This is a genomic window from Ruminococcus difficilis, assembly GCF_016680995.1.
On sequence record NZ_JAEQMG010000048.1, the window covers coordinates 115344 to 346029 of the forward strand.

Annotated in this window: 211 protein-coding genes and 1 other RNA gene (2 of these 212 only partly in view); 26 read left to right on the forward strand and 186 right to left on the reverse strand. The window is 53.4% G+C overall.

What is annotated here, in order from left to right:
• The 9 genes from addA to JKK62_RS05295 all read right to left on the reverse strand — a co-directional run.
• Positions 1-1439, reverse strand: partial view of a helicase-exonuclease AddAB subunit AddA gene (gene addA, locus JKK62_RS05255; RefSeq protein ID WP_186832940.1) — the 5' portion only. 2101 nt of this gene lie to the left of the window's left edge; only the first 1439 of its 3540 coding nucleotides appear in the window; its start codon is at positions 1437-1439; its stop codon lies beyond the left edge, outside the window.
• Positions 1429-4773, reverse strand: a complete 3345-nt coding sequence (locus tag JKK62_RS05260) for a PD-(D/E)XK nuclease family protein (protein WP_186832939.1) — start codon at positions 4771-4773, stop codon at positions 1429-1431. The genes addA and JKK62_RS05260 overlap by 11 nt, the downstream gene beginning before the upstream one ends.
• A 424-nt stretch (positions 4774-5197) precedes the next feature.
• Positions 5198-5788, reverse strand: a complete 591-nt coding sequence (spoIIR, locus tag JKK62_RS05265) for a stage II sporulation protein R (RefSeq protein WP_186832938.1) — start codon at positions 5786-5788, stop codon at positions 5198-5200.
• A 221-nt stretch (positions 5789-6009) separates the two neighbouring features.
• The gene (gene ispE, locus JKK62_RS05270) at positions 6010-6900 is read right to left on the reverse strand and encodes a 4-(cytidine 5'-diphospho)-2-C-methyl-D-erythritol kinase (protein ID WP_186832937.1); all 891 of its coding nucleotides are present in this window, start codon (positions 6898-6900) and stop codon (positions 6010-6012) included.
• Positions 6884-8068 (reverse strand): aminotransferase class I/II-fold pyridoxal phosphate-dependent enzyme, encoded by a 1185-nt coding sequence (locus JKK62_RS05275; RefSeq protein WP_186832936.1) that lies wholly within the window; start codon positions 8066-8068, stop codon positions 6884-6886. The genes ispE and JKK62_RS05275 overlap by 17 nt, the downstream gene beginning before the upstream one ends.
• Positions 8068-8544, reverse strand: coding sequence for an Lrp/AsnC family transcriptional regulator (locus tag JKK62_RS05280; protein ID WP_186832935.1), 477 nt, complete (start codon positions 8542-8544; stop codon positions 8068-8070). Before JKK62_RS05280 ends, JKK62_RS05275 begins: the two co-directional genes overlap by 1 nt.
• 37 nt (positions 8545-8581) lie before the next feature.
• Positions 8582-9064 (reverse strand): LURP-one-related family protein, encoded by a 483-nt coding sequence (locus JKK62_RS05285; protein WP_186832934.1) that lies wholly within the window; start codon positions 9062-9064, stop codon positions 8582-8584.
• A gap of 61 nt (positions 9065-9125) precedes the next feature.
• Positions 9126-10592 carry an O-antigen ligase family protein gene (locus tag JKK62_RS05290; protein WP_186832933.1) on the reverse strand — a complete coding sequence of 489 codons (1467 nt, stop codon included), beginning with the start codon at positions 10590-10592 and terminating at the stop codon, positions 9126-9128.
• Between the two features lie 89 nt (positions 10593-10681).
• On the reverse strand, positions 10682-11383 hold the full coding sequence (locus JKK62_RS05295; protein ID WP_186832932.1) for a sugar transferase: 702 nt from the start codon (positions 11381-11383) through the stop codon (positions 10682-10684).
• Positions 11384-11716: 333 nt separating this feature from the next.
• Between JKK62_RS05295 and JKK62_RS05300 the strand changes: the two genes are divergently transcribed.
• From JKK62_RS05300 to JKK62_RS05310, 3 genes are all read left to right on the forward strand, one after another.
• Positions 11717-12031 carry a DUF1292 domain-containing protein gene (locus JKK62_RS05300; protein ID WP_186832931.1) on the forward strand — a complete coding sequence of 105 codons (315 nt, stop codon included), beginning with the start codon at positions 11717-11719 and terminating at the stop codon, positions 12029-12031.
• 110 nt (positions 12032-12141) lie between these two features.
• Positions 12142-12331, forward strand: a non-coding RNA gene (ssrS, locus tag JKK62_RS05305) — 6S RNA.
• 215 nt (positions 12332-12546) lie between these two features.
• Positions 12547-13509, forward strand: coding sequence for an NAD(P)H-dependent glycerol-3-phosphate dehydrogenase (locus tag JKK62_RS05310; RefSeq protein WP_186832930.1), 963 nt, complete (start codon positions 12547-12549; stop codon positions 13507-13509).
• A 263-nt stretch (positions 13510-13772) separates the two neighbouring features.
• Here the strand turns inward: JKK62_RS05310 and JKK62_RS05315 are convergent, their stop codons facing one another.
• The 23 genes from JKK62_RS05315 to JKK62_RS05425 all read right to left on the reverse strand — a co-directional run bounded on the left by JKK62_RS05315 (position 13773) and on the right by JKK62_RS05425 (position 41446).
• Positions 13773-14021, reverse strand: coding sequence for a spore coat protein (locus tag JKK62_RS05315; protein ID WP_186833038.1), 249 nt, complete (start codon positions 14019-14021; stop codon positions 13773-13775).
• A gap of 12 nt (positions 14022-14033) precedes the next feature.
• Positions 14034-14207, reverse strand: a complete 174-nt coding sequence (locus tag JKK62_RS05320; protein ID WP_186832929.1) for a hypothetical protein — start codon at positions 14205-14207, stop codon at positions 14034-14036.
• 169 nt (positions 14208-14376) lie between these two features.
• A complete protein-coding gene (locus tag JKK62_RS05325) occupies positions 14377-16815 on the reverse strand; it encodes an ATP-dependent Clp protease ATP-binding subunit (RefSeq protein WP_186832928.1) in 2439 nt (812 codons plus the stop codon).
• A gap of 178 nt (positions 16816-16993) precedes the next feature.
• Complete coding sequence (locus tag JKK62_RS05330; protein WP_186832927.1) at positions 16994-17971, reverse strand: protein arginine kinase; 978 nt, start codon at positions 17969-17971, stop codon at positions 16994-16996.
• A gap of 2 nt (positions 17972-17973) precedes the next feature.
• Positions 17974-18492 (reverse strand): UvrB/UvrC motif-containing protein, encoded by a 519-nt coding sequence (locus JKK62_RS05335; RefSeq protein ID WP_186832926.1) that lies wholly within the window; start codon positions 18490-18492, stop codon positions 17974-17976.
• Between the two features lie 150 nt (positions 18493-18642).
• Complete coding sequence (locus JKK62_RS05340; protein WP_243411763.1) at positions 18643-19092, reverse strand: CtsR family transcriptional regulator; 450 nt, start codon at positions 19090-19092, stop codon at positions 18643-18645.
• A gap of 453 nt (positions 19093-19545) precedes the next feature.
• A complete protein-coding gene (locus tag JKK62_RS05345; protein ID WP_186832924.1) occupies positions 19546-19983 on the reverse strand; it encodes a GNAT family N-acetyltransferase in 438 nt (145 codons plus the stop codon).
• A complete protein-coding gene (locus tag JKK62_RS05350) occupies positions 19980-20888 on the reverse strand; it encodes an NAD-dependent epimerase/dehydratase family protein (RefSeq protein WP_186832923.1) in 909 nt (302 codons plus the stop codon). The genes JKK62_RS05345 and JKK62_RS05350 overlap by 4 nt, the downstream gene beginning before the upstream one ends.
• Before the next feature lie 248 nt (positions 20889-21136).
• Positions 21137-22165, reverse strand: a complete 1029-nt coding sequence (gene gap, locus JKK62_RS05355) for a type I glyceraldehyde-3-phosphate dehydrogenase (RefSeq protein WP_186832922.1) — start codon at positions 22163-22165, stop codon at positions 21137-21139.
• A gap of 161 nt (positions 22166-22326) precedes the next feature.
• Entirely contained in the window at positions 22327-23358 is a 1032-nt protein-coding gene (locus tag JKK62_RS05360) for a branched-chain amino acid ABC transporter permease (RefSeq protein WP_186832921.1), read from the reverse strand.
• Between the two features lie 13 nt (positions 23359-23371).
• Positions 23372-24214, reverse strand: a complete 843-nt coding sequence (locus JKK62_RS05365) for a branched-chain amino acid ABC transporter permease (protein WP_186832920.1) — start codon at positions 24212-24214, stop codon at positions 23372-23374.
• A 66-nt stretch (positions 24215-24280) separates the two neighbouring features.
• Positions 24281-24997: an ABC transporter ATP-binding protein gene (locus tag JKK62_RS05370; protein WP_186832919.1), complete on the reverse strand. Its 717-nt coding sequence runs from the start codon at positions 24995-24997 to the stop codon at positions 24281-24283.
• On the reverse strand, positions 24990-25718 hold the full coding sequence (locus JKK62_RS05375; RefSeq protein WP_186832918.1) for an ABC transporter ATP-binding protein: 729 nt from the start codon (positions 25716-25718) through the stop codon (positions 24990-24992). The genes JKK62_RS05370 and JKK62_RS05375 overlap by 8 nt, the downstream gene beginning before the upstream one ends.
• Before the next feature lie 66 nt (positions 25719-25784).
• A complete protein-coding gene (locus JKK62_RS05380) occupies positions 25785-27071 on the reverse strand; it encodes an ABC transporter substrate-binding protein (RefSeq protein WP_186832917.1) in 1287 nt (428 codons plus the stop codon).
• A gap of 398 nt (positions 27072-27469) precedes the next feature.
• On the reverse strand, positions 27470-27994 hold the full coding sequence (locus JKK62_RS05385; protein WP_186832916.1) for a nitroreductase: 525 nt from the start codon (positions 27992-27994) through the stop codon (positions 27470-27472).
• Positions 27995-28116: 122 nt separating this feature from the next.
• Positions 28117-30759, reverse strand: a complete 2643-nt coding sequence (locus JKK62_RS05390) for an FHA domain-containing protein (RefSeq protein ID WP_186832915.1) — start codon at positions 30757-30759, stop codon at positions 28117-28119.
• A gap of 85 nt (positions 30760-30844) precedes the next feature.
• Entirely contained in the window at positions 30845-31534 is a 690-nt protein-coding gene (locus JKK62_RS05395; protein WP_186832914.1) for an ABC transporter ATP-binding protein, read from the reverse strand.
• A gap of 11 nt (positions 31535-31545) precedes the next feature.
• Entirely contained in the window at positions 31546-33168 is a 1623-nt protein-coding gene (locus JKK62_RS05400; RefSeq protein WP_186832913.1) for an ABC transporter permease, read from the reverse strand.
• A 24-nt stretch (positions 33169-33192) separates the two neighbouring features.
• Entirely contained in the window at positions 33193-34119 is a 927-nt protein-coding gene (locus JKK62_RS05405) for a hypothetical protein (protein ID WP_186832912.1), read from the reverse strand.
• Between the two features lie 28 nt (positions 34120-34147).
• Positions 34148-36217 (reverse strand): class I SAM-dependent methyltransferase, encoded by a 2070-nt coding sequence (locus JKK62_RS05410; protein WP_186832911.1) that lies wholly within the window; start codon positions 36215-36217, stop codon positions 34148-34150.
• Between the two features lie 13 nt (positions 36218-36230).
• The gene (locus JKK62_RS05415; RefSeq protein ID WP_186832910.1) at positions 36231-37904 is read right to left on the reverse strand and encodes a radical SAM protein; all 1674 of its coding nucleotides are present in this window, start codon (positions 37902-37904) and stop codon (positions 36231-36233) included.
• Between the two features lie 10 nt (positions 37905-37914).
• Positions 37915-39642 (reverse strand): ABC transporter ATP-binding protein, encoded by a 1728-nt coding sequence (locus JKK62_RS05420; protein ID WP_186832909.1) that lies wholly within the window; start codon positions 39640-39642, stop codon positions 37915-37917.
• A gap of 64 nt (positions 39643-39706) precedes the next feature.
• Positions 39707-41446, reverse strand: a complete 1740-nt coding sequence (locus JKK62_RS05425) for an ABC transporter ATP-binding protein (RefSeq protein WP_186832908.1) — start codon at positions 41444-41446, stop codon at positions 39707-39709.
• Between the two features lie 423 nt (positions 41447-41869).
• On the opposite strand from JKK62_RS05425, the gene JKK62_RS05430 reads away from it, so the two are divergent.
• Positions 41870-44512, forward strand: a complete 2643-nt coding sequence (locus JKK62_RS05430; RefSeq protein ID WP_243411765.1) for a translation factor GTPase family protein — start codon at positions 41870-41872, stop codon at positions 44510-44512.
• Between the two features lie 86 nt (positions 44513-44598).
• Here JKK62_RS05430 and JKK62_RS05435 read toward each other — a convergent pair whose 3' ends face one another.
• The 4 genes from JKK62_RS05435 to JKK62_RS05450 all read right to left on the reverse strand — a co-directional run bounded on the left by JKK62_RS05435 (position 44599) and on the right by JKK62_RS05450 (position 47834).
• Positions 44599-45063 carry a DUF4358 domain-containing protein gene (locus JKK62_RS05435; protein ID WP_186832907.1) on the reverse strand — a complete coding sequence of 155 codons (465 nt, stop codon included), beginning with the start codon at positions 45061-45063 and terminating at the stop codon, positions 44599-44601.
• 138 nt (positions 45064-45201) lie between these two features.
• Positions 45202-45960 (reverse strand): GDSL-type esterase/lipase family protein, encoded by a 759-nt coding sequence (locus tag JKK62_RS05440; RefSeq protein ID WP_186832906.1) that lies wholly within the window; start codon positions 45958-45960, stop codon positions 45202-45204.
• A gap of 156 nt (positions 45961-46116) precedes the next feature.
• On the reverse strand, positions 46117-47046 hold the full coding sequence (mnmL, locus tag JKK62_RS05445) for a tRNA modification radical SAM protein MnmL/YtqA (protein WP_186832905.1): 930 nt from the start codon (positions 47044-47046) through the stop codon (positions 46117-46119).
• Positions 47043-47834 carry an alpha/beta fold hydrolase gene (locus JKK62_RS05450; RefSeq protein ID WP_186832904.1) on the reverse strand — a complete coding sequence of 264 codons (792 nt, stop codon included), beginning with the start codon at positions 47832-47834 and terminating at the stop codon, positions 47043-47045. The genes mnmL and JKK62_RS05450 overlap by 4 nt, the downstream gene beginning before the upstream one ends.
• Positions 47835-48000: 166 nt before the next feature.
• Here JKK62_RS05450 and JKK62_RS05455 point away from each other — a divergent pair, with 166 nt between their 5' ends.
• Positions 48001-48465, forward strand: a complete 465-nt coding sequence (locus JKK62_RS05455) for a DUF4358 domain-containing protein (protein WP_186832903.1) — start codon at positions 48001-48003, stop codon at positions 48463-48465.
• 286 nt (positions 48466-48751) lie between these two features.
• On the opposite strand, the gene JKK62_RS05460 is transcribed toward JKK62_RS05455, so the two are convergent.
• From JKK62_RS05460 to hprK, 20 genes are all read right to left on the reverse strand, one after another.
• Positions 48752-49027, reverse strand: a complete 276-nt coding sequence (locus JKK62_RS05460; protein ID WP_186832902.1) for an HU family DNA-binding protein — start codon at positions 49025-49027, stop codon at positions 48752-48754.
• Between the two features lie 49 nt (positions 49028-49076).
• Positions 49077-49862, reverse strand: coding sequence for a nucleoside triphosphate pyrophosphohydrolase (gene mazG / locus JKK62_RS05465; protein WP_186832901.1), 786 nt, complete (start codon positions 49860-49862; stop codon positions 49077-49079).
• 43 nt (positions 49863-49905) lie between these two features.
• A complete protein-coding gene (locus JKK62_RS05470) occupies positions 49906-51708 on the reverse strand; it encodes a putative polysaccharide biosynthesis protein (protein ID WP_186832900.1) in 1803 nt (600 codons plus the stop codon).
• A 250-nt stretch (positions 51709-51958) separates the two neighbouring features.
• Positions 51959-53392 (reverse strand): coproporphyrinogen dehydrogenase HemZ, encoded by a 1434-nt coding sequence (hemZ, locus tag JKK62_RS05475; protein ID WP_186832899.1) that lies wholly within the window; start codon positions 53390-53392, stop codon positions 51959-51961.
• Positions 53393-53557: 165 nt separating this feature from the next.
• A complete protein-coding gene (locus JKK62_RS05480; RefSeq protein ID WP_201427118.1) occupies positions 53558-54148 on the reverse strand; it encodes an MBL fold metallo-hydrolase in 591 nt (196 codons plus the stop codon).
• Positions 54149-54174: 26 nt separating this feature from the next.
• On the reverse strand, positions 54175-54621 hold the full coding sequence (gene dtd / locus JKK62_RS05485; RefSeq protein ID WP_366503110.1) for a D-aminoacyl-tRNA deacylase: 447 nt from the start codon (positions 54619-54621) through the stop codon (positions 54175-54177).
• Between the two features lie 196 nt (positions 54622-54817).
• On the reverse strand, positions 54818-57007 hold the full coding sequence (locus JKK62_RS05490) for a RelA/SpoT family protein (RefSeq protein WP_186832896.1): 2190 nt from the start codon (positions 57005-57007) through the stop codon (positions 54818-54820).
• Positions 57000-59048 (reverse strand): single-stranded-DNA-specific exonuclease RecJ, encoded by a 2049-nt coding sequence (gene recJ, locus JKK62_RS05495; RefSeq protein ID WP_186832895.1) that lies wholly within the window; start codon positions 59046-59048, stop codon positions 57000-57002. Before recJ ends, JKK62_RS05490 begins: the two co-directional genes overlap by 8 nt.
• 132 nt (positions 59049-59180) lie before the next feature.
• On the reverse strand, positions 59181-60818 hold the full coding sequence (locus JKK62_RS05500; protein ID WP_186832894.1) for a serine/threonine-protein kinase: 1638 nt from the start codon (positions 60816-60818) through the stop codon (positions 59181-59183).
• Positions 60819-61019: 201 nt separating this feature from the next.
• Entirely contained in the window at positions 61020-62687 is a 1668-nt protein-coding gene (recN, locus tag JKK62_RS05505) for a DNA repair protein RecN (protein WP_186832893.1), read from the reverse strand.
• 58 nt (positions 62688-62745) lie between these two features.
• Positions 62746-63195 carry an arginine repressor gene (argR, locus tag JKK62_RS05510; RefSeq protein ID WP_186833036.1) on the reverse strand — a complete coding sequence of 150 codons (450 nt, stop codon included), beginning with the start codon at positions 63193-63195 and terminating at the stop codon, positions 62746-62748.
• 5 nt (positions 63196-63200) lie between these two features.
• Entirely contained in the window at positions 63201-64040 is an 840-nt protein-coding gene (locus tag JKK62_RS05515; protein WP_186832892.1) for an NAD(+)/NADH kinase, read from the reverse strand.
• Positions 64041-64111: 71 nt separating this feature from the next.
• Positions 64112-64915, reverse strand: a complete 804-nt coding sequence (locus JKK62_RS05520; protein ID WP_186832891.1) for a TlyA family RNA methyltransferase — start codon at positions 64913-64915, stop codon at positions 64112-64114.
• Positions 64912-66780, reverse strand: a complete 1869-nt coding sequence (dxs, locus tag JKK62_RS05525) for a 1-deoxy-D-xylulose-5-phosphate synthase (protein WP_186832890.1) — start codon at positions 66778-66780, stop codon at positions 64912-64914. Before dxs ends, JKK62_RS05520 begins: the two co-directional genes overlap by 4 nt.
• Before the next feature lie 175 nt (positions 66781-66955).
• Positions 66956-67828, reverse strand: a complete 873-nt coding sequence (locus JKK62_RS05530; RefSeq protein WP_186832889.1) for a polyprenyl synthetase family protein — start codon at positions 67826-67828, stop codon at positions 66956-66958.
• Complete coding sequence (gene xseB / locus JKK62_RS05535; protein ID WP_186832888.1) at positions 67825-68070, reverse strand: exodeoxyribonuclease VII small subunit; 246 nt, start codon at positions 68068-68070, stop codon at positions 67825-67827. The genes JKK62_RS05530 and xseB overlap by 4 nt, the downstream gene beginning before the upstream one ends.
• Before the next feature lie 73 nt (positions 68071-68143).
• Positions 68144-69061 carry a DNA-binding protein WhiA gene (whiA, locus tag JKK62_RS05540; protein WP_186832887.1) on the reverse strand — a complete coding sequence of 306 codons (918 nt, stop codon included), beginning with the start codon at positions 69059-69061 and terminating at the stop codon, positions 68144-68146.
• Positions 69062-69192: 131 nt separating this feature from the next.
• On the reverse strand, positions 69193-70059 hold the full coding sequence (rapZ, locus tag JKK62_RS05545) for an RNase adapter RapZ (RefSeq protein ID WP_186832886.1): 867 nt from the start codon (positions 70057-70059) through the stop codon (positions 69193-69195).
• A 114-nt stretch (positions 70060-70173) separates the two neighbouring features.
• The gene (gene murB / locus JKK62_RS05550; RefSeq protein WP_186832885.1) at positions 70174-71076 is read right to left on the reverse strand and encodes a UDP-N-acetylmuramate dehydrogenase; all 903 of its coding nucleotides are present in this window, start codon (positions 71074-71076) and stop codon (positions 70174-70176) included.
• A 166-nt stretch (positions 71077-71242) separates the two neighbouring features.
• Entirely contained in the window at positions 71243-72208 is a 966-nt protein-coding gene (gene hprK / locus JKK62_RS05555; RefSeq protein WP_186832884.1) for an HPr(Ser) kinase/phosphatase, read from the reverse strand.
• Between the two features lie 201 nt (positions 72209-72409).
• Here hprK and JKK62_RS05560 point away from each other — a divergent pair, with 201 nt between their 5' ends.
• Complete coding sequence (locus JKK62_RS05560) at positions 72410-72928, forward strand: DUF421 domain-containing protein (RefSeq protein WP_186832883.1); 519 nt, start codon at positions 72410-72412, stop codon at positions 72926-72928.
• Entirely contained in the window at positions 72925-73305 is a 381-nt protein-coding gene (locus tag JKK62_RS05565; RefSeq protein WP_186832882.1) for a DUF4363 family protein, read from the forward strand. Before JKK62_RS05560 ends, JKK62_RS05565 begins: the two co-directional genes overlap by 4 nt.
• 348 nt (positions 73306-73653) lie before the next feature.
• On the opposite strand, the gene secF is transcribed toward JKK62_RS05565, so the two are convergent.
• The 13 genes from secF to JKK62_RS05635 all read right to left on the reverse strand — a co-directional run bounded on the left by secF (position 73654) and on the right by JKK62_RS05635 (position 88561).
• Entirely contained in the window at positions 73654-74631 is a 978-nt protein-coding gene (secF, locus tag JKK62_RS05570) for a protein translocase subunit SecF (RefSeq protein WP_186832881.1), read from the reverse strand.
• Positions 74628-75965 (reverse strand): preprotein translocase subunit SecD, encoded by a 1338-nt coding sequence (locus JKK62_RS05575; protein ID WP_186832880.1) that lies wholly within the window; start codon positions 75963-75965, stop codon positions 74628-74630. The genes secF and JKK62_RS05575 overlap by 4 nt, the downstream gene beginning before the upstream one ends.
• Positions 75966-76308: 343 nt before the next feature.
• Positions 76309-77583 carry an aspartate aminotransferase type Ic gene (locus JKK62_RS05580; protein WP_186832879.1) on the reverse strand — a complete coding sequence of 425 codons (1275 nt, stop codon included), beginning with the start codon at positions 77581-77583 and terminating at the stop codon, positions 76309-76311.
• A gap of 748 nt (positions 77584-78331) precedes the next feature.
• Positions 78332-79090 carry a CpsD/CapB family tyrosine-protein kinase gene (locus JKK62_RS05585; protein ID WP_186832878.1) on the reverse strand — a complete coding sequence of 253 codons (759 nt, stop codon included), beginning with the start codon at positions 79088-79090 and terminating at the stop codon, positions 78332-78334.
• Positions 79087-79788, reverse strand: coding sequence for a YveK family protein (locus tag JKK62_RS05590; protein ID WP_186832877.1), 702 nt, complete (start codon positions 79786-79788; stop codon positions 79087-79089). The genes JKK62_RS05585 and JKK62_RS05590 overlap by 4 nt, the downstream gene beginning before the upstream one ends.
• A gap of 296 nt (positions 79789-80084) precedes the next feature.
• On the reverse strand, positions 80085-81314 hold the full coding sequence (locus tag JKK62_RS05595; RefSeq protein WP_186832876.1) for a sodium ion-translocating decarboxylase subunit beta: 1230 nt from the start codon (positions 81312-81314) through the stop codon (positions 80085-80087).
• A 107-nt stretch (positions 81315-81421) separates the two neighbouring features.
• Positions 81422-81799 carry an OadG family protein gene (locus JKK62_RS05600; protein ID WP_186832875.1) on the reverse strand — a complete coding sequence of 126 codons (378 nt, stop codon included), beginning with the start codon at positions 81797-81799 and terminating at the stop codon, positions 81422-81424.
• 494 nt (positions 81800-82293) lie between these two features.
• Positions 82294-83772, reverse strand: coding sequence for a stage IV sporulation protein A (gene spoIVA, locus JKK62_RS05605; RefSeq protein ID WP_186832874.1), 1479 nt, complete (start codon positions 83770-83772; stop codon positions 82294-82296).
• A 66-nt stretch (positions 83773-83838) separates the two neighbouring features.
• Positions 83839-85362 (reverse strand): DUF3794 and LysM peptidoglycan-binding domain-containing protein, encoded by a 1524-nt coding sequence (locus tag JKK62_RS05610; RefSeq protein WP_186832873.1) that lies wholly within the window; start codon positions 85360-85362, stop codon positions 83839-83841.
• 116 nt (positions 85363-85478) lie between these two features.
• Entirely contained in the window at positions 85479-85961 is a 483-nt protein-coding gene (locus tag JKK62_RS05615) for a zinc-ribbon domain-containing protein (RefSeq protein ID WP_186832872.1), read from the reverse strand.
• Positions 85962-86006: 45 nt separating this feature from the next.
• Entirely contained in the window at positions 86007-86222 is a 216-nt protein-coding gene (locus tag JKK62_RS05620) for a hypothetical protein (RefSeq protein WP_186832871.1), read from the reverse strand.
• A 3-nt stretch (positions 86223-86225) separates the two neighbouring features.
• Positions 86226-87233: a 16S rRNA (adenine(1518)-N(6)/adenine(1519)-N(6))-dimethyltransferase RsmA gene (gene rsmA / locus JKK62_RS05625; protein WP_243411767.1), complete on the reverse strand. Its 1008-nt coding sequence runs from the start codon at positions 87231-87233 to the stop codon at positions 86226-86228.
• Entirely contained in the window at positions 87212-88561 is a 1350-nt protein-coding gene (locus JKK62_RS05635; RefSeq protein WP_186832869.1) for an RsmB/NOP family class I SAM-dependent RNA methyltransferase, read from the reverse strand. Before JKK62_RS05635 ends, rsmA begins: the two co-directional genes overlap by 22 nt.
• A 54-nt stretch (positions 88562-88615) precedes the next feature.
• On the opposite strand from JKK62_RS05635, the gene JKK62_RS05640 reads away from it, so the two are divergent.
• A complete protein-coding gene (locus tag JKK62_RS05640; protein ID WP_186832868.1) occupies positions 88616-88771 on the forward strand; it encodes a hypothetical protein in 156 nt (51 codons plus the stop codon).
• Between the two features lie 105 nt (positions 88772-88876).
• On the opposite strand, the gene JKK62_RS05645 is transcribed toward JKK62_RS05640, so the two are convergent.
• Both JKK62_RS05645 and JKK62_RS05650 read right to left on the reverse strand, forming a co-directional pair.
• Positions 88877-89536, reverse strand: coding sequence for a lactate utilization protein (locus tag JKK62_RS05645; RefSeq protein ID WP_186832867.1), 660 nt, complete (start codon positions 89534-89536; stop codon positions 88877-88879).
• 89 nt (positions 89537-89625) lie between these two features.
• Positions 89626-90168 carry an N-acetylmuramoyl-L-alanine amidase family protein gene (locus tag JKK62_RS05650; protein WP_186832866.1) on the reverse strand — a complete coding sequence of 181 codons (543 nt, stop codon included), beginning with the start codon at positions 90166-90168 and terminating at the stop codon, positions 89626-89628.
• Positions 90169-90348: 180 nt separating this feature from the next.
• Between JKK62_RS05650 and JKK62_RS05655 the strand changes: the two genes are divergently transcribed.
• The 7 genes from JKK62_RS05655 (at position 90349) to JKK62_RS05685 (ending at position 96918) form a co-directional block, all read left to right on the forward strand.
• Entirely contained in the window at positions 90349-90891 is a 543-nt protein-coding gene (locus tag JKK62_RS05655; protein ID WP_186832865.1) for an NADH peroxidase, read from the forward strand.
• Positions 90892-90897: 6 nt separating this feature from the next.
• The gene (locus JKK62_RS05660) at positions 90898-91188 is read left to right on the forward strand and encodes a DUF4177 domain-containing protein (RefSeq protein ID WP_186832864.1); all 291 of its coding nucleotides are present in this window, start codon (positions 90898-90900) and stop codon (positions 91186-91188) included.
• 219 nt (positions 91189-91407) lie between these two features.
• On the forward strand, positions 91408-92121 hold the full coding sequence (locus tag JKK62_RS05665) for a DUF4234 domain-containing protein (RefSeq protein ID WP_186832863.1): 714 nt from the start codon (positions 91408-91410) through the stop codon (positions 92119-92121).
• 152 nt (positions 92122-92273) lie between these two features.
• Entirely contained in the window at positions 92274-92531 is a 258-nt protein-coding gene (locus JKK62_RS05670) for a CD225/dispanin family protein (protein ID WP_186832862.1), read from the forward strand.
• Positions 92532-92979: 448 nt separating this feature from the next.
• Entirely contained in the window at positions 92980-95604 is a 2625-nt protein-coding gene (gene adhE / locus JKK62_RS05675; RefSeq protein ID WP_186832861.1) for a bifunctional acetaldehyde-CoA/alcohol dehydrogenase, read from the forward strand.
• 71 nt (positions 95605-95675) lie between these two features.
• Complete coding sequence (locus tag JKK62_RS05680; RefSeq protein ID WP_186832860.1) at positions 95676-96431, forward strand: phosphotransferase; 756 nt, start codon at positions 95676-95678, stop codon at positions 96429-96431.
• A 79-nt stretch (positions 96432-96510) separates the two neighbouring features.
• Positions 96511-96918, forward strand: coding sequence for a thioesterase family protein (locus JKK62_RS05685; RefSeq protein WP_186832859.1), 408 nt, complete (start codon positions 96511-96513; stop codon positions 96916-96918).
• Between the two features lie 285 nt (positions 96919-97203).
• Here the strand turns inward: JKK62_RS05685 and JKK62_RS05690 are convergent, their stop codons facing one another.
• The 13 genes from JKK62_RS05690 to gpr all read right to left on the reverse strand — a co-directional run bounded on the left by JKK62_RS05690 (position 97204) and on the right by gpr (position 115450).
• Positions 97204-98772 carry a PrsW family glutamic-type intramembrane protease gene (locus JKK62_RS05690; protein WP_186832858.1) on the reverse strand — a complete coding sequence of 523 codons (1569 nt, stop codon included), beginning with the start codon at positions 98770-98772 and terminating at the stop codon, positions 97204-97206.
• 117 nt (positions 98773-98889) lie between these two features.
• Positions 98890-100302, reverse strand: coding sequence for an Asp-tRNA(Asn)/Glu-tRNA(Gln) amidotransferase subunit GatB (gatB, locus tag JKK62_RS05695; RefSeq protein ID WP_186832857.1), 1413 nt, complete (start codon positions 100300-100302; stop codon positions 98890-98892).
• Positions 100299-101756, reverse strand: a complete 1458-nt coding sequence (gene gatA / locus JKK62_RS05700; RefSeq protein ID WP_186832856.1) for an Asp-tRNA(Asn)/Glu-tRNA(Gln) amidotransferase subunit GatA — start codon at positions 101754-101756, stop codon at positions 100299-100301. The genes gatB and gatA overlap by 4 nt, the downstream gene beginning before the upstream one ends.
• A 1-nt stretch (position 101757) precedes the next feature.
• Entirely contained in the window at positions 101758-102036 is a 279-nt protein-coding gene (gatC, locus tag JKK62_RS05705) for an Asp-tRNA(Asn)/Glu-tRNA(Gln) amidotransferase subunit GatC (protein WP_186832855.1), read from the reverse strand.
• A gap of 195 nt (positions 102037-102231) precedes the next feature.
• Entirely contained in the window at positions 102232-103977 is a 1746-nt protein-coding gene (gene aspS, locus JKK62_RS05710; protein ID WP_186832854.1) for an aspartate--tRNA ligase, read from the reverse strand.
• 451 nt (positions 103978-104428) lie between these two features.
• Positions 104429-106822 carry an alpha-amylase family glycosyl hydrolase gene (locus tag JKK62_RS05715; RefSeq protein ID WP_186832853.1) on the reverse strand — a complete coding sequence of 798 codons (2394 nt, stop codon included), beginning with the start codon at positions 106820-106822 and terminating at the stop codon, positions 104429-104431.
• Between the two features lie 16 nt (positions 106823-106838).
• Positions 106839-108611 carry a starch-binding protein gene (locus tag JKK62_RS05720; protein ID WP_186832852.1) on the reverse strand — a complete coding sequence of 591 codons (1773 nt, stop codon included), beginning with the start codon at positions 108609-108611 and terminating at the stop codon, positions 106839-106841.
• A 270-nt stretch (positions 108612-108881) separates the two neighbouring features.
• Complete coding sequence (locus JKK62_RS05725) at positions 108882-110144, reverse strand: replication-associated recombination protein A (RefSeq protein ID WP_186832851.1); 1263 nt, start codon at positions 110142-110144, stop codon at positions 108882-108884.
• A 151-nt stretch (positions 110145-110295) separates the two neighbouring features.
• The gene (gene glyA / locus JKK62_RS05730) at positions 110296-111549 is read right to left on the reverse strand and encodes a serine hydroxymethyltransferase (RefSeq protein ID WP_279380602.1); all 1254 of its coding nucleotides are present in this window, start codon (positions 111547-111549) and stop codon (positions 110296-110298) included.
• 118 nt (positions 111550-111667) lie between these two features.
• Positions 111668-112639, reverse strand: a complete 972-nt coding sequence (gene dusB, locus JKK62_RS05735) for a tRNA dihydrouridine synthase DusB (protein ID WP_366503065.1) — start codon at positions 112637-112639, stop codon at positions 111668-111670.
• 2 nt (positions 112640-112641) lie between these two features.
• A complete protein-coding gene (locus JKK62_RS05740) occupies positions 112642-113148 on the reverse strand; it encodes a hypothetical protein (RefSeq protein ID WP_186832850.1) in 507 nt (168 codons plus the stop codon).
• A 218-nt stretch (positions 113149-113366) separates the two neighbouring features.
• Positions 113367-114431: a stage II sporulation protein P gene (gene spoIIP / locus JKK62_RS05745; RefSeq protein ID WP_186832849.1), complete on the reverse strand. Its 1065-nt coding sequence runs from the start codon at positions 114429-114431 to the stop codon at positions 113367-113369.
• A gap of 134 nt (positions 114432-114565) precedes the next feature.
• Positions 114566-115450: a GPR endopeptidase gene (gene gpr / locus JKK62_RS05750; RefSeq protein WP_186832848.1), complete on the reverse strand. Its 885-nt coding sequence runs from the start codon at positions 115448-115450 to the stop codon at positions 114566-114568.
• Positions 115451-115587: 137 nt separating this feature from the next.
• Between gpr and JKK62_RS05755 the strand changes: the two genes are divergently transcribed.
• The gene (locus JKK62_RS05755; protein ID WP_186832847.1) at positions 115588-117216 is read left to right on the forward strand and encodes a C1 family peptidase; all 1629 of its coding nucleotides are present in this window, start codon (positions 115588-115590) and stop codon (positions 117214-117216) included.
• 66 nt (positions 117217-117282) lie between these two features.
• Here the strand turns inward: JKK62_RS05755 and JKK62_RS05760 are convergent, their stop codons facing one another.
• The 27 genes from JKK62_RS05760 to ppdK all read right to left on the reverse strand — a co-directional run bounded on the left by JKK62_RS05760 (position 117283) and on the right by ppdK (position 146153).
• Positions 117283-117948, reverse strand: coding sequence for a CHAP domain-containing protein (locus JKK62_RS05760; protein ID WP_186832846.1), 666 nt, complete (start codon positions 117946-117948; stop codon positions 117283-117285).
• 198 nt (positions 117949-118146) lie between these two features.
• Entirely contained in the window at positions 118147-118854 is a 708-nt protein-coding gene (gene trhA / locus JKK62_RS05765; protein ID WP_243411768.1) for a PAQR family membrane homeostasis protein TrhA, read from the reverse strand.
• Positions 118854-119741, reverse strand: coding sequence for a DegV family protein (locus JKK62_RS05770; RefSeq protein ID WP_186832845.1), 888 nt, complete (start codon positions 119739-119741; stop codon positions 118854-118856). The genes trhA and JKK62_RS05770 overlap by 1 nt, the downstream gene beginning before the upstream one ends.
• Positions 119742-120121: 380 nt before the next feature.
• The gene (locus tag JKK62_RS05775; protein WP_186832844.1) at positions 120122-120724 is read right to left on the reverse strand and encodes a helix-turn-helix domain-containing protein; all 603 of its coding nucleotides are present in this window, start codon (positions 120722-120724) and stop codon (positions 120122-120124) included.
• A gap of 185 nt (positions 120725-120909) precedes the next feature.
• Positions 120910-121638: an amino acid ABC transporter ATP-binding protein gene (locus JKK62_RS05780; RefSeq protein WP_366503112.1), complete on the reverse strand. Its 729-nt coding sequence runs from the start codon at positions 121636-121638 to the stop codon at positions 120910-120912.
• Between the two features lie 10 nt (positions 121639-121648).
• On the reverse strand, positions 121649-122494 hold the full coding sequence (locus tag JKK62_RS05785) for an amino acid ABC transporter permease (protein WP_186832842.1): 846 nt from the start codon (positions 122492-122494) through the stop codon (positions 121649-121651).
• Between the two features lie 65 nt (positions 122495-122559).
• On the reverse strand, positions 122560-123360 hold the full coding sequence (locus JKK62_RS05790; RefSeq protein ID WP_186832841.1) for a transporter substrate-binding domain-containing protein: 801 nt from the start codon (positions 123358-123360) through the stop codon (positions 122560-122562).
• Between the two features lie 322 nt (positions 123361-123682).
• Complete coding sequence (locus JKK62_RS05795) at positions 123683-124426, reverse strand: amino acid ABC transporter ATP-binding protein (RefSeq protein WP_207752140.1); 744 nt, start codon at positions 124424-124426, stop codon at positions 123683-123685.
• Between the two features lie 12 nt (positions 124427-124438).
• Positions 124439-125128, reverse strand: a complete 690-nt coding sequence (locus JKK62_RS05800) for an amino acid ABC transporter permease (protein ID WP_186832840.1) — start codon at positions 125126-125128, stop codon at positions 124439-124441.
• Positions 125129-125281: 153 nt separating this feature from the next.
• Positions 125282-126142, reverse strand: coding sequence for a transporter substrate-binding domain-containing protein (locus tag JKK62_RS05805; protein WP_186832839.1), 861 nt, complete (start codon positions 126140-126142; stop codon positions 125282-125284).
• Between the two features lie 321 nt (positions 126143-126463).
• A complete protein-coding gene (locus JKK62_RS05810; protein WP_186832838.1) occupies positions 126464-126970 on the reverse strand; it encodes a hypothetical protein in 507 nt (168 codons plus the stop codon).
• Positions 126971-127167: 197 nt separating this feature from the next.
• Positions 127168-128163 carry a CHAP domain-containing protein gene (locus JKK62_RS05815; RefSeq protein ID WP_186832837.1) on the reverse strand — a complete coding sequence of 332 codons (996 nt, stop codon included), beginning with the start codon at positions 128161-128163 and terminating at the stop codon, positions 127168-127170.
• A 12-nt stretch (positions 128164-128175) separates the two neighbouring features.
• A complete protein-coding gene (locus JKK62_RS05820) occupies positions 128176-129246 on the reverse strand; it encodes a hypothetical protein (RefSeq protein ID WP_186832836.1) in 1071 nt (356 codons plus the stop codon).
• A gap of 138 nt (positions 129247-129384) precedes the next feature.
• A complete protein-coding gene (locus JKK62_RS05825; protein ID WP_201427219.1) occupies positions 129385-130413 on the reverse strand; it encodes a 3-deoxy-7-phosphoheptulonate synthase in 1029 nt (342 codons plus the stop codon).
• 197 nt (positions 130414-130610) lie between these two features.
• Positions 130611-131465: a prephenate dehydrogenase gene (locus JKK62_RS05830; RefSeq protein ID WP_186832834.1), complete on the reverse strand. Its 855-nt coding sequence runs from the start codon at positions 131463-131465 to the stop codon at positions 130611-130613.
• Positions 131449-132714: a 3-phosphoshikimate 1-carboxyvinyltransferase gene (locus JKK62_RS05835; RefSeq protein ID WP_186832833.1), complete on the reverse strand. Its 1266-nt coding sequence runs from the start codon at positions 132712-132714 to the stop codon at positions 131449-131451. The genes JKK62_RS05830 and JKK62_RS05835 overlap by 17 nt, the downstream gene beginning before the upstream one ends.
• Positions 132704-133138 (reverse strand): type II 3-dehydroquinate dehydratase, encoded by a 435-nt coding sequence (aroQ, locus tag JKK62_RS05840; protein WP_186832832.1) that lies wholly within the window; start codon positions 133136-133138, stop codon positions 132704-132706. The genes JKK62_RS05835 and aroQ overlap by 11 nt, the downstream gene beginning before the upstream one ends.
• A 199-nt stretch (positions 133139-133337) precedes the next feature.
• Positions 133338-134570 carry a shikimate kinase gene (locus tag JKK62_RS05845; protein ID WP_186832831.1) on the reverse strand — a complete coding sequence of 411 codons (1233 nt, stop codon included), beginning with the start codon at positions 134568-134570 and terminating at the stop codon, positions 133338-133340.
• 119 nt (positions 134571-134689) lie between these two features.
• A complete protein-coding gene (aroC, locus tag JKK62_RS05850) occupies positions 134690-135778 on the reverse strand; it encodes a chorismate synthase (RefSeq protein WP_186832830.1) in 1089 nt (362 codons plus the stop codon).
• A 110-nt stretch (positions 135779-135888) separates the two neighbouring features.
• Complete coding sequence (aroB, locus tag JKK62_RS05855) at positions 135889-136902, reverse strand: 3-dehydroquinate synthase (protein ID WP_186832829.1); 1014 nt, start codon at positions 136900-136902, stop codon at positions 135889-135891.
• 186 nt (positions 136903-137088) lie between these two features.
• Positions 137089-138192 carry a bifunctional chorismate mutase/prephenate dehydratase gene (locus JKK62_RS05860; RefSeq protein ID WP_186832828.1) on the reverse strand — a complete coding sequence of 368 codons (1104 nt, stop codon included), beginning with the start codon at positions 138190-138192 and terminating at the stop codon, positions 137089-137091.
• 691 nt (positions 138193-138883) lie between these two features.
• Positions 138884-139933: a dockerin type I repeat-containing protein gene (locus tag JKK62_RS05865; protein WP_186832827.1), complete on the reverse strand. Its 1050-nt coding sequence runs from the start codon at positions 139931-139933 to the stop codon at positions 138884-138886.
• A gap of 60 nt (positions 139934-139993) precedes the next feature.
• Positions 139994-140992 (reverse strand): dockerin type I repeat-containing protein, encoded by a 999-nt coding sequence (locus JKK62_RS05870; protein WP_186832826.1) that lies wholly within the window; start codon positions 140990-140992, stop codon positions 139994-139996.
• 212 nt (positions 140993-141204) lie between these two features.
• Positions 141205-142041, reverse strand: coding sequence for a RodZ family helix-turn-helix domain-containing protein (locus JKK62_RS05875; RefSeq protein WP_186832825.1), 837 nt, complete (start codon positions 142039-142041; stop codon positions 141205-141207).
• Positions 142022-142522 (reverse strand): RNA polymerase sigma factor, encoded by a 501-nt coding sequence (locus JKK62_RS05880; RefSeq protein WP_186832824.1) that lies wholly within the window; start codon positions 142520-142522, stop codon positions 142022-142024. Before JKK62_RS05880 ends, JKK62_RS05875 begins: the two co-directional genes overlap by 20 nt.
• 318 nt (positions 142523-142840) lie before the next feature.
• Positions 142841-143362: an HdeD family acid-resistance protein gene (locus tag JKK62_RS05885; RefSeq protein ID WP_186832823.1), complete on the reverse strand. Its 522-nt coding sequence runs from the start codon at positions 143360-143362 to the stop codon at positions 142841-142843.
• A 163-nt stretch (positions 143363-143525) separates the two neighbouring features.
• Positions 143526-146153 (reverse strand): pyruvate, phosphate dikinase, encoded by a 2628-nt coding sequence (gene ppdK, locus JKK62_RS05890; protein WP_186832822.1) that lies wholly within the window; start codon positions 146151-146153, stop codon positions 143526-143528.
• Positions 146154-146554: 401 nt separating this feature from the next.
• Here ppdK and JKK62_RS05895 point away from each other — a divergent pair, with 401 nt between their 5' ends.
• The 4 genes from JKK62_RS05895 to mfd all read left to right on the forward strand — a co-directional run bounded on the left by JKK62_RS05895 (position 146555) and on the right by mfd (position 152766).
• Positions 146555-147301, forward strand: coding sequence for a sugar phosphate nucleotidyltransferase (locus tag JKK62_RS05895; protein WP_186832821.1), 747 nt, complete (start codon positions 146555-146557; stop codon positions 147299-147301).
• A gap of 203 nt (positions 147302-147504) precedes the next feature.
• On the forward strand, positions 147505-148464 hold the full coding sequence (locus JKK62_RS05900) for a ribose-phosphate diphosphokinase (RefSeq protein ID WP_186832820.1): 960 nt from the start codon (positions 147505-147507) through the stop codon (positions 148462-148464).
• Between the two features lie 106 nt (positions 148465-148570).
• Positions 148571-149170, forward strand: coding sequence for an aminoacyl-tRNA hydrolase (pth, locus tag JKK62_RS05905; RefSeq protein WP_186832819.1), 600 nt, complete (start codon positions 148571-148573; stop codon positions 149168-149170).
• A gap of 146 nt (positions 149171-149316) precedes the next feature.
• The gene (gene mfd / locus JKK62_RS05910; protein ID WP_186832818.1) at positions 149317-152766 is read left to right on the forward strand and encodes a transcription-repair coupling factor; all 3450 of its coding nucleotides are present in this window, start codon (positions 149317-149319) and stop codon (positions 152764-152766) included.
• A gap of 464 nt (positions 152767-153230) precedes the next feature.
• On the opposite strand, the gene JKK62_RS17960 is transcribed toward mfd, so the two are convergent.
• On the reverse strand, positions 153231-155018 hold the full coding sequence (locus JKK62_RS17960; protein WP_186832817.1) for a dockerin type I domain-containing protein: 1788 nt from the start codon (positions 155016-155018) through the stop codon (positions 153231-153233).
• A gap of 694 nt (positions 155019-155712) precedes the next feature.
• Between JKK62_RS17960 and JKK62_RS05920 the strand changes: the two genes are divergently transcribed.
• Positions 155713-156876, forward strand: a complete 1164-nt coding sequence (locus JKK62_RS05920) for a hypothetical protein (protein WP_186832816.1) — start codon at positions 155713-155715, stop codon at positions 156874-156876.
• A 4-nt stretch (positions 156877-156880) separates the two neighbouring features.
• Positions 156881-157771: a hypothetical protein gene (locus JKK62_RS05925; protein WP_186832815.1), complete on the forward strand. Its 891-nt coding sequence runs from the start codon at positions 156881-156883 to the stop codon at positions 157769-157771.
• A 104-nt stretch (positions 157772-157875) separates the two neighbouring features.
• On the opposite strand, the gene JKK62_RS05930 is transcribed toward JKK62_RS05925, so the two are convergent.
• The 19 genes from JKK62_RS05930 to JKK62_RS06015 form a co-directional block, all read right to left on the reverse strand.
• Positions 157876-158337 (reverse strand): hypothetical protein, encoded by a 462-nt coding sequence (locus JKK62_RS05930; RefSeq protein ID WP_186832814.1) that lies wholly within the window; start codon positions 158335-158337, stop codon positions 157876-157878.
• A gap of 21 nt (positions 158338-158358) precedes the next feature.
• The gene (locus tag JKK62_RS05935; RefSeq protein ID WP_186832813.1) at positions 158359-158931 is read right to left on the reverse strand and encodes a putative phage tail protein; all 573 of its coding nucleotides are present in this window, start codon (positions 158929-158931) and stop codon (positions 158359-158361) included.
• The gene (locus tag JKK62_RS05940) at positions 158928-160013 is read right to left on the reverse strand and encodes a baseplate J/gp47 family protein (RefSeq protein ID WP_186832812.1); all 1086 of its coding nucleotides are present in this window, start codon (positions 160011-160013) and stop codon (positions 158928-158930) included. Before JKK62_RS05940 ends, JKK62_RS05935 begins: the two co-directional genes overlap by 4 nt.
• On the reverse strand, positions 159970-160314 hold the full coding sequence (locus tag JKK62_RS05945) for a hypothetical protein (RefSeq protein ID WP_186832811.1): 345 nt from the start codon (positions 160312-160314) through the stop codon (positions 159970-159972). The genes JKK62_RS05940 and JKK62_RS05945 overlap by 44 nt, the downstream gene beginning before the upstream one ends.
• The gene (locus JKK62_RS05950; RefSeq protein WP_186832810.1) at positions 160314-160655 is read right to left on the reverse strand and encodes a phage baseplate assembly protein; all 342 of its coding nucleotides are present in this window, start codon (positions 160653-160655) and stop codon (positions 160314-160316) included. Before JKK62_RS05950 ends, JKK62_RS05945 begins: the two co-directional genes overlap by 1 nt.
• The gene (locus JKK62_RS05955; protein WP_186832809.1) at positions 160652-161581 is read right to left on the reverse strand and encodes a hypothetical protein; all 930 of its coding nucleotides are present in this window, start codon (positions 161579-161581) and stop codon (positions 160652-160654) included. Before JKK62_RS05955 ends, JKK62_RS05950 begins: the two co-directional genes overlap by 4 nt.
• On the reverse strand, positions 161575-162096 hold the full coding sequence (locus JKK62_RS05960; protein WP_186832808.1) for a LysM peptidoglycan-binding domain-containing protein: 522 nt from the start codon (positions 162094-162096) through the stop codon (positions 161575-161577). The genes JKK62_RS05955 and JKK62_RS05960 overlap by 7 nt, the downstream gene beginning before the upstream one ends.
• The gene (locus tag JKK62_RS17750; RefSeq protein ID WP_279380603.1) at positions 162093-162221 is read right to left on the reverse strand and encodes a hypothetical protein; all 129 of its coding nucleotides are present in this window, start codon (positions 162219-162221) and stop codon (positions 162093-162095) included. The genes JKK62_RS05960 and JKK62_RS17750 overlap by 4 nt, the downstream gene beginning before the upstream one ends.
• A complete protein-coding gene (locus tag JKK62_RS05965; protein WP_186832807.1) occupies positions 162211-162591 on the reverse strand; it encodes a hypothetical protein in 381 nt (126 codons plus the stop codon). Before JKK62_RS05965 ends, JKK62_RS17750 begins: the two co-directional genes overlap by 11 nt.
• Positions 162588-163022, reverse strand: coding sequence for a hypothetical protein (locus JKK62_RS05970; protein ID WP_186832806.1), 435 nt, complete (start codon positions 163020-163022; stop codon positions 162588-162590). Before JKK62_RS05970 ends, JKK62_RS05965 begins: the two co-directional genes overlap by 4 nt.
• Complete coding sequence (locus JKK62_RS05975; protein WP_186832805.1) at positions 162991-163362, reverse strand: hypothetical protein; 372 nt, start codon at positions 163360-163362, stop codon at positions 162991-162993. The genes JKK62_RS05970 and JKK62_RS05975 overlap by 32 nt, the downstream gene beginning before the upstream one ends.
• Positions 163359-163715 carry a hypothetical protein gene (locus JKK62_RS05980; protein ID WP_186832804.1) on the reverse strand — a complete coding sequence of 119 codons (357 nt, stop codon included), beginning with the start codon at positions 163713-163715 and terminating at the stop codon, positions 163359-163361. Before JKK62_RS05980 ends, JKK62_RS05975 begins: the two co-directional genes overlap by 4 nt.
• Positions 163716-163729: 14 nt before the next feature.
• Complete coding sequence (locus JKK62_RS05985; protein WP_186832803.1) at positions 163730-164737, reverse strand: phage major capsid protein; 1008 nt, start codon at positions 164735-164737, stop codon at positions 163730-163732.
• A 13-nt stretch (positions 164738-164750) separates the two neighbouring features.
• Positions 164751-165080 (reverse strand): hypothetical protein, encoded by a 330-nt coding sequence (locus JKK62_RS05990; RefSeq protein ID WP_186832802.1) that lies wholly within the window; start codon positions 165078-165080, stop codon positions 164751-164753.
• A gap of 11 nt (positions 165081-165091) precedes the next feature.
• A complete protein-coding gene (locus JKK62_RS05995) occupies positions 165092-166042 on the reverse strand; it encodes an RING finger protein (protein ID WP_186832801.1) in 951 nt (316 codons plus the stop codon).
• Entirely contained in the window at positions 166039-167172 is a 1134-nt protein-coding gene (locus JKK62_RS06000; RefSeq protein WP_186832800.1) for a phage portal family protein, read from the reverse strand. The genes JKK62_RS05995 and JKK62_RS06000 overlap by 4 nt, the downstream gene beginning before the upstream one ends.
• A gap of 20 nt (positions 167173-167192) precedes the next feature.
• The gene (locus JKK62_RS06005; RefSeq protein WP_186832799.1) at positions 167193-168443 is read right to left on the reverse strand and encodes a PBSX family phage terminase large subunit; all 1251 of its coding nucleotides are present in this window, start codon (positions 168441-168443) and stop codon (positions 167193-167195) included.
• Complete coding sequence (locus tag JKK62_RS06010) at positions 168433-168918, reverse strand: terminase small subunit (protein ID WP_186832798.1); 486 nt, start codon at positions 168916-168918, stop codon at positions 168433-168435. The genes JKK62_RS06005 and JKK62_RS06010 overlap by 11 nt, the downstream gene beginning before the upstream one ends.
• 249 nt (positions 168919-169167) lie before the next feature.
• Entirely contained in the window at positions 169168-174993 is a 5826-nt protein-coding gene (locus JKK62_RS06015) for a dockerin type I domain-containing protein (RefSeq protein WP_207752141.1), read from the reverse strand.
• Between the two features lie 1405 nt (positions 174994-176398).
• On the opposite strand from JKK62_RS06015, the gene JKK62_RS06020 reads away from it, so the two are divergent.
• The gene (locus JKK62_RS06020) at positions 176399-177799 is read left to right on the forward strand and encodes a spore germination protein (RefSeq protein ID WP_186833031.1); all 1401 of its coding nucleotides are present in this window, start codon (positions 176399-176401) and stop codon (positions 177797-177799) included.
• Between the two features lie 3 nt (positions 177800-177802).
• On the opposite strand, the gene JKK62_RS06025 is transcribed toward JKK62_RS06020, so the two are convergent.
• Both JKK62_RS06025 and JKK62_RS06030 read right to left on the reverse strand, forming a co-directional pair.
• Positions 177803-178312: a spore maturation protein gene (locus tag JKK62_RS06025; RefSeq protein ID WP_186832796.1), complete on the reverse strand. Its 510-nt coding sequence runs from the start codon at positions 178310-178312 to the stop codon at positions 177803-177805.
• Positions 178249-178878 (reverse strand): nucleoside recognition domain-containing protein, encoded by a 630-nt coding sequence (locus JKK62_RS06030; protein WP_186832795.1) that lies wholly within the window; start codon positions 178876-178878, stop codon positions 178249-178251. The genes JKK62_RS06025 and JKK62_RS06030 overlap by 64 nt, the downstream gene beginning before the upstream one ends.
• Before the next feature lie 151 nt (positions 178879-179029).
• Between JKK62_RS06030 and JKK62_RS06035 the strand changes: the two genes are divergently transcribed.
• A complete protein-coding gene (locus tag JKK62_RS06035) occupies positions 179030-179278 on the forward strand; it encodes an AbrB/MazE/SpoVT family DNA-binding domain-containing protein (RefSeq protein ID WP_186832794.1) in 249 nt (82 codons plus the stop codon).
• Positions 179279-179331: 53 nt separating this feature from the next.
• On the forward strand, positions 179332-179817 hold the full coding sequence (locus tag JKK62_RS06040) for a deoxycytidylate deaminase (protein ID WP_186832793.1): 486 nt from the start codon (positions 179332-179334) through the stop codon (positions 179815-179817).
• A gap of 60 nt (positions 179818-179877) precedes the next feature.
• On the opposite strand, the gene JKK62_RS06045 is transcribed toward JKK62_RS06040, so the two are convergent.
• The 44 genes from JKK62_RS06045 to rpsJ form a co-directional block, all read right to left on the reverse strand.
• Complete coding sequence (locus JKK62_RS06045) at positions 179878-181068, reverse strand: glycosyltransferase (RefSeq protein ID WP_186832792.1); 1191 nt, start codon at positions 181066-181068, stop codon at positions 179878-179880.
• A 201-nt stretch (positions 181069-181269) separates the two neighbouring features.
• A complete protein-coding gene (locus JKK62_RS06050) occupies positions 181270-182490 on the reverse strand; it encodes a lysylphosphatidylglycerol synthase transmembrane domain-containing protein (protein ID WP_186832791.1) in 1221 nt (406 codons plus the stop codon).
• Between the two features lie 857 nt (positions 182491-183347).
• Entirely contained in the window at positions 183348-184448 is a 1101-nt protein-coding gene (locus JKK62_RS06055; RefSeq protein WP_186832790.1) for an LPXTG cell wall anchor domain-containing protein, read from the reverse strand.
• Positions 184449-184700: 252 nt separating this feature from the next.
• Entirely contained in the window at positions 184701-185045 is a 345-nt protein-coding gene (locus JKK62_RS06060; RefSeq protein ID WP_186832789.1) for a hypothetical protein, read from the reverse strand.
• Between the two features lie 63 nt (positions 185046-185108).
• Complete coding sequence (locus tag JKK62_RS06065; protein WP_186832788.1) at positions 185109-186428, reverse strand: cohesin domain-containing protein; 1320 nt, start codon at positions 186426-186428, stop codon at positions 185109-185111.
• A gap of 292 nt (positions 186429-186720) precedes the next feature.
• Complete coding sequence (locus JKK62_RS06070) at positions 186721-192126, reverse strand: hypothetical protein (protein WP_201427120.1); 5406 nt, start codon at positions 192124-192126, stop codon at positions 186721-186723.
• Positions 192127-192632: 506 nt separating this feature from the next.
• Entirely contained in the window at positions 192633-193475 is an 843-nt protein-coding gene (locus JKK62_RS06075) for a hypothetical protein (RefSeq protein ID WP_201427121.1), read from the reverse strand.
• A 108-nt stretch (positions 193476-193583) separates the two neighbouring features.
• On the reverse strand, positions 193584-194537 hold the full coding sequence (locus tag JKK62_RS06080; RefSeq protein ID WP_201427220.1) for a calcium/sodium antiporter: 954 nt from the start codon (positions 194535-194537) through the stop codon (positions 193584-193586).
• Between the two features lie 245 nt (positions 194538-194782).
• Positions 194783-195421 carry an epoxyqueuosine reductase QueH gene (locus JKK62_RS06085; RefSeq protein ID WP_201427122.1) on the reverse strand — a complete coding sequence of 213 codons (639 nt, stop codon included), beginning with the start codon at positions 195419-195421 and terminating at the stop codon, positions 194783-194785.
• A 229-nt stretch (positions 195422-195650) separates the two neighbouring features.
• Positions 195651-196301: an HAD family hydrolase gene (locus JKK62_RS06090; protein ID WP_201427123.1), complete on the reverse strand. Its 651-nt coding sequence runs from the start codon at positions 196299-196301 to the stop codon at positions 195651-195653.
• Positions 196294-198429, reverse strand: a complete 2136-nt coding sequence (locus JKK62_RS06095; RefSeq protein WP_201427124.1) for a hypothetical protein — start codon at positions 198427-198429, stop codon at positions 196294-196296. Before JKK62_RS06095 ends, JKK62_RS06090 begins: the two co-directional genes overlap by 8 nt.
• Positions 198430-198698: 269 nt before the next feature.
• Complete coding sequence (locus tag JKK62_RS06100; protein WP_201427125.1) at positions 198699-199289, reverse strand: cyclase family protein; 591 nt, start codon at positions 199287-199289, stop codon at positions 198699-198701.
• A gap of 793 nt (positions 199290-200082) precedes the next feature.
• Positions 200083-200424 (reverse strand): 50S ribosomal protein L17, encoded by a 342-nt coding sequence (gene rplQ / locus JKK62_RS06105; protein ID WP_201427126.1) that lies wholly within the window; start codon positions 200422-200424, stop codon positions 200083-200085.
• Positions 200425-200489: 65 nt separating this feature from the next.
• Positions 200490-201443, reverse strand: coding sequence for a DNA-directed RNA polymerase subunit alpha (locus tag JKK62_RS06110; RefSeq protein WP_201427127.1), 954 nt, complete (start codon positions 201441-201443; stop codon positions 200490-200492).
• A 278-nt stretch (positions 201444-201721) separates the two neighbouring features.
• Complete coding sequence (gene rpsD, locus JKK62_RS06115; RefSeq protein ID WP_201427128.1) at positions 201722-202318, reverse strand: 30S ribosomal protein S4; 597 nt, start codon at positions 202316-202318, stop codon at positions 201722-201724.
• Between the two features lie 22 nt (positions 202319-202340).
• Positions 202341-202742 carry a 30S ribosomal protein S11 gene (rpsK, locus tag JKK62_RS06120; protein ID WP_201427129.1) on the reverse strand — a complete coding sequence of 134 codons (402 nt, stop codon included), beginning with the start codon at positions 202740-202742 and terminating at the stop codon, positions 202341-202343.
• 13 nt (positions 202743-202755) lie between these two features.
• Positions 202756-203124, reverse strand: coding sequence for a 30S ribosomal protein S13 (gene rpsM / locus JKK62_RS06125; RefSeq protein ID WP_201427130.1), 369 nt, complete (start codon positions 203122-203124; stop codon positions 202756-202758).
• 145 nt (positions 203125-203269) lie between these two features.
• The gene (rpmJ, locus tag JKK62_RS06130) at positions 203270-203383 is read right to left on the reverse strand and encodes a 50S ribosomal protein L36 (RefSeq protein WP_201427131.1); all 114 of its coding nucleotides are present in this window, start codon (positions 203381-203383) and stop codon (positions 203270-203272) included.
• A gap of 241 nt (positions 203384-203624) precedes the next feature.
• Positions 203625-203843, reverse strand: coding sequence for a translation initiation factor IF-1 (infA, locus tag JKK62_RS06135; RefSeq protein ID WP_201427132.1), 219 nt, complete (start codon positions 203841-203843; stop codon positions 203625-203627).
• Between the two features lie 3 nt (positions 203844-203846).
• A complete protein-coding gene (locus JKK62_RS06140; protein WP_201427226.1) occupies positions 203847-204089 on the reverse strand; it encodes a KOW domain-containing RNA-binding protein in 243 nt (80 codons plus the stop codon).
• Between the two features lie 7 nt (positions 204090-204096).
• Positions 204097-204849, reverse strand: coding sequence for a type I methionyl aminopeptidase (gene map / locus JKK62_RS06145; protein WP_201427133.1), 753 nt, complete (start codon positions 204847-204849; stop codon positions 204097-204099).
• Positions 204850-204851: 2 nt separating this feature from the next.
• Positions 204852-205484 carry an adenylate kinase gene (locus tag JKK62_RS06150; protein WP_201427134.1) on the reverse strand — a complete coding sequence of 211 codons (633 nt, stop codon included), beginning with the start codon at positions 205482-205484 and terminating at the stop codon, positions 204852-204854.
• A gap of 21 nt (positions 205485-205505) precedes the next feature.
• A complete protein-coding gene (gene secY / locus JKK62_RS06155) occupies positions 205506-206867 on the reverse strand; it encodes a preprotein translocase subunit SecY (protein ID WP_201427135.1) in 1362 nt (453 codons plus the stop codon).
• Positions 206868-207308 carry a 50S ribosomal protein L15 gene (gene rplO, locus JKK62_RS06160; protein WP_201427136.1) on the reverse strand — a complete coding sequence of 147 codons (441 nt, stop codon included), beginning with the start codon at positions 207306-207308 and terminating at the stop codon, positions 206868-206870.
• A gap of 13 nt (positions 207309-207321) precedes the next feature.
• Positions 207322-207492 carry a 50S ribosomal protein L30 gene (gene rpmD, locus JKK62_RS06165; RefSeq protein WP_201427137.1) on the reverse strand — a complete coding sequence of 57 codons (171 nt, stop codon included), beginning with the start codon at positions 207490-207492 and terminating at the stop codon, positions 207322-207324.
• Positions 207493-207504: 12 nt separating this feature from the next.
• Positions 207505-207996 (reverse strand): 30S ribosomal protein S5, encoded by a 492-nt coding sequence (gene rpsE, locus JKK62_RS06170; RefSeq protein WP_399552966.1) that lies wholly within the window; start codon positions 207994-207996, stop codon positions 207505-207507.
• A 27-nt stretch (positions 207997-208023) separates the two neighbouring features.
• The gene (rplR, locus tag JKK62_RS06175; RefSeq protein WP_201427139.1) at positions 208024-208380 is read right to left on the reverse strand and encodes a 50S ribosomal protein L18; all 357 of its coding nucleotides are present in this window, start codon (positions 208378-208380) and stop codon (positions 208024-208026) included.
• 21 nt (positions 208381-208401) lie between these two features.
• Positions 208402-208941 (reverse strand): 50S ribosomal protein L6, encoded by a 540-nt coding sequence (gene rplF, locus JKK62_RS06180; protein WP_201427140.1) that lies wholly within the window; start codon positions 208939-208941, stop codon positions 208402-208404.
• A gap of 15 nt (positions 208942-208956) precedes the next feature.
• Positions 208957-209355, reverse strand: a complete 399-nt coding sequence (gene rpsH / locus JKK62_RS06185) for a 30S ribosomal protein S8 (protein ID WP_201427141.1) — start codon at positions 209353-209355, stop codon at positions 208957-208959.
• Between the two features lie 18 nt (positions 209356-209373).
• Positions 209374-209559: a type Z 30S ribosomal protein S14 gene (locus JKK62_RS06190; RefSeq protein ID WP_201427142.1), complete on the reverse strand. Its 186-nt coding sequence runs from the start codon at positions 209557-209559 to the stop codon at positions 209374-209376.
• A 12-nt stretch (positions 209560-209571) separates the two neighbouring features.
• Positions 209572-210111 (reverse strand): 50S ribosomal protein L5, encoded by a 540-nt coding sequence (gene rplE / locus JKK62_RS06195; RefSeq protein ID WP_201427143.1) that lies wholly within the window; start codon positions 210109-210111, stop codon positions 209572-209574.
• 14 nt (positions 210112-210125) lie between these two features.
• The gene (rplX, locus tag JKK62_RS06200; protein WP_201427144.1) at positions 210126-210443 is read right to left on the reverse strand and encodes a 50S ribosomal protein L24; all 318 of its coding nucleotides are present in this window, start codon (positions 210441-210443) and stop codon (positions 210126-210128) included.
• A 14-nt stretch (positions 210444-210457) separates the two neighbouring features.
• Positions 210458-210826, reverse strand: a complete 369-nt coding sequence (gene rplN / locus JKK62_RS06205; RefSeq protein WP_201427145.1) for a 50S ribosomal protein L14 — start codon at positions 210824-210826, stop codon at positions 210458-210460.
• Positions 210827-210848: 22 nt separating this feature from the next.
• Positions 210849-211106, reverse strand: a complete 258-nt coding sequence (gene rpsQ / locus JKK62_RS06210; protein ID WP_201427146.1) for a 30S ribosomal protein S17 — start codon at positions 211104-211106, stop codon at positions 210849-210851.
• Positions 211107-211117: 11 nt separating this feature from the next.
• Positions 211118-211315 carry a 50S ribosomal protein L29 gene (rpmC, locus tag JKK62_RS06215; RefSeq protein ID WP_201427147.1) on the reverse strand — a complete coding sequence of 66 codons (198 nt, stop codon included), beginning with the start codon at positions 211313-211315 and terminating at the stop codon, positions 211118-211120.
• A gap of 2 nt (positions 211316-211317) precedes the next feature.
• Positions 211318-211734 carry a 50S ribosomal protein L16 gene (gene rplP / locus JKK62_RS06220; RefSeq protein ID WP_201427148.1) on the reverse strand — a complete coding sequence of 139 codons (417 nt, stop codon included), beginning with the start codon at positions 211732-211734 and terminating at the stop codon, positions 211318-211320.
• Positions 211734-212474, reverse strand: coding sequence for a 30S ribosomal protein S3 (gene rpsC / locus JKK62_RS06225; RefSeq protein ID WP_201427149.1), 741 nt, complete (start codon positions 212472-212474; stop codon positions 211734-211736). Before rpsC ends, rplP begins: the two co-directional genes overlap by 1 nt.
• 12 nt (positions 212475-212486) lie before the next feature.
• Complete coding sequence (gene rplV, locus JKK62_RS06230) at positions 212487-212822, reverse strand: 50S ribosomal protein L22 (protein ID WP_201427150.1); 336 nt, start codon at positions 212820-212822, stop codon at positions 212487-212489.
• 20 nt (positions 212823-212842) lie between these two features.
• Positions 212843-213115, reverse strand: coding sequence for a 30S ribosomal protein S19 (rpsS, locus tag JKK62_RS06235; RefSeq protein ID WP_201427151.1), 273 nt, complete (start codon positions 213113-213115; stop codon positions 212843-212845).
• 24 nt (positions 213116-213139) lie between these two features.
• Positions 213140-213973, reverse strand: a complete 834-nt coding sequence (gene rplB / locus JKK62_RS06240; protein ID WP_201427152.1) for a 50S ribosomal protein L2 — start codon at positions 213971-213973, stop codon at positions 213140-213142.
• A 213-nt stretch (positions 213974-214186) separates the two neighbouring features.
• Positions 214187-214480 (reverse strand): 50S ribosomal protein L23, encoded by a 294-nt coding sequence (gene rplW / locus JKK62_RS06245; protein WP_201427153.1) that lies wholly within the window; start codon positions 214478-214480, stop codon positions 214187-214189.
• Positions 214477-215100: a 50S ribosomal protein L4 gene (rplD, locus tag JKK62_RS06250; RefSeq protein WP_201427154.1), complete on the reverse strand. Its 624-nt coding sequence runs from the start codon at positions 215098-215100 to the stop codon at positions 214477-214479. The genes rplW and rplD overlap by 4 nt, the downstream gene beginning before the upstream one ends.
• Positions 215101-215116: 16 nt before the next feature.
• Entirely contained in the window at positions 215117-215749 is a 633-nt protein-coding gene (gene rplC, locus JKK62_RS06255) for a 50S ribosomal protein L3 (protein ID WP_201427155.1), read from the reverse strand.
• Between the two features lie 253 nt (positions 215750-216002).
• Complete coding sequence (gene rpsJ, locus JKK62_RS06260; protein WP_201427156.1) at positions 216003-216314, reverse strand: 30S ribosomal protein S10; 312 nt, start codon at positions 216312-216314, stop codon at positions 216003-216005.
• Positions 216315-216842: 528 nt separating this feature from the next.
• On the opposite strand from rpsJ, the gene JKK62_RS06265 reads away from it, so the two are divergent.
• Entirely contained in the window at positions 216843-217592 is a 750-nt protein-coding gene (locus JKK62_RS06265; protein ID WP_201427157.1) for a hypothetical protein, read from the forward strand.
• A gap of 88 nt (positions 217593-217680) precedes the next feature.
• Here JKK62_RS06265 and JKK62_RS06270 read toward each other — a convergent pair whose 3' ends face one another.
• From JKK62_RS06270 to JKK62_RS06310, 9 genes are all read right to left on the reverse strand, one after another.
• Complete coding sequence (locus tag JKK62_RS06270; RefSeq protein ID WP_201427158.1) at positions 217681-221385, reverse strand: phosphoribosylformylglycinamidine synthase; 3705 nt, start codon at positions 221383-221385, stop codon at positions 217681-217683.
• A 230-nt stretch (positions 221386-221615) separates the two neighbouring features.
• Positions 221616-222881: a phosphoribosylamine--glycine ligase gene (purD, locus tag JKK62_RS06275; protein ID WP_201427159.1), complete on the reverse strand. Its 1266-nt coding sequence runs from the start codon at positions 222879-222881 to the stop codon at positions 221616-221618.
• A 168-nt stretch (positions 222882-223049) separates the two neighbouring features.
• Positions 223050-224234 (reverse strand): phosphoribosylaminoimidazolecarboxamide formyltransferase, encoded by a 1185-nt coding sequence (locus JKK62_RS06280; protein ID WP_201427160.1) that lies wholly within the window; start codon positions 224232-224234, stop codon positions 223050-223052.
• Between the two features lie 160 nt (positions 224235-224394).
• Positions 224395-225114: an IMP cyclohydrolase gene (locus tag JKK62_RS06285; RefSeq protein ID WP_201427161.1), complete on the reverse strand. Its 720-nt coding sequence runs from the start codon at positions 225112-225114 to the stop codon at positions 224395-224397.
• A gap of 189 nt (positions 225115-225303) precedes the next feature.
• Positions 225304-225906: a phosphoribosylglycinamide formyltransferase gene (gene purN, locus JKK62_RS06290; protein WP_201427162.1), complete on the reverse strand. Its 603-nt coding sequence runs from the start codon at positions 225904-225906 to the stop codon at positions 225304-225306.
• On the reverse strand, positions 225900-226970 hold the full coding sequence (gene purM, locus JKK62_RS06295; protein ID WP_436286298.1) for a phosphoribosylformylglycinamidine cyclo-ligase: 1071 nt from the start codon (positions 226968-226970) through the stop codon (positions 225900-225902). The genes purN and purM overlap by 7 nt, the downstream gene beginning before the upstream one ends.
• 138 nt (positions 226971-227108) lie before the next feature.
• The gene (locus JKK62_RS06300; protein ID WP_201427163.1) at positions 227109-228533 is read right to left on the reverse strand and encodes an amidophosphoribosyltransferase; all 1425 of its coding nucleotides are present in this window, start codon (positions 228531-228533) and stop codon (positions 227109-227111) included.
• 146 nt (positions 228534-228679) lie between these two features.
• Positions 228680-229174, reverse strand: coding sequence for a 5-(carboxyamino)imidazole ribonucleotide mutase (purE, locus tag JKK62_RS06305; RefSeq protein ID WP_201427164.1), 495 nt, complete (start codon positions 229172-229174; stop codon positions 228680-228682).
• A gap of 166 nt (positions 229175-229340) precedes the next feature.
• Positions 229341-230686, reverse strand: partial view of an IMP dehydrogenase gene (locus JKK62_RS06310; protein ID WP_201427165.1) — the 3' portion only. It continues 160 nt past the right edge of the window; 1346 of the gene's 1506 nt are visible here — the last part of the coding sequence; its start codon lies beyond the right edge, outside the window; the stop codon is at positions 229341-229343.

Genomic DNA, 230686 nt, shown 5'->3' on the forward strand with positions numbered 1-230686 from the left:
AAATTGACGGCGGACAGCACGGCGCTGTCACTTCTAAAATTCTTTTCAAGAATTATTTTTGCGGGATAGTCTTCTGCGTTTTTATCATATAATACGGCATTATTTTTTCTTTTTAAGAATAATTCGGGCATCGCCTGACGGAAGCCGTAGATACTCTGCTTGACGTCGCCGACGACGAACAGATTCGTTTCCTCGCGGGAGATCGTCTTGAAGATGGTATCCTGTACCTCGTTCGCGTCCTGGTACTCATCCACCATGATGTAGTCAAAGCGGGACGAGATCTCGCTCGCGACGTCGGTGGCGGTCATCGTGTCGCGATCGACGATCAGCGACAGCACCCAATGCTCGATATCAGCGTAGTCCGCTACGCTGTTTTCTTTTTTCAGCATCGCATAGTGCTTTTCGAACAGGCTCACCGCCTTGAAAAGCTGTTCCGCATAATCCTTGAGGCGCTCGATCTCATACAGGCACAGATCTTCCTCCTGCGTGTAGAGCTTTTGGAGCGATTTGACAGTGTCCTTGAAGATGTCGCGCGCCGAAGCCGCCTCCAGCTTCAGCGGATTATCGGCATAGCCGCGCGGCGTGGACAGGCGACCCGCCGAAAAGGAATGGAGCGTGTCGCGGATCATATTCCAGCTTTCCTGTTTGATCGCGTTTTGCAGTCGTTCGCAGAACACCCGATAGGAATCGAACAGCGAAAAGTTCTTATCATAGAGCTTTTCATCCAGTGAGATCGCGTCAAGCGCGCGGTCGTTGAGCAGATGCAAATACTCCGCCGCCTCACGCGTATACTCCGCGATGATCCGCCCCCATACCGTGTCGCCGACCTCGGTGAAGTCGGTGTAGTAGGAGAGCTTTTCTTCCATCCAGCGCTCGGGGAACGGATGGGAGCGCAAAAAGTCATACAGGCGGCTGATGTGATCCTCCAGCCTGCTGTCGCCCCGCGCGGACGCGAAGGTCTCCACCAGACGATGGAACTTCGGATCCTTCTCCTCATACAGCAGATCGAGCGTCAGGCGCATCGCGTCGGCACGCATCACGCTCAGCTCACCCGCGTCGGCGATACGGATGTTGCGGTCGATGTCGAGCAGATAGAAATACTCCTTGCACAGCGACATACAGAACGAATCCACGGTAGAAATATGCGCCTTGCCGAGCAGGGATTGCTGTCGGATCAAAAACGGATCAGAGGGATCCTTGCGGATACATTCGCACAAAGCTTCTCTGAGCCTGCCTTTGAGCTCTGCGGCAGCCTTTCGGGTATAGGTCACGACCAGCAGTCTATCGGCGTCTACGCCGTTTTCGGCGTCGGTGATCAATCGGATCACGCGCTCGACCAGTACGGCGGTCTTACCCGATCCGGCTGCCGCCGAAACGATCACCGAACCGCCGCGCGCCGTGATCGCGTCGAGCTGATGCTCCGTCCAGTTACGTGCCATCGTGATCCCCCTCTCCTCTCAGTTCTTCAAACACCTCGGCGGCACTTCTGTCCACCGCCTCACGGCAGGGATCATCATCCTTATGCAGACATACCGCGCGATAGACGCAGTAGGCGCATCCGTCGTATTTTTTGCCCTTGAGCGGCAGTGCGGCAACGTCGCCGTCATAGAGCGACTGCGCCATCGCAGTCGTCAGCTCGTCGATCCTGCGGAAGATCGCGCCCAGCTCTTCGAGCGTCGCAAGACTGCCCGCGCTCGCGGATACGACCCCGTCCTTGAGCTTAGCGGGGATGAACACGCCCTCGCCGTCATGCTCCATATGCGCGACGACGTCGGCGTCATCGAGGATCACGCCCTTCATCGCGTACTTCTTGATCAGTTCACTGCGGATCTTTGCCTCCGGCGTATCGGGATCGGCGGATACCGACGGCGATACGGCGGGCATATAGAGAACGCCCGCGGGGGTGATCTCACCGTAACGCTGTGCGCCGTTTTCACGGATCGCGTATAAGTAGATAAACATCTGCAGGTTCAGACCATACAGAAGATCATTGATGTTGAATTCCTTGGTTCCGGTCTTGTAGTCGATGACACGGATATAGCTTTTGCCGTCCGCGTCACAGCGGTCGACGCGGTCGACACTGCCGCGCACGGATAGCCGCAGACCGTCCTTCAGCTCCACCGAATAGTCGGGGATATCCTCCCCCACGCCCAGCTCAAAATCGACAGGGATAAAGTCGCTTTGTCCGAGCTCACGGATCATATGCAGGAGCAACCGTGTCGCGGTGGATTTGGTGCGGTACAAAAGATACAAAAAACGCTCTGACTTTTCTTCCGTCCCGCCGAAGTGGACGTCGATATAATTGTCGAGGATATCGGATACAATGTCCTCGATCACGCTCTCATCCATCTGTATGTATTCCTCACGGCTGTACCGCGAGAAGAACACCTCAAAGATATGGTGCATGAGGGTGCCGTATTCGAGCGCGTCCACGGTCGCCTTGCGGCGCTCACGGATATGTAGGCCGTACTCGCAGAAATAGCGGAACGGACATTTATGGTACACATCGATCTTGGTCGATGACAGACGCATTTCTTTGCCAAACAGCTCTTTGGTCAGCTTCATGTCCTTGATCTTGCGGACACGCCTGCTCAGCACATCCTCGATGGAGTTGATAACAGCGCGGTATTCTTCATCCTCAAGAAAATACGCTTTGAGCGCCGCGATATCGGCACTGCGGCTGTGATAGCGGCTGACAAGATAATCGAACGCCGCTCTTTTGGAACGCAGTCGTTCTCCGATCGGTACCGTGTCATAGTTGATAAAACGATGCTTCGGCAGGCTCACCTCCACCTCGGAGATAATGTCCGAGGGCGTCAGGAGTTCGCCGCGCACATCGGCGGCGGGAAAGCTGAGATAGAGCCGATCCCCCGCGGCGGTCAGCGCCGAATACGCATAATAGCGCTCGGTCGCGATCAGCTCCTCGATCGAGTCGGACAGCGGCAGATGCAGGGTCTCCTTCAACAAAACACGTTCGTCGTCAGTGAACACCCCCGCCTCCACGGGGGTATGCGGGAACTCTCCGTCGAGCGCGCCGATCAAAAAGACGATCTTCTTGTCCGAGATCAGGGAGCGGTCGGCGGTGGACACATCCACCTCATCCATGCCGCGCGGAATGGTGCTGACCTCTGACGCGGCAAAGTTGGTGTACAACAGCTCCGCGAATCGCTTGGGCGTCATCGCGTAATCGCCGATCACGGCAACGGTCTTATCGAGGATGCCGCACAGCACGTTCCACATGCGGATCAGATCAGCGGCAAGCTCGTGCTCACCCTGCGCCTCATAAGCGTCGAACAGGGTGTTGATGTTGTCGTCTACGCGCAATTTGTAGAGCAGCTTCATCAGCGCCTTGGCGATCGTTCTGCCGTCGGTATCCTTTACGGCAAAGGCAAAATCACGCAGTGTCCCGATGATATCGGCGCGCAGTGCTTCGACGCGCTCCAAGATCTCCTTTTGCCGTTCGCTCATTTCATCCGCAAAGCCGTCGGGCGACGCGGTAAAGGGGGTATCAAACTTTCGTCCGCTGATGTCCCAGACGAAAAGATAGTTTTCAAAGTCCGCGATCTCGCCGACCGAATAGGAGCACAGACCTGTTTTCAGCAGGGAGAGCACATCCTCGCGCTGAAAACCGCGGTTCACGATGTTGAACGCGGCTGTCACCAGGCGCACCATCGGCATGGCGTCGATGTTCTGCGGCTTGTCCATAAAACAGCGGACGCCGTATTTATCAAAGTACGATTCAAGGATGCCGGTGTAGCGGTCGGCACTGCGGCAGATCACCGCGATGTCGCGATAGCGCGCTCCGTCCTCTACTAAGGCGCGGATCGTGCGTGCGACAAAATCACATTCATCATACAAGCCCGAGGCGCGGTATATGGTCACTGCGTCGGCGTTCTGTATATACGGTTCTTTCTCCGGCCGGTAGGCGCTTTCTTCCAGCGCGATCAACGCCTCATCATGAAAGCGGTACGGCGTATGCAAGGTCGTCAGCGGCGCGATCTCGACGCCGTGATCCCGCGCCATGCGCGACAGTCGTGCACGGGTACGGCGCGGTACAAAAAACAGATTCTCACTGTCGGGACGGCAGTCGTCCGTCAGCGCGACAAACATCTCATTACTCATCACCAACAGCTGTTCGATCACATCGTATTCCTGCGCCGTAAAGCCGTAGAACGCGTCGAGCGCGACAGTATAGCCCTCAAACAGTTTACGATCGGTCAACAGCTCACAGACCTTTGTGAGCGAATCCAGCGGATCCATATAACTGCGCTCCATGATCGCGTTGTACGCGTCATACACGAGCGCGGTGTCATTCAGCTTGGCGCGCAGGGTGTCATCCCCCGCGGACTGAGCCGCCTCACGCAGTACGTCGGACGACAGGGCGCATTTTTTATATTCCTTGACGGCGGAGAGCATCAGCTCGCGCATATCGGCGGAGTCGGTTCGCTTGTCAAAAACCGTCAACTCATCCCCCACCTGCTCGAGCGCAAGGCTCATCATCAAATGGCGAACGCCGTCATCCGCAAAGGTCGCGAATCGGTTGCCAGTCTGCTCAAAGACATAGTCGCACAGGCGTGAGAAGCCCAGCACCATGATGTTGCGCGATACGGCAGGACCCAATAGGTCGAGAAACGCCGCTTCGGTCTCAAAGGAGATCTGATCCGGCACGAGGAACAGGAGCTTGTCCTCTCCCTTTCGCGCGAGGTCGGCAAATTTGCGGCGCAGATATTCACTTTTTCCGTAGCCGGAACGGCCGAGTACAAAACGCAGCATAATTCCTCCGCATTACTATTTGTCATTGCGAGGCTCAAATAAGCCGTGGCAATCTCAACTGCTTTTATATCCGTCATTGCGAGGCTCCATTAACCGGGGTCCCCGACACGCCCCGCGTGGTGGGGAGAGGAGGAGTTGCGGAGCAAGGTCAAGGCATACCAACCGGATATGCCTACCGCGCAAAGCGAACGACGACGACGTGGCAATCTCAACTGCTTTTATATCCGTCATTGCGAGGCTCCATTAACCGGGGTCCCCGACACGCCCCGCGTGTTAGGGAGAGGAGGAGTCGCGGAGCAAGGTCAAGGCATACCAACCGGATATGCCTACCGCGCAAAGCGAACGACGACGACGTGGCAATCTCAACTGCTTTTTACAGTGTTATCCTATCACATACAGTGACCTGTTTTCGGTACATCCATTTTCATCGAAACAGCGACCGGAAGCCTTCCCAGTATTCAACGAGCTTGAAGCGAAAATCATATTTGTCGGCAGTGACCACCTCATATTCGCCGTCGTCAAGGTGATCCTCCATTTCGGTCTCACACGCGGCGCCGACACACAATGACGGATACATCACGCACCACCAGTTCTGACCCTCACCGTCGCCGATGGTCAGACGCAGTGCGTCGTACCGACCCGCCGGCATGGTAAAGTCATCATAACAGCGCGTGTTGAAGTACATCTCGCCTACCTGTGCCGTGACGGGATAATCGAAGCCGCGGCGCTTGATCTCGTGTGAGGCGACCTGTTCGATCTCGCTCAGATGCGATCTTGTAAGCCTGATCGCTTCGTCCTTGTCATCGCAGCCGTTGAAATAATCGGAACACTCCCGCAAGACACGATCACGCACGCCGAGCTTCAAGCTCTGGTCAGCGGCGGAATCGGAATTCGCGAGGATATGTACGCGCAGTACATCCTCTGATAATTCTTCACAAGAATTAAAAAACGGTAGACAAAGGAGCATCGCCGCAATGATGACGGAGCCGACAAACAGATGGATATATTTCTTCAAAAGAATTACCTGCCTTTCAAGTTGGGTACAGTATCATCTTTGGCAGGTAATCAAATGTTTATTCACTTTATTCAAAACAGTCATTGCGAAGGGCGCAATCGTTAGGTTGAGATCGCCACGTCGGAACAATGTTCCTCCTCGCAATGACAATCTGAAGTGCGCCCTGTGGCAATCTCAACCGATTAAAAACAGCAAATCCCCCCTCGCGTCGGGAAAGCTTATTATGGTTCGACCTTCTCGACACGACAGCCGTCTTTGAGAGGCTTGGTCAGGAACACTTTATTATATTTCTCTTTCAGAATATTAACGCATTTCTCCGCCTTCTTCTGATTGAGGAAGATCGCGTAGACCGCCGAGCCCGATCCGCTCATGGAAGCGCCCAGTGCCTTGCAGGCGATCATCTCACGCTTGATCTCATTGATCTCCGGCAGCTCCATCACCTGCTCAAACTCATTGTACAGGCAGGTGGAGAGTCCGCGGATATCGCGGCTGTAGAGCCGCTTGATCAGCTCGTCGGTATAGAGGAAGCCTTTGGGCTCACGCGCGTCACAGGCGGCATATGCCGCGGCAGTGGACACGGAGATATCGGGCTTGCAGATCACGATGTGACAGTCGGACATGGCGCGCAGTTTTTTGAGCGTCGTGCCGGTACCGGTCGCGAGCATCGTACCGCCCAACAAACAGAACGGTACATCCGAGCCGAAGCGCGCGCAGATCTGCGCCATCTCATCCATGCTCAGGCGTGTTTCAAAAAGCTGGTTCAGTGCCAGCACAACAGCCGCGCCGTCGGTGGAACCGCCCGCCAACCCCGCCTGTGTCGGGATCTCTTTATCGATCGTGATCGAAAGGGGTGCGGGTGTAACGCCGGTCTTATCGAAAAACGCGCGTGCCGCCTTGCACACAATATTGCTGTCATCGGTCGGCACATCGGGATATTTAGGACAGGATACGGTGATGCCGTCGCCCTCACCGGAGAGTTTCTCGACCGTGACGGTATCATAGAGAGAGACCGTCTGCATCACCATCGCGACATCGTGATAACCGTCGGCGCGCTTGCCGACGATGTCGAGCGTCAGGTTGATCTTTGCGGGTGCTTTAACCGTTATTTTCATCTTCCAGTTCCTTCAAAAACTCTTTGATCAGCTTCATTGCCTGTCGTAAGTGCTTGATCGAATAACAGTAGCTCAGGCGCACATAGCCCTCGCCGCATTCGCCGAATGCCGTACCGGGCACCAGCGCGACATGCTTGCTCTGGAGCAGACGCGTGCAGAATTCATCACTGCTCAGCCCGGTGGATTTGATGCAGGGGAAGCAGTAGAACGCGCCCTCGGGATTGAAGCAGGTCAGTCCCATCTTATTCAGCGAGCCGACTACAAAGCGGCGGCGCATATCGTACTCGCCCTTCATCATCTCGATGTCGTCATCGCCGTTTTTCAACGCTTCGATCGCGGCGTACTGCGCCGTTGTCGGAGCGGACATGATGCAGAACTGGTGGAGCTTGACCATCATCGCGCAGATCTCCTTGGGAGCGAGCGCGTAGCCGAGTCGCCAGCCCGTCATGGCGTAAGCCTTGGAGAAGCCGTTGATGACGACGGTGCGTTCCCACATGCCGTCGATGGAGGCGATGGACACATGGTGCTTGCCCTCATAGGTCAGCTCGGAGTAGATCTCGTCAGAGAGCACCATCAGATCGTGCTTCTTTACCACTTCGGCGATCGCCTCAAGATCCTCGCGCTCCATGATGCCGCCCGTCGGATTGTTCGGATACGGCAGGATCAAGAGCTTGGTTTTATCGGTGATCTTTTCCTCGAGCTGCTCGGGCGTCAGACGGAAGGCGTTCTCCGCCTTGGTCTGAATGAGGACGGGAGTAGCGCCCGCCATGATCGTCAGCGGCTCATAGCATACAAAGGAGGGCTGAGGGATCAGCACCTCGTCGCCGACAGAGACCATACAGCGGATCGCGTTGTCGATCGCTTCACTGCCGCCAACCGTGACCAGACACTCGGTCGAGGGGTCATATGTAAGGTTGTATTTTCTTTTATAGAATTTTACGATCTCTCCGCACAGCTCCTTGAAGCCGCGGTTTGGGGTGTACCATGTCTTGCCCTGTTCGAGCGACTCGATACCCGCCTCGCGCACATGCCACGGCGTTTGGAAATCGGGCTCGCCGACCGAAAGAGAGATCACGTGATCCATCTCATTGACGATATCGAAGAATCGGCGGATACCGGAGGGCTTGACCGATTGGATCGACGGCGTCAGCTTTTCGGAATAATTCATCAGACGATCATTTCCCTTCCGTCTTTTTTCGTATCGATCAGCGGCACGCTGTCCTCTTTATAGCGCTTTAGCATAAAGTGGGTCGCGGTGGACAAGATGCCATGCATCGCCGCCAGACGCTTTGCGACAAAGGAGGAGACGTCCTGGATCGTCCTGCCCTTGACGATGAGGAGCAGGTCATAAGCGCCCGCCATCAGGTAGACACATTCCACCTCGTCATACTGCATGATCTTCTCGGCGATATCATCAAAGCCCTTCTGCATCTGGGGAGCGACCTTGAGCTCGATGATCGCCATAACGCCCGCGTCAGGCACAGCCTCCCAGTTGATGACTGCCTGATAACCGCAGATCACACCGTTATTTTCATATTCTTTGATACGCGCTTCGATGGCTTCCTCGGGCTCGCCGAGCATCATCGAAAGCTGCGCGGTCGTGTAATTTGAATTTTCACTCAGTATACGTAATAACTTGTCCATATGATTCATCCTTTCTGGATTTGTATAATATTTGATTCTATGTCATCTGTAAAGCGGGGATACTGCCGACATTCAGACTGTCGATACAGATCGCCGTCGCCAGACAGAAGATCTCTCTTTCATTTTGATTCAAGACGAGCTGGATGCAATCGCGGGCATAATCCCTGCCCACCGTACACACCACGGCGGTGTCCGCGTCAAGGATGGAGTAGGAGCCCATCAACACATCACCGCGAACCAAAAAACTGATCCCGCGGAAGCGGATCGACGCGCGGCCGCTGCCGACGGCGATATTCAGCCGCATACTCTCCCCGCCCGCGCTGATACTGTACACCGACAGCGCGGTGAAGCCGAGAGAGCGGATCTTGCAGACGGTATTTCCGTCGGTATCGCAGATACGGATACTCTCGCCGGAGGGATTGCGTTTGCCGGTCACCGTATAGCGGAGCCTGCCCTGTTCATCGGCGACCTGATACCGTGCGTTCAGTGTCGAAATATCACGTTGTAAATAGATTTTCACTGTTATCACCACGGATATTATTGGATTATTTCACCGATTCATGCAATGACTGATGCACTTCTTACAAAAGGCTCTTGCGGAAGGTACGTCCGAACAGGACGAAGGTACCGAGCGTGCTGTCGGGCTCGTATTTGACGAGGAAGCACGAGGTATATCCGAGTATCAGCCAGAAGAAAATGATCGTAAAGGTCGGATTGTACAGCAGTCCTACCTCGATGAACGAGTAGATCAGGTAGGAGCACAAGAACGAGTACATACACGGCAGCACGCTCTCATGCAGGCTGTCATCCCGAAAGACGTGCATCGTGATATGCTTGAAGAACCGCAGTCCGAAGATACAGAACAGCACGAATCCGACCACGCCCGAGCATACCAGTATCGTGATATACCCGTTGTGGAAGTCCGTCATGATGGGCGCCAGCGCTCCGTACTTATCCGAGAACTTGATACCGTCCTCAAAGATACGGGTACCGTATTCATAGATGTTGCCCTTGCCGATACCGAGGATCGGATCCTGCAGGAACATCTTCGACGCCTGCTGCCAGAGCACAAAGCGTCCTGAATCGAGGTTGGCGTTCTCATGCTCAAAGGTCACGGCTGCCTCGTCATGCGCGATCTTGTCCGTCACGGAATCGGCGGAGATAGACGATGATGATTCCGCATGATCCATGATCTGCACAAAGCCCGCCTGTGTGATGTTGCGCACAAAGAACATCGCCATCACGATGACCAGTCCCGCGGCAAGGCACGCGGCGGATTTAGAGATGATCTGCCACACGGTGAACTTCGACTCGGAGCCGAACATCTTGTATATCACAAAGAATATCGCGTATCCTATCAGCAGCACCAACGCGCCGTTGGAATCACACAGCAGCAGCGAGATCCCGTTGACCGCGATACATGAGCCGATCCAGATACGGCTGACGCGCTCGCGTCCCGATATCGCGATGAAGTCTTTTTTGAGCAGCATATGACAGCAGAAGATCGCCACTACCGCGACAAATCCGAGCAGATTCGGATTGATAAACATGCCGTCAAAGCGGTTCTCATATACAATGAACTTGAACCACAAGACCTCAAAGCTGATCTCCGCCATCAAAAACGCCAGTCCGAGGATACCCAGCACCGTGGTGGTATAGACGATAAAGCGGCAGATAGAATACAGCTCGCGGCGGAAGTTAAGGTGCTTTTCGGTATGTACGGAATAGAACACAAAGAAGCACATCGCCACATGCAGCAGCATGACCAGATTGTAGGCGTTATACAGGAACGAGCTCGCCAGATGGACGATCATCGTCACGAGCGAGGTCACCACAAACGCGAACAGCCATAAGCCGTAACGCGTTTTCAGGATCGTTCGATGCTTGACCGCGTTATAACACATGAGGAATACGCCCCAGACAAACAGCACGGCAAGCACCGCGTAGGCGGGGATCAGTATGAAAGACAAGTTACTGCAGAACATACAGATCACATAGCTGCGCCGAAACAACGAGGTATCCAAAAGCACCTTTTTGAACTTACTCATAACCATCCTCAACTAAAAGGCAATGCCGCAAATCGACAGATACGGATCGCCGGTAAAAACATTCTTCCCATCAGATCAACCGTCTGATATCAGTCGCCGGTAAAAACATGCTTGACCGTGGATAACATCAGGTAGAGATCCCGTCGAAAACCGAACCGATAGAGATACTTGAGATTATACCTCATCTTTTTCGGGAGGATCTCTTCCACATAGATGCGATCCACCTCATCGGGATCGCTGACGTCGCCGATCATCGCGTCCTCATCCTTGAAGCGGATGGAGGCGAGCGAGGTGATGCCGGCGGGCATCAAAAGCGTCGCCATCATCTCGGGCGTGTACCGCTCCACATACTTGACGACCTCGGGGCGTGTGCCGACAAAGCTCATCTTGCCGGAGAGCACATGGAACACCTGCGGCAGTTCATCCAGACGGAACTTGCGCAGGGTCTTGCCGATACCGGTCACGCGGTTATCGTTTGCCGAGGTGACCAGCGCGCCCTTTTGATCGGCGCCCACCGTCATGGTGCGGAACTTCCAAATCTTAAAACGGCGGTTGTTGGTCGTGACGCGCATCTGCTTATAGAGCACGGGACCCTTGGAGGTCAGCTTGATGATGATCGCGATCACCGCCATCGGCAGGATCAGCAGTACGATCATGATCAGCGACAGGATGATATCCATCACGCGCTTCATCACCAAACTCGGTCGTTTTTTATCCAGAATTTCATAGTATTTTTTTACCTCATCACATTGAAGCTTTCGAGGTAATTTTTCAAACGGTAAAAGAATCATAATGCCTCCGAACTCAACGGTTCCGTCATACAAATACTTTCATTCATTACTATGCGGTAATGATTCCATACTATTCAACGTTGAATAAAAGCCTATAATCTTAATTATTATACTATATTTCGCCGTTTTTTTCAATATATTCTCAAAAAAACTATGCCAAAAACGCCCCGAAAAAACAATTAATTGTCAACGAGATAAATCCATGATTTTTATTGTGAAATCTTACAAAAATCTCTTGACTTCGCGCCGATGTCATAGTAAAATCATATTAAAGAAAGTTAAGGCAAACCGCACATCTGAATCATGCGGGATCGCCTTAGTTTGAGGTAATGAATGGACAATAATTACAAGCCCGATTTGATCACCCTGATCGATGAGGACAATGTGGAACACAACTTTGAGATCCTCGATACCATCGAAAACGAAAAAGGCGTTTTCTACGCGCTCTACCCCATCTACGACAACGCGAAGGACAGTGTAGATGACAGCGGCGAGTACTACATCATGGAGGTCATCGAAGAAGACGGCGAGGAACAGCTCGCCGAGGTTCAGGATGAGGCTCTGCTAGATGAACTCAGCGCGATCTTTGAAAAGCGTTTTGAAGAGCTTTTCGACGACGTCGAGGAAGAAAACGAGGAAAAGAAATAATAAAAGGCTCCTTTTGGTAAAAGGAGCTGTCAGCGCAAGCTGACTGAGGAATTGTACCATTGATCGAGCGTCAGCGAGATACCTATTCCGCAGGCGTTCACACTCACGTCAACATCCTGCCTGACCCGCGTATCGGTCGCAAATAACCCTACAACATTTAAATCGGGAGCTTAGCTCCTTCGGCGGTGTGCAGACCTCCCATCCTTTTGGACGAAGGGAGCCTAAAGCCGCAGGGCGGGCACCCACCTGTCATCGTGTAGGCAGGTTATCTCAAGGCCGTTACGGTCAGGCGGGATACCTTTAAAAAGCTCACACCATCAGCCTTCCCCTTGAGGGGAAGGTGGGCAATTTGCCATACAAGGCAAATTGGTCGGATGAGGTGAAAGCCCTTCCGATTCATCAATCAACGGCATGAGGATAATACGTTTCCACCTCATCCGTCTCGCTTAACCGCTCGACACCTTCCCCTCAAGGGGAAGGCTTTTTCACATCTAACCAATTTGAAGGAGATAAATATGAAGATTTCTGTTTTAGGCTGCGGACGCTGGGGCAGCTGTATCGCGTGGTACCTCGACCGCATTGGTCACGAGGTGGTATCCTGCGGACTCGAAAACGCCCCCGAACTGCAACAGCTCCTCAAAACCCATCATAACGACTATCTCACCTACCCCGAGAGCATCACCGTCACCTATGACCACCAATTCGCCATCGAGCGCGCCGAGGTGATCGTGATCTCTATCTCCGCGCAGTATCTGCGCGACTATATGCAGACCATCACGCAATATGATCTTGACGGCAAGATCATCGTGCTGTGCATGAAGGGTATCGAGGAAAGCACCGGCAAGCGTCTGACGCAGGTCGTGGGCGACTTTGTGGATACCGATAAAACGCCTGTCGCCGTATGGGTCGGTCCCGGTCATCCGCAGGACTATGTCAAGGGCATCCCGAACTGCATGGTCATCGACTCCGAGAACGAGGAAGTCAAAAGCAAGCTGGTACATAGCTTCAACAGCGAGCTGATCCGCTTCTATCTGGGCACCGATCTGATCGGTTCCGAGATCGGCGCGGCGGCAAAGAATGTCGTCGGTATCGCCGCGGGTATGCTCGACGGAGCGGGCTGCACCTCCATCAAGGGCGCTTTGATGGCACGCGGTACGCGCGAGGTCGCAAGGCTGATCAAGGCCGCCGGCGGCAACGAGCTCTCCGCCTACGGACTGTGCCACTTAGGCGACTACGAAGCGACCCTGTTCTCTCCGTGGAGCCATAACAGACGCTTCGGCGAAATGTTCATCAAGGGCGAGAAATTCGAGAAGCTCGCCGAGGGTGTGATGACCAGCAAGGCGATGCTCCGACTCGGCGAACAGCTCGGCGTCGATCTGCCGATCACCACCGCCGTCTATCGGATCCTGTTTGAAAACAGCAGTGCCAAGGAGGAACTCTCCGCCCTCTTCACTCGCTCGATCAAAGAAGAGTTTTAATTCTGTATTAGAATTCTTAATTGGAATTATATTTCTTTATAACAACACAAGAACGGCTGTCTGATCTTTCAGACAGCCGTTGTTTTTTTCATCATCGTCATTTTAAGAGCTCGACACGCATGTCACCCGTAGCAATCCCATTAAGCGAGACTTCACTGCAAGCGATTTCTCCGACAAGGGGATTGCCACAGCCTGCCTCTTCGAGGCACCTCTCTAACCGAGAGGCTTCGGGCTTCGCAATGACAGAATGATTGTTGCGCTTTTTACTGTGCGGTCGCGAACTTCTGTTTGAGTTGGTCGATCTTGGTCTGCTCGACATCACAGACATTGTACCAGCCCTTGTTCGTCATCTTGGTATAGATCTCATCCTGCATGGACAGGGAGTCGTCGAGCGCGGAGTTGAACGCGCCGAGCACGTTCTGTGTCGCGGATTCGACCGCGCCGTGCAGGTACAGGTCACAGCAGCCCTTTTCGAGCATCAGCAGGTTTTGCATCAGGTTCTTATCATCCATCATGGTTCCTCCTTACAGCAGTGAATAGAAGCGGTCGAAGATCCGGGAATGGCGGGTGGTCAGATCCTCTACGCAGGTTTTCAGCTCAGGATCGCTGAGATTTTGGGCGGTTTCCTTACACTTCTGTTGAAAATACTGCTCATGTCCGAGGGCGTCCTCGATATAGAGCAACTCTTTATCGGTCATATCATTACCTCCGTTTGATTTGGTAATGATAGTATGAGCAAGATGAAAAAGAATATTCCTGTTTACAAAAAATCGGCGGCACGACCTGTTACAGTCGTGCCGCCTTGGTTGAGATTGCCACGCCGCCGACGCGCGCGTCCGCTCCTCGCAATGACAATCCGTAAAGACATTATTCTTCTGCGGAATTAAACGTGAATTGTTCGCCGTCGTGATCGCAGGTGATCGGCTTGGTGCTGTCGAAGTCGGGCTCGAGCATCCGCTCACTGAGCTTATCCTCGATGTTGGTGACGATCGCGCGGCGCAGGGGACGCGCGCCGTAGGTATCGTCAAAGCCCTCGTCAGCGATCTTCTCGACCGCCTTATCGGTGAAGGTGATCGTCACGCCGAGCGACTCCAGACGCTTGGTGAGCGTGTTCAGCATCAATCTCGCGATTTGTTCGATCTCGGGCTTGGTGAGCTTATTGAACACGATGATATCGTCCACACGGTTGAGGAACTCGGGACGGAACACCTGCTTGAGCTCGCTCATCACCAGCTCGCGGACGTCGACGTCTTTTCTGCTGTCGTCAGCGTTATTATTGAATCCCAGAACGCCCGCGTTCTCGGTAATCTTGCGCGCGCCGACGTTCGAGGTCATGATGATGATGGTGTTCTTGAAGTCGACCGTGCGACCCTGACTGTCCGTCAAACGACCGTCCTCGAGGATCTGCAGGAGCATATTGAACACATCGGGATGCGCTTTTTCGATCTCGTCAAAGAGAACCACCGAATAGGGCTTGCGGCGCACCGCTTCGGTCAGCTGACCGCCCTCGTCGTAGCCGACATAGCCGGGAGGTGAACCGACCAGACGAGATACCGTGTGCTTCTCCATATACTCGCTCATATCGAGGCGGAGCATGGCGTTCTCGTCGCCGAACATTGCCTGTGCCAGCGCCTTGCAAAGCTCTGTCTTACCGACGCCGGTGGGGCCGAGGAAGATGAAGGAGCCGGTAGGACGCTTGGGATCCTTGATGCCGACTCTGCCGCGGCGGATCGCTCTGGAAACGGCTGAAACCGCTTCATCCTGACCGATCACACGCTCATGCAGGATCTTTTCCATATTGAGCAGGCGATCGGATTCCTCACGCGTCAGCTCAACAACGGGGATGTTCGTCCATGCGGATACGATCGCGGCGATGTCCTCGGCGCTGACCTCATGGTCGCTCTCCTTGGTGCTCTCCTCCCAACCCGATTTTGCTTTTTCGAGCTGTTCGGAAATGTTCTTTTGCTCGTCGCGCAGCTGTGCCGCACGCTCAAAATCCTGCTCGCTGATCGCGGCGGTCTTTTCGCTTTCGAGCTGTTCGAGTTCCGCTTCAAGATCCTTGATCTCGTTCGGATAGGTCAAAGCACTCAGGCGCACCTTGGAAGCCGCCTCGTCGACCAGATCGATCGCCTTGTCGGGCAGATAGCGGTCGGCGATATAGCGGGAGCTGAGCGTGACAGCCGCCTCGATCGCCTCATCGGAGATCTTGACCTTGTGATGGGCTTCATAGCGGTCGCGCAGACCCTTGAGGATCTCGATCGCGTCCTCCTCGCTCGGCTCACCGACCTTGACAGGCTGGAAACGACGCTCCAAAGCGGCGTCCTTCTCGATATACTTGCGGTACTCCTCGAGGGTCGTTGCGCCGATGACCTGGAAGTCGCCGCGTGCCAGTGAGGGCTTGAGGATGTTTGCCGCGTCGGCACTGCCTTCCGCCGCGCCCGCGCCGATGATGGTATGCAGCTCGTCGATAAAGAGGATGATGTTCTTGCTCTTTTTGACCTCGTCGATCGCGTTCTTGATGCGATCCTCGAATTCGCCGCGGTACTTGGTGCCCGCGACCATACCGGTGAGATCGAGCGCTACCACGCGCTTGTCGCGCAGGTGCTCAGGCACCTCGCCGTTGGCAATCTTCAGCGCCAGACCTTCGGCGATCGCGGTCTTGCCGACGCCGGGCTCACCGATCAGGCAGGGGTTGTTCTTGGTACGGCGGGAGAGGATCTGGATGATACGGCGTATCTCTTCATCCCTGCCGATGACGGGGTCGATCTCGCCGTTTTTCGCCGCCTTGGTCAGATCGCGAGAGAAGCTGTCGAGCGCCTTGCTTTCGCCGTCACCGGACGAAGCGCCGTTGTTCTCAAAGCCGTTTTGCTGTTCATTCTCAAGATTCGCGCTCATATGGTCGGCGATGGTCTGAGGGGTAACGCCGAGAGCGCGCAGATAACGGATCGCGTAGCTGTCGCGGTCGGACAACAGGGCGATCAACAGATGCTCGGTGCCAACATAGCCGGAACCGGTGCGTGCCGAATACATCACGGCGGTCTGCATCACGCGCTTGGTGCGCGGCGTAAAATCATTCGGAGTCAGGGCGACGGTGCCGTTGTTGCTGTCCATCATCGCCTCTAACTTTTCGGCGGTAACGCCGCTGTCACGCAGCGCGGTATATGCGACGCCGCTGTTTTCCTTGCACAGACCCAAGAGGATATGCTCGGAACCGATATAGGTTTGACCGAGGTTTTCGGCGCTTTCAATCGCCAGATTCAGCGCCTTGTTTGCTTTTTCCGTAAAGCCTTTGAATGTGTATTTCATATACCTTACCTCCTTTTAGTGACCAGTGACCAGTGGTCAGTGGTCAGTTGTTATTATCCATACAGTAATCTAAAAGTAATCTGCTGCTATCAAAATACAAGTATCAAATAACGAAACAAATAATTGAATAGTTATCATTACATTCTACTGATCACCGGTCACTGACCACTGATCACTGTTACGCGAATCTTTCGCGTAATATACTTGCGCGTTTGATATCGCGGTCTCGCGGGCTCATATCGTCGCCGTAACGCGTCATGATCGACGCGGGCTGGATCTCGACGATCAGCTTATCGATGCTGTCGGTCGAGAGGGTTTCGAGCTTCTTTTCGCTCACACCCAGTCGTACCAGTGACAGCAGACGCATCGCCTCGCTGTGATCCATCAGCATCGCGCTTTTGAGGATGCCGAGAGCGCGGTGGATTTTATCCTGCACCTCGATATCGTTCAGCAGATTTTCGCGGGAGCGCATCTCCTGCGCGATCAGCTGGGTGGTGATATTCTGCAAATTATCGATCGCCGCTTTCTCGGAGATGCCGAGGGTAACCTGATTGGAGAGCTGATAGAACGCGCCCGCAGGCTTGGAGCTCTCGCCGTACAGTCCGCGCATCGTCAGACCGAGCTTGCTGAGGTTCGCGCCGATACTGTTGACGACGCCGGTCATCCGGAGCGCCGGGAGATGGAGCATCACCGACGCGCGCATACCCGTACCGAGGTTGGTGGGGCACTGGGTCAGGTAGCCGAGACGCTCGTGGAACGCGAAGTTTAATTTCTTTGAAAGAATATTATCGATTTGATCCGCCAGCGCGTACGCCTCTTTCAGCTCAAAGCCGTCCTTGATGACCTGCAGGCGGATGTGATCCTCCTCATTGACCATGATGGATACGGTGTTATCGTCGCTGAGATAGACCGCGCGTCCATCCTGCTCGCTGATAAAATCGGGGCTGACGAGGTGGCGTTCGATCATCGCCACGCGGATGGTATCGGGGATATTGTTGAGATCGATGCGGTGGAACTTGATCTCGCAATCCTTGAGCGCCTCCCCTACCCTATCGACGATCTCACGCGCTTTGTCAGCGGAGAGTCGGATCGGGAACGGATATTCTTTGAGATTACGTGCCAGACGAATTCTGGTCGATACAACAGCTTCACTCATCGTTATCCCTCCAATCCTTTGATCTCGTCACGCAGCTGTGCCGCGCGCTCGAAGTTTTCTTTTTCGATCGCCTCTTTGAGCTGAGCGCGTAGGGTGCCGATCTTATCCTCGGAAGACGCGTCGTTGTCCGACTTGTTTTCTTCCTCGTTCACGGTGTACTCGATCACGCCGGGGCGTTTACCCTTATGCTCGGTGTTTCCGTGGACGTTGCGGATGGTGGGCATCAGCTCGCTGAAAAACGTATCGTAGCAGTCGGCGCATCCGACCTTGCCGGTACGCTTGATATCGTTGAGGGTGCTGCCGCAGGTATCGCAGTGAGTCGCGCCGGAGATCGCGGGAAGCGCGTTCGAGAAAAAGCTCGAAAGCAGTCCGCCGAAATCAGCGGAAAAATCGGTGAACATCGAATCGTACCCGAGTTCATGGGCACATTCCGGACAGAGCCGGTATTCGGCATATTTGCCGTTGACCATCGTCTTGACATGGGTGGTAGCTTCATTCTTTTTGCAGTGTTGACATAACATGGTAAATCCTCCTTTGGCGCCGTTGGCGCGGTGAATGGTGAACGGTGAACGGTGAACGGTTGAGGGAGGACGCTGTCCTCACCTGATTCTTGATTTCACTTCATCAAACGCCACCGCTCTCTTTTTTCAGTTTATCATATACCTTGACACTTATGTGTCGAGAAGTGTGAGAAGCATATTTTTGAATACGGTGGCGCGGATCGCGTCGCGGTACTGCTGGGGGACGCTGAGATAGGCTCGCTCGCCCAGTGCCGCCGCCATCAGCCTTGCGGTGCGTCTGTCGATGATACCGCGCGTCAGCATATTGTCGAGCATGATCTCTGCCGTCGCCTTATCCAGCGCGTTGCCGATGGAATTGACGATGTGCATGATCGCGCCGCCGCGGGTGGTGTTGATGCGGGTGATGCGGATGTATCCGCCGCCTCCTCTGCGGGACTCGACGATGTAGCCCTGCTCGGGAGTAAATCGCGAGGTGATCACGTAGTTGATCTGACTGGGCACACACCCGAGGGTGGTCGCCAGCTCATTTCGTTTGATCTCTGCCTCGCCGTCCTGTTGCTCGAGTATATCCTTGATATACTGCGCAACCAAATCGCTCATACGCATTTTTAGTCCTCTTCTCTGCACGTGTGCATTTATTCCGCCTTCTTTCATGCAGATCGTGTTTTAATCCACATCAACGGCGGACACACGGGAACTGTTGAAGTGACAGATGAAGCGGAAGTGCCTTTGATCTATACCTTGAGTTGATCAAGCGGGAAGGATCCACCTCATCCGACCAAATTACCTCAGTCGGTAATTTGCCCACCTTCCCCTCAAGGGGAAGGCTCTTTGTCCTTTTCTGACCTTGACTATATTGTAAACCATTGGTCAAAGAAAGTCAAGGTCAAAATCAAATATTCACAAATTGTTCAAAAATAGACCTATCATTCTTCATTAGAAAAATCGCTCCGCAAAAAGGATGTTCCTTCCACAGAGCGATTTGCGCCTTGTTTTTTCAATTTAGAATATGTTATTGCAATCTACTCGCCTTGCCCTCCCGATATGCATCAGCTACATCCATTGTATAAATGCTGTTTTATCCGTGCAGTTGTAGCCTGCCCGTTTATAGAAATTCAGTGTGCTTTCGGTTTTCGAGCTCGTGAGCAGCATCATCTTATAGCAATTCGCCTTGATTGCCACATCTTTTGCATGATTCAGACAGGCGGTTGCGTAACCCTTTCCTCTGTAATCGGCGTGGGTAACAACATTTTCGATAAATGCATACGGACGGATATTCCGTGTCAGATTCGGGATAATCACGCACACACAGGATGAAACGAGCTTGCCGTCAACTTCGCAAACGATGATATGATGATTCCCATCACGACATATTACAGACCAAGTGTTTTGTAAATGCTCGCTGTTTTCGGGCACACCAAGCTCATGCAGATGGGTATATAATTCGAGCAGATCGCTTAATTCGTTTTCTTTGATTTCTCTGACTTTCATTTCTTCACCAACTCTTTATCAATAAACTCCATATACGGCTTGCGGTTATAGATGCTGTCGGGGTTATCCCTGTACCACTCAAATTCCTCTTGCAAGCCCTGATCGAGAGGAATGGTATCGGACATCAACTCGGTTTGCTTGCTGACGTCAAGCACGTATTCATAATCATAAAAGCAGAAATAATCTCTCTGCGGGATCTCTTTGCCCACGCTGACAAATTCAGGGGTTTTGCCGACTGCCTGATAGCATAGCTCGACCCATTCCTTAATGGTTACTATGTCCATGTTGCCGACATTGAACACGTGATTTTCGGGGTGCTTTTCTATCAGGATTTCGATAAATCGGCAGAGATCGGCAACATGGAAAAACTGCAATTTCATGTCACCGTTCTGCGGCAGATAAAACGGTCTGTCCCGCATCGCGCAGTCAAACGGAAATGCCTCTCGGTAGAGATTGTCATAGATTCCGTAAAAATACGGCGGGCGAAGGATGTACGCACCGGGCACGTGCGCTTGTAAATACCGCTCCGCATTCAGCTTATTCATCCCGTAATCACCCCAAACGGAGTTGGCGCCACAGGATTGTTTCTCGGTAAAGGGTTGGGGATTCGTCTCGGGGTAGACCGCACTGGAGCTGATGAAAATATAATCTCCGAAGGCTATGTCCGCATCAAGGAGCGCTTGGATATGTTTCTGTGTATAAGCCGTGATATCAAGAACAAGGTCAAAGAATGATCCTTTCAGTTCATCGCCCGGCTGAAGCCTGTCACATTGGATATGAGTGACGCCGTCCACCTGTTCTCTGCTGCCGCGATTGAGTACAACAACATCATTCCCTTTGGCAACAAAGTATTCAGCAGCATACCTGCTGACAAAGGTCGTGCCGCCGGTAATCAAAATCTTCATATGACACCTCCGTAAGCTCAGATCAGCTTTATCTTACTACAAAGCGGCAGAGATTTCAACCTCGACTATCGGATGAGATTGCCACGGGCTAAAGCCCTCGCAATGACTATCGATAAACGCACAAAGCGGCTGCACCGTGTGGTACAGCCGCGATTTGGCAAATATATTGCTTTGGCAAATCATCCCGTAAGCCGGATTCTCAAACAGAACGCTTCACCTCAGCGCAGAGTGTAACCTATATGATAGGATTACAGCTCAGCAAAATACTTAATGGTGCGAACCATCTGAGAAGTGTAGGAGTTCTCGTTGTCATACCAAGAAACTACCTGAACCTCATACAGACCGTCGCCGATGGGAGAAACCATGGTCTGGGTAGCATCGAACAGAGAACCGAAGCGCATACCGATAACATCGGAAGAAACGATCGGATCCTCGTTGTAACCGAAGCTGTCAGAAGCGGCAGCCTTCATAGCGGCATTGATGCCCTCTACGGTTACGTCGTCACCCTTGACAACAGCGGTCAGGATGGTGGTGGAGCCTGTCGGAACAGGAACACGCTGAGCAGCGCCGATGAGCTTGCCGTTCAGCTCGGGGATAACCAGGCCGATCGCCTTAGCAGCGCCGGTGGAGTTGGGAACGATGTTCGCAGCGCCCGCGCGAGCTCTTCTCATGTCGCCCTTACGATGAGGACCGTCGAGGATCATCTGGTCGCCGGTGTAAGCGTGAACAGTGCACATGATACCGGTCTGGATGGGAGCGTACTTGTTCAGAGTGTTAGCCATGGGAGCTAAGCAGTTGGTGGTGCAGGAAGCAGCAGAGATGATCTGATCGTCAGCGGTCAGAGTGTCCTCGTTAACGCTGAATACGATGGTCTTGAGGTCTTTGCCTGCGGGAGCAGAGATAACGACCTTCTTCGCGCCTGCGTTGATGTGAGCCATGGACTTGTCCTTGGAGCAGTAGAAACCGGTGCACTCGAGAACTACGTCTACGCCGATCTCGCCCCAGGGCAGCTTGCTGGCGTCAGCCTCGGCATAAATGGTGATCTCCTTACCGTCAACGATAATGGAGTTCTCGCCTGCCTCTACAGTGTGCAGACCTTCACCGATAACGCCGCAATAGCCCTTCTGAGCAGTATCATACTTCAGCAGGTTTGCGAGCATGGCAGGGTTGGTCAGGTCGTTGATCGCAACTACCTCATAACCCTCAGCACCGAACATCTGACGGAAAGCCAGACGGCCGATACGACCGAAGCCGTTAATAGCAACTTTTACTGACATAATAATTCCTCCTAAGAATTAGTTTAAATGTAATTGTTACATCATTGTTATTTTACTACAAACACCACATGAAATCAAGGTGTATTTTTGAAAAATATACTAAAACAAGATAAAAAATACAGCCAAAACCCTTGATTTGGGTCTTGGCTGTCATCATGAACTTATGCAGAAGGTTTTTCAGACGCCTTTGACGGTTTTTTCAACTTGAAAGAAAACCGCTTTGAAGAGAATATCTCAAAGTGCAATTTCTTTTGCAGGGTTCCCATGATACCGTTGGGAAGAAACAGGATCACCAGAATCGTGATCGCGCCGAGGATGATATTGGACCATCCCGGAAAATCCGCCAGCTTCTCATTAAGAAAGACATAAATGATCGCACCGATGATGGGACCGCTCATGGTGCCGGTGCCGCCGATGATTGCAATAAAGACCATGGAGATCGTCCAGCTGATGTCGAACCCCGAGTCGGGATAGATCGTGCCTTTGTTGACAAAGAAGATACCGCCCGACAGTGCGATAAAGAATGCCGCTATCACATAGACGAGCAGCTTGTGGCTGAAAATGTTGACGCCGACAGATGACGCCGCGGTGATATCGTCGCGCATCGCGGTCAGTCCCAGACCGACACGGGTCCGCAACAAACAGTAGACAAGCACCAGCGCGACCACACAGATCGTCAAAGCGAGAACGCAGATCTCCTGAATCTTCGGATAGGGTGAGACACGGATCGTCAGACCCGCGCCTTTACCGACAAAGTCCCATGAGAAAAACCACATTGAGAACGCCTCTGCCGCAACCAGTGTAGCGATCGAGAAGTACATTCCCTCCAACCGGAACAGGATCAGCGACATAAACAAGGATACGACAACACAAATGCCCGCTCCCAATAACAGCGCGCCAAACAGCGGCAACCCGAATTTCGGAGAGGTCGCCATCGCGATACTGTATCCCGCCAAACCGATATACAACTGCTGACCGAGGCTGGTCATACCGGCATATCCGGACAACAGGTTCCACATCTCGCCCATGGTGATGTACAAAAAGATCTGAACCAGATAACGCATCGTTTTATTGGAAATCAGTCCGGTAAAGCACCCGATATATAACGCGACCACTAAAACAACGCAGATGATCAGCATCGGCGGTGAATCCAACACCTTGACATGGGAGGGCGTAAACTTCTTTTTTTTCATTTTGACCCCTCCCCTATTTTCCTAAAATTCCCTTTGGCTTGAACACCAAGACTGCCAAAAGCATGATATAACTGATCAGCTGTCCGTAGCTCGCGCCGCCGATGACCTGTGCCAGGCCGAAAATGAATCCGGCGATCAGCGTACCCGGGATGCTTCCCATTCCGCCGATCACCACGACGACGAACGCGGTCGAGAGATACGCGCCGCCCGAGGTAGGATTGAAGGTCGATTTCATTCCGACGCATAATCCGGCGACCGCGGCACTTGCCATGGATACGCCCATCGCCACCGCATAGACTTTTTTGATGTTGACGCCCGAGAGAGCTGCCGCCTGCGCGTCATCCGCCGTCGCGCGGATCGCTCTGCCGACATAGGAACGGCTGAGGAATATCGTCAGCAACAGGATCGAAATCAAGCTGATCGCCAGCAGAACCAGATTCAAGACAGAAATACTGATCCCGCCGATGGTGATGGATTTTGTGCTGTAAGGCGTCGCGATGCTTTTTTCATTGACCGTAAAGCCCATCCGCAGTGCGTCCATAATGATGATGGACAATCCAAAGGTGACCAACAGCGCCGGTTCGGGACCCTTCTTCATCGCGTTGCCGATCAGCACATATTGCAGGACAAAGCCGATCAAAAACATCAGCGGCACAGAGATCACAAGCGAGAGAATCGGATCGATCCCGAACTGTGTCGTGATCACAGACGCCATATACGCGCCGATGATCACGAATTCTCCGTGAGCAAGGTTGGTCAACTTGACGATGCCCAGTATCAGCGTCATACCGATACCGATGAGCGCGTAGTACCCGCCGAGCAGTAATCCGTTAATTATCGTTTGTAAGATATACATAATCATCTTCCTATGACAGAGGGAGCAAATTTCTCCTCTGTGAGCTTAACTACAGTGATCCTTGGATCACATACCGAAATACGCTTCTTTGAGCGAATCGGCGTCCACATCGGCGGATTTGCCGCTGAGGACGGTTTTTCCCTTGAGCATGACGTAAAACACGTCGGACATTTTCAACGCGCGCTGTGTATCCTGTTCGATCAGGATCACAGCGGTCTTGTCGGTCTCGTTGATCATTTTGATGCAGTTGTAGATATCTTTGATGACCGAGGGAGAAAGCCCCAGTGATATCTCATCAAAGATCAGACACTTCGGACGCGCCATCAGCGCTCTTCCGATCGCGACCATCTGTCGCTGACCGCCGGATAACGATCCGGCAGGATCGCGCATTTTGTCTTTTAATACAGGAAACAGCTCATAGATATGAGAGAGCGTCTCCTTCGCCCCTTTTCGCGCGGACTTCGGAAAACTGCCCATCAACAGGTTATCCTGCACAGACATACGATTGAAGCATCTGCCGCCCTGCGGGATCAGGGATAAGCCGCGCGCGACGATCTTGTCGGTCGGCAGGTTGGAAATATCGCTACCGTTGAAATACACCTTTCCCGATTTTTGCTTTGTCAGCCCCATCACCGAGGATACCAGCGTTGTTTTTCCGGCGCCGTTAAGACCGATCAAAGAGATGATCTGACCCTCTTCTACAGCGAGCGAGGCGTCCTCGACGGCGATGAAATCCCCGTAATTCACACTGAGGTTTTCGATGTTCAGCAAAGTGTCATTCACTGTCATCCACCCCCAAATACAATGTTTGAACGATCTTGGAATTGATGACCTCTTCCGGATCGCCGGTGATCACACACTGTCCCTCAGCCATACACATCAGCTGATCGGTCGAGCCGAGCATCGTTTGGATGATATGCTCGATCCAAATAATGGAGTAACCGGTGTTTTTCAGGTCCTTGACCAACCGCATCATATCCTTGACCTCCGCGTCGGTCAGTCCCGCCGCCACCTCGTCGAGCAGCAGCAGCTTCGGCGATGTACCGATCGCGCGGGCTACCTCCAGTCGTTTGCGGTCAAGCAGGGGCAGTTCTCCGGACAGCATCTCGCGTTTCTCATACAGTCCCGTCAGTTTCAAGACATCGATGGCGGCATGACCCGCCTTTTTCTCCGACTGTCCGGTACCGTGCACCGCCGCGACGAGAACATTCTCATATACGCTCATGTTTTCAAAAGGCTTGGGGATCTGGAAGGTTCTGCCCAATCCCATGCGACAGCGAACATGCGGCGGTGTGCGTGTGATGTCGATGTTATCGAAGTAGATCGCGCCGGAGGTGGGACGGATGGTTCCCAAAAGCGCATTGAACATTGTGGACTTTCCGCTGCCGTTCGGTCCGATAACGCCGAAAACCTGTCCTTCTTCCACAGAGAAGGACAAGTCGTTCAAAATCTGTATTCTGCCGTAGCCAGCGTCGATATGTCTGAATTCCAGTATATTTCCCATACATACCTCAAAAGCGCCGGAAGGATCGATATGCGCTATCGACACGCCCGGCGCCTGTTCATTTTGTTATTTCTTCGTAGTAGCGTTGCCTTCCTTATATTTGCCCGTCACAGGGATATCGGGGTAGAGGCTGTTATCGATGATGATCAGCTGCAGCTCACCGTTCTCATCACGCTGCCACTGACCGCCGGTCAGCACAGAGCTGCTGTAGGGCAAGCCCTCCATCTTCTTGGAATAGTCGACGGAACCAACGATCGTCTGACACTTCAATGTCCCGATCGCATCATAGACCTTCTGCTTGTCGGTCGTACCGGCAGCCTTAAAGGTCTGTACGGCAAGCTCCAGACCCGCGTAGGCAAACGCGGCGGGCTGAGGCATGACGGTGCCGTTAGCTTCCTTATACTTTTCATTGATCTCGGAACAGTTGATTCCGGTCAAATCGGACACAAAGGGATTGGTGGGCGCCCACCATACCTGGGTCATGATACCGTCGGCAAGTTCTCCCAACGCGTTGACGTCACTCTGCAGCAGCGCGCATTTACCCATCGTGACCGCACCGACCTCAACGCCGGCGGAAATGATCGCGCTGTAGGAGTTTTTGAAATCGGGGGGGATATTTGTTCCGGCGATCACGTCGATCTTCTCTTTCTTAAAGGTATCGGCTACATTGGTAAAATCAGTCGTGCCGGAAGGATACTGGCCGGGATCGACGACGGTATACCCATCCTCGGCAAGTCTGCGGGTGAACAGCTCATGCCACGCGGTGCCGTCGCTGTCATTGGCAAACAACAAACCGACCTTTGCGCCGGAATTGGGCGCGTAGCCTGCCGCTGTCCAAAGCGCTCTTTGAGATTCATAAACCTCGTCCAGCGCATAGAAGAAATCATATGTCCAATTGAATTGATCCAAAGAATGTGCCAACGGATCGACCGGCGACTGTGTCGCGATACAAGGAACGCCGTATCTCTCGGCGACCTGCGCCACGGGAATAACGGTGTTCGGGGTCTGGATCGCAACCATCAAGTCGATCTCATCCTCTTCACAGAGCTTTTGCGCCATTTCGGAACAGCGGTTCTGGTCGGACTCGGAGTCATATACGATGACCTCGATCTCCTTCTCCTTACCATCTACGGTGATAGGATGATCCTTGACATAATCGGTGATCTGTTTGACGACCCATTCACATCCCTCGCCGTTTCCGGCAAGCGAACCGGTCGTCGGATTGACGTAACCGATCTTGATCTTGTCACCGGACTTCGCTTTGGAATCTGACGAAGCGCCGTTCTGCGCCGAGCAGGCAGACACCGCCAGAACCATCACGCCGACGAGCAGCAGTGCAATGATTTTTTTCATGTTCTCTCTCCTTTTTATATCCAAAACATGCGGCAAATACAGCTTGTATACGATGATCAGAACCGGGATCATTCCCTATATCCATACCTATACGCATTGAACCCGTCAAACGGTTCCTGCGACATCAACGCTACATCACTTTTTTGCCAAAAAAAGAATATCATATTTTGTAAATTCTGTCAACAGTATATAATATGAAACTGGATTAAACAGATATTTTTTGTATAAATAGCGCAAAAGCCCTCAGAAGTCCCGAGGGCTGAACAGTCGATATTATTCTTAATAAGAATTATAATATGCGATAACCGGGTTCCCCCGTGAGGTCGGCGAACCCATATCATGTTCTCAAAAAGACAAGTGCCGTGTTGGATGTGAGCCGATACAACAGGGCTTTGTCATCACGCCTTGAAAAGACGATGATCTTTGATCTCAGGAGCGGGTCTGAGCTCTCCGTCGGGATAGCCCAACACACAGTTGCCGATGCCCTCATAGTCACCCTCAACGCCGAGTTCCGATAAGATCTTCTTTCCTTCCTCGGAATCAAACATCTGTTTTGCGCGATGGATCCAACAGGCGCCGACGCCCAGTGACTGTGCGGCAAGCAGCAGATTACCCATCGCCAAGCTGCCGTCATACAGGTAGGTCGGCACGCTTTTGTCAGCGAGTACCACCAATACGACCGGAGCACCGTAAAACGGATCGGCAATCTCCTTCGGAAAATATAAGGCGTTCAGAGCCGACAACCTGTCACGAAGTGACTTATCGGTGATCTCCAGGATGATCGGCGACTGCTTTCCCATTCCGTTGGCGGCATATAATCCCGCTTTTGCGATCGCGTCTACGATTTCGACAGGAACGCTGTCGGGCAGGAACTTCTTTACGCTTCTTCTGTTTTGAATGGTGTTCAACACATCGTTTGTCATGTTTTCCTCCTAACTATCGATCTTCGAGCAGAGAACCGACGTTCTCCGTTCTCAAAAGAAACCTACATCAAGAACAAAGTATGACCGACGCGCTTTTGCACAACGGTCATACTGTGTCGCTGTTATTTGAACGATACTAATAAAAATTCGGAATTACCGGTACGGAGGGTATCGTGCGGCTGCAAGAAGATCGACGAGTCAACATAGTCATTATTGATGAACAAACGCGACGATAACTTGCCGGGTACCAGTGTAAAGTTCTCTCTTCTTTCATCGTATACGATCTCAAAATTATAATCATCCGTCAAAGAAGCATCCTTGATTCGCACATCACAATTCTCGGAAACACCGACGCGGTTCCTGCCCGCGATCAGGCTGAAATTCTCGCCGGCATTTTCGCCCTTGGTGCATACAAGCAGACCGACCTTGGGCGTCGTATTGACGACCACAGGCGGCTTTGGCGCTTCTTTCTCAGGCGCATTTGTCTCTTCCCCGGGCTTGAAAAGCAGCTCGCCTTCAGGCACGGTTTTGGGCTCGGGCTTGGTCTCAGACTTGGGCTCGGGCTTGGGCTCGGGCTTCGGCTCGGGCTTGGGCTCAGGCTTCGGCTCGGGCTTCGGCTCGGGCTTGGGCTCGGGTTTAGGCTCGGGCTTCGGCTCGGGTTTAGGCTCAGGCTTGGGCTCGGGTTTAGGCTCAGGCTTGGGCTCGGGCATTTTTTCGGTCTTTGTTTCCACCAAAAGCTCTGTTTTAGGCTCCATATCCGAAGCACTGACAGGGCTTTCTCTCAGTAACTCTGTCTTGGGCTCTTCGACCAATAATTCCGTCTTTTCATCTCCCATCAAAAGCTCTGTTTTAGCGTCATCCCCGATCTGATTCTGAGGCATAGACCACGGGTTGGACTGCACAGGCCGGATGAAATCCGATTTACCCTGATAATGCGGTTGTTGGCGAACCCCCTGCTGCGGAACATTCTGCACAGGAGTACGTGAGCTGTTATCAACAGGCGCTTGGTTTCCCATATTCAGTGAATGGAACACCGTCGGCATAGTCGTAAATCTGTCGCGTGGCAGCTCAGCGCCGCGGGCGGCAGGAACAGCTCCGTTATTGTTTTGCATCACAGGTCTGAACGGCGTCGCAGGCGCATTGTTCTGCGGCATGGGTTGAACGGGTCTTGCAAAAGGCGCGTTGTCCTGCGGTACAGGTTCAACAGGCTTTGCGAAAGGCGCGTTGTTCTGCGGTGTGGGTTCAACCGGCTTTGCGAAAGGCGCGTTGTTCTGCGGTGTGGGTTCAACCGGCTTTGCGAAAGGCGCGTTATTCTGCGCTGCGGGTTGAGCCGGTTTTGCGAAAGGCGCGTTATTCTGCGCTGCGGGTTGAACCGGCTTTGCGAAAGGCGCGTTGTTCTGCGGTGTGGGTTCAACAGGCTTTGCGAAGGGCGCGTTATTCTGCGCTGCGGGTTGAGCCGGTTTTGCGAAAGACGCGTTGTTCTGCGGTGTGGGTTCAACCGGCTTTGCGAAAGGCGCGTTGTTCTGCGGTGTGGGTTCAACAGGCTTTGCGAAAGGCGCGTTGTTCTGCGGTGTAGGTTCAACCGGCTTTGCGAAAGGCACGTTGTTCTGCGGTGTAGGTTCAACCGGCTTTGCGAAAGGCACGTTGTTCTGCGGAGCAGGCTCGACCGGTCTTGCAAAGGGAACGTTATCCTGTATTACGGGCTGAGCGGAATTGGAACCGACATAATTCCTATCAGCGATCGGTCTCGCTGCATCTCTATCCGCAGGAGCACGGTTCCAATCATTACGAGGCTCCGGCTCACGACGCTCGGGCGCACGGTTCCAATCATTACGAGGCTCCGGCTCTCGACGCTCGGGAGCGCGATTCCAATCATTACGAGGCTCCGGCTCTCGACGCTCGGGAGCGCGGTTCCAATCGTTACGAGGCTCAGAATCTCGACGCTCGGGAGCGCGGTTCCAATCGTTACGAGGCTCCGGCTCTCGACGCTCGGGAGCGCGGTTCCAATCGTTACGAGGCTCCGGCTCTCGACGCTCGGGAGCGCGGTTCCAATCGTTACGCGACTCAGAATCTCGACGTTCGGGAGCACGGTTCCAATCATTACGAGGCTCCGACTCTTGACGCTCGGGAGCGCGATTCCAATCGTTACGCGGTTCAGAATCTCGACGTTCGGGAGCACGGTTCCAATCATTACGAGGCTCCGACTCTCGACGCTCGGGCGCACGGTTCCAAGCGTTACGCGGCTCAGAATCTCGACGCTCGGGAGCACGATTCCAATCGTTACGAGGCTCCGACTCTCGACGCTCGGGAGCGCGGTTCCAAGCGTTGCGCGGCTCCGGCTCACGACCGTAATCATTCACGTTAGAACCGCCGGCAAATCCCGATGCGGCGTAAGGCACGGCATTACGGGAATCCTGCTGATTGATCCGAGCTTGTGCACGATCGTTTTTCTGCTCCGAAAAACTGGTAGCAGCCGCTCCGCCCTGACCGCCGGAGGCGCCGCGCGGATAATTCGCACATTCCGCGATCGTTAAGCTGATGATCATCCGCTCAAAATCCGCGGGATTCTGGATCTGTTTGATCTCGGTCTTGGCTCTAGCTGTCACACTTTTGATGATCGTCTCAGCCTTATCGCGGGAATACAGCTCTCCCTCGATCACTTCGACGAGCTGCTTGTGAAACGAGTCGCATAACCTTTCAAATGATTTTTTCTTTCCCTTTTTTGCATCCATTACCAGGGAAAGTTCATATTCACTCATCGGCATAATCAAATCTCCTATTCCGGGAAGCGGGATATCTCGCGTTCCCGAATGACAGGCATTCCGTCACGTTCGTTATCATACGGTATGCCTATACTTTTTTGTATCTTGACAAAGGCTTTAAATCCAGCCGGACGTCCGCCAGATCCGCGATCTGCGGCGAATGTGTTACGATAATAACACAGCGGTTCAGCTCATGCGCCAAGTGCAAAAATACGTTCATGATATCGATACTGGTATCGATATCCAGGTTGCCGGTAGGCTCATCGGCAAGGATAACACCGGGCTGGAAGCTCAGCGCACGCGCGATCGCAATACGCTGCTGCTGTCCGCCGGAGATCTTGAGGATGCGTCGGTTACCGACCTCCTCGGGATCCAGACCGACCTCACGGATCAGCTGGTCAACATAATCCTTTTTATTGCTGAATGTACCAAAGCCGTCGAGATCCCTGAGCTTCTTGCCGGAGATATCCAATGACAGCTGGATATTCTCACGCACAGTGAACTTAGGCAGGAGGTTATACTCCTGAAAGATAACGCCTACATCTCGACTGCGATAAACATAACGGTCGCTTTCGTCGATCGGATAACCGTTGTAAACGATATATCCGGACGTCGGATCCATAATACCGGACAGCATTGAAAGGAGTGTGGTTTTTCCGGCGCCGGATTTACCGGTGATACAATACACCAGTCCGCGCTGGAATTCATAGTCCATGTTTTTGATAACAGGATTATTAGGATATGTGAAGCTAACGTTCTTTAATTCAATAACACCCATACTCACACCTCCTAATCTCGACTCGCCAGTATCTGTTTCGGATCATACCGCAGGATAAACAATATCGATGTAAATCCGGATACTACCGCAAGTCCGATACCGATGAGCAGCATTTTCAGGATGACGAAGAAATCGATAGTGAAATCCACCGACGACACATAGGTAACGGGACCGTTGACCTCGCCGTCTTCGGGACGATCCTGTGAGCCGGGAGCAGCTCCGGGGCCCTGCTGCTGCTGTTTTTGCGAGTTATCGGATGCTTCCTGCTGTTCGACCTGGGCGGTGAGCAGATAGTTGGTAACAGGCGCCGAGATGGCGGTGCCTACCGCGGCGCCGATCAGGATCGCGATCAGCGTGACCGCTAAGACCTCTATCATGAACATCATGCTCAGCTTGAGCTTTTTGAGGCCCATCGCGGCAAGAGCGCCGATCTCATACTTACGGTCACGAATACTGATGACCGAAATCACGATGAGGACGATCGCGCCGATGGCGAGCGTCAGATAAAGGAAGGTCGTCGCAAAGGATTTGAGGTTTTCCAGAGGCTTGAGACCCGCCTTGAACGCGGCGATATCACCGGATGTCACGATATACAGATCGCCGTCCAAGCCGTCTGCCTCAGCCTTATTCTTTACCTCTTCCTTGAATTGGTTATAGTCATCAACGGAGCCAAAGATAAAGGTGCCGTTGAACTTACAGGTCATCGCGTTGGAATCTTCATCTGACGAACTCGAAGAAGAGCTTGTCGAAGAAGCGTTCGTTGTCTCGGACTTGGTTTCGATATCCTTGACGACCGCATAGCTGGTAAGGATCCTGTTGGGAGGATCGACGCCGTCGACCGAGTCGCTGGACGAATTCTTATAGATACCCGAAACCTTCAGTTCATAAGTCTCATCCTCGTTTTTGGGATTGACCAGCTTGATGGTATCGCCTACGGATACCGAGTTGAAGGTCGCGAGGCTGTCCTCGATCAGGCAGACGTACTCCGAGGTGTTTTCCTCAAAGAAATCGCCGCTCTCCAACGTACAGGTGCTTTCGTCTTCATCCGATCCAAAGTCCTCCATCGCCTTCTTGGAGCTGTAGCCGATCAAAGCAAAATCACCGCTCTGTTCCTGTGCTTGCGGCATCTCGGGCGCCTGAGGTGTTTCGACAACATTGCCGGCGGGATCCGTCGGTGATTCGGCGGTTCCCGAAGAAGTCGTCGCGCTCTGCGAGCTGCTCTTTAAATCATACTTGCTGATGCTGCTGCCGTTGATCGAGAGAGAAGCATTATAGTAATAATCCTTTACGATAGGATCATCCGAACCCTCCTTCTTGATCTCGGCATACGACTTCATGTCGTCCAGATCAAGAGCATACTGCTTGTTCAGAGAAGTCATCTCCGGCATCAGTTCCTGGATATTGGTCGAGTTTTTATTCTCTGACGCCTTTTGATAAACATAATCACGGTCAATGTTGATTTGAGCCGTAATGTCCATCTTCTTCAGACTGGTGGCGGCAGCGGTTTTAGCCGCCTGTTGGATCGACATGGCGACACAGGCGGATACAGCGATGATGAATACAATAATGCCGATCAGTATGTTGCGTCCGATAGAACGCCCGATACTTTTAAAAGCATATTTAAAAATAAACATCGTCTAACCTCTTATCGTATCAGATTATTGCTGGGCAGGTCTTGTGGGAGGGGCAGGCTGTTCATCACCGGGCTTTGCGCCTGCGGGCGGTGCGGGCGGACGCTCACCGTTCGGTCCGAGCATCTCTTCCTGACCCTGCTGGGGACCACCCTGCTGCGGCGGTCTTCTCCTTGCGCCGAACAGGAAGAATCCGCCGGCGATCACGAGTACCGCGACAATGATAATGATGATCAGGAGAAGCTTAGATTTCTTTCTGGGCGGAATCGAAAAAGCGATCGCGGAGTAATTATCATTGCTGTTGTGATAGCCGTTGATATTGTCCTTAAGCTCCCTGAGCCAACGGTCGCATTTCACCTCGGCGAGCTTCTGCTTACCCTTGTCGGTGAAATGGGTGTTAGCGGAAAGGGAACCCTCCAAAAGCCCCTCGTCCATCGCGTTGGCGAAGGCAGCGGAGCAGATCAGGAAGGTGTGGGTGCCCTTTGAAAAAGTGGCTACGTCGCCGATCTTAGGCTGCGCATAGCCCGGAACGCCGAGATACTGAGGCTCTTCACCGGGATCACAGCAGAACACATCCGCCAGCTTGCCGTCGACAAAATGGAAGATCACATTATCGCCCGCGGTAGCGTATACGAACTTGTTCTTAAGGAAGAATATTGCGCTGGCTGCCGCATAGGACGGATACTGAGGGCTTTGGGTCACCATCAGTCCGTTGTTGGCTCTCTCAAAGATATTCGCCATTGCCTCATTGCTGAGAGCGGGTCTCTTCATAAAGCTCTCGACAAGGATCCTGGTGACCTTGGATTCGACAGAATTACCGCCTTCTTTGGGCGTATTATAGCCCTCTACCAGACAGCCAAGACCTTTTTGCCCCTTCATCTCAAACACGGAGTTATCGGGGTTGTTGGGATTTTGCGCGTGATTACTGATTTTTGAAACGTTGATTTCCATCATAATTCGCCTACTTTCTTAAGAATATATGTTACTGTAATTCAAACACCAAAATAAAACGCTGGGGAATCAGCTGCTCCTTCTTGACGAGCTTGAAGCCGTAGAAGGAAAGCTGTGAGATGATCAGCTCGGGCATGATGCCGGGGCCGTAGTAAGAGGGTGTAAAACGGTCGGTAACGTCATTATCGACGATGATCAGCTGACCGCCGGGTCTGAGACCCTTTTTGATGCTGGCGATGAACTCGTCCTTGACAAACTCGATGTCAGTGATATATACCGCGTGATACATCGAGCACATAAAGACCTTATCACAGGAATTCTCCTTAAGCTTACAGTCGTTCATACGGGTGACGAGCGTTTTGATATTTTTGACATTGTAGGTATCCTTGAGCGCGTCAAGATACTTCATCGCGTCTTTGTTGATCTCGGTAGCGTATACGGTACCCTTATCCCCTACCATTTTGGAGAATTCATAGGTGAAGTAACCGCCGCCGCAGCCAAGATCGGCGATACTCTCGCCCTCCTTGATATCAAGCAGATCGAGCATGGTGTCTGTCTTTTCCCACAGGAAGCGGTTGGGGTTATTGAAAACAAAATACTCGTTCCATTCATTCAGAGTTCCGATGGGGAAATCCTTGCCCTCGTACTCAAAGCAGGTCTCGATATCCGCGTCTTCCGCTTCTTCATGCTCCAGATAGAACTTGATATACAGATACTTCTTGAGCTTTTCGTAATCATTGCCGCCGAAGAAGTCAAAATACATCTTGTCGCGGTAGTCGGAGAGCATCTCTGCTTTCTTATTGTCGTCCGCGAGATAGTATTCACAGAACCACATAAAGGCGGTGTAGTCGTCGCCGATGCGTTCCTTCGGCCACAGCTCGGCGAACATATCATGCGCCTTTTGAACCTTTTCGGGATCATTCTCCATGAAGCCGTCGTACATCATCTTGCCGCACGCCTTACCGCGGATGGAATAGCCCGCGGTAGAGGTACCGATGATACGGTAACGGATCAGAGAACCTGCCGTATTGACGTGGATGTGACACGGATCGTCGATGCTGTTCTCCTTGCCCTTGAAGTCGCTCGGAACATCGACCTTTTCATAGATCAGCACATAGCGCTGGGGAGTGAACTGGTAGTTATCGATCAGCTTGAAGCCATAGTGATATAGCTGAGAGGTCAACAGCGACTTGCTGATATAGGGACCGTGATACGGCAGCTCGGAGCTGTCGACCAGATCGTTATCTACGATGATCAGCTTGCCGCCCTCGACCAGCGCGTGGCGGATGCTGCCGACGAATTTCTCGCGTTCAAAATCAGTGAACGCGGCATATACGTTGTGATACAAAGAACAAACGAATACGGTATCGACCCTGACGTCCTCTGTCAACCCGATACCCTCGAACTGACTGACGACGACCTCAACGTTTTTGATATCGTTCTCCTTGATGTGATCTCGAAGGAAATCGAGGTGCATGGGGTTGGTTTCGATCGCGTAAACCTTACCCTCATCTCCGACGATATCGGCGAACTTAAACGAGAAGTATCCGGGACCGGAGCCGACGTCCGCGATACGCTCGCCGGGTTGGATATTGAACTTCTCCATATTCTCTCTGGTCTTTTCCCAACGCTCACGGTCGGGGTTGTTAAAGAGAATGAAGTCCTCCAAAAAGCGCAGCTTGCGCTTGGTTTCCACATCGTTCTTATCCACTTCTACGATATGGTATTTGAGCTGGATATATGTTCTCAGATCGGCGAAATCGTCCTTGGAGAGAACGTCATAGAAGCTTTTGATCAGCGGCTTGCTCAAAAGATCCTGCTTTGCTTCCTCGGGAGCGAGGAAGTATTTACAAAGCCACTCGAGCGCGGTATACTCTCCGCCGAAGTTTTCATCCGGGATGATCTTTTCATAGGTCTTGATCGCCTGATGCAGGAGCTTTTCGTTACCGTTGTCCAAGTATTTCAACAGCAGCTTGCCCGCCTTGATACCGCCCTTGGTGATATCAAAAGAGTCCAGACTGCCTACATGAACCAGACTGTCCTTTGCGGTCACTTCGATTTCGGTCGGCGTTTCGTACAACGCCCTGTTCTGTTCATCCATACTATCACCCCTTTTATATCAACCCGAGGGCATCCTCGGTCGTGTTATCATCATACGGGAAAAGCGGTCCGTGGATGTATTCTTCCGGCTTCCACGGCAGAAACTCGTTGCTGTTGAATTCCTCGGCGCACTCGTCGGCGACAAATTTTCCAAGCTCAGTCAGCGTGTAGGAGGGATATCCGAGGATCGGCTTGTCAACGACAAGTCCGTTATCCATGAGCTTCTTCCACTTTTTCTTGAAGCAGTTCTCGATCGGCATACCGTTGATCTTTTCAAAGCGATCCTTCCTGACCTCGGTATTCTTCAACGGCAGTGCGATCGACCATCTGAGCTGCTGTTCTTTGTCGCGGATATAACCGCGGTTGAACGCCATTTTGCCGCTGTCGATCAGCTTATAATACTCGTCAAAGCTGTCGGTATTCAGCAAAAAGCGGTCTCTCAGCGAGCTGAACGCGGTCAATCCCAGACCGATCTGGTCATACTGCGCGCAGCACTGGTTGTAAGCATAATGTGAATAGATGTACGGATCCTTGGTGTAAACGCGTCTGAGGTTGCCCTTTAAGCCGTAGAGCTTGAGGATCTCCTCGGCGACCGCCTTTTGCAGCATATTCTCCTCAAAATCCGGGAAAAGTGACGGTTCACGATCATAGAGCAGACCGATGATGCCCTGGAAATCACCGTAGGCGTCGACCTTCAGGCGATAGAGCTGGATCTCATCGATCAGACCCTGTTGATGGATCAGACATGCACGTTCGACGGTATCGGCAAAGATATCGACATTGATACCCATGAAGCCGAAGATGAATTCCAGATTGAGGATAAAGCCCTTGCGCTGTGTATTGTCAAGCAGCTCCTGGGTGATCTCTTTACCCTCTTCACGCCACTGGTTGATCTTTCTGTAATCGACACAACTGATTTTGTTGCGGCAGTTGTCGACAGCCTCCATGATCATATCGACCGTCGCTCTGCGGAACATCAGCTTAAGGATCTCGGGATGGAGCGACTGGGAGCCGATGGTCAGGCGGTCAACGCCGTATTTTGCCATGATCTGCAGACGCTTCATACCGTCCTCGCCGACCAGCGAATACTCATCGACGTCAAAATTGAACTGGGTCACAGTGGTGCGGTCGATACGATCGGTAAAGAATATCAACATTCTTTCAAACAGATCGGGGTCCATATGCGAGGGTGTACCGCCGCCGAACAGGATCGCACGGGTCTTGATCTTTTCGACGCCCAGCACCTTCATGTAGATATCCATCTCTCTTTCGAGATAGGACAGATATTTTTCTTGGTTCGCTCGGAGCTCTTTGCAGGAGCCGAGTTCGCCGGGGTAATGACAAAAGCTGCAATGCTGTGCGCAGTATGGAATATGGACATAGATATCAAAGGTATTGTCCTCGGGGTTTTTGTAAGTGCTCATGATCTCTTCCTGTGTATGGAAGGGATACTGTGTGATAGGCGGATAATGAACTGAGGGTACGAATTTACCCGTTGTACAGATCAAGCCCTTCTTTTGCAACGCTAAAACCTCGTTGACACGCGCCCTTGCCTTTTCCATGATCTCCTCACGATGCTTGACATACAGCGAATTTTCAACGAACTCGGGTGTGGTCTTTTCGACCTCTCTGACCTTTTTGCGAATAGCCTGATACTGTGCATCAGAGCATTCGGTCTTTGCTAACATAGCGATCCTCCTATTGAACTCCTATATATTGGTTTTTATATAAACTGTAATAAACGCCTTGTTGACGCAACAGCTCTTTATGATCTCCGATTTCTACGATCCTGCCGTCGCTGAACACAGCGATCTTATCGGCGTTTTTGACCGTAGACAATCGGTGTGCGATGATGATACAGGTCTGTTCCTCCATCATCGACAACAGCGCATCCTGGATCTTCTGCTCGGTCGCCGAATCGACGGAGCTGAGCGCCTCATCCAAAATCAATACAGATGGTGAGGTCAGCGAAGACCTCGCCAGACACAGCAGCTGTCTTTCACCCTGACTGAGCTTTGACTCTTCACCCTGCACATGCGTATCATATCCGTTTTCCAAGCGTTCGATAAACGGTTCGGCACAGCTGACACGCGCCGCGTTTTTGATCTCTTCCTCCGTCGCGGTAAAACGCGCGTAGGCGATGTTCTCTCTGACGGTGCCATCGATGACCGCCGTACTCTGGAGTACTGCCGTGATCATTCCTCTCAGGCGGGATTTCGGGATCGTCTTGATATCGACCCCGTCGATCAGGATACGCCCGCTGTCGGGCTCATAAAAGCGCATCAAAAGGCTGATAAGCGTGGTCTTTCCTACGCCGGTTTTGCCGACCAAAGCGACCTTCTGTCCCTTTTCGATCGTCAGGGAGAAATCATCCAGCACCTTGACGCCCCTGATATAAGAGAAGGTCACGTGCTCAAAGGTGATGCTGCAGGAACTGCCGGGTACGATGTCCAGATCTCCTTCATCGATCTCAGGCGGTGTGTCGATGATCTGAAAGATCCTCTCCGCCGAGGCGAGCGCCGTCATGAATTGGGAGAATACAGACGAAAGCTCATTGATGGGCTGAGTAAACTCTCTGGAATACAGCGTGAACGCCTGAATGGTACCGATCGTGATACCAAATCCGCCGCGGATGAACAGCAATGCGCCGACCGCTACGATCAGTAAAAAGTTCAGATTACCGATCAGACACATCAGCGGAGGCATCGCGCCGCCCAGCACCTGTGCCTTGACGCTGACATCTGTCAGCTCATCGCTGAGGGCGTCACATTCCTCAATACACTCGTCGTCAAGGTTATACGCGTCGATCGTTCGTTTATTGGAAATGCTCTGCTCTACATGGCTGTTCATTTTTCCGACAGCCTTCTGCTGTTTTCTGAAAAAGCCGAACATCTTTTTTGACAGGATAACGGTGACGAGGATATTCAACACCACCGTACTCATACAGACTGCCGTGAGAATGGGACTTTTGATCAGCATGATCACGATACAGCCGACGATCACGATCACAGAGGATAACAGCGCCGCGATCGCCTGACTGATCAGGTTGGAAACATTTTCGATATCATTCGTCAGTCGTGCCAGGATATCGCCGTTTTGATGGGTATCAAAGAAGGACACCGGCAGACGGACAAGCTTTGAAGATACATCCTTTCGGATGGTAACGATCGTGGTTCGGGTCAGCTTAGCCGCCAACCTGCCCTGCAAATACTTGAACAAAGATGAAAAGATGAACAATAACAGCAGGACGCCGAGGATCAGCAACAAGCTGTTCCAATTGACAGTCAACTGCCATTCGCTGATATTCAGCGTGTCGATCGCACGACCGATCAGATCGGGAATAAACAGCTCCAAGATCGTCGATAAAGCCAACAGCACCAGCATCCATATGATCAAGCCGCGGCTTTGTGACAAATAACGAAACATTCTTTTGACGGTTTTTCCGGGATGAGCGGGAGCTACTCTCTCCCCCGGTTCACCGGGTCGCATATTATTCAAGCTCGTCACCCCCTTCGGGATTCTGAGTTTGATAAATCGAACGGTATAATTCACACGAATCAAACAGCTCCCGATGGCTTCCGAAAGCCACCACCCGACCGTCATCCATCAGGATGATACGATCGGCGCCCATGATCGTGGAGATACGCTGAGAAATAAAAATACGGGTCTTATCGCGGTAATTGGTTTGGATCCTCTCAAGCACCTTCGCCTCGGTCTCCAGATCCAGACTGGAGGTGCAGTCATCAAAAACCAACACCTGCGGTGCTCGAAGCAACGCTCTGGCGATCGCCACACGCTGCTTTTGTCCGCCGGAAAGAGATGCGCCTCTCTCCGAGATCACGGCGTCATATCCGCCGCGCAGATCATCCGCAAATTCATCGACGCAGGCGGAGCGAACCGCCGTATCGAAGTCCTCCTGCGAAAACACAGCGCCCTTGGTGATATTCTCACGCAGCGAGGCAGAAAACATGTCGCTGTTCTGGAACACAACCGACACCTGATCCCTCAGGCTTTTGGTATCGATATCCTTCACGTCGACGCCGTTATAGGTCACCTGACCGTCCGTCGCGTCATACTCGCGGATCAGCAGACGGGCTATGGTACTCTTTCCGGATCCTGTCGTACCCAAGATCCCGATACATTCACCCCCGCGAACCTCCAGAGAGATATCCTCAAGCACATTGCGCTGTGCGTCCTGATTCTGCGGATAACGAAAGCTGACATGAGAAAGAGACAGTTTGTCGATCCGATCGATCATCTGCTTGCCTGACGGCAATGCCGGCTCCCTGTTGAGCACGGCAGTGAGTCGCTCCGCAGAGACCTTGGAGCGCGCGACATACTGGAAGATACCGCCCAGCGTCATCATCGACATCATGATCTGCTGTGAGTAATTGATCGCCGCCATAACGGAACCGACGCGGATCATCCTCGCCTCCACCTGAAACCCGCCGATGAAAATAACAGCCAAAACAACGGTGTTCAAAATCAACATCACAAGCGGATTGAGGATCGCCATAAACACTTGTATATTCATAACCGTCGAGGTCAAATCACGATTCTGGTTATCAAATCTGCCTGCCTCGTAGTTTTCGCGGACATATGATTTGATCAGACGGTTGTTGGAAACGATATGCATTGCAAAGCTATTCAGCCTGTCCAGCTTTTTTTGGATCGTCGCGAATACAGGCGCGCTTCTTTTGATAAAGAAACGTATGATCAAAAACTGCACCGGCAGAGATACCAGCAGGATGATACCATAGATCGGATCGATCGTCAGTACCATGATGATCCCAAGCAAAAACAACATCAGCGGCTTTACCGCCATCTGGATAAAAACGCTCGAAAACTCCGTCACGACTCTCGTATCATTCGTCATGCGGGTGATCAGCGAACCGGCGGTGTAAGCGTCATCCTGCTGAGCCGATAACGACATGATCTTCCTGAACAGCGTTTTGCGAAGCGAGTTGCCGAATCGCTGCGAATAAATGTTGGATAATACGCATGAGATATAGCCGCAGACGCCGCCGATGACCGCTACCAAAAGCATCATCACGCCCGCCTTGAAAACGACGTCAAGGTCCATCTGCAAAACGCCGTCATCAACGATCTGCTCCATGTATTTCGGCTGGAGCACGTTGGACGCGACCTCAAAGATCACAAAGATCACGGAAAAAACAACAAATACAGTATATGGTTTTAGATAGCGCAGAATTTGTTTGAAATTCTTCATCCTGACCTCTCGCACCGCCTCTTACCGCCGATATCGTTCCGTCACTGATAACTCGTGAAGCAACATACTGTTTTATCGTCGGTTACTGCAAAGGGCACGGAACATAATAACCCAATATATCAATACATACTAAAAATTATTTTATAATAAATCACATGGTAAGTCAATGATTTTCGCCATTAAATTGTATGTTTTGCCAAAAAAGGTTGATCATCTCTTCTTCAGAGGCGTAAATTTTCTTTATTATTCGATTATCGAAAAACAATTGATTGAATACATTAATCCGATCATTCATCTTAATCAGACAGACGCTTATATTTCTAAATCAGAAATATAAAAATGACGGTTTTATCCCGATCTCTCGTTCTTTACTATCATTCGTCGGTATCTGTTTGAATCCGAAAAACACAGCTTGACAGAACCTTGAATCGTATTATAAACTATACTCAGTTCATCATGAAAGAGTGTAATGCCATGAAAAAGGCGGTCATCGGTATTCTGGCACATGTCGACTCGGGCAAGACGACGCTTTCCGAGGCGATGATGTATGTGTCGGGCAATATCAGAAGACTCGGCAGAGTCGACCACAAGGATTCGTTTCTCGACAATTTCAAACTGGAACGCGAGCGCGGGATCACGATCTTTTCCAAGCAGGCGATCCTGCGATATGAGGACGCGGAGTTCACCCTGCTCGACACGCCGGGACATGTGGATTTTTCCGCCGAGACCGAGCGCACTTTGCAGGTGCTCGACTACGCGATCCTGGTCATCAGCGGTACCGACGGCGTGCAGAGCCACACCGTTACCCTGTGGAAGCTGCTCCACAAATACCATGTTCCCTGCTTTCTGTTCGTCAACAAGATGGATATGCAGGGCGCGTCAAAGGAACGCGTGCTCATCGAGCTGAAAAACAAGCTCAGCGACAACTGCGTCGATTTCAGCACGAATTCCGCCGAAGAGCTCTATGAAAACATCGCCCTGTGTGATGAAAACCTGCTGGAAGAATACGATCATAACGGCAGGATCAGCGACGCCGCCGTCATCAGTGAGATCGCGAAGGGACATCTCTACCCCTGCTTGTTCGGTTCCGCGCTCAAGCTCGACGGTGTGGAGGACTTTTTGCGGTTATTGAACCGCTATACCGCGGCGAAGGCTTACGGAAATAAATTTGCCGCGAAGGTATACAAGATCAGCGAGGATAAGCAGGTCGGCAGGGTCACCCATATGAAAATCACGGGCGGAGAGTTGAAGGTCAGGACGATCCCGCAGGCCACGAAGAATAAAAACGGAGAAAAAGTGAACCAGATCCGCATCTATAACGGAGAGAAATTCACGACTGTCGACGCCGCCGAAAGCGGAACCGTTTGCGCGGTGACCGGGATCACCTTTGCGCTGCCCGGAGACGGACTCGGCGCGGAAAGCGATACCGGACTTCCGGTGCTGGAGCCCGTCCTCACCTATTCTGTCATCCTGCCCGACGGGATCGACGCGCAGACCGCCCTTGCCAAGCTCCGCCTGCTGGAAGCGGAGGATCCTCAGCTGAACATTTTGTGGGACGAGCACCATAAAGAGATCCGGCTTCGTCTGATGGGCGATATCCAGCTCGAGATCCTGCAAAGCATCATCGAAGAACGCTTCGGCTTTTCCGTAGGATTCAGTCAGGGCAGTATCATCTATAAAGAAACCATCGCCGAACCCGTGGAGGGTGTCGGTCACTTTGAACCACTGCGCCACTACGCGGAGGTGCATTTGCTTCTGCAGCCCGCCGAACGCGACAGCGGACTGGTATTCCGCAGTGAATGTCCCGAGGATAAGCTCGACAAAAACTGGCAGCGGCTGATCCTCACCCATCTGTATGAAAAGACCCATATCGGCGTGCTGACAGGCTCCCCCATCACCGACATGGAGATCATCATCAAATCCGGCAAGGCACATCCCAAACACACCGAGGGCGGCGATTTTCGTCAGGCGACCTACCGCGCGGTACGGCAGGGACTGCGCTCGGCACAAAGCGTGTTGCTCGAACCGATCTACAGCTTTACGCTGACCGTACCCGCTGAGAATATCGGCAGGGCAATGACGGACATCACACGGATGCACGGCAGCTTTGACACACCCGAGACCGACGCCGATACCGCGACGCTCACCGGTACCGCGCCTGTATCTACCATGCGCGATTACGCCAAGGAAGTCATGCAGTACACCCACGGCAACGGCAGCCTGAGCACCGCGTTGAAAGGGTATGAGCCGTGTCACAACGCCGACGAGGTGATTGCCGCGATCAGCTATGACGCGGACAGCGACGTTGACAACACCGCGGACTCAGTGTTCTGCTCTCACGGCGCGGGACACAATGTCAAATGGGACGAAGTGCCCTCTCATATGCACCTGCCGAGTGTGCTCAGCGAAAAGAAAGACAGCGGCACGGATCCTTCACCGACTAAGGATCTGTCCCGCTTCAAGAACCAAAAAGACATTTTCGCCTCCGACAAGGAGCTGATGCAGATCTTTGAGCAGACCTACGGTCCCGTGCGCCGAAAGCAATACAGCGAGCCCAAGCGCTACAAGACCGTCGATCCGCAAAAGCAAAAGAAGAAAAAGAATCTTCCCGCCGACTACAACGGCGTAGAATATGTACTGGTGGATGGCTACAACATCATCCACGCGTGGGATAACCTGCGCGAGATGGTCAACGAGCATATGGACGTCGCCCGCAACCTGCTCATCAACACCCTGTGTAATTATCAAGGCTACAAAAAATGCGAGCTGATCCTCGTCTTTGACGCCTACAAGATCAAAGGTCACGTGCGCGAAGTAGAGAAGCACAACAACATCACCATCGTCTATACCAAAGAGGCGGAGACCGCCGACATGTACATCGAGCGCGCCTCCTACAAGCTGGCGAAAAACAACCGTGTGCGGGTCGTTACCTCCGACGGCATGGAACAGCTGATCATCCTCGGCAACGGCGCGATACGGGTATCGGCGCGGGAATTTCGCGAGGAGATCGATGCGGCGGAAAAAGAAATCAGGGCGATCATCGACAGCGATACACCCCGAAAATAAATGTCTTTTTTCTATTGAAAACCGGTATAAAACAAAAACCGTGGATTTGAGGACAAACGCCCTTCAAATTCACGGTAGTTTTTTGATTATTTAATGCCGATGCCGGCTCTGTAATCCTTCTTCATCGCTTCGGCATCGGAAGAGATGATCATGGAGACATAGTTGTCGTCAGCATCCACGGAGCACTTCTCTACGATAGCGTACTGCTCGGGATTGTAGTTCTTGGTCTCGTTCAGCTTGGATTCCAGGCGCTTGTTCAGCGCGTCCTCCACACGCTTTGCCGCGTCGGCGTCCTTCGCCTTGACCAGAACGATCTCTTCCTGATTGACGCCGGTCTTGTTGACGCCGCCGGCGGATTCTTCCACATCCTCCGACTTGATACCGTAACGGCTCAGATCATCCGCGCTCTTGTACTCTAACATATCGGTGATGTTGTAATCAGTCTTGAGCTTCTCAAAAATCTCGGAAAGCGGTTTTGCCGCCCGTCCGCAGGCGCAGAGTGTTACAGCCAGTACGGTGATCACTGCGATCACACAAAGAAATCTTTTCATTTTTGACCTCCGTTCTATATTCAGTTGAGATTGCCACAGCTTGCAAAACAAGTTTTCCGCTTCGCAATGACAATGATATCCGGTTGAGATTGCCACAGCTTGTAAATCAAGTTTTATCGCCTCGCAATGGCAATGATATTACGCGTTCTTCTTCAGATAATCCACCCACATCTGGCAGGAGGTGTCGTTGAAGTGAAGACCCATGTTATCGGGATCGCTGCACAGCTCCTTCGGCAGATTGCCCTTATCATCCGCGAGAGCGGAATATACATCTAAATAATGATAGCCCTTTTCGTCGCAATACGCCTTCAGCTTACCGTTGAATTCCTTGACCAGCGTGTTGTTGAAGGTCTCGAGCTGTGCCGATTCGATCATCGGGGTGACAGACTGCAAATAGATATGCGCGTCGGGAGACTTTTCAAGGATCTTCGCCACGACCTGCTTACAGCTGTTCATCGCGCCGTCGGTACCGTACAAGCCGATATCATTCATGCCCAGCATGATGAAGACGTTCTTTTTACCGGTGATCTCTACACAATCCTCGACCAGATGATTGGCGCCCTCATAGTAGGGATGAACCGCCTCGGGATTGTCGAGCGCCCACAGCGCATTGGTGTATCCCAGACTGCCGGCACAGTAGAACGAAGCCTTGCCCAGCGCCTCGGGATGCTCCTGACAGTAATAGTCGAGCTTCAAGGTAACGCTGTCGCCGACAAACACCGCGTTATCGAACCACTCCGCGCTCTTGGGAGAGGTCGTATCATAACCGGAGTCGGTCGCCGCCACGGCGGTCTCAGGCTGGACCTCGGTAGGCGCGCTTTTCTCGCTTTTACAGCCGGTGAGAAGCACAGCCGTACATAAAAGCAGTGTCAAAACAATTGCAAAAAACTTTTTCATCGGGAATCATCATCTCCACAAGTATCCAAAAATCTGAAATTTGACAAACTTCTACATGATGTGGAAAAAGTATAGCACACGAATTTCCCGATATATTTCTAATAAAGAATAATAGTGGTGCTATATCCCAATAATTTTTAAATGATTTTGCACGGATTATTGTTCACCCTGCTGTACCTGATTATCCGCAAAGCTTTTGTTGATATAATTCAATACACGTTTTTTATCAGCGCTCCACTGCGGCGCGATCAGATGTTTTTTATCACCGTCACCCGTCAGCCGATAGATCACGACATGTTTGGGCACGTCGCGGATACAACGACACAAAATGCGCGCGTATTCCTCGAGCGTGAGGGTTTGGAACAGTCCGCGGCGATAGTCGGCGGCAAGGTCGGTGCCCTCGAGCACATGCAGCAGCTGGAGCTTGACGCCGTCGGTCACTCGACCGACATACTTGACGGTCTCGAGCATCATTTCCTCCGTTTCACCGGGCAGACCGAGGATCACATGGGTGACCACCTCAATCCCCGCCTGATGAAGCGCCTTGACCGCCTCATCATAAACAGAAAGCGGATAGCCGCGGCGGATATAGGCGGCGGTACTCTCATGGATCGTCTGCAATCCCAGTTCCACGGTCACGGGCTTTTTGCGGTTGATCTCCCGCAGCAGCTCGATCACCTCGGGCGGCAGGCAGTCGGGTCGTGTGCCGATCGAAAGCCCCACGATATCATCGGACGCGATCGCCGCTTCATACAACGCCCGCAGTTTTTTGACAGGCGCGTAAGTATTGGTGAACGGCTGAAAATACGCGATATACAGATTGTCGCGGGTCTTGGAGCGCACCCTGTGCTTGGCTTCTTCGAGCTGTTCGCCGACAGACAGCCCCGCAGATGAAGCGAATTCACCCGATCCGCCCGCACTGCAAAAGATACAGCCTCTCTCCCCGATCGTGCCGTCACGGTTGGGACAGGTCATCCCGCCGCTGATGGCGAGACGATACACCTTTTTGCCGTATTTTCGTTTATAATATTCGTTTAAAGAATAATAGCGTTTGGGGTTATCGTGTTGCCTCGGAGAATGGTTCATGGCTGATGATAGAAGTCGAGCAAACGCTGTTTATAATCGGGAGCTTCATCAAAGACGCAGTGCCCGTATTCATCGCTGTACATATATAATGACGCGTTGAGTGCCTCGGCGATCCGACGAGACTGCGACGGCGGGAGCACCTTGTCGCCCTCTGAGCCGATCACCAGAACGGGACATTTGATCTTGTGTAATTCACCCGTGATATCAAAATCATCGAGCGCCTGCGTCTGCAAAATAAATCGCCTGATATCATAATCCGTCATCCCGTCGTTCATATGGAGCAGCACATCCTTATACTTGCCGATGGTGTTTTCGGAATACAGCGTGTCGATCAGCTCAGCGGTCAAGGCGGTCAGATCACCGCTTTGCGCAAGTGTGATCCAGCGTTTTGTATCCTCTCTCCCCCGATCATCCATCTTGGCGGCGGTGGAACCGAGCACCATTTTATGCACCAGCTCGGGATGATCGACAGCGATACACATCGCCATCATACCGCCCTGTGACGCGCCGAAGATATCCGCGTCGGCTATCCCGAGCGTTTGCATGACGGCGGCGGTATCGGACGCCATTTGCCTGACAGAATAATCGTCGGGCATATTGCGGCGGCGGTCAAAGGCATAGACGGTGTATTCTTCACCGAAAGCTCTGTAAGCCGCGCTGACCGCCATTGCCGAAAGCATCAGACTGCGGGTCGAGACGCCGGGCAAAATAACAAACGCCCTCTCTCCGCTGCCAAAGGAAAAATATTCCATTTCAATACCGTTGACACAAACGAAATCTGTTTTCATCAGATCACCTGATTCCCATAAACTGAGATTAGTATACCACACGCAGTTAAAAATCTCAACAACATCCCTGTTTTTTACGTATCAATATTACAATGCTGACACGTCCGTTGATTTTTTCATCGGGATGCGGTATAATAGCACAAACAAAACGAAAGAAGGAACCGAAATGAAAAGAGTATTTACCATCATTATCGCGGCCGTTCTGGCGCTGGCGATGCTCACCGCTTGCGGCGCGAAGAACGTCGACCTCAAGAAGGTACTGGATGACATCAACAGCAAATACGATCTGAGCACATTGACCGCGGTAGACAATGTTGAGAACCTCAAGCGCTACTACACCATTCCGCCCGAGGACGTCAAGCAGTTCGCAGCGGAGTTCACCAAAGCGGCATCCGAGGGCTACACCGAAGTAATCCTCATCGAAGCCGTCGACGCGGATGCAGCGGGTCGTATCAAGACGCAGCTCGACAGCCGCCTGCGTTCTCAGCTCAGCGACGCAAAAAGCTATAACGCCGAGCAGGTCAGCATGATCGAGGCTTGTTCTCCCAAGGATAACGGCAATTTCGTCTGGCTGGTGATCAGCGATAAACAGGCGGACATCAACGCCGATATCGAAAAAGCATTGAAATAAGCGCATAAGCAAAACGGTCGTCCGAGAGGGCGACCGTATTTAATTAGAAATGAGAAATGAGGAATTGGCGTGATATTATAGCTTTCATCTTTATCACTTCCATTGTGCTGAATCTATATTCTCTTGGTGTCTTCAAAAAAGAATCTATCGTCAGCAAAAGGGGATGATAATGCTGCGCCGCAGCAGATGTTTTCCTTTGTTCACTCCTCACTCCTAACTCCTCACTCCTCACTAACAAAAGGAAAGAGCTGACAGTTGCCTGTCAGCTCTGCTTATCTGTATCAAATTACTTGTTTACAGCGTCCTTGAAAGCCTTGCCGGCCTTGAAAGCGGGAACCTTGGAAGCAGGGATCTCGATCTTAGCGTTAGTTCTGGGATCAACGCCGGTACGAGCATTTCTCTCTCTTCTCTCGAAAGTACCGAAGCCAACGATCTGGATCTTGTCACCGGCAGCGATGGTGTCAACGATGGTGTCGAAGGTAGCGGCTACAGCAGCCTCAGCGTCCTTCTTGGAAATAGCAGCCTTTTCAGCTACAACTGCGATGAGTTCTGACTTTTTCATTTTAGTATCCTCCAATTAATCTTTTTTTGCGAAATGTTTCGCTTGTTATTTATTTAATTTCTTCCCAGAGGGAATCGATTAACGAATCCGGTGCGTTTTTCATATCGATGCCGCGCTGTTTTGCGAGCGCCTCCACTGCGCGAAAACGCTTGGCGAATTTATCGGTCGAGCGAGTGAGCGCCTGTTCCGCGTCCACACCGGCAAACCGCGCGATGTTGACGACAGAGAAAAGCAGATCTCCCAACTCTTCTTCGATCTTCGCTTGATCGCCGCTGTCGATCGCCGCGAACAGCTCACGCTGCTCCTCCGGCACCTTGGCGGCGGCTTCTTCGGCAGAACGGAAGTCCATACCCGACTTGGCGGAGCGCTTCTGCACCTTTTGGGCACGCATGAGCGCCGGCAGGGATCGCGCTACGTCGTCGACAGAATCGGCATTGCTCTTCTGCGACTTGGTCTGCATCTTGATGGCGTCCCAGTTTTTGAGCACCTCTTGAGGGGTATCGGCTTCGATATTACCGAAAACATGGGGATGACGGATGATCAGCTTCTGGCACACATCGTTACAGACGTCGTTAAAATCGAACCGTCCCGCTTCTTCCTCCATCAGTGAATGGAAGATCACCTGCATCAGCACATCGCCGAGCTCCTCTTTGAGCAGGGGCGAATCGCCCTTGTCGATCGCCTCGACCGCCTCATAGGTCTCTTCGATGAAATTCTGGCGGATGCTCTCATGCGTCTGCACCCTGTCCCAGGGGCATCCGTCGGGAGCACGCAGGATCCGCATGATGTGGATCAGATCATTGATATCATATGTATCCTTGTACTGAAAATCCATAGTCTCTCCAAAAAGCGGCAGAAAACCGCTTGTATTCTATATATTACCTTAATAAATGGAGTTTTTCAAGAATTGTTACAATATTGTTGCCTTTTGGCAGCATATATATCTCTTCTTTATCAAATGTCTTGATCAGCATCAGCGCGACGATGTAAACGATCACCGCTGCTACGATCGCGATCATCAGCGCGATCACATAGCTGACAAAGCGATTCATCAGCATATAAACGCCGTACGCTGTCCCCGCGCAGAGCGCCGCGCAGATAAAGGGCTTTAAGATCGTATTGATAAAGTCGGGTCTGACGCCGGAATGCTTGATAAGCAGGTACATACCGGCAACAAAGACAAAGGTGAACGCGACCAGTGAGCCGATCGCGGCGCCGGTGACATTCAGTTCCGCCATGCTGACGAAGAGATAGTTGGTCGAGATCTTGAGCACCATCGCGATGGTGCAGAGGATCAGCGGCAGATTGACCTTACCCAGACTCTGCAGCATACTCATCACCGGAGTCGACGCGGCGACCACGATGCACGAGAAGCCCATCAGGCGCAGGATAGAAGCGGAGACCTCCGCCTCGAAGCCGCCGCCGTAGAGCAGCGCGATGATCGGATTCGCCAGCGCGAACAGAGAGAGTCCCGCGGGCAGGGTGAAGATCATCGTCAGCTTGATGACAGTCTCCATGCTCTGCTTAAGCTCTTTTTTGTCACCCGAGGTGTAGGCGGCGGTGACGTTCGGCAGTGCCGAGGTACCGAACACCTGCGTGACCGTGGTGACCAGCTGCATCAGCGGCAGAGCGTTGGCAAAGCAACCCCACAAGGAGGTATGCAGCTTGATCTCTTCGCCCTGTACCATGTTGTACAGCTCCGCCGAATACTTCGGATCGAACTGTGAGATCAGTCCGTCGAGGTTCACGCGGCAGGTGTTGTACAGGACATTCTGGATCACGACCGCGTCGATGGTCGTGGAGATATTCATGATAAACGCCGAGAGGATGATCGGGATCGCGGTGTTGCGCAGGATACGGAAGGTCTCTCGCTGTGTACGCGCGTCGACCGAATCGCGATACATCTCGTCTGTAACGATGAATTTGTGCCTGGAATAGTAGATACGCAGGAACAGGAACGCGACCAGCGATCCCAGCGCGATACCCGCGATCGCCGCCGCGACGGAATACGCGAGCAGTCGCTGCATCGCCATTTCGGCTGTGGGATACATCTTGCCGAAAACCGTTCCCTTTGCGCCGAATTCGTCCATGCCGAACTTCATCACGAGGAAGCCCATCGACAGACCGCTGATGACCTTGACCAGCATTTCGATGACCTCGCTGCACGCGGTGGGGAACATATTGCGCTGTCCCTCAAAGTAGCCGCGGTAGATCGCGACCAGACAGCCGATGAAGATCGAGGGCGCGAGGGTCATCATCGCGTAGATGGAATCAGGCGATTTGATCAGCTGTACATAAATGAAGCTGATACCGACCATCAGCGCGAAGCAGATCACGCCCATCGAGATAAAGAATTTTTTGGATGTTTTATAGATGACGTCTACATCTCGATACCGCTTTTGTGTGATGCTTTCCGCGATCAGACGCGATACAGCGATCGGAAATCCCGCCGTCGCCAGTGCGAAAAGCGGGGTGTAAACCTCATAGGCGTTGCTCAGCAGTCCGATACCGACACTGCTCATCGAGAAGCCCGCCGCGTCATCATAGGCGGCAAACATACGGTACAGGAAGATCTTGTACAGCATGCCGAGCACCTTGACCACGACCATGCTGACGGTCATGATCATCGCGCCCTTCAAAAAGGTTTTTGATGTGTTTTTACTGAAACTGTCGTTGTTCATAACATCGCTCCGTTTTTATGCCTTCCCCTCGGGGAAAAGCGCGTCATTCGCTCCTTTTGGTCATGTCATTTCGTTAAGAAGGCTCCTTTTGGTAAAAGGAGCTGTCGCCCGTTGGCGACTGAGGAATTGTATCAATTGCTCGAGCGTCAGCGAGATTCCTTTTCTTAACTTAATGATTATGTCCTTCCGGGAGTCTGACTTATCAAAGAGGTATTTTATCACAGTGGATGGGAGAATTCAACCGTTTTTCCTACGATTTGTTGTATTCACCATAAAATGAGCGCACACGCGCTTTTCGCTGTATCATCTCGTCAAAACGGCTGATATATTCATACGGATATTTGAAGTTAAATATGCGCTCGATGTAGTCGGAATCGACGTCGCGGAGCTTGCTGACCGCTCCGGCGCCGCAGGCGAGGATACTGTGGGTCTCCTCCATGATGTAGACGTTGTAGGGGCTGAAATACCCGGGCTTTGCCCATCCGGTGTTCTCGAGATTACTGAGCATCTTGCTCTGGCGGTAGAGATAATACGGCTCCCATCCGCCTTCGGTCAGGCGGGTCGCCGCGTCAGTGAGCATTTGCGCGGTATACTCCTGCTCCCTGACCGCGTCCGTCGAGTTCAGCCGTGCGGATCGCTTGACAGCGAGGGTATGCACCGTGACGCTCTCGGGATCCAACTCCCGCACGATATCGAGCGTCCTGATAAAGCTCTCGGGGGTATCTGAGGTCAGCCCCGCGATCAGATCCATGTTGATGTTGTCAAAGCCCAGCTCGCGTGCCAGACGGAACGCGTCGATCGTCTGCTGTGCCGTATGCCTGCGCCCGATGCGCTCCAGAACACTGTCGTTGAAGGTCTGGGGGTTGATCGAGATCCGCGTGACAGGGTGCTTCTTTAACGCGAGTAATTTTTCACGTGTCACGGTATCGGGGCGACCCGCCTCTACGGTGAATTCAGCGCAATGTGACAGGTCAATATCCGCCTCGATCTCATTGAGCAGCAGATCGAGCTCTTCGGCGCTGAGTGTCGTAGGCGTACCGCCGCCGATGTAGACGGACTCACACCGCAGGCCAAGCTCCTTCGCCGATTCCGCTGTATAACGAATCTCGGATAACAACAGGGGCAGATACTCGCCGATCAGCTTCTTCGCCTTTTCGACCGTCTGGCTGACAAAGGAACAGTAGCTGCACCGCGTCGGACAGAACGGGATACTCACATACAGTGAGAAGGATCGGCGGTCGGAGTGCGATAAGATGACCTGTTGATTCTTCCGCACCTGCTGTGCCAGCGCGATCTTCTCGTCGCTGACATAGAGCGTATCACTAAAATAGCGGCGCGCCGCCTCTTCCCCGTTCCGGTCACACAAGCGAGAATACAATTTGATCGGACGCACGCCGGTGAGGATGCCCCACGGCAGTTCGCGGTCATATGCCTGACTGAGCAGTTGATAGAGCAGTTGTCCCATCGTCAGCTCGTCATCATCGCCCAAAGGCGCCGACAACGTCTTGTTGAATGTGAATGTACACAGTGTGACGCGTACATCGTCATGCACCGAGGTCAGCACATAAGGCGCGGATAATTCCGTATATTCGTGCAACACCGCGACCTCCTCGGTGAAGAGGAAGGCGCGGCATAGGTTTTCCATTTCGTAATGGTATTTGTGATTGTCAATATATAGATTCATAGTTTGGTTAACGGTTAACAGTTAACGGTTAACGGTGGCGGGAAACACTTCGTGTTTTGATTCCTAAACGGATGAATGAGCAAGCGCATGCTATTATCATATAAATTGGGTGAGGGCACAGCCCTCCATTCATCATTCACCATTCACCGTTATCCGTTCACCGATTTATCTCATAAAGGGATTGTGTTTTCTTTCTCTCTCGAGGGATGTGAAGATATCGTGTCCGGGATAGATGCGATAATCGCCCTCTAAGTTCTTCAAACGTTCGACAGACGCCATCATATCCCGCATTGATGAGGTCGGGAAGTCGGTGCGTCCGACGCTGGAGCAAAACAGCGTATCGCCCGAGAAGATGCAGTCGTCCGTTATATAACAGCCGCTGCCAATCGTGTGACCGGGCGTGAGGATTAAGCGCAGTTCCGTTTCACCCAGCATGACGGTATCGCCGTCCTCGAGCGCTCTGTCGACCGTAAAGGGCTTTACCGTGATGTCGTGATACTTGGAGAGATTGTAACTCGGCTCCTCGATCACGGGAAGCTCGACGCGGGACGCGCATACGGTGGGGTGATACTTTTCGCACAGCTCCGCCACGCCCATGATATGGTCATAGTGACCGTGGGTCAGCAGGATGTACGCCAGATCGCCACCGTTTTCCTCGATCTGTTCAAGCAACTCGTCGGAATGGTCGGCGGGATCGATCACCGCCAGCTTTCCGGTCGCTTCATCTTTAAGCAGATAGACGTTTGTGCCAATCATACCAATCACAAAACAAGTAATATTCATCATTTTTTCAGCTCCCCGCTGTCAATTATAATCGTAACGGGACCGTCGTTGAGCAATTCGACCTTCATATCCGCGCCGAAAACGCCCTTTTGCACGTCGGTCACGCCCGCCTCTTTTATTCTTTTACAGAAATATTCGTACAATTCATTTGCCAGATCAGGCTTAGCCGCGCCGAAGAAATCGGGTCGTCTGCCGTGGGAGCAGTTCGCGCACAAGGTGAACTGCGACACCACCAGCGCGGCGCCGTTCGTGGTCAGCAGGCTGAGATTCATCTTGTCGTCGCTGTCGCTGAAAATGCGCAGGTTCGCGATCTTGTCGGCAAGCACCTGTGCGTCGCGCTCGGTATCGCCGTCGGCAACGCCGAGTAAGATCAGCAAGCCGTTATCGATGGCGGAAACTCTCTCGCCGTCAACGGTCACGCTCGCGCGTGTGACGCGCTGGATCACTGCTTTCAAATGTATCAGCCCTTTCTTTATCAGCCTCCCTTTGGGAAAGGGAGGTGGGTCAAAACTCGTTTTGACTCGGAGGGATTGTATCAATCACCGATCATCATGGCAACCTTTTTATTCAGTCGGTCGCTTCGCTCCTTTTATGCAATCCCTCACCCTCCTGCGGAGGGAGCTCCCTTTACCAAAGGGAGCCTTATATTCTCGTAATAGATACGATGCCGTTGATCTGCGCGAGATGCGCCATGACCGAACGCAGGTGATCCATGTTGTTGATCTCGATGGTGATCGTTATCATCGCCTGATTATCCTTGAGCTCACGCGAGTTGATCATATGGATGAAGATCCGCATATTGGACAGCTCGCGGGTGACGTCGGCAAGGAAGCCGGTGCGGTCGTTGCAAACGATCTCCAATGTGCTCTGGAAGCTTTCATGGATCTCGTCATCCCAGTGGGCGTTGACCCAGCGCTCGGGCTCCTCGCAAAGCGAGATATCATCGGGCACGTTGGTACAACTGCGCTTGTGGATGCTCACACCGAAGCCGCGGGTGATATATCCGATGATGTCGTCGCCCGGCAGCGGATTACAGCAGCGAGAGAACTTGATCAGACAATCGTCCAAGCCCTCGACGGTAACGCCGGAGCCGACATGCTTTTTGCGCTTGGAGCTGCGCTCCTCGCTGATCGGCTGAAGCGGCTCATCGGACTTTTTATATTTCTTGGTATAGATCTCCTTGACACGCGGCATGATCTTCCAGAGCTGGATTCCGCCGTATCCGATCGACGCGTAGAAGTCATCGAGCGAGTTACAGTGATGGCGCTGGATGATGGGCTGCATGCACTCTTCCAGATCTTCATCTGCAAACTGCATGCCCGCCTTCTTACACTCGTGATCGAACATCGCCTTACCTTCGGTGATATTCTCCTCACGGCGCTCCTTCTTGAACCACTGGCGGATCTTGGTGCGCGCGGAATTGGTCTTGACGATCTTGAGCCAGTCACGCTTGGGACCGTTGCCCTTCTGGGTCAGGATCTCGACGATATCGCCGCTCTTAACCTTGTAGTCGATCGGAACGATACGTCCGTTGACCTTGGCGCCTACCATGCGATTACCGACGCCTGAATGGATCGCGTACGCCATGTCGATGACGGTCGCGCCGGCAGGCAGATTGATGATGTCGCCCTTGGGGGTAAAGACATAGACCTCATTGGTGGAGAGGTCATATTTGATGGTCTTGACGATATCCTCGGCGTCCTCGGATTCGTTCTGCACCTCGATCATCTTGCGGATCCACGCGAGGTTCTCGGCAAGGTTATCCTGCTTACCGCCGCGCAGCTTGAGCTTATACTTCCAGTGCGCCGCGATTCCGTATTCCGCGGTATGGTGCATCTCATAGGTGCGGATCTGCACCTCGAAGGGGATGCCGTTACTGCCGAACACCGTTGTATGAAGGCTCTGGTACATATTCGCCTTCGGGGTGGAGATATAGTCCTTGAAGCGGTTGGGCAGCGGGGTAAAGATATCGTGTACCAGTCCGAGGACATTGTAGCAGTCGCCGATCGTATTGACGATCACGCGTACCGCGAACACATCGAAGATCTGGTCAACGTCACGCCCCTGCATATAGGTCTTGCGATAGATGGACACGACCGACTTGACGCGTCCTTCGATGGTGACATGAGAGATAGAGAAGCCGATCTTGTCAAGGATCTGCCGCTTGATCTCTTCGATAAACGCGTTGCGCTCATTTTCCGTCAGCTGCAGACGGGTCTCGATCTCGTGATACGCGACAGGATCGAGGTAGCGCATGGACAGATCCTCCAGCTCGTCCTTGATCGCCTTCATACCTAAGCGGTGGGCGATCGGCGCGTAGACCTCCATGCACTCCAGCGCCTTATCACGGCGCTTTTGATCCTTGACGCACTCGATGGTGCGCATATTATGCAGACGGTCGGCGAGCTTGACGATGATCACGCGGATATCGTTGCTCATCGCGATCAGCATCTTGCGGACATTCTCCGCCTGACGTTCCTCGCGGTCGGTGAACTTGATCTTGCTGATCTTGGTCAGACCGTCAACAAGATTCATGACGTCCTCACCGAACATATCGCCGATCTGTATGAGCGTGACGTCGGTATCCTCTACGGTATCGTGCAGCAGCGCCGCTACGATCGAATCCGTATCCATGCCCATCTCCGCCAGAATACAGGCGACAGAGGTGGGATGCAGAATGAACGGTACGCCCGACACACGGCGCTGATCGCCGTGGGCGAGGTTTGCGAACTCATACGCCTTTTTGATTTTCTTTTTGTTATACCTGACGTTGCTTTTGTCCAGCAGCGACAACAATTCATCAAAATCCTGATAATGGACCACATCATTCATCCAAGCTCACCTCCCTGAGTTTTGTTATGATAACGGATGTGTCAAGATCGACCTTCGCGCCGACCTCACACATCTTGACCTCAAAGTCATACATTCCTTCGTCGATCTCGATCAGCTGCAGCTCGTTCATACATTCTAAGATGACCCGCAGCTTTCCGTATCCGATATCGGATCCGAGCCGACACAGCAGGCTGTCAAAGGAATAGCGATAGCCGCCGTTCGACCGCAGAAAACGGTAAACCACCGCGAACTCCGCGCGATCGGGCAGAAGCGCGCTCGCTTCCTCAGCCGAAATGATCTCGCCGCGGCAGAAGCGCTCGAACAGCTCCTTTGATCGGAGCATCTCATCCTCTTCCCTGTCCGCGAACCGCATATCGCGGATGAAGATCGACAGGTTCTCGTAATTATTATATGTATTGATGTCCAGCGTAACCGCCAGATCTACCACATCGCCGACAATGTAGGGGAATTCCGCAAGAGTCGTGGAAAAGCGCAGTGCGTACACCGTGCTCTCACCACGTGAAAGCGTCAGCCGCAGATGCTTACCGCCGCCGATCTCGCGGATATCGCGCAGGGTCATGTTGTACAGCCCGAACAGCGGGGTCGGATTGCCCGCGCCGAACGGCTCCAACAGGCTCAGTCCCCGTGCGAGCTCCACACTCAGCTGAGCGGGATTGAGCTTGCAATCCAGCTCCAGCACCGGCTGCGGAACGGGGTGGGTCAAGGTATAGCGGTTGATCCGCTCGATGAAGTTTTCGATCTGATGGCGCTTGATCCCAAATCCGACCGCCATCGGATGGCCGCCGCATTGGGTGAGGATGTCGGAGCAGGAGAACACCGCGTCGATCAGCGAGAAGCCGCTGACCGATCTGCCGGACGCGCGGCAGACGTCGCCCTCCATCGAGATCACCACGGCGGGCTTTGCGTACACCTCTTTGATTCGTGAGGCGACGATCCCGATCACACCCTTGTGCCAGCCCTCGCCGTAGACGACGATGATCGGGTTGTTCACGAGGGAAGGATTCTGTCGGATCATCCCGTCGATCTCGCTGAGGATGTCGCGCTCGATCTGCTGACGCTCCGTGTTGTCGGAACTCAGCTCCGCGGCAATATCCGCCGCGTATTCCTCATCATCCGTCAACAGCATCTTGACGGATTTTTTGGACAGTCCCAACCGTCCGCCCGCGTTAATGCGCGGTACTAAAGTAAAGCTCAGATTGCCCGCGGAGATCTCCTTTCCGCTCAGACCCGCGTCCTCGGCAAGAGCGGCGATTCCCAAACGGTCGCCGTTATTGATATGCCGCAGCCCGTTTTTGACCAGTACGCGGTTCTCGCCGCGCAGGGTGACGATATCGCCCACGGTGCCGATCGCGGCAAGGTCGGAATAGTTCTCCAACAGCCCGTCCACATCGGCGTATTCGCCCTCAATCGCCTGTACCAGCTTGAAGGCGACGCCCACACCTGATAATTCTTTAAAAGAACTATTGCAGTCGGGACGGTGCAGATCGACGACCGCTACCGCGTCGGGCAGGGTCTCGGGGATCGCGTGATGATCGGTGATAACGGTATCGATCCCCAAGGTCTTCGCGTACGCCACCTCGTCGACGGCGGCTACCCCGTTATCTACCGTAATGATCAGCTTTACGCCGCGCTCATACAGCCGCGCGATCGCCTCACGGTGCATCCCGTAGCCCTCGGTCTCACGCGAGGGAATATAGTACATCGCGTCCGCGCCGATATCGGACAGATAGGAGTACAGCAGCGCGGTCGAGGTGACGCCGTCGGCGTCAAAGTCGCCGTAGATGCAGATGCGTTCTCCGTCCTCGATCGCCGCTTGGATCCGCTCGACCGCCTTGTCCATATCCTTGATCTCAAACGGAGAAGCGGTGAGCGTTTCATTCGACAGAAAGTCGATGATACTATCCTCATCGGTGATGCCGCGGATATCGAGCAGCATGGCGATCAGCATGGGCAGGTCATAGCGCTGAGAGATGGCGACCGCGTTTTCTTTATTCAGTTTTCGGGTCAACCATTTTTTCATTCATGTACTCCTTTTGTCAAAGCAGATACCATCCCGATATCCGGGATGATATTTTCGATGCTGTCACAGCAGGGATCTTGCGCTGTCAGATATCGATCCAAAGCATTACGGCAGCCGACGTTTCTATTAATATCAATCTTTCAATAAAATGGAATCCGTAAATATTTTATTGCCGGATTCATCAGCTACCGTTACGACCAATGTACCCGCTTTGGCAGATTTAGGGTCATCATACGAAAAGCTATACCATGACCATCCGTCCTTTAGAGCTTCCGAATAAACATAAGTTTCTTCTGTTTTATCAGGCTTAGTGATCTTGATTATCGGCTTGATTGTAGCGTTTTTCTTAGTACTCTTCAGTTTGAAATGATAATAGATAGTCTGATAGATCGAAACACTCGTCAACTTTGTCTTATTATCATCTTTTTTGATATTCCATGCCGTATCCGTCACCGACCATGAGCTGGATGAATTACCGGAAGACAACGTCGGCACTGTGGAAGCGTTATTTTTATTGCTTGTGCCGGAAATGCTGCTGACAAGCGGTTTGACGATCACAACTCCCGCTATGATCAAAACCACCAGCACTGCCGCGACAACGCCGATAATAACGCCGGCTTTACTCTTTTTCTTCGGCTTTGGCGCCTGCTGATTGGGTATCGGCATTTGATGCGTCGTGATCGGCTTTTGTACTTTTGCGGTTTTCCCGGTGACTTGGGTCTCGTCTGCGTATACCGTCGCGTTCGAATCAAATACGGCTTCGTCCGCATAGATGGTCGCGTTCGGATCCGCTGTTTGATTTGTATTTCCGATAGCGCTATCCGATGCACCGTTCCACAGTCGGAGCAGCTCTGTCATATTCCGGCATCGATCCTGCTGATGAACCGCCATACCGTGCATCAACACAGCTTCTTTCTGCGGGGTGATATCCGCACCGAGCGCGGAGGGCTTTTGCAGATTGTCTTCCACTACTCTGTCGAGCGCGTCATCGGGTGTTTTGCCTGTGATACAGCGATAGATCGTCGCACACATCGCATAGACGTCCGTCCACGGCCCCTGTTTGCCGTTGCGACGATATTGTTCCATCGGTGCATAGCCCTTTTTGAGCATAACGGACATAGAGCGATTATCGTCGATGTATTCTTTCGCGGCGCCGAAATCCATCAGCTTAAGCTGACCGTTTTTAAGCACCATGATATTATCAGGGCTGATATCACGGTGGATCACACCGGCCGCATGGATCTTTTCCAGCGTTTTGATTACGGGCTCGAGCATATGAAACGCCTCATCGGCGCTCAGCTTGTCGTGCATTTTTAAATACTTCTGCAGTGTCTCGCCCCTGAGATATTCCATCACGAGATAGACCGTATCGTTTTCTTCGATAAAATCCGTCACCGACACAACGCCCGGTTCTTCACTGAACCTTGCGAGCGTTCTTGCCTCACTGAGAAAACGTTCTTTTCCGTGATTATAAAAATCCGTATCGTCTTTTGAGCTGACATACACCTCATTGGTGCCCGTATTATCGCGATACGAAATGCCTCGGGGATAGTATTCCTTGACAGCAAATAAAGACCCTAACTTATTATCCCTCGTCAGATAGGTGATACCGAATCCGCCTTCTCCGAGAACGCCTTCTACGCTGAATCTTCCACCGATCAAAGCCCCAACCGGCAGGTGGTGCGGCAACGGATCTATCAATACGACAGCGCCGCAATAGGGGCACTCAGCCGCGTTTCCTATTTCTTTATTACACTTTTTACAAACCATAAAAACCCTCTGTTACATGATACTGATCGGTTGGTCGTTTTACTTGATTGATACAATGCCTCGGTCGCCTCGTCTAAAGCGGCTTCTGCTGCTAAGACAGCAGGCACAAATGTCCGCATTACGGACATTTCCCTTAACAGGGGACTCTCCCCTTGTCCTTCGGACATTCCCCCAACGGGGTAACTATCCCAAAGGGAGCCTTTACTCTTTTGCTGCTTCTAATAACTGTTTCGCGTGATTGAGCGCGCTGTCGGTGATCTGTTCACCGCCGACGATCCGCGCGAGTTCTCTGACTCTACCCTCTTCATCTAACGAATCGACCTGCGTAAAGGTGCGCTCGTCATGCACGCTCTTGCTGATAAACAGGTGGTTATCGGCAAAGGCGGCGATCTGCGCCTGATGGGTCACGCACAGCACCTGGCTGTCGGCGGAAAGCTGATGGAGCTTCTTGCCCACCCGATCGGCGGCAGAGCCGGAGATACCGGTGTCGATCTCGTCAAAGATCAAGGTCTGCACGAAATCCGCGCGGGACAGCACGGTCTTGATCGCGAGCATCATGCGCGACAGCTCACCGCCCGAGGCGATCTTGCTGACGGGCTTCGGTTCCTCACCGGGGTTGACAGAAATCAAAAATTCGATCTTGTCGATACCGCGGGTGTTCATCTCGACCTCTTCGTGCCGGATCTCCAAACGAACGTCGGGCATCAGCAGAAACGCCATCTCGCGCTCCACGCTCTCACGGAAGGTCTCGCAGACCTTTTTGCGAATGTCGGATAATTCTTTTGCGGAATGATAAGCGTTGTTATATAATTCTTCCCTGCGCTTTTCGAGCTGTTCGCGGTTGAACGCGTAATCGCTCAGGGCGTTTAATTCTTTTTTAGCATTATCGAGATAAGCGAGCATTTCTTCTTCGCTGTCGCCGTACTTGTGGCGCAGGCGGTACAAAAGGTCGAGCCGTTCTTCGATCTCTTCCAGACGGTGCGGATCGGCGTCGATGTCATCCATTGCGCCCTCCAGCTCGCGGGAGATCTCCTGCAATTCGTACAGCGCGGAGGACAGCCGATCGGCAGCGCCCTCCAAGGTGCTCAGATACCGTGAAGCGTTCATCACGCTTGTCGCGGCGTCATCCGTCATGCGAAGCACGCCGTCCGCCTCGTCGTCGCCGTCCAGCGCGATACGCGCGCGCATCAGCTCCTTCGCGATCTTCTCACGATTCTGCAGGGCGTTACGCTCCTCGCTGAGCGCGTCATACTCGCCGACGGTGATGTCCGCGTCCTCGAGCTCCGTGATCTGGAACGACAGCAGATCCATCCGTCTGAGGCGCTCACTCTCGTCGGTGTCGGCGGAGTTGAGCTCCTCTTCGACCGCTTTCAGTTCACGGTAGAGCCCACGATAAGCGGCAAGCCGCTCTCCGATATCCGCGAGCGCGTCGATATAGACGATGTGCAAAGCGGGGTTCATCAGCTCGAGGTTGTCGTTCTGACCGTGGATGTTGATCAGATACTCGCCCAGCTCCTTCAGCGCGGCGACCGTCGCGGGGCGGGAGTTGATACGGCAGGTATTCTTGCCCGATACGGACAACTCGCGCGAGAGGATCAGCGAACCGTCCTCGGCGGAATAGCCCATCGCGCCGAGCTTTTTATGCACCAGCTCGGAGAGCTCCTCAAAGGTCGCGCTGACATAAGCGGCGTCGGCTCCCGTGCGGATCATCCCGCGTGACGAGCGCTTGCCGAGCACGGCGTTGATCGCGTCGATCACGATGCTCTTACCCGCGCCGGTCTCTCCGGTCAGCACATTCAGACCGTTTGTAAAATCAATATTACTTTTTTCGATAACCGCTATATTCTCGATATATAGGTTAGTCAGCATATGTTCTTCCTTCTATGTGATATCCTGCGGTGATACCGCCGTGGATGAATGGATCGGTTTATGAAAGAAAGGTTTTGAATTCCTCACAGCAGACAACGGCTTGCTCCGCGTCCTTGCAGATGACGAGGATGGTGTCCTCACCCGCTAAAGTACCGAGGACCATATCAAAGGACATCATGTCCAGCGCGGCACACGCCGCCTGAGCCATGCCGCTGAAGGTCTTGACCACAACGATGTTCGCGGCGTTGTCCACCGAGATAACAGAGGAGGAGAAGATGGTTCTGAAATTGTTTTTTGCGCCCTTTTCGGAGCTGGGCGACGCCTGATAACGATACTTGCCGTCGGGCAAGAGGGTCTTCGTCAGGCGAAGCTGCTTGATATCGCGGGAGACGGTAGACTGTGTCACATCATAGCCTTCCTTGCGCAAATAATCGATCAATTCTTCCTGGGTCGTGATCGGATACTTGTTGATCAGCTCCAAAATTTTGTTGTGTCTTGTCGTTTTCATTTCCATTAGAACTCCTTTAGTTTTTCGTTGAGAAGCGTATAAAAATTCTTCTCTTTCAAAATAATCAACTGTAACGCCTTCGGTGATCTTCTCACCGTAATCATATCGTCAGAGGAGATAGGGATGTGGTTCTGACCGTCCACCGTCATGTAGCATTTGAGGGTAGACTCGGGGTGGACGCGCGCGGACAGCACAGCGTCCTCAGTAAAGACCACCTGCCGCGACGTCAGTGCGTGCGGACAGATGGGTGTGAGCAGGATACAGTTCATATCCGGCTCGATGACGGGACCGCCGGCAGAGAAGGAATATGCCGTTGAGCCCGTGGGGGTGGAAAACATCATGCCGTCGGCACGATAAGAGATGATCCTCTCGCCGTTGAGCTCCACCGAGATATCGACCATATTCGCGAGGGTGTCGCGATGGATCACCGCTTCATTCACCGCGGTCATGCTGCGCTTTTCACCGTCCTTGTCCACAGTGATCTCGAGCAACATCCGCTTCTGGACGCGATATTCTCCGGTCACGAGCTTTTTGAGCTCATCCATCTCGTCGGGTTCGATGTTGGCGACAAAGCCGAGCCTGCCGAGATTGATGCCTAAGAGAGGCTTTTCATATAAGGCGGCGAATTTCGCGTTATGGATGATGGTGCCGTCGCCGCCGACCGTCACCGCGATATCACAGGCGCGGATGATCTGTTCAGCCGAGGTCATCACCGTCGTCCCCGCTACGGGACAATCCTCGCAGGACAGCAGCTCGACGTCATACGGCTCAAGCGCCTTGACGGCACGCTGTGCCGCGTCCATGGCGAGCGCCTTGTCTTTGTTGACTATCAGGGATATTTTCATATGTTCCCCCAATGCTTTTGATGTCGCTGATACGGCATGAGCCATCATGCCTGTTTTAACAGCATCGATATTTATTGATCGAGCGCCTCGTGTGACGCGCTTACCACCTCGGCGGCAGTTGTCGCGAGAAGGTTTTCGGGCGTATCACAGCGCTTGATATACAGTAAGTATTCGATATTTCCCTGCGGTCCCTTGATGGGTGAATAATCCAGTCCGCAGACGGAAAAACCGTTTTGCAGGCAGAAGTCGATGATCTCCTGCACCACGCTTTGGTGCACCTTGCGGTCGCGCACCACGCCGTTTTTGCCGACGTTCTCGCGCCCTGCCTCAAACTGCGGCTTGATCAGACAGACCGCCTGAGCGTCATCGGCGCAAACGCCGCGCGCCGCGGGCAGGATCAGCTTGAGCGAGATAAAGGCGACGTCGACGGAAAAGAAATCCACCGCCTCGGGAACCTGCTCCGTGGTAACATAGCGCATGTTGGTGCGCTCGAGATTCACGACGCGTTCATCGTTGCGCAGCTTCCACGCCAGCTGACCGTAGCCGACGTCAACGGCATAGACCTTTTTGGCGCCGTTTTGGAGCATACAATCGGTGAAGCCGCCGGTAGAAGCGCCGATATCCATCGTCACCTTGCCGTCGAGCGAGATCGGAAAGACCTCCATCGCCTTTTCGAGCTTATAACCGCCGCGCGAAACATAGCGCATACGATTGTCTCGCACCTCAACGGCGGCGTTCTCGTCATAGCTCGAGCCCGCCTTATCCGCCTTTTGGTTATTGACGTAGACACAGCCCGACATGATGACCGCCTTTGCCTTTTCACGGCTTTCAAAAAAGCCCTTTTCCACTAACAGGACATCCAGTCGTTTCTTCATCCGCTCACCTCTTCCCTTTGCTGAACGGAACGCGCCATCGACTGAGCGTCAAAGCCGAGGGCTTGGAGCGAATTTTTCACTGACGCGTGCTGTACATAGGCATCATCAACAGCGCACACCCGATAGCTGCCGCTGTAGTTTTGCAGATCGAGCATATCGCGGAAACGATCGGCGACCGAGCCGCTGCGCATGCCCTCTTCAAAGAAATGTATCTTCGGGAAACCGGAAGCCAGCTTGACCGCCCGTTCATCGATCGGCTTGATGCGGCACAGCTTCATGATGCAGAGCTCTCCGCCCTGCTCCTTAACGATCTGTCGAGCCGCGACCGCCTCGTTGAACAATCTGCCGTAGGTGATGAGCAGGGTATCGGCGTCACGATCTCCGCAGATCTCATAATCGATGTTCTCTCTGCTGTAGCCTTCGGGCTTTTTGCCCTCTCCGCCGCGCGGATATCGCACCGCGACAAGTCCTTTATCCTCAAACAGCGCCGTTGTCAGCGCGTTTTCCAAGCCGTCGAAATAGCACGGCGAATAGATCGTGGTATCGGGGATCGCGTTGAGCATCGACACATCAAACAAGCCCTGATGGGTCTCGCCGTCCTCGCCGACCACACCGGCGCGGTCGACGCCGAGCACCAGATGGGCGTTCTGCATGGACACATCGTGGATCAGCTGGTCATAGCCGCGCTGTAAGAAGGTCGAATACACCGCAAACACCGGCAGCATCCCGTTGACCGCCAATCCCGCCGCGAAGGTGACCGCGTGTTCCTCGGCGATGCCGACGTCAAAGAAACGGTCTCTATATTGCTTGGAGAAGTCCATCAAACCGGTACCGGTACGCATCGCGGCGGTCACCGCGCAGACGCGCTGATCGGTCTCGGCAAGCTCGCATAGCTTTTCGCCGAATACGGCGGAGAAGTTTTTGTCGGAGCTGATCGGCTCACCGGTGTCGACGTTGAAGGAGCCGACGCCGTGGTAGGACGCGGAATCATCCTCCGCGTACTTATAGCCTTTGCCCTTTTTGGTCACGACATGGAGCAGGGCGGGATCCTTGGACTGCTTGACCGTGTTCAGCGCGTTCATCAGATCTTCCATGTTATGACCGTCGACAGGGCCGTAGTAGGACAACCCCAGCTTATCAAAAATAGTGTGACGGTACATCACATGCTTGACCTTGGACTTGGAGCGCTTGAGCAGATTGCCGATCGGCCTGCCTAACAGCGGGATCTTCGACAATGTATGCTCGGTACCGCGCTTTAAGCGGCGATACCACGGCTGCATCCGTATCGAGGAAAGATACCGCGCCATCGCGCCGACATTGCGGCTGATGGACATGCGGTTATCGTTGAGTATCACGATAAAATTCTTTTTGTGCTGACCGGCATTGTTGAGGCCTTCATAGGCCATGCCGCCCGTCAGCGAGCCGTCGCCGATCACGGCGATCGTATAGGAAGGATCTCCCGCCAGCAGCTTCGCCTTCGCGATGCCGAGCGCCGCGGAGATCGAGGTGGAGGCATGACCCGCGTTGAACGCGTCATACTCGCTCTCGCATCGCTTCGGAAAGCCCGATAACCCGCCCTCACGGCGGATCGTGTCGATCTCGTGATAGCGACCCGTGAGCATCTTATGGGTATAGCTCTGGTGTCCGACGTCGAACACGATGCTGTCGGCGGGGCAGTCGAAGACCCGATGCATCGCCACCGTCAGCTCCACCACACCGAGGTTGGAGGACAGATGGCCGCCGTTGACCGACACCACGTCGATGAGCTTTTCGCGGATCTCGTCGCACAGCTGGTCGAGCTGCTCCGCGGAAAGCGCCTTGACGTCGGCGGGAGATTCAATTTTTGACAAAATCTCGTATGACATAATGAACCTGATTGCTTATGCAAAATGTATGTACGGTAACCGGAAAACCATATCCGATATACCGAACCCAATTAACCTTAATTACAAATCTCACCGTAAAAACGGGAAAAACCTGCAACGGCGCGTCATCAATGCCGCACCCTGCAAATTGTCGTTCCTTAAAACGGCAGAATCATTATTTCTTTCTGTTCGCCAACGCGACGGCGAAATCAGCCAGATCCTTGGTATCGCCGTCGAATACCGACAACGCGTCGATCGCTTCTTCGGTGAGCCATTCGACCGTCTCGCGACAGCGCTCGATCCCGAGCAGTGACATAAAGGTGTTTTTCTCATTGTCAACGTCACTGCCGATCGGCTTGCCGAGCTCTTCGGCGGTCGAGGTCACATCGAGGATGTCATCCACGATCTGGAACGCCAGACCGATGGCATGAGCGTACCTCTCGGCGGCGGCGATCTTCTCTTCCTCCGCGCCCGCGACGACACAGCCCATCATGCAGGCGGCCTCGATCAGATTGGCGGTCTTTTTCTCCTCCATGAGGCGGACGAGCTCGATCCCGACGGTTTGATGCTCCATCGACAGATCGATCACCTGACCGCCCACCATGCCGAGCAAGCCCGATTTTTCCGCTAAGATACGCGCGGCGCGGGCGGCTCTTGCTCCGCCGACCGCGGCTACCGCCTCGTCGCTGAGCATCGCGGCGTACGCCATACTCTGCAAGGCGTCACCCGCCAACAGGGCGATATCCTCGCCGAACACCTTATGATTCGCGGGTTGTCCGCGTCTGAAATCATCGTCGTCCATGCAGGGCAGATCGTCATGGATCAGTGAATAGGTATGTACCATTTCCACCGCGCACGCGAACGGCATCGCGGCGTCGACCGATCCGCCGCATAATTCGGCGAACGCCAGCGTCAGCGAGGGTCGCACACGCTTGCCCTTCAGATTCAGCGAATAGCGCACCGCGTCGACCAGCTGTTGTTCCGCCACCTTTTCCTGCGGGATGTACCGCTCAATGGCGGCTTCTATTTCTTTGATATGATCTTTCATGCTTCTTCCTCAAAAATCTTGTCACCGCTGTCCTTGAGCTGTGCGATGCGTTCGTTGATATCGGTGATCTGCATCTTTGCCTCGTCGAGCTTTCGGCGGCAAAACAGCACCAGACGGCACGCCTTCTCATATAAAGCGATGTTATCTTCGATCTTGTTCTTCGGATCTTCGAGCTGCGCTACGACCTCACGCAGTGCGGTGTAGGCTTCTTCAAAATCCATTTTATCGTTCAATTCTTTCATGGGCTTTCCTCTTTCAGTAGGGATGACCAATGGTCATCCGCGGACGAGCAATGCTCGTCCCTACAATAAGTATTTAATCCTCCTCAGCGAGGCGGATGATTTTTTCCAGTCGGTGATTCACGCCGCTGCGGGAGATCGGCGGATCGAGCTTTGCGCCCAGATCGCGGAGCGTCAGCTCGGGATAATCATATCTGAGCTGCGCCACCACCTTGAGCTCCTCGGGCAGCAGGTTGTATCTGCCGTCCTTTTTCAGCTTATTGATCGCCTTGATCTGCCGTGCGGACGCCGAGGCGGTCTTTTGCAGATTCGCGATCTCGGAATTGGCGCGGCGGTTGGCGGTATTGCGCACCTGCTTGAGCGCCTTGGTGCCCATCACGTTCATCGACGCGACGACCGCGCCCATATAGGTCAGCAGATCGGTGATCTGCTCGCTGTCCTTGATGTAGCCGATATAGTTGCCGCCGCGTGCCAGCAGCTTTGGGCTGACGTCGCAGTCCTGGATCTCGTCGACCAGCCGACAGATATCCATACAAAGGTTGCGGTGGCTGACCGCGAATTCCAGATGATACGCCTTTTCAGGGTCGGTCACGGAACCGCAGGCAAGGAACGCGCCGCGGATAAAGGCGCGCTGTTCCTCCTCATCATCGATGTTGGCGCGGTTGACGCGCAGGTTCACGTCGCGATCCTCGTGTCCGTAATGCTCAAAGATCTTGCGGCATTTTTCGGGAGAGGTCACCGTGACGGTAAAGGCGCGATTGCGGCCGCTCTGCCCCTTGAGGGGTGCGACCACCTCGCACTTTGCCTTGAACAATCGGCTGATCAAAAAAACGAAATGCGAGAAAACATCCTCGTTTTCTGTTTTGAATATAATGCTGCGGGATGTAAACTCTCTGCCGAGCAGGAGCATCGCGTACAGCTCGCTGTACTGCAGCGGCGCGCGGGTGGAGAGCTTCTGACAGATCTCCCGCTTTGTATCGGATGAAAAAGACATATTATCGGTGAATGGTGAACGGTGAATGGTGAACGGTGTCGGTCACTCGCTTCGCTCAAACAAATCGATCGGGTGCAAGTGCCCCGCCCTTCACTCATCACTCAAAACTCTTAGTTCTTAACCGAAAGCCGTCAGGCTTTCCAGATATCTCTGTGGTGGATCGCGGACTTTTGTCCGTTTTCGAGCAGGTGGGTGTTCAGCATACGGGCGACGGTGACGGAACGGTGTTTGCCGCCGGTACAGCCCACGCCGATCACCAGCTCACTCTTCCCCTCGTTGCGGTACAGACTGATCAGATAATCGATAAACGCGTACAGGTGATCGAGGAACTCTCCCATAACGTCAAAGCCGCAAATATAATTGCGCACCTGTTCGTCAAGACCGGTCAGGGGCTTTAATTCTTTGATATAAAAGGGATTGGGCAGGCACCGAACATCCAGCACCATATCCGCCTCGGGCGGGAGCCCGTATTTGTAGCCGAAGGATACGCAGGTGACGAGCAGGGTATCATGAGCGCCCGCGGAAAACAGGGTCGTCACGCGCTCCATGAGCTCGTTCGGATTCATAAAGGTCGTGTCGATCACATAGTCCGCCATCGCCTTTACACCGTTCATCAGCTCGTTTTCCAGCTCGACCGCTTCTTCGATGGACCCGGAGGCGATCTCGCCGATCAGCGGATGCTTGCGGCGGGTACCCTTGAATCGCACAAGCAGCGTATTGGGCTTCGCGTCCAGAAACAGGATCTTGAACTGCTTGCCTTCCAGTCGGAGCTTGGAGATCACCTCGGGGATATCCGCGAACATCTCGCCGGATCGCGCGTCCGCTACCACGGCGACCTTTTTCATACGGTTATCGGTGGAGTTATCGCACAGATCGTAGAAGGTCTCGAGCAACAGCGGCGGCAGGTTATCCACGCAATAATAGCCGCTGTCTTCCATGGCGTGCAGGGCGTTGGTCTTACCCGCGCCGGACAGTCCGGTCAGAATGACAAATTCCATATACACTGCTCCTTTCTGAAAAGGATTGGCTCACCGCTTGAGTGAAATCAAACGGCAAAGTCGATAGATGATTCATGTCGGGAGGAGCGAGCACCTCCCCTATATATAAAGTATTTATTCTCTGCCGGTTCGGATGATCTCGCGCTCGAGGAAGTATCCCGTCTCGGCTTTGACGGTCTCCTGCACGAGCTTGACGAGCCCCATCACATCGTCACAGGTCGCGCCGCCGATGTTGATGATGAAACCGGCGTGCTTTTCGCTGACCTGAGCGCCGCCGACGGTCTTGCCCTTGAGCCCGCACTGTTCGATCAGCGTGCCGGCAAACGCGCCCTCGGGACGCTTGAACACCGAGCCCGCCGACGGATATTCGAGTGGCTGTTTGGTCTTGCGGCGATTCATCACATCGTCCATCTTCTCTTTGATGGCAACAGGATCGCCCTGCGCTAATTTATATTTCGCAAAAAGAATAATATCTCCGTTTGTCTTAAAAACGCTGGTGCGGTAGCCGAGCGCCAACTCCTCGGCGGGAACCTCACGGATCTCGCCGTCGGGCGTCAGCGCCGTCACGCTCAACGCGACGTCCTTCATCTCGCCGCCGTAAGCGCCCGCGTTCATGTACATAGCACCGCCGACGGAACCGGGGATCCCGTAGGCGAATTCCAGCCCGGTCAGGCTGTTTTCGAGCGCCACACTGCACAGACGGCTGAGCTTCGCGCCCGCACCGGAGATGATGATATCGCCGTCCACGGTGATCTCCTTGAAATCGCCGTCGAGTGTGATCACCGCGCCCTCGATGCCGTTGTCAGACACCAACAGGTTCGAGCCGTTGCCGAGGATCATCACCGGGATATCGGAGGCTTTGCAGGCGCCTAATGCCGTTTGCAGCTCGTCGATATGGTTGACGGTGATCAGAATATCCGCCGCGCCGCCGATCTTGAAGGTAGTGTGAGCCGACATGGGCTCGTTTTCAGTGTACGTTATATGGTTATCGTTTAATGTATTGATTAATTGATTCATAGTAGCTCCGTGATTGATCTATTATCACAGCATGTGTGACTAAGGTGTGATACAGTAGCTCTCAGCCAATCAGCGTTCGCCTACAGCTCCGCTTCTTGGGAGAGCCTTGCATGGGTGCTGTTAACCAATCAATGTTCGCCTGCGGCTCCATTTCTTGGACAGCACCTCACCAGTTCGTGTCGATCTTCTTTTTGCCGATGTCCTCGGGGCTGATGTCCATGCCGAGGTTCTGCAAAAGCTCCTGAGCGCCGTTGTAGCCCATCTTCTTCTGGCGATGGTTCATCGCGGCGACCTCGATGATGACCGCGAGGTTTCGACCGGGCTTGACGGGGATGGTGACAACGGGGATCTCGATGCCGAGGATCTCCATATACTCGTTGTCCATGCCCATGCGGTCATAGACCTTCTTGCTGTTCCACAGCTCGAGGTTGATGACCAGATCGATCTTCTCGCTGACCTTGACCGCGCCGATACCGAAGATGCGGCGGGCGTTGATGATACCGATACCGCGCAACTCGATAAAGTGGCGGATGTTGGCGGGTGAGGATCCGATCAGCGATTTTTTGGAAACGCGCTTGATCTCCACCGCGTCGTCGGCGATCAGACGATGTCCGCGCTTGATCAGCTCGATCGCGGTCTCGGACTTACCGACGCCGCTGTCGCCGATCAGCAAAATACCTTCGCCGTACACCTCGACCAGAACGCCGTGGCGGGTGATGCGCTGCGCCAGCTCCACATTCAGGAAGGATACGATCGCCGCGTCCACTTCGGAGGTGGAGTCGGCGGTGGTGAGGATCGGCACCATATATTTACGCGCCAGCTCCATCATCGACTCGAGCGGTTCGATATCACGCGCGATGATCATTGCGGGCGGCTTTTGGCTGATGATCGGCTCAAGCTGTTCGAGCTGAGTCTGCTTTTTTTCCAATTCAAGGAACGACATTTCCGTCCGTCCGAAGGCGATCAGATATCGGCTGTCATAGTATTTGAGGTGTCCTACCAGCTCCAGACCGGGACGATCCACGTCGGTAACGGTGATGAGAACCTCCTCGGGATCCACGGGCATATAATAGCTGGACAGGCCGATCTCGTCAATCAGTCTTTTTAATGTTACGGAATACGGGCTGCTCATAATAGACCTTCTTTCTCAAAAAACTATGATAAACGGACGTCATCAACGACGCATAAAATTCCACATATACATTGTATATTATACTCCCCTACCCAATAATTATAATCCTTTGAAAGAAATATGCAATAATCTATGCAGAATTTGCATACATTTTTTTGTTGCATTTTCACATAATAATGAGAGAAACAGGAGGCGAAGATTTTGCTCACATTACTGATACGAACGATCCTGATCTACATCATCGTCACAGCCGCCGTGCGCCTGATGGGTAAGCGTCAGGTCAGCGATATGCAGACCTCGGAGCTGGTGATCACCCTGATCATCTCTGAGGTCGCCTCACTCCCGCTCGAGAACGCCGAGCGTCCGCTGCTCAATTCGCTGGTGCCGATCATGATGATCGTGGCGATCGAACTGCTGGTCTCACTGCTGATGATGAAAAGCAAGCGATTCCGCTCCCTGATCTGCGGTCATCCGATCGTCATCATCAAGGACGGACAGATGATCGATTCTCAGCTGAGAAAACTGCGGATCAGCCGTGAGGACGTCTACTCACTCCTGCGCGAAAAGGATATCGCCGATGAAAGCACCGTGCGCTGGGGGATCATTGAGCCGAACGGTACCCTGAGCGTACTGACGGAAGAAGCGCTTGCCGGCAACGGCATCCAAAGCAAGGATCTGCAAGAACAGGAAGAAGAATCGAAACAGGAGGAAGCGGAATGAAACGAGGATGGATCGCGCTGGGGATGATCGCGCTGGCAATGCTGCTCGGCGGGGTCGAATATATCTATGTCACCTCTAACGCCGACGCGTATATCAAGATGCTCGACAGCGCGGACGAGAAGATGATGCACAACGAGGTGCTCGACGCAGAGACCGAGGCGGAAAAGCTCGATAATCGATTTCGCAAGCAAAGCGGGATGTTCAATATCTTCATGTTTCACAGCGAAGTCGGGCATATCTCCTCCGATCTCGCGATGCTCAAACAATACGCAAAGACCGCGGATACAGAGGACTTCTTGGCGACCTCCGCCTGCGCCAGGCGAAAGATACAGGACATCAAGAACGCCAAGCTGATGAAATGGGAAAACATTCTGTAAGTGACTAAAAAATATTAGGCTCCCTTTGGTAAAGGAGATTCCCCTGCTAGGGGAAATGTCCGCAATGCGGACAAAAGGGTCTGCTGCCTCCGCTAGGAGGGCTCAAACCGATAAAAGACTGAGGGATTGCATAATTGTTTGAGTGAAGCGAGCAACCACAATTATTCATTCTTCATTTTTCAGTCTTCAGTTTTCAGTAAATATATAAAGGGCACCGTCCGAATACGGCGCCTTGATTGGTTCAGTTGAGATTGCCACAGCCCTTGAAGTGCTGTCAAAAGCTTCGCAATGACTGATTGAAAAAAAGCGCCACCCGAAGGTGACGCCTTGATGAATACGATAAATCGCTTAGGCTTTTGCTTTTTCCGCCTTGGGAGCCTCGGCTTTTTCGCCCTTGCCGCCGCGCTTGTTCCAGAGTACCCAGAGGGGACCCGCGATGCATAGCGAAGAATAACAACCGGATACGATACCGATCATCATCGGCAGTGCGAAGGATTGTACGGAGCTGAGGTTGAAGATCAGCGCTACGACATAAACGGTACCGATCGCCACGAGGGTGGTGATGGACGTCGCGATCGTACGACCCATAACGGAGGATGCGCTGTGGTTGAACACATCCGCGATATCCGCCTTGGGACCCGCCAGACGGCGTTCCTCACGGACACGGTCGTAGATAACGATGGTATCGTTCAGCGAGTAACCGATGATCATCAGAACAACTGCGATAAAGTTGGAGTCGATCGGCATACGGAAGATGACATACATAAAGTAGATCATCGCCACATCGTGGAACAGCGCTACCAGCGCCATCACACCTGCGGACAGACCGCCGATACGCTTGAATCGGATGGTAACATAGATAACCATCAGTACGGAAGCGATCGCGACCGCGGTCAGACACTTCAACAGGAACTTCAGACCCATAGAAGCCTCGACCGAGGAGTTCTCTTTGTACTGGAAGTTGTTATCGGGGAACTTCTCCTCCAGCGCGGTGGTGATGCCCTGGATGACGTCGGATTCGATGCTCTCGTTGCCGGAGAACTGGATGGATACGGCGTACGCGTCAGCGTCAGCCTGATTATTCATGATATCCTTGGTGATGGTGAAAGAGACCTGATGTTCGGGAGTCGCGGACTGGATCGCGTCCTTGAGCGCCTCCTGGTCGATCTCACCGGTGTAGGAATAATTGACGATCGTACCGCCCTTGAACTGGATGTCGAGGGTGACGCCGAAAATGAGGTTGCAGATAAGACCGATGGCGATGATCGCGAGCGAAATGCCGAAGAAGATCTTACTCTTGCCGATAAAGTTCATATCCTTTTTCATTTACGCGCACCTCCAAACAGCCATTCTTTGCGCAGACATTTCACGCCGGAGATGCTCTTGAGCATGACGCGGGAGAGCCATACGCCCATGATAAAGTTAGAGATAACACCCATCAACAGGGTATAACCGAAAGCGTAGATGGTACCGGTGGTGGACTCGCCGAAGATCCATGAAAGGATGTTGGACGGGCCGAATACCAGCATCAGGATGACAGATACGATAACGATGGTCATGTTACCGTCGATGATCGCGGTCAGGGAGTTCTTGGTACCCTTTTCGATCGCGCCGTCAAGCGTCTTGCCTGCGCGGAATTCTTCCTTGATACGCTCGGCGGTGATGATGTTCGCGTCAACACCCATACCGACTGACAGGATCAAACCGGCAATACCGGGCAGGGTCATGGTAAAGGAGTCAAAAGCAGAGAAATAACGGGTGACCGCGGCTACAGCCAGCGCCATCTGACCGACGAGCGCAATAACTGCGACAAAACCGGGCACACGATACTTGATGATCATAAACAGCGCGATCAGTGCGAACGCGATGATCGCCGCGTAGCCCATCGCGGTCAGGGAGTTCTGACCCAGTGTGGGGCTGATACCGCTGTAGGAAGCAGCTTCCAGAGAGAAGGGCAGCGCACCGCCGTTGATCTGGTTCGCAAGCTTGGTCGCGGACTCTGCGTCAAAGTTACCGGTGATCTGCGCGTGACCGTCAGAGATCACGCTCTGTACGGTGGGGTTGGAAAGCTGGGTTTCATCCATATAGATGCCGATCTGCTGGTTCAGGTACTGCTGGGTGACCTGAGCAAAGGTCTGAGCGCCCTCAGAGTTGAGTTCGAGCTGAACGATATACTGACCAGCAGAATCCTTGGACTGATCAATACCGGCAGTCGCTTTCTCAACAGCCGAACCGTCCATGACGGTCTCGCCGCTCGGATTGCGGAACGTCAGCTTCGCGGTAGCCGCGAGCTCGTTGACAGCGCTGACCGGATCGAACGTCGTATCATCCTCTTTCCACGGGAAACGGACGATGATACGGTCGGAGCCGTAGTCGGCATAGATCTCATAGTCGGTGATACCGTTAGAGACCATACGTGTTTCAATGATCGATTTCGCAGAGTCTAACTGCTCATCCGTGGCGTCGATATCGTCTGCGGGCTTAAAGGTAGCCTCCACACCGCCGCGGATGTCGATTCCCCATCTGATGTCGCTGATACCCTTGATCGCAGTCTTCTGGATATCGCCGTCATAGTATTTGATTCCGGCGAACGCCGTGAACGCAAACGCTATGATGAGGATAGCGACAATGAAGAATACAGGCTTAGAAATTCTTTTCATGCCTTGGACCTCCATATTTTTTGGTTCTTCTTTCGGATTCTTAACCGTACTGCGTGTATATGGCGCTAAAGTACCAATATAAAAATCCACAATAACAGATTAATTATACAGACTTACACCTGAAAAGTCAATAAAACTTTTGCAAGATTTTCAAGTTTTCATTGTTCTTTTGGAGAAAAAAGAGATGTTTTGATTCGAATATAGAATTAAATTGTTGCTATAATTCTTATTTCGAATTATAAAATCTATATTTCCAATAACGAATTTTGATGTTGATCCTGTTTTGTTGCAGAAAAAAGCGCCCGCAGAAAACCGCGGACACTGTCTTGTATTAGATTGAGTTTTACGCATTCAGCTTTTCGAGTGCGGCGATACGCGCACACAGGCAGAAGATATCCATCGCGCTTGCCAGATCCTCCAAGCTCGGGAAGGACGGCGCGATACGGATGTTGCTGTCGTGCGGATCGTTGCCGTAGGGATAGGTCGCGCCGGCGCCGGTTAGATTGACGCCCGCTTCCTTGCACAGCTCGACCACACGCTTTGCGGTACCGTCGAGCACATCGACGCAGACAAAGTAGCCGCCGCGGGGACGGTTATAGCGGATGATGCCGAGCTCGTCGAGGTTCTCACCGAGCTTATTGAGTACGATCTCAAAGCGCGGACGCAGGATCTCGGCATGCTTCTTCATATGCGCCTTCATACCCTCGATATCACCGAAGAAGCGCACATGGCGCAGCATATTCAGCTTATCATAGCCGATGTTCTGGAGTTTATACTTGCCCTTGATGACCGCCATATTGTTTGCGGAAGCCGCCATAGCCGCTACGCCGGAGCCCGGGAAGGTGATCTTGGAGGTCGAACAGAACTCGATCGGCATGTCGATGTTGCCGGTTTTCTCACATTCCTCAAAGATGTTGAGGATCTCGTCATGATCATCGGTCAGATCGTGGATGCAGTAGGCGTTGTCCCACATGACGCGGAAATCCGCCGCGGCAGGCTGCAGCGCCGCGATACGGCGAACGACCTCGTCGGAGTACGAGATGCCCGAGGGATTCGAGTACTTCGGCACACACCACATACCCTTGACGGTGGGATCCTTGACCAGCTCCTCGACCAGCTCCATATCAGGGCCGTTTTCATCCATCGGCACCGGGATCATCTGGAAACCGAAATATTCGGTCACGCCGAAGTGACGGTCATAGCCGGGTACGGGACAGAGGAATTTACGGTCGGGCACCAGCGACCATGCGGGTGTACCGCCGGTGACGGGGTGGGTCATAAACAAAGCAATGGTGTCAAACATCATGTTCAGCGAGGAATTGCCGCCTACCATGACCATGTCGGGCGTCACGCCCATGACGTCCGCCATCAGCTTTTTGCACTCGGGAATACCGTCCATCACGCCGTAGTTACAGCAGTCGGTACCGTCCTCGGCATGGCAGTCCGATTCCGAAGTCAGGATGTCCAGCATCTTTCTGGACAGATCGAGCTGATCGGGGCTGGGCACGCCGCGCGCCATATTCAGCTTGATGTTCTTTTCCTTGATTTTGTTGATTCCTTCCCATAAGGTTGAAAGCTCAGCGTCACGCTGTTCTCTCGAATAATCTTGATACTTCATCTTGCACATTTCCCTCTCTGAGATTGCAAATTTTACAAATAATGCTTTTATATAATATACCAAAAGGATTTATTTTGCAACCCTTTTATCAAATCCCTGCAAGTTTATTTCGTTTTGCGTCTGCTTTCCTCAACCGATACTTATCAGAAAACCGATCCGCTTCACATGGATTTATCAAGTTGCGGAAAAGTCGCGGCAAAGACAGCTCCCCAACGGGGAACACTGTCCTGCGATAAGTTTTGCAGAGGATTTGTAGGGGAGCGGCTTGCTGCTCCCGCGGCAGGGCGTTGGTTGAAAGGTAATGCTCGTTGAGGTGAAGCGCGTTTTGTAGGGTACGGCTTTCATGACGTACCGCACGGCAGAGACGTTTGTGTTTTATTGATGTTATCGATAAAGAAACGTAAAAAGGAAATACTTGTTTCCGTAGGGATGGTCATTGACCATCCGCACGGCTGAAACGTTTCTCCCTTATCTAATGTTTTCGATAGCAAATACGCCCGGCATTCTCGGACGACCGGTGGTCGTCCCTACGGAAACAGAGATTTGCTTCGCGGCAGTCGGCATTTATTGGAATCGTTACGGGAGGAGCAAGCCCCTCCCCTACAAATTAATTCATCCTCACTCTTCACCCTACCAATGGGTGAGGGCGAAGCCCTCCCTTAACCGTTAACCATTAACCGTTAACCATTAACCGTTAACCATTCACCAAAAACAGCTCCCCTGCCGATGACAGGAGAGCTGTGTGAGATCAGTATTTGTAATAATAATTGTAATTGTAGTTGTAACGATATCTGTACTTGTTATAGCCGTAGCCCTTGGAGCGCATTTCACAGCCGACCTTGAGGAAGCCGAGCACCTTGGTATCGGCGAGCTTGACGCTTTGCAGAGCGCGCTCGATATCGCCGTGGCTGGTGATCCTCTCACGGACGACCATGACATAGCCGCCGACATAGTCCTTCAGCAGGAGCGTATCGGTAACGACGCCCAGAGGAGGCGTATCCATGATGACATAATCGTACTCTTCCTTTGCTTTCTTCAGCAGCTCCGCAAAATACGGAGAAGCCAGCAGCTCTGAGGGGTTGGGCGGGATCGCGCCGGAGGTCAGAACATCCATATTGGTGACCGCATTACGGTGAACGGCAGTCTGAAAATCACCGAACTGACCGATGATATCCGACACACCGGTATCATTCTTGAGCTTGAGCAGATTGTGCAGGTTCGGACGACGCAAGTCGGTATCGATCAAAAGCACACGTTTGCCCATCTTCGCGAAGGAGATCGCAAGGTTAACAGTCGCGGTGCTTTTACCTTCACCCTTGCTCCACGAAGTAACGGCAACGCAGTTGCTGTTCTGCGCGGTGAGCGAGAACACCAGATTGGTACGGGCGATCTTATAACCCTCTACGATCGCGAATTTGGAATCGGAGGTCAGGACGTTTTTTGCTTTCTCGGCACTGTTGCCTTTTTTATTGGCTTTATCGTTGTTCTTTGTGTTGATCAGCTTCATTTCTTCTTGCCACCGCCTTCCGTTTCAAAGTCTACGATCTCCGCGAATACGGGGATATCATACATCTTGTACAGGTCGTCGCCGGGCTTGATGGTCGTATCGATGATCTCCAGCAGGAAGGAAATGACCAGCGACAGCACCAAACCGACTAACAGACCGATCAGGACATATTTCGGTTTATTGGGTGAGGATGGCGAGGAAGGAACATTCGCTTCTTCTACCGTATCAACCTTACCGGCGTCGCCGAAGTACTTTTTGAACACCTGCGGCGCGGTATTGGCGACCAGATTCGCGATATTCGCGGCGGTATGGGGATCGGATGAGGTCGAACTGATCCTCAGAAAATAAGAATCCTCCACCACGCTGATATTGATCGTGGCGCCGCTGATGATGCTCTTCATATCGGGGTCGACCGTGAACAGCGTCGAGCAGGTATTCGCCAGCATCTGTGAAGAGGTGATATCACTGGTGTTGACCTTCTCACCACTCAGTGAACTGTTGTTCGCCTTATTGATATCGCTCTCAAACGAATTGCCGTTCTGTACCAGGATCAGCGCGCTGGTAGAATACATCGGCGTCACCAAATACGTAACATAGAGGAACGCCAACAGCGCGCCCAGCAATGTTACAATAATAATCAGCTTGATATGCTGCAGAAAAATCTTCAACACATCAGCGATCGTGATCTGTTTTTTCATTAAAATCCTCCTGTCGGATGGTATTACCGCAACGCGGCAGCTTTGCCCGGTTACCGTCAAAAAGGCATTGAGCAAAAAAGGGATACTTCCCTATTTAATCATTTTATATTATATCGCAAAGATACGCTTTATTATTCTTTTCCGGAACAATAGTAAAGATATTTTTCTATTCTGACATAATAAACAAATACTCGACCGTTTAAGCAAAGCCGATTCAACAGAATCACTCTTCTTTTCTCCATCAAAAAAAACAGCCCTTCTGCGTCGCAAAAAGGCTGTTGATCTTCATATTGATATTACAGAACGCTGAGCAGTACGCCTGCCGCTACCGCGGAACCGATAACACCCGCTACATTCGGTCCCATTGCGTGCATCAACAGGAAGTTGCCGGGATTCTCCTGCTGACCGACCTTGTTAGCGACACGCGCCGCCATCGGAACAGCCGAAACGCCCGCCGAACCGATCAGCGGATTGACCTTGCCGCCGGTGAACTTATACATCAGCTTGCCGAACAACAGACCGCACGCGGTACCCATGCAGAACGCCAGCAGACCGAGCGCGATGATGCCCAGTGTCTTCGGAGTGAGGAACACGGTACCTGTCGCGGTAGCGCCGACCGTCACGCCGAGGAAGATGGTGATGATGTTCATCAGCTCATTCTGTGCCGTCTTGCTGATACGCTCGACCACACCGCTCTCCTTAAAGAGGTTGCCGAGCATCAGCATACCGATCAGCGGAGCCGCGGAGGGCAGCACGATCGCGCAGATGATGACGACGATGATCGGGAAGATGATCTTCTCGAGCTTGGAAACGGGACGGAGCTGATCCATCACGACCGCACGCTCCTTCTTTGTGGTGAGCAGCTTCATGATCGGAGGCTGGATGATCGGTACCAGCGCCATGTAGGAATACGCCGCGACCGCGATCGGGCCGAGTAATTCGGGCGCTAATTTTGAGGTGACATAGATCGCCGTAGGGCCGTCCGCACCGCCGATGATACCTATCGCGCCGGACTGCGCGGGGGTAAAGCCCAAGAAGATCGCGCCGATAAAGGTGATGAAGATACCGATCTGGGCGGCAGCGCCGAGGATAAAGCTCTTCGGGTTGGCGATCAGCGGACCGAAGTCGGTCATACAGCCGATACCCAAAAAGATCAGCGGCGGATAGATACCGAGCTTGACGCCCTGATACAGATAGTACAGCAGACCGCCGTAGGTGGGATCCTCATAAAAGATCTTGCCGCCGATCTCCCGTATCACGTGACCTTTGGCGGCGGGATCGTCCATCGAGGCGATCTCCACCAGATTGATATGCGGTGCGCCCATGATGTCGGGGTACAGGTTGACCAGCAGCATACCGAAGGCGATCGGCAACAGCAGAAGCGGTTCATACTGCTTTTTGATAGCCAGGTACAACAGTACGCAGGCTATCACGATCATCGCATAGTTTTGCCAAGTCAACTGCATAAAGCCCGAAGACTCCCACAGTCCCTTGAGCGCGTCTAAAAATCCTTGAAATATTTGCATGTTGTTCCTCCCCGGGCAGATCATCATTCCTCAGTTTTCTGCCCGATCTATGATAAATGCAAGCAAAGCTCGACAAGCCCCAAGGCATGTCAAAGATGTTTGTCAAATCAGAACGGTCTGACGTTATCCGAAATACCGGCATTGCGCCATGCGTTGGAGCGGGAGGGCGCTTTGCGGATGCCTTTGATCCGAATATTCTTCGGTGAAGCATACATGGAGTAAACGGCGGCGGAGATCACCGCGATCAGCTCGTCATTATCCACTTCATCGACCTCATCCGTCGCATAAGCTTCTTCCTCCGGCTCACGTTCTGCCTTAGGCAAATCGGCGTTGCGCGTTATTTTTTTCAGCTGACGTCTGTTCTGAACCTTGTAAACGGCGGTGCCGTAAGCTTTGATGATGCCGATCAATACCAGCAGCACGGCAAAAACCACGGCAAAACCCGTCAACAGGATCGTCAATGACAATGTGATGTTTTCACCCATAAATCCGGCCTCCCGATGTGTGCAGTGAGATACATCAGCCGTATCGGAATCGGTCGATACGACCACATGCTATCCCATATTATTCTATGTCAGGATGACAGAAATAATCTGAACCATGGTTTTGGCGGGCAGATTTCCGCCTACTCTTTGTTAAAATCCTCGCTAATCCATCAAGGATTAGCTGTGGTTTTGCCGCGATCAGACGAAAATCTGCTCTGTCAAAACTCCACAGGACTTAAAATGAGCAAGATTTCGAGCAAGTTTCGGTGCAGAAAGTGCAGGCAGGCTGGCGCCTGCCAAGATTGATAAGCCGAAATTTGCCGAAATATTGCCATTTTCAGCAGGGTCGGATTATTGCTGTCATCCTAAAGTATACATCATCCGACAGGGAATTTCAACCATTATTTTTTCTCGATTGTATGATCCGGCAATACTGTTCCGCAGCACAAAAGGCTTCCCCGAAGGGAAGCCCTTTATCTGCGTTTATTTTCCTTTTACAGAATAATACAGATCAGTCCGTTACAGCCGTCGTTGATGATCTTCTCCACTGTCTCCCCTATCTTGAGCCGTGCTTTTTCGGGCATACGGCAGAGCTTATTGTTCAGCCCCTCGCCGACCAGATCGCTCACGGACTTGCCGAAGATATTGCTGTCCCAGATCTTGGCGGGACTTTCCTCAAACTCCTTGAGCAGATAGGTCACCAGTTCCTCACTCTGCTGTTCCGAGCCGACGATCGGCGTCACCTCGGCGGTGGTACGCACGCGCATCATGTGCACCGACGGCGCGCTCGCCTTGAGTCGGATACCGTACTTACCGCTTTGGCGCACGATCTCGGGTTCCTCCAGGCTCAGCTCCTCCATCGTCGGCATCACGATACCGTATCCGCTCTCCAGCACATCCTCATACGCCTTGCCGATACGGTCATAGTTGCTTTTCGCGTTTGCCAGTTCGCAGATACACTCCATCAGCTCACGCTCATTACGGATATCGATGCCGCTTTTCTCGGTCAGGATCCGATAGAACAACTCCGGCTGCAGCCGCACCGCGATATCAGCCCTGCCTGTGCCGAGATCCATCGAACACAGCTCCGCGCTGTCGATATTCTCATTATCGCTCAGCCCCTGTACCGCGTCCTGCACCTCGCGGATCTTGGTGATCCCTTTTGCGGTCTCACGGATCGAGCCGAACACATCCGCGCGCAGCCAGTTATCACGGCTCAGTCCCCTCAACCACTCGGGCATATCCACATGGATCTCTCTGATCGGGAACTCGAACAACAGGGTCGCCAAAATCGCCTTGACGGCGGTTTCATCCATCATCGCGCAGTCGACGGGAACGGTGGGAGCGCCGTATTTTTGGCTCAGAGTCGCCGCCAGCGCGGAGGATGACGCACTCTCGGGCGCGGTCGTGTTCAGCAAAATGATAAAGGGCTTGTCGGCGGCGGTCAGCTCAGCCGCTACCCTTTCCTCGGCGCTCACATAATCCTCTCGGGCGATATCGCCGATCGAGCCGTCCGTTGTGACCATCACGCCGATGGTGCTGTGATCGGTGATGACCTTTTTGGTTCCCAGCTCCGCCGCCTGACGGAACGGCATCTCCTGATCACTCCACGGCGTATGCACCATGCGCTCGCCGTCGTCCTCGATGTAGCCCATCGCGCTCTCCACAATGTAACCGACACAGTCGATCATCCGCACGCTCAGTCGGGCGTTGTCCTCCAAGGTGATCGGCACGGCGTTTTCGGGCACGAACTTCGGCTCTGTGGTCATGATCGTCCGACCGGCGGCGCTCTGCGGCAGTTCGTCAAGCGCGCGTTCCCGCAGGTTCTCATCCTTGATTCGCGGCAGCACCAGCGTATCCATAAACCGCTTGATAAAGGTCGATTTACCTGTCCGCACAGGTCCGACCACACCGATATAGATATTCCCGCCGGTGCGGTTCTCTATATCCTTATAAATACTTCTTTCTTCCATGATATCCTCCGTTACTGTTGATACTATTTATATATGTGCCTTTGTAAAGAGATATGACGGAGCATATCAGGCAGTCGGTATCATCAGCATCATCCCCGCACCGATCGTCTCACCCTCGAGGTCATTTTCGGCGATGATATCCGCGGGTCGGGAGCAGAAACGCTTGGCGATATCCCACACCCGATCCCCGTCGTCGGCATAATACAGGATCAGCGCGCTGTCACGCGGTTTTTCGGGAGCGTCATCATCGGCGCTCACACCGGTGACAGCGGCACAGCTGAGCCGCTTACACATCGTCATGCGGTAACACATCTCCGCCCGCAGCTCGATCTGGCGGTTATCCTTGAGCCGATAGCTCAGGCTGTCCGCCGCGGCACGCAGCCGCAGGATCTCAGTATGACCCTCCGTATCGGGACGGAAGCTGAACTCGGTGTCACGCTCGACATAGCGTGTTTCATTCTCCTGATTCTCATAGTAGACGCCGACCGTCATCTTGGCGTTGATCAGCACACCGTCATCGGCGGCGGTATAGGACGCGGTCAGCTTTTCGCAATGGACGTCGAGGATCTTTCCGATCTCTTCATCCAAGCCGATCGTCGCCTTTTCCGTATCGGAAAAGCTGCGGCATATGATACCGCTGTTGCAGGAGAAGGGCTCCGTCTGCACCTGCGCCTCTTTTTCGGTCGAGAACACATCCGACAGCACCTCGATCTCACAGCCGGCATAACACAATGTATTGAAACACAGCCTTGCGTCCAGCGACAACACCGACGAGCCGTCGAGCGCGTCATCCGACAGATGCACCTCACTGCTCATCACGCTCAACTCGCCGTCGATCACGGCGTTTTCATCCACGCCCTCACAGTCGACGACGCGCGAGATCGGCAGGCTGTAGGACATACACTCGAGCGAGGGATCCTCGATCCCCGACAGGTACATCAAGTCGAGCTTGAGCTCCGCGTTGAGCATGATCTTGTTCTGTATCGCCTTCATATCCGTGATCCGCGCGGACAGACGGTGGCTGATCACGGTATGGATATCGCTCTTGCCGCTGACGGAGATATCCTCCTGCACCGCAAAGCTCTCCGAACTCATCCCGCAGAGGGTCGAGACCGTGAGCATATCGCTTTTCGTTTGTAACTCGTCGCCGTCGTCATAGGCATAATACGCCAGCTCATCCCTCACCGCGATACGCACACCGAGCGAGAACGCTCCGTGCAGACTCAGCTTGCGCGGACTGAGGGCGCGGCAGTTCAGATACTCGGGCTTTGCGTCAACATATACCACACAGTCCGGGGATTCTCCCTTCATCGGCAGACTCTCCGAGAACGGCGTGCGGTACTCGTATACGCGGATCGTCCGATCGCTGTCCAGATAGACCACGCGCACACAAGAACCCCCCTCGATGTTCAGCCGATCGCCGCTGACATTGGTCATGTTCACCTCCGGGATCAGGGTGCATGACAGGATCTTCTCGATATCGGGACAGTAATCAGGCAGGCTGAGATCCACATCGACCGCCTGTTCCGTGACCGTATCCGCCGCATATCGTAACCGTGAAATGGTTTTCTTCGTCAGATGATATTCCATTTTTTCGCTCCTTAACCAATATGATGATGGTACAGTGTATGAAGCGTATTTCAGAATTATGATTTAGGCAAAAAGAAAAAGCACCCGAAAAGGTGCTTTCAAAGCATATGCAAATATTATTGTAAAGGCTTGCCGCAATTGGTGCAAAATCTCGCTCCGGCTATGATCGGTTTGCCACAGGCGGTACAAAACCGCATCTGCGCGGCAGGCTGTTGTACAGATTGAGCCTGTTGCGGAGCGTAATCCTGATTCAGCGGCGGCATCTGCGCGGGCTGTCCGTAACCGGGACGCATGATAAAATCAAAGAGGTAGTTGACAACCTTTCGATTCTTGCCGTAATCGATGAGTTGGGTCGGCATACCGCACTCGGAGAAGATATTCACCTTTGTCTGCTGCCCCATCGGCGTCAGCGTAACGGTGATCTTCTCACCCCATGACGCCATGGAAGCGCCGTGATGCACTCTGAACCACACCCCTGTGGGCGTCGGATTCTCCGAACGCAGCGCAAAATTGCTCTCGGAGCCGACAGTACGCATCCGACCGATGATCAACTCGATCGGCAAATCGATGATCCGTTCATCTGTTGCACTTCTCGCCATCTTTGATCTCCTTTTCTTATCTTGGATCGTCAGGTCGATCCGGTTTTACTCGTCGTCTTCCTCATCATCTTTGTTTTTTCGATTATTGCGAAGGACGATCACCACGCCCACCAGTGTAATGATAACGCAGGTGATTGCGATATAGCTGGACACCTGACCGAATACCTTTTCGGACAGGAGCAGGGAGATACCCATCAGCAGGATGCTGATCGCCAGCAAAGCAATCAGAACGATCAATACGGTGAAGTTCTTTTTTTCCATGATTTACTCCATTTCATCAACAGCGTCGGAAATAGCGGAAAAGTGTTCGAGAGTCAATCTTTCGGCGCGGGCGTTTTCATCCACGCCCGCTGATTTCAGTATATCACGAACTGTGTTCTTGTCAAGAGAAAGTGAGGAAGAAAGCGAGTTGAGCACCGTTTTCCTGCGCTGAGCGAATGCTCCCTTGATCACCGCGAAGAAGGTTTTTTCATTTTTCGGGTGAACCGCGGGCTCATGCAGGACGAGCTGTATGACCGCCGAATCCACCTTGGGCGCGGGCATGAACGACCCCGCCGACACATGGAACAACAGCTCGGGGTCGCAGTAATAGCGCACCGCAGCCGTAATGGCGGAGCTGTCGCGTGTACCCGGCTGCGCGCATAACCGCACCGCCGCTTCCTTTTGCACCATCACCGTGATCGTGCTGATCGGCAGCTTGTCCTCAAGCAGCTTCATGATCACGGGAGAGGTGATATAATACGGCAGATTGGCGCATACGACCACCTCCATGCTGTCGAATTCTTCTTCGATCAGGCGATGCAGATCCAGCTCCAGCACATCGGCGTTGACGACCTTGAGGTTATCGAATTCGCCTAAGGTCTCGTCCAATACGGGGAGCAGGCGCTTGTCCAGCTCGACCGCGACGACCTTATCCGCTCTTTGTAACAGTTCTCTTGTCAGCACGCCGATACCGGGACCGATCTCGATCACGCCGACGCAATGCCTCCCTTTGGTAAAGGTGAGGCGCTGTCCAAATCTATCGATTTGGGACACAGCACCCATACACCGGAGAGGTGGGTTCGTCAAAGACGAACTCGGAGGGATTGTTTTATTGCTTGAACCGGACGTTTGCGTCCGGTGAGTAACCTTCACGCTTTCTACTGCGGCGTCAGCCATGCGGGGGCACACCGAGGGGTTGATCAGAAAATTCTGACCCAGCGCCTTGGAAAAGGTGAACCCGTGACGGCTGAGCAGCTCGCGGATCACATTTATATCTGTAAGTCTTTCCATGCGAGTGTACGCAATCCTTTCGGATACTTATTCTTTAAATGACCGTCGACCGCCTTACCCAGTCCCAGCGTTACGCCGTTGACTGTCGCAACACCCCAGCCGTTGATCCAGTTGTCGATCTCCAGCTCCTCGCCGCTGATATACCGCGCGGCGGCGATATCCTCACAGCTCATGATCAGTCTTTGCTTGAAGTCATAGGGCGTCAGTGAGGTCGCGAGGTTATGATGCGGCTCGATTCGATTCTTTTTGAAGTCGCCCAGCTTTACGCCCGCGCGCAGGATGTTCATCCCCTCCAGATCGGGCAGCAGCTCGACGTCGGGCAGGTTCAGGATACGTTCGTCGATCACATGATAATGTCTGAAATACGGGTTGCGCAGGATATCGCAGATGAATTTCTCGATCTCGATACGCTCCTCACGGGGCGGCTCAAAATAGGTGAACATCTTTCCTTTATAGTTCTTCCCCTTGAGCTTGCGGAACTTGGCGACAAAATGCCCCTCACCGCCGTGGAACGGATAGATGCGGATCGCGTGCTCCAGCGTCGGCGTGCCGAAGCGACAGCCTGTGTCGATCAGTTCAAACTCGGGGTGCTCGCTGAGAAAATGCCGTACCACACCCTCGTTTTCATCCGGAGAGAAGGTGCAGGTGGAATAGACCATCACACCACCGGGCTTGACTGCCGCGGCGGCGGAGTGGATGATCGCCTTTTGGCGTTCGGCACAGGAAAGGCTGTGCTCCACCGACCACTCATAGATCGCCTCTTTGTCCTTGCGGAACATTCCCTCGCCGGAGCAGGGAGCATCGACCAGTACTTTATCGAAAAAGCCCTCCAACCGATCACACAGCACATCGGGCTTCATGTTGGATACCACGGCGTTCTTGACGCCCATGCGCTCGATATTCGACAAAAGGATATGCGCGCGCGGACGGACGATCTCATTCGCCCACAAAAGTCCCGTACCATTCAGATCGGCGGCGATCTGGGTGCTTTTACCGCCGGGCGCGGCACACAGATCGAGCACCTTATCACCCGGCTCGACATGCAGCGCCGTCACAGCGGACATTGCCGAAGGCTCCTGCACATAGAAAGCGCCCGCGTGATGCAGAGGATGCTTGCCGAGCTTTTCGACGTCCACATAATATCCCGTCGCCGCAAAGGGCACCTGATCCCCCGCAAAGGACAGCAGCGGCAACAGCTCCTCAGGCTGGATCTTGAGCGTATTGACGCGGATCGCCTTATACGCCGGCTTGTCCACCGTTTCCAGAAAACGGTCGTAATCCTCGCCGAGGACGGTTTTCATCCGTTCAAAATAATCATTCATTTTCATAATAAATCGCCTCTTTTCGGGAATAATAAGGATGTGTATAAAGGAGGTGTCAACATGAGCAAGTCCAAGAAGAACGCGAAGAACAGCGCTCAGAACAACACGCAGAACACCGCAAATAACATGAGCTACGCAACCGATAAAAAGTCCGAAAACACCACCGACTGCAAAGAGAATCGTTCCGAGAACAAGAACGAGAGCAATTGTCAGTGAGTGAGAGGGGCATGGTTTAACCCATGCCTTACATATAAGGTTTATATTAGGGATCTGTCGGAAAGGTAACGGTACGTCATAAATGCCGTACCCTACAAAATTAAATCAGTAGCCTAATTCCTCGCCGACGAAGATGACCTTCAATCTGTCCTTGTGGCGCTGACGCGCGGAGATCACATAGTTACAGCAGATGCGAGCGGGGCTCATACAGCCGTCGCACATATAAGAAGCGTCGTTGCCCATCGCCAGGCACTCGCCCTCTTTAGCGCAATAGGTATCGCAATTCAGACGCTTGGTATTCTGCGGCGCGGCTACGCTCTTGAGGCGCATGACCGCCTCATCCAGATCCTTGACGAGTTTGTTGCAGCCGCAGATAAAGACGACCTGCTTGGGACCGTAGAGGATCGCGGATACACGGTTGGAGTTGCCGTCGACATTGTACAGCAGACCGCCTTCGGTAACAGCGTTAGCGCTGGCAAGATAGGTATCGGCAAAATACGCCTTGCGATAGATCTCCTCGACCTCCTCGGGCGACTGTGCCTTGGAACGGTCGAGATAATTGTAGTCGCCGCTGTTGAGCATATCGATCACGCCGCATTCGCCGAGCGTGACAGAGCCGCCGTGGGTGACGGTCTCACCCTCGTTCATCAGGGTCTTGAGCAGCGGAACGACTTCTTCCTTGGTCTCGACATAGTATGCCGCCATCTGATTGGCGCGCAGTCTGTCCATTGTTTTTTCGATTCTCTTCATCATTTTTTCTTCCATGATTTTTCCTCCGTCAAATGATACAGCAAAGCCGTGTGTTACCTTGTATTATAACACACGGCTGTTTTCACTGCAACAAAAAAATCATCCTAAAGATCCACAAACGGCACGCCTAAAAACTGCGCGATACTCTGCGCCAGATTCCTGCCGATCGCGCCGATATTCTCCTGGATCCACTCCGCGTCGGCGAGGTTATCATGATAGGCGGTCTCGATCAGCACGGCGGGCGCCTTGGTACGCCGAAGCTCCGCGAGCGTCGCGGACGCGACCGTCTTGACCCTGTCGGGCAGAGGATAGATATCGCGGTAATTCCCGGCAATGATCTCGGCGGCGCGTTTTCCTTTTGCGCTTGTCGGATAATAATAGACGTCCGTCCCGCGGACGGTACCGCTGTTCTGCGAACCGGCGGCATTGGAATGGATCGCCAGATGCAGATCATAGTTCCCGGCGTTGCTCTGCGCGATCGCCTGACCGAGCGTTTGGCTCGGCGAATTGCGCGAGAAGGATATCCCCGACGCGCGCAGATACGGTTCGATCGCGTCGGCGACCAGATTCATATAATACTCCTCACTCCCGCCGTTGACATACGGGTTCCATTCCTGTAATGACGGGCTCAAAAATACGGATGGCATCGCATCAACTCCTTCAAAAATCTATCTCCCCCAAAGGAGGAACCACGGGGGATCATTCCCACAAAAATAATATGGATGAAAACTGCGGATTATTCCAATTTAGAAATTTATTCTTGTCATAATATGTTATCATTTTTACAACCATTTTAATCAATTAAATCACTAAAGGAGGAAATGATTATGACAAAATGGGTTTGCCCTGTATGCGGCTATGTTCACGAGGGAGATACTCCCCCCGAGAAGTGCCCGGTCTGTAAAGTACCCGGCGAAAAATTCAACAAGCTTGACGACAACGCCGGCTTTGCCTGCGAGCATGTAGTCGGTATCGCAAAGGACGTTGCCGAGGACATCAAGGCTGATCTGCGCTCCAACTTTGAAGGCGAATGCAGCGAGGTCGGTATGTATCTGGCGATGGCGAGAGTCGCTGACAGAGAGGGTTATCCCGAGGTAAGTGCCGCTTTCACCAAGTACGCGTTTGAAGAGGCGGAGCATGCTGCGAAGTTTGCGGAGCTGCTCGGCGAAGTGCTGACCGACAGCACCAAGAAGAACCTTGAGCTGCGTGTCGAGGCTGAGACAGGCGCTTGCGCCGGTAAGCTTGACCTCGCTAAGCGCGCGAAGGCTGCCGATCTTGACGCGATCCATGACACCGTTCATGAGATGGCGAAGGACGAGGCAAGACACGGAGCGGGCTTCAAGGGTCTGCTGAAGAGATACTTTGGGTAATCATTGATGAGAGCATGTTCACAATGCGGCGCTGTCACCAACGGCAACGAACGGTTTTGTGTCAACTGCGGAGCCAATCTGCCTTTGTTGACCAGAAAAGAATACGCCATCGAGCAAAGGAGATTCAATGAAAAGGTATTCGGTCGCGGCACAAGAAGCATCGACAGCGTTGAAGGACTGCTGAACAAATACGCACAAGAAGGTTGGCGACTTCATACGATGATGACTGCGCCGACTAAAGATGAAAAGACACAGCTCACCACGATGGTCTTTGAGCGAGATGTGTTAGCTCCTTGATAACAAATAACTCTTCACGGATTCCAATAATCTTTTGAAGATGCATTTCATATCAGCAATGAACAGTAAAGTGAAAGTACTTTTCTAATATGGAGCAAAACAAGTATGCCTCTACCACCCGATCGCTCTGCCTTGTGCCCAACAGTATGCCGCAATAAATAATGATTAACAATTGATTCGAATTAGCAAATACTTTATATTCGAAAGGAAACAACAATAATGGATCAAAGCAATTATGATCAGAACCGATACGGTCAACAGCAGCCGCAATATCAGCAGCCGCAACAGCGATACCCGCAACAGCAATACCAGCAGCAGTATCCGCAGCAGCAGTATCCGCAGCAGCAGTATCCGCAGCAGTACCGGCAGCCGCAATATCCACAGCAGCAATATCCACAGCAATACCGGCAGCCGCAGTATCAGCAGCCGCAGCAATACCCGCAGCAGCAATACCCGCAGCAGCAATACCCGCAGCAGCAGTACGCACAGCAATCGTATACGCCGCAGCAGTATCAGCAACAGGGCGGTCGTCCCGCGGTTCCGCTTGCGACCGACTTCAGTCTGGTCAAGTTCTTTTTCCTGGGGATCGTCACCTTCGGCATATACCCCATCATCGTCATGAGCAGGGTTTCGACCTATATCAACACCATTGCTTCCCGATATGACGGAAAAAGCACGATGCATTATTGTTTGGTATTCTTCCTGTTCTCATGGCTGACCTTTGGTATCCTGCCCATCATTTGGTATCACAATACCAGCAGCCGTATCAGCGCGGAGCTAAAACGCAGAGGCATCAGGTACAGCTTCGGCGCAGGCACCTTCTGGCTGTGGGGCGTTTTGGGCGCGTTCATCATCTGCGGACCGTTCATCTATACTCACAAGCTGTTGACCGCTATGAATCTTCTCGCGGGTGATTACAACATCCGCGGCTGATCAAAGAACGGATCGACCAATCATGTCAGATTCATCTGCATTTGACAGAATAAAACCGACTGACAGAACCCGTTATCGGCGCAACTCTCTTTGATAATGGATCTGTTAAAATACACAATACAAAACTATTTAAAAAAAAGGAGAGTAAAACTATGCAAGAAATGCCAAACAGAGGTAAACACATCGCTATGTTTGTTTTCACATGGATCTTCTTCACGATCTGCGGTTTCTTCTCGATCGGTGCTTTTGTCACCATGAACAAAGCGATCAACGCCGGCGACGTAGAGCAAGCTAACCTCAGCGCGAATAAGGTTCGTAAGGTATTCTGGATCAGCCTGATCCTTTGTATCGTATTCGTTGTTCTGTACATCATTCTGATCACAGCAGGCGTCATCGCGGCGAGCCGTTAACGATCAAGCAACAGAAGACAATGATTCATTTGAGTTGCGTACTCTGCCGTCAGGCGTGAATGAATCAGCGACAACATAATCAATCAACAGGAAAGGCCGGTCATGATGATCGGTCTTTTTTTGTCCTCAAATCGCCTCGACTTTGTTAAAAAAATAACAATATGTCTATAACCCTCAAAAATCCTTGCTTTTCTTTGGTGCAAATGCAAATTGAATCCCACCCCCGCATATGCTATACTTATGTTGTGCGAAAGCTTAAGGCAACACCGCATCGTTCAGGCGTGCGGATTGCGCAGTAAGATTTTTCGTCAGAGTTTCTGAATGATCGGTATGCAAACTGACATATGGATGCCGGTTTTCGGACACTCTGATGAGATAATAATAAAAGCAAGGCGTGCGCCGCGAATTGGGCGGTGTTGCCTTAATTTCCTGTATAGGAGGAATAACAATGGATAAGGAAAAGTATCTCGTAGACAGCGTAGAAGCGCTGGAGCGAAAAATCAACGATGTGCGCAAGGCGCAGGAGAGATTCAGCACCTATTCTCAGGAGCAGGTCGACGCGATCTTCAAGGCTGCGGCTACCGCGGCAAACAAGGCGCGTCTGAGTCTTGCGAAGGACGCGGTCGCCGAGACCGGCATGGGCGTCGTCGAGGACAAGGTCATCAAGAACAACTATGCCTCTGAGTACATCTACAACGCCTACAAGGACACGATCACCTGCGGCGTTGTGGAAGAGGACGCGGCGGCAGGCATCGTTCGCGTGGCGGAGCCCATCGGCGTTGTCGCGGCGGTCATCCCCACCACCAACCCGACCTCGACCGCGATCTTTAAGTGCCTGATCTCTTTAAAGACCCGCAACGGCATCATCATCTCCCCTCACCCGCGCGCGAAGAAGAGCACCATCGACGCGGCAAAGATCATCTTAGACGCGGCTGTCAAGGCAGGCGCGCCCGAGGACATCATCGCGTGGATCGACGTTCCCTCGCTGGATATGACCAACACCCTGATGAAAGAGGCTGACATCATCCTCGCTACAGGCGGTCCCGGCATGGTCAAAGCGGCGTATTCCTCCGGCAAGCCCGCACTGGGCGTCGGCGCGGGCAACACCCCCGCCATCATCGACGAGAGCGCGGATATCGTCCTCGCGGTCAACTCCGTCATCCACTCCAAGACCTTTGACAACGGTATGATCTGCGCCTCCGAGCAGAGCGTACATGTACCGTCCTCGATCTACGAACAGGTCAAGAAGGAGTTCTTATATCGCGGCTGTTATTTCCTCAAGCCCGATGAGCTCGACAAGGTACGCAAGACCATCATCATCAACGGCTCTCTGAACGCGAAGATCGTCGGTCAGAGCGCCTACAAGATCGCCAAGCTCAGCGGTGTGGATGTCCCCGAGAGCAGCAAGATCCTCATCGGCGAGGTGCAAAGCGTGGAGCTGAGCGAAGAGTTCGCGCATGAAAAGCTCTCCCCCGTACTGGCAATGTATAAATTCGACACCATCGAAGAGGCATTTGACAATGCCGAACAGCTGATCGCGGACGGCGGCTACGGTCACACCGCCTCCATCTACATCAACGAGCTGACCCGCAAGGATGTGCTTGACGAGTTCATGGAGCGCATGAAGACCTGCCGTATCGTGGTCAACACCCCCTCCTCACAAGGCGGCATCGGCGATATCTACAACTTCCGTCTGGCGCCCTCGCTGACTCTGGGCTGCGGCTCATGGGGCGGCAACTCGATCTATGAGAACGTCGGCGTCAAGCATCTGCTGAACATCAAAACCGTAGCCAAGAGGAGGAACAACATGCTTTGGTTCAGAGCACCCGAAAAGGTTTATATGAAACAGGGCTGTCTGAGCGTCGCGCTCGACGAGCTGGGCAGCGTTATGAATAAGAAGAAAGCGTTCATCGTCACCGACGGCTTCCTGTATGCCAACGGCTACACCGCCGCTGTAGAGAAGAAGCTCGACGAGATGGGCATCATGCACACCACCTTCAGCGACGTCGCGCCCGATCCCACCCTCGGCTGCGCCAAGATGGGCGCCAAGATGATGGAGAGCTTCAAGCCCGACGTCATCATCGCCGTCGGCGGCGGTTCTCCGATGGACGCGGCTAAGATCATGTGGGTACTGTATGAGCATCCCGAGGTCGATTTTGAAGACATGGCGATGCGCTTCATGGACATCCGCAAGCGCGTCTACACCTTCCCGCATATGGGCGACAAGGCGTATTTCATCGCTATCCCCACCTCCGCTGGTACAGGCAGTGAGGTCACGCCGTTTGCGGTCATCACCGACGAGAACAGCGGCATCAAGTATCCGCTCGCGGACTATGAGCTGCTGCCCGATATGGCGATCGTTGACGCGGACATGATGATGGACGCGCCCAAGGGTCTGACCTCCGCATCCGGTATCGACGCGGTATCCCACGCGCTGGAAGCATACGCCTCCATCATGGCGACCGACTACACCGACAGCCTGGCGATCGGAGCGCTCAAGGTTCTCTTTGAATATCTGCCCAAGGCATATGAAAGCGCTGTCACCGGCGTGCCGAACAAAGAGGCGCGTGAAAAGATGGCGAACGCCGCTACCATGGCGGGTATGGCATTTGCCAACGCCTTCCTCGGCGTGATGCACTCCATGGCGCACAAACTCGGCGCCTATCACCACATTCCTCACGGCGTCGCGAATGCGCTGATGATGAATGAGGTGCTGATGTTCAACGCCAAAGAAGCTCCCACCAAGATGGGCACCTTCTCCCAGTACGATCATCCGCACACCCTGCGCAGATATGCTCAGATCGCGGAGGCGCTGGGCGTTACCGGCAACGACGACAGCGAAAAGCTGCAAGGTCTGCTCGACAGGATCACCGCTCTCAAGACCGAGATCGGTATCATGCCGACCATCCGCGATTATGTCAAGGATGAAGAAGCCTTCCTCACCACCCTCGACGAGATGAGCGAGCAGGCGTTTGACGATCAGTGCACCGGCGCGAATCCGCGCTATCCGCTGATCAGCGAGATCAAGCAGATGTATCTCAACGCCTACTACGGCGAGCACAAAGACGTATAAGCGGTTGAGATCGCTATGGGGCGGCGTCAAGCCGCACCCACACAATGACTATCACGATATGGAGGCACACCATGAGCGAAACCAAATATGAGATTTTAGCACAACGATCCAAAAAGGTCATCTATAAAGACGGCGATACCGTCCTCAAGGTATTCGATAGCGATTACAGCAAGGCGGATATCCTCAATGAAGCGCTGAATCAGGCGCGCATCGAAGAGACGGGGCTGAATGTCCCGAAGCTCCTCGAGGTCAGCAAGATCGACGGCAAGTGGGCGATCCGCACCGAGTATATCCCCGGCAAGACGCTCGCTCAGCTGATGGAGGAGAATCCCGACAACCTCGATGAGTACCTTGATCTCTTCGTCAACATCCAGAAAGAGATCTTCAGCAAAGAAGCACCCCTGCTCAACAAGATCAAGGATAAATTCAACCGCAAGATCAGCGCCAGCCGCTTTGACGCGACCACCCGCTATGAGCTGCACACCCGCCTCGACAGCATGAAGAACCACAAGAAGATCTGTCACGGCGATTTCACCCCGTCCAACATCATCATCACGCCGGGCGAGAGCTATTATATCCTCGACTGGTCGCATGTCACACAGGGCAACGCCGCCGCTGACGCCGCGCGTACCTATATGCTGTTCTGCCTCAAGGGCATGGACGAGGTCGCGGAAAAGTATCTTGACCTCTTCTGTCAAAAGACCGATACCGCCAAGCAGTATGTACAGCGCTGGATGCCCATCGTCGCCTGCACACAGAGCGTCAAGGGCAAGGAAGAGGAGCAGGAATTCCTCGAGCGCTGGGTCAACGTCGTCGAGTACGAATAAGGCACTCGTGCCGTTAGTCCAACTAAAGGCTCCCTTTCCTAAGGGAGGCTTTGAGCCGGCACTGCAAAAGGAGTAAAACATGGCTGAATTAACGATTGGCATAAAAGGGGAAAAATCCGTTGCCGTCACCAACGAGAACACCGCACTGATGATGGGCAGCGGCTCCCTGCGCGTATTCGCCACACCGGCGATGATCGCGCTGTGCGAGGGCTGTTGCGCCCAATCGGTGGAAAGCGCGCTGGATCTGGAGATGACCACGGTCGGCACAAAGGTCGATATCGAACATATCGCCTCCTCCCCCGTCGGCGCTCCCATCCTGTGCAGAAGCACGCTGGTCGCCGTTGACGGCAGAAAGATCGAGTTCGAGGTGGAGGTCTACGATAACGAAAAGCTGATCGGCAAGGGCAGACACTCCCGCTGCATTGTCAACGCGAAGAAGTTTTTCGACAAGACCTACGCGAACGTCAAAAAAAGAATCACTGAATGAAGAAAGGACTGTTGCATTTGATTGCAACAGTCCTTTTCAATTATGCTGTATTTCCCAAGCCTTCCCCTCGGGGGGAAGGTGGGCTTTTCAGCTCTATCAGAGCTGAAAAGGTCGGATGAGGGGACAACGTTTCTGCTTTATCACTGACTCGGTGTGACAAAAACGTAAAACCGCGACCATGCAATATCATTTGATTCTCTTTGAATCTGACATTGACAAGAAGCGTAAGCCCCTCATCCGCATCTCGTTGTTCGGCATCTCTCCCCAAGGGGAAGGCTTTTTCGTTTATTGCTGTGTATAATACGGATTCTGACTCTGATCGGGGAACTGGATCGTCGGAGTTCCTCCGAGGCGGCGATAACCGCCGACAGGCTCGAGGTTATCGAGCTGGGTCGTATACGGCTCTTCATCCACCACGGGACGACCGCCGTTGCTGTAATCAGGCTGCGTGGTCTGCAAAGGCTGCGCATACGGCGCAGACTGTGCCTGGGGCTGATTCACCGGCTGCGAATATTGCATCGGCTGTGCCTGAGGTGCGTTCATCGGCTGACCATACTGCATCGGCTGTGCCTGAGGTGCATTCATCGGCTGACCATACTGCATCGGCTGTGCCTGAGATCCGTTCATCGGCTGACTGTACTGTATCGGCTGTGCCTGAGGTCTGTTCATCGGCTGACCGTACTGCATCGGCTGTGCCTGAGGTCTGTTCATCGGCTGACTGTACTGTATCGGCTGACTGTACTGCATCGGCTGAGCCTGAGGTCTGTTCATCGGCTGACCATACTGCATCGGCTGTGCCTGAGGTACGTTCATCGGCTGACCGTACTGTATCGGCTGAGGCTGCGGATAAACCGGCTGAGGCGCGGGCTTTGGCCTTGTGACAGGCATCGGATGCGCGTAATACATATTGTTTGCCGTGATCTTGACGCCGTGAGGCTCACGGTTCATGATCGACGTCTGGATGACCTGAGGCGTAAAGAACACGATGTGCTCGGGCATCCTGCACAGATAGCCTGCCGTGTCGGGATATCTTTCAAGTACCTTCTCCATGCAGAGATAGGTAATGTACGCGTCTTTCTTTGACAGCGCGTAAACATTGCGGAAGCAAACGATATACAAAAAGATAAGCAGCAAAAACAGCAGTACCCAGTACACCCACGAATACGACGTAAAGGTGCAGCAGAAATCATAGAAGCCGTGAATTGCCATCGGAACAACCAGACTGAGCAGCAGGAATTTTCCTTCGCCGAAGCCCTTCGGCGTCGTCATGATCACTCCGTTTTGATACAGGTTCTTTTCCAAGGCGCCCGCATTGCGATTGATGAACCACTTGCCGTAGAAATAGCCCATCACGACTGAGAAGGCACAGTGCGCGGGTACGGCGGTGATCATACGCAGCACACCGGTGACCAATCCGCCCGTAAATACATACATGACATTCTCTGCCGCGGCAAAGCCCAGTGAGACGAACGCCGCGTAAACCACACCGTCAAAAAGGCAGTTGAAGCTCTTGCTTTTTCGGGTGAGCAGGAACATAAAGAGCCACTTGAAGCCCTCTTCTACAAGCGCGATACCGAAAAAGTTGTTGACAAATTCATAGAGGTACACCTTGCCGTCGACAAAAAGATACTCATATTCATTCGTAAAAGAACCGAAGAAGATGCCGTTATTCAGAATCGACAGCAGCACTTCAACGACGATCGTCGGGATCGTTGCTCCGACGCCGAGGAAAAACAGTCCGACAAGCAGACCCTTCGGCTCCTTTTCGATACGATCCATCTTGTAGATATAGAACAGCAGCAGTGCGGCAGGCAGCAGCCCGATCACCATAAATATCTCAGTCGATGAAAACATTTCTTAACACCTCACTCAGATGAATATTAGTATTAAGTATAAAGTTGCGGCGGGAACAGACACACGTGTCTCATCCCGCCGACAATATTATCTCATATAATGCGGATCAAAGTCGTTTTATCCGATCAATTCCTTCAGTTTTTTGATGACGGACGGAGCGTCGGCACGACCGCGGCTCTGCTTCATAACATTGCCGAGAACCGCCATCAGCGCCTTTTCCTTACCGCTCTTATAATCCTCGACCGCGTTCTTCATCGCGTTGATCGCGTTGTTGCAGTATTCGGTCAGGGTCGCGTCATCCAGACCCGCCATATCGGATTCGCTGACGAATTCAGTCACGGGCTTACCGCTGTCGAGCATCTGATCCAGCGCCTTTTTCGCAAGATTGTTCTTGAGCTTACCGCTCTCGAGCAGCTTGCACAGCTCTCCGAGCTGTTCCGCGGAAGTCTTGATGTCCAGCGCCTCTTTGTCCGCCTCGGTCTCCAGTCTGCGGAAGATCTGTCCGATGATGAAGTTCGACGCGGTCTTGGGAGATTTGAGCCCCTCGCTCGCTTTATCGAAATACTCGGAGATACTGCGGTACTTGGTCAGCTGAGCCGCGTCCTTTTCGGGGATATCGTACTCCTCGGTATAGCGCGCGAATTTCTTCTCAGGCAACTCCGGGAGGCGTGCCTCGATCTCTTTCACTCTCTCACGCGGTACGTTGATCGTGACCAGATCAGGCTCGCGGAAATAGCGATAGTCATGCGCGTCCTCTTTCGATCTCATGGAGGAGGTGGTACCGGTCGCGTCGTCATAGCGCAGGGTCTCCTGCACGACCTCGCCGCCGCTCTCGATCAGATCGACCTGACGCTCATATTCGTATTCCATCGCCTTCGCGATATTGGTGATGGAGTTCATGTTCTTGATCTCGGTACGGGTGCCGAGCTTCTCGCTACCCTCGGGACGGACGGAGATATTGACGTCACAGCGCATGGAGCCCTCCTGCATACGGCAGTCGGAGATTCCGATATAGCGCATGGTCTGCTGGAGCTTTTCAACATACTCCTTCGCTTCGTCGATACTGCGGAAATCGGGCTCGGTGACGATCTCGATCAGCGGTACGCCGCCGCGGTTGTAGTCGACATAGGTGTCGCCGTGGTTGTGGATCAGCTTTCCCGCGTCCTCCTCGATGTGGATACGCAGGATTCTGATCTTTCTTCCGTTGGAGAGTTGGATATAACCGTGCTCGCACAGCGGCTTGTCATACTGGCTGATCTGATACGCCTTGGGCAGGTCGGGATAGCAATAGTTCTTTCTGTCCATCTTTGCGATCTCGGCGATCTCGCAGTTGGTGGCGAGACCCGCCATGATCGCGTGTTCCACCACGCGCTCATTGAGCTTGGGCAATGTACCGGGCAGACCGATACACACGGGACAGCAATGGGTGTTGGGGTCGCCGCCGAACTTGGTGGTGCAGGAGCAGAAGATCTTGGTGTTCGTCTGCAATTCTACGTGGGTCTCAAAGCCCGCTACTAATTCATATTTCACAGCTTGACACCCCACTTTGTTTCGATAAATTTGTCCTCTTTCTGCTCATACCGATAGGCGAGGTTGAGGATGGTTTTTTCATCAAACTTCTTGCCGATGAGCTGCATGCCGATGGGCAGACCCTCATCGTCTACGCCGCAGGGGATCGATACGCCCGGCAGTCCCGCCGCGTTGACCGGTACGGTGCAGATATCCGAGAGATACGCCTCGAGCTGGTCGGTCTCTTCACTGAAAAGATAACCGTTCTTGAACGCGGTCACGGGAGCGGTCGGCGCAAGGATAACGTCACAGAGCTCAAACGCCCTGTCGAACGCCTCGACGATCGCGCCGCGCAGATTGACCGCCTTTTTATAGTAAGCGTCATAGTAGCCCGCGGACAGCACATAGGTGCCCATCAGGATACGGCGCTGCACTTCTTTGCCGAAGCCCTCCGATCGGGTGCGGCAGATCATATCATGCGTGCCGTTATAATGCTCCGCCTTGTAGCCGTAACGGATGCCGTCGTAGCGTCCGAGGTTGGAGGAAGCCTCCGCCATAGCGAGGATATAGTAGCACGGCAGGGCGAATTTCAGCTCGGGGAAATCGAAATAAACGATCTCGGCACCCATCTCCTCATACGCCTTTGCCGCGTCGAAGACAGCCTGCTTGACGTCCTCGCGAACGCCGTCGAGGTACTGGTTGGCGATACCGATCTTCTTGCCCTTGATATCATCCTTCAGCGTCGGGAGCGTCGGCTCACTGCCCTGAGAGGTGGAATCTCTTTCATCATATTTCGCGATTGCGTCAAAAACGATCGCCGCGTCCTCAACATCGTGGGTGATCGGGCCGATCTGGTCAAAGGAGGAGGCATACGCGATCAGACCGAAACGCGATACCGCGCCGTAGGTGGGCTTCAAGCCGACGATACCGCAGAAGGACGCGGGCTGACGGATCGATCCGCCGGTGTCGGAGCCGAGTCCGTATACGGCGAGATTGCCGCCGACAGCAGACGCCACGCCGCCCGAAGAACCGCCCGACACATGGTCGAGGCTGTGCGGATTCTTCGCGCCGCCGTAGTAGGAGGTCTCACAGGAGGAGCCCATCGCGAACTCGTCCATATTGGTCTTGCCGAGCATGACCACGCCCTCTTTTTGGAGCAGCTCATACACGGTCGCGTCATAGATCGGCTTATAGCCGGTCAGGATCTTGGACGCGCAGGTGGTGTCGATCCCCTTGGTGGAGATATTGTCCTTCAAGGTCATCGGAATACCCTCGAGCATACCGATCTCTTCTCCGGCGGCGATCTTTTCATCCACCTTTTTCGCCTGTGCCAGCGCCACCTCGGGGGTGACGGTGATATAGGCGTTTAATTCTCTATTGGAATTTTCAATCGCGTCGAGGTACTGTTGTGTCAGCTCAACGCAGGTGATCTCTTTATTTTGGAGCATCTCATGGATGCGTTTGATCTGTCCCATGTCACGCTCTCTTTCTGACGAGGAAGTGATCCTCCGCCTGTTCGGGGGCGTTTTTCAGGATCTCCTCGACGGGTAAGGATTCTTTGACCTCGTCCGCGCGGAAAGCGTTTTGCAGGTTGTTGATATTATCAAACTCGCCGCTCTTCACCTCAACGCTGTTGATCGTGTCGGCAAAGGCAACGATCTTCTGCATTTCCTCGGTCAAGCCGTCGATGTCCTTTTCGTCGACAAACAGCTTACTCAGCAGCGCGATATTTTCGATATCTTCTCGTGTAATCATAATATGTTCCTTTCAGTCACAGTGAACGGTGAATGGTGAACGGTGAATGGTGAACGGCGGGCGCTGCCCGCACCCGTTTCCTATAGATAGAACACAAAAGAATACCGTATCATTTCATATTCATTTATAGGAATCCAAAATCCAAAGGATTTCCCTTCACCGTTAACCGTTATCCGCTAACCGTTAACCCAATAATCATCTCAACTTGATATGAACCTCACGCAGCTGCATCTCGCTGACCTCGCCGGGTGAGCCGAGCAGGACGTCCTGCGCGTTAGAGTTCATCGGGAAGGCGATGACCTCGCGGATGTTCTCTTCCTCGGTCAGCAGCATCAGCATACGATCCACGCCGGGCGCCATACCCGCGTGAGGCGGAGCACCGTACTGGAACGCGGTGTACAGCGATTTGAACTTCTCTTTGAGATCATCCTCGGTGTAGCCCGCGATGGAGAACGCCTTCTTCATGATCTCGATATCGTGGTTACGCACCGCGCCGGAGGAAAGCTCTACGCCGTTGCAGACGATATCGTACTGGTAGGCGAGGATATCGCAGGGATCCTTTTCGAGCAGCGCCTGCATACCGCCCTGCGGCATACTGAACGGGTTGTGGGTAAAGATGATCTGTCCGCTCTCCTCATCCTGCTCGAACATCGGGAAATCGACGATGAAGCAGAAGTCAAAGCGGCTCTTATCGATCAGGTCGAGTCGGGTAGCGACCTCGGTACGGATCTGACCCGCGAGCTTGGGCGCTTCGGCGGCGGTATCGGCGATGAAGTAGATCACGTCGCCCGCCTTGGAGCCGTTGCGCTCGATCAGCTCTTCTCTGTCACCGGGCTTTAAGAACTTGTCGATCGGACCGTCGAACTGCATATCCTCGGTCACCTTGACATAGCCCAGACCCTTCATGCCGATGGAGAGCGCGAACTCCTCCATCTTCTTGAACCAGCTCTTGGAACAGGACGCCGCGCCGGGCACGTTGATGGAGCGGACGCACTTTTTGAGGAACGGCTTGAAGTCGGTCTCCTCAAACATATCGGAGATCTCGACGATCTCGAGCGGGTTGCGCAGATCGGGCTTGTCGGTACCGTATTTCAGCATACTTTCCGCGAACGAAATGCGGCGGAAGGGCGGCTTGCTTATTTCTTTATCAGAATATTTCTTGAAGGTTTCATAAAGGACCTCCTCCGCTACCGCAAAGACGTCCTCCTGAGTCGCGAACGCCATCTCAAAGTCGAGCTGATAGAACTCACCGGGAGAACGATCGGCACGCGCGTCCTCGTCACGGAAGCAGGGCGCGATCTGGAAATAGCGGTCAAAGCCCGAGACCATCAAAAGCTGCTTGAAGATCTGCGGCGCCTGCGGCAAGGCATAGAACTTGCCCTTATGCTTACGCGAGGGGATCAGATAGTCACGCGCGCCCTCGGGAGAGGAAACGCCGAGGATCGGGGTCGCGATCTCCATAAAGCCTATCTCGCTCATCTTCTGGCGCAGGAAGGAGATCACCTGAGAACGCAGGAGAATGTTGTGATGCACCTTCGGGTTGCGCAGATCGAGGAAACGATATCTCAGACGGGTATCCTCATTGGTCGCGGTCGAGGATACGACCTCGAACGGCAGATTATTCTTGCACTTACCGAGAACGGTGAGGGTCTCGGCGACGACCTCGACCATACCGGTCGCGATCTTCTTATTGATGGTATCCTCGTCACGCTTGACGACCTTACCGGAAACGGTCACGGTGCACTCGCGGTTGACGTCCTTGAGCATGTTGTCGTCATGCACGACGACCTGAGTCACGCCGTACTCGTCACGGATATCGAGGAACATAACACCGCCGTGGTCGCGGATATTCTCGACCCAACCCGCAATGCGTACCTCCTGACCGATATGCTCTTCTCTCAAATCTCCGCAGGTCACGGAGCGATAAATGTTAACTTGCATCTTCTCATATTCCTTTCAATCATTGTTAATACGGGGAGCATTCAACGTCGTTCGCGCGGTCATCTCCGCCGCATAACAAGGCAATTTTTCCCTATTCTGTAGTATTATATCACAACCGCCTCCCAAAGTAAAGGCGGCGCACCGCTTTTTTTTGAATTATTATACATGGGATTGTTATGAAAAGTTGCGCGTCTTATTTTTGATTAATTGCACACGGGATTAATATGACAAGTTGCGCGCCGCTTGTTTTAATTGCATACAGTATATAAATGACAAGTCGCGCACTGCTTTTTATATTCAATCACAAGAAGATTCTATATGGATTCATTTTCACTATTCAGTCTTCGGTTTTCAGCAGTAACAAAAGCTCCCCTTACGAGAAGGGGAGCCGATAGGTTTGTTTTGTTGAGATAATCAAGGCTTTGTGAGCCTTACAAAACTCAATGAACCATTACTTGAGGTAAGTCTGGCCGGAGGGTCCGATCGCGCCGTGAACGGTAGAACTGCTGTTCTCCAGAACATATACGCGCATGTTGCCCTGACCGGTAGATTCTACGCTCAGCGTACCGTTGGTAACGGTCTTCTTAGCGCCGGTAACAGCGTCAACATAGGTGCCGTTGGGGATGTTCTTGAAGGTAGCGCCACCGGAGATTGACACGCAGGCGAGAGAGTCAACAGTTTTGGTGCCCTTATGATCGGTGTACGAACCCTGATAGCGTCTGACAAAGGACATGCCGCCGCTGACATAGTTGCTGTTAGTGGTGTACTGACCCATCTGCAGAGCAGGAACAGCGCGACGGATCGCGTTGAGCTTCTGGATATGCTTCGGAAGCGTGCTGTTCAGGGTAGTCCCCATCGTACCGGTCGCGTTGCTGTACTGCGAGAAGTCGGTGGTGTTGACGGTACCCTCGATGTGGTCGCCGAAGTACGCGCGGCCGGAGTTAGCGAGAGTGATGTTGGTACCCTCGTCAATACGCACGCCCTTCTGGAACTCTACTTCATCGCCGTAATACAGGCAGGGAATACCGCGGAAGGTGAACATCAGGTTGAGCTTTTCAGCCCACGACTGAGTACCGCAAGCAGTCTTATTGAAATGGTCGCCGTCACAACCGTAGTCATGGGACTGAACATATACAACGTTCCATGTAGAATCGTTAATGTACTGATCCTCTGCCTGACCGACGCCGAAAGCAGCGCCCGCGGTGTCAAAGTTCCAGTGCATACAGAAGTCTATGGGGCCCATACCCGAGCTCTTGGAATAGTCGGGAGTGTGATAGTTGATACCGTTAAGGAACGCGTTGGTAGAAGTCGGGCATTTGCCGACGTCAATGTTAGCCTGATTGTAAGCGATAGAATTCTGGAGATTGGTCTTTACCGAATCGGGATCGGTATTATCCGAGAGCTTAGCAAGATCCGCAGCAGTATCATCCCAGGTGTAATACGGAACAGATTCGGTGAATGTGTTACGGTTCCAGATCTCGTTTACACGGCAGCAGATCTCGCCGAACATATAGAAGTTGTTGTTGCCTGATGCTTTTGCCGCAGCGTTGATGCGATCGTTATACCACTTGTTAAGCGAAAGTCTGGAGATATGGCGGACCGTATCGACACGGAACGCGTCAACGCCCATATCGAGATACTGGCTGTAAGCATCAACGGTGTAGTCGGCAACAGCCTTATTCTCGGTATTCAGGTCAACGCAGTCGCCGGCGATCTGGTGGAATTTACAGGTATAATCATCCCAGTTGTAGTTGTCGCCAAAGTAACCGTTGTGATAATAGTTGTTGGGATCACAGGTTTTATCATACGATACCATATCGGTAAAGCCCTGAGTCTGCTTCATCAGCTGCAAGCGCTTGTCATACTGAGTACCGGGCTGGAGCTTCCAGTAATCCTCCTCCTTGGTCAGACCGCAGTAATCCAGCAGTCTCTTGGTCGGGATCAAGGTAGCCTGCATATCGCCGAGCTTAGTGCGGTCGCTGTCATCCTTGGTGAACAGGGGCTCAATGTTGGACTCGCCGAAGTTGCCGGTGTGGTTCCAGACAACGTCCTGTACGATCTTCATATCCTTTTCATGAGCGGCGGCGATCAGATCCTCATAGGTGAAATCGTCGCTCTCATAACGCGCGTCGACCTTGGAGAAGTTCAGCGCATGATAGCCGTGGTAGTCATAGCCGGACGCGTTCTCAACGACCGGTGTGATCCATACCGCGGAGAAGCCGAGCGCCTTGATGTAGTCGAGCTTATCGGCAAGACCCTTGAAGTCGCCGCGCCATGCGGGGTCGGAATCGGGGTTGTTCGCCCTGGCGTCATCCCAACAGTGAACGTTGTTGCCGGTATCGCCGTCATAGAAACGGGTGGTGATGACGAAATAGATGGAATCCTGACGCATATCGACAGCAGTGTAATCATCCGCCTCGTACGGATTCTTCTTGCTGAAACGTCCGTTTCTGTACCACCACTCACCGGTCGTACGGGTGAGCTCCTTGCTGATCTGACCGGACAGGTCGGATGTGCCGTCGGTCAGCAGGAAATTGATTTTAGATGTGTCTGCGAAAGTGTAGGTGTACCATGTGCCGCCGACCGGCATCGTATCTCTGGACATCTTAACGCCCGGATAAGCGCATTCCTTGTTGGTCGGGAGTGCGTTCCAGTAGTAGATGTAGGGAACCTTGTCGGAGCTGTCCACATGGATAATGATGCTGTCGGCGCCGGTATCCGCGATATCGGAATCCGCCGCAACATCGGCGATCTCCTCATCTGCCGCCTGTGCAGAGATAACAGCAGCAGAGACGATCAGCGCAAGGCACATCAGCAGTGCCAGAACACGTGAAAAAATCTTCATTATCTGTTACCTCCTTTTAAGATTGTACGGGGAATTTGTTGATGATTCCCGCATTGAAACGCTGGATCAGAGTCGCGTCGAGGATCGTAACGCTGCCATCGTCGTCGACGTCCGCGTTCAGCTCGTTGAGCGGTGTCGGCAGACTAATACCCGCCGCATAGCGCTGGATGAAGGTAGCGTCGAGAATGGTGACATCTCCGTCGCCGTCAGCATCACCATACACGGCAACAGGTGAGGGCGCATCTGTGGGAGGCTGAGTCGGTGCGGGCGGCGCTTCGGTCGGATCCGGAGATGCCTGCGTCGGCTGGACCGGAGGCTGTGTCTCGGGCGGTGTTGTCGGTGTGACAGAGCCTACGCTGTTGAAGAGATACGAGCGCTCGATGGTCTTGTTATCGGAGCCCTGTACGTTGAGCGTCAGGGTGTGCAGTCCGAGAGCCGTCGGCTTGAAGGTGTAGCTCGTGTTGCGTGTGTAGTACGGAACATTCGCGATATCGCCGGACGGATTCTTGATGGTGTACTTATAGAAGAGCAGGTTGGTGCCGGTGTTGCCGCCGCCTGCCGCTACATTGATCTGAACATTCGAATTGTTCTGGATGTCGCCGCCGTTCGGGGTAACGGTCTTGATATAGGGAGCAACAACAGAGCTGCCGTCCTCGATGACATAGTTCTTGGTACGCTGATTGAGGTTGCCCTTCGCATCCTTAAAGTCATAGGTCAGGGTATAGGTACCCGCATTCTGCGGCGTCCAGAGCACCTTATTAGCGGTGCTGAAATCGGACAGGACAGTCGTGCTGCCGTCCTTGGTGGCAGAGAACTTGTAGTAGACCGTTCCCTCACCCTCCGCTTCCGCCGAAAGGGTGATGCCCGTACCGTTGTACTGGGGAGAGGCAAGATCGGTCGCAAAGGACGATATCTGCAGCGGAGAGGTGTCCCGGATACTCCAGGTTTTGGTCTTGTTATTCCACATGTAGTTGTTGCCCGGGAAGGTCAGGTTCGAGGTCTGATCAGCGCCGTTGTTGCTGAAGATGATCATATCCCACTTACTGTTGGTCACCTCATAACGCCATTCGTTACCGCCGATGTTAGTCATCGGCTTGCCCGGCCATGCGGCATTGTTGGTCTGAGTACCATTGATCCACATATAAGCGTACACGGTACCCCAGCCGGCTTCATTTTCACAGTAGACATAGGTCTTTCCGTCACTGCCGCCCGACTGTGTAGGCTGAGGAGCAGTGGTCGGATTGGTACCGCCGCCCTGAGTGGGCGAGGGTGTGGTGGGTCCGGGAGCCGTAGTGGGCGCCTGAGTGGGATTATCACTGCCCGCTTTTACCGCGGTGAGACCCGCTGTTTCGGAAGTGAAGCTGATGCGGATGGTATCGCCGCTCGGATTCCACAGATGGATACAGTTGAAGCCGTGGTAGTTACCCGCGGACAGGTAGTAAGAACCTGCGCTGGCGATCGTTTGCACTGCGGGCGTCTTGACTGCCGAGTTTGCGGAGTCCGAGATCTTCGAAACAACAAAGCAGTAATCGCCGCTTGACCCGCTAAGGTCATAGTAATAGTAGCCTTTCGAGCTATCATAAGTAAATGTACCTGTCGGAGTGGTGCCGCTGAAATTCGGAGAATTGCTGTTCTCACCCCACAGATAATAGGTTTCAGCGCCTGTAGCCACAATGTTGCCGGTTTCTGCCGCCGATACGGAAACAGCCAGAGCCAGCATGGATACAAGCAATGTCAGACACAGCAAAAGGGATATCCCGCGCTTTGTCTGTTTACCTATCATTCCCATGATAGTTCCCTCCTTTTCATGTTAATTTAACTAGTTCCTAATCCTAGTTACTGTCATTATATATAAAAATGTCAAATATAATTTTCTGATTTAGAAATATGTTTTGATTTAGCTTGTATAATTTTTCATGGTTTTTTTGGGCATAATGCACGAAGAAAACACCGGAACAAAAGACCGCGACAGACGCTCGGATCTGTCGCGGAATACTTTCTGTTTTATTTGCACAATTGACAATATTATCTCTTAACTGTTACTGCGCATTTTCACCAATCAACTGTTTTTGATTTTATCCCAATACGCCTTGTACGCCTGTTCGGTTTTGTTGTCGCCTAACTCATAATAGCGATGGTCGCGCACATCGTCGGGCAGATACTGCTGATCGATCCAATGGTTGGGGTAACTGTGAGGGTACAGATAATGCTGCCCCTTTACATCCCGCTCCTCGCCGTCGGCATGGACGTTTTGCAGTTGTCGCGGCACGACCTGACCGAGACCCTTCCGCACATCCTCCTGCGCTGCTGAGATCGCGTTCACGCCGGAGTTGGACTTGGGCGCCAGACACACCATGATCACCGCGTCGGCGAGCGGGATCCGCGCTTCGGGGAAGCCGACCTGCATCGCGATATCCACACAGGATTTGACGATCGGGATGATCTGCGGATACGCCAGTCCGACGTCCTCGCACGCGCACACGACCAGTCTGCGGCAGGCGGAGATCAGATCGCCCGCCTCCACCAGACGCGCCAGATAGAACAGCGCCGCGTCGACGTCCGAGCCGCGCATACTCTTCTGATAGGCGGAGATCACATCGTAATGCGAGTCGCCGTCACGGTCATAGCGAGCGCCGGAGCGCTGTGTGAGCGACTTTGCCAGCTCCTCATCGACCCGGATGACCTCTCCCTCATCCCCTGCCAATACGCAGAGCTCCACGGCGTTGAGTGATTTTCTCACATCGCCGCCGCAGGCGGAGCAGATATGCGCCTTTGCCTCGTCGGAAAAGTCGATCTCTTTGCCCTTTTCGTCACTCAGCACGCGGATAGCTCTGTCGATCGCCTTCAAGATCTCGTCCGGCTCGACGGGACGGAACTCGAACACCGTCGAGCGCGAGAGGATCGCGTTATAGATGTAGAAATAGGGGTTCTCCGTCGTGGAGGCGATCAGGGTGATAGAGCCGTTCTCGATGAATTCGAGCAGGGTTTGCTGCTGCTTTTTGTTGAGATACTGGATCTCGTCGAGATAGAGCAGCACGCCGTTGATACCCTCAAAGGTGTTCAGCGAAGAAACGATCTCCTTGATATCGGCGGTGGACGCCGTGGTGCCGTTGAGCTTTTTGAAGCTGCGGTTGGTGATCCGCGCGATATAGGACGCGAGGGTCGTTTTACCCACGCCCGACGGGCCGTAGAATATTAAGTTGGGGATATTGCCGCTTTCGATGATCTTTCTCAGCGGCCGTCCGGGAGCCAAAAGCTCCTTTTGTCCCACGATATCATCGAGAGATTCGGGACGCAGTCTGTCGGCAAGGGGCGTGTTCATAGATTTTTCCTCCGGAATGTAAAAGCCTCCCTTTCCTAAGGGAGGTGGCACTGACACATGTGTCAGTGACGGAGGGTTGCCACAGAAAAGAAGAAGCAACCCCCAGTCGCTGACGCGACAGCCCCCTTAGGAAAGGGGGCCTTTCTTATTCTTATTCGTACAGCGGATACTTCTCGCACAGAGCCGCTACCATCTCGTCAACCTTAGCCTTGTTGCCTTCAAAGTCCTTGATGACGAGAGAGATGCACTCGGCGATCACATCCATATCCTCTTCCTTGAGACCACGGGTGGTCACGGCAGCGGTACCGATACGGATACCGGAGGTGACGAACGGAGAAAGCGGCTCGCCGGGGATGGTGTTCTTGTTGACGGTGATGTGTACCTCGTCGAGGTTGTGCTCCAGCTCCTTGCCGGTCACGCCGTCCTCACGCAGATCCATCAGCATGACATGGTTGTCGGTGCCGCCGGACACAAGCTTGTGACCGCGCTTGACAAGACCGTCAGCCAGCGCCTTGCAGTTCTTGACGATCTGCTCGGCATATTCCTTGAACTCGGGCTGCATCGCTTCCTTGAAGCAAACTGCCTTTGCCGCGATGATGTGCATCAGAGGGCCGCCCTGCATACCGGGGAACAGCGCCTTGTCGATCGCCTTGGCGTACTCTTCCTTGCACAGGATCATACCGCCGCGGGGTCCGCGCAGGGTCTTATGGGTCGTGGTGGTGACAAAATCGGAGTACGGTACGGGGTTCTCATGCTGATCGCCTGCTACCAGGCCCGCGATGTGCGCCATATCGACCATCAGCAGCGCGCCGACCTCGTCACAGATCTCGCGGAACTTCTTGAAATCGATCGCGCGGGGATAAGCGGAAGCGCCGCAGACGATCATCTTCGGCTTACATTCCTTGGCGATCTCGAGTACCTTATCATAGTCGATGCGGTGGGTCACGGGATCAACGCCGTAGCTGACAAAGTTGAAGTACTTGCCGCTGAGGTTGACGGGTGAACCGTGGGTCAGATGACCGCCCTCACTAAGGCTCATACCCATGACGGTATCGCCCGGCTCGAGCATTGCGAAATACACGGTCTGGTTCGCCTGAGAACCGGAGTGGGGCTGCACGTTGGCATGCTCCGCGCCGAACAGCTTGCAAGCACGGTCACGCGCGATATTCTCGGCGATATCGACCGCGTAGCAGCCGCCGTAGTAGCGCTTGGAGGGATAACCCTCGGCATACTTGTTGGTGAGTACGGAGCCCATCGCCGCCATCACAGCGGGAGAAACGATGTTCTCGCTGGCGATCAGCTCGAGGTTCCGGCGCTGACGGGCAAGCTCTTTGTCCATCGCATCGGCGATCTCTTCATCATACTTTTTGATAAATCCGTTAGAATCCATTAAGTCCTTGTACATTTTGTACCTCCAGATAGTTTTTCATATACGGGTTCTTCCATTTATTGCCATTTATACTAATTTCCGATAAATAGTTTCGCATCTTATTCAGGCGATTTATCAGAAAATTATTATTGAATCAGTGACGATTGCTGTTTTTGATCTCTGCGATCAGGTTGATCAGATCCTCTTTCGTTTCCATCGAGAACGCGAGGTTCCTCAGCTTCGCGGCATTCTTGAAGCCTTTGAGGTAATACGCCGTATGCTTACGCGCCTCTCTCATGCCGACACGCTCACCCTTGTATTCCACCACGGCACTGATGTGTCGCAGCAGAACATCGCATTTTTCTTCGAGGGTCGGCGGCGGGATGATAATTCCTTTATCGAAATATTCGTTGATCTCGCGAAACACCCACGGATTGCCCAGCGCACCGCGACCGATCATCAGATAATCACAGCCGGTGTACTCAAGCACATACTGCGCCGACTTCGCGTCACAAACGTCGCCGTTGCCGATCACGGGGATGGACAGCGCCTGCTTGACCTCGCGGATAATGTCATAATTCACGGGCGGGGCATAGAACTGCTCCTTTGTCCTGCCGTGGACGGTCACTGCCTGCGCGCCGTTTTTTTCGAGGATTTTTGCGACCTCGACCGCGTTGATGTGCGCGCTGTCAAAGCCCGAACGGATCTTGACCGTGACCGGGATCTCGACCGCGCGGCTGACCGCCTGAACGATCCTGCCGCACAGCTCGGGGTCGCGCATCAAAGCGGCGCCCGAACCGCTGCCCGCGATCTTGGGGGCGGGGCATCCCATATTGATATCGATGACCTCGGGACGGTATTGCATCGCGAACCGCGCCGCGTCCGCCATCGTATCCGGCTCGGTGCCGAAGATCTGCACCGCGCAGGGGCGTTCGCTGTCGGAGATCTCCATCAACTCGGCGCTCTTTTTGGAGTGGTAGGCGATACCCTTGGAGCTGACCATCTCGCTGACGCAGTAGCCCGCGCCGAATGTCATACACAGCTCACGAAAGGCTCTATCCGCCACACCCGCCATCGGCGCGAGAGCGGCATAGCCGCTGAGCTTCACATTTCCTATCCGCATCATGCTCAACCGCGGCGGCGGGTACGTCTGCTGACCAGTACGCCGACGATGACCGCGATACCCAGCGCGACACACAGCCACATCACGATACCGGAGAACAACGAGGCGTCGGATACGGCGACCACGGGGATCGCGACCGAGGTAGCCTCCTGCACCTGAGAGGAGCTCACGGCGGGGAGCTCGGCGAGATGCTCGGGCTCCACATAGGGCGAGGTAGCGTCCTCCTCATAGCTGTAGATCGGATCATACCACTGATTTGGCTCTTGCTGCGGCTGATCCTGCTGAGGCGCTTGCTCCTGAGGCGCTTCCTGCTGAGTCTGCTGACCTTGCAGAGTCTGCTGACCCTGTCCGCCCTGCGTCGTTTCTAACTGACTTTGCGACTGATCGACCTGACTGTTGTTTTGATTCCCATCACCCGGCGCGGCAAGCGCACTCATACAGCCGACAGCCGCAAGGATGCTCAGCGCCAGCAGGATGGATATCAAATGATGCAAAAGTCGATGATGCTTCATAATAACCTCAACTCAGTCAAAAACAGCGGATAAAAATGTGTCTATTTCAACGTGCATATTATAACAAAGCCCCGATCTTTTTTCAAGACCGGGGCAGTGAATTCGACATTATGCCTAATCACCGGCGACATCGAATCGACTTTTCTTTTGACAATGAATAAAGAATCATTCCGCGTGCGAAATATACGCGGTTTTGCCACGCTTTCGCATATGTGATTTCACCGTTTCAACAGCTCTGACAACGCCTGCGCCAGATATCCGCCGCTGCGGCAGGCTTCATCGACGGTATTCGCGTCGGTGCCCACCTCGATCAGCAGGGAGCCGTTGTTGAAATTCATGTTATAAGTATACTCGCCGAAGTTCAGCGGTCGTGTCATGCCGGGATAATGATCCTCGCACCTCTTTTGCAGCTGCATGGCGAAGATCAGATTATCATGCCAGAAATCAAAGCCACCCTCGGTATCGTACCCCGCCATGATCATGATCTGCGCCGCCTTATCGCCGTCGACCTCAAAGGTCGGCTTATACTTGGTGCCGTCGTCGGTGGTCATCGCGTCACGGTGCAGGTCGATGGTGACCTTGATCGAAGGATACTTTTCCTTATATGCCGAGATCGTTTCCCATGAGCGGGCATACGAGCCCTCATAGGAGGGATAATCATGGAGGGTGGTGTCATGGACAGCGCCGATCCCGTTTTTCTTCAGCGTATCGACGAGCTTCTCCCCTACCGCGACAACGCCGAGATCGCCGTCGGTAGAGCGCGGATAATAGTCCTCGTAATACTCGCCGTTATCCTCGGTCAGATACCGCTCGCAGGTATGGGTATGGTAGACCAGCACCTGCACCTCGTGGTTATCCTCGAGGGAAAAGGGCAACTCCGCCGACAACAGCGATTCTACATCGAGGTCATAATCCGTTGTGTTGCGGATGGTAAAATTGTCATAGCTCATATTGCCGTTGCTGACCCGGATCTCTTTGACGGGATAGGTCGTGCCGCTGTGGGGCGTATCCTGCGGCTTCTCTCTGACTTGCTCGGTGTCGGTCGGCGTTTCGGCAAGCGGTCTTACCACAGGCGGTTGTGTCGGCGCTTCGTCCGCTGTCGCGGTCGTGCTGTCGGCGCTCATATCGCCGTTGACAAAGCTCAGCTTTCCCGACAAAAGCGCCGCTTCATCCTCGAGCGCGATACAGGATCGCACACGGTATACCACCATACTCAGGCTCACCGCCATCACCAAAGCCAATGCCGACGCCGTCACCGTCATCTTCCAATGTCGTTTCTTCATTCTCTCACCTTTTATACGAATTGCTATAGTATATGCAACTCGTGGACGAGATATGACTATCAGAAGAAATAAGGTTGAGATTGCCGCGTCGCAGACGTGCGCGTCTGCTCCTCGCAATGACTGTTTCTATTATGCTACAAAAGATCCAACAGATCCTCGGTATCGATGTCCGTTTGCAATGCCATATTGACCGACAGTGAGATCAAATGCGCGGCGCGGTCGATCAGCAGATCCACCTCCTTGGGGGTGACCACCATGCTCCTGCCCTGCGGCGAAACACTGCGGGAAAGCTCCACACTCTCCTTTTCGTCATCAATCTCCAACAGGTCGAACGCAAGGGTCACCGCGTCCACGACCGTAGGCACACCGATAGCGATCACAGGGATCCCCATGGTATCGGAATCGATCCGCACACGGCGGTTGCCGACGCCCGCGCCGGGCGAGATCCCGGTATCGGAGATCTGCACCGTGCACCCGAGGCGTTCGAGCCGACGTGACGCGAGCGCGTCCACCGCGATCATGGCGGAGGGTCGGATGTTTTTGATGACGCCCTGCAATAATTCACCGGTCTCGATCCCTGTCTGACCGGTCACGCCGGTGTTGACCACCGCGACCGCTCTGAGCCTGTCCAACCCGGTCGATCGCGCGACCTCGCCGCGGATATGACGCGTCGCGAGCACCTTGGACGCTGCCTTCGGCCCCAGCGCGTCGGGCGTGATCTCTACATTGCCCAGTCCCGCCACCAGCACCAGACCGTTCACCGGCAGCAATCGGCGGATCTCCTCGGACAGCGCCTGCACGCGGCTGTCGGTGTCGCGTATGCTGTCCGTCAGCGGCGGCAGCTCCACCGTCACATAATGTCCCATCGGCTTTTTGAGCAGTTGGGCGGCGCGTTTGGTCAAGATCCGGAGCCGTTCGATCGGCAGTCCTTCGACCTTCTCCGAGGTATATTCGATCCCTTTGATATCCTCGCCGAGCAGCTCGCGTTCCTCTACGGCGAGGTCGGTCCTGCGTTCCATCCTCACAGTCCTTTCCTGAAAACTACCATTATTATATGCCGACAAAATGTTTACATTCAGGAAAAAATGTGTTAATATTATGATGATTTATTATGCTATATTATGATTGATAAAATATACCGAACGGAGGTATGGACATGATGCGTAAACTGATCACCATACTGCTGACCGCCGCGCTGATCGGCTCAACGACCCTTGCCGCTTCCGCGGCGCAGATCGACACAGCCGAAACAAGCGCGCAGGTCGACGCCGCGATCGTCGCCGCGGATTACGCCGAGGTCGGCGGTACACTGGAGCCGGAAGAAACGCTTCCGACCGCGTACAACTCGGCGGAGCACGGCTACACCACTCCCGTACGTCAACAGCAATACAACACCTGCTGGGCATACAGCTCCACCGCCGCCTTAGAATCCTTTTTCCTTAAAAACAACCGGCAGGCGTTCCATCTTTCGACCATGCACATGAACTACTGGGGCACCGCGCGGAATAACGGGAAGGGTTGGCAGCGCACCTATTCGGATGCGGGTTATCCCTACGTCGCGATGGGGTATCTGACTTCCTTCGGCTGTATCGACAACACTCTGTTTGACGAAAGTAAAACCGTTGAGGACTTCCATGCGGCAAGCAACCTCTATCCCTATCAGGCAGCGGACTCCGTCATCTATCTCGACGGAGATGACCCCGACACCATCAAGACCGCGATCTATCAATACGGCGGCGTCATCGGCAATTTCCATTATAACGGCAGCTATCTCAAGCGCGACGCCTATTATTGTGATTTACCCGGACTGACTACTGCTCAGCTCAACGGTCACGCGATTGAGATCGTCGGCTGGGACGACAACTACGAAGTCGGCAACTTTGTCAGCGGACATCAGCCCTCCTCTCCCGGTGCATGGGTGTGCAAGAACAGCTGGGGAGCCTCATGGGGTGACAACGGCTATTTCCGGATCTCCTACGAGGATCTGTATCTCTTTGATTCCCGCTTCGGTCCGAGCTACTCGATCAGCTCAGCTTCTCCGATCGACGCGAACACAAAGATCCAACAGAACGAGAGCTTCGGCGCGACCTATGAATTTGACTACATTCAGCAGGCGCGTCCCAATCAGAGCAAGATGACCTACGCGAATGTATTTGACTTTTCGGACGGCTATCACAACATCGACAAGGTCGTGTTTGAATCCACCTCCGAGGGCTCAAAATACTCCGTCTACTATATGCCCGTCGATGCTAACGGCGCTCCGGTCGTCACCCCCGATCAGTGGACGCTGCTCGCGCAGGGCACCATCGAGCATCAGGGCTATACGAGCGCCAAGGTGTACGGCTTCGACGCGCCGAAAACAAAGGGCGCGATCGGCGTCACGATCGAAAAGAACGGCAAAACCGACATTGAGATCGGTGTAGACGAATGGCTCACCGTAGGCGGTAAATATCTGTTTAAGCCCGAATCCGAATACGGTCAAAGCTACCTGATCGGCTATTCCGCCTCGGCGATGGATATCATGACCTTCTATCAGACGAAGCTCGACGATACCGTCGGCGGCACCTTTGTCATCAAGGCGCTTTGCACCAATGACGAAAAGGTAGGCGACGTTGACCGCGACGGTGAATTCACTGTCATGGACATCACACTCACCCAGCGCTATTTCGCGCATTTACGACAGCTCAATGAAGAACAGCTTCGCTTTGCCGATATCGACAACAACGGCACGGTAGAGATCCTCGACACAACACAAATGCAGCGTCGACTGGCTCATACGGGCTAATCCATCCAAACAACATCAAAAACCGGAACCGCACATACGCAGTTCCGGTTTTTCTTATTCGTTCATTTACCGAGAAGAGGGATAAATATATCCCTGAAAGATCCAGTTCTCTCTCCCTGCCGAAGGATCGTCGGCAGGCACCGTATCCATATAGAATTCCACGCCGCTGTAGGCGGAATTGGACAGCAGCACCGAATCGCCGTCCACCTGTTCGACGACAGCCACATGCCCCGGGCCTCCGTCGGCATACGCCCAGCACGCGATCGCGCCCTGCTGCGGTTCATCGCCGTAATCATAGATATGATTCTCGGCATTGTAGTCATACCAGGTACACGCGTCATAGGGCGACAGCTCGGGACGCTCACCGCTGATCTCATACGCCCTGCCCCATGCGTAGCAGGTGCAGTTCGGCATACCGTAGCCTGCGGCATAAAACGGATTCTCGCCCGAATAATACCGCGCATTATCCGCGTCGGGCGACGTCAGCCTCGGCGTGTACCCATCCTCCCTTTGCGGATGCTCGCGCACCTCAGGGAGCTTCTTTTCCGTCGGCGAGGGCGGACTGTCTGTCGGCGTCGGCAGCTCTGTCGCGGCGGTCGTTTCCTCAATGTCCTGTTCGGGCGCCTCATACATCGCGGCGGATATCGCGGTGATCGTACACGCCAGCAGTAAAAACACCGTCACAAACGATACGGCTCTGATCAGCATCTTCATCACATCCTCTGTTTTCATACTAATCCTATGAAAGAAAAAGAGCGGATATGACAAAAGCTCCCCTGACACGAAACAAAAAAAGGCTCCCTTTGGTAAAGGGAGCTGTCGCCCGATGGCGACTGAGGGATTGTATTAATTGACCGAGTGACAACGAGATACTTCTCCAAGAAAGGTGTAGTTACATTTATTATGAACTTCATAATATGATATATCTCATTACATCACATACAGCAGGATCGCCAAAAACTGCAATACACTGCCGGCCAGTACGAGCACATGGAACACCGAGTGCATATAGCGTACCTTCTTGCCGATGCCGTACAGCACGGCGCCGATGGTATACGCGATACCGCCCGCCAGCAGCAGGAGGAATCCGGGCATCGTCATCGCGTCGATCGTCAGCTTCAGCACGGCGATCACGCACCAACCCATGCCGATGTAGCACACCATGGACACCTTTTCAAACCGCTTGAGGTCGATCGCGTTCAGCGTCACGGCGATGGCGGTCAGCGCCCATTCTACACCGAAGATCGACCATGCCAGCGCTGGATTCAGCGGACGGATGCCCACCAACAGGATCGGCGTGTAGGTGCCCGCGATCAAAAAATAGATATCGCAGTGGTCGATGATCCGCATCACACGTTTGGCGTTGCCGACAGGCAGCCCGTGATAGACGCTGGACACGGTGAACATGATCAGCAGTGTCGTGCCGTAGATCGCGCCCGATACGATTGCCCACGGATCGCGGTGCATCGCCGCCATCACGACCAACAGCGGGATCGCCGCTACGGCAAATACCGCGCCGATGGCATGGGTCACGGTGTTGCAGATCTCTTCACCGCGCGTATAATCGGGGAGCTGTGTTTTCAGCTTCCTCTTTTTTGTCGCGATATCGCCGCCGGTCATCGTATGGACCGCGTTCATCACTCGTCCTCTCTTTCTTCATCTCCGACAAAGAACAGCGCGACGGTACCGGTGCCGGTGTGACAGCCGATGGTGGTACCGATATCGAAGATCGGAACCTGTTTGACGTTCTTGAAGCGAGCCATCACCTGCTCACGCACGGAGATCGCGTCCTCCAGACAATCCGACTGAGAAATATAGCATAAGCCGCCGTACTCTTTGCCGCCCAGCGCGTGCTGTTCCATCTTATCGACCAGCGCGGTCAGCACCTTCTTCTTGGTTCTGATCTTCGCGATAGGCTTGAGCTTGCCCTCGGGGCTGACGCACAGCAGCGGACAGATCTCAAAAATGCCGCCCAGCACGCCGCTGATCTTGGACACTCTGCCGCCCTTGATGTAATAGGTCAGGTCGGTGGAGCAGAACCAGTGCTGTATCGTTTGCTGATGATCCAGCGCCCACTGATACAGCGCGTCGATATCCATACCCTCGTCGCGTTTTTGAGCGAGCAGGGTCATATACATACCCGCGCCCGAAGAAGCGCACAGCGAATCGACGATATAGATCTCGCGATCCGGGAACTCCGAACGCAGCATATCCGCCGCGGCATTCGCACTCTGTACGGTGTTCGAGATACCCGACGACAGGCACGCGTGCAGGATATCCTTGCCCTCGCTCAGCAGCTCACGGAAGTAGTCGACATACTCGCCGACAGACACCTGAGAGGTCGAGGTCTCGGCGCCGTTGCGGATATAACCGTAAAACTCCTTGGCGCTCATGCTTTCATACAGGTCGTCGGTATACGATTTACCGTCAACGATAAAGTGAAAACCGATATAGCGGATGCCGAGCTTGTCGAACATCTCCTTTGTCATATCGGCGGTGGTACAGGTACTGATGATATAGCTCATAACAAACACTCCTTTTGACTCGGACAGACAGCAGAGATCGACCGGATGCGGTCTTTTCCTGTTACCTGAATACGGCAGAGAGCTATTGCCGTGTGAATAATTTGCTATTGCCGCCGCACAGCTCATACTTTTCCTGATAGAAAACAGACCGCAAGAGCTGTCTGCGTTTTTATGAATCGTAATTCCCGTGCGTCGGACGGCATGTTCTTACAACTACCATTTTATCCCATCCGAATCAAATTGCAATCTATTCGGCTGTATTGATCATCTACTGTTGATCTTTTTTCATTCTACGGACAAAAAGAAAGGAGTAGAGCGCCATAAGAAGCACTCTACTCACAGTAGAAACAAGGATAAATGCGGGATAAAGCAATGCCGCGTCATCCGGTTGTTTTATTCTTTTTTGGCTTCTTCTTGATCGAGAAGGCAAAAATAATGATGATCTGCGCCGGAATACCCAGCAAGAACAGCTGCCACCAGTTGTATTGAAGCGCGGTCAGGTATACCGAGCAGATGATGCCCCATACCAAGCCCGAGATAATGTACAGGTTCCATGAGCGGTCACCCCATACGGAATTGAGCACCAACAGCGTGATCAGCGAGACCGGGATCGCGTATATGAAGATCAGCCAGTTGACGTAACCCGCGATCCACAGGATCACGAACAGCAATACCGCCAGCGCCCAGATCCCCGCCAGAACCGTCAGCGTGATAAAACGGCGGCTGTAACGGCGGCCGGTATTCTTTTCGGGCTTGATATCTTCATCATCCGAATGAGGGGTGATGATATAATCGACCGTAACGCCGCCGAGGTCGGCGATCTTTTTGAGCACAAACACATCCGGGATCGACTCGCCGCGCTCCCATTTGGAAATGCTCTTGTCCGAATAGTTGAGCATCTCACCGAGCTGAGCCTGTGTCAGGTTCATTGAGGTGCGCAGACGGGTGATGTTCTCCGCTACGACCTTCTTAAATTCATCCATGAGTATCTATCTCCAAAAAATATAAACAGTTACATAAGCACGTTAAAGTATATCATAAGCGAAATAATAAATCAAGTATGAGATTGATGAGATCAACAGAACGAAAGAAGATACCGACAGCACGATCACCTTTGTTCAAAAGAAAACCCACGGTCTCCCGTGGGCTCAGTTGCTTTATTATTCTTTTACAGAACTTTCGCCAGGAAGCTCTTGAGGCGATCGCTCTGCGGATGATCGAAGATCTCCTCGGGCGTACCCTCTTCGATGATCTTGCCGCTGTCCATAAAGACGACGCGGGATCCGACCTCGCGGGCAAAGCCCATCTCGTGGGTGACGACCACCATCGTCGAGCCTGCCCGAGCCAGCTCCTTCATGACGTCCAGTACCTCGCCGACCATCTCGGGGTCGAGCGCGGAGGTAGGCTCGTCAAAGAGCATCACCTCGGGCTCCATGCACAGCGCGCGCACGATGGCGATACGCTGCTTCTGTCCGCCGGACAGCTGAGAGGGATAAGCGTCCGCTCTGTCGGCAAGTCCAACGCGCTTGAGCAGCTCGCGCGCCTTTTCCTCTGCCTCTTTCCTGGATCGATGCAGCAGCTTACACGGACCGAGTGTCATATTACGCAGGACCGTCATATTCGGGAAGAGGTTGAAGTGCTGGAACACCATACCCATCTTCTGGCGGTGCTTGTTGATATTGACATGCGGCGCGTTGATATCCACCCCGTCAAAAATGATCTCGCCGGAGGTAGGCAGCTCCAACAGGTTCAGCGAACGCAAAAAGGTGGATTTACCGGAACCGGAGGGACCGACGATGACGATTACCTCGCCGCGGCTGATGTCCATGCTCACGCCGTCCAGCGCGTGGATCGTGCCCTCACGATAATGCTTTTTTAAGTTTTTGACCTGGATCAAAACACGCGGATCAACGTTCATTCTTGCGCAGCCTCCTCTCGATTATGCCGACGATCCATGTCAGCAGCATAACGATCGCCAGATAGATCAGCGCCACGGCGATCAACGGCATAAACGCCGAGAAGGTCGCGCCGCGGATCGCGTTACCGGCACGGGTGAGGTCGACAACGCCGACATAACCCGCGACTGAGGTCTCCTTCAAGAGCGCGATAAACTCGTTGAGCAGGGTGGGCAGTACGTTCTTCAACACCTGCGGGATGATGATATACACCATCGTCTGCACATAGTTGAATCCGAGCGACCGTCCCGCCTCGAACTGTCCCTTGTCGATGGACATGATACCGCCGCGCAGGATCTCGGCGACATAGGCGCCGGAGTTGATACCGAACGCCAGCGACGCGATCAAAATATCCTTTGTAGATGACGCGAAGATGATGAAGTAGATGATCAACAGCTGTACCACAACAGGTGTACCGCGGATGATGGTCAGATACACTTTACAGATCGCGTTGAAAAAGCCCAGTACATAGTAACCGATACTCTTACTGTGCTTCATATCCTCTTTGTTATTATCAAAGGTGGTGCGGATCGCGGCAATGATAATACCGATCACAACACCCAACAGCGCCGCGAAAAACGTGATCTTCAGGGTGTTTCCCAAACCCTCAAGCAACGATTTCCATCGATCCTTTTCGACGAAATTCAGAATAAACTGCGCCTTGACGTCTTCCCACCAGGAACCGCCCGCGCTCTCGGAAGCCGTCTGGGCGGCGCTTGCCGAAATGCCGAAAAGAGCGGCAGTGCTTAATACGACCGCGAAACAAATCGACGGTACAACAAATCTTTTCTTTCTCATTCTTATCCTACCATATACACAGAAACAGGGCGGAGGATTCCGCCCTGAGTCGGTTCAAAATCTTATCAGTTCGCCTTGATGTACTTGTCGATGATGTTTTTGACGGTACCGTCAGCGATCAGTTCCTTCAGCGCGCCGTTGACCTTGTCCTTGAGCTCGGTGTTATTCTTGGCAAAGCAGATCGCGTAGTCCTCTTCCGCATACTTGCTGTCGAGGATCTGCAGACCCTGAGTAGCCGCGACATAGCTCTTTGCGGGCTCGTTGTCGATAACGACCGCGTCGACCTTACCGGAAGCCAGTGCGGATACAGCGTCGTTACCGGACTGGAACTTAGTAATCAGGGATTCCTCCTTGCCTGCCTTGGCATAATCCTCGCCGATGAGGAAGTCGCCGGTGGTGGAGAGCTGTACGCCGACCTTATAGGAAGTACCCTCCGCGAGCAGATCGTCGGCAGACTTTATATCGCTGCCGTCCTTGACGATGACCGCCTGGATACCGGTCGCATAGCTGTCGGAGAAATCGACGGACTGCTTTCTTTCGTCAGTCACGGTCATACCCGCCATACCCATATCATACTTGCCGGTCTGTACGCCGGTGATGATGGAGTCAAACTCGATGTCAGCGATCTCAAGTTCCATGCCGAGCTTATCGGCGATCGCCTTCGCGATCTCTACATCGATACCGACAAACTCTTCGCCTTCCTTATACTCATAGGGAGGGAAGGTCGCGTTGGTAGCCATGGTGAGCTTGGCAGCCTTAGCCTCGGTAGCCTTAGCGGCGTCCTTGTTGCTGTTGCCGCAGCCCGCGAGCATTGCGACAGAAGCGATCATAGCAACTGCCATTACAAGTGCAATAATCTTTTTCATTGTGTAACCTCATTTCATCTAAAATAGTTAGTCTTTTATAACCACTTATCTATTACTATACAACAAAGTTTCGGAATAAGCAAGTCAAATCCGCATAACCATGCTAATTTTTTTGTTTTTACGGTCGATATTTCATTGCGTTTCTCCCTTTGGTCGAACAAATCGATATCAACCCTCAGTCACTTCGTGACAGCTCTCCTCAGCGGAGACAGCAGACCCTTTTGTCCGCTTTGCGGACATTTCCCCTAACAGGGGAATCCCCTTAGGAAAGGGAGCCTTTTATTGATCGCAAAAGCATGGTGATTATGTTATCCCGCAGAGATCAGAACGACGTCAGGAACGCCTGCAGTCGCTCGCTCTTCGGATGATCCAGAATGTCGGGAGTACCGCGCTCTGCGATCACGCCGCCGTCCATAAAGATGATCTGGTCGGATACATCGTGCGCGAACGCCATCTCATGGGTGACGATGATCATCGTCATCTTCTTCTCGGCGAGTGAGCGGATGACCTTGAGTACCTCGCCGGTCAGCTCCGGATCGAGCGCGGAGGTCGGCTCGTCAAAGCAGAGGATATTCGGCTTCATGGCAAGCGCGCGGGCGATCGCCACACGCTGCTGCTGACCGCCCGACAGCTCACAGGGATAGCTGTTGACCTTGTCACGCAAGCCGACGCTTTCGATCAGTTCGAGGGCATATTGCTCGATCTCTTCCTTGCCGCCTTTGTTCAGCAACTTCGGCGCGAGGGTGACGTTCTCGAACACGCTGTACTGTGGGAAAAGATTGAAGTTCTGGAACACCAGACCGAAATGCAGACGCTTTTGTCTGAGCTCGGATTCGGACGGACGCTTGTTGATCGAAGCGTCAAAGATCGGTTCACCGTTCACGATGATCTGACCCTCGTCGGCGAACTCGAGTGAGTTCAGACATCTGAGCAGGGTGGTCTTGCCGGAGCCGGAGGAGCCGATGATGGACAGCACCTCGCCCTGTTCCAGATTGAAGTCGATACCGCGGAGCACATGGTTACGACCGAAGCTCTTATAAATATTTTTTACTTCCAGAATAGCCATAACGATGCCTCCTTACGCCTTAAAGTAGCTCAGCTTCTTCTCGACCCAGCCGAACAGCAGGGTGAGGATGCCGGAGAACGCGAGATAGTATACGCCCGTGAAGAACAGCGGCCAGATCGCGCCGGAGATGCCCTCGCTGCCCTTGAGGAACGCCTGACCGGCCCAGATGATCTCCTGCAGCGCGATGATACGCGCCAGAGAGGTATCCTTGACCAGGGTGATGATCTCGTTTGCCATCGGCGGAACGATACGCTTGATCATCTGCAAAAGGGTGATCTTGAAGAAGATCTGACTTTTCGATAGACCGAGCACCTGACCGGCTTCCTGCTGTCCGTGAGGAACGCCTTGGATGCCGCCGCGGAAAATCTCGGAGAAGTAGCAAGCGTAGTTGATGATGAACGCGATAGCCGACGCAAAGAATCTGCCGCCTTCACCGCCGCCCCAGATCTGTTGTCCGAAGACAAGTCCGGGAAAATAGAAGATGATCAGCAGCTGGAGCATCAAAGGCGTGCCGCGAACGATCCAGACGATGAACCTGACCAACATCGACAGCGGCTTGAACTTGCTCATCGAGCCGAAGGAGATGATCAGTCCCAGCGGGATCGCGCCCAGCAGGGTCACGGCAAACAGCTTTAACGTCTGCAAAAAACCAACGTTCAAAGCGTGGAATACGATTGGGAATTGTTGAAAAAATCCGTCCATATTGATAACCTCATCTTTACGATACTTGAAAAAACAACTTAGGCAATCGAGAATGAATCCGAGCTCGGGTTTATTCTCGGTTGCATAAGCCGCCAAAAGACAGAGAGCCGAAGCCCTCTGCCTTTTGAAAAAGGTGTCTTATTGATGCGATGATCAGCCCTCGATCAACGCGGTCTGAACCTTGTACTGCTCAGCGACAGCCTTCAAAGTACCGTCAGCCTTGGCGGAAGCGAAGAACTCATTGCACTTCGCGGTCAGATCGGAGCCCTTACGGAAGCCAACGCCGTATTCCTCGGAATTCAGAGCGACCGTATAGGTGAGCTGCTCATAGCCGGTGCCCTCGCCTACCATAGCGGAAGCCATCAGAGAGTCGATGATCGCCGCGTCACAGGTGCCGGAAGCAACCTCCATCAGCGCGGTAGCCTGATCCTTGACCTCGGTGAACTTGAAGCCGTTTGCCTCAGCCTGCTCCTGACCGGCGGAACCGCTCTCAACAGCAAAGCTCAGGGTCTTGCAGGACTCAGCGTCGCCATACTTGTCGGCAACGTTCTTGTTGACAACAACGACCTGCGCGTTGTTCAGGTAAGCGTTGGAGCAGGACATCGCGGAGGTGACCTCGGGAGTCAGAGTCATGCCGTTCCATACACAGTCGACAGAACCGCCGTTGAGCTCGAGGACCTTGTTATCCCAATCGATCTCTACGAATTCGACGGTTACACCGAGGCTCTCGGCAAATTTGGTAGCCATATCAGCGTCAAAGCCGATCCACTTGCCGTCCTTCTGATAATCCATCGGCTCAAAGTCGGTGATACCGACGATCAGCTTGCCTGCCTTCTGAACCTTTTCAAGGTCAGCAACGGACGCGGCGGAATCTGCGGTTGCGGAATCTGCAGTAGCAGCAGCCTCGGTAGCCGCGGTCTTGTCTTCGGATTTCTTCTCCTCGGTCTTGCCGCAGGCAGCCAGTACAGCGCCAACCATCAGCAGCGCCATTAATAATGCAATAATCTTTTTCATGGTTTTCCTCCAATAGAATAGTTTCTGTCGGGTTTTCGACAGTACAACGATATTTATTTTAACGCATTAGCTCAGTAAAATCAAGACCTATAATGCACAAAGAATCAAAAAGGTATTTTGAAAGGAATAGTACAATTCACCACTGCGTTGTGATAAAGCGATTTCGGAGACCTTTCACCGATCAAAATCGCCCGGGATCATCCCCTTATTCCTTCGCTTTCTCACCGGCAGCCGTCTCTTTGAACGAGCAACAGTGGATCATTGAACTCTCGTAAACGTAAAAAAACGGCAACCTTTCGGTTGCCGCCCAAAGTCATTTGATTAAGCCTTGATCTTCTTCACCGCTACAGCACCTAAGCCGAGAGCAAGAACAGACAGACCGAGAACGATCCACAGCGGATCACCGGTCTTCGGAGAGCTCTTTCCCTCATCCGGATTGGAAGGCTTAGAGGGAGAGTCGGGTGTGGAGCCGGGCTGAGTGAAATACGCTATCGCATGGATATCGGACTTAGGTTTGATAACAAGAACAGGATCGGTCAAAGAACCGGAAATGATCTCGTAATCACCCTCGATGGTCCATTTAACGAACTCACCGTTGCCTTTTTCTACAGCAGTCAGCTTGACTTCGCCGTCCTCACCGACAGCATCAACCTCAACGGTTTTCTTATCACCGTCTGCCGTACCTAGAGAACCATCCGACGGATCGTATTCGACGACAATGTTGTAATGCTCCTTCGGAGTAGGACTGGGATTAGTCTCAGCAACGACAGTAGCTGTCAATGCAAAAATCATCACTAACGCCAAAACGACAGATACTAACTTTTTCATATTTATCATCTCCATGAAAAAATACTAACTCAATGTTAGTCCTATGATAGCATTAATCCCCTCCGTTTGTCAATAGATTTTCACAAATTAATCCACCAAATTTTACAGATTTGTCATTATTCTTTGTCATCTTTTGATAAAAAAAGACGCGGCATATCGTACATAACGCACGAAATGCCGCAGTCTTTTTACAAGATTCAATCAGACAATGTCATCTGGAACCAATCGATCCTTCTGCCGAATTCTCCGGCGTAGCCGTCCTGACCCGACGAGGTCTCGTCGTCGTACTGCCACGGGAAATAGTAGTTCCCGATGGGCGCGACACGGTACTTCGCCTTGAGCCAGCCGCACCTTTTGACCACCGAGGAGGGCGTATCATAATACACCTCAACAGCGTCAATCGGCTTGTTGTCGCCGGCATAGCCGTTTTCGTCATCATTGATATCACAACCGGACACATACGGGAGCCATCTGCCGCCCATAACATGGACGCGATACTTCACCGCACCCTCGGAGGCCCTGATCGCCACGTCGGTGATCGCCTCACCGGTAACGCCCGCGTAATCCGACAGATCCGTGACGCTCGGCAGCCATCTGCCGCCGCAGCGGACACGGTAACTCACCGCGGGAAAATCCCCGGAGCTGTCCGAGCCGTCATAAGCAGGTCTGCCGGCGCAGGATACCGTCGAGAGCGAGCGCACACGCCGCATGACCTCTCCGTTTGACGAGGAGCCGGTGTTGCCCTCGATGGTCGTGATGGTGTTGTCACCGTTGACGCTCTCGATGATGCCGACATGGTCGCTGACATAGGTGCCGGGCACTAAGGTAGAGCGCTCGTTCGTCCAGTGGAAGAACACCACGTCGCCGCGCTTGAAGCCCGACATCTTCAGTCTTCCGTGATCCTGAAACGCCTTTGCGGCATAGCCGCAGTTGGCGGTTTTGGTATAGAGCAATGAGGAAGCGCCCGCCTGATGGAACACCCACTGTACAAAGGTCTCGCACCAGTCGTAGCCGCTTCCCGACACGGTTGTGCCGTAGTACCAGTTATTATATTTGCACTTCTTGATATTGGTCGCCTTGGTGCCGATCTCGGCACGCGCGATGTTGATAATTTTATCCGCGTTGACCGCCATTTCATCACCTTCCTGTACGGCGCCTTCGCCATCCGCGGACAGCGAAAGCGCCTGTTTCATCCTATTATTCGTTTAGATCGCGGCAAGACAGCTTTCGATATCACCGATCATGGTGTCAATCTGTGTCTTGCTATAAACATCTTCGGATTTTGCGAGAGCGACCGCGTCACCGTCGAGCTTGACATACGGCACATCGTCGCAGAAGAACATATTGCCGTCAAAAACGTCCTCGACGTCAGAGGCGTCCACCTCGGTGACAAGATCCATCTTGTCATTCAACTGCGCAAAATCTGCCAGTTGGACCCAGTGATCGGTCGCAGTGCAGAAGAATACCTCGCCGCTGATTCCGATACCGAGTTGACCTGTCACACCGCTGAGATTCGGCGTGACGTTTATCCTGTAGGTGTAGGGACGGAGCGCCGCCATCAGATCCGCCGCTTCGATATCCGCCGCAAGCGGCAGCCGCGCGATTTTGCGCGTATTCGGCACCTTATCGGCAGTTTTGGCGTCAGCATAAGAGATCGTAAAGGTGTTGCAATCCGCCGCTTTGCCGTCCGCATAGCGCTTGATCACGCTGTTGGATACGGCATTGTCACTGCTGTCGCTCATGGCGCTGTCGGGAGCGATACCGCTGACATGGTATTCGGTGCGGACATATTCGCCCTGCTCGGGATCATAGACGCACCAATAGCCGTCGTCATCGACATACGGCGAGATTGCGGTGATCGTCTCCAGCGCCTGATTTATACTATTCTGCAGCTGAGAAGGTGTGACATACTCCATCTCGCCGCCGTCGTCATCGAGCTCTACCGCCGAACCGATGAGGAAAAAGTCCTTGGTAGTATGCTCGATATCGCCGTCGCTGTCGGCGATCTTCACCTGAACCTGCACCACGCCCGAGGAGCACAGATCCTCCTTGCGGATCTGCCATGTCAGCACGGTATCGCCGTGGTCACGCTGAGCCGAAAGCGGCACCGAGCGCACGGTATCGTCATCAAAGCGCACGCACAGGGTGAAGGCGCAGTTCTCCCCCATGAAATCGATCATGGTGAACTGCTTGGTGTTTACCGTATTGTCGCCTGCGAATCCGACAAAACGGTCACTGTCCGGGATCATCAATTTCCCGTTTTGGATGGTAATCATAAACTCACCTCCACCTATGCCGAGATAAGAAAAAAAGTTGCATAAAACTATGCAACCGATAAAAAAATCTTTTCTTTAAAATATCCCCGCACCAAACGTTGATGTTCAGTGCGGGGATCGTTTTTTATACATTATTGATCAAATCATATCCGCAAGGTCGAGGATCATCCGCTCGGTCTTATCCCATCCCAGACACGCGTCGGTGATGGACTTGCCGTAGCAGCCGCCGTCGACCGCCTGATTGCCGTCCTCGATATAGCTCTCGATCATGAAGCCCTTGACCATACGCTGTAACTCCGTGTTATAGCGGCGCGCCGCCATGACCTCTTTGATGATACGCGGCTGTTCAAAGGGATTCTTGCCGGAATTACTGTGATTGGTATCGATGATGCAGGCGGGATTCTTGAACATGCCCGAGGTATACAGACGCAGCAGGTGCATCATATCCTCATAATGATAGTTCGGCAGGCTCTCGCCGTGCTTGTTCATATAACCGCGCAGGATCGCGTGTGCGTAGGGATTGCCGTGGGAATGTACCTCCCAGCCGCGATAGATGAAGGTATGACCGTGCTGCGCGGCGGTGATGGAGTTCATCATGACCGACAGATCGCCGCCGGTCGGGTTCTTCATACCGACAGGGATATTCAGACCCGAGGACACCAGACGATGCTGCTGGTTCTCGACCGATCTGGCGCCGACCGCGACATAGCAGAGGATGTCGTCCAGATAGCGGTGGTTCTCGGGATAGAGCATTTCATCCGCGCAGGAAAAGCCGGTCTCCTTCAAGGCACGGATGTGCATGGAGCGGATCGCGACGATACCCTTGAACATATCGGGCTTCTTCTCGGGATCGGGCTGATGGAGCATACCCTTGTAGCCCGCGCCGGTGGTACGGGGTTTGTTGGTATAGATGCGCGGGATGATGAAGATCTTGTCCTCCACCTTATCCTGCACCTTTCTCAGACGGCTGATATAATCCAGCACGCTGTCCTCTCTGTCGGCGGAGCAGGGCCCGATGATCAGCACGATACGTTCATCCTTGCCCGCAAAAATATCCTGCACCTGCTTTTCACGCTCGGTAACGATCTGTCTGAGCTCGTCATCGAGGGGGTACATCTTCTTGACCTCCATCGGGATGGTCAGCTTGCGCTCAAATTCCATGTTCATATTCATATGATACACCTTCCTTTATTAAGCCTTCCCCTTGAGGGGAAGGTGGGCAATTTGCCGGACACGTGTCAAGGCAAATTGATCGGATGAGGTGGAAACGTTTCCGCTTCCTGCCGAAAACAGATTAATCGGAAAGGCTTCCACCTCATCCGCTTCACTTTGTTCAGCACCTTCCCCTTAAGGGGAAGGCTGATTTATTTATTAAAATACGCTCTTCTCTTGGTACTCAGCCGCATCTTTTCTCTGAGCTCCTCCACCCTGCCGTCGCGGATCATATCGCGCAAGGCGGCAAATTCGCCGAGGAAAATATCCATGTATTTCAACAGCGAATCACGGTTGAGCATGAACAGCTCGCTCCACATCAGATCGTTGATGTTGGCGATACGCGTCAGATCGCGGAAGCTGTCGCCGGTGTATTCCACCAGATGCTCGTTGTCGGAGCAGGTCATCAGCGATACCGCGATACAGTGGGTCAGCTGAGACAGATAGCCGATCATCTCGTCATGCTCCTCCGGTGAGAGCACCGAGATACGCGAAAAACCGATGATCCTTGCCAGACCGCCGACCCATCGGATCCCCTCGGGGGTGTTCTTGTCCGTCGGCACGATGATGAAGTTCGCGTCGCGGAAGATCCTGTCGTTGGCATTCTCCACGCCGTAGACCTCACGACCCGCCATCGGGTGCGAGGCGATGAACTCCACATCATCCCGCAGCATCTTTTGGATATCATAGACGATACAGCTCTTCACGCCGGTCACGTCAGTGAGCATCGCGCCGGGCTTGAGATAATCCTGATACTGCGCGATCCAGTCCTTGAACACCTTTGGATACAAGCCGAAGATCACCGCGTCGGCTGAGCCGACGATCTCCGGATCCACGGTGGTATAGCCGTCGTTGATGATGTGATTCTCCAGCGCGTAGTCGATCGCGGACTGCCGCTTTTCGATGGCGGTGATGTGATAGCCCAGACGCTTGAGCGCCTTGGCGTAGCTGCCGCCGATCAGACCTAAACCGACGATGAGTATTCTTGAATTACTGATCCATTCCATTTGTTTGCACCTCTAAGCCAAGTTTTCGCATTTTATCAAAAAAGTCGGGGAAGCTCTTGTTCACCGCCTGAGCGCCGTCGATCACGCCGCCGGTCACCGTCAACAGCACCGACAGCGCCATCACGATCCGATGATCGCCGTGGGCGCTGAGTACCTCGGTGGGCTGACGGAGCGCACCGCCGTGTACGATCACCTCGTTCTCCCCTACCTCGACGTCGATACCGAGCTTTTGCAGCTCCTGCCGCATCGCGTCCGCGCGGTCACTTTCCTTGATCCGCAGACGGCGGGTCCCGGTAAACCTCGCGCCGCCGCACAATGCCGCGACAGCGAACAATACGGGTCCCAAATCAGGACAATCCGCGATATCGATCGGATCGATCCCGAGTTTAATATTCTCAAAAAGAATTTTATAGGCACTGTCACCCTGCAGGGTATTCTCCCGCAGGCCGTCGATCTTGACCGACGATCCCGCGTAGTTGAGCGCTTCAAAGAACGCCGCGTTGGAATAATCTCCCTCAACGGTCACATCCGCGGGACAGTAGCTTTGATTGCCTTTGATCCGATAATTGATCGGTTGAGATTGCCACGTCGCCCGACATTCCTGTCGTGCTCCTCGCAATGACGTTTCAACCTCGATCCCAAATTGACGCAAAGCCGCAACGGTCATATCGATATACGGCTTGCTCTCCACCGGCGGCAGGATACGGATCTCGCTGTCGCTGTCGAGCAGCGGCAGTGTGAACAGCAGTCCCGAAATGAACTGGGAGCTGATATTGCCCGCCACCTCGTAGACGCCGCTTTTGAGCCTTCCCTCTACGGTGAGATGATCCTCTGCTTTTTTGAAGCGGATCCCCTGATCGCGGGCGATCTTCTCATATACATCCATCGGGCGGGTCATCAGATACGGGCTGCCCCTGAGCACCCTTTCCTCGCCACAGAGCATACACAGCGGTGTGAAAAAACGCAGGGTACTGCCGCATTCATTGCAGTTGAGCACGGCGGTTTTTCCGATCGCTTTGCGCACATCCGTCCCTTTGACAAAGGCTGTATCGCCGTCGAGACGGATCTCGGCGCCCAGCGCCCTCAGGCAGTCGATCGTCGCCTTCACATCCTGTGAAAACGCCAGCCGCCTTACGACGCTCTCACCCTCGCTCAGTCCCGCGCAGATCAACAGCCGATGCGCCATGCTCTTTGACGGCGGCGCCGTGACCGTGCCGTGCAGCGCGGACGGTTTGATCTCAACCCGCATAGCGTTCCCTCAACAGTTCCATCGCTTCCAGATAGCCGTCGATACCGTGACCGGTGATCGTCGCGATACACGCGAGGCGCACATAGCTGATCTGTCGGAAGCCTTCGCGCTTGTCCACCTCGGAGATATGTACCTCCACCGCGGGGATCGAAACCGCCTTGAGCGCGTCGAGGATCGCGACGCTGGTGTGAGTGTACGCGCCGGGATTGATGACGATGCCGTCGACCTCCCCGTACGCTTCCTGTATTTTATCGACCAAATCACCCTCGTGATTGCTCTGGTACAGCTCGACCTCAACCCCGATCTTCTCCGCATGATCCTCGATCAATGCACAAAGAACGGCATAGGTCGTCCTGCCGTAAAGCTCCGGCTCACGGATGCCGAGCATATTCAGATTCGGTCCGTTGATCACTAAGATTTTCATAGGTTCTCCTTGATATCGAACGTAGTTTTGTAGGGTACGGCGCTTGTCGACGTACCGAGCACAACGAGCGTAGAGTAAAGATAAACTTGGTTAGAGGGAAAATCACCTAAGGTACCGGACGAGCAATGCTCGTCCCTACGACAACGTTACACAAACAGCTTTCGTCGGCAATTCGCAAAGGCACATCTCACCGCATCTTTTACTCCCCGTTAATAACAGAATCCGCTACGTCCTCGGGGTCGCAGTCGCCGTCGATGATAAAATCGGCGGTGCTCATATAGGTATCGATACGCTTTTTGTACAGGCGCAGGATCTTTTCCTTTTTATCCGCGAGCGGTCGGTCATCGGTTGGGATCAGGTTTTCGGGCGACCTGTCGATGAAGAAGATCGCGCCGTTATGCCGCAGCGCCTCGACATTTTCGGGGCGCATCACCGCGCCGCCGCCGAGGGAGATCACCTTGCCGCTGTACGCGGACACTTCTTTGATCACGTCGGTCTCCAGATCACGGAAGTATGTTTCGCCTTTTTCCCTGAAAATGGTCGGGATATGTCCCTCCCGTTCCACGATCAGGCGGTCGGTGTCGATCAACTCCCGACCGAGCTGATCTGCGACGAGCTTGCCGACAGTCGACTTACCCGATGCGGGCATACCGCTCAACACGATATTTCTTTTATCGAAATATATTTCATCATAGATCTTGTTGGTCAGCTTGATGACGTCCAAATCCTGTCCGAGGAATTTCTCTGCCGCCAGCACCGCCTGCGCGACCAGCATATACAAGCCGCCCGCGGCGTCGATCCCGCGCTTTTGCGCCGATAAGACCAACTGCGTTTGCAGGGGGTTGTAGATCACATCGATCACACCGCTGAGCAGCGGGAATCTGTCGATGTCGATCGGACAGTCAAAGATGTTCGGGAACATCCCGCAGGGGGTCGCGTTGATGATAACGTCCGCGTCACTGTGCAAGGCATACGCATCCTCATAGGTGATCGCGCCCTCACATTCACGGCGGCTGACGCGCAGGATCTCCTTTGCGCCCATGCGATCACAGACCGCCTTAGCCGTCAGAGAAGTACCGCCCGTGCCGAGGATCAGCACCTTCTTGTACTTCATCAACACGCCCGCGCTCTCGATCAGCGCTTTCATCCCGCCGAAATCGGTGTTGTAGCCGCAGAGGATCCCATCACGGTTGACGACGGTGTTCACCGCGCCGATCGCCTGCGCGTCGGGGTCGATCTCATCGAGCAGCGGGATCACATCCTGCTTATAGGGGATGGTGACATTGATCGCCTTAAAATTCTTTTGAAGAATAAAGTCTTGCAACTCTTCTTTTTTTAATTCTTTCAGAGAATATTGGTAATATCCCAATTTCTCATGTATCTCTTTGGAGAAGCTGTGCGGCAGCTTCTCCCCGATCAGTCCGTAGTCCATATGATCACGTTTTTCGTAGGGATGACCATTGGTCATCCGCCAATCAACGTTTCTCTCCTATCTATATTGGTTGCTATGTACAACGTCCACGGACGAGCAGTGCTCGTCCCTACAACTTATTACGCCAGCCAATCCGTGCCGTATCTCTGCGCCAGCAGATCAGCCAGTACCAAGGCGGTCACGCTGTCCACTACTACTCTCGCGCGGTGGATCACAGCGGGATCGTGGCGACCTTTTAATTCTAATACAGAATTTTCTCCCTTGATGAAATCGACCGTATTCTGCGCCTTGAAGATGGACGGCGTCGGCTTGACGGCACAGCGGAACACGATCGGCATGCCGTTGGTGATGCCGCCGTTCACGCCGCCGTTGTGATTGGTCGCCGTTTTTATTTCTTTATCAGAAATATAATAATGATCGTTATACGCGGAGCCTCTGCCGTTCACCATCGCAAACGCGTCGCCGAACTCCACGCCTTTGACGGCGGGTACGGAGAACAGCGCGTGACTGAGTACGCCCTCGACAGTATCGAACCACGGCTCACCGACGCCGGCAGGCATTCCGATGACGGCTGTTTCCAGCACGCCGCCGACGCTGTCACCATCCATTGCCGCCGCTTCGATTTTCGCTTTCATCTCGTCGCCTTTTTCTTCATCCAAAACGGCAAAATCGAGCGTATTCAGCCTTGCGATATCCGCTTTGACGTCGCCGAAATCTATGTCCGCAACGCCGCCGCAGGAGCGGATATGCGTGCCGATCTCGATCCCCTTTTCACGCAGGGCGGATATCACGATCGCGCCCGCCGCGACCAGCGCCGCGGTGATGCGTCCCGAAAAGTGACCGCCGCCGCGATAGTCCTCATAGCCGTGGTACTTGGCGTAGGCGGTATAGTCGGCGTGGCCGGGTCGCGCCAGTGAACGCGTCGCGGCATAATCCTTGCTGTGCTGCGCGGTGTTGGGGATCAGGATCGTGAGCGGCGTACCGGTCGTTTTGCCCTCAAAAACACCGCTGACGATTTGGTAGGCGTCCGCCTCATGCCGTGCCGTACCGATCTTGCCGACAGGACGGCGTTTATCGAGCTGAGCGCGAATGAATTCCTCGTCGATCGCAATGCCCGGCGCTAAGCCATCCAAGACCGCGCCGATCTGCGCGCCGTGGCTCTCGCCGAACAATGTGATGGATATACTGTTTCCGAATGTATTTTTCATAGTGTAATTCCCATCTTAGGATATGTTTCTTATAATAATATTGATTCGTCGGAAGTGTTTTCACCTCATCCGTCATCCTTACGGATGACACCTTCCCCTCAAGGGGAAGGCTATATCCCTATCATTTGTATCTTCGGGTACAGCTCCTTGAACCGCACCTTTTTCATCTCATATTCACCGGGCTCGGATACGGTGATGACCGTCACCTGATCCCCTTCGCCCTTTTTGTCGTGCGTCATCGCTTCATAGATCTCATCCGCCTTCAAATCGACCGCCGTCGGGAGCCGCAGACTCTCCAGGATCTTGATCAGCCGCGGGCGCAGGTCGTCGCTGACCATCGGCACCATCCCGATCGCGACGCACTCGCCGTGATACAGACCGTGGCGCTCCTCATGCGCCTCGATACCGTGACCGATGGTGTGGCCGAAGTTGAGGATCTTCCTCAGCCCCTGCTCCTTTTCATCCTGCTCCACGACGTTCTTTTTGATCATCAGCGAACGGGTGATGATCTCGTCCATATTTTCATTTATATTTCCTTTATCGAATAATTCGAACAGTTCAGCATCGGAGGTCAAGCCCATTTTCAGCGCTTCGGCTAAGCCCTCGCTGACCAGTCGGCTGTCCAGCGTCTTGAGCAGATCGAGGTCGACCAGCACCTTTTTCGGCTGATAAAACGCGCCGACGATATTCTTGATCCCGTCCAGATTCACCGCCGTTTTGCCGCCGATGGAGGAATCCACCTGACTGAGTACCGTCGTCGGGATATTGTAGAAGTCGACGCCGCGCATATAGCTTGCCGCGACAAAACCCGCCAGATCGCCGACCACACCGCCGCCGACCGCGACGACCGCGTCCCTGCGCGAAAAGCCCTCTTTGAGCATCCGCGACAGGATCGCAGAGAACTGAGCGATACTCTTGCTGTCCTCGCCCTGCGACACGGTCACGATGACGCCGTCCTTTGCCATAGCAGCCACCGTCCGCGCGTACTCCTTCGGCACGCCGCCATCGGTCACGACCAGCACCTTGCGGTCGAGCTCCAGATATTCATCCGCTTTTTGCAGAGCGCCGCGCTCGATCACGATATCGTAGCTGTCCGCGCCCAGATCCATATGTAAAATGTTCATTGGAATCATCCTATCATCAGTTGAGATTACCTCACACAGCCTCCCTTTCCTAAGGGAGGTGCCCGACAGGGCGGTGGGTTGAAAAAGTCTTACTCTTTTGGAATCTTTCCGATTCATAAAAGCTTTATATTGCAACCCTCAGTCGCGTGACACGCGTGTCCGCGACAGCTCCCACAGAAAAGGGGCCTAATCCTCTTGTAGAATCACTTCGTCGGAGAAATGTCCGACCACCTTGAGCATATCGCAGTGAAGACCGAGGTGGCGCAGCATATCTGAGCCGTTCTGACCTGTTTCGTCACCCTCCGCCTCGATGTAGAAGTAATACTCCCACGCCAGATCCTTCATCGGGCGTGAACGCAGGGCACGCATGTTGAAGCCGTAGGAGCTGAGCACATTCAGCGCCTGTGCCAACGCGCCCGCCTCATTCTTGACGGTGAACATCAGCATAAAGCGGCTGTCGCCCGTCGTGTTCACCTTTTTATTCTCCACACGTGAGAACACCGCGAATCGGGTGGAATTCAAGGCGCTTTCGTTGATGTCGTGGTCGAGCTGTTCGAGCCCGTACAGCCGTGCCGTCTCCGCGGAGGCGATCGCCGCGACGCTCTTATCACAGCCGTCCTTGACCGCCTTAGCCGCCTTAGCGGTATTGGCGTACTCTATCGTTTGATAGCCGTGCTCGCGAATATACTCCGCGCACTGCGCCAACGCCTGCGGGTGGCTGACGACCGTTTTGATATCCTTACCGCTCGCGCCCGGCACCCCCAACAGATGGTGCGTGATCCGCAGGGTATAGAGTCCGTTGACATACAGCGACCCCTGGAACATCAGATCCATCACCTGACCGACCTCGCCGGCATAGCTGTTTTCGATCGGCAGCACACAGCAGTCACATTCACCCCGCTCCACCGCTTCATACGCGGCTTTGAAATCACGGTAGGAGATCAGCTTGCCGTAGGGGAAGATCTGCTTGGCGGCGATGTTGGCATAAGCGCCCTCGATACCGCTGTAAGCGACCTTCACGCCGCTGATGATATGCTCCTGATACCGTTTAGACACCGCCATCTCATCCTGCAAAAATCGCACATAATACGAGCGGATGTCGGGATCCTTGATATAAGCGGCATTTTTCTCGATCACCGCCTGCTCACGCTTCGCGTCATAGATCTGCAAGCCGCGTTCCTTCTTATACTCGGCGATCACCCTCGCCGCCTGCATACGGCGTTCAAACAGCGCCGCCATCTCGCTGTCGATCTCATTGATCTGCAGCCGTGCCTCCTGCAGCTTATCCATACTCTCACCTTCCATTTACAACTTAGCCTTCCCCTTGAGGGGAAGGTGGGCAATTTGCCGGACACACGTGTCAAGGCAAATTGGTCGGATGAGGTGGAAACGCTTCATTCATATCACTTACAATAATTACCAACGAAAGGCTTCCACCTCATCCGTCACCTTTGGTGACACCTTCCCCTCAAGGGGAAGGCGAAAAAAGCGGCTCTGCCCGAAAACAGAACCGCTTACTAATCAACTAAAGCACCTGTTACCCTTCGAGCAGCTTACTCATTCTTTGCAAAGCAATAAAAGCCCGCATAAAAGCGCGCGTAGGTAAAGGTAAAGCAGTTATTGAATTTTTCGGTATTCTTGACGATCATCACAATAACTCCTTAAGCCTCCCTTTCCCAAGGGAGGTGGGTCGGCTCTCCGAGCCGACTCGGAGGGTTCAACCTTAACACGGTTGATGATAACACATTAAAGCGCAAAAGTCAATATGCAATCGTACTTTTTTGGACAGATAGAGGAAAGGCGCCGCGACCGCAGCCGCAGCGCCTTGATAAGGGGATGAAAAAATGGGGATTATTCAAAATCGTCATTGCGAGGGGCTCGACACACGGGTCAGCCCTGTGGCAATCTCAACCGATCAAAAACGGTACAAAACACTTCCTGACCATAACGAGGGCAATTCGTCCTGCGGACGCTTTAGCACTCATTCGATGGTATACAATCCGGCATTGCTTCTCTGGATCAGGGTCGCGTCGATGACGCTGACCTCGCTGTCGCCGTCCACATCCGCGAGCGGTTGAAAGAAAGAGGTAGTGGCGATTCCGGCTTCATGCCGCTGTACACAGGTCGCGTCGATGATACTCACATCACCGTCACCGTCTGCGTCACCTTTGATTACAGGCAGTATCCTGCAACTGTTCTCACCGTAATATCCGCCGCCGCGATAATTTGCTTCTAACAGTTCTTGCAGCATCTCCTGCGTCAAAACACCTGCCTGATACGCCTTTGTAAAGGTATACAGCTTGTTATCAACGTAGATGCTCGGTTCATAAGAGGAAGCCGACCAGAAGAGGTAATCGCCGAAACACTCTTCCGTGATGACCTCACAATAAATACCGTAACCCTTTACGCCGAAATCCACCACATATGCGGGCGTAGAGTCGAAGCAATAGGTGTTAAAGACCATAATATCCTCCGCTTCAATCCATGTACGGCTGTTGAACTGCTCGTTCACGGCTTCTTCGATATCCCCGGCGGTCGGTGTTTGATGATCGTCCCACAGCTGTTTGGTGCGATCGATCACAGGCTCGGGATCGACAGGCTGACTGACATCGGTCGGCGGATCACAGGGTTCCACCCAAAGCTGCCAGTCCCAATCTCCTAAGGTTTCGTCAGTCGGAAGAGCAAACGCGATATTATAATAGGAATCCTTCGGTATGATGTAATTCGTCTGCGGACCACTGTCGGGGTACCATGCGTTGATTTTAAGTCCGCTTTCGGTATAACCTACTTTCAGCTCGTCACCCGTGTTCAGTTTGATCCCTTTCAGGATATAGTAATCTCCCTTGTCGTTGTCACAGTCATAGGGTTCGCTGTGCATACGATATGCTTTGTCGAGCGTCCAGTTATTGAACGATCCGACCACATAATAGCCGGAGGGCAGCTTTGTCACCGCTTCGGCAGATACTGTCATCACGGCAAGACAGCTCAGCAAAACGGTTGTCGCTAATAACAGTGATAATACTTTTTTCATGTTCATTCTCCTCTCAATAGGTCATTTTTCCACTTGCGCGTCTTGGAGCAATGCTCAACCCTATTCGATGGTATACAATCCGACTTTGCTTCTCTGGATCAAGGTCGCGTCGATGACGTTGACCTCGCTGTCGCCGTCCACATCCGCGAGGGGCTTAAAGAAAGAGGTGGTGGCGATCCCGGCTTCATGCCGCTGTACACAGGTCGCGTCGATGATACTCACACCACCGTCACCGTCCGCGTCACCTTTGATATAACGGGTCAAAAGCGGTAAAACATAATCGCCCTTAAAAGATGAGCCGGCGAGCTCTTCGAGCATATCGTCCGTCATCAATCCTGCGTCATACGCCTCTTTGAAACCGTACAGCCGGTCATTCACAAAGAGGAACGGCTCCGGATGGGAACATTCGAGCAGCCAGTCGCCGATGCGCTCTTCGATCATGACAGTATAATAGCACAGATTCCGCACATAAAAGTGAACCGCATACACGTCCGAATCACGGAATTGATAATAATCTCTGAGATCGATATCCCTCGCGGTGATGGTATGGCGGGGATCATAGTACTGCTCATTCGCGGCGGGAGCGATCATTTCGGTGATCGCCGTAGGCGTACTGTATGACCCATAGGTATCCATATCCTGTACGATATCCAGTTGCGCCAGCTTGGGTACATTATCCTTCGATACTTCCGCGATGATGAACTCTGCGGCATCGGTCTGACAGATGACCTTATACAACAAATCAGCGTTGTCATCGATAAAACCTTGCACATATGCACCGATGATCGCCGACATTTCTTTGCGGTAATACATCAGGTGCTCCTGCTGGTTCGTCCATGTATATTTTTGACTGATGATTTCCTCAACATGCTGTTTATCAGGACAAGGCTTTAAAAAGATATACACCCCTATCATGACTTCGGAAGGGTCATTGATCTCTTGGATCAACGCGGGGGTCAGCTTCTTCAAATAGTCATCATTGCTTTCAGCAGACGCCGCAACGGCGCCGCAGCTGAACAGCATGATCAATACTAAGCATAATGCTATTACTCTTTTCATGTGAATTCCTCCTTTTGATTAATTATTGTAGGGGAGGGGCTTTGAGGAGTTGTCCAAATCTGTGATTTGGCATACAACTCCCATGCAACAGCGCTCCAAGAGCACAGCGATTGGCTAAGCGCCACTGTGCACCTCCCGCGGCAGTGTGTTGGAAAAAGAACCACGTTGGTTGAGGAAACAAAACGTTGCATCATTGTGGAATCATATCTGCCTTACACCGTCACCGTACCTCGTGCGAGCACCTTTCCGTTTTGATAAAACATATACTCAAAGGTCGTTGACGCTTCTCCGTAATCATAATCAACCGGTTCATACATAGCGAACACCATTCCGTTTTTCATCACAGTATACTGCACCGGCAGATCCTGCTGATCCTCCGCAACAATTGCGTAGCCAAGTTCCTGATACATACAGTAGATCGGCTCACCCTCTTCGATCATTGACGCGGGAAAGGTCGCGGTAAAGCAGAGCCCGCCCGCGGGAATTTCCCCCTGACCCTCCGTCGGGATCGGTACCTCCGGCGGCTCTGTCGGGATCGGCGGATCCGTTGGCTCGGGAGCTTGCGCCGACGGTACTCCCTGTGTCGGCTCCGCCGCGATCTCGGTAGGGATCACGATCTTTGATCCGGAACCATCCTTTTCCGTCGGAGCCGTGACGGATGCTTTTTCTCTTGCCGACTGCGGATGGGTCGGATTATCGATCACAGGATCACCCGCCGCGTCGGTTGGATAGACACGGGGCAATGTCGGGAGTATTGAATCGAGGCTCGGAACATCTCCGTCATCGGGAAATGTCACAGTATCAGCCGCGTCGGTCGGCTGTACATCGTCAGCAACGTTGTCTTGCAATTTGATCGGCGCATGATCGCCGAAGGACAAATAGGTCAGCAACCCGATCACGCTCACCAGCACGATACTTGCCGCGGCGGCGACACGGTACAGCGGAAAGGCGCGCTTTTTTTGCGGAAGCTCCGGGATGGCGGCGGCGTTTTTGATCCACTGCTCGGGCGCTTTGATGTTATTCAGACTGTCAAAGTTCAGCTTTTTCATCCTCGTCACCTCCATAGATTTGTTTGAGCTTCTCCCTGCCGCGCTTTAAGAGCGTTTTCACGGTGTTGGGATTTTTGCCGAGTATTTCGGCGATCTCCGCGACCTTGTACTGCTCGCAGTAGTACAGATACAGCACCTCGCGGTATTTCGGCTCGGTGCGCATCAGCGCCCATGAAACATCGCGCTCATTATCCCGCCATTCGACCGGCTCGCGGCTGAGATTCTCGAGGGAGAGAAAGCGGCGGTTTTTCGCGATATAATTGCGGCATTCATTGATGGCGACGCGGATCAGCCATGCTTTCAGATGGGTTTCGGATCGGAAGTCGGGAGACTTTTGAAAGAGCTTGATAAAGGTATTCTGAAAGCAATCCTCGGCGTCAGCCCATTTTTGCAGCCGCATCACACATACGCCCGCGACCGTGTCGGCATATTTTTTCAGTACGTCATCGTAACTCAGCCCGGCAAAGGTCTTGTCAGCCATCGCTTTATCTCCCTCCTTCATTAATAATACAATTGAAACACCGTTTTGGTTTCAATAAATCAGAAAAAATTTCCCGGAATAAGCAATGGGTATCTTACCATTTATTCGGGTGAGATTGCCACATCGTCGTCACTCGCCGTACTCGATAAGCGTATCCGGTCGGTACGCTTTGATCTCGTGTGGCGGTTCCTCCTCTCCCCACCGTGCAAAGCGCGTCGGGGACCCCAAACAGCCCTCGCAATGACAATGCTAAGTATATTGAAAAAACCTCCGAATGTAAAAGAACACTCAGAGGTTTTTGTAATAATCAAATAACGATTACAACGGTCTCAAACGATTGCCGCCGATGCAGCCTAAAACGATCAGATCGATTCCTTCCACGATGAAGTAGCAGCTCGCCATAACACCGAGAGCACCCGCGAAGATAGCCGGATTGGTGAACGAATAGATACCGGCACAAATCACGAGGATCGAGACGATCAGTCCCAGCACGAACAATCCGCCGCTGACAAACCTTCTCATACGGATCACGTTGACCAAGCCGAAGATACCGCGGATGACGAACCAAGCCGCCATGATATACAGCATGATCGTTTCTGTCATGAACGACATGTTGGGAGAGAACAGGATAAAGCCGCCCGCGATCAGGGACAGGATTCCCAGAACGATGCCCGGAACAAAGCGAAATCTGATGCTGTCGATCAGGAACGTGATACCGGTCACAAACAGCAGGATCATGAAAAAGTACATCAGGCTGAGGGTGGTCGCGATCGGTGATGCAGCACAAACGATACCGCCGATCACCATCAGGATACCGACAATGACCATAAATACTGACATAATATAACTCCTTTCTTTATAATTTGTCACTTCTATTATAATATCAGATGAAAACACTGTCAACAAAAAATCATGTGTTCTTCCATTTTTCCAAAACGCAAAAAGCGCTGTGACCGAAATCACAGCGCCTTGTTATTGGGTTAAACTATTATTCTGTCAACTCTTACTTGTTGCTGATAGCAGCCTGAGCAGCAGCCAGACGAGCGATCGGAACACGGAAGGGTGAGCAGGATACATAGTCAAGACCGATCTTGTGGCAGAACTCAACAGAAGTCGGGTCGCCGCCGTGCTCGCCGCAGATACCGATATGGAGTGCGGGATTGACGGGCTTGCCGAGCTTGATCGCCATATCCATCAGTTTGCCTACGCCGGTCTGATCGAGCTTAGCGAACGGATCGTTCTCAAAGATCTTGGCGTCATAGTAAGCGTCGAGGAACTTGCCCGCGTCGTCACGGCTGAAGCCGAAGGTCATCTGAGTCAGGTCGTTGGTACCGAAGCAGAAGAAGTCAGCCTCGGTCGCGATCTCGTCAGCAGTCAGAGCAGCTCTCGGGATCTCGATCATGGTACCTACCTCATACTTGAGATCAGCGCCTGCAGCGGCGATCTCAGCGTCAGCGGTCTCTACAACGAACTTCTTGACATACTTGAGCTCCTTGATGTCGCCGACGAGCGGGATCATGATCTCGGGAACGAGTGTCCAATCGGGATGAGCCTTCTTGACGTTGATCGCAGCGCGGATAACAGCCTTGGTCTGCATCTTAGCGATCTCGGGATAGGTGACAGCCAGACGGCAGCCGCGGTGACCCATCATCGGGTTGAACTCGTGCAGAGAAGCGATCAGAGCCTTGATATCCTCAACGCTCTTGCCCTGAGCCTTAGCCAGCGCCTCGATGTCAGCTTCCTCGGTGGGAACGAACTCGTGCAGAGGCGGATCCAGGAAGCGGATGGTTACGGGGTTGCCTTCGAGCGCTTCATACAGCTTCTCGAAGTCGCCCTGCTGATAAGGCAGGATCTTATCCAGAGCAGCCTCGCGCTCTTCTACGGTATCGGCACAGATCATCTCGCGGAACGCGGCGATTCTGTCAGCCTCAAAGAACATATGCTCGGTACGGCACAGACCGATACCCTCAGCGCCCAGCTCACGAGCCTTCTTAGCGTCAGCGGGAGTATCAGCGTTGGTGCGAACCTTCAGGGTTCTGTACTTGTCAGCCCAATCCATGACGCGGCCGAACTCACCGGCGATGGTAGCGTCAACAGTGGGGATGATGCCGTCATAGATGTTACCGGTAGAACCGTCGATGGAGATATAATCGCCCTCGTGATAGGTCTTGCCGGCGAGAGTGAACTGCTTGTTCTCCTCATCCATAGCGATGTCGGAGCAGCCGGATACGCAGCAGGTACCCATACCGCGAGCGACAACAGCCGCGTGAGAGGTCATACCGCCGCGAACGGTCAGGATGCCCTGAGCAGCCTTCATACCCTCGATATCCTCGGGAGAGGTCTCGAGACGAACCAGAACGACCTTTTCGCCTGCGCCGCCCTGAGCCTTAGCATCCTCAGCGGTGAAGACGACCTTACCGCAGGCAGCGCCGGGAGAAGCGCCCAGGCCCTTGCCTACCGGAGTAGCAGCCTTGAGCTCTTTTGCGTCGAACTGCGGATGCAGGAGTGTATCGAGGTTTCTGGGGTCGATCATCAGAACGGCCTCTTCCTCGGTTCTCATACCCTCGTCAACGAGGTCGCAAGCGATCTTCAGAGCCGCCTGAGCGGTACGCTTGCCGTTTCTTGTCTGAAGCATATAGAGCTTGCCGTGCTCAACGGTGAACTCCATATCCTGCATATCTCTGTAGTGATCCTCGAGGGTCTTGCAAACCTCAACGAACTGAGCGAATGCCTCGGGGAACTTCTGCTCCATCTCGGAGATGTGCATGGGGGTACGAACGCCTGCAACAACGTCTTCGCCCTGTGCGTTGGTCAGGAACTCACCGAACAGACCCTTGTCGCCGGTAGCGGGATCGCGGGTGAACGCAACGCCGGTACCGCAGTCGTCGCCCATGTTACCGAACGCCATCGACTGGACATTTACGGCAGTACCCCAGCTGTAGGGGATATCGTTGTCGCGGCGATATACGTTCGCGCGGGGGTTATCCCAAGAACGGAATACAGCCTTGACAGCGCCCATGAGCTGCTCCTTGGGATCGGTCGGGAAATCCTCGCCGATCTTCGCCTTGTACTCAGCCTTGAACTTGCCAGCGAGTTCCTTGAGGTCCTCAGCGGTCAGCTCGACGTCCTGAGTAACGCCGCGGTCAGCCTTCATCTCGTCGATGAGCTCTTCAAAATACTTCTTACCGACTTCCATAACAACGTCGGAATACATCTGGATAAATCTTCTGTAGCAGTCCCAAGCCCAGCGGGGATTACCGCTCTGTACAGCGATGGTCTCTACAACTTCCTCGTTCAGACCGAGGTTCAGGATGGTGTCCATCATACCGGGCATGGAAGCACGCGCGCCGGAACGAACGGATACGAGAAGCGGATTCTCCTTGTCACCGAACTTCTTACCGGTGATCTCTTCCATTTTACCGATATACTCATTGATCTGATCCTGGATCTCAGGATTGATCTGGCGGCCGTCCTCATAATACTGAGTACAAGCCTCTGTGGTGATCGTGAAGCCCTGAGGAACAGGCAGACCGATGTTGGTCATCTCAGCGAGGTTAGCACCTTTACCGCCGAGAAGTTCTCTCATGTCAGCGTTACCTTCTTTAAAAAGGTAAACCCATTTTTTGCTCATTGGAATCTCCTCCTAAAAGTTTGTTATAGTAAGGACTGCGGCATATTTTGCCACAGCATACATATACAACTGTATTATAACAAAACCCGCGCGAAAATACTATACAAAAGAGAAAAAAAGCCAAAAAAAGGGGCACAAAAGTCATTCGTATATTTTGTGGATATTGTTGAAAATGATAAAATTGTCATATTTTTGTAATTAGTTCTTGCAAATAAAAAAATATATGCGATAATAGTATTATCTACGAGAGCGCCCAAGTGCGCTGTGTGCAGTAAAAAAAGAATAATGAATAGTGAATAATGAATGAGATTTGCTCCGCTCGGACAATACTCTTCTGTGATTGTTTGCACAGCTCGTTCGGTGTGATCCGTTTTCACTATGACTTTTTGTGAGGTTAATTCATGAACAATAAATGTGCCGTTATCCTCGCCGGCGGCGAAGGAAAACGAATGAAATCCGATATTCCGAAGCCCATGAATGAAGTACTGGGCAAGCCGATGCTCCGCTGGGTCATCGACGCGGTCAAGGCGGCGGGGATCGACGACATCTGTGTCGTCACCGGCTTCAAGACCGAGGTCACCGAAGCGTATCTTGACTCCCTTCCCTTTGCGGTATCTCATGTACTGCAGAGCGAACGTCTCGGCACGGGTCATGCCGTGATGATGGCGAAGGATTTTCTTAACGAAAAAGGCGGCGACGTTGTGATCCTGTGCGGTGACGCGCCGTTCATGGACACCGAAACCATCGCCGACGCATACAACGATCATAACGAGAGCGGCGCTTCCGCGACCGTCATCAGCGCAATGCTCGACGACCCGACCGGCTACGGCAGGATCGTCCGCAATGCCGACGGCACCTTGAAGAATATCGTTGAACAGAAAGAAGCCGATGAAGCGACCCTCAAGATCCAAGAGGTCAACTCCGGCGGCTACTGGTTCGATACCGCCGATCTGCTCAGCGTGCTGGACAATATCAAAGCAAATAATTTCGCAAAAGAATATTATCTGCCCGACGCGCTTTATCTGCTCTTGCAAAACGGCAAAAAGGTCGGCGCTTTCACGGCGCAATCGCCCGACACCGTCCTCGGCGCCAACGATCCCGCGCAGCTGGCTGAGCTGAATGAGATCGCGAGAGCAAAGGGGTATTAAAGCCTCCCTTTCCTAAGGGAGGTGGGCAAATCGGCTTGCCGATTTGGTCGGAGGGTTGCTCATCCCCTTTGGTAGTATCCATCATGAAATGATTCAACCCTCAGTCACTTCGCGACAGCTCCCTTGGGAAAGGGAGCCTGAACCGCATCCAAACCGCAAGGTTAATATACATTATTACAATAATTCATTTAGGGGGACACATAATGAATTCACACGGTAAGGACATCAAGATTTTTACGCTCAACTCCAACAAGGCTGTCGCTCACGGCATTGCGGATTGCTTAGGTATCCCGCTCGGTAAGAGCGACTGCGCCACCTTCTCGGACGGAGAGATCGCGGTATCTCTGCATGAATCCGTCCGCGGTTCCGACTGCTTCATCGTGCAGTCGACCTGCTCGCCCGTCAACGACAACCTCATGGAGCTTTTGATAATGATCGACGCGATGAAGAGAGCTTCCGCTTCCTCCATCACCGCCGTTGTTCCGTACTTCGGCTACGCGCGTCAGGATCGTAAAGCCAAGGCTCGTGATCCGATCTCTTCCAAGCTGGTTGCCGACCTGATCACCACCGCCGGCGCGGACCGTCTGTTGACGATGGATCTGCACGCGGCTCAGATCCAGGGCTTCTTCAACATCCCCGTCGACCATCTTGTCGGCGCGCCGATGCTCGCGAAGCACATGAAGAAGAAGGTCGAGGGTCACGCGGACGAATTTGTTGTCGTATCTCCCGACCTCGGTTCCGTTACCAGAGCGCGTAACTTCGCGGCTAAGATCGGCTGCCCCATCGCGATCATCGACAAACGCAGACAGCGCGCCAATGTTTCCGAAGTCATGAACATCATCGGTGAGGTCAGGGGCAAAAAGTGCATCCTCGTCGACGATATGATCGACACCGCCGGCACCCTGTGCAACGCCGCGAACGCGATCGTCGAAAAGGGAGGCGCTACCGAGGTATACGCCTGCGCTTCTCACGCGGTACTTTCCGGACCCGCGATCGACCGTATCCGCGACAGCGCGATCAAGGAATGTATCCTGCTGGATACCGTTCCGATCCCCGAGGAGAAGATGCTCGACAAGTTCACCGTGCTCTCCACCGCTCCGCTCTTTGCCGAGGCGATCGAGAGGATCTACGAGGACAAGCCGGTTTCTCCGATGTTTGTATAACAAATGTCATTGCGATCTTTCGATCTGAGTATCGGGAGTGTGGCAATCTCAATCGATTTATTGTGAAAGGGAGCCTTACCGCTCCCTTTCTTTGGAGTATAAACAAATGCTTTTCAAAAAGAAAGAATTCACCAACAACAGCATCGAATACATCATCGTCGGACTCGGCAACCCCGGCAAGCAGTATGAGGGCACCCGCCATAACGCGGGCTTCATCGCCATCAACTATATCGCCGAGGAGCTGGGTGTGAAGATCAACAAGATCAAATTCAAATCCACCGTCGGTGAGGCGAGAATCAGCGGCAAGCGCTGTCTGCTGATGAAGCCCTCCACCTATATGAACCTCAGCGGTCAGGCGGTCACCGAGGCGATGAATTTCTACAAGATCCCGCCCCAACAGGTTGTGATACTGTCTGATGACATCTCCCTTGACGTCGGCGTGATCCGCATCCGCCGCAAGGGCTCGGACGGCGGGCAAAAGGGACTGCAGAACATCATCTATCTCAGCGGCTCCGACGAGTTCCCGCGCGTCAAGATCGGCATCGGCAAAAAGCCGCATCCCGATTACGAGCTCAAGGACTGGGTGCTCAGCCGCTTTACCGACAAGGACAAAAAGCTCATCGCCGAGCGTCTGCCCGATATCAAGGGCGCGGTGGAACACATCGTGGACGGCGACATCGACAAGGCGATGAACCTTTACAATTAACGCACAGCGTTAATTGCGGTGAATGGTGAATGGTGAACGGTGATTGTATCTCGCTTTGCTCGATCATTTTATACAGGAATCCAAAACGCGAAGCGTTTCCCACAACCGTTAACCGTTAACCGTTAACCGTTATCCAAGAGGAAACTATGCAATTTTTAGATCATGTCATCCAACGCACCAAGCAGTACAAGGCGTTGGACAATGCCGTCCATACCCGGTCACGCGCTGCGGCGATCGGCGTATCGGGCGTTCACAAAGCCAATATTATCACATCGCTCTGCCGGGATAACGCCGTCAGAGCCTTTTGTGTTGCCCAAAATGAGCAGGAAGCGCAGATCTTATGCAACGATCTGAGCGCTATGGGACTTCGCGCGCTGGTCTATCCGAAGAAGGATTTCATCTACATCCCGTCGCAGATCAAGTCGCATGAATATGAGCACCAGCGCCTGAACGTGCTCAGCCGTATGCTCAGCGGCGACTATGACGTCATCATCGCCACGCTCGACGCAGCGGCGCAGTTCACCATCCCAAAGGATGTCCTGCAGTCGGTCAGCAAAACGCTCAAGCCTGACGTCGAGATCGACCTGCCCGCCTTTGAAAAATCGCTGATCCTGCTCGGTTATGAGCGCTGTGACAACGTCGAGGGCAGCGGTCAGTTCTCCATCCGCGGCGGCATCATCGACCTGTTCATGCCCGACAGCGACGCGCCCGTGCGTATCGAGCTGTGGGGCGATCAGATCGACACCATCAACTACTTCGACGTCGAAACCCAGCGCCGTACCGATTACTGTGAGGAAATCGAGCTGACCCCCTCGGGCGAAATCCTGATCGACGACAAAGAAAAGCTCGCCGACAAGATCAGCCGAAAGGCCGCCTATCTCAAAAGCGAAGGCAGTCAAAAGGCAAAGGAACGTTTGCAAAAGGAAGCGGATATGCTTCGCTCGGGGCTGAGCTTTGCGACCTATGATAAATACATTTCTCTGGTCTACAACAAGCCCGCTACCCTCTTCGATTATTTTGATGATAACGAGATCGTCTTTATCTCCGAATACAAAAATGTCAAGGAACGCGACCGCTCCATGGACTTCCATGAAAAGGAGGAGCTCAAGGCGCTGTTCGCGGACGGCGTATTATGCCGCGGCTTTGAGACCTACTCCCTCAACTTCACACAGAGCATGAATATCCTGCTCGACCGCGCGGCGATCTTCCTCGACACCTTCTCCCACTCGTCCTACAACACGGAGCTGTCTGCCGCGGTGACCTTCAACGCTCGTCAGACCTCGCCGTGGTCGGGTCAGAGCACCGCGCTGATCGAGGATCTGGAGGATATCGGCTACGGCAGTATGGCGGTCGTCATCCTCGCCGGTACCGAAAAGGGAGCCGAGAACCTCTGCACCCTGCTTAACGAAAAGGGCGTCAACGCCCGCTATGTCAAGGAATTGGACGACGCGGAACGCGGATTCGTCTATATTATGCCCGGTATGCTCAGCGCGGGCATCGAATACCCCGAACAGAATTTCATCCTATACACCCTGTCAGCCGTCAACTCCTCTTACAAAAAGAAACGCCGCCGTACCCCCAAGGACGGCAAGGCGGTCTACAATCTCAGCGAGCTTTCCGTGGGCGAATACGTGGTACACTCCATCCACGGTATCGGCATCTACCGCGGCATCCGCAAAATGGATGTACAGGGCTTTTTGAAGGACTACATCATGATCGAGTACGCCAAGGGCGACAACCTCTATGTCCCCGTCACCCAACTCGATTTGGTGGCAAAATACATCGGCCCCAAGGAAAACAGCCGCGTCAAGCTCAACCGGCTCGGCTCCAAGGAGTGGGTCAACTCCAAACGCAGGGTCAAAGCCGCAGCCAAGGAGATGGCGAAGGAGCTGATCGAGCTCTACTCCAAGCGTATGCAAGCGCAGGGGCATGCCTTCTCCGACGACAACGAGTGGCAGCATGACTTTGAAGCAGGCTTCCCCTATGAGGAGACCGAAGATCAGCTGCGCTGCTGTGATGAGATCAAGCACGATATGACCCGCGCCGTGCCGATGGATCGACTGCTATGCGGCGACGTCGGCTTCGGCAAGACCGAGGTCGCGCTACGGGCGGCATTCAAGTGCGTGTCCGACAGCAAGCAATGCGCCCTGCTCTGCCCCACCACCATCCTCGCGTGGCAGCACTACCAGACCGTGCTGAACCGCTTTGACGGCTACCCGATCCGTGTGGAACTGCTCTCCCGATTCCGCTCTCCCGCTCAGCAGAAGGAGATCCTCGAAAAGCTCAAACACGGCGAGATCGATATGATCATCGGCACCCACCGTCTGGTGCAAAAGGATGTGGAATTCCGCGATCTTGGACTTGCGATCATCGATGAGGAACAGCGCTTCGGCGTTGCGCAGAAAGAGCATTTCAAAGAGATGCGCAAGAATATCGACATCCTCACCCTCTCGGCGACCCCCATCCCCCGCACCCTGAACATGGCGATGAGCGGCATCCGCGATATGTCCGTCATCGAAGAAGCGCCCCTCGACCGTCATCCCGTCCAGACCTATGTACTCGAGCATGATTCCGCCGTCATCAATGAGGCGATCCGCCGGGAGCTGAGGCGCGGCGGACAGGTATTCTATCTCTACAACAACGTCGAAGGGATCGAAGCAAAGGCGATCCGCATCGGCGAGGCGATTCCCGAAGCCAATATCGCCGTCGGTCACGGCAAGATGAGCGAGCAGGAGCTCAGCGACGTATGGCGTAAAATGCTCAATCAGGAGGTCAATGTCCTCGTCTGCACCACCATCATCGAGACCGGCGTCGATCTGCCGAACGCCAACACGCTGATCATCGAGAACGCCGACCGCTTCGGGCTCTCTCAGCTCCACCAGATCCGCGGAAGAGTCGGACGCTCCTCCCGCCGCGCCTACGCCTATTTCACCTACAACGGCGCCAAGGTGCTGTCGGATATCTCCCAAAAGCGCCTGACCGCGATCCGCGAATTCACGGAGTTCGGGTCGGGCTTCAAGATCGCCATGCGTGACCTCGAGCTGCGCGGAGCAGGCAACATCCTCGGCGCGGAACAGCACGGTCACATGGAGGACGTCGGCTACGATATGTACATCAAGCTCCTCGGCGACGCCGTGCGTGAGGAGAAGGGCGAACAGCCGGAATCCGTTGAGGAACACGACTGCCTGATTGATGTGCAGGTGCAGGCGCATATCCCCGAAAGCTACATCGAAAGCCTCTCCAGCCGCCTCGACGCCTACCGCAGGATCTCCGACATCCGCTCCGGGGAGGACGCGCACGACGTCATCGACGAGCTGTTGGATCGCTACGGCGACGTACCCGCGTCGGTCATGGGGCTGGTCGATATCGCGCTGGTGCGCAACCGCGCCGCCGCGATCGGCGTCTATGAGATCCGACAGAACGATACCTCGCTGCTGCTGTATCTGAACGATATCCGCCGCAAGGAGGTGCCCGAGCTGATCGGCAAGATGGCGGGCAGAGCGATGCTCAGTGCAGGCGGCAAGCCCTACATCGCCGTCCGCATAAAAAAAACCGATAAGGTCATCGACACGCTCAAGGAGCTGTTCGGCAAATAATCTACCTCTATTGTAGGGACGTTCCTCAGCCGGAGACGGCACCCCTCTGTCCGCGTTGCGGACACCTCCCCAGCGGGGAGATCTCATCGGTCGTCCGCTGCCTTTCCATCATATCAACATTTGCGCGAAGCAAATGAACCCCTTTGTAGGGGAGGGGCTTGCTCCTCCCGAAACGTTTCCTCTCCTTCAATACCACCGCGAAGCAAGTCAACGTTTCCGTAGGGTACGGCGCTTGCGACGTACCGAAGCGCATGAAATATTGCCGCTCAAAAGCGAAGCAAATCAACACTTCCGTAGGGGCAAAAAAAAACATTTGCTCCGCATTTTGTGCCACTGCGACCTTCGCTGCGCGAACGGGAGCAGCAAGCCACTCCCCTACAAACCATGACTTCAACCTTTCCGTAAATTCAACGCCCTGCGGTCACCGAACCGCAGGGCGTTCATTATGTCGATCTCTAATTATTTTATATCGCTTCACCGATCGCATACGGTGTTTCCATCCTTGACAAATAACGCTGGATATACGTCGCATCAACTATCTCCAACTCACCGTTACCGTCAACGTCGGCATTCATCAAAACCTCTTCATCAACTCCGGTGTCGATATGCGCGACGTAGCGCATGATTTGTGCCATATCGATCGCGCTGATCTCACCGTCCCCGTCCGCGTCGCCGAGAATCATTTCACCGTTACTGAAATACGCATCAAGAAAAGATTCTACACAATTACCGGCATAATCATATACATAAATCCGATTATGATAGCGCGTATTTGTTTGAGCATAATCGAAACGATTGATATCCAAATAATAAGTATCAGTACCATCGAAAGACGCATTGTTTATGATTTCGTCAGTAGCGTCAACTGTTGCAGATGTTCCAATCTTAACAGATTTTATCCCTACATTATCGTTAGGCTTGACACAAACACGGTAAGAATCACTTGTCAGCATTGTTATATATTGATCACTGATAATCGGCTTTTCGGTGTCGGGTGTAATTGTAACTGTTTTTGTTCCGAGCAGAACATTACTGCCATCTCCGAGATTGATCGCATAAACGCAAACCTTTTGCCTACCTGTTTTTGCGGTTGGTATCGTTGTTGAAAAGCCGTGATTGATTCCAACGTGATATACATTGTCCACATCCTGACGTCTTGTGTTTGCAACAATATCGCTGTGACCCTCTGCGCCTGCTTCGCCGGCTTCTCCGCCTATATACACATGAATTGCCAAAGGCTGATTGGTATTATTCCAATCAAACGCCCAACCGACGATAGATACCGTACCAACGCCGCCTTCGGCTTTATCAAAAGCTCCTTCCGGATCTTTCGGTTTGATATCGACTGTTTTTTCTCCGAGCAGCGTATTTCTTCCGTCTCCGATATTGATTGCATAAACATATACTTTTTGCGTTCCTGTTTTTGCAGTCGATATGGTTGAGGCAAATCCGTGATTCGTACCGACATGATAAACATCGTCCACGTCTTGGCGTTTTGTATTTGCAACAATATTTCCGTGACCCTCTGCACCTGCTTCACCGGCCTCTCCGCCGATATATACATGGATGGACAAAGATTGATTCGTATTATCTCTGTCAAATGCCCAGCCGGCAATATACACTGTTCCGACCCCGCCTTCTGCATAATCATATGCGCCTTCGGGATTGTTACTGCTGCCTAAATATAAGTAGCCCAAAAAGTCGCTTCTATAACCGCACCAATTTGCGATTTCACCGACTTCAATCCTGTGAATAGCGCAATAACTATTACCGGATGCCCACTTTTGCCAATTCCCATCATGCTTATATTGGTTAATACCTCCCTCGCTGATATATGCGGTATTCCCTTCTATCTTTTCGAGAATAGCAACATGACCGCTATAGCAAATCACAGCCGGAGCATGAGGGGTAGAACCTCTGTTAAAGCCTAACGAAGGTCCATAATCGAAGTACCATGAAGAAGGATTCTTAGAAATGCAACTGCCCTTACCTGTTAATTGCATTACTCTTGAACCAACAAACCAAGTGCATCCGCCACCGCCATACGGGTCACCGCCTGTAGCTCCCCATCCACCGTCAGTATAGGGATAAGCGTTGATATTAATGTTTATCCCGCCTATGCCGTTGTTGGCTATTCCGGCGGCAGCGCTTTCCGCCATATTCATCTCTTTCGCAGATACACCGACCGGTATCACCGCAAAAACGCTCAGCACCATAACCAGTGCTAACAGAATCGATAAACCCTTCTTCACGTTCTTTCCTCCTAAACTTTATTACTCATTGAAAAATTACTGAAACCCTTACCGTAGGGATGACCATCGGTCGTCCGGGCACGCGTGCCTTTTTCCGAAATCGAAAACGCAAGATAAAAGCAAACATTTTTGCCACACGAACGAGGCTCGTCCTTACGATAGCAGGGAACAAATTAAAAAGGCGCACGACCGAAAAGTCATGCGCCAAAAAACACATCGCTCTTCAATCGTCGCCAAACAATTAACAGTATTTCAATCACATATTATCTTATGATGGGAATAGCAGTATAGAGCATAGTGTTTTTATCGTGAAAATAAAAACACTATTCCCAAAGGAAAAGACAATATGTGCTTACATAAAACTATTCAACTGTTAATTGTTGGCACTTTCATTTTATCATATCCATCCCAGCCGCGCAATCCAAAATACTTACCTTGAAATTATGCAGAACGCACAATACAGAAAGAGCCTGACTGCTCTGCGTTTTATTCACCGACATTCACACCTTATATGATACACAATTATATTTCTAATACAGAATTAAATACTAACATTCTGTTAATAATCGATTTTTTGCCCCAATAAACTGGACAAAAGCGCAAAAATAGTGTATATTATATTAGTTAAATCATATTATCATGAGGAAATGTGCAGTTATCCTTCCCGTGATAAGTACAAAGGACGGTAATTAAAATGAAGAATTTTACGAAAATCCTCTGCGTTGTGCTTGCACTCGTCATGGCGCTCTCGGTAGCCTCCTGCTCACTTTCCAAGCAGTATGCTTACCAGAAGGACGGCATCGAGCTGCCCATCGGCGTATACGTCTATTATATGTACAGCGCGTATAACGAAGCGCAGACCCTCGCGCAGAAGAGCGATCTTTATGATGCCGCGACAGGCAAATACGACGGCAAGAAATCCTTCCTCAAGATCGAGATCACCGATGAGGACGGCAACACTGCCATAGCAGAGGATTGGATCACCGATAAGACAAAGGAAAAGCTCCAGAACGCGGTCGCGATCGAGACCAAGTACAATGAGCTCGGATGCACAGTCGATCAGGCTGAGCTCGATCAGGCTAAGACTTACATCCAGCAGGCATACTGGGATCAGAACCTCAAGGCGGTTCTCGAACCCTGCGGCGTCAGCTTTGATTCCTTCTTCATGGCGGAGTACACCATCAATATCGCCGAGAAGAACGCTGCGTTTGAGGCTGAGTACGGCGAGGGCGGTCCCTCCGCGGTATCCACCCCGGATCTGACCGATTACTTTACAAAGAACTACACCTCTTACAAGTATTTCTCCGCTAACCTCTATACTACTACTGATGACGGACAGACCGACGCGACGACTACCACCACCACTTCCGCGAACAACACTCCCCTCTCGGAAGAAGAGATCGCGAAGTATACCTCGTCATTTGAGGATTATGCGTCCAAAATCTCCGACGGCAGCTCTTACGATGACGTCGTTAAGAAGTATATGGAGGATTACAGCGTCACCGAGGATCCCACTACCGCGAATGTCGAGATCATCGATGAAAACACCACCGATGAACTCCTCAAAACCATCAAGGATATGAAGGACGGTCAGGCGATGACGGTTCAGATCGGTGATGATGAAAACACCAAGCAGATCTATATGATCTATCGTGAACCGATCGAGAAGCAGACCGACGCTTACATCAACGATTCTGAAAATAGCAAAAAGGTTCTCCAGTCCATGAAGGGCGAAGTCTTTGACGCTCTCTTAAAGAAGCTCGCGGAAGATATGGATGTACAGCCCTCCTCCGCATGCAACAGCTATAAGCCCTCCATGTTTGAGACAAAGATAAAGACTAATACTAAACGGAGTTGATTTTATGAAGAAATCACTTAGATTTATCTCCCTATTGATAGCAGTCGTCTTTATGATCTCCGGCGCAGTGATGGTCGTATGCCATGCGGAACCCGATAATAACGCACAGCCTGCCCAGAACGATCCGCAACCAGCCCAGAACGACCCGCAGCCAGCCCAGAACGACCCTCAGCCAGCCCAGAACGATCAGCAGACTGCCCAGAACGATCAGTCATCCGGCAACAACAGCTATGATACCGGCAACAACGGTTACGATAACCAGAACAACTACAATTCTGGCTATGAATCCGATTATAACTCCAACTACAACTCCGGCAGTTATGACTCCGGAAACGTCGGAACAGTCGAAGATAACGCTCCGGTTTACTACGGCGATCCTTCCAACAGCAACAACTATGTTGTCAACAGCACCGAATCGGCAGCCGGCTCGGTATCCTCTTCTCTCTACAATTCCTCCGGTATGAGCGCGGAAGACGCGAAACCGAACGAGTGGAGCGATATCACCCTGGATGAAAAAACCGTACAGACCGGCGTGACCGACTTCTCGGCAATCAAGGAAAACACGAAGGTCGAGGATAACGGCTACTGGATCCTTTATGTCGGCTATGCCCTTCTCGGACTCTCTGTATTAGGTATCCTGTACTTCATTATCGCGACCATCGCCCACAGGAGCGCGGTCAAGAAAGCGGAGCGCCTTGAGCGCAGACGTTCTTCCTCTCCCTCTCGTTCTGCCGCGGCGCGCATGGAAGAGAGAGAAAGATATGACGAATATGAAGAAGCTCCCCGTCGCAGAACGTCACGCTACGCGGATGAAGACGAGGGCTATTCCCGCCGTTCTTCCTCCCGCTCCGATACCGGCGAGGTCTATGTGCCCCGTCGTGCCGCAAAAAGATAAGCGATCACTGATCTGAATACCAAAAAGCACTTCTGAGTCAAACGCTCAGAAGTGCTTTTTTCTTCTCATCCGCCTATCAGACTTTGGATGATGCTATTGATCGGTTATTTGAACGCAATCATGGTATACTGAGCGAGATTCTCATTCAGACTCACCCTGACTCCGTTCGACGCCGTGCTCTCGCTCACCAAAACGCCGGTGCTCGTCACACTGACGCCCACGCTTCCACCCTGTCCGTATGAGGCAGAGGCGGCATTGACGACATTCACGCTGTTGCTGTAGCTCACAAACGGTACGCCGCGCTTGTAGATAAAGACAAATTTCGGATGGAAATCCAGCGTGATGGAGCGCTGCGCCTCGCCGTTGCCCGCATACATCATGACGACGAACGGTTCATTCAGCCTTGCCTTTTCATCGGCGTTCAAGTGGATATTGCCGTTCGCGATATGTCCGCCGAGCTGTGTATCGATAATGGTGTTGTCGGATACAAAATCCGCGCGTTTGGGGCGGTCTGTCGCCTCCCACGCGCTCAGATGGAGATTCGGCGTATAGTTACTGCTTGCCATAAAACCCTTCTTTCTGTTATGTTACTCTGAATCGGTTTGGTTATCGATCTGATCCCATGTCATATCGTCGCTGTCAAAGGCGCTGAAGGTTCTGTCCAGCGCGTCCCAGTGCTCCCATGTCATCGTGTTGAATGAGAGCTGGAATTCGATATGAGCGGGAACGATCTTTGAAACCTCGTGTTTGATCCACGCCTGCTCGGCAGGAGAATAATTCGTCGTGGAGATCACGTTCATCCTGCCGATCGCGGGAAACTCGCTGATCGTATAGTTCAGCCCAAAACTGTCCAGCGCCTTGCGAAATCCGTCCACGGTGAAATCTCCGTTGCCGAGGTTCAGTCTCATTAGCAGCAGTCGCCTGCGTTCCTCGACCGTTTCATCCTCTCTCACCGGACCGAATATCCTCTCATACGCGCTCAGTCCCATGTCCTGTGCCGTTGCGATGAATCGCTCTTGAAACATCTCTCTGAGCTGTGCGTACAATCTCTCGATCTCCGCGGCATATGCCCTGAGCTCCCAACAAAGCGCCGCGGCGTCATCGTCATACACTCCCACTTTGATCAGGCGCTCTTTCATCTTGTCAAATACCGCCATCATACATCCCTCACTAAGATGCTGCCCGCCTTGGCGAAGCGTGTGGGCGGGATCTCTCTGTCGGAGCCGTAGCCCTCCAAAAAGCGATAATCCGAGACCCCTTCGATATGGTAGATCACCTCGCCGACGTTGCTCAGCCACAAATCGTTGCCGATACCCAGATCATTGATATAATCCGTGACGGCGACCCTGACGTTCTCGGCAACGGCAGCAAAATCATAACCGTCCTTCACAGCAAGGCGGATATAGAGATTGATGACAAGCTCCGCGGCATTATACGCCCTGACGTCTACATTCACCTCGCGCTTTTCATCTAACAGCGCCTGGATCTCCTGTATCTTTTCATTCGCCAGTGTTCTGCCTCTGTCGCAGACATAAACGTCCACCGTGCCGACGCCGCGGCTGCATCCGACCGCCGAGGCGGCATAGACGCCGTCGACCGAGAGCGCGATCGAGCGGTAATAGGCGGCGTTAGCGCCGTTCGAGATATTGCGGTAGCTTTCCGCTACCCTCTCTCTGAGCTTTTCATCGCTCTCATCATCCGTACCGCCGGTAAAGGAAGAGATATTCCTGACGGAGGCGACGCCGATCACCGGCGTGACGATGATGCCGATGCTGCCGAAACGAGCGTTATACTCGCTGCCGATCTGTGCCGCCGTTGCGTCGACGGTGACCGTATGCGCGTTTGTTGACAGTACGGCGTCGCTGTCCGTCACAAAACGCAGCATATTATCTGTCGTACAAACTGTCGTCCCCGCGGGGATCAGGATCTCATCGTGCAATTCATTCTCGGCAGTGAACACAAGACTGCCCACCGCCTTTGTCCCGTGCTTGCGGGATAATCCGCGCTGTGCCGCGTGCGCCTCCAGATACTCTCCCTCCGCGGTCGTCGGGAACATCTGTCTGAGGATATATTCAGCATAAGCGCGTTCCTGAAAGATCTCGCCCGCCAGCACACGCAGGCGCAGCATGATATCCGACTCATTCTCGGGTCGGAATCCGCTTTCCGCCTCATATGTACCGACCATTCTCTCTAAAATATCATTGTAAGATTCCAGATAGATCCACCTCCGTAGTCGTTTCATTATTCCGATAGCTCACCCTGATCACGGCGATCAGGTTTTCGCATGACTGCACCTTGACCTGTGTGTCACAGATGTCGGCACAGCTCTCCTTTATCAGCATATCGAGCTTTTCGCATAGCATTTCGTCATCCGCGCTGAGCCCGCGATAATCCGTGCCCAGCTCTCTGTCATAGACAAAATCGCCCTTCATCGTCAGCGCCGAGATCCGCACACGCTGCACCGCTTCTTCGATATCGGTGATGTACAGATAATCACCCGAAGCAGTCATGGCGATATCGCCGTTTGCTACCTTGACGTCCATCACGACACCTCCCTGCCGTTGATCAGCACCTTGCCGCTGTTTTTCAGCACGATACTGGCGCCGCCCGCGGAATAGAGCATCAGCTCGCCCGGCTCCAGCTCCTCCTGCGGCGTTACCGCTACGCCTAAGCATACCGCGCCGCCCGCGCCTTCCATCACCACGGTAGGCGCTCCCGCGACCGGCACATACGCGATCCCCGCGGGCGCGATCAGCGGCAGTGCGCCGTAGTCGCGCGTTGCGCTGACCGAAACGCTGCCGTTGTTTGCCGATCGGATCTCTCCGGCAGACGCTCCCGCCGCGTTGAACGAGCGTCCTGTCATATACTCATTGATCCACATCAAAAAGACCTCCTCTTGAGTGTGATATTACTGTACGCGCCGTCGCCTTTCATCCGATAATGCACCGCGCTGATATAGAGCTCGTCCGTATCGCCGATAACGGGATCGTCGATCACAGCACGATTCCCCTCTGCCCCCAGCAGACAGCCCTCACAGCGCAGATAAACCGCATAGGATCTACTGTCGCCGTTTTTGATCATCGCGTCGGCGCACTTCATCGGGCTCTCTGTCAATACGGCGTTCAGGTAGCGCTCACGGCGCACGCCGCGCTCCTTTGCCGAAGTATTACGGATCGGGAACGAATAGGCGCCCCCGTTGGTCGCTTTGACATGGACGGCTGAGATCTCCTCACAGCGCTTTTTCACCTCGCGCAGTCGGGTATACCGCACGCCGTCCCCGCCGAACACCGTGATCCCGCTGTGCTCCAAGCCCTTCGGATACAGCACCCCGGTCGAGCTGATGCGCGGCGGGGTCAGATAGCATGCGATACAAAAGGTCTTCAGCGCCTTCCAGCAGGAAGTGCCCTTCGTGACGCTCTGTTCGCCGAAGAACACTTCGTCCGACTCGGACCCGAGGGTGACGCCGAAGGGTTTTGCGTACCGCTCGACCATCAGGGAAAGCGACGGATGATCGTATTCACACGGCATCGCCTCATTGTCCAGCAAATGCGCCGCCAATGACCGCGCGCTCACCTTGAGATAGGTGCCGCTACGCTCACAGATATGCTCCTCTTCATCGATCACACCGATAAAGATCGGGGCATCCCCGTCGTACAGAGTGATCTCACACAACTCCGCAGTCGGGGTGTAAGGAAACAGCGCATACAGCGCGTCAGCCGGAACGCCCTCGTCCACGTCGACCTGCAGAGACAGGATCCGCGGCATCAAAACTTTTTGTCCGTAAACATCTTTCAGCTCACATCTCAGCATATCCTTACCCTCACTCCCTCGTCGATATCGTCGATCAGCGGGATCTGAGGATTCAGCGCCGTCAGCTCTTCGATCGGTCTGCCGTAGACGTAGGCGATATCCCAAAGGCTCTCGCCCGATGCTCCCGTCACATAATACCGCTCTCCCCGCAACGCCTTGCGGGGACTCTTTGTTTCCACAAAGATAAAGCGGTAACGCAGGACGTCATCCCGCGGCTCCGCCGAGAGGGAAAGCTCTTTGAGATACGCGTACAGCGGCTGCATTTTCGGCAGTACCAGCTTAGCGGGCGTATGATTACACTGTAACATCTCGAGCGTGTGATACTGCTCGATACAATCCGTCCCGAACAATACGCCCTCGCCCGATACACGGCACAGCTCCCTGCCCAAAACCTGACAGTCAGCCTCACAGCACGGCGACAGGTATTCCTGCAGTCGGTTTTTGTCGCTGATACTGAGCTTTTCGGGATTATGGCGCATACTCACGCCGCCGAATCGCATCGGTGCCCATTTCATACCAGCCTGACCTCCTCTTCCTCGGTGAACGCCTTGTTATAGCGCCGCGCGTCGCGCTCCAGCTCCTGCGACAGCCGTTCACTGTCGTTATTGAAGCTTTCATATACGATCTCTTCATTCATCATCCGTCACCGCTTTTCTCATCTGATCCGCTTCGAGGGTGAACACCTCGACAGCCTTTTGGTTGCCCTTGAGCACCGATTTTCGCTCCGTCACGCGACAGTTCTCATAATGATACGTTGTGCCGTTATCCTCTACACGCAGTGTAAACTTCTCCTGTGTCGGCAGTTGCCCGTCAAACAGCGCCATGAGCTCGAGCCTGATCTCATACCGCGATCCCTGCGGGATCCGTTCATACGGCTGTGATCGGAGATACTCATACACATCATAGAATCGCTGCTTTTGAACTGCAGTAAAGTCCATAACACCGAAGAGCGGCGTATCACCGACAAAGAGCTTCACATCGGTACCCCTGACGATCCTCAGCTCATTCACGCGACCGCCTCCTCTGCCATGCTCAACCGCGCCGTGACGTCTCTGTACTCGACGCGGGCGGCAGTATCATAGCCGATGCCCGACAGGATCAGCGCGTCGATCGCATTTTCGTGATCCTGCTGTTCGAGCGCGTCCATCAACAGACCGCTTGCTCTGAGCAGTGCCGAGCCCGAGGTGCCCTCCGGCGCGTAGACGCGCAGACACAGCTCGATCTCATGAAGTTCACCTGTACTGCGTTCTCCGATTCGGTTGCCGATGAAAAACCGGCTCACCTTTTCTTCACTCTCGGTGACAGCTACCGTATATTGTGTGACGGGGCTGGGTGTTTTATGTGCGGGATAGCCCGGAATGAACGCATACGCCTCCAAAGCGCCGTAATGCTTCACGCGCGTGATCCATTCATCGATCCTGTTCACGATCGAAGTCGTCATAATAATCCTCCTTACGCCTGTATTCCGGCATCAAGATCGCCCATACATAGATATCCTCGTCGTGCGAGGCAAAGATCTCCGCCGTCACCACCGTATACCATGTATGCTTACAGTAGATCCGCATACCGTCCTTTAGCGGTCGGTCACCCGGTCCGATGTACAGCAGATAGCGGTTGTCAAAATAGCCCGCCGGAATATAGCGGTCGTTGATATACAGACGGTGTCGCCGCCTGAGCGGCTGGACAAAGGCCTTTACGACCTCTGTCCTGCCGCCGCGGGATATCCGGACGGTGTTGCCGAATTTTTTCAGTGCGCGGTCAAGATAAGATGTCAGCTTCATACCCTCACGCTCCTGAATGCAAAGTCACCGCCGAAATCGATGATGTCGGATATGTTCACCTGCTCCGATTCCCAGAGCTTCTGCGCCGCCTGTCCGATCGCCTCCACATCCATCTGCACGTCGCCGACCTTGAACGACTTCAGATCGTCCAAGCGCCCCATTTGACTGACACGATAGAACGCGTAGACCGCGCAGGCGTGTTCGGCACGCCGCAGATCGCTTTCACTGAGCTCGCCGCACCGCGACTCGAACAGCGCCTTACAGTCCTCGATGATCGGCAGAAAGCGCGACACATCCTTCATCTCAAAGCCCGACACCAGCGTAAAGCGTTCGATGATCTCTTTAAAACGCAAGTGTCATGCCCTCCTTAGTAGCTCAGCTTCTTCGCCGCGCCGTTGTAGATCTTTGCGAAGCCGGCGATACAGCTGATTGACGCCTTCTCGAGCTGACGGTCGATCAGCTTGTCGTAGTCGACCGCTACGTCGCCTGCCACGACCATCTCGAGCGCGCAGTTCTTGTCCAGACCGATGATATTGTTGCCGGTCAGGGCGGTGGTGTGGATGAGGTTCGCGCCGAGCGGTGTGATCATCTTACCGCTGCCCTGGAAATTCAGACCCGCTACCGCGTCCTTCATCTCGGACATGGTCAGCAGGTCGGTCATCGCGGGAGTACCGGCGAGCACGGTGTTCAGCTCAAAGGGTGCCAGTGCCGACCACATGCTGATCAGATCGGTATAGCTCAGACTGCCGGACGCGGCGGGAGTGACGCTGTCACAGCCGTTCTGGTTGCCGTCGCCGTTGATGATGACGTCCACCGCGTCAGCCATCTGGGTGCGCGCGATATACGCGCCGATCTGCTTGAGGGTGACGGTGAAGAGGTCGATGCGCTGAAAGCGCAGTGCCTCGTAGCTTGCGACCAACATTCTGCCGCGCTTGTGCAGGCGCACCAGATTATCGCTGGTCTTGATCTCGGTCGTCGGGATGAAAGCGCCCTCCGCGACGCGCTTGAGGCTCTTATCATCATCGGTCAGGCTCGAGGTGCAGGAGCGATAATCCATGCCGTCGATCTTGGTGACGGTCGCGACGATATCGCTCAGCATATCGGCTTCCTCCCTGCCGGCGTTGACCGCGCGGCTGACATACTCGGGGAACAGCGCCGCCGAGTCGGTGGTGGCGAAGAACTTCTCGATGGTATCGGAACCCTTGCCGCTGACCTTGATGTCAAAGCGCTTGAGCTGACGGGAGAACGCATCCAGGCCCTCCAGCGCGGTACCCTTATAGTTCTCGCTGGGATCCATTTCCTCCAGGATCTCGGTCAGCGATCTGCCGGTCTGATACATTCCCTTTTCCAGATTGATTTTTTCAAAATTAGCCATATGATCTCCTCCTTTACAGAATAAAGCCGACGGTGCTGTCGTCGGTATAGACGACCAGTCTGTCGATACCGCTCTCTGCTGTCTTGACGCCCGATGACGCCGCCGCGAGCTTGTTGTAGCCGACATTGACGGTACCGGACTTTGCCGCTTCGACATAGCCGTCGAGCTGAACAGCGGCGTAACCGTCGTTCTCGCCGACGCATACGCCGATAAAGCCGTCGTTGGCGGCCGCCTTGGTGACCTTGCCGGATGCGGACATCTTGACGAGGTCGCCCTTCTTGACGGTGTTGGTACATTCAAAGGTCAGGACATTTTCCTTATAACCTGCAAAACTGATATTCATACTTACCTCCGTTAGATTCTGAATTCTGTGTTGCCGACGGGCTCGTCGGATTCCTTACCGCTCAGCTGGACCTTGACCTTCTGATCCTTGCGGCTGAGCGCCTTGAGCAGCGACTTTGCCTCGTCGATGCTGAGCTTGGCGAGAATACAATTCTCGACCGCGTAATCGAGCTGTACGCCCTTTTCTCTGAGGGCGGTTTTCAGCTTTTGCACCAGCTCCTCACGATACGCCTCGGCGTATGCGCTGTCGCTCTCCAAGCGTTCGATATACTCTTTCAGAGAGGCGGCCTCGCCCTTGGTGAGCGTGACCTCGTTCTCGCCTGTCAGAGCTTTACAAATTTCGTTCATATCTTTCTCCTTATATCCTTTTATCACACCTGCCGCGCGCTGTGCGGGTACGGCGACAAAGCTGAATTCATATGCGTCCTTCGGCTCCGTCAGCTCGCCGTAACACAGCTCGCCGTCATACTCTCTGCCCTTTTGGTGGCTGCACAGCGGCGAGTGCATCTCGTTGCGGCAAATGGAACAAACGGTGTGTCCGACACTGCACCCGACCGAGACTTCCTTGACGATGCCCGCCTCGATCGCCTCGATCAGCTCCGCATTGCCCTCGGTGCGGCGGATATACGCCCTTGCCGTCAGGCGGAAGAGCTGATCGCCGCGCGAGGTAAAAGCGCCGTCTACGCTCTCGACCTTACAGGAAATGATCCTTGCCTTCTGGTTCTTGGCGGTCGGGTCGTGGTCGATGATGCCGGTCTTGCCGACAAAGAGCTTTTCGAGCGCAAACAGCGATTCCACCGTAAAGCGTTCATAGTCGCGGTCGACGTCGTTGTCGCACAGCGCTACCGTGAAGAGATACACCTCGTCGGCGCTGAGCTGTCGTCGGGAATATTGATTGACCAGCTCCATCTCCTTCATCAGATCCGCACTGTCCGCGCTTTTGATCACCTGTCCGTTCTTCATCCGTTCACCTCCGTACTCTGTTCGATCTGCGCCGCACGCGCGTTGTCCAGACGCGCCGACGCAAGCTCCGTTTCATCCTGCAGGCTGATGTTGCTCCACTCCACGCTGACAGCGGGATCCAGCCGCACGGAATCCAGATAGATCCGCGCGATCTTTTCAATCACCGGCGTGAGCAGCGAGCGGTAGTACTCCAGCTCCGACGTCAGGATATCCGCCTGCTGTGAGGACATCCTCTCGGTCGAGGACCAGGAAAGTCCCAGCAAAAACGGCGGGATCGAGAGCTTTGCCGCGATCTGCTCGAGCACGTGGCGGATCGGGATATCGCAATCGATGATCTGGCTGTCCGCGCCGATTGCGCGGATGTTGACGTCACCGACCGACACAAAGTCGCACACTCTGCCCTTATCCCGCATCGCACGGCTCCATTCCTCCGCGATTTCCTTGACGCGCTGACGCGCGCCGACCGCGCCGGTGCCCGCGGGCGGATGATAGGTCACGGCATAGCGCACGTTGCCCGCGCGCTCAAAGTTCTGTCCCACACAGCGAAAGATCTTCATCAGCAGCTCGCTGACGAACGGCAGTCCGCTGAGGATCGAGGTGCCGCGCAGTGTGCCCGGCTGCGGATTGAGCAGGGTCAGGCAGATCAGCTCGGGGTGCTCGATCTCCTTCGCGCAAAGATCGTTCGGGAAGATGCGCACATCCACGGGGCTGTCGCCCATACGCAGGGTCACCGCTTCATCGGGCGCGTTATACAGCGCCGCGATACCGCCGTCCTCGAAGGTGACGATCTCACCCACCGCCCTGCCGCAGGTCAACAGCTGGTCGAAGTACGAGCAGATAAAGGTGTGCAGTCCCGTGCCCGTCCCGCCGACCGAGATCTGTGACACAAAGCGATCCATCATGGTCTGTGCCTGATTGTCGGCACATTTGATCGTGAATTCACCCAGCAGACGGATCAGCTTCATGATCGCCGCGTCGATGACCGGCACCTGATCTCTCAAAGCGCGGTACAGGCGCATTTCATGCGGCTGATCCGACAGGTGTAACGGAGGGATAATGCCCCTGTCCGCTGTGGTGCAGGTCTGCACCTCGGGTACATGAGGGCGATCTCTTTTCGCAAATAATCGCAAGATGATACCTCCTGTTGTGTTTACGTTCGTTCGATAAAGGCAAAGTGGAGGGGTTCCTCATTCGCCTTTATGTAACTGACAAAATAGCGTATGTCATCCATCGCGTGGTCGTCGCGCTTGATCACGGTGTCCATCGGCTTGTTCTCATCCCAGCGATAGAGTGAGAACTCACGGATCGCGTCGGTACAGGTGTCGCAGATGACGATCTCTTTATCACGCAGCGCCTGACTCGTCTTGCGGATACCGTCGATGACGTTGTTATCCGCTCTGACGACAGGATAGCGCCCGTGCCGCTCGATCACCTCGATAAAGCTGGCGGCGGACGGATCGACGATCACCGCCGTCGGCAAAAGCTCACCCAATAATTCTTCTAAAGAATCATAATGTTCCTCATCTGTTCTGCTTTTGCCTACCTTTCGCGCATCATAATAACTCTCACGCAGGCGATACCAAGTGTTGTCGCAACGCCCCCACAACCCCATCGAAGTCGGATTGACCGTGCCGTAATCGCAGGAGACACAGTATTCCTCGATCTTTCGGTCGGGCGGCGGGATGAACATACTGCTGTCCCCCATAAAGGGATAGACAGCGCCCGAGACACTCACCCATTCTCCCTCGACGAATCGGCGATAAAAAGCGCCCGTATACAGGCTCTCATACCGCTTGAGCATCTTTTGAGAAAGAGAGGGGTTGTCCCGCATCCGAAAATGGATGTACAGCGCGTTTTTCCGCTTTCTGTTCTGGATCCACTCCCGGTAAAACCAGTGTGAAGGATATTCGGGGTTGCAGTTGAAGAAGAACCGTGAGCCGCTCACCGAACATCGCGCCAGCGCCTGTTCCACAAACGACTTCGGCATCAGCGCCACCTCGTCAAACAGCACACCCGACAGGGTGACCCCTTGGATCAGCGAGGCGGAGCCCTCATCCTTCCCCGAAAAGAGAAAAAAGGTGTTTTCATGGTGTCCGTATCGGATCATCAGACGATTGTTGCTCACGCTTTCCTTTACGTCAAAGCCGAGCTCCTTCAGGCAAGGCAGGAGAGGTATGATCACGTTGCGCCGCAGCGCCGTGATCGTCTTGCCGCAAAAGCCCAGCAAAGCGCCGTCAAAGGTAACGCTCGCCCACAGGACAAAGGATAAAGACAGCGCAAAGGTCTTGCCCGAGCGCACCGCGCCGTCACAGATGACAGCGTCATAGTGCTCATACCCCGAGCCCTTCGCCCACCAAAACATCGCCTTGAGCTGTTTTGCGGACAGCGATCTATAGGTCATCGGTCTCACTCCCGGAGCGACTGCCGAGCGCCTCGGCGGAGCTCAGGATCGCGTCCAGCAGACCCGAACCGTTTCCATGCTCCGTGCCGCTGCCCAACAGCTCCTGCAGCTTGTCGATCGCCTTGATCCTGTCGCAGAACTTCACTTCGATCCCTTTATCCGTGCGCTTGATCTCCGATACATTTCTCAGGTCGAGCATCCTCAGATCCTCTTCACTGAGGTCATCCCGATAAAGCAGTGTCAGAGCGTCGCTCACGCCGCCGTAGGCGAGCTTGTACAGACCGCAGATCGCGGTATGCTCATATACTGAGCGGATATTCTCGCATCGGCGGCGGATCTCGCTGACGATCTCCTCCCGCGCGGAAAGCTCGGACCACGCCCTTTCGGGGTGCTTGTAGCCCGCCTTACGCGCCGCTTTGATCGGATCGGCAACCACCGTCATCAGACGGCAAAACTCTTTTTCTCTCGGTTTCATCTTTTTCCTCCTAACACCGGTCTCACCTATGCCGAGATAAAGAAAAAAGTTGCATAAATTTATGCAACTTCGGAAAATTTTTTAAAAAAAGATTCAGTTTCGTATAAAAGCGCTCCCCGTCACAATCGGAGGGCTCGGCATTTGCAGGTCGGTGATCGAACTCGTTTCCCTATAACGCGCGCGAAAAAAAACAGAGGATGGAAACGGGTTCCATCCTCTGAAATGTATTAAGCCATTATTCTGTTTTGTTTATCTTTTGACATATTCGTTGATCGGATAATCAACAGGTGTTGTAGCTAAGAAGCGCTGGAGAAGTGTTGCATCCATGATAGTCACTTCGCCGTCACCGTCAATATCCGCGGCACCCTTATCGATCGAGGCGCCCGGTATATTCGCCAGTGCACGCTGCATCTTTGTTGCGTCAATGATCGTAACTTCACCGTCGCCGTCAGCGTCGCCGAGGAGGACAAAGCTGTTCAGTGCAGCCTCGTCATCGACCAGCTTCTGCAGTGTGTCTGCGGGGAAGATAGCCTTCTGATCGTCGGTCAGGGCGTCATAAGCCGCTCTTGCCGCTTCGATCGCAGCCTTATCCGTATAGCTCACGGCTGTCGAGGAGGGAAGGTCACCGATTGCCATCGCTACCTGATAGACAGCGGCGATGTCGTCAGCGATCTTTTGGAACGCAGCTTCAACGTCGGTCAGCTTTTGCAGCGTATCGGAGTCGATCAGTTCCTTCTGTGCGTCGCTCAATGCGTCGTAAGCCGCTCTCGCGTTGATGATATCGGTTTCGTCATTGACGGTAACGTCAGCGGCTGCGGGCAGCGCGTCGATCATAGCGGTTACCTCTGCTGCCGCGATCGCATCCTCGGCACGGAACAGCTTGTCGAGGGCGATGAATGTGACATATTCCGCCTGCTCGGGAGTCAGCGCATCGAGAGCCGCCCTTGCGGCTTCTACGTCAGCCTTGTCGGCAAGAGTGATAGTGTCGGGCAGGGCGAAGATCAATGCTTCAACTGCCTTTGCCGGCTCGCGTACGGCGATGCTCTGCTCGGCGTCTGTCAGCTTCTGTAAGGCAACAGGATCAACAAGCGCCTTCTGTGCGTCTGTGAGGGCGTCATAAGCCTGTCTCGCGGCTTCTACGTCCGCCTTGTCATCGTAGATGATGACATCGGGCAGGGCGTTGATCTGATTCTCAACAGTCTTTGCCGCCTCGAGGTCCGCAATCGCATCCTCGGCGTCGGTCAGCACTGAGTAGGTGTCCGCGTCGATCATTGCCTTCTGCGCGTCGGTCAAAGCGTCATATGCCTGTCTTGCCGCTGTGACAGCGTCCTTATCCGCAAGGGTAACATTCTCCTTATCAGGCAGCGCCTGGATCATAGAGTATACAGCTGCCGCTCCTTCGATTTCCGCGAGGGCTGCCTCAGCGTCGGTCAGTTTCGTATATGTATCAGCATCGATCATTTCCTTCTGCGCGTCGGTCAAAGCGTCATACGCCTGTCTTGCCGAAGTGATGTCATTCTTATCCGTAAGGGCAACATCATCTTTATCGGGCAGAGAGGTGATCTGCTCAGTGACAGCTGCCACTGCCTCGAGGTTGGCGAGTGCCGCCTCAACGTCGGTCAGCTTCTGCAGCAGAGCGGGATCGACGAACGCCTTATCAGCGTCGCTCAGAGCATCGTAATCCGCTCTTGCGGCTTCTACAGCAGCCTTATCATTCAAGGTAACGTCCTCTGCCTCGGGCAGAACGTTGATCTGTCCGTTCACGAGCATAGCGGCGTCGGTCATTGTGCAGACGACATAGATGCAGTTGTAGAACCAGTCCTCACCGCCGTCGCCGTCGGGACGGAAGTAGACGGTGTAGTAGCCGCCGGTGGTGAACTCGCCGTTCTCTCCGTAGTTGTTGCCCATGCCTTCGGGGTACCATACCTTGTCCTTGCCCGGCTCGGCATAAACGACCTTGAACATATCGCCCATGTTGATCGAGAAGTCTTCAAACATATACTCGGTGGACTCGGTGTTGTTGTTGTTCGGGGTGAGCATATAGGCGTCGTTGATCTTCCAATCGGTCATGGTGCCGATGATGTAGTAGCCTGCCGCGTACTTCGGAGTGCTATTGAATTCCGCCACGTAGGTCGCGTCGCCGGAGACCGGGGGCAGTGCGTCGGGGTTGTAGACGCCGTTTTCGTCCGACCAACCCATAAACTCATAGGTGAAGTCGTCATCCTCGGGCTTTACGGGAGTCTCGCCGCTGTACGAGGGGATGTCGCCTACCGCTAAGTTGGTATCGATCTTAAGGATCTCATCGCCGTTCATCCATGTGACGGAGTAGATGCGTCCGGTTGAGAAGGTCAAATCATATGTGTTGCCGTCTTCACAGGTGAAGATACCGCTGACTGTCAAGGTGTTGTTCTCGATCGTAACGGTGCAGGAACCGTCTGTGAAATGGTACGGTGTTAACGCTTCTCCGACAAAGATCTCACATGCAGAGGGATCCAGATCCGCCCAAGTGTAGGTTCCCGCCGCCTGAGCAGAATTAAGAGCACCCAGCAGGAAGTTGATGCCGTCGGTTTCGACGTAGATATCCCAATAACTGTCGGTGCTGCATCTATCCTCCCAGAGGATATTCGCGTTCTCGTCATTGAGGTTGTATACGATCGGCACAACCGGAGGCTCGGTGGGAGCTTCGGTCGGAGTCTCGGTGGGAGCTTCGGTCGCGGGCTCAGTCCATGTGATGGTCATCTTCGCGCCGGTCTTGGTCTCATAGTTAAACTCGGTCAGGTCGAGGTACATCTTGATGGTGGTGCCTGAGGGCAGACCTGTGATCTTGATGTTCTGAGGACCGTTGTAGATCGCGTCGGTCTCTACGCCGTTAGCGATAACACCGCCGTCAGCCAGACCGAAGTTATGGGTCCATGCGTCGTTGATCGCGAACTTGAATTCGGGATCAGAGGTGTCATAATCGCCGAGTGTGTACTCGATCTCGTATAAGCCTGCGCTGAGGATCGTCATATGGTTAGCAGAAGCAGCGGGATCCCATTCGATGTTGTTCAGCCAGTTGTCGCCGTCGGGAGTACCGTTACCTACCGCGGTGACAGACTCGACTGTCAGACCGTCATCATAGGTGACGATGTCGCCGTCTACCCATGTCTTGGAGCCGTCGCAGTATACGGTGAAGGTACCCGCGCCGGACAGATTGAAGGTGACGTTGTTGCCGGTCTCGTCGCCGATCCATGCAGAACCGTTCTTGACAGCCTTGAGCTGAACTTCCTTCTTCGCGCCGTCAACGGTATATTCCTTAGACCATACGTCGTTCGAGAAGGTCATGGTGTTGTTGGGATCGTTGCCGTTCCAGGAGGTACCGAAGATCGTAGTATCGTTACCGGCTACGATGTAGGTGTCCGCGGGCTCGGAGCCTTCGGCGTAATAAACAGTAGTCGTCATTACTCTGGTTTGACCGTTGGAAACCGAACTCACTATATATGCCTCTGTTGCGTTGATGCCTTCAAAGACATATACGCCGTCACTCAAAGTACCGACGATCGTCTCTCCGTTTACCTTCACAGCAGGGGGATCCAGTTGATCGTTGATTCCTGCTGAAACGACGAGCTTCGAGATGTTCTGACCGTTTAACGAACTGATTTTGATATTATCATTTGTGCTTCCAAATAAAGTCCAGCCGTTTTCGGAAGCAATCAATGGGCCGTCATTTGATGAAGTAGTTACAGAGAAATGATCGGTGCTAAACGGTTTTGCAGTGTATGACTCCAAATCTTCATTATATACTCTTGCGCTCTCTGCGGTCAGGTCGATGACCTCGGACTGCTCCGCGGGAGCGGGAGCCTCGGTAGGAGCCTCGGTAGGAGCCTCGGTCGGAGCCTCGGTGGGAGCTTCGGTCGCGGGAACTGTCCATGTGATGGTCATCTTCGCGCCGGTCTTGGTCTCATAGTTAAACTCGGTCAGGTCGAGGTACATCTTGATGGTTGTGCCTGAGGTCAGGCCTGTGATCTTGATGTTCTGAGGACCGTTGTAGATCGCGTCGGTCGTTACGCCGTTTACGATCACACCGCCGTCAGCCAGACCGAAGTTGTGTGTCCACGCGTCGTTGATCGCGAACTTGAATTCGGGATCAGAGGTGTCATAATCGCCGAGTGTGTACTCGATCTCGTATAAGCCTGCGCTGAGCATCGTCATATGGTTAGCAGAAGCAGCGGGATCCCATTCGATGTTGTTCAGCCAGTTGTCGCCGTCCGGAGTACCGTTACCTACCGCGGTGACAGACTCGACTGTCAGACCGTCATCATAGGTGACGATGTCGCCCTCTACCCATGTCTTGGCGCCGTCGCAGTATACGGTGAAGGTACCCGCGCCGGACAGATTGAAGGTGACGTTGTTGCCGGTCTCGTCGCCGATCCATGCAGAACCGTTCTTGACAGCCTTGAGCTGAACTTCCTTCTTCGCGCCGTCAACGGTATATTCCTTAGACCATACGTCGTTCGAGAAGGTCATGGTGTTGTTGGGATCGTTGCCGTTCCAGGAGGTACCGAAGATCGTAGTATCGTTACCGGCTACGATGTAGGTATCGGGCGCCTCGGTGGGCGCCTCTGTAGCCTTGGGTTCAGCCGTATAGACCGCGGTGTAGGTGACGTCGCCTGTCACGGGCGGCAGATCATCTACGCCGATCAGGTAGGTGGTCGTGCCGTCGTCCCATGCCGCGAAGGTGTAGGTGTTGTTCGCGTCGTCGGGTCTGGTGGGAGCTTCGCCGTCATAGCTCGGGAGGGCGTCCTTAGCGACGTTGGTATCTGTTTCGAGCTCTTCACCGTTCCAGTTTTTCCATGTTACGGTGTAAGAAGCCTCGGTCGGAGCCTCGGTGGGAGCGTAGTCGACTACAAGATTGCCGGTCAGCTCGCCTTTTCTGATAAAATATGTATACGCACTAGAAGTTGAATAATCGGTTAAACCTACAACAACATCTTTATCGGTATCCCAATCACTGACTTCACCGAGCGTCAGCGCGGCGTCACCCATTGTAACGGTAATACCCGACGCATTGAAGGCAGTACCCTTAGGTACCTCAAAACTAAACGCTACAGCATACTCATTATCATCAGGTTCACTTAAAATGGTATATGCAACGCCCTTTTCGGCATATACATCCCAGTTATCCTCTCCCACATCAAAGTACTGGGGCGTGACCCATACATCAAATGCGTCCACCAATGCGTCGGTGCAGGTCAGGGTGTAGGTGGGAGCGGCAGGAGCGGCAGGAGCGTTCGCGCCTGCGAGGGTGATGGTCTTTGCATCATGGTCTGCCGATTCAACGTAGAAAGCGTTTCCTGCTGCGCCGTCGACGAAGGGCATAAAACTATATCCCTCCATCCTATCATCGAAATACAAAATGCCATCTTCAGTACCGACCGTGAACATACCGTTCTCAGCGGTGAAATCCGCATCGTAAGCTGAAGTGCCATCCGGCCAGTCGGTGTACGTTCCGGCTTTCAGAGTAATTGTGTATTCAAAATTGTCATCAAAAAGACTTTCGATACCACTGACAATATAGTCGCCTGTATTGAGTTCCGAAGCAACGTGTTCGCCGCTGTCGTAGATCGTGCCTACTGCGGGAGCGGGAACATGACCGGCGAGGGTGACTGTGTAGTTCTCGTTAGAAAGGACATACCATTTGTCTGATGGATTACCTTCTGCATCGAGAGGATAATACGCTTGCTTATCACCACCATCAATCCTTACAATCAATAATGGACCGTACTCATCTCGTTCAATAACTATGTCGCCAATTTGATCTTCTTGGAACTCGATATCATCTGCATGAGTTTCAGGATCCAATCTCTCTCTGAAAGTACCGCCTTTAATGATAACGGAATAATCTATGCACATTAAACCTAGATAGTCGCCGGACGAAGCAGAGAGTGTGTCCCCTGCGACAAGATCTTCGAGCGACACGAATTCTTCGGTATAATCCGTCGCGCCAGCCGAGGCGATCGGGATGACTGTGAATAAACTGAGTACCATCAGGATCGATAATAAGATACTGACGGGCTTTTTGATTTTTTTCATCATTTTTTTGCTTTCCTCCTTTAGGAATTTTTTTAGTTTGATTTAACTGTTTTCTTTGGGTCTGTCCGCTGACCGTGTATTTCTCATTCATACCGGACATTGGCTCGGTCTGTCGTAGACATGAGCCAAGCAAAGGAAAACAAGAGTTAACATAATCGGTTGAGATTGCCGCCATAGCCTCCCTTTCCTAAGGTACCCCCGTTGGGGGATTGTCCGAAGGACAAGGGGAGATTCCCCTGTTAGGGGAAATGTCCGCAAAGCGGACAAAAGGGTCGGCTGTCTTCGCAGAAGAAGCCGTTTCCGGCGAGGAAGGTGGCACGAAGTGCCGGAGGGTTGGCGACTGTTCATACAGAAGTCGTCATCTGTACAGCAGTTTTTCAACCCTCAGTCACCGCCAACAAGTTGTCGGCGACAGCTCCCTTAGGAAAGGGAGCCTCTTTTTCTCTCCGCGACTCCTCCTCTCCCCAACACGCGGGGCGTGTCGGGGGCCCCGGTTAATGGAGCCTCGCAATGGCAATTATCATGATTGTTTCCGTTTGGGTCTGTCCGCTGACCGTGTATTTCTCATTCATACCGGACATTGGCTCGGTCTGTCGTAGACATGAGCCAAGCAAAGGAAAACAAGAGTTAACAAAAAATGCAACGACTTAAAGCCTTCCTTTGGGAAAGGAAGGTCCTCCGTAAGGAGGCGGATGAATTGTATCAAATTGTTCGAGCGAAGCGAGTTACTATACAATACAGTGTAGATCAAGCGTTGATAATAAATAGGTTTCTCCCTTCGGTCGTTCAAAAAATACAATTCCTCAGTCGCCAACGGGCGACAGCTCCCTTTCCCAAAGGGAGCCTTGGAAGCCGGTTGCTCATTTATTATATCATGCTTTTTCGACAAGCTGTGCCTTCCCCTCGGGGGAAGGCTTTTCCCTCACAATGACGATATGACAAAAAAACACAGGCGCAGAGATACCGCGTCTGTGTCAGTTCATCATGATCCTATTGAAAAAGGGCGCACGAAAATAAGCGAAGCTATTCGCTGATGAATAACCCGTCGCACCGCAGCAGGGTGCTATACAAGTACAGTCCATTCTCATCGCCGTGGTAAGCCCTTTCGTTACATTGTATAGATACAATTAACAATTCAACTATAATTATACACAAAAAGCATAAGGCATAATTGCATAATAGAAAAAAAGAGGTTCCATTTCGGAACCCCCCAAAAAATATCCTCACAATCATCGCGCTTATTGCCACAGCAGTCCCGCAATATTTTTGTCGCGCGCAAGTGGAACGTCAATGGCTTTTTGACGACTTTCGTATGTCACTGCATAAATTGATCCAACTCCGAAAAAACTAATGAAGATTCGATATGATAAAAAGCCCCCTTTGACTCTTCCCGAAAGGATCTGATCCTATCTTCACATCATCCTATGAAGCCAACCGCAAAAAGCTCTCCGACCTTCTTCGATGTGACGACTGCTTCGACATCATCGAGCGCAACATCGTCATCTCGGGCAAGAAAGCCGTCATCTTCTACATCAACGGACTGATCAAGGACGACATCATGGAAAAGCTGATGGAATTCTTTTACAATCACACCGAACCCCGATATCTCAGCTCCGCCGAAGAATTCTGCCGCCACTGTGTTCCCTATGTCGAGATCAGCGTTGTCGATCAGCCCGACGAGGTCGTCAAAAACGTGCTCAGCGGCATCCCCTGCCTGATCGCCGAGGGCTTCACCGCCGCCATCTCCTTTGATATGCGCACCTATCCTCAGCGCTCCACCTCGGAGCCCGAGGATGACAAGGTGCTGCGCGGCAGTAAGGACGGCTTTGTCGAGACGGTCATCTTCAACTCCGCGCTGATTCGCCGCCGCATCCGCTCCGCGAATTTCGTCACCAAGGCGATGACCGTGGGCAGCGAAAGCAAAAGCGACGTCATCATCTGCTATATGGACAACAAGGTCGACCACACGCTCCTGCACGATATCACCGACCGCATCAAGAATCTCGACATCGCCAATCTGAGCATGAATCAGCAGAGCTTGATCGAGGCGCTCTATCAAAAGAAGTGGCTCAATCCCTTTCCGAAGATCAAATATACCGAGCGCCCCGATGTCGCCGCGGCGGTCTGTCTCAAGGGCAACATTGTCATCCTCGTCGACAACTCCCCCTCCGCGTTATTGATCCCGACCTCGATCTTTGATGTTCTCGAAGAAGCCGACGACTACTATTTTCCGCCCATCACGGGCACCTATATCCGTATCACACGCTACCTGATCACCATCGCCTCAGTCCTGCTCACCCCGTTATGGCTGTTGTGCCTGCAAAATCCCGAGCTTGTTCCGCCGGTCTTTCAATTTGTTTTGCAGATCGAGCCGACCAGCCTGCCGATCTACTGGCAGCTCATCATCATGGAGCTGTGCATCGACGGACTGCGCCTCGCGGCGCTCCACACGCCGAGCTCCCTGACCTCCGCCATCGGTATCATCGGCGCGATCGCGTTCAGCCAGTTCGCGGTCAACGCGGGATGGTTCACCACCGCCTCTACCCTCTACGTCGCCTTTGTCACCATCGCCAATTACAGCCAGCCCAACTACGAGCTGGGCTTCTCGCTGAAATACGCGCGCTTCATCCTGCTCACCGCCACCTATATCGGCAACATCACGGGCTTCATCATCGGGATCATCATCCTGTTCTTCCTGCTCGCGAGCAACAAAACCATCAGCGGCAAAAGCTACCTCTATCCCCTCATCCCCTTCAAGCCCAAGGAATTAAAGAAAAAGCTCACCCGCACAAGAATGAAGCAAAATTAGGAACTACCCCATCAACCACCCCACAGTCACCACACTGATGACGATCGCGGTGAGATCCGCCAACAGCGCCGAAAAAAGCGTATGGCGGATTTTTTTGATGCCTGCCGCACCGTAGTACATGCTCACGGCGTAAAATGTCGTCTCTGTCGAACCCGCCACCACGCTTGCGCAACGTCCGACAAAGCTGTCGGGTTCGTTATTCTCATAGATCCCCGTCAACAGCGCTGTCGCGCCCGAGCCCGATACCGGCCGCAGTAAACCCATCGGCACCAGTTCGGCAGGAAACCCTACCTTCTCCGCGAGCGGTCGTATCAATCCCGCGAGATGATCCAGCGCGCCTGAGGCTCTCAGTGTTCCGACCGCCACGAGCAGTGCGATCATGGTCGGCGCGACAAACTTCACCGTCAAAAAGCCCTCTTTGGCGCCCTCGATGAAGCTGTCAAAAATATTCACGCGCTTGAATAATCCGTAGACGCACAGCGCCGTAATGATGATCGGGATGACCGCTTCCATGTAAGCCTCCTTATCAGACTTGATGACGCCAGCGCGGCAGTCAGCGCCGCCGCCGAGGTGATCCACACGCACAACAGCACATCGAAGGGTTGCGCCGAGCCATAGCTCTTTCTGAGTGCCGCTACCGTGGTCGGGATCAACTGCATCGACGCGGTGTTCATCAAAACGAATGTCACCATGCTGTCCGTCGCGGTATCATTCAGACTACGCTTTTTCAGCTCCCCCATCGCCTTGATCCCGAGCGGTGTAGCGGCATTGCCCAGCCCCAGCAAATTGGCGCTGATGTTCATTGAGATATAGCGGAATGCGTCCGAATCCACCGCAACGTCGGGATACAGCCGACTGAGCAGCGGCGCGAACAGCCGCGACAGCTTCTCGATCAGCCCGCAATCCTTTGCGATCCGCATGAACCCCGACCACATGATCAGCATCCCGCTGATGGAGATCAGCAGCTCGATCGCCGAGCCCGCCGCCTCGGAGATCCCGGTGCTCATCTGATCGATGTTGCCGCTGAACACCGCGTAGATAAACGAAATCGTGATCATCGCTCCGAAAACATAAGACATCCCTTTACCTCTCCTTATCCCATACATCAAAAATCGACCCTTGAATTTGTACAGGTTTTACAAAATTCAACAATCTTTCTATATACCTTGACATAATTACCTGCTTTTGGTAAACTTTTGTCAGAAACAGAAATCAAAAGGAAGTACCAAAATGAAACCAGCCGGATTTTTATGTAAAATCGATAAGCTGGGGCGCGTCGTCATCCCCAAACCCCTGCGCTCCAAGTATGATCTGCACACCGACGATACCATCGAGCTCTTCACCGAGCCGGATGCGATCGTCATCAAAAAGTACGCCATGAGCTGTACCTTCTGCGGCAACAGCGAGGATCTGACCGACTTCAAAAGCAAGCCGGTATGCGCCGATTGCCTGAGCAAGCTCAAGGAGCTCAACCCCTAATCATTATCAATTATACGAAACGCGTTATCACGATATACCATCAGGAGGTCAAAATGAAAAGAGAAGACTACATTTCTTGGGATGAATACTTTATGGGCGTTGCGGTATTGGCGGCAAAGCGCTCTAAAGACCCCAACACCCAGGTCGGCGCCTGTATCGTCAACAAAAGCAAGCGTATCCTCAGCACCGGCTACAACGGTTTTCCCTACGGATGCTCGGACGACACCTTCTCATGGGATCGTGAGGGTGAGGACACCAAGTATCAGTATGTCGTACACGCCGAGCTGAACGCCATCCTCAATGCTCACGGAAAGTCCCTCGAGGGCTCCCGTCTTTATGTCGACCTCTTCCCCTGCAACGAGTGCGCGAAGGCGATCATCCAAAGCGGCATCACCGAGGTGGTCTATCTCTATGACAAATATGCCGATGAGCCTGAGACGATCGCCTCCAAGAAGATGCTCAACGCGGCAGGCGTGCGCACCACTCAGCTCAACCTCCACCGCGACACCATCACCATCGACTTTAATCGCAATAAATAATACTCGTTTTGTGATCCCCGATAAACGAAAAAGGCGACGCTGTATGCGTCGCCTTTTGCTTTATGATTTATGTTTGAATCGATATTGCTCGATCACCTGTGCGTATTTGTCCATCACATCGGGAACGATCTCTTCCCACGTGGTCGCGATCTCTTTCCTCGCGCCCTCGCCGACCTTTTGGAGCAGGCCGGGCGTCGAGAAGATCCTTAGGATCTCGCGGAACATCGACACCTTGTTTTCGTCCGCCGTGAAGCCGGACACATCCTTGACGATCGCCTCGGATGCGGTGGAGCCGTCGGTAAACAGTGTCGGAACACCCAGTGAAGCCGCCTCGCGCACCACCAGTCCGGAGGTATCATACATCGACGGGAAGAAGAACAGATCGCTCAGCAGATACATGCCCGACAAAAGACTGCGGTCGTTGATCCTTCCGAGAAAGCGCACATAGCCCTCCGGAAAACGCAGGCTGTCGGCATACTCTTTGATCGCCTTTTCATCATAGCCGTCACCGATCATCAACAGCCGATAGTCGCTGTCTCTATCGCACAGCAATCTGAATGTATCCAATACCAGTTTTAAATTCTTATGCCATCTCTGCTGACCGACATAGAGCAGGATCTTCTTATCGGTCGGCACCATAAAGGTCTCAGCCGCCTTTTTGCGCAGTGCGTCGGGATCCTCCGGCATGGTATAGGTCGTACCGTTTTTCATGATCGTGATATCGCCGTGATAGCCGTATGACCGCAAAACGTCCGCCGCGCCGTCCGACACCGTCCACACGCTGTCGACGGTATTGTAGAAGCGCACGATCTTAGCCGTAACGATTTTCGCGAGCGTCTTGGAGCCGGTGATGTTGATCACATCGTCATAGTACTTGGAGTGGAACGTCGCGACACAGGGGATCCCCAGCTTTTTCGCGTAAGCAGAAGCAAAGGTGCCCTCCGTGAAGGGACTGTGAGCGTGAAAGATATCCAGATATCTGTTTTGCAGCAGCGTCTTGATCTTACTGTCGAGCTTCGGCGTAGGAAGGGCGTATTCCGTGATCGGCATCCTTAATGAGCCGGTACGAAACACCTCATAGCCCAGACTGCTGTCATCAAAAGATTGATAATAACGCGGACACACCACGCAGCTATAGCTTTTTCGATTCATCAGCTCAGCATAGTTATGTACCGCCAAAATGACGCCGTCGACAAGCGGATAATACGAGTCGACAAACTGTGCCGAGCGAATCTTTTCGGGATTGATCATGGTTTCTCCTATCGATAATGATCGGTCAAGATCGCAACTATCCATATCACAAGCGTCATTGTGAGGAGGGCGTCCCAGCCCGACGCAGCAATCTCAACCTTAATTAAAAATATCAGCGTATAACATGATTCCTCAAATCAGTCGTGTTATACACAAACACAGACGGAACAATACTAATAATCCGTCCGTGTCGTTCGTTGTTTATGATTCAGCTTCTTTATTCAGACGCGCGGCTTTTCTCTTGTCACGGATCTTCGTGACCGCGTTGACGCCGTAAACCAGAACGCCGATAATGATGAAGGAATAGTAGCACAGCAAGCGCCACAGCAGCATCGCCCAGAAGGTACCGGACTTGCCGAGTGAGCTGAACACGATGTAGAACAGACCCTCTGCCGCGCCGGAGTTACCGGGAGTCAGGATCAGCGAGATCGCCGCCTGGATGAAGACGCATAGGATCAGAGCCCTGAAAAATCCGATATCGCCGCCGAAGGTGCGCACCGCGAAGAACGGCATACTGCACATCGCAAACTGTAAGATCACAGACAAAAGCAATAGCTTGAACAGCATACCCTTGTTCTTGGTGATCGTCTTTAGGTTCTCACTGTAATTGTTGAGATAACGAACCGCCTTCATGATCGTGTGGTTCGGCTTCTTGACGATATGGAGCTTTGCGCCGATCCGCACAAAAAACGCGACGATACGCATTGCGATCTTCGGCGCGATTCCCGTGATAATGATCATCACAGGTACGATCGTATAGCCGATCGCGCCGCAGTAGGCGGTGATTTTGATACCGGGCGCCAACACGCCGTTCACAACGCCGTTGCCGAAAATGAAAGCAAAAACGCAGAGAATGACAAAACCGAACTGCATCGTAAAGAATCCGCTCAGCGGCATTGCGGACGCAGCGCCGTTACTGTAGCCGTTGGAATGGAGATAATAGATCTGGAACGGCTGACCGCCCGCGCCCGAGGGCGTGATACAGTCATAGTATTTTCCCAGCGCCGCGGTACAAAACGCGTGCCGGAAGCTCACCTTCTCACCGAGGTGACGCATCATGATCATGTACTTCGCGGTTTCACAACCGAGAAATACGAGCAGACAAAGGATGCCTCCGAGCAGATACATAATATTCGTAAAATCGAACTTGATCGGCTCAGGCGCCTTCTTCGAAAACTCACTCGCCGCGGTAAAATAAATGACCGCCGCGTTAAGCAGGACAAACAGTACGATACCGATACGCTTGACCCATTTATTTTTCTTCTTAGGTTCCTCGGGTACTTCGGGAGTATCAACGGAGTCTTGCTCCATGACTTCCTGATACAGCTTTTCGTTTTCCGCCTTTTTTTCAGCACGACGTTGCTCACGCTGCTGCTTTTTTTCGGTTTTGGATTGCTCTTTGTCAATCTTCTCAGTCGCCAACTGTATCATCCCTCCCTTCACAGAGATAACAGTATTATACTACAAAACATAAGCATTTGCAAGAAATAATTGTCGTATCGGATTTCAACATAGAAAACGGCTGTCATTGTCAGACGAGGACACGCGTGTCCAAATGCCGTACCTTACGGAGAAATTGATTCGCTCCGCGTTTGGTTGTCATATTATCCTACGTTTCGGTACGTCGCAAGCGTCGTACCCTACGATTAACGTACAACTCCTCAACCGACGCTATCTATTATCCGGCAATCTACCGCGGGTCGTCGAGGGCGTCGACCCCTACAAATCCCCTACAACATTCATTGTAGGGGAGGATCCTGACCCTCTCGTAACCTCTCCGATTAAAGCCTTTTAACCGCGTAGCATATCCCTGCTTCCGTAACGCCATGCTATGGTCATCGACCATCCGCATGACTGAAACGTTTTTCCCCTATCTTATGCTTTCGATAACGGAATCGCCCGTCATTCTCGGACGACCGGTGGTCGTCCCTACAGTGAAATCAATCTACTCCGCATAATATAAAACAATGATACAAAGGAAACGTTCCGGCGGGAGCATTCCTCGGCGGAGACGCCTTTCTCTAAGCGAGAACGGCAACCCTTTTGTCCGCTTCGCGGACATTTCCCCTATCAGGGGAATCTCCCACTGTCACTTCGTGACGTCTCCCCAACGGGGAGCACCCCTCCCCTACAATGGGCTTCATTTGCTCCGCGTTTGGGCTACATATATCTGAAATTTTTGCTACGTCGGACACGCTTATCCAATCCCGAAAAACAACAAAAGACCCCGCATAAAGCGGGGTCGATGTTATTGATTTATTCCTTAATCACAAGGGAGATCAGGTGCGCTCTTTCTTGCGAGCAAAGAAGATAACGCCTGCAGCTGCAACCATTACGCCGAGCATAATGAACAGAACAGTCTCGGTCTGACCGGTCTGGGTGTTGGAAGCGGAACCGCTCTTAGAGCCGGAACCGGAAGAACCGCTGGAACCCGAAGAACCGCTGGAGCCCGAAGAACCGCTGGAACCCGAAGAACCGGAAGAACCACTGGAACCCGAAGAACCGCTGTCGGAACCGCCGCTGGAACCACCACTGGAACCGCCGCTGGAACCGCCCGAGCCCTTATCCTTTGCATCTGCGCTGGACTCGTCAGACAGGCTGGACTTATCCTTGCTCCAAGAAGTAGAAGCACCGGATTCAGAAATCGCAGCCTCAACGTCAGACTTACCGAGGCCGAGAGCCTTTGCGGTATCGTCGATCAGAGTCTGCTCATCCTTACCGGAATACTGAAGAGCGTTGCTCAGAGTATCCTTCAGGAAGGAAACCATCATATCATACTTAGAGGTGAAAGAGGGGCATGTCTCACCGACAACGTTACCGATAGAAGTAACCTGGAGACGCGGACCGAGAGAGCTGCTCTTCCACTTCGCTTCTTTTGCAGTCTTGGTGGAGTCAACCGGATTCTCGATAGAATTACCGGTAGCATAACCGGTATCACCGATGCAGCTGGAATCCATCATCAGGTCATATGTCTGGTCGCCGGAAGTAGCGTCAGCAAAGATGATAGCATACTGCTTGCTGGAATCCATATTATAACCGGAAACATCCTTGGACCAGATATCGCCGCCTTCATCTTCACCATTGAGCTTCTTGGAACCCCAAGAAATCAGCTGCTCGCCGGTCTCAGGATCATAAATGAAGAACTGAACGGGACCTGCCCACTTAGTCTGGCTGTTATCATACTTAATAACATCTGCGCCGGTAGATGCGGTGTCGCTCTCAGCACCCTGAGATACAACGTCGCCGTTTGCGCCCTGCTCAGCAATTGCGTTGTCAGCGCTGTCAGCAGCGACCTCTACCTGAGCGGCAGAGAAGGAAACTGCGCATACGCTCATCAGCAGCATTGCGACAAGAGCCAGGCTCAAAATCTTTTTGAACATAATAATCTCCTCCGTAATCAAATTACTATTCTTTTGGAAGAGATAATGATACATACTCTTCCTTAGTATTATCTATTATAGCGCAAGAATCAAAAATTTTCAATATCTTATTAGAAAAACGACCTACAAAAGTGAACAAAAAACGATTTTGACTTTAATACATTTTTACTAAATTCTTTGATAAAGATATCCAATTCGGGAATTATTTACCACTCTGTCGAATCCTCACGAACAAGCCAAACGCCCGGCTGCTTATTTATGCCCTTGGTTCTTTTTCGCCAGCTTGACCGTGAGGATCATGATCGCGATGAAGCATATCGCGCTGATACTGACGATCCATACCGTTGCGACGCGCGTATTGATCCCATCCTCTTTGATCTCATCGGCGTCATATTCAGTAGGAGGCTGTACGTCAAGCAGCCTATCAACGATCGTCGAAGAGACCGCTTCACTGTCGCCCACTTTTGCCGTGATCGCGTTGCTGCGGGAGCTGACCCCAATCAAAGAGCTGTCGGTCACCGCTGCGGATGTATTGACCGCAAAGACAGCCAGCGCTGTCATCAGCACCGCCGCCAGCAAGATGAATACCCTCTTCATATTTTTCCTCCATAACAACCATAAAGAGGCCGGCTCATAGAGTCAGCCTCAAAATGATAGTGATTATTCGTTGTCAGATTCGGATGATTCATCGGCTAATTGTGTCTTTTCGTCCTCATCAGCCAATTGTGTTTTCTCATCATCCGCAGTAACCTCTGCTTCGGGAGCTTCTGTCTCTGGAGCGGGTTCTTCAGCCGTAACACCCTCTGCCGAATCAGTCGAATCGGAAACCGGCTGTGCGTCGGGTGCGGGAGTTGCCGCTTTATCTGCGGGCTTCTTCTTCATATAGAAGTATACCGCCGCGCCGCCACCGGCAAGAACGACCAGAGCGATGATAATCCACAGAACGGGAGATCCGCCCTTATTGTCGTTTCCTGTAGTAGCCATCTCAGGAGCCTGATCGGATGTCGCGGTCACATTACCGTCCGCGTCAGTTGCCAAAATGAAGTATCCCTCGGCTGTCGTTGCGGGAGGTGCTGCGGACGTCGTCTTAGAATCGGAGTTGTTGTTACCGTTGCCGGAGCCGTTTCCGCTGCCACCGGCATTTCCACTGCCACCGGCGCTTCCATTGCCACTGCCACTGCCGCCTCCGTTCGCATTCGCGTTTGCGCTTCCGTTGCTGCCTCCGCTCAAGGCGTTACCGCCGTTTGCCGAACCGTTATCGCCGATTGCACCATTGTTAGCATTATTTTTCTGATTTGCTTCGCGCTTTTCCTTTGCCAGATCAACAATTCCGGGCAAATTAGGATCAGCATGTTCGCTGTCTCCGTCAGGAGAAGGAATGACAAGACCGTTTTCGGTCGGCGCTTCGGAATTATATCCGGGTGCTTTGTCCTCTTCTACCAAATCTCCGTTGATATAAAGATCATAAGTGAACTTATAAACATCGAGTGTCATCTTGGGATCTTCGGTATCGAACGCCTTGTTGCCATACAGGAAACGAACACGATAGGTGATTTCTGTATTTTCTGCGTCATCCGTTGCCTTCAGGTTCAGCGTAATAAAATGACGCTTTGAGGAAAAGTCTACGCCCTTGAGGATCGACCAGACGCCTCTGACCTCTCCGTCCAGATCCGGATTAATGACAGCGATCCACTCCTCGGGATCGGTGTTATCATTATAGTCGGCTACCGAATCCAACTTTAATACGGAAGAGTCGTAATAAAATGAAAAATCTGTACCTACTACCGGCTCGGATGCATTTCTAAGACTGAATACATAGCTTACTTCGTCACCTTTTTTTACGTCAAAGACAGTTTCACCTTTTTCTACATCAGCCGCAGATGCGCTGACAACAGAAGCAGTGATCGTACCGAAAATCAGCATGCACACACAGAGCAGGGAGAGCCACTTCTTCATATCTATCATTCCTTTCAGGATCATACACTGATCCATGTAGTGATTGCAATCAGTGTATCGTATATTTTCGTTAACTATTATATAACAAGATCATATAGAATTCAATAAATAAATTGTAAACACTCCGGGTAATTACCGCAATACAAGCTGATAATTATAAACATTATGATTTTTCGCATTAAATCCACAGTATTTCTTGGTTTTAGATATATATAGCTAACGTTGTTGACGAATATTCTCGTATATATACGAACCCCCCTTCACAAGGAAGGGGGGCCGTATATCTTTAGTCCGGAAATATCAAACCGAATGTTTATCAGTTATCTTTTCTTCTCTTCTTGTTGAAGATGATGATACCGGCAGCCATCACAAGGAGTACTACGAAGATGATAGCTACTGCAGGTGAACCGGTCTGAACAGCAGCGCCGTTCGCAGCAGAAGAGGTATCATTTGTAGAGGACGAACCCTTAGTGGTTGCAGCGGGTGAAGTCGAGCTGTCACCGGTGCTGCCGCCGTCGGTAGCATCCTGACCGCCCTTAGTCTCGTCGGGAGCAGTAGGCTCGTCGGGAGCGGTGGTCTCTGCCTCAACTACAAAGAGTGTGCCAATGCCGGAGCCATCTGAGAATCTGAACTCGAACTTGTATTCGCCGAGATCCATAGACTGCAGATATTCAGGCTTGAGGGTTACCTTCAATGCGCCGTTCTCGTCAGCGGATGTAGTGTAATTATCATAGCTTACGAGAGTCGCGTTACCGTTGCCGTCGATAATCCAGAGAGATCTGAACTTATCATAAGCCTTGGTGGGATCCTTCTCAGAGGATACGGTGAAGGTCTTCTCCTCCATAGAACCGTTTACATAGGTCTGGTCGCCGTCAACAGTGTAGTTGTCGGTCTGCTTCTCGCCGGGCTGACCGTCGAGTTCACCGTCTCTCTCAACAGGCGGCTGCTTGACATCGGTACCAACGAAGATCTGCTTCTCTTCCTCAGGACCTTCTAAGGTCTTGACCTTGGTGTTGATGTAGTAGATGCCGTTGGGAGTATTCTCGTCAACATGGATGGTGAAGGTGATGACGTCAGCCTTACCGCTTGCGTCTACGCCGTCAGCGTTGGTCCAGTTGAACATGAGCTCGTTGATGTTGCCCTTCTCGTCATTGTAGTACTTGTAGACTACGTTGCCGTCATCCGGAGCAATACCGCCGAGTACGGGGAAGCTGGGATCGCCAACGATCTGGATGAACGGAGCATCCCAAGTGGTGGCAGCGTCGATACCGTAGATCATGCCGGCATCCTTCAGGAAGAAGGTGTAGGTGTGATCGGTACCGGCCTCAACCTCATAGAGGTTACCGTCAGCATTGATGATGATCTTATCAACAACCGGTGCGGGCTCGGTAGCGGGCTCAGTTGCGGGCTCAGTCGCGGGCTCGGTTGCGGGCTCAGTTGCAGGCTCGGTCGCGGGCTCAGTTGCGGGCTGAGTAGCAGGCTCGGTAGCGGGCTCGGTAGCAGGCTGAGTAGCGGGCTCAGTTGCGGGCTCGGTTGCGGGCTGAGTTGCAGGCTCGGTCGCGGGCTCGGTAGCAGGCTGAGTAGCGGGCTCAGTGCCGGGCTCGGTAGCGGGCTCGGTGCCGGGCTCGGTCGCGGGCTCAGTTGCGGGCTCGGTAGCGGGCTCAGTTGCAGGCTCGGTGCCGGGCTCAGTCGGAACCTCGGTCGGATCGGGCTGTACCTGACGCTCATCGAAGCTTGCCTCAACGCCGATCGGCTTCTCGGGATCAACAGGTGTGCCGTTCTTGATGATCGGGGTCAGGTCTTCATCCGCAGCGGTCATAGTCTGGATCGCGTTTCTGATCTCGCCTTCGCCGGGAGCGGTTACTGTGTATGTGGTCTTGATCATGACGTCGTCGTCAGTATTGAATACGAACGCGTTGTCAATATCAGGTGTGGAAGCAATATACAGGATCTTGCCGTCCTGATCAGTGTTCTCAACTACAGCAGCGCCGAGTACCGGATAATCAGTAGTGTTGAGCGCTACAATGCTGTCGGTGTAGGTCTGAGAACCATTGACGTTAGCGAGCTTGCCGCCGTCAGCAACGTTGGAAGCATTCAGGTAGGTGTATACGTCGAAGGTATCGTCTACGTTGAAGGTCTTCTCCTCATACTGACCGTTGAAGCCGTAGATCTTGATAGTAGCGGTCTGCGGAGCGGGCTCGGTCGGAGCATCGGTAGCGGGCTCAGTTGCGGGCTCGGTTGCGGGCTCAGTTGCGGGCTCGGTAGCGGGCTCAGTTGCGGGCTCGGTAGCGGGCTCGGTTGCAGGCTCGGTAGCGGGCTCGGTTGCAGGCTCGGTAGCGGGCTCAGTTGCAGGCTCGGTAGCGGGCTCAGTTGCGGGCTCGGTAGCGGGCTCGGTTGCAGGCTCAGTTGCAGGCTCGGTTGCGGGCTCGGTTACAGGCTCAGTCTCGGGAGCGGTCGGAGCTACAGGCTGATCGAAGGTCATGTACTCATCGCCTTCACCCAGCTTGTCGTCCTTGATCTCGCCCTTGCTGATGATCTGAGTCAGATCCTCGTCAGCGGAAGCCAGAGTCTTGAGAGTGGTCTTGATGTCTGCGGTACCGCCTTCAACTACGGTGTAGGTGGTAGCGATGATGACATCGTCGTCACTGTCAAATACGAACGGATTGTCGATAGACGGGTTGGATGCGTTGAAGTAGATCACGCCGGAATTAGCAGCATTGCCGAGCGACTGGTCGCCGGTGATCGGGAATACCTTAGCGAGATCTGTGATAGCGCCTTCTGCGTCAAGAGCGTCTGCCAGAGCTACAACGGAATCGGTGTAGGTCTGAGCACCGCTGATAGAAGCGATCTTGCCGTCGTTGATATCAGAAGCGTTCAGTACGGTGTATACGGTGAAGGTATCATATACATCGAATTCCCTGGTATCATTCAGGTTACCGAAGATATCGTAGATGTTTACGATTGCCTTCTGCGGAGCGGGCTCTGTTGCAGGCTCTGTAGCAGGCTCAGTTGCGGGCTCTGTAGCAGGCTCAGTTGCGGGCTCAGTTGCGGGCTCGGTCGCGGGCTCAGTTGCGGGCTCGGTCGGAGCAAGCTGATCGAAGGTCATGAACTCGTCGCCTTCGCCAAGCTTGTCGTCCTTGATCTCGCCCTTGCTGATGATCTGAGTCAGATCCTCGTCAGCCGCAGCCATGGTCTTGAGCGTGGTCTTGATGTCAGCGGTACCGCCTGCGGTTACGGTGTAGGTGGTAGCGATAATGACATCGTCGTTGCTATCAAATGTAAACGGATCGTCGATAGACGGGTTGGAAGCGTTGAAGTAGATCACGCCGGATTCTGCAGCGTTACCAAGCGACTTGTCGCCGGTGATCGGGAATACCTTTGCGAGATCGGTAATAGCGCCTTCTGCGTCAACTGCGTCAGTCAGAGCGACTACGGAATTGGTGTAGGTCTGAGAACCGCTGAGAGCAGCGATCTTGCCGTTGTTGATGTCAGAAGCGTTCAGTACGGTGTATACGGTAAAGGTATCTTTTACATTGAATTCCCTGGTATCATTCAGGTTACCGAAGATATCGTAGATGTTTACGATAGCCTTCTGAGGAGCGGGCTCGGTCGGAGCCTCAGTTGCGGGCTCGGTTGCGGGCTCGGTAGCGGGCTCAGTCGCGGGCTCGGTCGCGGGCTCGGTCGGAGCTTCGGTAGCCGGCTCAGTCCATGTGATGGTCATCTTCGCGCCGGTCTTGGTGTTGTAATCAAAGTTGGTCAGGTCGAGCTGCATCTTGATGGTGGTGCCTGCGGTCAGACCTGTGATCTTGAGGTTCTGAGGACCGTTGTAGATCGCGTCGGTCTCTACGCCGTTTACGATTACGCCGTTGTCGCCCAGACCGAAGTTATCAGTCCACGCGTCGTTGATCGCGAACTTGAACTCAGGATCGCTGGTGTCATAATCACCGAGTGTGTACTCGATCTCGTATACGGGATCATCAGCAATCGGCTTGGTCATATGGTTGACTTCAGCAGCAGGATTCCATTCGATGTTGTTCAGCCAGTTGTCACCGTCCGGAGAACCGTTACCTACTACGGTGACGGACTGAACATCCAGATCGCTGATGGGAGCTACGTTGTCGCCGTCTACCCAGGTCTTGGTGCCGTCACAATATACGGTGAAGGTACCGGGGCCGGTCAGGTTGAAGGTGACGTTGTTGCCGGTCTCGTCGCCGATCCATGTAGAACCGTTCTTGACCGCCTTCAGCTGTACAGCGCTCTTAGCGGCGTCTACGGTATACTGCTTGGTGTAGATACCGTCGCCGCCCTTGGTCATGGTATTGTTAGTGTCGTTGCCGTTCCAAGAGGTACCGAAGATCGTAGTATCGTTACCGGCTACGATGTAGGTATCGGAAGGCTCGGGAGCGTCTGTGGGAGCCTCGGTCTCGGGCTCGGTGGGAGCCTCAGTTGCGGGCTCAGTCTCGGGCTCGGTGGGAGCCTCAGTTGCGGGCTCAGTCTCAGGCTCGGTAGGAGCAACTGTCTCAGCCTCAGTCTCGGGCTCCTCAGACCATGTGTAAGAAGAATGGAGTCTGAAGTCGGGCAGGAGAATCTGTTTCTTATCAACGATTCTGGTCAGTTCCTGATTGGACATTGCCAGAGTCATCAACTCGTTGGTGATCTCAGCCTCGCCGGGAGCCTTGACAGTATAATGGGACTTGATCAGGATAGCGTCGTTGTTATCAAACGCGAAGCCATTCTTGATCGAAGGTGTAGAAGCGTTGTAGAAGATCGCGCCGCGAGTCGAATCGTAATACTCTTCGTCCTCGGACAGATCAGTCCACATACCGTTTGCTACGGTACGGGTACCGGTGATCGGGAACATTCCCGTGATATCGGCGATATCGCCCTCGTCGGGATCATACTCGTCAGCCAGCTCGAGGATCGCGTTGGTGTAGAGCTGTCTGCCGTCCAGAGAACCGATCTTACCTTCGTTATATGCGGAGGTGTTCAGTGTGGTGTATACGGTGAAGGTCTCGCCTACGTTGAACTCCTTGGTCTCGGACTCACCGTCCAGGCCGCGGATCGTAACGATCGCCTTGTCACCGGAGGGAGCAGCAGTCGGAGCAACTGTCTCAGCCTCGGTCGGAGCTGTGGTAGGCTCAACCGTATGCGGACAATCGACCAGCTCAACAGTGCTGCTGTATGCAGGACCGTTTTCGCCGTCTGCCAAAATCTCGCCTCTCTGGATATACTTTACGGGTACATCGTCGATCAGTCTGGTAAGAGTTAATACCTTATTCGAGATTGTGATCGGACCGTCAGGGACACTATTGATCTTAAAGACTACATCGATCATCGGTTTTGTACCGTCAAGCAGGAAGCCCCTGCCGATGTTCTGATCGGTGTAATAGATCGCGTTTGCCTCGTCGGTACCGACAACGGGATCGTTGAACACGCTGTAACAGTCAGGCTCACCGACGATCGTCAAAGACGACTCGTCATAGTAAGTGACACCGTCAACAACATGTGCACGTCCGTCAGTCGCCGTCGAAATAGGTCTGACGTCCATGTAGGCTTTATACCGTATGGTATCGCCTTCATGCGCTTTGAACTCTTGTCCATCATAAATAATGATGGCTTCGTCACCATCAGCCGCGCTTGCCGACACGATCGCTACGGAAAAGACCGACAGCATCATCGCTACAACAAGCAGCAAACTGATTAGTTTCCTAGTCTTAAGCATTCGTATTTCCTCCTAAAAAAATTTGCTAAAGATATAGTTTTCGCCAATTCTAAGCAATTACATTATATTTCAAGCGCAGGATTAATGCCAACAACAATACTGTAACCTTTTTGTCCTATTTGTAACTATTTCTTAATTATTTTGTTACTTTTCTGTAATATTTTATTTCTCCAGTGCTAATTTCCATTTTTTGCTTTATTCTTTTATTATCAGACAGGAAAAATGCTTTTGCGGGTATTTCGACAAGCGGATTTAAAAACCGCATGTAAATGCGGATATGTTGTGCGGCGTACATAAACAGGACACAAAACACGGAAAAAGATTACAAAATGTAACCTTTTGCGCTCTCATAGGATAATCGGCAGAATTTTACAAATGTAACGAAAATTGCCATCCGAAAGGCGAGTTTTATGACCAAATAAACAAAAAGAAAGACCGCATGGCGCGGTCTGAAAAATCTTGATGGTGCAAACACCCGATAAAGCCTAAAAAAACGGCTGTTTTGATCAGATCTCCGTCACGATCTTCTCGGGAGGGTTCTCCAGTACCTCGGGATGCATCAGATATTTCTGGAATTTTCTGAACGCCAGACCGAGGATATTGCCCGAGGCGATACGGTCGTCCGTGACGATACCGAGCGGCAGACATCTCTCAAAGGTGACCTCACCCTTCTTACGCACCGGTACCTCGCGCAGATTGCCCATCGCAAGGCTGATGGATGTGGTGCCGAAGTTGTAGATATGGTGGTGGATGGAGTTGGTCTTGATGCTCGCCAGATCGGTGAGGATGATGGAGCAGTGGAAGGGAGAAGCCTCGATGATCGACTTGGGGCACCAGTTGTGCTTATCCAGCCACTTGACCAGATTCGCCGCTACGCGCAGCAATCCCGGCGCGGAGCACAGGAACTCGGCGAGCTTATCGGTCGCGTTGACTTCATCCTCCTGACGGTTTTCGTCGATATACTTCGAGATGATCTCGTTGATCGTGTCGATGGTAGCGTCGGGCGGGAACTTCATCTTGCTGGTCGTACCCACGCCGTCGATCTTGCCGCCCTTTAAGACGACCATGCCGACAGCGATCTCGTTGCGGGCATAGATGCGCTTGTTGACGACAAAGCGGTTGAGCTGGGGGTACTCCGCAAAGGCGCGTACCATTGCCGCCAAGATCAGCGAAAGATGCGAATAACGCTTGCCCTCCTTGCGCTTACGATTCAGGTATTCCCTCATCGGCGCTTCGGGAAGATCGATGGTGATCATGTTCATCGCGTCGGTACGCTCCGCCATCACGTGCGCGCCGACCAGATATTCGACGCCGAGGTTCTTTAGTTTTTTGCCGTCAGGTCTGCCCATTGTCATGTCCTCATTCCGTAGAATCAACGCGATTTGACCGCGTTACTATACATTATAATAGAAACAAAATCGAATTACAATAGATAACGGGAAATTTTTGCATGAGGGTCAGATGACATAGAGCAAAACCATATAGAGGACATACAGCGACAGTGATGCCGCGCCCTGCCATCGGTAAAAGCGCCGTTTGACCAGGGCGGGGATCAGCATGATGAGGGTGATCAGCAGACAGAAGGGGATATCGATCCACAGCGTGCCGCGGCTCAGGGGCAGTACGCCGCCCCGCGTCAGCGCGCACAGCGGCAGGATCAGGAGCAGGTCGATGGTATTCGCGCCGAGGATATTGCCGACGGCTAAGGAGCCGCTTTTCTTGACAACGGAGCTGATCGCGGTGACCAGCTCCGGCAGGGAGGTACCGATCGCCACCATGGTCAGCGATACAATGCGCTCGTCGATATGCAGGATATCGCGGGCGATGACGGTACCGTTGTCCACCAGCAGCCGTGAGCCGATGATGATCTCACCCGCGCCGATCACGAAGATCAGGAGATGACGGATGAGCGTATTCCTGCTGACGGCGACGTCCGACGCGAGATCCGCGCGGCGTTCCGACTTGGCTGAGCGCAGGTTCTCATACACGAAGCAGCCGAACAGGGCGAGCATACTGACACATCCGAACGGCGTCAGCCAGCCCGATATCCCCGACAGCCACATGGCCAGCACAGCGGCGAGCTGCAGCAGTGCCTTCGGCGTCAGGCGGGCGCGGTCGATGGGCTCGGGGCGCAGGAGTACGGAAACAGACAGGATCAGCGCGGTGTTAGCCGTGACGGAGCCGACGGCGTTGCCGGTCGCCATGTCGGTCTGTCCCTGCCATGCCGCCATCAGCGACACGATGATCTCGGGCAGAGTGGTCGCGAGCGATACGACCGTCGCGCCGATGATGAACGGCGGGATCCGTGAAGCCGACGCCATCCACACCGCCGCGTCAACAAAGCGGTCTCCTCCACGGATGATGCAGATCAGACCGAGAGAAAAGAGTAAAACAACAATAGCAGAATATATAGTATCACCTTATTTCGGTTAACGGTTAATGGTTAACAGTTAACGGTGAAGGGAGGGCTCTGCCCTCACCCGATTGATGTGTTGATCAAAAACGTATCATCGTTTCCGGTTGATTTTATTAAAATGCGGAGCATATCATCGTTTTGACAATAATGATAACTCCTCACTCCTCACTCCTAACTCCTCACTCCTAACTAAAAAACCTCTGACATATCTCTATGCCAAAGGTTCCTGTTCTATTCTATTCAGTTGACGGCTTTCGATCTGTTCTCCGCCTCTTTTTGGGAGAATACACATCCGCAGTAGTTCTGGCGGTACAGGTGATATTGCTTGCTCAGCTCGATGGAGCGCTTATAGCCCTCCTTCTTCTTGAAATCGGAGCAAAGGTAGTTCACACCGTATTCCTCCGCGAGCTTCTCCCCTATTCGGTTGAGCAGCTCGGCGTTCTTGAGCGGGCTGATGGTCAGGGTGGTCGCGAAATAATCGTAGCCGCCTTCGCGGCATAATTCAGCGGTATAGCGCAGACGCTGATCAAAGCAGATCGCGCATCGCGCGCCGCCCTCACGGTCATCCTCTCTGCCCTTGACCGCCTGCAAAAAGTCCTCGGGGCGGTACTCGACCTCGGCAAAGCGGATGTACTCGCTCAGCCCCGCCTCCTCGACATAGCGCCGCAGCTCACTGTAACGGTAATGATACTCGCTCTCTTTGGTAATGTTCGGATTGTAGTAGGCGATCGTGATATCGAAATGGCGGTAGAGGTATTCCAGCACGTAGCTCGCGCATACGGCACAGCAAACGTGGAGCAGCAGCGTCGGACGGAGCCCCTCGCGGGCGTTGCGCTCGATCAGCGCGTCCATTTCCTTTTGATAATTGCGTTTGTTCATAGGATTCCTTTCGGTTAACGGTGAACGGTGAAGGGAGGGCTTGAGGAGTTGTCCAAATCTTTGATTTGGTTTACAACTCCCATGCAACAGCGCTCCAAGAGCGAATTTATTCGCGATTGGCTAAGCGCCACTGCCCGCCCTCACCCATTTATAAAAATGCGGAAACGCTTCATCTCAATGATAATAGGAATCAAAAAATCCGTAAGGATTTTCCCACCACCGTTAACTGTTAACCGTTAACCAACCTATATAATTCTTCTGCGGAATTAACGATGAAATCCGCGCCGGCTTCTCGGAGCTCCTTTGCGCCGCGAAAGCCCCAGCTCACGCCGCAGACCTTGACCCCGGCATTATGCGCGAACACGACATCCACGTTGCTGTCGCCGACATAGAGCGTTTCGCTCTTTTGATAACCGTTGCGCTCAATCAGCGCCTCGAGTGATTCGGGCGAGGGCTTGCGGGGGAATTCATCCCGCTGACCCCACGCGCTGAGGAAGGTATGGCGCGGATACAGCGCCGAGAGGATCTCGGGCACAAACCGATCGGGCTTGTTAGAGATCACAGCCGTGGCCGTATGATCCGTGTCCAATCTATCAAGTAACGTTTCGATGCCGTCATAGGCGACGGTACAGTCCGTGCAATGGTCGGCGTAGTAGGTCTGAAAGTCAGCTTTCGCTCTCACCGCGCCCTCGGGGGTATAGGCGTCCGCCATCGTGACGCGGATCAGATTGTCTATACCGTTGCCGACAAAATGACGGTAATCGTCCACGGGATAAGTCGGAAGATGTTGCCGCGCCAGCGCATAGTTCACGGCGTTGGCAAGATCGGCAAGCGTATCGGCGAGGGTGCCGTCCAGATCAAATACGACTAACTTAAGCATCATCATTCTCCTTTGCGGGAGCGTCGGCGCTTTCGCGAGCGGATTCCGGCGCTTCGGTAGGCTCCAACTCGATTGGTTCCGCAATTTCGTCGGTCGCAGTTTCATCAGAAGAAGGCGTGCGCGCCCCGTAGACCTTACGGCTCATATCCTCCAGCTCACGCGCGCGGATATCGTGCTTCTGTTCCTCAAGGCTCTGCTCATGCAGGCGCTGTTCAACGTCCTTATTGATCTCGTCGACGTACTTCTTGTTGCGGACAAGGGTGTTCAGCTCAAAGATGCTGAACGTCGTGGTCTGTGCCAGCGGAGCCGCGGCTCCTTTTTCTTCTGAGGACGCGTCCTTACTATCATCTCGGGATTCGTCGTCGGATTCATCCGCAGGCGCGTCCGCATAGACGGCTTCGGGATTGTTGAGCGGATCGGGAAGGCGCTTCTTCTTGGGCTTGATCAGCTTGATCGCGATGAAGGCGGTCAGGATCAGCAGCACCAGACCCGCGGAGAGATAGATAACGATGCTCATCGTCACGGGGATGTTGCCGCGGTAGCGCACGGTCGCGCAGCCGCCCTTGATCTCCATCGTGCCCTTGTTGCTGTCGGTGAACGCCGTTTCACTGCCGTCGACGGAGAGCGATACGATATTCTCGCCGCCCTCGGAGCTGACAGAGTAGTGCATCGGGCGCTCGGCGTTCTCACTGTTGAGCATATAGCCGAGATTGACATAGTCGGTCAGCACAGTCTTGATGCTCAGATCGAACGCACCCTTCTTCTGTTCATATGCAATAAAGTTGCCGCTGCCGAAGACATTCACCAGCTGTGAGGTGATCTCATCGGTGGTGCCTTCAAAGCTTACACGGCAAACGATGTTGCTGTCGGTCGTTTCCACGGCGGCATTCCGCACGCCCTTCGCGGTAAAGTAGCTCAGCGCGTAATCCGCCGCGGCGCTGTTGCCGGGCTCATACAGGAACTCGGTCGTCCTGCGAAAGCGCGAATCACCCAGACTGGCAACGGCGAAGTCGATGCCGCTGATTTGGTACTGGATGCCGTCCGGGATCCTGAGCTGTGCGGTGCCGTTTTTCAGCTCGACGGTATACAGGTCGTTTTCCCACGCGCCCGTGCTGATCCATCTGCCGTTTTCAAAAACGGAGCCTTCGCCGTAGGTGGTGTTCAGCGGCAGTGAGTAGGAGTAGCGGATCGTCGGGAAACCGTCGTTCTCGCCGATGAAGGAGAAGGAATCGAGCTTCTCCTCATAGGTCAGACCCTCGGACAGCGGTGTGGAGGCGTTGTCGATGTCGCCGTAGGAGATCGCGACGCTGTCGGTATCGAGGAGCTTGGCGGTCACATCGTTCATCTTGGCGACGGTCATGTCCTCATAGATAACGGTATAGACCATATCGGAGCCCTCCGCCGACCAGCCCGCGTACTTTGCGTCGGGCAGGGTATCGGCGAGGAAATACGCCTCGATCGCGTCCTTATCCTTCGTGTAAACAGCGTTGGGCAGATTAAACGCGAAGGTGCGGTCATAGCTGCCCGATTTATGGTTCATCGTCTTGATCGAAATGCTGTTGATCGCGCTGCCGGTGCAGTCGTTGATGGCAACGGTAGACTTGGTATCATAGCTGTCGGAGCCGATCTTCACGGTGTTGGCACTGTAATCGAACACCAGATTCTTGGTCTGTTCGGCGGCGGCGGTATCGCTGACCATCCACGCGATCAGCTCGCTGACGTCAAAATCCTCCGCCATGCGCGTGCCCTGTGTGAGCTTGGTATTCTTGCGCGACAGGAACACCGCGCTGCCGCGACCGATCAGGGAGCCGACGATCTTCTCATACTCGGCTTTGTCGGTAAACTTCATCACCAACTCAAAGTAATAGCCGTCCTCCTTGACGCCGCTGTAGGTGAACGACGCGCCGGGGATATCGGCGGTGGGATCATCCGCGAGGATCTTGTCCTTCACCGCGTCGATATCGGCAGATACGGGATAGACCGCGGTCACGGTGCGGGTACCGCGAAAGCTCTCGTCGATCGCCAGCACAGAGCTGACAGCGACCTTCGGCTGATCACAGCCGGATAGGCAGACACATAGGCTCAATATTAAAATGAAAATCAGTAGTACAGAACATAGTTTTTTCATGGTAACCTCTTTTTCGGTTAACGGAGAACGGTGAATGGTGAACGGTGAAGGGAGGGCTTGAGGAGTTGTCCAAATCTCTGATTTGGTTTACAACTCCCATGCAACAGCGCTCCAAGAGCGGATTTATTCGCGATTGGCTAAGCGCCACTGCCCGCCCTCACCCATTGATAAAGGAACGGAAACGCTTCATCTCAATGATAATAGGAATCAAAAAATCCGTAAGGATTATCCCACAACCGTTAACCGTTCTCCGTTAACCGTTAACCAACTCAATATCCTTTCGGCTCGCGCATCAGGATCGCGCGGCAGGGGGACGCTTCCAAGCCCTGCATTTTCAGCGGCAGGGCGGACAGGGTGTATTCGCCGTCCTCGACGCCCTCGAGGAACAGCCCTTCCAGCACCGCGATCCCGGCTCGCGCCAGCTCGAGGTGCGGCATCATCTCGTCAAAGGGCGGTGCGATGGACATCGCGTCGGTGCCCACTAATCTCAACTTGCTGTCGGCGATCACTCTCGCCGCCGAAACGCTCAGATAGGCTTTGCCCGAACCGTGGAGGATCAGCCGTTTGTTGCAATGCGGCAGCAGGCGCTCCATATCCTCGCCCGTCAGGACGCCGTCGATGGTGACGACAGTACACTTGCCGTAGAAGCACGACGGCTTCATCGAGCCGATATCCGCGCCCTCCTCGTCAAAATGCAGCGGCGCGTCGATATGGGTACCGTTATGAGTGCACAGCTCCACGGTGGACAGGTTATAGGTCGAATCGTCTCCGATCGATCTTATAAAGCGCTTGGTGGGTTTCGGATCGCCCGGATAGACCGGCGCGGAAAACACCTCGCGCGTGATATCATAGATCAGCATACTTTTCCTCCTCAATCGTTGGGGTATCGTAACACTCCCCAAAATACTACATATTACTCCACTATACTTTCTATTATACCACATATCGACAAAAAATAAAGTACATTTTGTAAACAGGCGACGTGTCGCTTCTTCTTATGATACTGTAAGGTTCTTCTGGATCAAAAAGCTTTCCCCTCGGGGGGCGACGTGTCGCTTTTTCTTGCGATACTGTAAGGTGCTGCTGGATCAAATAGCCTTCCCCTCGGGGCGCCCCCGTTGGGGGAATGTCCGCAAAGCGGACAAGGGGGGAGCCGCTTCCGGCGAGGAGAAGGTGGCTCGGCGTATGCCGAGTCGGATGAGGGGCAAACTTCGCCAAAAGATCATCTTAACAAAGAGTGTAATGCTCTTCCATAATTCTCGGTAAACGTACAGCCTCACCAAGTTAGACATCAATAGGAAACGCTTACCCCTCATCCGTCTCCCGTTGGTCGACACTTTCCCCCCGAGGGGAAGGCTTTTCCTCACTCCTAACTCCTCACTCCTAACTCCTCACTAAAAAGAAAAGCCTCACCTCGTCGTCACGCTCCGTATTCGCTGAGAGCGGTCAAATGCCCGCTCTCGTGCTCATGTGGAGGTTCCTCCTCTCCCCAAAAAGCGGGGCTTTTTGGGGTCCCCCATCGCAGATCAGACCTTACTGAATTATCTCAAAAAAAATGCCCCACCCGAAGGTGAGGCATAATCTATTGTTTTATCGGTTGAGATTGCCGCAGTCCCGACACAAATGTCGGGCTTCGCAATGACAACTGAAATCTTAAACCAGCTCGATGATCGCCATCTCGGCAGCGTCGCCGCGACGGGGGCCGATCTTGGTGATGCGGGTGTAACCGCCGTTGCGGTCCGCATACTTAGGCGCGATCTCCTTGAACAGCTTGGTCGCGACGTCCTCCTTAGTGACGAACGCCATGACCTGTCTTTTGTTCGCGAGGGTGTCCTTCTTCGCGATCGTGATCATCTTCTCCGCCATGGAAGCGGTTTCCTTAGCGCGGGAGAGGGTGGTCTCGATCTTGCCGTTTTCGAGCAGGAAGGTGACGAGAGCTCTCAGCATCGCAAGACGCGCGTCGGTAGCTCTGCCCAGTTTTCTGGTACCCGGCATTATTATTCACTCCTTTCGGGTCATTTCTTTACAGAATATCTATAAAGTAGGTTAAATAATCTTTATCATTCATCTTCCTTACGCAGGCTGAAGCCCAGCGTATCGAGCTTGAAGACAACTTCCTCGAGCGACTTTCTGCCGAGGTTGCGCACCTTCATCATGTCCTCTTCGGACTTACTGATGAGGTCTTCTACGGTATTGATACCGGCTCTCTTCAAGCAGTTGAACGAACGAACGGAGAGGTCGAGCTCTTCGATGGTCATCTCGAGCACCTTCTCCTTGCCCTTATCGTCCTTTTCCACCATGATCTCGGTGTTGTAGCCTCTGTCGGAGAGGTTGACAAAGAGATTGAGGTGTTCGGTAAGGACCTTAGCCGCCAGCGATACAGCCTCCTGCGCGTTGATAACGCCGTTTGTCCAAACGCTCAGGGTGAGCTTGTCATAGTCAGTGATCTGACCGACACGGGTGTTGTCCACCGTATAGTTCACCTTGAGGACAGGGGTGTAGATAGAGTCGATGGGGAGCACGCCGATGATCTCGTTGCCCGAGATCAGCTTGTTCTTCTCGGCGGGCACATAGCCTCTGCCCTTGTCCAGCGTGATCTCCATGTTCAGAACCGCGCCGTCGGCAAGGGACGCGATGTGCAGCTCGGGGTTGAGGATCTCAACTTCGCTGTCGCACTTGATGCTCTCGGCAGTGACCTCGCAGGGACCCTCCGCCGAGATCTCAACGATCTTGGGACCGTTAGAATGGAGTTTAGCTACCAAGCTCTTCATGTTCAGAACGATCTCGGTGACGTCTTCCTTGACGCCGGGGATGGTAGAGAACTCGTGAAGAACTCCGTCTATCTTGATCGATGTGACGGCTACGCCCTCGAGTGACGAGAGCAGTACGCGGCGCAGAGAGTTACCCAGCGTGTTGCCGAAGCCTCGCTCTAAGGGCTCCACCACAAATCTGCCGTACTTACCGTCCGAAGATAATTCCTCTGTATCAATTCTGGGCTTTTCTATCTCTATCATTAGCGAATTCCTCCTTAAATTTTTATACGGCACGGACAGGATTTCCTGCCGTGAAGCTCACTATAAGCCTCCCTTTCCCAAGGGATGTGCCCGACAGGGCGGAGGGTTGATGTGTATGATGTGATATCTTTATCAGAATCACACCGGATATACAATGTTTTCAACCCCCGGTCACTTCGTGACCGCCCCCTTAGGAAAGGGGGCCTTCCTTCTTCCTCGGAAAGCAGGTATAACCATATAGTGAGCGCGATGTCGGAAAAATCCGACCGGCGTACAAATTACTTGGAGTACAACTCGACGATGAGATGTTCCTCAACGGGATAGTCGATGTCGTCGCGAGCGGGAAGAGCGATGACCTTACCGCTGAGCTTGTCGGTCTTCTCGAGCCACTTCGGAACGAGAGTGGAACCGTCATTTTCGGCGATTGCCTTGAAGCGGTTGGTGTCCTTGGAACCGTCCGAAACAGCGATGACGTCGCCTTCTTTTACGATGTAAGAGGGAATGTTGCACTTCTTGCCGTTAACGGTGAAGTGAGCGTGGTTGACCAGCTGTCTGCCCTCACGACGGGTGGAGCAGAGACCCAGACGATAGACGACGTTGTCGAGTCTGCGCTCTACGAGAGAGAGCAGGTTCTCACCGGTCTTGCCTTCCATCTTCTCGGCCTTTTCATAATACATACGGAACTGTTTCTCCAGAACGCCGTAGATGAACTTGACCTTCTGCTTTTCGGTCAGCTGGATACCGTATTCACTCTGTTTTCTTCTCATTTTGCCGCCGGGGTTACGGTTGGAAGTCTTTTTGGAGTAACCCATAACAGCGGGCGAAATGCCCAGCGCTCTGCAGCGCTTTGCGATAGGCTGTTGATTCTTAGCCATATTCTATATCCTCCTTCTTCTTTTATACACGTCTTCTCTTGGGAGGACGGCATCCGTTATGCGGAATGGGGGTAACGTCTTTGATCATGGTGACCTCAAGGCCTGCGGTCTGCAGTGCGCGGATCGCTGCCTCACGGCCCTGACCGGGTCCCTTGACAAAGACCTCGACGCTCTTCATGCCATGCTCCATCGCGACCTTGGCGGCTGTCTCAGCAGCGCTCTGAGCGGCGAAGGGAGTAGACTTTCTGGAGCCGCGGAAACCGAGCTCGCCTGCGCTTGCCCAGGAGATCGCGTTGCCCTGTGTATCGGATATAGTTACGATTGTGTTGTTAAAGGTAGACTGGATATGCGCCGAGCCCTTTTCGATATTCTTTCTCTCACGGCGGCGGCGGATAGGAGCCTTCTTACCTGTTTTAACTGCCATTTAATTGCCCTCCTTACTTCTTCTTGTTAGCCATCGTCTTGCGCGGGCCTTTGCGGGTACGAGCGTTAGTCTTAGAACGCTGACCTCTTACGGGCAGACCCTTTCTGTGGCGAACACCGCGATAGCTGCCGATTTCGATAAGTCTCTTGATGTCGAAAGCGATATCACGACGGAGATCACCTTCAACGCGGCAATTATGGTCGATATATTCTCTGAGTTTTGATACGTCTTCTTCGGTCAGATCACGAACACGGGTGTCCGGATTGACGCCTGTTGCAGCAATAATGTCTGTAGCGGTTTTACGACCGATACCGTAGATGTAAGTGAGTCCGATTTCAACTCGCTTGTCACGGGGTAAGTCAACACCTGCTATACGAGCCATTTAGTGCACCTCCATTTGAAATAATAATAAATTCTTTTGTATGAAAAGTCTGTTCTGAGTGGTCAGTGGTTAGTGGTCAGTGGTCAGAAATCAGTTCAACTGTTCACTGATCACTGATAACTGTTCACTGCGAGCGCAGCGAGCCTTAGCCCTGGCGCTGCTTATGCTTGGGGTTGTCGCAGATTACCATAACCTTACCGTGGCGCTTGATAACCTTGCACTTCTCACACATTTTCTTTACTGAAGGTCTGACTTTCATAATATCATTCCTTTCCTTAGTGTTGAATCAGTAAATGCTTATGCAGGCTCCCTTTGGGAAAGGGAGCTGTCGCCGGACATACATGTCAGGCGACTGAGGAATTGTATCAAAGGAGCAAAGCGACCAACCGAATAATTCGGTTTCTCGCGTGACACGTATGTCGCGCTCGATCAATTCCTGCAATTCATCCGTCACCCTGCGGGTGACACCTTCCTTTACCAAAGGAAGGCTCAGGTTCTGCTTACTTTGTTCTCCATGTGATCCTGCCGCGGGTCAAATCATAAGGCGACATCTCTACGGTCACCTTATCGCCCGGAAGGATGCGGATGAAGTTCATTCTCAGCTTGCCTGAGATCACGGCCAGGATCTTGTGGCCGTTGGGAAGCTCTACGGTGAACTGCGCGTTCGGCAGAGCCTCGGTGACGATACCCTCTATCTCGATAACATCCTGTTTTGACATGACTTAAGCCTCCTGTAAAAACTCTTTGAGTATGTTTCTAAGTTGTCGGTTCGTTGTAATGCAATCGACGGTCGTGTTGGTGCCTTGCAGATGGATGACGTTCTTGCGCTTGGGGCGCTCGATCGGACGGCGCTTGCCGTCGGCGATGAGTACCTCTCTGTCGCTGAGAACCTCGATCACCGCAAATGCCCTGCCCTTGTCGCGACCTGCCTTGGCGATGACAACGCTGCCCTTTGTGATATCCATATCCGCCTCACTTGAGCAAGGTCATGATACGCGGGCCGTCGGGTGTGATGCACACGGTGTGTTCAAAGTGCGCCGCGAGGGAGCCGTCTACCGTGACGGCTGTCCAATCGTCGGAGAGAATCTTCACCTTGTGATCGCCCGCCGTTATCATCGGTTCGATTGCGATCGTCATGCCCGGAATGAGGCGAGGGCCTCGTCCGGGTGTACCGTAGTTCGGTACACTGGGGTCTTCATGCAGATTCGTGCCTACGCCGTGGCCGGTAAAGCTCCGTACCACCGAGTAACCACGAGGTTCGACATACCGCTGCACAGCGCTGCCGATATCGCCGATGCGATTACCTGCCTGCGCTTGCCGTATCCCCTCATAAAGGCTTTCCTTCGTCGCGTCGAGGAGCGCCTGCGCTTCCTTTGTGATATCGCCGCAGGGATAGGTATAGGCGTTGTCGCCGTGATACCCGTGCATTCCCGCCATGATATCGATGGAAACGATATCGCCCTGACGAAGGATCGTCTTTTTGCTCGGTATGCCATGGACTACCACACTGTTGACGGAGATACAGGTAGAAGCCGGATAGCCCTCGTAACCGAGGGTGGAGGGAATTCCTCCCTCACCCTCGATAAACTTACGGACTGCTGTGTCGATCTCTAACGTCGACACACCGGGTTCGACCATCTCTCCGGCGAGCTTGAGCGCCCGCGCGGACAGTGTACACGCGTCCTGCATTTTCTGAATTTCACGTGCGGTCTTTACTACGATCATGCTTACGCCTCGAGCGCCTCAAAAGTCAGGCGGGTGGTCTCCTCAACGGAGTTGGCACCCTGAATCTCATAGAGCTTACCCTGGCTCTTGTAATAGTACTTGAGCGGCTCGGTCTCCTTATGATAGATCTTGAGACGAGCTTTGACCGTAAGAGGATGGTCGTCCTTGCGCTGAATAAGGGCGCCTGCGCAATCATCGCACACACCTTCCACCTTCGGGCGTAAGCTCACAAGGTGATAGGGTCTGCCGCATTTCTCGCACACGCGGCGTCCGGACATACGGTCGATGATGACGTCATCAGACACTTCGATATCGATGACCTTGTCGATCTCGATACCCATTTTGTCCAGAGCCTCGGCCTGAGGGATGGTACGGGGGAAGCCGTCGAGGATGAAGCCGTCCTTGCAGTCGTCTTCTTCCAGTCTGTCCTTGATGATGCCGATCACGACGTCATCGGGAACCAGCTTACCCTCTTCGATGAACGATTTAGCCATCTTGCCCATCGCTGTACCGCTTTTCAGCGCGGCACGGATGATGTTACCCGTGCTGATCTGGGGAATATGATAGCGCTCGCTGATAACAGCTGCCTGAGTGCCCTTGCCGGCACCGGGCGCGCCTAAAAGGATCAATTTCATAAGATATTCTCCTCGTTTTGATTAATCAAGGAAGCCCTTGTAGTGACGCATCATCATCTGGCTCTCGAGCTGCTTAGCGGTATCCAGAGCGACGCCGACGATAATGATGACGGAGGTACCGCCCATAGACAGGCCGTACATCTGTGTCGCGTCGGAGTACAGGATCGGCAGCAGCGCGATCACGGAGAGGAACAGCGCGCCGATGAGGGTGATTCTTGAGAGTATCTTAGCGATAAAGTCGGCAGTCGGTCTGCCGGGACGGATACCGGGGATGGTACCGTTGTTCTGCTTGAGGTTGTTCGCCATCTCGATCGGATTGTACTGGATCGTGGTATAGAAGTAAGCGAACGCCAGAATCAGAACGAAGTACAGCACCGCATACAGCCAGCCGCGGGTGGAGAAAGCATCGAGGAAGCTCTTCCAGAAGCCCTCCTTGGGCTGAACAAACATCTGGATGGTGCTGGGGATAGAAAGAATGGAGGAGGCGAAGATGATCGGCATAACGCCGCCCAGCGTGACCTTGATCGGCAGGTGGGTGGACTGGCCGCCGTACATCTTACGGCCTACAACACGCTTTGCGTACTGGATCGGGATCCGTCGCTCCGCGTCCTGCATAAAGGTGATGAACCAGATAACAGCAAGGAACAGTACAACAAACAGCGGAACCAGTACATAGTACTGTGTGCTGCCCTGCGCGCCGAGCTTCCAGTACTCGCCCAGAAGGTTGACGGTGTAAGGCAGTCTTGCGACGATACCCGCGAACAGCAGGATAGAGATACCGTTACCGATACCGTTCTTGTTGATCTGCTCGCCCAGCCACATGATCAGCGCGGTACCCGCGGTGAACACGAAGATGATGACGAACGCCGCGAACCACATCGAGAAGCCCGATGTGTATTTCGCCAGAGGCAGGTTCGTGGGAGTCCAGTCACCGCTTGCGGGAGCTTGGGTATCATAGGTATTCTTCAGGAAGAAGTAATACGCGGTACCCTGGATCAGACCCAAGCCGACAGTAACGTATCTGGTGATAGCGGCGATCTTCTTTCTGCCCTCTTCACCTTCCTTGGAGAGGCGCTCGAGGGGCGGGATCGCTACACACAGCAGCTGCATGATAATGGAGCTGTTGATGTAGGGGGTGATACCCATGGCGAAGATGGTCGCGTTAGAGAACGCGCCGCCGGAGAGGGTGTTCAGGTAGCCGACCAGAGTGTCGTCTACGCCGGAGCCCGCGGCGTTGTTCATAACATGAGCCAGCGCGTCCATGTTCAGGAACGGAACCGGGATAACGGAACCGATTCTGAAGATAACAATGATTAACAGAGTAAAGAGAATCTTTTTGCGCAGATCCGGGATGGACCAGGCATTCTTAATTGTTTTAAACAATTAAATCACCTCAGTCTTTCCGCCGGCAGCCTCGATCTTAGCAACAGCGCCCTTGGAGAACGCGTTCGCTTTGACTGTGAGCTTTTTCGTGACCGTGCCGTTGGAAAGAATCTTTACGCCGTCAAAGGAATTCTTGACAATACCTTTCTCGGTAAGCGCAGCGATATCTACAACAGCGCCGTCCTCAAACTTGTTGAGGGTGCCGACATTGATAGCAACAACATTCTTTCTGAAGATGTTGTTGAAGCCACGCTTAGGGAGACGTCTCTGCAGCGGCATCTGACCGCCTTCAAAACCGACGCGCATACCCTTACCGGCTCTTGCTTTTTGACCCTTGTGACCTTTACCGGCAGTCTTGCCCTGACCGGAGCCGTGGCCTCTGCCGATTCTCTTTGCTTCCTTTTTGGAACCCTCTGCGGGGGATAATTCATAAAGTTTCATCTATCGCACCTCCTTAGTCTTCTTCAACTGCTACGAGGTGTACGATCTTCTGTACCTTACCTCTGGTAGCCGCGTTGTCGGGCTGCTCGGTGATGTCACCGATCTTCTTCAGACCCAGAGAATAAGCGGTAGCAATCTGATCCTTCTTGGAGCCGATGAGGCTCTTAACCAATTTAATTTTCATCTTGCCGCCTCCTTACAGAATCTCTTTTACGGACTTGCCGCGTACGCGGGCAACCTCTTCTGCGGTGCGCAGAGCGCCCAGACCCTGAAGAGTCGCGCGAACGACGTTGCAGGGATTGTTGGAGCGGAGAGCCTTTGTACGGATGTCCTTGATGCCGACTGCCTCGACAACGGCACGGACGGGACCGCCCGCGATTACGCCGGTACCGGGTGCGGCAGGCTTCATCAGAACTCTGCCCGCGCCGTAGGCGCCGATGATCTCATGGGGAATGGTCGTGCCCTTGAGGGATACGGTCATCAGGTGCTTTTTCGCGTCCTCAATTCCCTTGCGGATCGCGTCGGGAACTTCACCGGCCTTGCCGATACCGAAGCCAACGATACCGTTGCCGTCGCCGACGACTACGAGAGCCGCGAACTTCATGACACGGCCGCCCTTTACGGTCTTACTGACACGGTTGATCGCGACAACGCGCTCGGTCAGCTCCAGTGTTGATGCGTCAATAATATTAGCCAAAGTTGTTTCCTCCAATCCTTAGAAATTGAGGCCGCCCTCACGGGCGCCTTCGGCCAACGCTTGTACACGGCCGTGATAAATGTTACCGCCTCTGTCAAAAACGACGTCGGTGATGTTCTTGTCTTTTGCGCGCTCGGCGATGAGCTTGCCGACAGCCTTGGCTGCCTCTTTGTTGCCGCCGCCTTCTATGGTCTTATCGAGAGAAGAAGCGCTGCACAGGGTAACGCCCTTTACGTCATCGATGATCTGAGCATAGATGTTGTTGGTGGAGCGGAACACACAAAGGCGGGGACACTCGGCTGTGCCGCTTAACTTACCGCGTACTCTCTTGTGTCTTTTGACACGAGCAGCTTTCGAATCAGGTCTACTTACCATTTGTTTATTTCACTCCTTTGATTAAGCCTTACCGGCCTTGCCTTCCTTACGGCGGATATATTCACCGGCATACTTGATGCCCTTACCCTTATAAGGCTCCGGCGGACGTTTCTCTCTGACCTCGGCAGCAAACTGACCTACCTTTTGCTTATCTATGCCGTGGATGATGATGCTGTTGGGGTTGGGGACCTCGATAGTGATGTCCTCGGTATCCTCCACGATGACCTGGTGGCTGTAGCCGATGTTCATGACGAGCTTCTTGCCCTGCTTCTGAACACGGTAGCCGACGCCGTTGACCTCGAGCTCCTTCTTGTAGCCCTCGGTAACGCCGACGATCATATTGTGGATGATGGTACGGGAAAGGCCGTGCAGAGAGCGGTTGAGCTTCTCATCGTCCGGACGCTTTACCTCGATGACTGCCCCATTGATTTCTACAGCCATGTTAGGATGGATCTTCTGGGTCAAAGTACCCTTGGGACCCTTGACTGTGATAACACCGTTTTCGAATTTCGCTTCGACACCGGCGGGAATATTTATAGGTTTTCTTCCAATTCGAGACATGATCGCACCTCCTTCTTACCAAATGAACGCGAGTACCTCGCCGCCGACGTTCTGCTTTCTGGCTTCACGGTCGGTCATCACGCCCTTAGAGGTCGAGATGATGGCGATACCAAGGCCCTTCATGACCTTGGGCATATCCTCTACGCTGCTGTAAATACGCAGGCCGGGCTTGGATACACGGCGTAAACCCTGAATGACGGGCTGCTTGCCCTCCAGATACTTCAGGGTCACGGTGATGACGCCCTGCTTGCCGTCCTCCTCTACGGAGAACTTCTTGATATAACCCTCGTCAACCAGGATCTGGCAGATAGCCTTCTTCATGTTGGACGCGGGGATCTGAACAGTGTCGTGCTTCGCTGAGTTAGCATTACGGATTCGTGTCAGTAAATCAGCGATAGTATCAGTAATTTGCATAACTTAAATCCTCCCTGCTTACCAGCTTGCTTTCTTTACGCCCGGGATCTCGCCCTTGTAAGCGAGCTCACGGAAACAAATACGGCATACGCCAAACTTACGAAGGTAGGCGTGTGGTCTACCGCATATCTTGCAACGTGTGTATTCGCGAGTAGAGAACTTCTGTTTTCTCTGCTGCTTATTCTTCATAGCAGTCTTTGCCACAACAATCCCTCCTTACTTCTCGAACGGAGCGCCCATCAGAGAGAGCAGCTCACGTGCTTCTTCATCATTCTGCGCGGTGGTAACGAAAACGATATCCATACCGCGAACCTTGTCGATCTTATCGTAGTCGATCTCCGGGAAGATCAGCTGCTCCTTGAGACCGAGCGCGTAGTTGCCTCTGCCGTCAAAGGAGTTGGGGTTGATACCGCGGAAGTCACGTACTCTGGGCAGCGCGATGTTGAAGAGTCTGTCGAGGAACTCATACATACGCTCGCCTCTGAGGGTGACCTTGGCGCCGATGGGCATACCTTCACGCAGCTTGAAGTTCGCGACGGACTTTCTCGCCTTGCAGATATGCGCCTTCTGACCCGTGATCTGAGCCAAATCGGAGAGGATCGCGTCCATCGCCTTCGCGTTGTCCTTGACCTCGCCCGCGCCTACGTTTACTACGATCTTGTCGAGCTTGGGGATCTGCATCACACTCTTGTAAGAGAACTTCTTCATCAGAGCAGGTGCAACTTCCTCAGCATAAAACTTTTTCAGTCTTGCCATTTCTTCAGTCCTCCTTACAGTGCTTCGCCGCACTTCACGCAGATACGGCTCTTGGTGCCGTCCTCGTAGAGCTTGTGGCCTACGCGGGTCGGCTTCTTGCAGCGGGGGCAGACGATCTGGACCTTGGACGCGTACATCGCGCCCTCAGCCTTGATGATGCCGCCGGGCTCGCCCATACGGCGGGGCTTGATGTGCTTGGAGACGATATTGATCTTCTCTACGATGACCTTGCCCTCTTTGGGAGATACCGCGAGCACCTTGCCCTTCTTGCCCTTGTCTTTACCGCTTAAAACTACTACGGTGTCACCGGTTTTAACATGAACTTTATTCATTTATGACACCTCCATTAAAGTACTTCCGGAGCGAGGGAGAGGATCTTCATGTAATCCTTGTCACGAAGCTCTCTTGCTACCGGTCCGAAGATACGAGTACCGCGCGGGTTCTTATCTTCCTTGATGATAACGGCCGCATTCTCATCGAAGCGGATGTAGGTACCGTCCTCGCGGCGAACGCCCTTAGCGGAGCGAACGACAACGGCGCGAACGACCTCACCCTTCTTTACTACGCCGCCGGGCGCAGCCTTCTTAACAGAAGCAACGATAACGTCGCCGATATTGGCATATCTTCTCCTGGTACCGCCGAGTACACGAATGCACATAAGTTCTTTTGCACCGGTGTTGTCGGCGACCTTGAGATAAGTTTGCTGTTGAATCATGTGTTAATCTCCTCTCAAGAACTTATTTCGCTTTTTCGACGATTTCCACGAGTCTCCATCTCTTGTCCTTGGACAGGGGACGGGTCTCCATGATCTTAACGCGATCACCTACGCCTGCCTCATTCTTTTCATCGTGAGCCTTGACGCGGATGGTGCGCTTGATAACCTTGTTGTAAAGCTTATGCTTTACGCTGTCCTCGATCGCTACGACGATGGTCTTATCCATCTTATCGGAAGCAACGCGACCGATGAGAGTCTTTCTCATATTTCTATCGCTCATGGTTTACCTCCTTATGCTTCCTGGTCAGCGAGCTCACGCATCACGGTAGAAACGCGCGCGATATCTCTCTTGACCGCAGTAATACGCATCGGGTTCTCGAGCTGGTTGATCGCAAGCTGGAAGCGAAGATTGAAGAGCTCCTCTTTGAGTTCCTTCAGTTTAAGCTCAAGCTCGCTGGGGGTTAAATCTCTTAATTCCTTAGCAGTCATGCTTAAACCTCCTCTTCCTTCTTAATGAACTTGCACTTGATCGGCAGCTTGGCAGCCGCTAAGCGCATAGCCTCTCTTGCTGTCTCTTCCGGAACGCCGGCGATCTCGAACATTACTCTGTCGGGCTTGACGACAGCTACCCAATACTCGGGTGAACCCTTACCGGAACCCATTCGGGTCTCAGCGGGCTTCGCTGTAACCGGCTTATCGGGGAAAATCTTGATCCAAACTTTACCGAATCTCTTGCAGTAACGGGTCATGGCGACACGGGCTGCCTCGATCTGGTTGGAAGTAATCCATGCAGGCTCTAATGCCTGGAGACCGTACTCACCGTAGGTGACCTTGTTACCTCTGTAGGCGCGGCCTGTCATTCTGCCTCTGTGAACTCTTCTGTACTTCACACGCTTAGGCATCAGCATTATTTTCTGCCCCCTTCCCTATTATCTCTGCGGGGTCTTCTCTCACCGCGGTTGTCGCGTCTGTCCCCGCGTCTCTCGCGTCTTTCTCTGCGCTGCTGGCTGCCGGCGTTGTCTCTGAGGACCTCACCGCGATACAGCCAAACCTTGACGCCGATCTTACCGTAGGTGGTGTTCGCCTCGGCAAAACCGTAGTCGATGTCGGCGCGCAGGGTCTGCAGCGGGATCGTACCCTCGTGGTACTGCTCGGATCTTGCGATCTCGGCGCCGCCCAGACGACCGGAGCACTGTGTCTTGATACCCTTAGCGCCCAGACGCATGGCTCTGCCGATCGACTGCTTCATCGCGCGGCGGAAGGAGATTCTTCTCTCGAGCTGGGAAGCGATGCTCTCTGCGACGAGCTGTGCGTTGAGGTCGGGGTTCTTGACTTCTACAATATTGATAGCGACGGGCTTGCCGAGCTTCTTCTCGCACTGTGCGCGGAGCTTCTCGATCTCCGCACCGCCCTTACCGATGATCATACCGGGCTTGGCGCAGTGGATGTGAATACGGATCTTCTTGCCGTCTCTCTCGATTTCGATCTTGGGAACGCCTGCTGCCGCAAGCTGCTTCTTCAGATCACGGCGGAGGTTGTAGTCCTCAACCAGTGTATCGCCGAAGTGCTTCTTGTCAGCGAACCAACGGGAATCCCAATCTTTGATGATACCTACACGTAAACCGTGCGGATTAACTTTCTGGCCCATAACTCTACCTCCTTATTCTCTTTCCTTGAGCACCAGGGTGATGTGCGAGGTCTTCTTATCGATGCGGAAGGCTCTGCCCTGTGCACGGGGACGGATACGCTTGAGTGTGGGGCCCTGGTTTACATAGCACTCAGCTACGTAAAGACTTGCCACATCCATATCGTGGTTATTCTCAGCATTTGCTACAGCGGACTTGAGCAGCTTTAACAGCGGCTCGCAAGCGGCCTTGGGAGTCTGCTCAAGAATAGCCTTCGCGAGCTTTGCGTCCTTACCTCTGATGAGGTCAAGTACAACGGAAACCTTGCGAGGTGAGATACGGACATAATTCAAATATGCCTTACTTTCCATTCTCTGTACTCTCCTTTGCCTTACTTACTAGTCTTGGAACCGGCGTGACCGCGGAAGGTACGGGTCGGAGCGAACTCGCCCAGCTTATGACCTACCATATCCTCGGTGACATATACCGGAACATGCTTTCTGCCGTCATGAACAGCAAATGTGTGTCCTACAAATTCGGGGAAGATCGTCGAGCTTCTGGACCAAGTCTTCAGAATTCTCTTCTCGCCCTTTTCGTTCATTTCCTGAACTCTTTTGAGCAGCACCGGCTGAACAAAAGGTCCTTTTTTCGTACTTCTACTCATAAATCAAGTTCCTTCCTTTCTGCCTTACTTGCTGTTTCTGCGTCTTACGATGAGCTTATCGGACGCCTTGTTGGTCTTTCTGGTCTTATAACCGAGCGCCGGCTTACCCCACGGGGTAACAGGGCCGGGACGGCCGACAGGGGATTTACCCTCACCACCACCGTGCGGGTGGTCATTCGGGTTCATGACAGAACCGCGGACGGTCGGGCGGATACCCATGTTTCTCTTACGACCGGCCTTACCGATCTTGACGTTCTCATGGTCGATGTTGCCGACCTGGCCGATGGTGGCCATGCAGCTCTCGGGTACGTTTCTTAACTCGCCGGAGGGCAGTCTGAGAAGCGCGTAGCCGTTTTCCTTCGCCATGAGCTGAGCCATGTTGCCTGCGGCTCTGGCGAGCTGAGCGCCTCTGCCGGGATAAAGCTCTACGTTATGGATAAAGGTACCGGTGGGGATGTTCTTGAGCGGAAGGGCGTTACCGGGCTTGATATCCGCGGTCTCGCCGGCTACGACCTTGTAGCCTACCTTCAGACCCTGGGGCGCGGTGATGTACGCCTTCTCGCCGTCCTCATACTCGACCAGCGCGATGAACGCGGAGCGGTTGGGATCGTACTCGATGGTCTTAACGATACCTTCTACGTCAAATTTCTGTCTCTTGAAATCAATAATACGGTATTTTCTCCTGTTGCCGCCGCCTCTGTGACGAACTGTGATGCGACCGTAGCTGTTACGGCCTGAGTGCTTCTTCAGAGGCTCGAGCAAGCTCTTTTCGGGAGCGACCTTGGAAAGTCCGGAGTAATCCGTAACCGACATATTACGTCTTGCGTTTGTTGTCGGCTTATAAACCTTAATAGCCATGTTATTTCACTCTCCTCATGATGGCTTTGCGGGATGATGGCGCATCCCATACATTCTTGCCTGTGTTGTTAATGATAAGATGATTTTCTGTTTTTCGCGGGAACATTCGGAGTGAACATAACAGGAATCGGGTGTGGGCGGAGCCCACCCTTCACCGTTATCCGTTCACCATTCACCGTTCACCGGCTGTGTTCGCCCCGCGAACACAGGCTTTTACATCATGCCTTCAAAAAACTCGATCGGTTTGCTGTCGGCAGTCAGCTGTACATAGGCCTTCTTCCAGCTACGGGTGTAGCCCTCGAAACGACCCTGTCTCTTCAAACGGCCGCGTACATGAACGGTGTTGACCTTCTGTACCTTAGCGCCCTTGAAGAGCTCCTCAACAGCTCTTGCGACGTCTATCTTAGTAGCTTTCTTCGCTACCTCAAAAACATATTTCTTCTTGGTAATGTCCTGCATCGACTTCTCAGTGATGATGGGGCGGATTACGATATCTTGAGCAATCATGCGTATACCTCCTCAATCTTGGTGAGCGCGTCCTTCGCGATGATCAGCTTATCGGCATTGAGAATGTCATAAACGTTCATCTCGTTTACCTGAGTGGTCTTGACGCCGGGGATGTTGCGCGCGGACTTGATCGCCTTTTCGTCAACCTCGGGCAGAACAATAAGCGCCTTCTTCTCAGAGCCTACGGCCTTGAGCATCGCGGCAGCCTTAGCGGTCTTGATCTCATCAAAAGCGATAGAATCGATGACGATGATCTCTTCAGCCTGAGCCTTGCTCGATAAAGCGGACTTCATAGCGAGTCTCTTTACCTTCTTGTTCACAGAGAAACGATAATCTCTGGGCTTAGGAGCAAATACGACGCCGCCGTGGTACCACTGGGGAGCGCGAGTCGAACCCTGACGAGCACGACCGGTACCCTTCTGTCTCCAGGGCTTTCTGCCGCCGCCGGAAACTTCGCTTCTGGTGAGTGCGGACTGTGTACCCTGACGCTGATTAGCGAGGTAGCTGACTACCATCTGGTGCATAACAGCCGCGTTCGGCTCGATGCCGAAAATCGATTCTGCAAGGTCTACGGAACCTACGTTCTTGCCCTGCATATCAACAACCTGTACGTTAGGCATGTGATTTCCTCCTTCCTTAAGCCTTTACGCTGTCTTTGATGACAACGTAGCCGCCGTTCGCGCCCGGGATGGCGCCCTTGATGGCGATGAGGTTATCCTCAGCGTCGATCTTGACAACGGCGAGATTCTGAACAGTGACCTTCTCGGCGCCGAGGTGGCCTGCCATCTTCTTGCCCTTCCAAACTCTGGAGGGAGAGGAGCAAGCGCCCATGGAGCCGCCGTGACGAGCGTTCGGGCCGGTACCGTGAGATTCCTTGAGTCGAGCGAAGTTCCAGCGCTTGATAACGCCGGCATAGCCTTTACCCTTGCTCTTACCCGTGACGTCGACCTTGTCACCTGTTTCAAATACATCTGCCTTGATGACCTGACCCAGCTCGTAAGCGGCACAGTCATCAAATCTGAATTCCTTAAGAACTCTCTTGGGAGCTACGTCAGCCTTCTTGAAGTGACCCTGCAGGGGCTTTGTGACGTGCTTCGGCTTTACATCGCCGTAGCCCATCTGGATGGCTGCGTAGCCGTCGGTCTCAACGGTCTTGACCTGTGAAACGACACAGGGGCCCGCCTCGACTACGGTTACGGGAACAACTTTTCCCTTTTCGTCGAAGATCTGTGTCATACCGATCTTCTTGCCGATTAATGCTTTCTGCATTCTGTATATCCTCCTTTTAGGTTATTGGTCGGCTTTCGCCGACATGACCCTGTCTGCGTGGTAGGTTGGGAATGTGATTATTATAATAGGTATATATCGGTCGTTCCGATCAACGTGTCATCGCGAAGCCCGCAGGGCTGTGGCGATCCCACAAAGAGGAACAGTGCATTTCCTTTTTGTGGGATTCCCACGGGGCTTGAGCCCCTCGGAATGACGGCAAACCGCAATGACTGATATATTGGGTTAATACCGATTATAATTTAATCTCAATCTCAACGCCGGCAGGGAGCTCTAAGCTCATAAGAGCCTCGACTGTCTTGTTGGACGGTCTTAAGATGTCGATCAGGCGCTTGTGGGTGCGCATCTCGAACTGCTCGCGGCTGTCCTTATACTTATGAACAGCGCGCAGAATGGTAACGACCTGCTTCTCGGTGGGGAGCGGGACGGGACCCGATACTCTCGCGCCGGTACGCTTAGCGGTAGCTACGATTCTTTCTGCGGACTGATCGACCAGCTGGTGATCATAGCCCTTCAATCTGATTCTGATTTTTTCCTTGACTGCCATATCTTCGCCTCCTAAATATTGTTTGGGTCGGCACGACTGAAGCCGAACTTTTCAAACACCCGTCCGGGTGTTCCTACCCCATCCGTTAAAAAAGCCGATAGCCGCAAAACGGCAACCGGAAGCACAGTGGCGCAGTAATGACATAGCAACCCCAATGTCATCAAAAGCTCAAACTATTCTTTCGCCCGGTTTAAAATCGGACATACTCCACGGAAAAACCAACGCTTTTGCGTTGCAACCTCCCGCTTCATCGCATATCTTGTGCAGTCACGCAGGGTTTATTATAGTATATAAGAACTGAAATTGCAAGAAATTACAGAAAATTTACATTTGAGAAATACGACGATATTTTTCGGGTGTTTTTATGCATCTTGCACAAACCTTCTATATCTTGTGTGTCAATCCTCCTCAACCACAAGGAGAATCGCCTTTTTCGCCATTCTTTCCCATTTTAAAACTTTATCAAAAAACTTGTTTTTGTTCAAGCGTGACGATATAATAAGGTAAATATCCATCGGAGATGATAAAATGAAAAAATGGCTATTACTAATCCTGACTGCCGCTTTGATTTTCAGCCTGTGTGCCTGTTCTAAGGATCATATCGAGATCGATCCCGAGCCGACCGCCGTTAATACCGCCGCCCTGCGCGGCGAGTTCGACGCCGCGTGCGCGTATGTTGAATCCGCTGCCGATGTGAGCAAGATGGAAGCGACCCTGCAGGACGATGAAAACGGTCTGTTTCGGCACTGGAACGGATTCAGTGAAGAATACGACGAGATCGGACTTGATTTTAAGTTAGAAGATAACGTCTTCACGCTCGGCACGACCACCGTCAGCGAGCTGACCGCGCTCGGCTACAAGCCCGATACGGATATCGAAACCTTAGAACCCAACACCGTACAGGGCTTCAGTATCACCAAGGGCGACAAATTCTGTAACCTTGCGGTAGACAACAGCACTGATCAGCCGCAGAAATTTTCGGATATGCTGATCGTGCAGTTCAACGGCACTTCTCCCGAGAACGGCTGTCTGCCTTTCACTTACAGCGGGATCACCTGCGGCTCCACGCTCAAGGAGGTGCTCGACGCACTCGGCACGCCGAAACTCAACATCACCGTATTGACCGACACGGCAGGCACAGAGATCGGGCTGAACTATCTGAACGCGACAACCAAGGACGATCTCGATACGCTGGAAATCTATTTGAGGTATGACAAAGACAAAGACACCGCGTTAGTCACATCTATTATCCTCAACCGTGTGGTTGGCGGTGTCTAAGGACAAAGAACATCCGAATAATCATTATATATGTATAAAGGCTGCTGTTCAACGCGAACAGCAGCCTTTCCTTATAATAATATACTTATCAGCCCTTAAAATACTTGACCGCCGACTCAAACATCTTGATATCGTAGTTGCCGGGGACGTTTTGGTACAGACCGCTGTTCCAGCGCTCGGAGTGTCCCATCTTGCCGAATACTCTGCCGTCGGGCGAGGTAATACCCTCGATCGCGTAGACGGAGTTGTTCGGGTTGAAATGAACGTCGGTGGTCGCGTTGCCGGACAAATCAACGTACTGAGTCGCGATCTGGCCGTTTGCGGCTAATTCTCTCACCAATTCCTCGGAGCAATAGAAGCGTCCCTCGCCGTGCGAGATCGGTACATTGTACACATCGCCGACGTTGGTCAGGCTCAGCCACGGGCTCATATTGGACGCCACACGAGTATGCACGATACGGCTCTGGTGGCGCGAGATGGTGTTGTAGGTCAGGGTCGGGCAGTTCTCATCGGTGTCGATGATCTTCCCGTAGGGCACCAGACCGAGCTTGATCAGCGCCTGGAAGCCGTTGCAGATACCGCACATCAAGCCGCCGCGGTTATCGAGCAGATCGGTCACGCCCTCTTTGACTGCCGCGTTGCGGAAGAAGGCGGTGATGAACTTCGCCGAACCGTCGGGCTCGTCGCCGCCGGAGAAGCCGCCGGGGATAAAGACCATCTGCGCCTCTTTCAGCTCACGTGCAAATTGTTCTACGCTCTGACGAATGCCCTCGGCACTCAGGTTGTTGATGACGAGGATCTTCGCGTCAGCGCCCGCGTCAGCCATCGCCTTAGCGGAATCGTACTCACAGTTGGTACCCGGGAACGCGGGGATCAGCACCTTGGGCTTAGCCGAGCAAGCGTGTGCTTTTTTGTTCTGTGTTGTGTTAGCGGTATAGGAGAAGGTCTCGACCGGAGCCTTTGTATCAGCGATATTGCAGGAATAGACGCCCTCGAGCTTATCCTCATATACCTTTAATATATCATTTTCCGCGACAGACTCGTCACCGTAGGAGAATTTGCCGTCGTCGGTGATCGAGCCGATCAGCGTACCGTCGAGCGTTTCATCCGTTTCGATCAGGAACGCGCCGTAGCAATAGCCAAAGAGCTTGTCAAGTTCGATCTCCTCGTTGAAGCTAAAGCCGAAGCCGTTGCCGAACGCGGATTTCATGACCGCCTCGGCGATACCGCCGATGGTCGGCGTATACGCGGCGCAGACCTTGCCCGCGCGCATCAGGTCGGTGACCTTGTTGTACAGCGCGATCAGGCTGTCGGTCTCAGGCAGACCGTTTTCATCATATTCGGGAGCGAGCAGATATACCTTGTGGCCTGCCGCCTTGAACTCGGGAGAAATGATGTTCTTCACCTGATCGGTGGTAACGGCGAAGGATACCAGCGTCGGCGGAACGTCGAGATCCTCAAAGCTGCCGGACATACTGTCCTTGCCGCCGATGGAGCCGATACCGAGGTTCATCTGCGCCTTGAACGCGCCGAGCAGTGCCGAAAGCGGCTTGCCCCAGCGTTTGCCGTCCGTACCGGGCTTCTCAAAATACTCCTGGAAGGTGAGGTACACATCCTCAAAGGACGCGCCTGTCGCGATCAGCTTGGAAACACTTTCCACGACCGCCAGATACGCGCCGTGATAGGGACTTTTCTCGGTGATGAGCGGATTGTAGCCCCACGCCATCAGGGAGACGGTGTCGGTGTGCTTCTTCTCCACGCTGACCTTCTGCACCATCGCCTGGATCGGGGTGAGCTGATTCTTGCCGCCGAAGGGCATCAGCACCGTACCCGCGCCGATGGTGGAGTCAAAGCGCTCGGAAAGACCGCGCTTGGAGCAGATATTCAGATCGGAAGCGAGCTGCTTCATATTCTCGGCAAAGCTGCCGTTGATCTTCTTTGTATAATCCTGAGGAGCGGCGGGCGTGATATCGATATGCTTCTCCGCGCCGTTAGAATTGAGGAACTCGCGGGAGATATCGACGATCTTGTTGCCGTTCCATGTCATGGTGAGTCGGGGTTCTTCCTTGACCACGGCAACCGGGCAGGCGTTCAGATTCTCCTCTTTCGCCAACGCCAAAAACGCGTCGACGTTCTCGGGCTCGACGACGACCGCCATGCGCTCCTGTGATTCGGAGATCGCCAGCTCCGTGCCGTCCAGACCCTCATATTTCTTGGGAACGGCGTTGAGGTCGATATCGAGACCGTCAGCCAGCTCGCCGATCGCAACGGAAACGCCGCCCGCGCCGAAGTCGTTACAGCGCTTGATCATGCGGGTCGCTTTACGGTTGCGGAACAATCTTTGCAGTTTTCTTTCCTCGGGGGCGTTACCCTTCTGCACCTCCGCGCCGCAGGTCTCTACCGAATGGGCGTTATGCGCCTTGGAAGAGCCTGTCGCGCCGCCGATACCGTCGCGTCCTGTCGCGCCGCCCAGCAGGATGACCACATCACCGGGAGCGGGGACCTCGCGGCGGATATTCTCAGCGGGAGCCGCGGCGATGACCGCGCCGATCTCCATACGCTTCGCGGCATAGCCGGGATGATAGATCTCGTCCACGATGCCGGTCGCCAGACCGATCTGGTTGCCGTAGGAGCTGTAGCCCTGCGCGGCGGTGGTAACGATCTTGCGCTGTGGGAGCTTACCCTCGATGGTCTCGGACACGGGAACGGTCGGGTCAGCCGCGCCGGTCACACGCATCGCGCCGTAGACATAAGCGCGTCCCGAGAGCGGATCACGGATCGCGCCGCCGATGCAGGTCGCCGCGCCGCCGAAGGGCTCGATCTCGGTGGGATGGTTATGGGTCTCGTTCTTGAACAGCAGGAGCCACGGCTCGATCACGCCGTCGACCTCGACCTCCATCTTCACGGTGCAGGCGTTGATCTCCTCGCTCTCGTCGAGCTTATCGAGCTTGCCGTCCTTTTTGAGCTGACGGACGGCGATGGTCGCCAGATCCATCAGGCAAACGGGCTTGGTCCTGCCCAAATTCTTTCTAACATCCATATAATCGTTGTACGCCGCCTGTAACAGCTCATCCTCGAACTTCACGCTGTCGATCGTGGTCAGGAAGGTGGTATGACGGCAGTGATCCGACCAGTAGGTGTCGATCATGCGGATCTCGGTGATGGTCGGGTCACGGTGCTCCGACTGAAAATACTGCTGACAGAAAGCGATATCGTCGATATCCATCGCCAGACCGTAGTCCGCTATGAACTGAGCGAGCCCCTCTCTGTCGAGCTGATTGAAGCCGTCAAGGGTCTTAACGGTAGTCGGGATCTCATATTGAACCGTCAGGGTCGCGGGCTTCGTGAGTGCCGCCTCACGCGCCTCGACGGGGTTGATGACATATTTCTTGATCTCAGCGATCTCAGCGTCGGTCAGATCGCCGTACAGGATATAGACCTTTGCCGAACGGATCGTCGGTCGGTCGCCCTGCGAGATGATCTGGATACACTGGGCGGCGGAATCCGCTCGCTGGTCAAACTGACCGGGCAGGAACTCCACACCGAAGACAGTGGTATGCGCGCCTTTTTCTATTTCGATCTCAGGCGTCGCGATATCGAGCTGCGGCTCGGAGAACACCGCGCCGACAGCATAATTGAACAGCTCCTCGGTGATATTCTCCGCGTCGTAGCGGTTGATGACGCGCACATCGGTCAGGGACTTGATCGACAAAAGCTCGTTGATCTCGCCGAGAAGGGCTTTTGCCTCATTCTGCAAGCCCTCTTTCTTTTCTACAAATACTCTATAAACCATTTCATCCTCCGTAGGAATCAAATAGGCTTCCCCTTGGGGGGAAGCTGTCAGACAACGTCTGACTGATGAGGGGCAGACTTTTCCATTCTTACCCCGAATTCAGTTGCACAAAAATATCCCCTTACAAATGGTGATGTACAACACTCTTTGAATCATTGATGAAAGGATAGGTGATCCCCTCATCCGTCACCTTTGGTGACACCTTCCCCCCGAGGGGAAGGCTCTTACTCTTACCCTTTTGCTTTCAGCGCTCTTTGACCGATATCGTGGCGGTAAAAGGCGTTGTCAAAATGAATCCGCTCCACCATTTTGTAGGAGCTGTCGATCGCTTCCTGCAAGGTGTCGGCGATCGCGGTCACGCCTAAGACGCGTCCGCCGGAGGTCAGGAGCTTGCCGTCCTCACACTTAGCGCCCGCGACAAATACACAGTCGGCAATATCCTCGGGGATGGTGATCTCGTAGCCCTTTTCATAGGATACGGGATAGCCCTCGCTCGCCATGATGACACAGGCGGCGTTTTTATCCGCAAACTCCACTTCCGTCTGCGCAAGCGTGCCGTCGGTAGTGGCTTTCATGATGGTGAACAGGTCGGATTTGAGCAGCGGCAGCACCACCTGTGTTTCGGGATCGCCGAAACGGCAGTTGTATTCGATGACCTTGGGGCCGTCCTTTGTGATCATCAAGCCGAAGTACAGGCATCCCTTGAAGGTTCTGCCCTCGGCGTTCATCGCGTTGATGGTCGGCAAAAAGATCTTCTCCATGCACTCCTTCGCGACCGCCTCGGTATAGTAAGGATTCGGAGCGACCGTGCCCATGCCGCCGGTGTTCAGACCCGTGTCGTTATCACCGGCACGCTTGTGATCCATCGAGGAGATCATCGGCACGACGACCTTGCCGTCGGTGAAGCTCAGCACGCTGACCTCGGGGCCTTCGAGAAACTCTTCGACCACGATGCTGTTGCCGCTCTTACCGAACTTCTTGTCCTTCATGATGGAGATGATCGCGTCCTCTGCCTCTTCGCGGGTCATCGCGATGATGACGCCCTTGCCCAGCGCTAAACCGTCCGCCTTGATAACGGTAGGGATCGGAGCGGTCTTGATGTATGCAAGCGCCTTGTCCGCGTCGTCGAACACCTCATAAGCCGCGGTGGGGATGCCGTATTTCTTCATCAGGTTCTTGGAAAAAACCTTACTGCCCTCGATGATCGCGGCTTCACTGCGCGGACCGAAGCAGGGGACGCCGTGCGCTTCGAGCGCGTCGACACAGCCCAGCACCAGCGGATCGTCGGGCGCGACGACCGCGTAGTCGATGCTGTTCTCCACGGCGAAGGTCACGATATTGTCGATATCCGTCGCGCCGATATTGACGCACTGCGCGTCAGCGGCGATACCGCCGTTGCCCGGCAGGGCGTAGATCACATCGATCTCTTGATTCTCTTTCAGTTTTTTGATGATGGCGTGCTCGCGTCCGCCGCCGCCTACAACTAATACTTTCATGTTGTTTCCCCTTTTAACCAACTTATTGTAGGGGAGGGTCTTGACCCTCCCTATCCGTCAAAAAAACAGACAGCCAAATTGATATCTTTCAAAAAATCATTCACAAAAATACTGCAACCATTCGCTTCGCGATCGGGAGAGTCAAGACTCTCCCCTACACCGGAAATATCAATGGTGGAACAATCTCATGCCCGTGAACGCCATCGCCATGCCGTACTTGTCACAGCAGTCGATGACCGCGTCATCACGGATGGAGCCGCCGGGCTCCGCGATATATTTGACGCCGCTCTTGTACGCTCTCTCGATATTGTCGGAGAACGGGAAGAACGCGTCCGAACCAAGCGCGACGTTGTCGATGGTATCGAGATACGCTCTCTGCTCCTCATCGGTAAAGGGAGCGGGCTGCTCGGTAAAGTATTTCTGCCAGTTGCCGTCGGCGGTAACATCCTCTTCATTGCGGTTGATATAACCGTCGATGACGTTGTCGCGGTCGGGACGGCGGATATCCTCGCGGAACGGGAGGTTGAGCACCTTATCGCTCTGGCGGAGGAACCATGTGTCCGCCTTGGAGCCTGCCAGACGGGTGCAGTGGATACGGCTCTGCTGACCCGCGCCGACGCCGATCGCCTGACCGTCTACCGCGTAGCAGACGGAATTGGACTGGGTATATTTGAGGGTGATCAGGGAGATGATCAGATCGCGCACAGCGCTCTCGGGCATCTCCTTGTTCTTGGTTACGATGTTCTCGAGCAGAGCGCGGTTGATCTCAAAGTTGTTTCTGCCCTGCTCAAAGGTGATGCCGTAGACCTGCTTATGCTCAACGGGATCGGGAACATAGTTCGGGTCGATCTGTACGATATTGTAGTTGCCTTTTCTCTTGGATTTGAGGATCTCGAGCGCCTCGGGCTCATAGCCGGGGGCGATGATGCCGTCACTTACCTCACGCTGGATCATTTTCGCGGTGGTCACGTCGCAGACGTCACTCAGCGCGACCCAGTCGCCGAAGGAGCACATACGGTCGGTACCGCGCGCACGCGCATAGGCACAGGCAAGCGGGCTGTCATCCAGACCCTCGATGTCATCGACAAAGCAAGCCTTTTTGAGCTTATCGGAAAGCGGTACGCCGACAGCCGCCGAGGTGGGGCTGACGTGCTTGAACGAGGTGACGGCAGGCAGTCCGAGCGCCTCCTTGAGCTCCTTAACGAGCTGCCAGGAGTTGAACGCGTCGAGGAAGTTGATGTAGCCGGGTCTGCCGCACAGGATCTCGATCGGCAGATCAGAACCGTCGTGCATAAAGATCTTCGCGGGTTTCTGGTTGGGATTACAACCGTATTTCAATTCAAATTCTTTCATTGATAAAACTCCTCTCTGATTTGGCCCCCTTTCCTAAGGGGGCTGTCGCCATAGCGACCGGGGGTTGATACGCAAAATCAAGATGATTTTTCAAAGAATATCGTAATACAACGATCAACCCTCCGCCCTATCGGGCACCTCCCTTAGAAAAGGGAGGCTATTATCTATTCTTATTCACCAGACGATTCTCTTCCTCGCCGGTCTCGAGGTCGATGTATCTGACATACAGCGAGATCTTGTTGTTCTCGTCCAGCGCGTTCCACAGTTTGTCGGTGAACGCGTCGATGTCATCGTCGATCGCGACTCTCTCCGGCTCTCCCTGGAAGGTCGGGATCGGGTTGCCGTCGCAGACATAGGTGTGGATGAAGTGACCTAAGCCCGCCTTGGACGGATAGCTGAAAAGGTAACGCGCGCAGTCGCTGCCCTCGGGGTCGATGGACTTGAGGATGGACATCTTATAGCTGAAATCGCCGTCCTCAAAGGTCAGCATACCGCTGATACGGGGTGTGAGATTCGGCGCGTCGGGCTCGAATTCACGGCTCTTGAGAGAACCGTTGAAGCACTTGCCGTTCTGCAGACCCTCATAGATGGTGTCGGTCTGGTCGCCGTTGGTGACGATCAGGTTGTTCTCATACTCACGGATCGCCGCATAGATGATCAGCGAGGGATCCTCGACCTTAGATGCGTCGAAGGGCTCGGTGAATACCGCGCCGTCGCGCTCGGTGAAGATGCGGTTTCTGGAATTGGCGCTGCGACCCATGATGAAGTAAGCGGTCGCCGCCTTGGTGCCGTCGGCAGTCTTGCCGATGATGATGCCTCTGCCCGGATAGGTGTTGCCGTCGAGCAGCTCGGCGATATCGTTGATTTTATAGATGTTCATTTTCATATACCCCCAAAACAATGATTGAAACCTTATAAGCCTCCCTTTTCTAAGGGAGGTGGTGCGAAGCACCGGAGGGTTGTCACATACGTAAAGATGGTTTTCTGAAACAGTGATCAAAACGCATCCTATCAACCCTCAGTCGCCTTGACACAAGTGTCCGGCGACAGCTCCCTTAGGAAAGGGAGCCTATTGTATCAGCGAAGCCGAAACCTTTTCGACAGATTCGGGCAGGATGATCCACTCCGCCTGCTCCATGACGCGTCGTTGCAGGAGCTCGGGCGTGTCGCCGTCCTTTACCTCGACCGCCTTTTGCGCGATGATCTCGCCGCCGTCGGGGATCTCGTTGACAAAGTGGACGGTCGCGCCGGTCACCTTGACGCCTTTTTCAAGCGCCGCCTCATGGACCCGCAGGCCATAGTATCCCGTTCCACAGAAAGAAGGGATTAAGGACGGATGGATGTTGAGGATACGGTGGTCATAGCGCGCGGTGAATCGCTCCGATAAAATCGACATGAAGCCCGCGAGAACGATCAGATCGATCCCGTTTTCCTCGAGCGCTTCGATCATGGCGGTCTCAAATGCCTCTTGTGTTTTTAATTCTTTTTTAGAAATATATAACGCTTTGATCCCGGCATTCTCGGCGCGGGTCAGCGCATAGGCGTTTTGGTTGTTGGAGATCACCAGCGTGATCTCGCCGCTATGGATGATCCCGCTGTTCTGCGCGTCAATCAGCGCCTGCAGGTTCGTGCCGCCGCCGGAAACCAAAACAGCGATCTTCTCCTTTAACATAACTCGATCTTCTCCTCGCCCTGCGCCTTGACGATCTCGCCGATAAGATAAGCGTCCTCGCCCTCAGCCTTGAGGATCGCGAGCGCCTCATCCGCCTGAGAAGCAGGGACGACGATGCTCATGCCGACGCCCATGTTGAAGGTGTTGAACATATCGTGCTCCGAGATACCGCCCTTTTCCTGAATGAGGCGGAAGATCGGCAGGATACGGACAGCGTCCTTCCGGATATTCGCGCACAGTCCGTCGGGGATGGAACGCGGGATGTTCTCATAGAAACCGCCGCCGGTGATATGCGAGATGCCCTTGACCTGCACCTTGTCGAGCAGCGCCAGAACGGGCTTGACATAGATCCTGGTCGGGGTGAGCAGGGTCTCGCCCACGCTCTTGCCGCCGAGAGCCTCCACAGGTGTTTTGATATCGGCGTTCTCTACGTCAAATACCTTGCGAACGAGAGAAAAACCGTTAGAATGAACGCCGGAGGACGGCAGCGCGATGACGACGTCGCCGACCGCCATCTTCTTGTTATCGATGATCTTATCTTTATCGACCACACCGGTGCTGTAACCGGCGAGGTCGTATTCGTCCTCGGGATAGAAGCCGGGCATCTCAGCGGTCTCGCCGCCGATCAGCGCCGCGCCGGACTGTACACAGCCGTCGGCAACGCCCTTGACGATGTCCGCGATCCGCTCGGGAACGTTCTTGCCGCAGGCGATATAGTCGAGGAACAACAGCGGCTTCGCGCCCACGCAAACGATATCGTTGACGCACATCGCCACGCAGTCGATACCCACGGTATCGTGCTTGTCCATAAGGAACGCGAGCTTGAGCTTGGTGCCGACGCCGTCGGTGCCGCTGACCAGAACCGGCTTGGTGATGCCGGTCAGATCGAGCTCAAACAGTCCGCCGAAGCCGCCCACATCGGAGCATACGCCCGCCGTCGCGGTACGCGCGACATGCTGCTTCATCAACTCGACTGCCTTGTAACCCGCGGTGATATCGACGCCCGCCGCGGCGTAAGCGTCGGATTTGGAGTTTTTATTCATATTCTTAACCTTTCTGCTCATTTCAATGAACATTTTATAGGGAAGGGTCTCGACCCTACATTATTTGTTTCTCGCTTTGCTCGATCAATAGTACAATCCCTCACCGCGCTCAGGCGCGGAGCTCCCTTTACCAAAGGGAGCCTTAAAAGGCACACGTGCCTACTCTTCGCCGTCCCAGCAGTAGGTGCACAGCTCACATTTGGGGAGACCGATCGCCTCTACGATGCCGTCGAGGGACTGGAAATCCAGCGAATCGAATTTCAGCTTTCCGCAAATGGTTTTTCTCAGGTTTTTGCCGCGGGTCGTGGAACCGTCGGCGTATTCCTTGATATGATTGAAGCCCTCTTCCCCCTCGAGCTCGAGGATGACTCTGCGCGCGATCAGATCCATGTCGGAAGTATTGCGCGAGAAGTTGAGGTACTTACAGCCGTACATGATCGGCGGACACGCCGAGCGCATATGTACGCTCTTGGCGCCGTTCTCATACAGGAACTCGACCGTTTCTCTGAGCTGAGTACCGCGCACGATGGAGTCGTCCACAAAGAGCAGGTCTTTGTCGGTGATCAGATCATAGACGGGGATCTGCTTCATCTTCGCGATCTTGTTGCGGTCGTTCTGGTTGGTCGGCATGAAGGAGCGCGACCAGGTCGGTGTGTATTTGATGAACGCGCGCGCGAAGGGCTTGCCGCTCTCATTGGCGTAGCCGATCGCGTGAGGCGTACCCGAATCCGGCACACCGCCGACATAATCGACGTTGATATCGCCGAGATTTTTCTGATCATGGTGCGCCATGATCGCGCCGTTGCGGTAGCGCATCAGCTCGACGTTCACGCCCTCATAGGTCGAGGTCGGATAGCCGTAGTAGCTCCACAAGAAGGAGCAGATACGCTTTTTCTTGCCGGGCTTCGCGAGCTGTTTGAGATAGGTCGGCGTGAGCAGAACGATCTCGCCGGGGCCTAACTCTCTGTGGTCCTCATAGCCGAGCTTCTGGTACGCGTAGCTCTCAAAGGACACCGCGTAACCGTACTCGCTCCTGCCGATACAGACAGGCAGTCTGCCGACCTTATCACGCGCGGCGATCAGAGAGCCGTCCTCCATCAGGATCAGGATGTTCTGTGTGCCGTCGATGATGCTCTGGGCAAACTTGATGCCCTCGGCAAAGCTCGACTGTGTATCGATCAGCGCGGCGAGCAACTCGGTGGAATTCACCTTGCCGCCGGTCATCGCGTCGAAATGGCCGTAAGAATGCTTGAGGTGCCTTTCGATCAGCTCCTCCGCGTTATTGATGATACCCACGCTGCAGATCGCGTAGGTGCCTAAATGAGAGCGGATCAGCATCGGCTGAGGATCGGTGTCCGAAATGACGCCGATCGCCGAGGTGCCGACCATCTCATCAAAAATATGCAGAAACTTTGTTCTGAACGGTGCGTTTTCTATATTATGGATCTTTCTTTGTAAGCCTACCCCGGGATCGTAGGCGGCGAGTCCGCCGCGCCGTGTGCCGAGATGGGAATGGTAGTCAACGCCGAAGAACACATCCATCATGCAGTCTTCGGTTGACGTTATGCCGAAAAAGCCACCCATGATATACCTCCAAATTTTGGTGAACGGTGAATGGTGAACGGTGAATGGTGGATGGCGGGACACCCGCACCCGATCTATAGGATCTATCTCATGCAATACAAATCAAAAACGCCTCAGCGTTTCCCACCACCGTTAACTGTTATCCGTTATCCGTTAACCCTATCTAAGATTCCTTTATCTTTCTCCAAAACCACTGCCGCGTCCGATTTACGCTTGGCGTCCAGCTTTGCCGCCAGATCGGCGTCTTCTACCGCGATGATCTGCGCCGCTAAGAGCGCCGCGTTTGCCGCGCCGTTCAGTGCGACGGTCGCCACCGGGATACCGGTGGGCATCTGCACGGTAGAGAGCAGCGCGTCCAGACCGTCCATCATGCCGCCCTTACAGGGGATGCCGATGACGGGCAGGGTGGTGTTCGCGGCGATCGCGCCGGCTAAGTGCGCCGCCATACCCGCCGCGGCGATCAATACGCCGAAGCCGCGCTCGCGAGCGTTTTTCGCGAATTCAGACGCTTCAACGGGAGTGCGGTGAGCGGAATATACGTGTACTTCAAAAGGAATGTCGAGGGTCGACAGCATGTCGGTCGCCTTTTTGACGATCGGCAAATCGCTGTCGGAGCCCATGATGATCCCGACTTTTTTCATATACTGATTCCTCCAAACATATTGAGCCTCCCTTTTCTAAGGGAGGTGCCCCGACAGGGGCGGAGGGTTGCCGCGTTATCGCATAATCACTTTATGATAAACCATCAAAATACAGCGTATCAACCCTCAGTCACTTCGTGACAGCTCCCATAGGAAAGGGAGCCGTTTATTTCATCGCGGAGCTCTTATCCTTCTGGATAACGTCGTGCGCACCGCCCTCGACGATCGAGGTCGCGGATACGAGGGTGAGCTTCGCCTTTTCCTGTAATTCGCGAATGGTCAGCGCGCCGCAGTTGCACATGGTCGACTTGACCTTACTGAGCGACAGCGCGACATTGTCCTTCAACGAACCCGCGTACGGTACGAGAGAATCGACGCCTTCTTCAAAGCTGAGCTTCTTATCGCCGCCGAGGTCATAGCGCTGCCAGTTTCTCGCGCGCTGAGAGCCCTCGCCCCAATACTCTTTATAATAGGTACCGTTGATGCTGACCTTGTTGGACGGGCTCTCGTCAAAGCGGGCAAAATATCTGCCCAGCATGATGAAGTCGGCGCCCATCGCCAGCGCCAGCGTGATATGGTGATCGTATACGATACCGCCGTCGGAGCAGACGGGGATGTATACGCCGGTCTCTTCAAAATACTTATCTCTCTCGGCACAGACCTCGATCAGCGCGGTAGCCTGACCGCGGCCGATACCCTTGGTCTCGCGGGTGATACAGATCGAACCGCCGCCGATACCGACCTTGATGAAGTCGGCGCCACAGTCGGCGAGATAGCGGAAGCCCTCCGCGTCGACGACGTTGCCCGCGCCCACCTTGACGCTGTCGCCGTAGTTCTCACGGATCCAGTCGATGGTCAGCTTCTGCCACTCCGAGAAGCCCTCGGAGGAGTCGATGCACAGCACGTCGGCGCCCGCCTCGATCAGCGCGGGAACACGCTCGGCATAGTCGCGGGTGTTGATGCCCGCGCCGACAACATAACGCTTGTGCTCATCGAGCAGTTCGTTGGGATTCGCCTTATGGCTGTCGTAGTCCTTGCGGAAAACGAAGTATCTCATTTTGCCGTCCTTAGAGATCACGGGCAGGGAATTGAGCTTGTGATCCCAGATGATGTCGTTGCACTCGGACAGGGTCGCGCCCTCATAGGCGTAGATCAGCTTATCGAACGGGGTCATGAAGCTCTCGACCTTCTCGTTCTTATCCATACGGCTGACGCGGTAGTCACGGCTGGTGACGACGCCGAGGAGCTTGCCGTCGGGCTTACCGCCCTCAGTGACAGCCAGCGTGCTGTGACCGGTGCGCTCGGTCAGCTCGATGACGTCCGCCAGAGTCGCGTCGGGGCGGATATTGCTGTCGCTCTGGACAAAGCCCGCCTTATAGCTCTTGGCTCTTTTGACCATCGCCGCCTCGTTCTCAACGCTCTGGGAGCCGTAGATGAAGCTCACACCGCCCTGCGTCGCGAGGGCTACGGCGAGCTTGTCGCCGGATACCGCCTGCATGATCGCGGACACGA

What these genes read in the sequence shown, in the direction of transcription:
- JKK62_RS05410 (WP_186832911.1), bottom strand. Translation starts at nt 36,217, where the DNA reads ATGGATGAACAGAACAGGGCGTTGTACGAAACGCCGACCGAAATCGAA.
- JKK62_RS05755 (WP_186832847.1), top strand. Translation starts at nt 115,588, where the DNA reads ATGATGCGTAAACTGATCACCATACTGCTGACCGCCGCGCTGATCGGC.
- JKK62_RS06015 (WP_207752141.1), bottom strand. Translation starts at nt 174,993, where the DNA reads ATGATGAAAAAAATCAAAAAGCCCGTCAGTATCTTATTATCGATCCTG.
- JKK62_RS05770 (WP_186832845.1), bottom strand. Translation starts at nt 119,741, where the DNA reads ATGAGCTATATCATCAGTACCTGTACCACCGCCGATATGACAAAGGAG.
- aroQ (WP_186832832.1), bottom strand. Translation starts at nt 133,138, where the DNA reads ATGAAAATCTTAGTGATCAACGGACCGAATCTGAATATGCTCGGCATC.
- JKK62_RS06110 (WP_201427127.1), bottom strand. Translation starts at nt 201,443, where the DNA reads ATGATAGAGATAGAAAAGCCCAGAATTGATACAGAGGAATTATCTTCG.
- rplF (WP_201427140.1), bottom strand. Translation starts at nt 208,941, where the DNA reads ATGTCTCGAATTGGAAGAAAACCTATAAATATTCCCGCCGGTGTCGAA.
- JKK62_RS05795 (WP_207752140.1), bottom strand. Translation starts at nt 124,426, where the DNA reads ATGGCTATTCTGGAAGTAAAAAATATTTATAAGAGCTTCGGTCGTAAC.
- JKK62_RS06100 (WP_201427125.1), bottom strand. Translation starts at nt 199,289, where the DNA reads ATGCTGATCTATGATATCACGCGCGAGGTGTTTTCCGCGCCGGTCTAT.
- JKK62_RS05480 (WP_201427118.1), bottom strand. Translation starts at nt 54,148, where the DNA reads ATGATTGGCACAAACGTCTATCTGCTTAAAGATGAAGCGACCGGAAAG.
- JKK62_RS05865 (WP_186832827.1), bottom strand. Translation starts at nt 139,933, where the DNA reads ATGAAAAAAGTATTATCACTGTTATTAGCGACAACCGTTTTGCTGAGC.
- JKK62_RS06075 (WP_201427121.1), bottom strand. Translation starts at nt 193,475, where the DNA reads ATGGGCAGACCTGACGGCAAAAAACTAAAGAACCTCGGCGTCGAATAT.
- rplR (WP_201427139.1), bottom strand. Translation starts at nt 208,380, where the DNA reads ATGGTAAGTAGACCTGATTCGAAAGCTGCTCGTGTCAAAAGACACAAG.
- JKK62_RS05870 (WP_186832826.1), bottom strand. Translation starts at nt 140,992, where the DNA reads ATGAAAAGAGTAATAGCATTATGCTTAGTATTGATCATGCTGTTCAGC.
- JKK62_RS06055 (WP_186832790.1), bottom strand. Translation starts at nt 184,448, where the DNA reads ATGTTCAAAAAGATTTTGAGCCTGGCTCTTGTCGCAATGCTGCTGATG.
- JKK62_RS05420 (WP_186832909.1), bottom strand. Translation starts at nt 39,642, where the DNA reads ATGTTTCGTTATTTGTCACAAAGCCGCGGCTTGATCATATGGATGCTG.
- JKK62_RS05820 (WP_186832836.1), bottom strand. Translation starts at nt 129,246, where the DNA reads ATGATTACCATCCAAAACGGGAAATTGATGATCCCGGACAGTGACCGT.
- hprK (WP_186832884.1), bottom strand. Translation starts at nt 72,208, where the DNA reads ATGAGCAGCCCGTATTCCGTAACATTAAAAAGACTGATTGACGAGATC.
- JKK62_RS05920 (WP_186832816.1), top strand. Translation starts at nt 155,713, where the DNA reads ATGAAGAATTTTACGAAAATCCTCTGCGTTGTGCTTGCACTCGTCATG.
- JKK62_RS06150 (WP_201427134.1), bottom strand. Translation starts at nt 205,484, where the DNA reads ATGAAATTGATCCTTTTAGGCGCGCCCGGTGCCGGCAAGGGCACTCAG.
- JKK62_RS05895 (WP_186832821.1), top strand. Translation starts at nt 146,555, where the DNA reads ATGAACAATAAATGTGCCGTTATCCTCGCCGGCGGCGAAGGAAAACGA.
- purE (WP_201427164.1), bottom strand. Translation starts at nt 229,174, where the DNA reads ATGAAAAAAGTCGGGATCATCATGGGCTCCGACAGCGATTTGCCGATC.
- gap (WP_186832922.1), bottom strand. Translation starts at nt 22,165, where the DNA reads ATGTCAGTAAAAGTTGCTATTAACGGCTTCGGTCGTATCGGCCGTCTG.
- JKK62_RS05295 (WP_186832932.1), bottom strand. Translation starts at nt 11,383, where the DNA reads ATGATTCTTTTACCGTTTGAAAAATTACCTCGAAAGCTTCAATGTGAT.
- aroB (WP_186832829.1), bottom strand. Translation starts at nt 136,902, where the DNA reads ATGAACATTTTACATATGGATCTGGGCGCGGACAGCTACGATATCGTG.
- trhA (WP_243411768.1), bottom strand. Translation starts at nt 118,854, where the DNA reads ATGAACGCGGTCCATACGATGACCGGCGGCGATATCGCGACAAAAAAG.
- JKK62_RS05680 (WP_186832860.1), top strand. Translation starts at nt 95,676, where the DNA reads ATGAGCGAAACCAAATATGAGATTTTAGCACAACGATCCAAAAAGGTC.
- JKK62_RS05350 (WP_186832923.1), bottom strand. Translation starts at nt 20,888, where the DNA reads ATGAAGATTTTGATTACCGGCGGCACGACCTTTGTCAGCAGGTATGCT.
- JKK62_RS05875 (WP_186832825.1), bottom strand. Translation starts at nt 142,041, where the DNA reads ATGAAAAAGCTGAACTTTGACAGTCTGAATAACATCAAAGCGCCCGAG.
- adhE (WP_186832861.1), top strand. Translation starts at nt 92,980, where the DNA reads ATGGATAAGGAAAAGTATCTCGTAGACAGCGTAGAAGCGCTGGAGCGA.
- JKK62_RS05340 (WP_243411763.1), bottom strand. Translation starts at nt 19,092, where the DNA reads ATGAGCGATTTGGTTGCGCAGTATATCAAGGATATACTCGAGCAACAG.
- rplV (WP_201427150.1), bottom strand. Translation starts at nt 212,822, where the DNA reads ATGGAAAGTAAGGCATATTTGAATTATGTCCGTATCTCACCTCGCAAG.
- JKK62_RS05995 (WP_186832801.1), bottom strand. Translation starts at nt 166,042, where the DNA reads ATGAAGAACGGACAGGTGATCAAAAGCGCGGACAGTGCGGATCTGATG.
- JKK62_RS05595 (WP_186832876.1), bottom strand. Translation starts at nt 81,314, where the DNA reads ATGCAAATATTTCAAGGATTTTTAGACGCGCTCAAGGGACTGTGGGAG.
- rpsH (WP_201427141.1), bottom strand. Translation starts at nt 209,355, where the DNA reads ATGCAAATTACTGATACTATCGCTGATTTACTGACACGAATCCGTAAT.
- JKK62_RS05400 (WP_186832913.1), bottom strand. Translation starts at nt 33,168, where the DNA reads ATGTTTATTTTTAAATATGCTTTTAAAAGTATCGGGCGTTCTATCGGA.
- JKK62_RS05470 (WP_186832900.1), bottom strand. Translation starts at nt 51,708, where the DNA reads ATGAACAACGACAGTTTCAGTAAAAACACATCAAAAACCTTTTTGAAG.
- JKK62_RS05645 (WP_186832867.1), bottom strand. Translation starts at nt 89,536, where the DNA reads ATGGAAGAAAAAATGATGAAGAGAATCGAAAAAACAATGGACAGACTG.
- JKK62_RS05940 (WP_186832812.1), bottom strand. Translation starts at nt 160,013, where the DNA reads ATGAAACGACTACGGAGGTGGATCTATCTGGAATCTTACAATGATATT.
- JKK62_RS06030 (WP_186832795.1), bottom strand. Translation starts at nt 178,878, where the DNA reads ATGTCTTATGTTTTCGGAGCGATGATCACGATTTCGTTTATCTACGCG.
- rplD (WP_201427154.1), bottom strand. Translation starts at nt 215,100, where the DNA reads ATGCCTAACGTACAGGTTGTTGATATGCAGGGCAAGAACGTAGGTTCC.
- JKK62_RS05615 (WP_186832872.1), bottom strand. Translation starts at nt 85,961, where the DNA reads ATGGCGAGAAGTGCAACAGATGAACGGATCATCGATTTGCCGATCGAG.
- JKK62_RS05660 (WP_186832864.1), top strand. Translation starts at nt 90,898, where the DNA reads ATGAGAGCATGTTCACAATGCGGCGCTGTCACCAACGGCAACGAACGG.
- JKK62_RS05830 (WP_186832834.1), bottom strand. Translation starts at nt 131,465, where the DNA reads ATGGAATGGATCAGTAATTCAAGAATACTCATCGTCGGTTTAGGTCTG.
- murB (WP_186832885.1), bottom strand. Translation starts at nt 71,076, where the DNA reads ATGAATCAATTAATCAATACATTAAACGATAACCATATAACGTACACT.
- JKK62_RS05390 (WP_186832915.1), bottom strand. Translation starts at nt 30,759, where the DNA reads ATGCCGATGAGTGAATATGAACTTTCCCTGGTAATGGATGCAAAAAAG.
- JKK62_RS05885 (WP_186832823.1), bottom strand. Translation starts at nt 143,362, where the DNA reads ATGTCAGTATTTATGGTCATTGTCGGTATCCTGATGGTGATCGGCGGT.
- rapZ (WP_186832886.1), bottom strand. Translation starts at nt 70,059, where the DNA reads ATGGAATTTGTCATTCTGACCGGACTGTCCGGCGCGGGTAAGACCAAC.
- rpmJ (WP_201427131.1), bottom strand. Translation starts at nt 203,383, where the DNA reads ATGAAAGTCAGACCTTCAGTAAAGAAAATGTGTGAGAAGTGCAAGGTT.
- JKK62_RS05260 (WP_186832939.1), bottom strand. Translation starts at nt 4,773, where the DNA reads ATGCTGCGTTTTGTACTCGGCCGTTCCGGCTACGGAAAAAGTGAATAT.
- JKK62_RS06090 (WP_201427123.1), bottom strand. Translation starts at nt 196,301, where the DNA reads ATGCTTAAGTTAGTCGTATTTGATCTGGACGGCACCCTCGCCGATACG.
- JKK62_RS05900 (WP_186832820.1), top strand. Translation starts at nt 147,505, where the DNA reads ATGAATTCACACGGTAAGGACATCAAGATTTTTACGCTCAACTCCAAC.
- rplE (WP_201427143.1), bottom strand. Translation starts at nt 210,111, where the DNA reads ATGGCAAGACTGAAAAAGTTTTATGCTGAGGAAGTTGCACCTGCTCTG.
- argR (WP_186833036.1), bottom strand. Translation starts at nt 63,195, where the DNA reads ATGAAAACGACAAGACACAACAAAATTTTGGAGCTGATCAACAAGTAT.
- rpsM (WP_201427130.1), bottom strand. Translation starts at nt 203,124, where the DNA reads ATGGCTCGTATAGCAGGTGTTGACTTACCCCGTGACAAGCGAGTTGAA.
- JKK62_RS05320 (WP_186832929.1), bottom strand. Translation starts at nt 14,207, where the DNA reads ATGACCGATAAAGAGTTGCTCTATATCGAGGACGCCCTCGGACATGAG.
- recN (WP_186832893.1), bottom strand. Translation starts at nt 62,687, where the DNA reads ATGCTGACTAACCTATATATCGAGAATATAGCGGTTATCGAAAAAAGT.
- JKK62_RS06300 (WP_201427163.1), bottom strand. Translation starts at nt 228,533, where the DNA reads ATGGGTGGCTTTTTCGGCATAACGTCAACCGAAGACTGCATGATGGAT.
- JKK62_RS06045 (WP_186832792.1), bottom strand. Translation starts at nt 181,068, where the DNA reads ATGATCAATCCCGAAAAGATTCGCTCGGCACAGTTTGTCGACTCGTAT.
- rpsC (WP_201427149.1), bottom strand. Translation starts at nt 212,474, where the DNA reads ATGGGCCAGAAAGTTAATCCGCACGGTTTACGTGTAGGTATCATCAAA.
- JKK62_RS05985 (WP_186832803.1), bottom strand. Translation starts at nt 164,737, where the DNA reads ATGGCTAATTTTGAAAAAATCAATCTGGAAAAGGGAATGTATCAGACC.
- spoIIP (WP_186832849.1), bottom strand. Translation starts at nt 114,431, where the DNA reads ATGAAGAAACGACATTGGAAGATGACGGTGACGGCGTCGGCATTGGCT.
- JKK62_RS06265 (WP_201427157.1), top strand. Translation starts at nt 216,843, where the DNA reads ATGAAAAAATGGCTATTACTAATCCTGACTGCCGCTTTGATTTTCAGC.
- JKK62_RS05655 (WP_186832865.1), top strand. Translation starts at nt 90,349, where the DNA reads ATGACAAAATGGGTTTGCCCTGTATGCGGCTATGTTCACGAGGGAGAT.
- JKK62_RS05685 (WP_186832859.1), top strand. Translation starts at nt 96,511, where the DNA reads ATGGCTGAATTAACGATTGGCATAAAAGGGGAAAAATCCGTTGCCGTC.
- JKK62_RS05935 (WP_186832813.1), bottom strand. Translation starts at nt 158,931, where the DNA reads ATGATGGCGGTATTTGACAAGATGAAAGAGCGCCTGATCAAAGTGGGA.
- JKK62_RS05575 (WP_186832880.1), bottom strand. Translation starts at nt 75,965, where the DNA reads ATGAAAAGAATTTCTAAGCCTGTATTCTTCATTGTCGCTATCCTCATC.
- JKK62_RS05590 (WP_186832877.1), bottom strand. Translation starts at nt 79,788, where the DNA reads ATGAAAAAACAGATCACGATCGCTGATGTGTTGAAGATTTTTCTGCAG.
- purD (WP_201427159.1), bottom strand. Translation starts at nt 222,881, where the DNA reads ATGAAAGTATTAGTTGTAGGCGGCGGCGGACGCGAGCACGCCATCATC.
- rplX (WP_201427144.1), bottom strand. Translation starts at nt 210,443, where the DNA reads ATGAATAAAGTTCATGTTAAAACCGGTGACACCGTAGTAGTTTTAAGC.
- mfd (WP_186832818.1), top strand. Translation starts at nt 149,317, where the DNA reads ATGCAATTTTTAGATCATGTCATCCAACGCACCAAGCAGTACAAGGCG.
- JKK62_RS05650 (WP_186832866.1), bottom strand. Translation starts at nt 90,168, where the DNA reads ATGCCATCCGTATTTTTGAGCCCGTCATTACAGGAATGGAACCCGTAT.
- JKK62_RS05880 (WP_186832824.1), bottom strand. Translation starts at nt 142,522, where the DNA reads ATGGCTGACAAGACCTTTGCCGGGCTGAGTTACGATGACGTACTGAAA.
- JKK62_RS05315 (WP_186833038.1), bottom strand. Translation starts at nt 14,021, where the DNA reads ATGGATGATAAGAACCTGATGCAAAACCTGCTGATGCTCGAAAAGGGC.
- ppdK (WP_186832822.1), bottom strand. Translation starts at nt 146,153, where the DNA reads ATGAGCAAAAAATGGGTTTACCTTTTTAAAGAAGGTAACGCTGACATG.
- JKK62_RS05275 (WP_186832936.1), bottom strand. Translation starts at nt 8,068, where the DNA reads ATGAATTATTCCGAAAAGCTGACGCCGTCGATCCAATCGGTCAAGCCC.
- JKK62_RS05345 (WP_186832924.1), bottom strand. Translation starts at nt 19,983, where the DNA reads ATGAAAGTCAGAGAAATCAAAGAAAACGAATTAAGCGATCTGCTCGAA.
- JKK62_RS05740 (WP_186832850.1), bottom strand. Translation starts at nt 113,148, where the DNA reads ATGAAGCATCATCGACTTTTGCATCATTTGATATCCATCCTGCTGGCG.
- rplP (WP_201427148.1), bottom strand. Translation starts at nt 211,734, where the DNA reads ATGCTGATGCCTAAGCGTGTGAAGTACAGAAGAGTTCACAGAGGCAGA.
- JKK62_RS05385 (WP_186832916.1), bottom strand. Translation starts at nt 27,994, where the DNA reads ATGACAAACGATGTGTTGAACACCATTCAAAACAGAAGAAGCGTAAAG.
- JKK62_RS06095 (WP_201427124.1), bottom strand. Translation starts at nt 198,429, where the DNA reads ATGAAAAAACTATGTTCTGTACTACTGATTTTCATTTTAATATTGAGC.
- map (WP_201427133.1), bottom strand. Translation starts at nt 204,849, where the DNA reads ATGATCGTAGTAAAGACCGCACGTGAAATTCAGAAAATGCAGGACGCG.
- JKK62_RS05395 (WP_186832914.1), bottom strand. Translation starts at nt 31,534, where the DNA reads ATGGGTGTTATTGAATTAAAGAACGTTAGCTTCACATATCCTAATAAT.
- JKK62_RS05720 (WP_186832852.1), bottom strand. Translation starts at nt 108,611, where the DNA reads ATGGGAATGATAGGTAAACAGACAAAGCGCGGGATATCCCTTTTGCTG.
- rplC (WP_201427155.1), bottom strand. Translation starts at nt 215,749, where the DNA reads ATGCAGAAAGCATTAATCGGCAAGAAGATCGGTATGACACAGATCTTC.
- xseB (WP_186832888.1), bottom strand. Translation starts at nt 68,070, where the DNA reads ATGAAAGAATTGAACGATAAAATGGATTTTGAAGAAGCCTACACCGCA.
- JKK62_RS06040 (WP_186832793.1), top strand. Translation starts at nt 179,332, where the DNA reads ATGAAAAGAGAAGACTACATTTCTTGGGATGAATACTTTATGGGCGTT.
- JKK62_RS06010 (WP_186832798.1), bottom strand. Translation starts at nt 168,918, where the DNA reads ATGAAACCGAGAGAAAAAGAGTTTTGCCGTCTGATGACGGTGGTTGCC.
- JKK62_RS05835 (WP_186832833.1), bottom strand. Translation starts at nt 132,714, where the DNA reads ATGCGGGTTGAGATCAAACCGTCCGCGCTGCACGGCACGGTCACGGCG.
- JKK62_RS17750 (WP_279380603.1), bottom strand. Translation starts at nt 162,221, where the DNA reads ATGATGAATGAAGAGATCGTATATGAAAGCTTCAATAACGACAGTGAA.
- purM (WP_436286298.1), bottom strand. Translation starts at nt 226,970, where the DNA reads ATGAGCAGAAAGGTTAAGAATATGAATAAAAACTCCAAATCCGACGCT.
- JKK62_RS05360 (WP_186832921.1), bottom strand. Translation starts at nt 23,358, where the DNA reads ATGAAAAAAAAGAAGTTTACGCCCTCCCATGTCAAGGTGTTGGATTCA.
- rpsK (WP_201427129.1), bottom strand. Translation starts at nt 202,742, where the DNA reads ATGGCAGTTAAAACAGGTAAGAAGGCTCCTATCCGCCGCCGCCGTGAG.
- JKK62_RS05640 (WP_186832868.1), top strand. Translation starts at nt 88,616, where the DNA reads ATGAGCAAGTCCAAGAAGAACGCGAAGAACAGCGCTCAGAACAACACG.
- purN (WP_201427162.1), bottom strand. Translation starts at nt 225,906, where the DNA reads ATGTTAAAGGAGAAGATCGCTGTTTTGGTTTCCGGCGGCGGCACGAAC.
- JKK62_RS05725 (WP_186832851.1), bottom strand. Translation starts at nt 110,144, where the DNA reads ATGAACACGCCCCTTGCCGACAGACTGCGTCCCGAATCTCTCGATGAT.
- JKK62_RS05325 (WP_186832928.1), bottom strand. Translation starts at nt 16,815, where the DNA reads ATGAAATACACATTCAAAGGCTTTACGGAAAAAGCAAACAAGGCGCTG.
- JKK62_RS05670 (WP_186832862.1), top strand. Translation starts at nt 92,274, where the DNA reads ATGCAAGAAATGCCAAACAGAGGTAAACACATCGCTATGTTTGTTTTC.
- JKK62_RS05455 (WP_186832903.1), top strand. Translation starts at nt 48,001, where the DNA reads ATGAAAAGAGTATTTACCATCATTATCGCGGCCGTTCTGGCGCTGGCG.
- JKK62_RS05585 (WP_186832878.1), bottom strand. Translation starts at nt 79,090, where the DNA reads ATGAAGCTGATCAACACAAAGAACAACGATAAAGCCAATAAAAAAGGC.
- JKK62_RS05800 (WP_186832840.1), bottom strand. Translation starts at nt 125,128, where the DNA reads ATGGACGGATTTTTTCAACAATTCCCAATCGTATTCCACGCTTTGAAC.
- JKK62_RS06280 (WP_201427160.1), bottom strand. Translation starts at nt 224,234, where the DNA reads ATGAAAGAATTTGAATTGAAATACGGTTGTAATCCCAACCAGAAACCC.
- rplQ (WP_201427126.1), bottom strand. Translation starts at nt 200,424, where the DNA reads ATGCCGGGTACCAGAAAACTGGGCAGAGCTACCGACGCGCGTCTTGCG.
- JKK62_RS05970 (WP_186832806.1), bottom strand. Translation starts at nt 163,022, where the DNA reads ATGACGACTTCGATCGTGAACAGGATCGATGAATGGATCACGCGCGTG.
- JKK62_RS05335 (WP_186832926.1), bottom strand. Translation starts at nt 18,492, where the DNA reads ATGTTATGTCAACACTGCAAAAAGAATGAAGCTACCACCCATGTCAAG.
- JKK62_RS05635 (WP_186832869.1), bottom strand. Translation starts at nt 88,561, where the DNA reads ATGAAAATGAATGATTATTTTGAACGGATGAAAACCGTCCTCGGCGAG.
- JKK62_RS05405 (WP_186832912.1), bottom strand. Translation starts at nt 34,119, where the DNA reads ATGATGGAAATCAACGTTTCAAAAATCAGTAATCACGCGCAAAATCCC.
- JKK62_RS05990 (WP_186832802.1), bottom strand. Translation starts at nt 165,080, where the DNA reads ATGAATATCAGTTTTGCAGGTTATAAGGAAAATGTCCTGACCTTTGAA.
- JKK62_RS05785 (WP_186832842.1), bottom strand. Translation starts at nt 122,494, where the DNA reads ATGAGAAAGAAAAGATTTGTTGTACCGTCGATTTGTTTCGCGGTCGTA.
- JKK62_RS05365 (WP_186832920.1), bottom strand. Translation starts at nt 24,214, where the DNA reads ATGTATATCTTACAAACGATAATTAACGGATTACTGCTCGGCGGGTAC.
- JKK62_RS06025 (WP_186832796.1), bottom strand. Translation starts at nt 178,312, where the DNA reads ATGGAAGCGGTCATCCCGATCATCATTACGGCGCTGTGCGTCTACGGA.
- JKK62_RS05825 (WP_201427219.1), bottom strand. Translation starts at nt 130,413, where the DNA reads ATGAACATGGAATTTGAGCGCAAGCTGACCATCCCGATGGAGGTCAAG.
- JKK62_RS05450 (WP_186832904.1), bottom strand. Translation starts at nt 47,834, where the DNA reads ATGAAAACAGATTTCGTTTGTGTCAACGGTATTGAAATGGAATATTTT.
- JKK62_RS05975 (WP_186832805.1), bottom strand. Translation starts at nt 163,362, where the DNA reads ATGAAGCTGACATCTTATCTTGACCGCGCACTGAAAAAATTCGGCAAC.
- whiA (WP_186832887.1), bottom strand. Translation starts at nt 69,061, where the DNA reads ATGTCTTTTTCATCCGATACAAAGCGGGAGATCTGTCAGAAGCTCTCC.
- JKK62_RS05380 (WP_186832917.1), bottom strand. Translation starts at nt 27,071, where the DNA reads ATGAAAAAAATCATTGCACTGCTGCTCGTCGGCGTGATGGTTCTGGCG.
- gatC (WP_186832855.1), bottom strand. Translation starts at nt 102,036, where the DNA reads ATGATTACACGAGAAGATATCGAAAATATCGCGCTGCTGAGTAAGCTG.
- ispE (WP_186832937.1), bottom strand. Translation starts at nt 6,900, where the DNA reads ATGAAAATAACGGTTAAAGCACCCGCAAAGATCAACCTGACGCTCGAC.
- JKK62_RS05460 (WP_186832902.1), bottom strand. Translation starts at nt 49,027, where the DNA reads ATGAAAAAGTCAGAACTCATCGCAGTTGTAGCTGAAAAGGCTGCTATT.
- JKK62_RS05845 (WP_186832831.1), bottom strand. Translation starts at nt 134,570, where the DNA reads ATGGACTACGGACTGATCGGGGAGAAGCTGCCGCACAGCTTCTCCAAA.
- rplN (WP_201427145.1), bottom strand. Translation starts at nt 210,826, where the DNA reads ATGATTCAACAGCAAACTTATCTCAAGGTCGCCGACAACACCGGTGCA.
- JKK62_RS05690 (WP_186832858.1), bottom strand. Translation starts at nt 98,772, where the DNA reads ATGTTTTCATCGACTGAGATATTTATGGTGATCGGGCTGCTGCCTGCC.
- JKK62_RS06005 (WP_186832799.1), bottom strand. Translation starts at nt 168,443, where the DNA reads ATGACCTATAGATCGCTGTCCGCAAAACAGCTCAAGGCGATGTTTTGG.
- JKK62_RS05790 (WP_186832841.1), bottom strand. Translation starts at nt 123,360, where the DNA reads ATGAAAAAGATTATTGCACTTGTAATGGCAGTTGCTATGATCGCTTCT.
- JKK62_RS05610 (WP_186832873.1), bottom strand. Translation starts at nt 85,362, where the DNA reads ATGGAATATCATCTGACGAAGAAAACCATTTCACGGTTACGATATGCG.
- JKK62_RS05300 (WP_186832931.1), top strand. Translation starts at nt 11,717, where the DNA reads ATGGACAATAATTACAAGCCCGATTTGATCACCCTGATCGATGAGGAC.
- JKK62_RS05925 (WP_186832815.1), top strand. Translation starts at nt 156,881, where the DNA reads ATGAAGAAATCACTTAGATTTATCTCCCTATTGATAGCAGTCGTCTTT.
- JKK62_RS05280 (WP_186832935.1), bottom strand. Translation starts at nt 8,544, where the DNA reads ATGGACAAGTTATTACGTATACTGAGTGAAAATTCAAATTACACGACC.
- JKK62_RS05440 (WP_186832906.1), bottom strand. Translation starts at nt 45,960, where the DNA reads ATGAAAAAGTTTTTTGCAATTGTTTTGACACTGCTTTTATGTACGGCT.
- JKK62_RS06270 (WP_201427158.1), bottom strand. Translation starts at nt 221,385, where the DNA reads ATGGTTTATAGAGTATTTGTAGAAAAGAAAGAGGGCTTGCAGAATGAG.
- spoIVA (WP_186832874.1), bottom strand. Translation starts at nt 83,772, where the DNA reads ATGGAAGAAAGAAGTATTTATAAGGATATAGAGAACCGCACCGGCGGG.
- JKK62_RS05760 (WP_186832846.1), bottom strand. Translation starts at nt 117,948, where the DNA reads ATGAAAACAGAGGATGTGATGAAGATGCTGATCAGAGCCGTATCGTTT.
- JKK62_RS05945 (WP_186832811.1), bottom strand. Translation starts at nt 160,314, where the DNA reads ATGGACGTCAAGGTAGCAAACGGCGATATCGCCATGACTGCTTCGGGT.
- JKK62_RS05620 (WP_186832871.1), bottom strand. Translation starts at nt 86,222, where the DNA reads ATGGAAAAAAAGAACTTCACCGTATTGATCGTTCTGATTGCTTTGCTG.
- JKK62_RS05960 (WP_186832808.1), bottom strand. Translation starts at nt 162,096, where the DNA reads ATGAAATGGGCACCGATGCGATTCGGCGGCGTGAGTATGCGCCATAAT.
- rplO (WP_201427136.1), bottom strand. Translation starts at nt 207,308, where the DNA reads ATGAAACTTTATGAATTATCCCCCGCAGAGGGTTCCAAAAAGGAAGCA.
- JKK62_RS06035 (WP_186832794.1), top strand. Translation starts at nt 179,030, where the DNA reads ATGAAACCAGCCGGATTTTTATGTAAAATCGATAAGCTGGGGCGCGTC.
- JKK62_RS05425 (WP_186832908.1), bottom strand. Translation starts at nt 41,446, where the DNA reads ATGAAGAATTTCAAACAAATTCTGCGCTATCTAAAACCATATACTGTA.
- rsmA (WP_243411767.1), bottom strand. Translation starts at nt 87,233, where the DNA reads ATGGAAAGACTTACAGATATAAATGTGATCCGCGAGCTGCTCAGCCGT.
- recJ (WP_186832895.1), bottom strand. Translation starts at nt 59,048, where the DNA reads ATGAAAAAATGGTTGACCCGAAAACTGAATAAAGAAAACGCGGTCGCC.
- JKK62_RS05415 (WP_186832910.1), bottom strand. Translation starts at nt 37,904, where the DNA reads ATGTTAGCAAAGACCGAATGCTCTGATGCACAGTATCAGGCTATTCGC.
- rpsS (WP_201427151.1), bottom strand. Translation starts at nt 213,115, where the DNA reads ATGAGTAGAAGTACGAAAAAAGGACCTTTTGTTCAGCCGGTGCTGCTC.
- JKK62_RS05515 (WP_186832892.1), bottom strand. Translation starts at nt 64,040, where the DNA reads ATGAAAATATCCCTGATAGTCAACAAAGACAAGGCGCTCGCCATGGAC.
- JKK62_RS05310 (WP_186832930.1), top strand. Translation starts at nt 12,547, where the DNA reads ATGAAGATTTCTGTTTTAGGCTGCGGACGCTGGGGCAGCTGTATCGCG.
- infA (WP_201427132.1), bottom strand. Translation starts at nt 203,843, where the DNA reads ATGTCAAAACAGGATGTTATCGAGATAGAGGGTATCGTCACCGAGGCT.
- JKK62_RS05930 (WP_186832814.1), bottom strand. Translation starts at nt 158,337, where the DNA reads ATGGCAAGCAGTAACTATACGCCGAATCTCCATCTGAGCGCGTGGGAG.
- JKK62_RS06140 (WP_201427226.1), bottom strand. Translation starts at nt 204,089, where the DNA reads ATGGATATCACAAAGGGCAGCGTTGTCATCGCCAAGGCAGGTCGCGAC.
- JKK62_RS05530 (WP_186832889.1), bottom strand. Translation starts at nt 67,828, where the DNA reads ATGAAAGATCATATCAAAGAAATAGAAGCCGCCATTGAGCGGTACATC.
- dusB (WP_366503065.1), bottom strand. Translation starts at nt 112,639, where the DNA reads ATGATGCGGATAGGAAATGTGAAGCTCAGCGGCTATGCCGCTCTCGCG.
- JKK62_RS06060 (WP_186832789.1), bottom strand. Translation starts at nt 185,045, where the DNA reads ATGAAGAGGGTATTCATCTTGCTGGCGGCGGTGCTGATGACAGCGCTG.
- JKK62_RS05520 (WP_186832891.1), bottom strand. Translation starts at nt 64,915, where the DNA reads ATGAAGAAACGACTGGATGTCCTGTTAGTGGAAAAGGGCTTTTTTGAA.
- JKK62_RS05860 (WP_186832828.1), bottom strand. Translation starts at nt 138,192, where the DNA reads ATGGATAAGCTGCAGGAGGCACGGCTGCAGATCAATGAGATCGACAGC.
- JKK62_RS05500 (WP_186832894.1), bottom strand. Translation starts at nt 60,818, where the DNA reads ATGGTTTGTAAAAAGTGTAATAAAGAAATAGGAAACGCGGCTGAGTGC.
- rplW (WP_201427153.1), bottom strand. Translation starts at nt 214,480, where the DNA reads ATGATTGCTCAAGATATCGTAATCCGCCCCATCATCACTGAGAAGTCG.
- aspS (WP_186832854.1), bottom strand. Translation starts at nt 103,977, where the DNA reads ATGCAAGTTAACATTTATCGCTCCGTGACCTGCGGAGATTTGAGAGAA.
- JKK62_RS05815 (WP_186832837.1), bottom strand. Translation starts at nt 128,163, where the DNA reads ATGAAACAGGCGCTTTCGCTGTCCGCGGATGGCGAAGGCGCCGTACAG.
- pth (WP_186832819.1), top strand. Translation starts at nt 148,571, where the DNA reads ATGCTTTTCAAAAAGAAAGAATTCACCAACAACAGCATCGAATACATC.
- mazG (WP_186832901.1), bottom strand. Translation starts at nt 49,862, where the DNA reads ATGGATTTTCAGTACAAGGATACATATGATATCAATGATCTGATCCAC.
- JKK62_RS06085 (WP_201427122.1), bottom strand. Translation starts at nt 195,421, where the DNA reads ATGAACAAACGCAATTATCAAAAGGAAATGGACGCGCTGATCGAGCGC.
- JKK62_RS05600 (WP_186832875.1), bottom strand. Translation starts at nt 81,799, where the DNA reads ATGGGTGAAAACATCACATTGTCATTGACGATCCTGTTGACGGGTTTT.
- hemZ (WP_186832899.1), bottom strand. Translation starts at nt 53,392, where the DNA reads ATGAATCTATATATTGACAATCACAAATACCATTACGAAATGGAAAAC.
- aroC (WP_186832830.1), bottom strand. Translation starts at nt 135,778, where the DNA reads ATGAAAAATACATTCGGAAACAGTATATCCATCACATTGTTCGGCGAG.
- JKK62_RS05490 (WP_186832896.1), bottom strand. Translation starts at nt 57,007, where the DNA reads ATGAATGATGTGGTCCATTATCAGGATTTTGATGAATTGTTGTCGCTG.
- JKK62_RS05715 (WP_186832853.1), bottom strand. Translation starts at nt 106,822, where the DNA reads ATGAAGATTTTTTCACGTGTTCTGGCACTGCTGATGTGCCTTGCGCTG.
- JKK62_RS05330 (WP_186832927.1), bottom strand. Translation starts at nt 17,971, where the DNA reads ATGAGTGAAGCTGTTGTATCGACCAGAATTCGTCTGGCACGTAATCTC.
- rpsD (WP_201427128.1), bottom strand. Translation starts at nt 202,318, where the DNA reads ATGGCTAAGAATCAACAGCCTATCGCAAAGCGCTGCAGAGCGCTGGGC.
- rpmD (WP_201427137.1), bottom strand. Translation starts at nt 207,492, where the DNA reads ATGAAAATTAAATTGGTTAAGAGCCTCATCGGCTCCAAGAAGGATCAG.
- JKK62_RS05955 (WP_186832809.1), bottom strand. Translation starts at nt 161,581, where the DNA reads ATGCTGAGATGTGAGCTGAAAGATGTTTACGGACAAAAAGTTTTGATG.
- rplB (WP_201427152.1), bottom strand. Translation starts at nt 213,973, where the DNA reads ATGGCTATTAAGGTTTATAAGCCGACAACAAACGCAAGACGTAATATG.
- JKK62_RS06285 (WP_201427161.1), bottom strand. Translation starts at nt 225,114, where the DNA reads ATGAACATCTATAAAATCAACGATATCGCCGAGCTGCTCGACGGCAAC.
- mnmL (WP_186832905.1), bottom strand. Translation starts at nt 47,046, where the DNA reads ATGAACCATTCTCCGAGGCAACACGATAACCCCAAACGCTATTATTCT.
- rpmC (WP_201427147.1), bottom strand. Translation starts at nt 211,315, where the DNA reads ATGACTGCTAAGGAATTAAGAGATTTAACCCCCAGCGAGCTTGAGCTT.
- JKK62_RS05580 (WP_186832879.1), bottom strand. Translation starts at nt 77,583, where the DNA reads ATGAAGTATCAAGATTATTCGAGAGAACAGCGTGACGCTGAGCTTTCA.
- JKK62_RS05665 (WP_186832863.1), top strand. Translation starts at nt 91,408, where the DNA reads ATGGATCAAAGCAATTATGATCAGAACCGATACGGTCAACAGCAGCCG.
- gpr (WP_186832848.1), bottom strand. Translation starts at nt 115,450, where the DNA reads ATGGAACGCAGGACCGACCTCGCCGTAGAGGAACGCGAGCTGCTCGGC.
- JKK62_RS05810 (WP_186832838.1), bottom strand. Translation starts at nt 126,970, where the DNA reads ATGAAAAAGTTAGTATCTGTCGTTTTGGCGTTAGTGATGATTTTTGCA.
- gatA (WP_186832856.1), bottom strand. Translation starts at nt 101,756, where the DNA reads ATGGGACAGATCAAACGCATCCATGAGATGCTCCAAAATAAAGAGATC.
- JKK62_RS05290 (WP_186832933.1), bottom strand. Translation starts at nt 10,592, where the DNA reads ATGAGTAAGTTCAAAAAGGTGCTTTTGGATACCTCGTTGTTTCGGCGC.
- JKK62_RS05375 (WP_186832918.1), bottom strand. Translation starts at nt 25,718, where the DNA reads ATGGGAAATATACTGGAATTCAGACATATCGACGCTGGCTACGGCAGA.
- JKK62_RS05775 (WP_186832844.1), bottom strand. Translation starts at nt 120,724, where the DNA reads ATGGATGAATTTAAGAAGGTCGTAGCGGAGAACATCACCCGTCTGCGC.
- JKK62_RS05435 (WP_186832907.1), bottom strand. Translation starts at nt 45,063, where the DNA reads ATGAAAAGATTTCTTTGTGTGATCGCAGTGATCACCGTACTGGCTGTA.
- JKK62_RS05565 (WP_186832882.1), top strand. Translation starts at nt 72,925, where the DNA reads ATGAAACGAGGATGGATCGCGCTGGGGATGATCGCGCTGGCAATGCTG.
- secF (WP_186832881.1), bottom strand. Translation starts at nt 74,631, where the DNA reads ATGAAAAAGGATATGAACTTTATCGGCAAGAGTAAGATCTTCTTCGGC.
- rpsQ (WP_201427146.1), bottom strand. Translation starts at nt 211,106, where the DNA reads ATGAGCGATAGAAATATGAGAAAGACTCTCATCGGTCGCGTTGCTTCC.
- JKK62_RS05805 (WP_186832839.1), bottom strand. Translation starts at nt 126,142, where the DNA reads ATGAAAAAGATTATTGCATTATTAATGGCGCTGCTGATGGTTGGCGCT.
- rpsJ (WP_201427156.1), bottom strand. Translation starts at nt 216,314, where the DNA reads ATGGCAGTCAAGGAAAAAATCAGAATCAGATTGAAGGGCTATGATCAC.
- glyA (WP_279380602.1), bottom strand. Translation starts at nt 111,549, where the DNA reads ATGTACAAGGACTTAATGGATTCTAACGGATTTATCAAAAAGTATGAT.
- dxs (WP_186832890.1), bottom strand. Translation starts at nt 66,780, where the DNA reads ATGTCATACGAGATTTTGTCAAAAATTGAATCTCCCGCCGACGTCAAG.
- JKK62_RS06070 (WP_201427120.1), bottom strand. Translation starts at nt 192,126, where the DNA reads ATGCTTAAGACTAGGAAACTAATCAGTTTGCTGCTTGTTGTAGCGATG.
- JKK62_RS06065 (WP_186832788.1), bottom strand. Translation starts at nt 186,428, where the DNA reads ATGATCCTGAAAGGAATGATAGATATGAAGAAGTGGCTCTCCCTGCTC.